This window comes from Brachybacterium saurashtrense, assembly GCF_003355475.1.
Classification (GTDB): domain Bacteria; phylum Actinomycetota; class Actinomycetes; order Actinomycetales; family Dermabacteraceae; genus Brachybacterium; species Brachybacterium saurashtrense.
Map to the genome: position 1 here is coordinate 1,808,880 of NZ_CP031356.1, position 222,905 is coordinate 2,031,784.

General features: G+C 72.8%; 202 protein-coding genes, 3 rRNA genes, 2 pseudogenes and 1 riboswitch (2 of these 208 cut by a window edge). Of the genes and pseudogenes, 83 read left to right on the forward strand and 124 right to left on the reverse strand.

Features of this window, described 5'->3' with window-relative positions; all coding sequences use genetic code 11:
- From DWV08_RS08215 to DWV08_RS08315, 21 genes are all read right to left on the reverse strand, one after another.
- Nucleotides 1-729: the 5' portion of a PP2C family protein-serine/threonine phosphatase gene (locus DWV08_RS08215; protein ID WP_115413347.1), read on the reverse strand. The gene continues 150 nt to the left of window position 1, outside the view; only the first 729 of its 879 coding nucleotides appear in the window; its start codon is at nt 727-729; the stop codon falls past the left edge of the window.
- Complete coding sequence (locus DWV08_RS08220; RefSeq protein ID WP_115413348.1) at nt 726-2,750, reverse strand: RDD family protein; 2,025 nt, start codon at nt 2,748-2,750, stop codon at nt 726-728. Before DWV08_RS08220 ends, DWV08_RS08215 begins: the two co-directional genes overlap by 4 nt.
- A complete protein-coding gene (locus DWV08_RS08225; RefSeq protein WP_115413349.1) occupies nt 2,747-5,260 on the reverse strand; it encodes a transglutaminase-like domain-containing protein in 2,514 nt (837 codons plus the stop codon). The genes DWV08_RS08220 and DWV08_RS08225 overlap by 4 nt, the downstream gene beginning before the upstream one ends.
- Nucleotides 5,257-6,438, reverse strand: a complete 1,182-nt coding sequence (locus tag DWV08_RS08230) for a DUF58 domain-containing protein (RefSeq protein WP_241237423.1) — start codon at nt 6,436-6,438, stop codon at nt 5,257-5,259. The genes DWV08_RS08225 and DWV08_RS08230 overlap by 4 nt, the downstream gene beginning before the upstream one ends.
- Before the next feature lie 221 nt (nt 6,439-6,659).
- Entirely contained in the window at nt 6,660-7,634 is a 975-nt protein-coding gene (locus tag DWV08_RS08235; protein ID WP_162801531.1) for an AAA family ATPase, read from the reverse strand.
- 438 nt (nt 7,635-8,072) lie between these two features.
- Nucleotides 8,073-9,080 carry a polyprenyl synthetase family protein gene (locus tag DWV08_RS08240; protein WP_115413350.1) on the reverse strand — a complete coding sequence of 336 codons (1,008 nt, stop codon included), beginning with the start codon at nt 9,078-9,080 and terminating at the stop codon, nt 8,073-8,075.
- A gap of 425 nt (nt 9,081-9,505) precedes the next feature.
- Nucleotides 9,506-9,622: ribosomal RNA gene (rrf, locus tag DWV08_RS08245) — 5S ribosomal RNA — on the reverse strand.
- Between the two features lie 123 nt (nt 9,623-9,745).
- A 23S ribosomal RNA gene (locus tag DWV08_RS08250) occupies nt 9,746-12,816 on the reverse strand.
- A 372-nt stretch (nt 12,817-13,188) separates the two neighbouring features.
- Nucleotides 13,189-14,708: ribosomal RNA gene (locus tag DWV08_RS08255) — 16S ribosomal RNA — on the reverse strand.
- The 16S, 23S and 5S rRNA genes sit together here, the layout of an rRNA operon.
- A 743-nt stretch (nt 14,709-15,451) precedes the next feature.
- On the reverse strand, nt 15,452-16,720 hold the full coding sequence (gene tyrS / locus DWV08_RS08260) for a tyrosine--tRNA ligase (protein ID WP_115413351.1): 1,269 nt from the start codon (nt 16,718-16,720) through the stop codon (nt 15,452-15,454).
- Nucleotides 16,721-16,915: 195 nt separating this feature from the next.
- On the reverse strand, nt 16,916-18,403 hold the full coding sequence (gene argH / locus DWV08_RS08265) for an argininosuccinate lyase (RefSeq protein ID WP_115413352.1): 1,488 nt from the start codon (nt 18,401-18,403) through the stop codon (nt 16,916-16,918).
- On the reverse strand, nt 18,400-19,638 hold the full coding sequence (locus DWV08_RS08270) for an argininosuccinate synthase (RefSeq protein ID WP_115413353.1): 1,239 nt from the start codon (nt 19,636-19,638) through the stop codon (nt 18,400-18,402). Before DWV08_RS08270 ends, argH begins: the two co-directional genes overlap by 4 nt.
- 76 nt (nt 19,639-19,714) lie before the next feature.
- Nucleotides 19,715-20,269 carry an arginine repressor gene (locus DWV08_RS08275; protein ID WP_115413354.1) on the reverse strand — a complete coding sequence of 185 codons (555 nt, stop codon included), beginning with the start codon at nt 20,267-20,269 and terminating at the stop codon, nt 19,715-19,717.
- The gene (gene argF, locus DWV08_RS08280) at nt 20,266-21,249 is read right to left on the reverse strand and encodes an ornithine carbamoyltransferase (RefSeq protein ID WP_115413355.1); all 984 of its coding nucleotides are present in this window, start codon (nt 21,247-21,249) and stop codon (nt 20,266-20,268) included. The genes DWV08_RS08275 and argF overlap by 4 nt, the downstream gene beginning before the upstream one ends.
- Before the next feature lies 1 nt (nt 21,250).
- On the reverse strand, nt 21,251-22,555 hold the full coding sequence (locus tag DWV08_RS08285) for an acetylornithine transaminase (RefSeq protein WP_115413356.1): 1,305 nt from the start codon (nt 22,553-22,555) through the stop codon (nt 21,251-21,253).
- The gene (argB, locus tag DWV08_RS08290) at nt 22,548-23,540 is read right to left on the reverse strand and encodes an acetylglutamate kinase (protein ID WP_241237188.1); all 993 of its coding nucleotides are present in this window, start codon (nt 23,538-23,540) and stop codon (nt 22,548-22,550) included. The genes DWV08_RS08285 and argB overlap by 8 nt, the downstream gene beginning before the upstream one ends.
- Nucleotides 23,537-24,706, reverse strand: coding sequence for a bifunctional glutamate N-acetyltransferase/amino-acid acetyltransferase ArgJ (gene argJ / locus DWV08_RS08295; RefSeq protein ID WP_115413357.1), 1,170 nt, complete (start codon nt 24,704-24,706; stop codon nt 23,537-23,539). The genes argB and argJ overlap by 4 nt, the downstream gene beginning before the upstream one ends.
- 106 nt (nt 24,707-24,812) lie before the next feature.
- Nucleotides 24,813-25,925 carry an N-acetyl-gamma-glutamyl-phosphate reductase gene (gene argC, locus DWV08_RS08300; protein ID WP_164740359.1) on the reverse strand — a complete coding sequence of 371 codons (1,113 nt, stop codon included), beginning with the start codon at nt 25,923-25,925 and terminating at the stop codon, nt 24,813-24,815.
- Nucleotides 25,926-26,090: 165 nt separating this feature from the next.
- Nucleotides 26,091-26,999, reverse strand: a complete 909-nt coding sequence (locus DWV08_RS08305; protein ID WP_115413359.1) for an endo-beta-N-acetylglucosaminidase H — start codon at nt 26,997-26,999, stop codon at nt 26,091-26,093.
- 247 nt (nt 27,000-27,246) lie between these two features.
- On the reverse strand, nt 27,247-29,826 hold the full coding sequence (pheT, locus tag DWV08_RS08310; protein WP_115413360.1) for a phenylalanine--tRNA ligase subunit beta: 2,580 nt from the start codon (nt 29,824-29,826) through the stop codon (nt 27,247-27,249).
- A 1-nt stretch (nt 29,827) separates the two neighbouring features.
- Nucleotides 29,828-30,934, reverse strand: coding sequence for a phenylalanine--tRNA ligase subunit alpha (locus DWV08_RS08315; RefSeq protein WP_115413361.1), 1,107 nt, complete (start codon nt 30,932-30,934; stop codon nt 29,828-29,830).
- 143 nt (nt 30,935-31,077) lie between these two features.
- Here DWV08_RS08315 and DWV08_RS08320 point away from each other — a divergent pair, with 143 nt between their 5' ends.
- On the forward strand, nt 31,078-32,178 hold the full coding sequence (locus DWV08_RS08320; protein ID WP_115413362.1) for an S-(hydroxymethyl)mycothiol dehydrogenase: 1,101 nt from the start codon (nt 31,078-31,080) through the stop codon (nt 32,176-32,178).
- Nucleotides 32,175-32,795, forward strand: coding sequence for an MBL fold metallo-hydrolase (locus tag DWV08_RS08325; protein WP_115413363.1), 621 nt, complete (start codon nt 32,175-32,177; stop codon nt 32,793-32,795). Before DWV08_RS08320 ends, DWV08_RS08325 begins: the two co-directional genes overlap by 4 nt.
- Before the next feature lie 62 nt (nt 32,796-32,857).
- Here the strand turns inward: DWV08_RS08325 and DWV08_RS08330 are convergent, their stop codons facing one another.
- Genes DWV08_RS08330 through infC form a run of 5 tightly spaced genes read right to left on the reverse strand, consistent with a single transcriptional unit; the run spans nt 32,858 to nt 37,116 of the window.
- Nucleotides 32,858-34,897 carry a bifunctional copper resistance protein CopD/cytochrome c oxidase assembly protein gene (locus DWV08_RS08330; RefSeq protein WP_115413364.1) on the reverse strand — a complete coding sequence of 680 codons (2,040 nt, stop codon included), beginning with the start codon at nt 34,895-34,897 and terminating at the stop codon, nt 32,858-32,860.
- Nucleotides 34,894-35,814, reverse strand: coding sequence for a TrmH family RNA methyltransferase (locus DWV08_RS08335; RefSeq protein ID WP_115413365.1), 921 nt, complete (start codon nt 35,812-35,814; stop codon nt 34,894-34,896). The genes DWV08_RS08330 and DWV08_RS08335 overlap by 4 nt, the downstream gene beginning before the upstream one ends.
- 19 nt (nt 35,815-35,833) lie before the next feature.
- Nucleotides 35,834-36,214 (reverse strand): 50S ribosomal protein L20, encoded by a 381-nt coding sequence (rplT, locus tag DWV08_RS08340; protein WP_115413366.1) that lies wholly within the window; start codon nt 36,212-36,214, stop codon nt 35,834-35,836.
- A 58-nt stretch (nt 36,215-36,272) separates the two neighbouring features.
- Complete coding sequence (rpmI, locus tag DWV08_RS08345) at nt 36,273-36,467, reverse strand: 50S ribosomal protein L35 (RefSeq protein WP_010550143.1); 195 nt, start codon at nt 36,465-36,467, stop codon at nt 36,273-36,275.
- A 25-nt stretch (nt 36,468-36,492) separates the two neighbouring features.
- Nucleotides 36,493-37,116 carry a translation initiation factor IF-3 gene (gene infC, locus DWV08_RS08350; protein ID WP_115413367.1) on the reverse strand — a complete coding sequence of 208 codons (624 nt, stop codon included), beginning with the start codon at nt 37,114-37,116 and terminating at the stop codon, nt 36,493-36,495.
- A 294-nt stretch (nt 37,117-37,410) separates the two neighbouring features.
- Between infC and DWV08_RS08355 the strand changes: the two genes are divergently transcribed.
- Together DWV08_RS08355 and DWV08_RS08360 are read left to right on the forward strand one after the other, a co-directional pair.
- Nucleotides 37,411-38,307, forward strand: a complete 897-nt coding sequence (locus DWV08_RS08355) for a DUF4352 domain-containing protein (RefSeq protein WP_115413368.1) — start codon at nt 37,411-37,413, stop codon at nt 38,305-38,307.
- 74 nt (nt 38,308-38,381) lie between these two features.
- Complete coding sequence (locus tag DWV08_RS08360) at nt 38,382-38,771, forward strand: DUF1844 domain-containing protein (RefSeq protein ID WP_115413369.1); 390 nt, start codon at nt 38,382-38,384, stop codon at nt 38,769-38,771.
- Nucleotides 38,772-38,801: 30 nt separating this feature from the next.
- Here DWV08_RS08360 and DWV08_RS08365 read toward each other — a convergent pair whose 3' ends face one another.
- The 7 genes from DWV08_RS08365 to DWV08_RS08395 form a co-directional block, all read right to left on the reverse strand.
- Complete coding sequence (locus DWV08_RS08365; RefSeq protein WP_115413370.1) at nt 38,802-39,620, reverse strand: SseB family protein; 819 nt, start codon at nt 39,618-39,620, stop codon at nt 38,802-38,804.
- Nucleotides 39,617-40,351: a bifunctional 1-(5-phosphoribosyl)-5-((5-phosphoribosylamino)methylideneamino)imidazole-4-carboxamide isomerase/phosphoribosylanthranilate isomerase PriA gene (gene priA, locus DWV08_RS08370; protein WP_115413371.1), complete on the reverse strand. Its 735-nt coding sequence runs from the start codon at nt 40,349-40,351 to the stop codon at nt 39,617-39,619. Before priA ends, DWV08_RS08365 begins: the two co-directional genes overlap by 4 nt.
- Nucleotides 40,352-40,444: 93 nt before the next feature.
- The gene (locus tag DWV08_RS16890) at nt 40,445-40,603 is read right to left on the reverse strand and encodes a hypothetical protein (protein ID WP_115413372.1); all 159 of its coding nucleotides are present in this window, start codon (nt 40,601-40,603) and stop codon (nt 40,445-40,447) included.
- Complete coding sequence (gene hisH / locus DWV08_RS08380; RefSeq protein WP_162801532.1) at nt 40,600-41,298, reverse strand: imidazole glycerol phosphate synthase subunit HisH; 699 nt, start codon at nt 41,296-41,298, stop codon at nt 40,600-40,602. The genes DWV08_RS16890 and hisH overlap by 4 nt, the downstream gene beginning before the upstream one ends.
- Nucleotides 41,295-41,921: a hypothetical protein gene (locus DWV08_RS08385; protein WP_115413374.1), complete on the reverse strand. Its 627-nt coding sequence runs from the start codon at nt 41,919-41,921 to the stop codon at nt 41,295-41,297. The genes hisH and DWV08_RS08385 overlap by 4 nt, the downstream gene beginning before the upstream one ends.
- Nucleotides 41,918-42,538, reverse strand: coding sequence for an imidazoleglycerol-phosphate dehydratase HisB (hisB, locus tag DWV08_RS08390; protein ID WP_115413375.1), 621 nt, complete (start codon nt 42,536-42,538; stop codon nt 41,918-41,920). Before hisB ends, DWV08_RS08385 begins: the two co-directional genes overlap by 4 nt.
- Complete coding sequence (locus DWV08_RS08395) at nt 42,535-43,677, reverse strand: histidinol-phosphate transaminase (protein ID WP_115413376.1); 1,143 nt, start codon at nt 43,675-43,677, stop codon at nt 42,535-42,537. Before DWV08_RS08395 ends, hisB begins: the two co-directional genes overlap by 4 nt.
- 120 nt (nt 43,678-43,797) lie before the next feature.
- Between DWV08_RS08395 and DWV08_RS08400 the strand changes: the two genes are divergently transcribed.
- Nucleotides 43,798-44,214 carry a DUF3054 domain-containing protein gene (locus DWV08_RS08400; RefSeq protein WP_115413377.1) on the forward strand — a complete coding sequence of 139 codons (417 nt, stop codon included), beginning with the start codon at nt 43,798-43,800 and terminating at the stop codon, nt 44,212-44,214.
- 215 nt (nt 44,215-44,429) lie between these two features.
- Nucleotides 44,430-44,855 (forward strand): hypothetical protein, encoded by a 426-nt coding sequence (locus DWV08_RS16730; RefSeq protein ID WP_127097449.1) that lies wholly within the window; start codon nt 44,430-44,432, stop codon nt 44,853-44,855.
- Between the two features lie 21 nt (nt 44,856-44,876).
- Here the strand turns inward: DWV08_RS16730 and DWV08_RS08405 are convergent, their stop codons facing one another.
- The 7 genes from DWV08_RS08405 to hisD form a co-directional block, all read right to left on the reverse strand.
- Entirely contained in the window at nt 44,877-46,754 is a 1,878-nt protein-coding gene (locus DWV08_RS08405; RefSeq protein ID WP_241237189.1) for a glycoside hydrolase family 3 protein, read from the reverse strand.
- Entirely contained in the window at nt 46,741-48,279 is a 1,539-nt protein-coding gene (locus DWV08_RS08410; RefSeq protein ID WP_115413378.1) for a glucoamylase family protein, read from the reverse strand. Before DWV08_RS08410 ends, DWV08_RS08405 begins: the two co-directional genes overlap by 14 nt.
- Nucleotides 48,280-48,334: 55 nt before the next feature.
- Nucleotides 48,335-49,153, reverse strand: a complete 819-nt coding sequence (locus tag DWV08_RS08415; RefSeq protein ID WP_115413379.1) for a carbohydrate ABC transporter permease — start codon at nt 49,151-49,153, stop codon at nt 48,335-48,337.
- Nucleotides 49,153-50,088, reverse strand: a complete 936-nt coding sequence (locus DWV08_RS08420) for a carbohydrate ABC transporter permease (protein ID WP_115413380.1) — start codon at nt 50,086-50,088, stop codon at nt 49,153-49,155. The genes DWV08_RS08415 and DWV08_RS08420 overlap by 1 nt, the downstream gene beginning before the upstream one ends.
- Nucleotide 50,089: 1 nt before the next feature.
- Nucleotides 50,090-51,382 carry a sugar ABC transporter substrate-binding protein gene (locus tag DWV08_RS08425; protein ID WP_115413381.1) on the reverse strand — a complete coding sequence of 431 codons (1,293 nt, stop codon included), beginning with the start codon at nt 51,380-51,382 and terminating at the stop codon, nt 50,090-50,092.
- A complete protein-coding gene (locus DWV08_RS08430) occupies nt 51,379-52,461 on the reverse strand; it encodes a LacI family DNA-binding transcriptional regulator (protein WP_115413382.1) in 1,083 nt (360 codons plus the stop codon). The genes DWV08_RS08425 and DWV08_RS08430 overlap by 4 nt, the downstream gene beginning before the upstream one ends.
- Before the next feature lie 328 nt (nt 52,462-52,789).
- Nucleotides 52,790-54,127, reverse strand: a complete 1,338-nt coding sequence (gene hisD, locus DWV08_RS08435) for a histidinol dehydrogenase (protein WP_115413383.1) — start codon at nt 54,125-54,127, stop codon at nt 52,790-52,792.
- A gap of 209 nt (nt 54,128-54,336) precedes the next feature.
- Between hisD and zupT the strand changes: the two genes are divergently transcribed.
- The 4 genes from zupT to DWV08_RS08455 all read left to right on the forward strand — a co-directional run bounded on the left by zupT (nt 54,337) and on the right by DWV08_RS08455 (nt 59,605).
- On the forward strand, nt 54,337-55,164 hold the full coding sequence (gene zupT / locus DWV08_RS08440) for a zinc transporter ZupT (RefSeq protein WP_115413384.1): 828 nt from the start codon (nt 54,337-54,339) through the stop codon (nt 55,162-55,164).
- A 10-nt stretch (nt 55,165-55,174) separates the two neighbouring features.
- A complete protein-coding gene (locus DWV08_RS16735) occupies nt 55,175-56,338 on the forward strand; it encodes a hypothetical protein (protein ID WP_162801533.1) in 1,164 nt (387 codons plus the stop codon).
- A gap of 130 nt (nt 56,339-56,468) precedes the next feature.
- Nucleotides 56,469-58,709 carry an NADP-dependent isocitrate dehydrogenase gene (locus tag DWV08_RS08450; protein ID WP_115413385.1) on the forward strand — a complete coding sequence of 747 codons (2,241 nt, stop codon included), beginning with the start codon at nt 56,469-56,471 and terminating at the stop codon, nt 58,707-58,709.
- A gap of 107 nt (nt 58,710-58,816) precedes the next feature.
- Nucleotides 58,817-59,605, forward strand: a complete 789-nt coding sequence (locus tag DWV08_RS08455; protein WP_115413386.1) for an alpha/beta fold hydrolase — start codon at nt 58,817-58,819, stop codon at nt 59,603-59,605.
- Between the two features lie 82 nt (nt 59,606-59,687).
- On the opposite strand, the gene DWV08_RS08460 is transcribed toward DWV08_RS08455, so the two are convergent.
- From DWV08_RS08460 to DWV08_RS08475, 4 genes are all read right to left on the reverse strand, one after another.
- On the reverse strand, nt 59,688-60,497 hold the full coding sequence (locus tag DWV08_RS08460; protein ID WP_115413387.1) for a sulfite exporter TauE/SafE family protein: 810 nt from the start codon (nt 60,495-60,497) through the stop codon (nt 59,688-59,690).
- A gap of 65 nt (nt 60,498-60,562) precedes the next feature.
- Nucleotides 60,563-60,949: a DUF488 domain-containing protein gene (locus tag DWV08_RS08465; RefSeq protein WP_115413388.1), complete on the reverse strand. Its 387-nt coding sequence runs from the start codon at nt 60,947-60,949 to the stop codon at nt 60,563-60,565.
- Between the two features lie 98 nt (nt 60,950-61,047).
- Complete coding sequence (tpx, locus tag DWV08_RS08470; RefSeq protein ID WP_115413389.1) at nt 61,048-61,545, reverse strand: thiol peroxidase; 498 nt, start codon at nt 61,543-61,545, stop codon at nt 61,048-61,050.
- A gap of 54 nt (nt 61,546-61,599) precedes the next feature.
- Complete coding sequence (locus DWV08_RS08475; protein ID WP_115413390.1) at nt 61,600-62,496, reverse strand: PPK2 family polyphosphate kinase; 897 nt, start codon at nt 62,494-62,496, stop codon at nt 61,600-61,602.
- A 122-nt stretch (nt 62,497-62,618) separates the two neighbouring features.
- Here DWV08_RS08475 and DWV08_RS08480 point away from each other — a divergent pair, with 122 nt between their 5' ends.
- From DWV08_RS08480 to DWV08_RS08490, 3 genes are all read left to right on the forward strand, one after another.
- Entirely contained in the window at nt 62,619-63,863 is a 1,245-nt protein-coding gene (locus DWV08_RS08480; RefSeq protein WP_115413391.1) for an amidohydrolase, read from the forward strand.
- A gap of 162 nt (nt 63,864-64,025) precedes the next feature.
- A complete protein-coding gene (locus DWV08_RS08485; protein WP_115413392.1) occupies nt 64,026-66,497 on the forward strand; it encodes a phosphoketolase family protein in 2,472 nt (823 codons plus the stop codon).
- A gap of 43 nt (nt 66,498-66,540) precedes the next feature.
- Nucleotides 66,541-66,837: an acylphosphatase gene (locus DWV08_RS08490; RefSeq protein WP_241237190.1), complete on the forward strand. Its 297-nt coding sequence runs from the start codon at nt 66,541-66,543 to the stop codon at nt 66,835-66,837.
- 88 nt (nt 66,838-66,925) lie between these two features.
- Here the strand turns inward: DWV08_RS08490 and DWV08_RS08495 are convergent, their stop codons facing one another.
- Nucleotides 66,926-67,573: an SDR family oxidoreductase gene (locus tag DWV08_RS08495; RefSeq protein ID WP_115413394.1), complete on the reverse strand. Its 648-nt coding sequence runs from the start codon at nt 67,571-67,573 to the stop codon at nt 66,926-66,928.
- Between the two features lie 155 nt (nt 67,574-67,728).
- Here DWV08_RS08495 and DWV08_RS08500 point away from each other — a divergent pair, with 155 nt between their 5' ends.
- Complete coding sequence (locus tag DWV08_RS08500; RefSeq protein WP_115413395.1) at nt 67,729-68,766, forward strand: DUF808 domain-containing protein; 1,038 nt, start codon at nt 67,729-67,731, stop codon at nt 68,764-68,766.
- Here the strand turns inward: DWV08_RS08500 and DWV08_RS08505 are convergent.
- Complete coding sequence (locus tag DWV08_RS08505; protein ID WP_115413396.1) at nt 68,747-69,259, reverse strand: phosphoribosyltransferase; 513 nt, start codon at nt 69,257-69,259, stop codon at nt 68,747-68,749. The two genes, DWV08_RS08500 and DWV08_RS08505, sit on opposite strands and share 20 nt — an antisense overlap.
- A gap of 153 nt (nt 69,260-69,412) precedes the next feature.
- Nucleotides 69,413-71,620 (reverse strand): annotated as a pseudogene (locus tag DWV08_RS08510) (BCCT family transporter).
- 108 nt (nt 71,621-71,728) lie between these two features.
- Between DWV08_RS08510 and DWV08_RS08515 the strand changes: the two are divergent.
- The 4 genes from DWV08_RS08515 to DWV08_RS08530 all read left to right on the forward strand — a co-directional run bounded on the left by DWV08_RS08515 (nt 71,729) and on the right by DWV08_RS08530 (nt 76,511).
- Nucleotides 71,729-72,484 carry a DeoR/GlpR family DNA-binding transcription regulator gene (locus DWV08_RS08515; protein WP_115413397.1) on the forward strand — a complete coding sequence of 252 codons (756 nt, stop codon included), beginning with the start codon at nt 71,729-71,731 and terminating at the stop codon, nt 72,482-72,484.
- Nucleotides 72,481-73,437, forward strand: coding sequence for a 1-phosphofructokinase family hexose kinase (locus DWV08_RS08520; RefSeq protein WP_115413398.1), 957 nt, complete (start codon nt 72,481-72,483; stop codon nt 73,435-73,437). Before DWV08_RS08515 ends, DWV08_RS08520 begins: the two co-directional genes overlap by 4 nt.
- Nucleotides 73,438-73,501: 64 nt before the next feature.
- Nucleotides 73,502-75,604, forward strand: a complete 2,103-nt coding sequence (locus DWV08_RS08525; RefSeq protein ID WP_115413399.1) for a PTS fructose transporter subunit IIABC — start codon at nt 73,502-73,504, stop codon at nt 75,602-75,604.
- Between the two features lie 67 nt (nt 75,605-75,671).
- Complete coding sequence (locus tag DWV08_RS08530; protein ID WP_241237191.1) at nt 75,672-76,511, forward strand: YwaF family protein; 840 nt, start codon at nt 75,672-75,674, stop codon at nt 76,509-76,511.
- On the opposite strand, the gene DWV08_RS08535 is transcribed toward DWV08_RS08530, so the two are convergent.
- On the reverse strand, nt 76,445-79,678 hold the full coding sequence (locus DWV08_RS08535; RefSeq protein ID WP_115414964.1) for a GH92 family glycosyl hydrolase: 3,234 nt from the start codon (nt 79,676-79,678) through the stop codon (nt 76,445-76,447). The genes DWV08_RS08530 and DWV08_RS08535 overlap by 67 nt on opposite strands.
- A 196-nt stretch (nt 79,679-79,874) precedes the next feature.
- Between DWV08_RS08535 and DWV08_RS08540 the strand changes: the two genes are divergently transcribed.
- A complete protein-coding gene (locus DWV08_RS08540; protein ID WP_115413401.1) occupies nt 79,875-80,372 on the forward strand; it encodes a hypothetical protein in 498 nt (165 codons plus the stop codon).
- Between the two features lie 57 nt (nt 80,373-80,429).
- Here DWV08_RS08540 and DWV08_RS08545 read toward each other — a convergent pair whose 3' ends face one another.
- On the reverse strand, nt 80,430-81,005 hold the full coding sequence (locus DWV08_RS08545; RefSeq protein ID WP_115413402.1) for a thymidine kinase: 576 nt from the start codon (nt 81,003-81,005) through the stop codon (nt 80,430-80,432).
- A 54-nt stretch (nt 81,006-81,059) separates the two neighbouring features.
- On the opposite strand from DWV08_RS08545, the gene DWV08_RS08550 reads away from it, so the two are divergent.
- The 11 genes from DWV08_RS08550 to DWV08_RS08595 all read left to right on the forward strand — a co-directional run bounded on the left by DWV08_RS08550 (nt 81,060) and on the right by DWV08_RS08595 (nt 93,738).
- Nucleotides 81,060-81,710, forward strand: coding sequence for a mismatch-specific DNA-glycosylase (locus DWV08_RS08550; protein WP_115413403.1), 651 nt, complete (start codon nt 81,060-81,062; stop codon nt 81,708-81,710).
- 129 nt (nt 81,711-81,839) lie between these two features.
- On the forward strand, nt 81,840-81,980 hold the full coding sequence (locus tag DWV08_RS16895) for a hypothetical protein (protein ID WP_164740360.1): 141 nt from the start codon (nt 81,840-81,842) through the stop codon (nt 81,978-81,980).
- Nucleotides 81,977-83,194 carry a YeiH family protein gene (locus tag DWV08_RS08555; protein ID WP_115413404.1) on the forward strand — a complete coding sequence of 406 codons (1,218 nt, stop codon included), beginning with the start codon at nt 81,977-81,979 and terminating at the stop codon, nt 83,192-83,194. The genes DWV08_RS16895 and DWV08_RS08555 overlap by 4 nt, the downstream gene beginning before the upstream one ends.
- A 203-nt stretch (nt 83,195-83,397) precedes the next feature.
- A complete protein-coding gene (locus DWV08_RS08560; protein ID WP_115413405.1) occupies nt 83,398-84,504 on the forward strand; it encodes a baeRF2 domain-containing protein in 1,107 nt (368 codons plus the stop codon).
- Nucleotides 84,505-84,781: 277 nt separating this feature from the next.
- Nucleotides 84,782-86,167: a TerC/Alx family metal homeostasis membrane protein gene (locus tag DWV08_RS08565; RefSeq protein WP_115413406.1), complete on the forward strand. Its 1,386-nt coding sequence runs from the start codon at nt 84,782-84,784 to the stop codon at nt 86,165-86,167.
- Nucleotides 86,168-86,232: 65 nt separating this feature from the next.
- On the forward strand, nt 86,233-87,144 hold the full coding sequence (locus DWV08_RS08570; protein ID WP_241237192.1) for a macrolide 2'-phosphotransferase: 912 nt from the start codon (nt 86,233-86,235) through the stop codon (nt 87,142-87,144).
- A gap of 262 nt (nt 87,145-87,406) precedes the next feature.
- The gene (locus DWV08_RS17275; RefSeq protein ID WP_115413407.1) at nt 87,407-88,372 is read left to right on the forward strand and encodes a transglycosylase family protein; all 966 of its coding nucleotides are present in this window, start codon (nt 87,407-87,409) and stop codon (nt 88,370-88,372) included.
- Between the two features lie 478 nt (nt 88,373-88,850).
- A complete protein-coding gene (locus DWV08_RS08580; protein WP_115413408.1) occupies nt 88,851-90,317 on the forward strand; it encodes an MFS transporter in 1,467 nt (488 codons plus the stop codon).
- Between the two features lie 241 nt (nt 90,318-90,558).
- Nucleotides 90,559-91,731 carry a Gfo/Idh/MocA family protein gene (locus DWV08_RS08585; protein WP_115413409.1) on the forward strand — a complete coding sequence of 391 codons (1,173 nt, stop codon included), beginning with the start codon at nt 90,559-90,561 and terminating at the stop codon, nt 91,729-91,731.
- Nucleotides 91,732-91,838: 107 nt separating this feature from the next.
- A complete protein-coding gene (locus DWV08_RS08590; RefSeq protein WP_115413410.1) occupies nt 91,839-92,687 on the forward strand; it encodes a sugar phosphate isomerase/epimerase family protein in 849 nt (282 codons plus the stop codon).
- A 253-nt stretch (nt 92,688-92,940) separates the two neighbouring features.
- Nucleotides 92,941-93,738: a SurA N-terminal domain-containing protein gene (locus DWV08_RS08595; protein ID WP_115413411.1), complete on the forward strand. Its 798-nt coding sequence runs from the start codon at nt 92,941-92,943 to the stop codon at nt 93,736-93,738.
- A gap of 82 nt (nt 93,739-93,820) precedes the next feature.
- On the opposite strand, the gene DWV08_RS08600 is transcribed toward DWV08_RS08595, so the two are convergent.
- Genes DWV08_RS08600 through DWV08_RS08610 form a run of 3 tightly spaced genes read right to left on the reverse strand, consistent with a single transcriptional unit; the run spans nt 93,821 to nt 96,977 of the window.
- Nucleotides 93,821-95,329, reverse strand: coding sequence for a tripartite tricarboxylate transporter permease (locus tag DWV08_RS08600; RefSeq protein ID WP_115413412.1), 1,509 nt, complete (start codon nt 95,327-95,329; stop codon nt 93,821-93,823).
- Nucleotides 95,329-95,958 (reverse strand): tripartite tricarboxylate transporter TctB family protein, encoded by a 630-nt coding sequence (locus DWV08_RS08605; RefSeq protein ID WP_206516698.1) that lies wholly within the window; start codon nt 95,956-95,958, stop codon nt 95,329-95,331. The genes DWV08_RS08600 and DWV08_RS08605 overlap by 1 nt, the downstream gene beginning before the upstream one ends.
- Entirely contained in the window at nt 95,955-96,977 is a 1,023-nt protein-coding gene (locus DWV08_RS08610; protein WP_115414967.1) for a tripartite tricarboxylate transporter substrate binding protein, read from the reverse strand. Before DWV08_RS08610 ends, DWV08_RS08605 begins: the two co-directional genes overlap by 4 nt.
- Nucleotides 96,978-97,126: 149 nt before the next feature.
- On the opposite strand from DWV08_RS08610, the gene DWV08_RS08615 reads away from it, so the two are divergent.
- The gene (locus DWV08_RS08615; protein ID WP_115413413.1) at nt 97,127-97,471 is read left to right on the forward strand and encodes a universal stress protein; all 345 of its coding nucleotides are present in this window, start codon (nt 97,127-97,129) and stop codon (nt 97,469-97,471) included.
- A gap of 55 nt (nt 97,472-97,526) precedes the next feature.
- Here the strand turns inward: DWV08_RS08615 and DWV08_RS08620 are convergent, their stop codons facing one another.
- The 3 genes from DWV08_RS08620 to DWV08_RS08630 all read right to left on the reverse strand — a co-directional run bounded on the left by DWV08_RS08620 (nt 97,527) and on the right by DWV08_RS08630 (nt 100,633).
- Nucleotides 97,527-99,092, reverse strand: a complete 1,566-nt coding sequence (locus tag DWV08_RS08620; RefSeq protein WP_115413414.1) for a GMC family oxidoreductase — start codon at nt 99,090-99,092, stop codon at nt 97,527-97,529.
- Nucleotides 99,089-99,679 (reverse strand): hypothetical protein, encoded by a 591-nt coding sequence (locus DWV08_RS08625; RefSeq protein ID WP_115413415.1) that lies wholly within the window; start codon nt 99,677-99,679, stop codon nt 99,089-99,091. The genes DWV08_RS08620 and DWV08_RS08625 overlap by 4 nt, the downstream gene beginning before the upstream one ends.
- A gap of 105 nt (nt 99,680-99,784) precedes the next feature.
- Complete coding sequence (locus tag DWV08_RS08630; protein WP_241237193.1) at nt 99,785-100,633, reverse strand: IclR family transcriptional regulator; 849 nt, start codon at nt 100,631-100,633, stop codon at nt 99,785-99,787.
- Nucleotides 100,634-100,771: 138 nt separating this feature from the next.
- Between DWV08_RS08630 and DWV08_RS08635 the strand changes: the two genes are divergently transcribed.
- Both DWV08_RS08635 and DWV08_RS08640 read left to right on the forward strand, forming a co-directional pair.
- Entirely contained in the window at nt 100,772-101,092 is a 321-nt protein-coding gene (locus tag DWV08_RS08635) for a putative quinol monooxygenase (RefSeq protein ID WP_115413416.1), read from the forward strand.
- 203 nt (nt 101,093-101,295) lie between these two features.
- Complete coding sequence (locus DWV08_RS08640; protein WP_115413417.1) at nt 101,296-102,132, forward strand: SDR family NAD(P)-dependent oxidoreductase; 837 nt, start codon at nt 101,296-101,298, stop codon at nt 102,130-102,132.
- Here the strand turns inward: DWV08_RS08640 and DWV08_RS08645 are convergent.
- Together DWV08_RS08645 and DWV08_RS08650 are read right to left on the reverse strand one after the other, a co-directional pair.
- Complete coding sequence (locus tag DWV08_RS08645) at nt 102,125-103,297, reverse strand: hypothetical protein (protein ID WP_206516699.1); 1,173 nt, start codon at nt 103,295-103,297, stop codon at nt 102,125-102,127. The two genes, DWV08_RS08640 and DWV08_RS08645, sit on opposite strands and share 8 nt — an antisense overlap.
- Nucleotides 103,294-104,130: a helix-turn-helix transcriptional regulator gene (locus DWV08_RS08650; RefSeq protein ID WP_162801534.1), complete on the reverse strand. Its 837-nt coding sequence runs from the start codon at nt 104,128-104,130 to the stop codon at nt 103,294-103,296. Before DWV08_RS08650 ends, DWV08_RS08645 begins: the two co-directional genes overlap by 4 nt.
- A 68-nt stretch (nt 104,131-104,198) precedes the next feature.
- Here DWV08_RS08650 and DWV08_RS08655 point away from each other — a divergent pair, with 68 nt between their 5' ends.
- Nucleotides 104,199-104,516, forward strand: coding sequence for a DUF2249 domain-containing protein (locus DWV08_RS08655; protein WP_115413418.1), 318 nt, complete (start codon nt 104,199-104,201; stop codon nt 104,514-104,516).
- A gap of 24 nt (nt 104,517-104,540) precedes the next feature.
- On the opposite strand, the gene DWV08_RS08660 is transcribed toward DWV08_RS08655, so the two are convergent.
- Nucleotides 104,541-105,311 (reverse strand): DUF899 family protein, encoded by a 771-nt coding sequence (locus tag DWV08_RS08660; RefSeq protein WP_115413419.1) that lies wholly within the window; start codon nt 105,309-105,311, stop codon nt 104,541-104,543.
- A complete protein-coding gene (locus tag DWV08_RS08665; RefSeq protein ID WP_115413420.1) occupies nt 105,308-106,024 on the reverse strand; it encodes a dihydrofolate reductase family protein in 717 nt (238 codons plus the stop codon). The genes DWV08_RS08660 and DWV08_RS08665 overlap by 4 nt, the downstream gene beginning before the upstream one ends.
- Nucleotides 106,025-106,251: 227 nt before the next feature.
- On the opposite strand from DWV08_RS08665, the gene DWV08_RS08670 reads away from it, so the two are divergent.
- Nucleotides 106,252-107,718 carry an MDR family MFS transporter gene (locus DWV08_RS08670; RefSeq protein ID WP_115413421.1) on the forward strand — a complete coding sequence of 489 codons (1,467 nt, stop codon included), beginning with the start codon at nt 106,252-106,254 and terminating at the stop codon, nt 107,716-107,718.
- Nucleotides 107,719-107,782: 64 nt separating this feature from the next.
- On the opposite strand, the gene DWV08_RS08675 is transcribed toward DWV08_RS08670, so the two are convergent.
- Nucleotides 107,783-108,700, reverse strand: a complete 918-nt coding sequence (locus DWV08_RS08675; RefSeq protein WP_338142891.1) for an NADP-dependent oxidoreductase — start codon at nt 108,698-108,700, stop codon at nt 107,783-107,785.
- A gap of 165 nt (nt 108,701-108,865) precedes the next feature.
- Here DWV08_RS08675 and DWV08_RS08680 point away from each other — a divergent pair, with 165 nt between their 5' ends.
- From DWV08_RS08680 to DWV08_RS08690, 3 genes are all read left to right on the forward strand, one after another.
- Nucleotides 108,866-109,108: a PspC domain-containing protein gene (locus DWV08_RS08680; RefSeq protein WP_115413423.1), complete on the forward strand. Its 243-nt coding sequence runs from the start codon at nt 108,866-108,868 to the stop codon at nt 109,106-109,108.
- 158 nt (nt 109,109-109,266) lie between these two features.
- Nucleotides 109,267-109,761: a flavin reductase family protein gene (locus DWV08_RS08685; RefSeq protein WP_115413424.1), complete on the forward strand. Its 495-nt coding sequence runs from the start codon at nt 109,267-109,269 to the stop codon at nt 109,759-109,761.
- Between the two features lie 142 nt (nt 109,762-109,903).
- Nucleotides 109,904-111,163, forward strand: coding sequence for an acyl-CoA dehydrogenase family protein (locus DWV08_RS08690; RefSeq protein ID WP_115413425.1), 1,260 nt, complete (start codon nt 109,904-109,906; stop codon nt 111,161-111,163).
- Here the strand turns inward: DWV08_RS08690 and DWV08_RS08695 are convergent.
- Complete coding sequence (locus tag DWV08_RS08695) at nt 111,141-112,028, reverse strand: alpha/beta fold hydrolase (RefSeq protein WP_115413426.1); 888 nt, start codon at nt 112,026-112,028, stop codon at nt 111,141-111,143. The two genes, DWV08_RS08690 and DWV08_RS08695, sit on opposite strands and share 23 nt — an antisense overlap.
- Entirely contained in the window at nt 112,006-114,435 is a 2,430-nt protein-coding gene (locus DWV08_RS08700) for a sodium-translocating pyrophosphatase (RefSeq protein ID WP_241237194.1), read from the reverse strand. The genes DWV08_RS08695 and DWV08_RS08700 overlap by 23 nt, the downstream gene beginning before the upstream one ends.
- Before the next feature lie 293 nt (nt 114,436-114,728).
- Here DWV08_RS08700 and DWV08_RS08705 point away from each other — a divergent pair, with 293 nt between their 5' ends.
- Entirely contained in the window at nt 114,729-114,938 is a 210-nt protein-coding gene (locus tag DWV08_RS08705) for a dodecin (RefSeq protein ID WP_115413427.1), read from the forward strand.
- Between the two features lie 111 nt (nt 114,939-115,049).
- Here the strand turns inward: DWV08_RS08705 and DWV08_RS08710 are convergent, their stop codons facing one another.
- The 3 genes from DWV08_RS08710 to DWV08_RS08720 all read right to left on the reverse strand — a co-directional run bounded on the left by DWV08_RS08710 (nt 115,050) and on the right by DWV08_RS08720 (nt 118,673).
- Nucleotides 115,050-117,059, reverse strand: coding sequence for a TRAP transporter permease (locus DWV08_RS08710; RefSeq protein ID WP_115413428.1), 2,010 nt, complete (start codon nt 117,057-117,059; stop codon nt 115,050-115,052).
- Nucleotide 117,060: 1 nt separating this feature from the next.
- Nucleotides 117,061-118,053: a TAXI family TRAP transporter solute-binding subunit gene (locus DWV08_RS08715; protein ID WP_115413429.1), complete on the reverse strand. Its 993-nt coding sequence runs from the start codon at nt 118,051-118,053 to the stop codon at nt 117,061-117,063.
- Between the two features lie 305 nt (nt 118,054-118,358).
- Nucleotides 118,359-118,673 (reverse strand): 4a-hydroxytetrahydrobiopterin dehydratase, encoded by a 315-nt coding sequence (locus tag DWV08_RS08720; RefSeq protein ID WP_115413430.1) that lies wholly within the window; start codon nt 118,671-118,673, stop codon nt 118,359-118,361.
- 133 nt (nt 118,674-118,806) lie between these two features.
- On the opposite strand from DWV08_RS08720, the gene arfB reads away from it, so the two are divergent.
- Genes arfB through DWV08_RS08735 form a run of 3 tightly spaced genes read left to right on the forward strand, consistent with a single transcriptional unit; the run spans nt 118,807 to nt 120,821 of the window.
- Nucleotides 118,807-119,247, forward strand: coding sequence for an alternative ribosome rescue aminoacyl-tRNA hydrolase ArfB (gene arfB, locus DWV08_RS08725; RefSeq protein WP_115413431.1), 441 nt, complete (start codon nt 118,807-118,809; stop codon nt 119,245-119,247).
- 60 nt (nt 119,248-119,307) lie between these two features.
- Entirely contained in the window at nt 119,308-119,898 is a 591-nt protein-coding gene (locus DWV08_RS08730) for a 1-acyl-sn-glycerol-3-phosphate acyltransferase (RefSeq protein WP_115413432.1), read from the forward strand.
- A complete protein-coding gene (locus DWV08_RS08735) occupies nt 119,889-120,821 on the forward strand; it encodes a DUF3152 domain-containing protein (protein WP_115413433.1) in 933 nt (310 codons plus the stop codon). The genes DWV08_RS08730 and DWV08_RS08735 overlap by 10 nt, the downstream gene beginning before the upstream one ends.
- 24 nt (nt 120,822-120,845) lie before the next feature.
- On the opposite strand, the gene DWV08_RS08740 is transcribed toward DWV08_RS08735, so the two are convergent.
- Both DWV08_RS08740 and DWV08_RS08745 read right to left on the reverse strand, forming a co-directional pair.
- Nucleotides 120,846-121,652 (reverse strand): ABC transporter permease, encoded by an 807-nt coding sequence (locus DWV08_RS08740; RefSeq protein WP_115413434.1) that lies wholly within the window; start codon nt 121,650-121,652, stop codon nt 120,846-120,848.
- Complete coding sequence (locus tag DWV08_RS08745; RefSeq protein ID WP_115413435.1) at nt 121,645-122,646, reverse strand: ABC transporter ATP-binding protein; 1,002 nt, start codon at nt 122,644-122,646, stop codon at nt 121,645-121,647. Before DWV08_RS08745 ends, DWV08_RS08740 begins: the two co-directional genes overlap by 8 nt.
- A gap of 123 nt (nt 122,647-122,769) precedes the next feature.
- Between DWV08_RS08745 and DWV08_RS17280 the strand changes: the two genes are divergently transcribed.
- Nucleotides 122,770-123,417 carry a TetR/AcrR family transcriptional regulator gene (locus DWV08_RS17280; protein WP_115413436.1) on the forward strand — a complete coding sequence of 216 codons (648 nt, stop codon included), beginning with the start codon at nt 122,770-122,772 and terminating at the stop codon, nt 123,415-123,417.
- Nucleotides 123,418-123,537: 120 nt separating this feature from the next.
- Here DWV08_RS17280 and DWV08_RS08755 read toward each other — a convergent pair whose 3' ends face one another.
- The 4 genes from DWV08_RS08755 to DWV08_RS08770 form a co-directional block, all read right to left on the reverse strand.
- Entirely contained in the window at nt 123,538-123,987 is a 450-nt protein-coding gene (locus DWV08_RS08755; RefSeq protein WP_115414970.1) for a VOC family protein, read from the reverse strand.
- 83 nt (nt 123,988-124,070) lie between these two features.
- The gene (locus DWV08_RS08760; RefSeq protein ID WP_115413437.1) at nt 124,071-125,744 is read right to left on the reverse strand and encodes an ABC transporter permease; all 1,674 of its coding nucleotides are present in this window, start codon (nt 125,742-125,744) and stop codon (nt 124,071-124,073) included.
- Nucleotides 125,741-126,670 carry an ABC transporter ATP-binding protein gene (locus DWV08_RS08765; protein WP_115413438.1) on the reverse strand — a complete coding sequence of 310 codons (930 nt, stop codon included), beginning with the start codon at nt 126,668-126,670 and terminating at the stop codon, nt 125,741-125,743. Before DWV08_RS08765 ends, DWV08_RS08760 begins: the two co-directional genes overlap by 4 nt.
- Nucleotides 126,667-127,437: a TetR/AcrR family transcriptional regulator gene (locus tag DWV08_RS08770; RefSeq protein WP_206516700.1), complete on the reverse strand. Its 771-nt coding sequence runs from the start codon at nt 127,435-127,437 to the stop codon at nt 126,667-126,669. Before DWV08_RS08770 ends, DWV08_RS08765 begins: the two co-directional genes overlap by 4 nt.
- Before the next feature lie 77 nt (nt 127,438-127,514).
- Between DWV08_RS08770 and DWV08_RS08775 the strand changes: the two genes are divergently transcribed.
- The gene (locus DWV08_RS08775) at nt 127,515-128,399 is read left to right on the forward strand and encodes a helix-turn-helix transcriptional regulator (protein ID WP_164740361.1); all 885 of its coding nucleotides are present in this window, start codon (nt 127,515-127,517) and stop codon (nt 128,397-128,399) included.
- 18 nt (nt 128,400-128,417) lie between these two features.
- Here the strand turns inward: DWV08_RS08775 and DWV08_RS08780 are convergent, their stop codons facing one another.
- From DWV08_RS08780 to DWV08_RS08795, 4 genes are all read right to left on the reverse strand, one after another.
- On the reverse strand, nt 128,418-128,789 hold the full coding sequence (locus DWV08_RS08780; protein ID WP_115413439.1) for a DUF2255 family protein: 372 nt from the start codon (nt 128,787-128,789) through the stop codon (nt 128,418-128,420).
- An 86-nt stretch (nt 128,790-128,875) separates the two neighbouring features.
- Nucleotides 128,876-129,733 carry an aldo/keto reductase gene (locus DWV08_RS08785; RefSeq protein WP_115413440.1) on the reverse strand — a complete coding sequence of 286 codons (858 nt, stop codon included), beginning with the start codon at nt 129,731-129,733 and terminating at the stop codon, nt 128,876-128,878.
- Nucleotides 129,730-130,164: a cupin domain-containing protein gene (locus DWV08_RS08790; protein ID WP_115413441.1), complete on the reverse strand. Its 435-nt coding sequence runs from the start codon at nt 130,162-130,164 to the stop codon at nt 129,730-129,732. The genes DWV08_RS08785 and DWV08_RS08790 overlap by 4 nt, the downstream gene beginning before the upstream one ends.
- Nucleotides 130,165-130,378: 214 nt before the next feature.
- Nucleotides 130,379-130,963: an MmyB family transcriptional regulator gene (locus tag DWV08_RS08795; protein WP_115413442.1), complete on the reverse strand. Its 585-nt coding sequence runs from the start codon at nt 130,961-130,963 to the stop codon at nt 130,379-130,381.
- Between the two features lie 139 nt (nt 130,964-131,102).
- Here DWV08_RS08795 and DWV08_RS08800 point away from each other — a divergent pair, with 139 nt between their 5' ends.
- Together DWV08_RS08800 and DWV08_RS08805 are read left to right on the forward strand one after the other, a co-directional pair.
- Nucleotides 131,103-131,441: a carboxymuconolactone decarboxylase family protein gene (locus DWV08_RS08800; protein ID WP_115413443.1), complete on the forward strand. Its 339-nt coding sequence runs from the start codon at nt 131,103-131,105 to the stop codon at nt 131,439-131,441.
- A gap of 76 nt (nt 131,442-131,517) precedes the next feature.
- Nucleotides 131,518-132,036, forward strand: a complete 519-nt coding sequence (locus DWV08_RS08805; RefSeq protein WP_115413444.1) for an SRPBCC family protein — start codon at nt 131,518-131,520, stop codon at nt 132,034-132,036.
- A 7-nt stretch (nt 132,037-132,043) separates the two neighbouring features.
- On the opposite strand, the gene DWV08_RS08810 is transcribed toward DWV08_RS08805, so the two are convergent.
- The 4 genes from DWV08_RS08810 to DWV08_RS08825 form a co-directional block, all read right to left on the reverse strand.
- On the reverse strand, nt 132,044-132,478 hold the full coding sequence (locus DWV08_RS08810; RefSeq protein WP_115413445.1) for a nuclear transport factor 2 family protein: 435 nt from the start codon (nt 132,476-132,478) through the stop codon (nt 132,044-132,046).
- A gap of 61 nt (nt 132,479-132,539) precedes the next feature.
- Nucleotides 132,540-133,280 (reverse strand): SDR family NAD(P)-dependent oxidoreductase, encoded by a 741-nt coding sequence (locus tag DWV08_RS08815; protein WP_115413446.1) that lies wholly within the window; start codon nt 133,278-133,280, stop codon nt 132,540-132,542.
- 26 nt (nt 133,281-133,306) lie between these two features.
- The gene (locus tag DWV08_RS08820) at nt 133,307-134,425 is read right to left on the reverse strand and encodes a PQQ-dependent sugar dehydrogenase (protein WP_420897505.1); all 1,119 of its coding nucleotides are present in this window, start codon (nt 134,423-134,425) and stop codon (nt 133,307-133,309) included.
- Nucleotides 134,425-135,084, reverse strand: a complete 660-nt coding sequence (locus tag DWV08_RS08825) for an SDR family NAD(P)-dependent oxidoreductase (RefSeq protein ID WP_115413447.1) — start codon at nt 135,082-135,084, stop codon at nt 134,425-134,427. The genes DWV08_RS08820 and DWV08_RS08825 overlap by 1 nt, the downstream gene beginning before the upstream one ends.
- Nucleotides 135,085-135,418: 334 nt before the next feature.
- Here DWV08_RS08825 and DWV08_RS08830 point away from each other — a divergent pair, with 334 nt between their 5' ends.
- Together DWV08_RS08830 and DWV08_RS08835 are read left to right on the forward strand one after the other, a co-directional pair.
- Nucleotides 135,419-136,660: an MFS transporter gene (locus tag DWV08_RS08830; protein ID WP_115413448.1), complete on the forward strand. Its 1,242-nt coding sequence runs from the start codon at nt 135,419-135,421 to the stop codon at nt 136,658-136,660.
- Between the two features lie 21 nt (nt 136,661-136,681).
- Nucleotides 136,682-137,041 (forward strand): cyclophilin-like fold protein, encoded by a 360-nt coding sequence (locus tag DWV08_RS08835; protein WP_115413449.1) that lies wholly within the window; start codon nt 136,682-136,684, stop codon nt 137,039-137,041.
- 9 nt (nt 137,042-137,050) lie between these two features.
- Here DWV08_RS08835 and DWV08_RS08840 read toward each other — a convergent pair whose 3' ends face one another.
- Nucleotides 137,051-137,575: a DUF1697 domain-containing protein gene (locus tag DWV08_RS08840; protein ID WP_115413450.1), complete on the reverse strand. Its 525-nt coding sequence runs from the start codon at nt 137,573-137,575 to the stop codon at nt 137,051-137,053.
- On the reverse strand, nt 137,572-138,885 hold the full coding sequence (locus DWV08_RS08845) for a condensation domain-containing protein (RefSeq protein ID WP_115413451.1): 1,314 nt from the start codon (nt 138,883-138,885) through the stop codon (nt 137,572-137,574). Before DWV08_RS08845 ends, DWV08_RS08840 begins: the two co-directional genes overlap by 4 nt.
- A 47-nt stretch (nt 138,886-138,932) precedes the next feature.
- Here DWV08_RS08845 and DWV08_RS08850 point away from each other — a divergent pair, with 47 nt between their 5' ends.
- The 7 genes from DWV08_RS08850 (at nt 138,933) to DWV08_RS08880 (ending at nt 144,181) form a co-directional block, all read left to right on the forward strand.
- Nucleotides 138,933-139,730 carry an alpha/beta fold hydrolase gene (locus tag DWV08_RS08850; protein WP_115413452.1) on the forward strand — a complete coding sequence of 266 codons (798 nt, stop codon included), beginning with the start codon at nt 138,933-138,935 and terminating at the stop codon, nt 139,728-139,730.
- Nucleotides 139,731-139,775: 45 nt separating this feature from the next.
- Nucleotides 139,776-140,480 (forward strand): histidine phosphatase family protein, encoded by a 705-nt coding sequence (locus tag DWV08_RS08855; RefSeq protein WP_206516701.1) that lies wholly within the window; start codon nt 139,776-139,778, stop codon nt 140,478-140,480.
- Nucleotides 140,481-140,489: 9 nt separating this feature from the next.
- Nucleotides 140,490-141,038: a DUF3090 domain-containing protein gene (locus tag DWV08_RS08860; RefSeq protein WP_115413454.1), complete on the forward strand. Its 549-nt coding sequence runs from the start codon at nt 140,490-140,492 to the stop codon at nt 141,036-141,038.
- A complete protein-coding gene (locus DWV08_RS08865; protein WP_115413455.1) occupies nt 141,038-141,805 on the forward strand; it encodes an SCO1664 family protein in 768 nt (255 codons plus the stop codon). The genes DWV08_RS08860 and DWV08_RS08865 overlap by 1 nt, the downstream gene beginning before the upstream one ends.
- 62 nt (nt 141,806-141,867) lie before the next feature.
- Nucleotides 141,868-142,209 (forward strand): YciI family protein, encoded by a 342-nt coding sequence (locus tag DWV08_RS08870; RefSeq protein ID WP_115413456.1) that lies wholly within the window; start codon nt 141,868-141,870, stop codon nt 142,207-142,209.
- Between the two features lie 207 nt (nt 142,210-142,416).
- Entirely contained in the window at nt 142,417-143,169 is a 753-nt protein-coding gene (locus DWV08_RS08875; RefSeq protein ID WP_115413457.1) for an SDR family NAD(P)-dependent oxidoreductase, read from the forward strand.
- 58 nt (nt 143,170-143,227) lie between these two features.
- Nucleotides 143,228-144,181, forward strand: coding sequence for a GlxA family transcriptional regulator (locus tag DWV08_RS08880; protein WP_241237256.1), 954 nt, complete (start codon nt 143,228-143,230; stop codon nt 144,179-144,181).
- An 83-nt stretch (nt 144,182-144,264) separates the two neighbouring features.
- On the opposite strand, the gene DWV08_RS08885 is transcribed toward DWV08_RS08880, so the two are convergent.
- Both DWV08_RS08885 and DWV08_RS08890 read right to left on the reverse strand, forming a co-directional pair.
- On the reverse strand, nt 144,265-145,035 hold the full coding sequence (locus tag DWV08_RS08885) for an MBL fold metallo-hydrolase (RefSeq protein WP_115413459.1): 771 nt from the start codon (nt 145,033-145,035) through the stop codon (nt 144,265-144,267).
- Nucleotides 145,036-145,069: 34 nt separating this feature from the next.
- A complete protein-coding gene (locus DWV08_RS08890; protein ID WP_115413460.1) occupies nt 145,070-145,705 on the reverse strand; it encodes an isochorismatase family protein in 636 nt (211 codons plus the stop codon).
- 277 nt (nt 145,706-145,982) lie between these two features.
- On the opposite strand from DWV08_RS08890, the gene DWV08_RS08895 reads away from it, so the two are divergent.
- A complete protein-coding gene (locus tag DWV08_RS08895; protein ID WP_241237197.1) occupies nt 145,983-147,413 on the forward strand; it encodes an MFS transporter in 1,431 nt (476 codons plus the stop codon).
- A 208-nt stretch (nt 147,414-147,621) separates the two neighbouring features.
- Here the strand turns inward: DWV08_RS08895 and DWV08_RS08900 are convergent, their stop codons facing one another.
- The 7 genes from DWV08_RS08900 to DWV08_RS08930 all read right to left on the reverse strand — a co-directional run bounded on the left by DWV08_RS08900 (nt 147,622) and on the right by DWV08_RS08930 (nt 153,243).
- The gene (locus tag DWV08_RS08900) at nt 147,622-147,879 is read right to left on the reverse strand and encodes a type II toxin-antitoxin system RelE family toxin (protein ID WP_115413461.1); all 258 of its coding nucleotides are present in this window, start codon (nt 147,877-147,879) and stop codon (nt 147,622-147,624) included.
- A complete protein-coding gene (locus DWV08_RS08905; protein ID WP_115413462.1) occupies nt 147,876-148,118 on the reverse strand; it encodes a type II toxin-antitoxin system Phd/YefM family antitoxin in 243 nt (80 codons plus the stop codon). The genes DWV08_RS08900 and DWV08_RS08905 overlap by 4 nt, the downstream gene beginning before the upstream one ends.
- A 593-nt stretch (nt 148,119-148,711) precedes the next feature.
- Nucleotides 148,712-149,137, reverse strand: coding sequence for a hypothetical protein (locus DWV08_RS08910; RefSeq protein ID WP_115413463.1), 426 nt, complete (start codon nt 149,135-149,137; stop codon nt 148,712-148,714).
- 412 nt (nt 149,138-149,549) lie between these two features.
- Nucleotides 149,550-149,903 (reverse strand): DUF1801 domain-containing protein, encoded by a 354-nt coding sequence (locus DWV08_RS08915; protein ID WP_115413464.1) that lies wholly within the window; start codon nt 149,901-149,903, stop codon nt 149,550-149,552.
- A gap of 235 nt (nt 149,904-150,138) precedes the next feature.
- Complete coding sequence (gene ychF / locus DWV08_RS08920; RefSeq protein ID WP_115413465.1) at nt 150,139-151,224, reverse strand: redox-regulated ATPase YchF; 1,086 nt, start codon at nt 151,222-151,224, stop codon at nt 150,139-150,141.
- A 70-nt stretch (nt 151,225-151,294) separates the two neighbouring features.
- Nucleotides 151,295-152,119 carry a hypothetical protein gene (locus tag DWV08_RS08925; RefSeq protein ID WP_115413466.1) on the reverse strand — a complete coding sequence of 275 codons (825 nt, stop codon included), beginning with the start codon at nt 152,117-152,119 and terminating at the stop codon, nt 151,295-151,297.
- A 53-nt stretch (nt 152,120-152,172) separates the two neighbouring features.
- Nucleotides 152,173-153,243, reverse strand: a complete 1,071-nt coding sequence (locus DWV08_RS08930) for a hypothetical protein (RefSeq protein ID WP_127097452.1) — start codon at nt 153,241-153,243, stop codon at nt 152,173-152,175.
- Nucleotides 153,244-153,389: 146 nt separating this feature from the next.
- On the opposite strand from DWV08_RS08930, the gene DWV08_RS08935 reads away from it, so the two are divergent.
- On the forward strand, nt 153,390-153,797 hold the full coding sequence (locus DWV08_RS08935; RefSeq protein WP_127097453.1) for a hypothetical protein: 408 nt from the start codon (nt 153,390-153,392) through the stop codon (nt 153,795-153,797).
- Nucleotides 153,798-153,992: 195 nt separating this feature from the next.
- On the opposite strand, the gene DWV08_RS08940 is transcribed toward DWV08_RS08935, so the two are convergent.
- On the reverse strand, nt 153,993-154,649 hold the full coding sequence (locus tag DWV08_RS08940) for an NAD(P)-dependent oxidoreductase (RefSeq protein WP_115413469.1): 657 nt from the start codon (nt 154,647-154,649) through the stop codon (nt 153,993-153,995).
- Between the two features lie 301 nt (nt 154,650-154,950).
- On the opposite strand from DWV08_RS08940, the gene DWV08_RS08945 reads away from it, so the two are divergent.
- The 3 genes from DWV08_RS08945 (at nt 154,951) to DWV08_RS08955 (ending at nt 157,227) form a co-directional block, all read left to right on the forward strand.
- Nucleotides 154,951-155,316 (forward strand): winged helix-turn-helix transcriptional regulator, encoded by a 366-nt coding sequence (locus DWV08_RS08945; protein ID WP_115413470.1) that lies wholly within the window; start codon nt 154,951-154,953, stop codon nt 155,314-155,316.
- A 71-nt stretch (nt 155,317-155,387) separates the two neighbouring features.
- The gene (locus tag DWV08_RS08950) at nt 155,388-155,909 is read left to right on the forward strand and encodes an Rv0361 family membrane protein (RefSeq protein WP_115413471.1); all 522 of its coding nucleotides are present in this window, start codon (nt 155,388-155,390) and stop codon (nt 155,907-155,909) included.
- Nucleotides 155,910-155,991: 82 nt separating this feature from the next.
- Nucleotides 155,992-157,227: a DNA recombination protein RmuC gene (locus tag DWV08_RS08955; RefSeq protein ID WP_241237198.1), complete on the forward strand. Its 1,236-nt coding sequence runs from the start codon at nt 155,992-155,994 to the stop codon at nt 157,225-157,227.
- A gap of 35 nt (nt 157,228-157,262) precedes the next feature.
- Here DWV08_RS08955 and DWV08_RS08960 read toward each other — a convergent pair whose 3' ends face one another.
- Nucleotides 157,263-158,276, reverse strand: a complete 1,014-nt coding sequence (locus DWV08_RS08960) for a 4-hydroxy-3-methylbut-2-enyl diphosphate reductase (RefSeq protein WP_115413472.1) — start codon at nt 158,274-158,276, stop codon at nt 157,263-157,265.
- 191 nt (nt 158,277-158,467) lie between these two features.
- Between DWV08_RS08960 and xseA the strand changes: the two genes are divergently transcribed.
- Nucleotides 158,468-159,862 carry an exodeoxyribonuclease VII large subunit gene (xseA, locus tag DWV08_RS08965; protein WP_241237199.1) on the forward strand — a complete coding sequence of 465 codons (1,395 nt, stop codon included), beginning with the start codon at nt 158,468-158,470 and terminating at the stop codon, nt 159,860-159,862.
- On the forward strand, nt 159,859-160,215 hold the full coding sequence (locus DWV08_RS17365) for an exodeoxyribonuclease VII small subunit (RefSeq protein WP_115413473.1): 357 nt from the start codon (nt 159,859-159,861) through the stop codon (nt 160,213-160,215). Before xseA ends, DWV08_RS17365 begins: the two co-directional genes overlap by 4 nt.
- 145 nt (nt 160,216-160,360) lie before the next feature.
- On the opposite strand, the gene DWV08_RS08975 is transcribed toward DWV08_RS17365, so the two are convergent.
- The gene (locus tag DWV08_RS08975; protein ID WP_115413474.1) at nt 160,361-161,071 is read right to left on the reverse strand and encodes a DUF4245 family protein; all 711 of its coding nucleotides are present in this window, start codon (nt 161,069-161,071) and stop codon (nt 160,361-160,363) included.
- 120 nt (nt 161,072-161,191) lie between these two features.
- On the opposite strand from DWV08_RS08975, the gene DWV08_RS08980 reads away from it, so the two are divergent.
- Nucleotides 161,192-162,103 (forward strand): carbohydrate kinase family protein, encoded by a 912-nt coding sequence (locus tag DWV08_RS08980; protein WP_115413475.1) that lies wholly within the window; start codon nt 161,192-161,194, stop codon nt 162,101-162,103.
- Between the two features lie 186 nt (nt 162,104-162,289).
- Nucleotides 162,290-163,702: a class II fumarate hydratase gene (locus DWV08_RS08985; protein WP_115413476.1), complete on the forward strand. Its 1,413-nt coding sequence runs from the start codon at nt 162,290-162,292 to the stop codon at nt 163,700-163,702.
- A gap of 253 nt (nt 163,703-163,955) precedes the next feature.
- Here the strand turns inward: DWV08_RS08985 and DWV08_RS16740 are convergent, their stop codons facing one another.
- The 3 genes from DWV08_RS16740 to uppS all read right to left on the reverse strand — a co-directional run bounded on the left by DWV08_RS16740 (nt 163,956) and on the right by uppS (nt 167,968).
- The gene (locus DWV08_RS16740) at nt 163,956-164,228 is read right to left on the reverse strand and encodes a DUF559 domain-containing protein (protein WP_127097454.1); all 273 of its coding nucleotides are present in this window, start codon (nt 164,226-164,228) and stop codon (nt 163,956-163,958) included.
- 1,220 nt (nt 164,229-165,448) lie between these two features.
- A complete protein-coding gene (gene phoH2, locus DWV08_RS09000) occupies nt 165,449-166,759 on the reverse strand; it encodes an RNA 5'-3' helicase PhoH2 (RefSeq protein WP_115414973.1) in 1,311 nt (436 codons plus the stop codon).
- Between the two features lie 450 nt (nt 166,760-167,209).
- The gene (gene uppS, locus DWV08_RS09005; RefSeq protein WP_115413478.1) at nt 167,210-167,968 is read right to left on the reverse strand and encodes a polyprenyl diphosphate synthase; all 759 of its coding nucleotides are present in this window, start codon (nt 167,966-167,968) and stop codon (nt 167,210-167,212) included.
- 249 nt (nt 167,969-168,217) lie between these two features.
- Here uppS and trhA point away from each other — a divergent pair, with 249 nt between their 5' ends.
- Nucleotides 168,218-169,090 carry a PAQR family membrane homeostasis protein TrhA gene (trhA, locus tag DWV08_RS09010; protein ID WP_241237200.1) on the forward strand — a complete coding sequence of 291 codons (873 nt, stop codon included), beginning with the start codon at nt 168,218-168,220 and terminating at the stop codon, nt 169,088-169,090.
- Nucleotides 169,091-169,133: 43 nt separating this feature from the next.
- Here trhA and DWV08_RS09015 read toward each other — a convergent pair whose 3' ends face one another.
- Nucleotides 169,134-169,481 carry a hypothetical protein gene (locus tag DWV08_RS09015; RefSeq protein ID WP_162801536.1) on the reverse strand — a complete coding sequence of 116 codons (348 nt, stop codon included), beginning with the start codon at nt 169,479-169,481 and terminating at the stop codon, nt 169,134-169,136.
- Complete coding sequence (mca, locus tag DWV08_RS09020) at nt 169,478-170,389, reverse strand: mycothiol conjugate amidase Mca (protein WP_115413479.1); 912 nt, start codon at nt 170,387-170,389, stop codon at nt 169,478-169,480. Before mca ends, DWV08_RS09015 begins: the two co-directional genes overlap by 4 nt.
- A gap of 320 nt (nt 170,390-170,709) precedes the next feature.
- Here mca and DWV08_RS09025 point away from each other — a divergent pair, with 320 nt between their 5' ends.
- Nucleotides 170,710-171,102, forward strand: coding sequence for a DUF4307 domain-containing protein (locus DWV08_RS09025; protein ID WP_115413480.1), 393 nt, complete (start codon nt 170,710-170,712; stop codon nt 171,100-171,102).
- A 197-nt stretch (nt 171,103-171,299) separates the two neighbouring features.
- Nucleotides 171,300-171,791: a transcription elongation factor GreA gene (greA, locus tag DWV08_RS09030; RefSeq protein ID WP_115413481.1), complete on the forward strand. Its 492-nt coding sequence runs from the start codon at nt 171,300-171,302 to the stop codon at nt 171,789-171,791.
- A 145-nt stretch (nt 171,792-171,936) separates the two neighbouring features.
- On the opposite strand, the gene DWV08_RS09035 is transcribed toward greA, so the two are convergent.
- Nucleotides 171,937-173,382 carry an AI-2E family transporter gene (locus DWV08_RS09035; RefSeq protein ID WP_115413482.1) on the reverse strand — a complete coding sequence of 482 codons (1,446 nt, stop codon included), beginning with the start codon at nt 173,380-173,382 and terminating at the stop codon, nt 171,937-171,939.
- A 141-nt stretch (nt 173,383-173,523) separates the two neighbouring features.
- On the opposite strand from DWV08_RS09035, the gene DWV08_RS09040 reads away from it, so the two are divergent.
- Both DWV08_RS09040 and DWV08_RS09045 read left to right on the forward strand, forming a co-directional pair.
- On the forward strand, nt 173,524-174,420 hold the full coding sequence (locus DWV08_RS09040; RefSeq protein WP_115413483.1) for an ABC transporter ATP-binding protein: 897 nt from the start codon (nt 173,524-173,526) through the stop codon (nt 174,418-174,420).
- The gene (locus tag DWV08_RS09045) at nt 174,405-176,117 is read left to right on the forward strand and encodes a hypothetical protein (protein ID WP_115413484.1); all 1,713 of its coding nucleotides are present in this window, start codon (nt 174,405-174,407) and stop codon (nt 176,115-176,117) included. The genes DWV08_RS09040 and DWV08_RS09045 overlap by 16 nt, the downstream gene beginning before the upstream one ends.
- A 68-nt stretch (nt 176,118-176,185) precedes the next feature.
- Here the strand turns inward: DWV08_RS09045 and DWV08_RS09050 are convergent, their stop codons facing one another.
- Nucleotides 176,186-177,298: a LacI family DNA-binding transcriptional regulator gene (locus DWV08_RS09050; protein WP_115413485.1), complete on the reverse strand. Its 1,113-nt coding sequence runs from the start codon at nt 177,296-177,298 to the stop codon at nt 176,186-176,188.
- A 250-nt stretch (nt 177,299-177,548) separates the two neighbouring features.
- Between DWV08_RS09050 and DWV08_RS09055 the strand changes: the two genes are divergently transcribed.
- Together DWV08_RS09055 and DWV08_RS09060 are read left to right on the forward strand one after the other, a co-directional pair.
- Entirely contained in the window at nt 177,549-178,808 is a 1,260-nt protein-coding gene (locus DWV08_RS09055; protein ID WP_115413486.1) for a Gfo/Idh/MocA family protein, read from the forward strand.
- Nucleotides 178,805-179,593 (forward strand): VOC family protein, encoded by a 789-nt coding sequence (locus tag DWV08_RS09060; protein ID WP_115413487.1) that lies wholly within the window; start codon nt 178,805-178,807, stop codon nt 179,591-179,593. Before DWV08_RS09055 ends, DWV08_RS09060 begins: the two co-directional genes overlap by 4 nt.
- Here DWV08_RS09060 and DWV08_RS09065 read toward each other — a convergent pair.
- Genes DWV08_RS09065 through glmS form a run of 7 tightly spaced genes read right to left on the reverse strand, consistent with a single transcriptional unit; the run spans nt 179,578 to nt 186,647 of the window.
- Nucleotides 179,578-180,168, reverse strand: a complete 591-nt coding sequence (locus tag DWV08_RS09065; protein ID WP_115413488.1) for a GNAT family N-acetyltransferase — start codon at nt 180,166-180,168, stop codon at nt 179,578-179,580. The genes DWV08_RS09060 and DWV08_RS09065 overlap by 16 nt on opposite strands.
- 1 nt (nt 180,169) lies before the next feature.
- Nucleotides 180,170-180,880, reverse strand: coding sequence for a tRNA (adenosine(37)-N6)-threonylcarbamoyltransferase complex dimerization subunit type 1 TsaB (gene tsaB / locus DWV08_RS09070; protein ID WP_115413489.1), 711 nt, complete (start codon nt 180,878-180,880; stop codon nt 180,170-180,172).
- Complete coding sequence (gene tsaE, locus DWV08_RS09075) at nt 180,880-181,416, reverse strand: tRNA (adenosine(37)-N6)-threonylcarbamoyltransferase complex ATPase subunit type 1 TsaE (RefSeq protein WP_115413490.1); 537 nt, start codon at nt 181,414-181,416, stop codon at nt 180,880-180,882. The genes tsaB and tsaE overlap by 1 nt, the downstream gene beginning before the upstream one ends.
- Nucleotides 181,413-182,585 carry an alanine racemase gene (alr, locus tag DWV08_RS09080; protein WP_115413491.1) on the reverse strand — a complete coding sequence of 391 codons (1,173 nt, stop codon included), beginning with the start codon at nt 182,583-182,585 and terminating at the stop codon, nt 181,413-181,415. Before alr ends, tsaE begins: the two co-directional genes overlap by 4 nt.
- Nucleotides 182,586-182,598: 13 nt before the next feature.
- Nucleotides 182,599-184,173, reverse strand: coding sequence for an NAD(P)H-hydrate dehydratase (locus DWV08_RS09085; protein ID WP_115413492.1), 1,575 nt, complete (start codon nt 184,171-184,173; stop codon nt 182,599-182,601).
- A complete protein-coding gene (locus DWV08_RS09090) occupies nt 184,170-184,733 on the reverse strand; it encodes a holo-ACP synthase (protein WP_115413493.1) in 564 nt (187 codons plus the stop codon). Before DWV08_RS09090 ends, DWV08_RS09085 begins: the two co-directional genes overlap by 4 nt.
- A gap of 45 nt (nt 184,734-184,778) precedes the next feature.
- Nucleotides 184,779-186,647 carry a glutamine--fructose-6-phosphate transaminase (isomerizing) gene (gene glmS / locus DWV08_RS09095; RefSeq protein WP_115413494.1) on the reverse strand — a complete coding sequence of 623 codons (1,869 nt, stop codon included), beginning with the start codon at nt 186,645-186,647 and terminating at the stop codon, nt 184,779-184,781.
- Between the two features lie 260 nt (nt 186,648-186,907).
- On the opposite strand from glmS, the gene coaA reads away from it, so the two are divergent.
- Nucleotides 186,908-187,864: a type I pantothenate kinase gene (gene coaA, locus DWV08_RS09100; RefSeq protein WP_115413495.1), complete on the forward strand. Its 957-nt coding sequence runs from the start codon at nt 186,908-186,910 to the stop codon at nt 187,862-187,864.
- Nucleotides 187,865-187,918: 54 nt separating this feature from the next.
- On the opposite strand, the gene glmM is transcribed toward coaA, so the two are convergent.
- The gene (gene glmM / locus DWV08_RS09105) at nt 187,919-189,265 is read right to left on the reverse strand and encodes a phosphoglucosamine mutase (protein WP_115413496.1); all 1,347 of its coding nucleotides are present in this window, start codon (nt 189,263-189,265) and stop codon (nt 187,919-187,921) included.
- Nucleotides 189,266-189,413: 148 nt separating this feature from the next.
- On the opposite strand from glmM, the gene DWV08_RS09110 reads away from it, so the two are divergent.
- Nucleotides 189,414-192,749, forward strand: a complete 3,336-nt coding sequence (locus DWV08_RS09110; protein ID WP_115413497.1) for a DEAD/DEAH box helicase — start codon at nt 189,414-189,416, stop codon at nt 192,747-192,749.
- 129 nt (nt 192,750-192,878) lie between these two features.
- Here the strand turns inward: DWV08_RS09110 and DWV08_RS09115 are convergent, their stop codons facing one another.
- From DWV08_RS09115 to truA, 4 genes are all read right to left on the reverse strand, one after another.
- Complete coding sequence (locus tag DWV08_RS09115; RefSeq protein WP_115413498.1) at nt 192,879-194,216, reverse strand: CoA transferase; 1,338 nt, start codon at nt 194,214-194,216, stop codon at nt 192,879-192,881.
- Nucleotides 194,217-194,352: 136 nt separating this feature from the next.
- A complete protein-coding gene (gene rpsI, locus DWV08_RS09120) occupies nt 194,353-194,853 on the reverse strand; it encodes a 30S ribosomal protein S9 (protein ID WP_115413499.1) in 501 nt (166 codons plus the stop codon).
- Between the two features lie 51 nt (nt 194,854-194,904).
- Nucleotides 194,905-195,348, reverse strand: coding sequence for a 50S ribosomal protein L13 (gene rplM / locus DWV08_RS09125; protein ID WP_115413500.1), 444 nt, complete (start codon nt 195,346-195,348; stop codon nt 194,905-194,907).
- Nucleotides 195,349-195,741: 393 nt separating this feature from the next.
- A complete protein-coding gene (gene truA, locus DWV08_RS09130) occupies nt 195,742-196,641 on the reverse strand; it encodes a tRNA pseudouridine(38-40) synthase TruA (protein WP_115413501.1) in 900 nt (299 codons plus the stop codon).
- A 214-nt stretch (nt 196,642-196,855) separates the two neighbouring features.
- Between truA and purD the strand changes: the two genes are divergently transcribed.
- The gene (purD, locus tag DWV08_RS09135) at nt 196,856-198,160 is read left to right on the forward strand and encodes a phosphoribosylamine--glycine ligase (protein WP_115413502.1); all 1,305 of its coding nucleotides are present in this window, start codon (nt 196,856-196,858) and stop codon (nt 198,158-198,160) included.
- Nucleotides 198,157-199,071: a phosphoribosylaminoimidazolesuccinocarboxamide synthase gene (locus DWV08_RS09140; protein WP_115413503.1), complete on the forward strand. Its 915-nt coding sequence runs from the start codon at nt 198,157-198,159 to the stop codon at nt 199,069-199,071. The genes purD and DWV08_RS09140 overlap by 4 nt, the downstream gene beginning before the upstream one ends.
- 104 nt (nt 199,072-199,175) lie before the next feature.
- Here DWV08_RS09140 and DWV08_RS09145 read toward each other — a convergent pair whose 3' ends face one another.
- The 4 genes from DWV08_RS09145 to DWV08_RS09160 form a co-directional block, all read right to left on the reverse strand.
- Nucleotides 199,176-201,572: an ATP-binding cassette domain-containing protein gene (locus tag DWV08_RS09145; RefSeq protein WP_241237201.1), complete on the reverse strand. Its 2,397-nt coding sequence runs from the start codon at nt 201,570-201,572 to the stop codon at nt 199,176-199,178.
- Nucleotides 201,573-201,696: 124 nt separating this feature from the next.
- Nucleotides 201,697-202,434: an ECF transporter S component gene (locus DWV08_RS09150; RefSeq protein WP_241237202.1), complete on the reverse strand. Its 738-nt coding sequence runs from the start codon at nt 202,432-202,434 to the stop codon at nt 201,697-201,699.
- Entirely contained in the window at nt 202,431-203,135 is a 705-nt protein-coding gene (locus DWV08_RS17285; protein ID WP_115413504.1) for a YkoF family thiamine/hydroxymethylpyrimidine-binding protein, read from the reverse strand. The genes DWV08_RS09150 and DWV08_RS17285 overlap by 4 nt, the downstream gene beginning before the upstream one ends.
- 31 nt (nt 203,136-203,166) lie before the next feature.
- Nucleotides 203,167-203,275, reverse strand: a riboswitch (TPP riboswitch).
- Nucleotides 203,275-204,009, reverse strand: coding sequence for an MBL fold metallo-hydrolase (locus tag DWV08_RS09160; RefSeq protein ID WP_115413505.1), 735 nt, complete (start codon nt 204,007-204,009; stop codon nt 203,275-203,277). Its footprint overlaps the riboswitch before it by 1 nt.
- A gap of 176 nt (nt 204,010-204,185) precedes the next feature.
- On the opposite strand from DWV08_RS09160, the gene purS reads away from it, so the two are divergent.
- Entirely contained in the window at nt 204,186-204,458 is a 273-nt protein-coding gene (gene purS / locus DWV08_RS09165; RefSeq protein WP_115413506.1) for a phosphoribosylformylglycinamidine synthase subunit PurS, read from the forward strand.
- A complete protein-coding gene (purQ, locus tag DWV08_RS09170) occupies nt 204,458-205,183 on the forward strand; it encodes a phosphoribosylformylglycinamidine synthase subunit PurQ (RefSeq protein WP_115413507.1) in 726 nt (241 codons plus the stop codon). Before purS ends, purQ begins: the two co-directional genes overlap by 1 nt.
- Before the next feature lie 185 nt (nt 205,184-205,368).
- Here purQ and DWV08_RS09175 read toward each other — a convergent pair whose 3' ends face one another.
- Both DWV08_RS09175 and DWV08_RS09180 read right to left on the reverse strand, forming a co-directional pair.
- Nucleotides 205,369-206,541 carry a class I SAM-dependent methyltransferase gene (locus DWV08_RS09175; RefSeq protein WP_115413508.1) on the reverse strand — a complete coding sequence of 391 codons (1,173 nt, stop codon included), beginning with the start codon at nt 206,539-206,541 and terminating at the stop codon, nt 205,369-205,371.
- Nucleotides 206,542-206,664: 123 nt separating this feature from the next.
- Nucleotides 206,665-207,708: a pirin family protein gene (locus DWV08_RS09180; protein WP_115413509.1), complete on the reverse strand. Its 1,044-nt coding sequence runs from the start codon at nt 207,706-207,708 to the stop codon at nt 206,665-206,667.
- A gap of 60 nt (nt 207,709-207,768) precedes the next feature.
- On the opposite strand from DWV08_RS09180, the gene DWV08_RS09185 reads away from it, so the two are divergent.
- Nucleotides 207,769-208,890, forward strand: coding sequence for a serine hydrolase domain-containing protein (locus DWV08_RS09185; RefSeq protein ID WP_115413510.1), 1,122 nt, complete (start codon nt 207,769-207,771; stop codon nt 208,888-208,890).
- 83 nt (nt 208,891-208,973) lie between these two features.
- On the opposite strand, the gene DWV08_RS09190 is transcribed toward DWV08_RS09185, so the two are convergent.
- On the reverse strand, nt 208,974-209,372 hold the full coding sequence (locus DWV08_RS09190; RefSeq protein WP_115413511.1) for an MmcQ/YjbR family DNA-binding protein: 399 nt from the start codon (nt 209,370-209,372) through the stop codon (nt 208,974-208,976).
- 65 nt (nt 209,373-209,437) lie between these two features.
- On the opposite strand from DWV08_RS09190, the gene DWV08_RS09195 reads away from it, so the two are divergent.
- A complete protein-coding gene (locus tag DWV08_RS09195) occupies nt 209,438-209,638 on the forward strand; it encodes a hypothetical protein (protein WP_115413512.1) in 201 nt (66 codons plus the stop codon).
- Between the two features lie 131 nt (nt 209,639-209,769).
- Here the strand turns inward: DWV08_RS09195 and DWV08_RS09200 are convergent, their stop codons facing one another.
- Nucleotides 209,770-210,591, reverse strand: a complete 822-nt coding sequence (locus tag DWV08_RS09200) for a MerR family transcriptional regulator (RefSeq protein WP_241237203.1) — start codon at nt 210,589-210,591, stop codon at nt 209,770-209,772.
- A 217-nt stretch (nt 210,592-210,808) separates the two neighbouring features.
- Here DWV08_RS09200 and DWV08_RS09205 point away from each other — a divergent pair, with 217 nt between their 5' ends.
- Nucleotides 210,809-211,768: a nucleoside hydrolase gene (locus DWV08_RS09205; protein ID WP_115413514.1), complete on the forward strand. Its 960-nt coding sequence runs from the start codon at nt 210,809-210,811 to the stop codon at nt 211,766-211,768.
- Nucleotides 211,769-212,347: 579 nt separating this feature from the next.
- Here DWV08_RS09205 and DWV08_RS17425 read toward each other — a convergent pair.
- The 4 genes and pseudogenes from DWV08_RS17425 to DWV08_RS09225 all read right to left on the reverse strand — a co-directional run.
- Nucleotides 212,348-213,178, reverse strand: a pseudogene (locus tag DWV08_RS17425) (DUF222 domain-containing protein); the annotation flags it as partial.
- A gap of 1,063 nt (nt 213,179-214,241) precedes the next feature.
- Nucleotides 214,242-215,336, reverse strand: a complete 1,095-nt coding sequence (locus tag DWV08_RS09215) for a MaoC/PaaZ C-terminal domain-containing protein (protein WP_115413515.1) — start codon at nt 215,334-215,336, stop codon at nt 214,242-214,244.
- Between the two features lie 5 nt (nt 215,337-215,341).
- Complete coding sequence (locus DWV08_RS09220) at nt 215,342-216,682, reverse strand: 3-oxoacyl-ACP reductase (RefSeq protein WP_115413516.1); 1,341 nt, start codon at nt 216,680-216,682, stop codon at nt 215,342-215,344.
- Between the two features lie 106 nt (nt 216,683-216,788).
- Nucleotides 216,789-218,108: an acetyl-CoA C-acetyltransferase gene (locus tag DWV08_RS09225; RefSeq protein WP_115413517.1), complete on the reverse strand. Its 1,320-nt coding sequence runs from the start codon at nt 218,106-218,108 to the stop codon at nt 216,789-216,791.
- Nucleotides 218,109-218,241: 133 nt separating this feature from the next.
- Between DWV08_RS09225 and DWV08_RS09230 the strand changes: the two genes are divergently transcribed.
- From DWV08_RS09230 to purL, 3 genes are all read left to right on the forward strand, one after another.
- Nucleotides 218,242-218,994 carry a TetR/AcrR family transcriptional regulator gene (locus DWV08_RS09230; protein WP_115413518.1) on the forward strand — a complete coding sequence of 251 codons (753 nt, stop codon included), beginning with the start codon at nt 218,242-218,244 and terminating at the stop codon, nt 218,992-218,994.
- Complete coding sequence (locus DWV08_RS09235) at nt 218,991-221,144, forward strand: acyl-CoA dehydrogenase family protein (RefSeq protein WP_115413519.1); 2,154 nt, start codon at nt 218,991-218,993, stop codon at nt 221,142-221,144. The genes DWV08_RS09230 and DWV08_RS09235 overlap by 4 nt, the downstream gene beginning before the upstream one ends.
- Before the next feature lie 176 nt (nt 221,145-221,320).
- On the forward strand, nt 221,321-222,905 hold the 5' portion of the coding sequence (purL, locus tag DWV08_RS09240; RefSeq protein ID WP_115413520.1) for a phosphoribosylformylglycinamidine synthase subunit PurL. It continues 743 nt past the right edge of the window; the window shows 1,585 of its 2,328 coding nt (coding positions 1-1,585); it begins with the start codon at nt 221,321-221,323; the stop codon falls past the right edge of the window.

The window sequence follows — 222,905 nt, forward strand, 5'->3', positions numbered from 1 at the left end:
GCTGATGTTGTCGTGGCCGCCCCCGTCCAGTGCGCGCCCCACCAGGTCGCGGCACACGGTGCGGACGTCCACCGGGCTGCGGAGCAGGCGCTCGATGGAGGCGTCGTCCACCTCGCCGGTGAGCCCGTCCGAGCAGATCAGCATCCGATCCCCGGTCTCCGCGGGGATCAGCCAGTAGTCCGGATCCGAGTCGGGGCCGGCCCCGAGCGCCCGGGTGACCATGTGACGGTACGGGTGGGTCCTGGCCTGCTCGACGGTGAGGTCGCCGCGGTCCATGAGCTCCTGGACCACCGAGTGGTCCACGCTGACCTGCTCGAAGATCTCGCCCGAGAGCCGGTACACGCGGGAGTCGCCGAGGTTGAGCACCACCCAGTAGCCCACGCCGTCGAGCACCATAGTCGCGACCACCGCGACGGTGGTGCCCGCGCCGCGGGTGGACTCGCCGCCCAGCTCGCCGATCCGCACCCCGGCCGCACGGAGCGCGTCGCCCAGCTGCTCGACGCTCACGTTCTCCTGGATGGTGAGCTTCTCGAACTCCTCCACCGTGATGGCGCTGGCGACCTCTCCGGCGTTGTGCCCGCCCATGCCGTCGGCGACCAGGAAGATCGGGGGCACGTCGAGAATGCTGTCCTCATTGGTGGCACGCACGTGGCCCACGTGCGTCATCGAGGCGGAGACGACCCGGACGGTGCCGTGGAGGTCCGGATCGGACAGGGAGCGGTCGGTCACTGCACCCTCTCCACGGAGAGGGTGCGGTCGCCCACCGAGAGCCGAGCACCCTCGGGCAGCACGGTCGGGGTGTCGGGCACGAGGCTCTCGCGGGTGCCGTCCTCGCGCTGGATCGCGGAGCCGTTGGTGGAGCCCAGGTCCGTCACGGTGATGTCGTCCCCTGTGCCGTCCACGCGCAGGTGCGTCTTGGAGACTGAACGGGTCTCGTCACGCATCACGAACAGCACCTCGCCCTCGCCGGCGCTGGGGTTGCGGCCCACCACCACCGCGCCCTCGACGATGCGCTCGGCGCCGTCGTCGGTGACCAGTCGGAGCTTCGGGGCCTCGGGCGGGCGCACGGCGGAGATGCGGGTCTGCTCGAGGTCGCCCAGGGGGTCGTCCGGGGCGGTGAGCCGGGTCTGCTCGTCGACGGCGTCGTCCTGCCCTGCCCAGGCGTCACCGGTGATGTCGCTCGGAGGGGCGGCGGACGGCGACGGGGCGGGCTGCGCGCCCGCGTCGTGATGCGCACCGTCCGCCGGAGCGGACGGGGGCACCGGTGCCGCTGCCTCCTGGTGCGGGACGGCCGGAGGCGGCCCCCAGCTCTGCACGGGCTCCTGCGGAGGGGCGGCGGACGGCGACGAGGCGGGGTCCTGGCTCGGAGGCGGAGGCTGCGGCTCCCACGAGGGCTGCGGCTCAGCGCTCGGCGGGCCCCAGGTCCCCTGCGGCTCAGCGCTCGGCGGACCCCACGTCCCCTGCGGCTCAGCGCTCGGCGGACCCCACGTCCCCTGCGGCTCCGCGCTGGGCCGGCCCCAGGACGTCGGGGAATCCGAGCGCGGCCGGTCCCGGGGATCCTGTGCCGGCATCGGCTCGATGGGCGGCGGGGCCCACCCCGAGTCCGTGCTCTGCACGAGAGCGGCATCCTGCGCGGGAGCCTGCCCCCACCCGGTGCCGGCGGCAGGTGCCTCCGGCTCCGGCGCCCTGGAGACGGGCGGCGCGTACGGGCTGGGGGCCGACGGCGGCGCCTGCCCCCAGCCCTCGCCGCCGGTCTGCGCCGAGTGCTGCTCCGCCGAGGGGTCGCGCCACGCCGCGCCGGGCTCGGCCATGAGGTTCTCGTGGGTGGTCACCGCCACCGACGGCGAGCCGAGGTAGTGCTCAGAGCTCGCGCGCTCGAAGTTGTCCGGGCGCGGGGCCAGCGGGTTCCTCCCGGCCTTGACGTCCACGACGACCGAGTCCACGGCGCGGTCGTGCAGACCGCGCAGCTGCCTGCGGGGATCGATGAAGATCGACAGCGCCATGATCAGCGGCACCAGGCCGTAGAGGAACCATCGGCCCAGGGCCCGCAGGAATCCGAGCGCGCCGGGCGCGCTCCCCCGGGTGACGCGCAGTCCCAGGATCAGCTTCCCGAGCGTGAATCCCTTCGCCCCGGACAACCAGATGATCAGCACCGTGTAGGCGACGGGCAGGGCCACGCCCACGCCGATCAGGATGAACGGCAGCAGTGCGCCCGGCTCCGAGTCGAGCGCGATGAGCAGCGTTCCCACGATCAGCGGCACCATCACGAGCGTCGCCAGGATCCCGTCGATCACCGCGGCGATCAGGCGCTTGGCCGGCGGGGCCGGAACGCACCCGTCCAGCGGGGCCGCGAACGGGGAGAGCGACGGCATCGCGTCGGCCGCCGGCGCGGGCGAACCGCCGCCGCTCGGGGCGCCCGGTACGGCACCGGGGGCGTTCTGGGACATCGGTGGCTGGGTGACCATCATCCGATCGTACTGTTCCCCGGGCCGCAGCGCGGTGGCGCCCGGCGCCTTCGGCTCCAGGGACTCCCGCGTGATCAGCTCGATCCCCTCGTCGGCCTCCTCCTCGCCCGGCACGGCGCCGAGGTCGCGGGAGCGCGGGACGGGTGGGGCCGACCAGGCACCGGGAGCATCCGTGGCACGGCGCTGGTAGGGAGAGGCCTGGTAGCGCGCACCGCACTCCCCGCAGATCACCGCCCCGGCGCTCAGGAGCGTTCCGCAGGTGCTGCAGTATCGCGTCTCGTTCATCGGGAGCGTCCCTTCCTCGATGGCGTCGATGTCGTCGCCGCGGGGCGCGGCGCCGCGCGGCGTCGCATCGCCGCGGCACGTCGTGCGGCCTTCACCCGTGACCGGGTGCGTGCACGCTCCCGCTTCCGCTCCGCGCGCCGGTCCGTGGAGAGACGCCGGAACGAGCGCAGCGAGAGCGCCGCGCGGACCCGACGATGCCACGGCACCGCCGCGGCCATCCGGCGACGGGCCGCCATGACCTGCGTCCAGTACTCCTCGGAGGCCTCCGGCGGCAGATCGTCCGGCCCGAACACGGCTCTGTCGGCCCTCGAGGCGAGCAGTGCCGCGCCCACCGAGGGGCTCTCCGCCTCCAGCATCGCCGCGGTCTCGGACCGGGTGCGCAGGGGATCAGGTGCCCGGCCCATGTCCGCCATCAGGTCGAGGATCTCCTGCCATCCGCCGTCGATCCGCTCCGCGAGCAGGTCACGGCCGCGGCGTCGGCGCCGACGCATCACCTTCGCGCCCACGATCCCGGCGGCGGCCAGCAGCGCGAGCAGCACCGGGAGCGCGGCGAACCCCAGGTAGACCACCCACGAGGTGGTCTCCGGCGGGTCCTCGCCCTCCTCCCCGGAGTCCTCGCTCATCGCTCCGGGCGGCGGGTTCGGCGGCTCGGCCGGCGGGGGCGGCGGCTGCGCGACCTGCGGCAGCGGCTTGTCCACCTGCTGCGGTTCGATCTCGGTGGGGTCCTCGTCCTCGTCGGGTGCGGGCTCGAAGCGCACCCAGCCGAGGTCGTCGAACTTCACCTCCACCCAGGCGGTGACGTCCTGGCCGGTGATCGTGACGGTGCCCTCCTGCCCCTCGGGCACCTCGAAGCCCATCACCACCCGTGCGGGCATCCCGATCGAACGCGCCAGCACCGCGGTGAGCGCCGCGTACTGCTCCTCGTCGCCGATGCGCCCCAGCGGCTGCGCGTCCGGGGAGTCCTCGTCGAAGCCCACTTCCTCGAGCATCGCGAGCAGCCGCCCGGCACCGTGCCCGGAGAGGGAGGCGGTGTCGTCCTCGAGACCGTGCGAATAGAACGCGTCCGTCTTGACCTGGCGAGACAGGGACTGGAAGCGTTCGACGTCCGAGTCGGAGTCCCCGGCCCACTCGTCCGCGACCTGGGCGAACTGATCCACCGTCGAGTTCTCCGGCAGGTCGATGTCCGCGAAGGTCGCCGTCTTCAGCTGCTCGGCCCCGGGCTCGGTGTACGGCTCGTAGGCGAGCTGATAGGTGTCGCCCTGCTGCACGCCGAGGGCGTTGACGGCCGTCTGGGACTGCTGGTTCAGGTACAGGTTCTCGGTGATCGCGCTGGTGCGCTCGGGCTCGATCTCCTCGACGTCGAGGCGGTTCAGCCGTGTGCCCAGCGTGGGCAGCCACACCCCGCGATAGCCGCCGATCGTCACCGTCGAGGTGGCCTCCTGCGTGCTCCCCTCGCGCAGGTCGACCCCGGGAGCAGTGCGCAGGAACGCCCCGGACGCGCTGTCCTTCGACTGGCTGCTGGCCACGTTGTACACCTGGAGGTCCCACTGGTCCATGCCCGCCAGGCGGATCTTCTCCCCGCTGCTCACCCCGGTGATGGTGAACAGCTCCTCCTCCCGCTGGTTCTTGAGGTAGCCGCGGAACTCGGAGAGCGGGGAGACGTAGTCGTGGGGATCGAAGGGCGGGGCGATGTGGTCGCGGGCCGCGTACCGGATGGTGCCCGAGGGCGGGTCCAGCAGCGAGTGCGCGGCCACCGCACCGCCCCCGGCCAGCGCCATGATCAGCGCTCCCCCGATCACGCGCCGGCGCAGCACCGGGTTCTGCCAGGAGCCCGGCCGCACGCTGTCGGAGATGATCGTGGACTGGGCGCTGGAGAGCCGATCGCCCTCGAAGCGCCAGGTCAGCCAGGCCACCGAGAGGATCGCGAAGACGACTCCGCGCACCACCGGCTGGACCGCGCGATCGGTGCCGAAGACGATCGTGACCGCCATCAGCACCAGCGGGAACAGCCAGGCGAGCACGTAGAGACGGCTGCGCAGCACCGTGCTCGTGCCCAGCAGCACGAGCAGCAGGGTGCTCAGCCACACCACGGCCAGCACGCCCTGCGCCGCACCGACCGGCGGGGCCACCGTGAGCACCGACTTCCAAGCGGTGACGGGCGCGCGCAGCAGCTCCCACAGCGATCCCGGCGTGGGCAGGATCCCGAACAGCGCGCGGGTGGGCGCGGCGACCATCGGTCCGATCAGGAAGTGCACCAGCAGCACCAGCGGCGCGATGCGCAGCGGCCCCCAGCGCCAGCGCGCCCCGATCAGCGCGATCAGCGTGCCGAGCACGAGGGCCATCACGCCGGTGAGCAGGTACTGCAGCCCTCCGTAGACGTGGTGGAAGCCCAGCACGGCGAGGAGGAACAGCGCGCTGAGCGCGCTGACGTCGAGGATCCGCCGGCGCAGGGGGACGGTCTCGAAGTAGCTCGCCGGGCGTGGGCGCGCGGAGCGTGCGGCGGCGCTCATCGGCCCACCGCCCGCAGGGCCCTCGCCAGGGTGTCCAGCGACCCGAGAGTGACCACGTCGAGGCCGCCGATCGCGGAGCGGGTCACCTCGGCGCCGTCCACGCAGCGGATCGCCACGGCGGTGACGCCCACCGGCAGCTGCGTGGCGGCGGCGTTGAGCTCACGGGCGGTGGTGTGGGACCCCACCACGATCATCACGGAGGAGGCGTTCGGCGCGAGATCGGCGGCCCGCTGTCCGATGGTGTGGAAGGGGGGCCGTTCCCTGGTCCGCTCGACCACGGTGTAGTCGTCCATCAGCTGCCGCATCGTGGTGGTCCGCTGGGTCTCCTCGACGGTGAAGGCGGTCAGCTCCTTCTCCTCCCGGTAGGTCTGGCCGGCGATCGACGCCGCGGCGGAGACGGCGAGCTCGAACTCGTCATCGCTCTCGTAGTGGTCGGCCCGGGTGTCCAGCGCGACCACCACGTGCGAGCGCCTGGTCTCCTCGAACTGACGCACCATGAGCTTCCCGGTGCGGGCCGTGGTGCGCCAGTGCACGTGGCGGCGGTCGTCCCCGGGGACGTAGTCGCGCAGCGCGTGGAAGGCGATGTCGGAGCTAGAGAGATGGGAGGAGGGCGTGCCCTCGAGATCGCGGAGGAAGCCGGTGGCCGCCTCGTCGAGGCGCACCGTGCGCGGGTGCACGTACAGCTCCTGGGCCTGCGCCCAGGTGACCTGGCGGCGCATCAGGGAGAGCGGGTCGTCGCGCACGGAGCGCACCGGCCCCACCACCAGCACCGCGCGCCGCTTGGTGGGCACGGCGAAGAGCTCCTCGTGCTCGTCCTCGGGACCGAGCCGCGGGACCAGGAACTGGGCGGTGGCCGCACCGACGGCCAGCTCGATCCGCGAGGGCAGGATCGGGCGCTGGGTGGGGTTGGCGACCTCGACCCGGCCCACGGCCCGGGTGCCCACCACGACGCGGTGGGTCTGCAGGTCCAGGGTGACCCGGTAGGAGGCGCGTCCCAGCACGAACAGCGCGGCGATCACGAGCGGCACGCTCAGCACGAACGCGATCACGTTCAGCTCCGTGACGTGCAGGGCGAGACCGATCGTCCAGCAGACGACGGTGGCGCCGAGCACGGCCCAGCCGATCGGCGAGACCACGTCCAGGACCGGGTGGAGGCGGTCCCGCCACAGGGCGGCCACGCGCGCCCGCACGCCGCGGAGCCCGCCCCGGGAGTGGCCGACGGCCTGGGGCGCAGCGCCCGGCGCGCCGGCGGCGTCCGAGGAACTCGCTGCCTGCGTCGCGCCGGTGGCGTCGGCGGGCGAGGGCGCCGGTACGCCCTCGGCGGCGCGTCGTCGACCCCTGCGCCCTCGCACCTCGCGGCGACGGGACGGCGGGGGCTGTGTGCGCGGTCCGGACCCGCTCATGCCGACTGCTGCCGCGCCTGGGGCGGCGCCACCTCGCTGAGGATCTTCGACATCACGCTCTGGGCGGTGGTGCCGGCGAACTCCGCTTCCGGGTCGAGAACGAAGCGGTGCAGCCACACCGGCTCGACGAGATGCTTGACGTCGTCGGGGATTACATAGTGACGGCCGTTGACCGCCGCCCACACCTTGACCGTGCGCATGAGCGCCAGGGCGCCACGGATGGAGACGCCCACCCGCACCTCCGGGGCGAGACGCGTCTCCTCCATGAGACGGGAGACGTACTCCAGCACGGCCGGATCCACGTGCACGGTGGAGGCCAGCTGGGTCATGTCGTTGACGGCCTGGAGCGAGATTCGCGGCGTGAGCTGGGAGCTGCGGTCACGCAGTGCGGAGCCCTGGAGGATCTGGACGCTCGAGGCGTGATCCGGATAGCCGATCGAGGTCTTCATGAGGAACCGGTCCAGCTGCGCCTCCGGCAGGCGATAGGTGCCCGCCTGCTCGATCGGGTTCTGCGTGGCGATGACCATGAACGGGCTGCTCACCTCGTGGGTGACACCGTCCACCGTCACGCGGCCCTCCTCCATCACCTCGAGCATCGCCGACTGCGTCTTCGGCGAAGCACGGTTGATCTCGTCGGCCAGCACGACGTTCGCGAACACCGGTCCCTTGTGGAACTCGAAGGACTTGGTGTTCTGGTCGTAGATGGTCACGCCCGTGACGTCGGAGGGAAGGAGGTCGGGGGTGAACTGGATGCGGGCGCTGCTGCCCTGGACGGTAGCGGCGATCGCGCGGGCCAGCGAGGTCTTGCCCGTGCCCGGGGCGTCCTCGAGGAGCACGTGTCCCGGCGCCATCATCGCGGTGAGGACCAGACGCACCACCTCGTTCTTCCCCAGGAGTGCCTGACCGACGCTCTGCACCAGCTTGTCGAAGGTTTCGGCGAACCAGTGCGCCTGTTCGGGAGTCATCGTCATCGGGAGGCTCAGCTTTCGTGGGTGTGGAGGACGTGCAGGGAGCAGGAGGGCACGGCGCGGGGGCCCGCGCCGCCTCGCGGCCGACAGCGACCGGCCGCCGACGCCGTGGGAGCCGGAATCGTGGGAGGAGTCGCCGAGACGTCCCCGATGCGCGCACGATGCGGCGGTGCGGCGTTCATCCCTCTCCCCCGTTCCTCACCCCGGGACGCGGCACGTGCGAGCGCGCTCCCCCTGATTGCGACTGTGGTCGTGCACCGCCGACCATGGCGGCGCCCGGCGACCGACGCGCGGCCGCACCGCGGCCCCCTGCTCGCGCGCACGACGAAGTACAGGGTACGCAATGGTGCCCGCTGATACCACGAGCACTCCGACGGGATCACATCGGGCCACCTCCGCCTTTCGAGCGGGGTGCCGCCGAGGACCGCCGGGCGAGCGGCTTCACCGGCTGCGCTGCACCAGGGTGGTGGTGAACGCGATCAGGGCTTCGCGGACCGGTCCCTCGGGAAGCTCGGAGAGGATCTCGACGGCCTCGTCCGAGGTGCGCAGAGCGAGCTCGCGCGTCTCCTCGAGGGCGGGATCGGCGCGCAGCAGCGCGACCAGCTCCGCGAGAGACGCATCCTCGCCGAGGTCACCGTCCAGCCGGCGCACGATCTCCAGGCTCCGCGCGTCCTGCTGCTCCTGCGCGCGCCGACGCACCAGGAGCGTGGGCATCGTGGGAACGCCCTCGCGGAGATCGATGCCCGGGGTCTTCCCGCTGGTGTGCGCATCGCTCTCGAGGTCGAGGACGTCGTCGGCGAGCTGGAAGGCCACGCCGATCTTCTCGCCGTAGCGGCGCATCACCGAGGCCGTGCCCTCCGGGGCGCCGGAGAGGGAGGCGCCGAGATCGCCGGCGAGGGCGAGCAGGGAGGCGGTCTTGTCCGACAGCACGGAGATGTAGTGCTCGAACGGATCGTCCTCCACGGTGGGACCGACGGTCTCGTGAAGCTGTCCCAGGCACAGCCGCTCGAACGTCTCGGAGTGCTGACGCACCGCATCGACGCCGATCCGTGCGCTGAGCGCGCTCGCTCGCGCGAAGAGGAAGTCCCCGGTGAGGATGGCGACGTTGTTGCCCCAGAGCGCGTGCGCACTGTCCGTGCCGCGACGAGTGGGGGCCGAGTCCATGACGTCGTCGTGATAGAGGCTCGCCAGGTGCGTGAGCTCCACGAGCACCGCCGCCTCGACCACACCGTCCGCCTCGACGTCACCGAGCGAGGCGGCGAGGAGGACCAGCATGGGGCGCACACGCTTGCCACCGGCGTCCATGAGATGGCGGCCGGTCCACCGGACCATGTCGTCGGAGGTGGCCACGGAGTCCCGGAGTCGGCTCTCGATCTCCGCCAGTCGCTCGACGATGCTCGTCGCAAGGCTCTCGTCGATGTCGGGAACACCCGGCAGCGTGGACGGCATGACTCTCCTGGAACTAGCGGGACGCGGGCGGAGCGGCGCCGCGGTACGGACTGCGTGCGCGGAGAGGTCGTGGACTCTCCGGGATCGTCGCTGCCGCACGGCGGCGGAGGATCGATCCGACTGCTGAGTCTACCGGGGGCGGGGGCCGGGGGCCGCTGACGAGTGTCCCGCAGTGAGCGGGCAGACGTTCCTCGGGCACGGTCCTGCCGACGAGAGGGCCTGCACGCGCCCGAGCAACTTCGGACGGCAGGCGGCACCGTCCCGCCCGAGCACCGTCGGAGCCCTGCGCCGAGTCGTCGACCGCGCACACTGCGCCGCACGCGGGATCGGGGCCAGCAGCGTCCGGGCATGAAAGAAGGGAGTGGAGGAGGCGAACACCCGACACATATCGGGGTTCAGCAACTCCTCCACTCCCAGTGAAAGATGTCCGGCGGCGACCTACTCTCCCACACCCTCCCGAGTGCAGTACCATCGGCGCTATCGAGCTTAGCTTCCGGGTTCGGAATGGAACCGGGCGTTTCCTCGACGCTATGACCGCCGTGACACGACGAGACTCAACCAGCCCCCACACACCAGCACACGCCAGTACGCAGCGGGGTTGCTCCTCGAGAACCGCACAGTGGACGCGAACACACACAGCAAACAATCAACACAAAACACCATGTTGTTGTAAGTCATCAGCCATTAGTACCAGTCAGCTCCACACATTACTGTGCTTCCACATCTGGCCTATCAACCCAGTCATCTACTGGGGGCCTCACACACCTCAAGGGTGCAAGGATATCTCATCTCGAAGCAGGCTTCCCGCTTAGATGCTTTCAGCGGTTATCCCTTCCCGACGTAGCCAACCAGCCATGCCCTTGGCAGAACAACTGGCACACCAGAGGTCAGTCCATCCCGGTCCTCTCGTACTAGGGACAGGACTTCTCAAATATCCAACGCGCGCAGCGGATAGGGACCGAACTGTCTCACGACGTTCTAAACCCAGCTCGCGTACCGCTTTAATAGGCGAACAGCCTAACCCTTGGGACCAACTCCAGCCCCAGGATGCGACGAGCCGACATCGAGGTGCCAAACCATGCCGTCGATATGAGCTCTTGGGCAAGATCAGCCTGTTATCCCCGGGGTACCTTTTATCCGTTGAGCGACACCCATTCCACAATGAGGTGCCGGATCACTAGTTCCTGCTTTCGCACCTGCCCGACATGTCTGTCTCGCAGTCAAGCTCCCTTGTGCACTTACACTCAACACCTGATTGCCAACCAGGCTGAGGGAACCTTTGAGCGCCTCCGTTACTCTTTAGGAGGCAACCGCCCCAGTTAAACTACCCATCAGACACTGTCCCTGATCCGGATCACGGACCGAGGTTAGGAATCCAGAACGACCAGAGTGGTATTTCAACAATGACTCCACACTCACTGGCGTGAATGCTTCCCAGTCTCCCACCTATCCTACACAAGCCGTCCCGAACACCAATATCAAACTATAGTAAAGGTCCCGGGGTCTTTCCGTCCTGCTGCGCGTAACGAGCATCTTTACTCGTAATGCAATTTCGCCGAGTTCGCGGTTGAGACAGTGGAGAAGTCGTTACGCCATTCGTGCAGGTCGGAACTTACCCGACAAGGAATTTCGCTACCTTAGGATGGTTATAGTTACCACCGCCGTTTACTGGGGCTTAAATTCTCAGCGTCGACACCCGAAAGCGTCTAACCGGTCCTCTTAACCTTCCAGCACCGGGCAGGCGTCAGTCCGTATACAGCGTCTTACGACTTCGCACGGACCTGTGTTTTTAGTAAACAGTCGCTTCTCCCTGGTCTCTGCGGCCCTCCCCGCTCTCACGGATCGGGCCCCCCTTCTCCCGAAGTTACGGGGGCATTTTGCCGAGTTCCTTAACCACGATTCTCTCGAACGCCTCGGTATTCTCTACCTGATCACCTGAGTCGGTTTAGGGTACGGGCGACCGTATTCGTCACGCCGGGACTTTTCTAGGCAGTACAGGATCACTCTCCTTGTTCCCCGAAGGGTCCTCCCCATCACGTCTCACCCACACGACCCCAGCATTACCCGGGATCGGGCTGCACGCTTGGACGGAGTATTCCATTAACTCCGCGGAAGCTGCCTCACTGCGTCATCCCACACGCTGACCTACTACAACCTTGGTTCCCAGCCTCACCATCACCCCTGCCCCGAAGGGCAGGGAGACAGCTCGGGTGGTTAGCATCGACTGCCTCGGTATGGGTCCTCCTACGATCGGTACGGGAATATCAACCCGTTGTCCATCGACTACGCCTGTCGGCCTCGCCTTAGGTCCCGACTAACCCAGGGCGGATTAACCTGGCCCTGGAACCCTTGATCAATCGGCGGACGGGTTTCTCACCCGTCTTTCGCTACTCATGCCTGCATTCTCACTCGTGCAGCCTCCACCACTGGGTTCCCCCGCGGCTTCGCCGGCTGCACGACGCTCCCCTACCCACCCAGCCCCAAGGACTGAGTGACACAGCTTCGGCGGTGTGCTTGAGCCCCGCTAAATTGTCGGCGCAGAATCACTTGACCAGTGAGCTATTACGCACTCTTTCAAGGGTGGCTGCTTCTAAGCCAACCTCCTGGTTGTCTCAGCAACTCCACATCCTTTTCCACTTAGCACACGCTTAGGGGCCTTAGCTGATGTTCTGGGCTGTTTCCCTCTCGACCATGAAGCTTATCCCCCACAGTCTCACTGCTGCGCTCTCACGTACCGGCATTCGGAGTTTGGCTAAGGTCAGTAACCCGGTGGGGCCCATCGCCTATCCAGTGCTCTACCTCCGGCACGAAACACGCAACGCTGCACCTAAATGCATTTCGGGGAGAACCAGCTATCACGAAGTTTGATTGGCCTTTCACCCCTATCCACAGGTCATCCCCTCCATTTTCAACTGAAGTGGGTTCGCGCCTCCACGCGGTCTTACCCGCGCTTCACACTGCCCATGGATAGATCACTTCGCTTCGGGTCTAGAGCCGGCGACTGAACGCCCCGTTCAGACTCGCTTTCGCTACGGCTACCCCACACGGGTTAACCTCGCCACCGACCACTAACTCGCAGGCTCATTCTTCAAAAGGCACGCCGTCACCCCTCAAGGCTCCGACGGATTGTAAGCGCACGGTTTCAGGTACTATTTCACTCCCCTCCCGGGGTGCTTTTCACCTTTCCCTCACGGTACTTGTCCGCTATCGGTCACAAGGTAGTATTCAGGCTTACCAGGTGGTCCTGGCAGATTCACACCGGATTTCACGGGCCCGGTGCTACTCGGGAACAGCGTCACGCCATGCAGCAGTTTCGTCTACGGGGGTCACACCCTCTACGCCGTCGCACTCACCACGACTTCGACTACCACTACACGTACACGCTGATGAGCCGGCAGACCCATCCAACACGTCCCACAACCCCTGACCTGCAACCCCTGCCGGGTATCACACAGACCAGGTTTAGCCTCCTCCGCTTTCGCTCGCCACTACTCACGGAATCACTATTGTTTTCTCTTCCTGCGGGTACTGAGATGTTTCACTTCCCCGCGTTCCCTCCACACCGCCTATACATTCAGCGGCAGGTACCACGACATGACTCGTGGTGGGTTTCCCCATTCGGACATCCTCGGATCACAGCTCTGTTGTCAACTCCCCGAGGCTTAACGCAGACTCACACGTCCTTCGTCGGCTCCTTGTGCCAAGGCATCCACCGTGCGCCCTTTAAAACTTACGGCAACACAAAGACACTTTGCGCTATAAAAATTGCTTACAAGATGCTCGCGTCCACTATACAGTTCTCAAAAAACAACCCCACACCCACCACACACACCCACACAGGCGCCCATGACAGGGGAGACCAGCCACACACCCCCACCCGTTCCCGAAGAAACCAGAAAAGGGGCCGCGTGCAGCCTCACAACCCAATAGCGTGCCTCCACCTCGAACCCACACCACCACAGGTCCGTTCCCCACCCCCACAAGAGGAGCCGTACTAGAACCCGGCAGTGCCGGCGAAGTGCCCATCCATCGATGTTCCACCCTTGAGCAACCGCCCCCACCACACTCGGGCAGGCAGACGGCCACCAATATTGGTGATGCTCCTTAGAAAGGAGGTGATCCAGCCGCACCTTCCGGTACGGCTACCTTGTTACGACTTAGTCCCAATCACCGATCCCACCTTCGACAGCTCCCTCACGAGGATGGGCCACTGGCTTCGGGTGTTACCGACTTTCGTGACTTGACGGGCGGTGTGTACAAGGCCCGGGAACGTATTCACCGCAGCGTTGCTGATCTGCGATTACTAGCGACTCCGACTTCATGGGGTCGAGTTGCAGACCCCAATCCGAACTGAGGCCGGCTTTTTGGGATTCGCTCCACCTCACAGTTTCGCAACCCATTGTACCGACCATTGTAGCATGCTTGAAGCCCAAGACATAAGGGGCATGATGATTTGACGTCGTCCCCACCTTCCTCCGAGTTGACCCCGGCAGTCTCCTATGAGTCCCCACCATCACGTGCTGGCAACATAGAACAAGGGTTGCGCTCGTTGCGGGACTTAACCCAACATCTCACGACACGAGCTGACGACAACCATGCACCACCTGTGCACCAGTCCGAAGAAAGCCACATCTCTGCAGCCGTCCAGTGCATGTCAAGCCTTGGTAAGGTTCTTCGCGTTGCATCGAATTAATCAGCATGCTCCGCCGCTTGTGCGGGCCCCCGTCAATTCCTTTGAGTTTTAGCCTTGCGGCCGTACTCCCCAGGCGGGGCACTTAATGCGTTAGCTACGGCGCGGAAAACGTGGAATGTCCCCCACACCTAGTGCCCAACGTTTACGGCATGGACTACCAGGGTATCTAATCCTGTTCGCTACCCATGCTTTCGCTTCTCAGTGTCAGTAATGGCCCAGAGACCTGCCTTCGCCATCGGTGTTCTTCCTGATATCTGCGCATTTCACCGCTACACCAGGAGTTCCAGTCTCCCCTACCACACTCTAGCCTGCCCGTACCCACCGCACGCCCGAGGTTGAGCCTCGGGTTTTCACGGCAGACGCGACAAGCCACCTACAAGCTCTTTACGCCCAATAATTCCGGACAACGCTTGCGCCCTACGTATTACCGCGGCTGCTGGCACGTAGTTAGCCGGCGCTTCTTCTGCAGGTACCGTCACTCTCGCTTCTTCCCTACTGAAAGAGGTTTACAACCCGAAGGCCGTCATCCCTCACGCGGCGTCGCTGCATCAGGCTTTCGCCCATTGTGCAATATTCCCCACTGCTGCCTCCCGTAGGAGTCTGGGCCGTGTCTCAGTCCCAGTGTGGCCGGTCGCCCTCTCAGGCCGGCTACCCGTCATCGCCTTGGTGAGCCATTACCTCACCAACAAACTGATAGGCCGCGAGTCCATCCCCCACCGATAAATCTTTCCAACACCCACCATGCGATGAGTGTTCGTATCCGGTATTAGCCACGATTTCCCGAGGTTATCCCGAAGTGAGGGGCAGGTTACTCACGTGTTACTCACCCGTTCGCCACTAATCAGGCGGTGCAAGCACCACCGTCATCGTTCGACTTGCATGTGTTAAGCACGCCGCCAGCGTTCGTCCTGAGCCAGGATCAAACTCTCCATGAAAAAACATGAAAAACAGTATCCTGACAACAGAAACAAACAACCAGCATTTCTGCTGTATCATCCGTTTCAAAATTGCCATTCAAAATAATGGCATCGATAAACAGACACGCTATTGAGATATCAAGCAACACGCGCACATCGTCATCTCCCCGCGCCAGCGGGTCGAGTCAGAGGCTCGGAGTGCCGGGGGATCTCTCCGCCGACGAGTTGTGCTTCGTCGTCCCGGCGCGAGTCACTACTCTAGCAGTTCCTCGCGGCTCAGTCCAACTCCGCGGCGTGTGTTCCGGGTCTCGGTCCGATCACGAGGTGATCGAGCCGGTGACCTGGTCACCCGCGCCGGCCCGGTTTTCCGGTCCGACATCTTCAGCTGCCCCGCACCCGGTGGTCCGCCCGTCTCCCTGAGGAGCTGTCCGGCCCGCCGTGTCTGCGTTCTCGCTGCTGACAAGAAAGAACACTACGGCCCCGCCGGGGCGCCGTCAAACCCGCGAGTTCAGCCGTCGTTCACCCGCCAGATCGCATGTCTTTCCAGGTCAGAGGTGCTTTAGGGGTGCCGGGAAAGCGCTCGTTCACGGGGATGTGACCCACGTCTGAGAGGGGGGTCACCGGGTCTTCTCGTCGGCTTGACACTTATCCGCCGCGGCAGGTATTCGCGCCCCGCTGCACCGCCGTGCGAACGCGACGGAGCCCCGGGCCGTCCGTGCGGACGGATCCCGGGGCTCCGCGGTGAGGAGATGCGGTGGCGGTCAGTCGGCGATGAAGACCATCGCGGCGTTCTTCCGCCCGCGGCGCAGCAGGAGATGTCGACCGGGGAGGGTCGAGAACGACCCGATCTCCCGCTCCAGATCCTCGGCGTCGATCTTCTCGCCGTTGAGCGAGAGTCCACCGCCGGCCGCATCGCGGCGCGCGGCACCCTTCGACCCCGAGATCCCGACCTCCACGAAGGCCTCGACCAGCGGAGTCGTCCCGCCCACTCCCGCATGAGGGAGCTCCTGAGCGAGCGCCCGCACGGTGCCCTCGTCCAGGTCGCGCACGTCCCCCTTCCCGAAGAGCACGCCGGCCGCGGCCTTGGCCTGGGCGGTGGCCTGCTCGCCGTGCACCATGGTGGTGAGGTCGTCGGCGAGGGCCTTCTGCGCCGCGCGCTGGTGGGAGGCCGTCTCGGTCGCGCTCTCGAGCTCGGCGATCTCCTCCTGGCCGCGGAAGGTGAAGTACCGCAGGTAGTTGACCACGTCCGCATCGGCCGCATTCAGCCAGAACTGGTGGAAGGCGTACGGGCTGGTGAGCTCCGCGTCCAGCCACACGGCCCCACCCTCGCTCTTGCCGAACTTCGTGCCGTCTGCCTTGGTGACCAGCGGCGTGGTGAGGGCGTGGACGTCCTGCCCCTCGACCTTGTGGATCAGATCCACACCGGACAGCAGGTTCCCCCACTGATCATTGCCGCCGTACTGGAGGGTGACGCCGTGCCGCCGGTACAGCTCCAGGTAGTCGATCCCCTGGAGCAGCTGGTAGCTGAACTCGGTGTAGCTGATGCCCTCATCGCTCTGCAGGCGTCGCGCCACCGTGTCCTTCGCGAGCATCGTGCCGAGGCGGAAGTGCTTGCCCATGTCGCGCAGGAACTCCAGGGCGCTCATCCGCCCGATCCAGTCGAGGTTGTTCACCATGGTCACGCCGAACTCGCCCTCGAGGTCGAGGAAGCGGGAGATCTGGCCGCGCAGGCTCTCCACCCACGTGCCCACGAGGTCCGCATCGTTCAGCACCCGCTCGCCGGACATCCGCGGATCGCCGATCAGACCCGTCGCGCCGCCCACCAGGGCGTACGGGTGATGCCCGGCCAGCTGCAGTCGACGCATGGTGAGCACCTGCGTCAGGTGGCCCACGTGGAGCGACGCCGCCGTGGGGTCGAAGCCGCAATACAGGCTGATCGGTCCGTCCGCCAGAGCGCTGCCGAGCGCCTCGCGCCCGGTGGTCTGCACGACGAGTCCTCGCCAGGCGAGTTCGTCCAGGACGGAATGCATCAATCGGTTCCTCTCGAAAGGTCGTACGGCTCCCGGTCGGGGCCGCGGTCATTCTCCCCTACGCAGGGGACCCGGTGCCACGCGATTTCGCTCGCGGGGCGGTGACGGCCGACGGGTCCCAGGCCGACGGGTCCCAGCCCGACCGCCGGACCGACCGGCCGGCTCCCTCCCTGCCGTGGAGCCGGCCGACCGGCCTCAGGAGTCGGCGCGGTCGCGCGTGAAGCCGCGCAGCGCCGTGAGGGTCGCGGCGGCGGCGTCGGTCTGCTCCGCCACGCGGACCGGCGCGGTCCCGCCCTTCGCATCGCGGGAGGCGATGGAGCCCTCCACGGAGAGCACCTCCCGCACCGAGGCATCGAGGTGCTCGGAGATGCCCTCCAGCTCCGCGTCGGTGAGGTCCCACAGCTCCTTGTCCTGGCTCTCCGCGAGCTTCACGCAGGCGCCGGAGATCTCGTGCGCGCTGCGGAAGGGGACACCGCGGCGCACCAGGTGATCGGCGATGTCGGTGGCGAGCGAGAAGCCCTGGGGGGCGAGCTCGGCCATGCGGTCGGTGTGGAAGACGAGCGTGGCCATCATGCCGGTGAACGCCGGCAGCACCAGCTCCAGCGAGTCCACCTGGTCGAACACCGGCTCCTTGTCCTCCTGGAGGTCCCGGTTGTACGCCAGCGGCAGCGCCTTGAGCGTGGTGAGCAGGCCCACCAGGTCCCCCACCACGCGGCCTGCCTTGCCGCGGGCCAGCTCGGCGATGTCCGGGTTCTTCTTCTGCGGCATGATCGAGGAGCCGGTGGAGAAGGAGTCGTCCAGGGTGATGAACGAGAACTCCTTGGTGTTCCACAGGATGACCTCCTCGGCGAGCCGGGAGAGGTCGATGCCGATCATCGCGAGCACGAAGGAGAACTCGGCGGTGAGGTCCCGCGAGGCGGTGCCGTCGATCGAGTTCCACACCGACTCGGTGAAGCCGAGCTCGTGCGCGACCGCCTCCGGGTCCAGTCCCAGGCTGGAGCCGGCCAGCGCCCCGGAGCCGTAGGGCGAGACGTCCGCCCGGGCGTCCAGGTCCCGCAGCCGCTCCACGTCCCGCAGCAGCGGCCAGGCGTGGGCCAGCAGGTGGTGGCTGAGCAGCAGCGGCTGCGCGTGCTGGAGATGGGTGCGGCCCGGCATCGGGGCGCCGTGCACCTCGCGCGCCCGGGCGATGAGCACGTCCACGAGGTCCAGCACCTGGTCGCCGAGCACCCGCGCCTGGTCCCGCAGGAACAGCCGGATCAGGGTGGCGATCTGGTCGTTGCGGGAGCGGCCGGCGCGCAGCTTGCCGCCCAGCTCGGGGCCGGCCCGTTCGATGAGGCCGCGTTCGAGGGCGGTGTGCACGTCCTCGTCGTCGGGCGCGGCGACGAAGGCGCCGGAGGCGACGTCGGCCGCGAGACGGTCCAGGGCGTCCTGCATCCCGGCGAGCTCGTCGTCGGTGAGCAGGTCGGCGGCGTGCAGCACGTTCGCGTGGGCCGCGGAGCCGCGCAGGTCGTACTGCGCGAGTCGCCAGTCGAAGTGCGTGGACACCGACAGCGCCGCGAGGGCCGCGGCGGGGCCGGAGCCGAAGCGCCCGCCCCACAGGGAGGCCTTCTCCTGCGCGGCCGACGGGTCCGCGGCGGCCGACGGATCCGCGGCCGCGTCGGGCGTCGAGGGATCGGTGCTCATGCCCGGTCCTCGGAAGCGGCGTCGAAGTCCTCGCCGTTGCCGAAGGCGACGTCGCGGGCGGCGGCCTGCTTCGCGGCCAGGCCGTAGATGTCGATGAAGCCGCGGGCGCTGCCCTGGTCGAAGGTGTCGCCCTCGTCGTAGGTGGCGAGGTGGAAGTCGTACAGGCCGGTCTCGGTGCGGCGACCGGTCACGGTGGCGCGGCCGCCGTGGAGGGTCATGCGGATGTCGCCGGAGACGTAGCGCTGGGTGTCGGCGATGAACGCGTCCAGGGAGCGCTTGAGCGGGGAGAACCACTGGCCGTCGTAGACCAGGTCGGTCCAGCGGTCGCTCACGGTGCGCTTGAAGCGGGCCTGCTCGCGCTCGAGGGTGACCCGCTCGAGCTCCTGGTGCGCGGTGATCAGCGTCATCGCGCCCGGCGCCTCGTACACCTCGCGGGACTTGATGCCCACCAGGCGGTCCTCGACGATGTCGATCCGGCCGATGCCCTGGGCGCCGGCGCGGCGGTTCAGCTCCTGGATGGCCTGCAGCGGGGTGACCGGGCGGCCGTCGATCGCGACCGGGACGCCCTGCTCGAACGAGATCACCACCTCGTCCGCGACCGGCGGGAAGGCCGGATCGTCGGTGTAGCTGAAGACGTCCTTGGTGGGCTCGTTCCAGATGTCCTCGAGGAAGCCGGTCTCGATCGCGCGGCCCCACACGTTCTGGTCGATGGAGAAGGGGTTGTGCTTGGTGGTCTCGATCGGCAGGCCCTTGCGCTCGGCGTACTGGATCGCCTTGTCGCGGGTGAGGGCGAGGTCGCGCACCGGGGCGATGCACTTGAGCTCGGGCGCCAGCGAGGTGATGGAGACCTCGAAGCGCACCTGGTCGTTGCCCTTGCCGGTGCAGCCGTGGGCGACGGTGGTGGCTCCGAACTTCTTGGCGGCCTTGACCAGGTGCTTGGTGATCACCGGGCGGGAGATCGCCGAGACGTTCGGGTAGGCGTCCATGTACAGCGCGTTGGCCTGCAGGGCGGGCATGCAGTACTCGTTCGCGAACTCGTCGCGGGCATCGGCGACGTACGCCTCGACGGCGCCGCAGTCCAGGGCGCGCTGGCGGATCACCTCGAGGTCCTCGCCGCCCTGGCCCACGTCCACCGCGCAGGCGATGACGTCGGCGCCGGTGGCGTCGTGGATCCAGCCGATGGCGACGGAGGTGTCGAGGCCGCCGGAGTAGGCGAGGACGATCTTTTCGGTCACGGGAGTTGCTCCTTGAGGGGGTTCGTGGTCGGGAATCGGGCGGCGGTGGGCCCGACGGGTCGTGGGGCCGGCCCGGTCAGGGGGCCGGCGGGGAGGCCTCGGGGCCGTCGGTGTCCCGACGTCCCTCGGCGAGGTCGAGCAGGCGCTCGGCGAGGCGGTCGCCGCCGGCGGGGTCCCGGGAGACCAGCAGCACCGTGTCGTCACCGGCGATCGTACCGAGCACGTCCGGCATGACGGAGCGGTCCAGGGCGGAGGCGAGATACTGCGCACCCCCGGGCGGGGTGCGCACCACCACCAGGTTGCCGCTGGCCTCCGCGGAGACCAGCAGACCCTCGGCCAGGCGCGGCAGGCGCGCCTCCAGCAGCTCGCCCTCGGTGGTGACGGCGGGACGCGTGGTCCCGCCCTCGGGCGGCAGGCGGTAGACGAGGCTCCCGGCGGAGCCGCGCACCTTCTCCGCCTGCAGCTCCACCAGGTCCCGGGAGAGGGTGGCCTGGGTGACCTCGATGCCCTCGGCGGTGAGCAGCTGCGCGAGCTGCGACTGGGACGACACCTCCTGGTGGGTGAGCAGCTGGACGATGCGCTGCTGGCGGGAGGTCTTGGTCTGGGCGAGCGCCCGACGGGGATCGCTCATCGTCGCTCCCCCGCCGGCCGGGCGTGGGCGGCGGTGTGCTCGTCGGGGTGCTCCAGCAGCCAGGTGAGCAGCGCCTTCTGGGCGTGCAGGCGATTCTCCGCCTCGTCCCACACCACGGAGTCGGGGCCGTCGATGACAGCGCCGGTGACCTCCTTGCCGCGGTAGGCGGGCAGGCAGTGCAGGAACACTCCCCCGGACAGCGCCATCAGCTCCTCGGTGACCTGGTACGGGGCGAAGGTCGCCTCGCCGCGGCCCTGCTCGCCCTCCTGCCCCATCGACACCCAGGTGTCGGTGATGACGGCGCTCGCGCCGGCCGCCGCGGCACGGGGATCCTCGGTGAGGGTGACGGCGCCGCCGGTGCGCGCGGCGATCTCCTCGGCGCGGGCGAGCACCGCCGGATCGGGGCGGTGCGAGGCGGGGGCCGCGATCCGCACGTCCATGCCGGCGGTCACGCCGCCCAGCAGGTAGGAGTGGGCCATGTTGTTCGCGCCGTCGCCGAGATAGGCGAGGGACCGTCCCGCCAGGGCCGCCTCGCCGGCGGCCAGTCCCCCGGTGTGCTGGGCGATGGTCTGCAGGTCGGCGAGGATCTGGCAGGGGTGGAACTCGTCGGTGAGGGCGTTGACCACGGGCACCGTGGCGTGCGCGGCCATCTCCTCGATCCGCTCCTGCCCGAAGGTGCGCCACACGATCGCCGAGACCATGCGGGTGAGCACCTCGGTGGTGTCCGCGATGGACTCGCCGCGGCCCAGCTGGCTGGAGCCCGCCTCCATCACCAGCGGGCTGCCGCCCAGCTCGGCGATGCCGGTGGCGAAGGAGATGCGGGTGCGGGTGGAGGACTTGTCGAACAGCACCGCGACGGTGCGGGGGCCCTCCAGGGGTCGCTTCGCGAAGCGGTCGTCGGCGAGCTCGAGGGCGAGGGCCAGCACCTCCTTCTGCTCGGCGGGGCTCAGGTCGTCGTCGCGCAGGAAGTGACGGGGCATCTCAGTGCTCTCCTTCGAGGGCGGGGTCGGCGTCGGCCGCGGCGCGGGCGGAGACCGCCTCCAGCAGGCCGGGCAGGGCGGCGGTGAAGGTCGCCAGCTCCGCCTCGGTGATGATCAGGGGCGGGGCGAGGCGCAGGGTCGAGGGGTCGGGGGCGTTGACGATGAACCCGGCCGCGAGCGCCTCGGCCGCGACCTCCTTCGCCAGCGGGGCGCGCAGGGCGACGCCGAGCAGCAGGCCGGCCCCGCGCACCCCCTCGACGAGCGGGTGGTCCAGGGCGAGCACGTCCCGGGTGAAGCCCGCTCCCACCCTGCGCACATGGGCGAGGAGGTCGTCCTCCGCGAGGGTGCCGAGCACGGCCAGGCCCGCGGCGGCGGCCAGCGGGTTGCCGCCGAAGGTGGTGCCGTGCTGGCCGGGCTGCAGCAGGTCGTGCACGGCCGGTCCCATGCTGATCACGGCACCGATCGGGAAGCCGCCGCCGAGGCCCTTGGCGAGGGTCATGACGTCCGGCTGCACCCCCTCGACCGCCTGGTGCGCGAACCAGTGCCCGGTGCGGCCGATCCCGGTCTGGACCTCGTCGAGGATCAGCAGGGTGCCGTGCTCCCGGGTGAGGCGGCGCAGCGCGCGGAGGTACTCGGGAGCCAGCGGGCGCACCCCGGCCTCGCCCTGGATGGGCTCGGCGAACACGGCGGCGACGTCCCCGGGCGCGAGGGCGTCGGCGAGCGCCTGCTCGTCCCCCGCCTCGAGGAACTCGACCCCGCCGGGCAACGGCTCGAAAGGAGCGCGGTAGGCCTCCTTCGAGGTGAGGGCGAGGGCGCCCATGGTGCGGCCGTGGAAGGAGTTCGCCAGGGCGAGGATCCGGGGCCGGCCCGTGCGACGGGCGATCTTGAACGCGGCCTCGTTGGCCTCGGTGCCGGAGTTCGCGAAGAACACGCCGGAGCCGGCCGGGGCGCCGGAGAGCTCCAGGAGCTTCTCGGCCAGCTCGATCTGCGGGGCGGAGGCGAAGAAGTTCGAGACGTGCCCGAGGGTCTCGGCCTGCTTGCTCAGCGCGGCCAGCAGCGCCGGGTGGGCGTGCCCGAGGGTGTTGACCGCGATCCCGGCGAGCAGGTCGAGGTACTGGGTCCCCTCGGTGTCCCACACGTGCACGCCCTCGCCGCGGGCGAGCACCTTCTGCGGGGCGCCGAACACGGGCAGGAGCGCCTCGCCGTAGCGGGCGGCGTAGTCGTCGGCCCCGTCGGCCGCGTGCGCCGCACCGGTCGCGGGCGTCGTGGCGTTGTGCTCAGACGCAGTGGCGTTCCGCTCAGACATAGTCGTCCCTCCTCACCATCGTGCCCACACCCTTGGTGGTGAACACCTCCAGCAGCACGGCGTGCTCGATGCGTCCGTCGATCATCGCGGCGGTGCGCACCCCGGCGTCCACCGCGCCCAGCAGCGCCTCGGCCTTGGGGATCATCCCGGAGGTGAGGCTCGGGAGCATGGCGCGCAGCTCGCTCGCGGAGATCTCGGGGATCAGCGAGGCGCGATCCGGCCAGTCGCGGTACAGGCCCTCCACGTCGGTGAGCATCACCAGCTTCTCCGCGTCCAGGCCCTCGGCGAGGGCGGCGGCGGCGAGATCCGCGTTGATGTTCAGCACGTCCCCGGTGGGGGTGCCGGCGGCGTCCACCTCGGGGGCGATCGAGGAGATCACCGGGATCCGCCCTCCCTCGAGCAGGTCGCTGATCGACTCGATGTTCACCGAGGAGACCGCGCCCACGTGCCCGAGGTCCACGTCCTCGCCGTCCACCACGGTGCCGCGGCGGGTGGCGGTGAACAGGCGCGCGTCCTCCCCGGACATCCCGATGGCGAAGGGCCCGTGCTGGTTGATCAGCCCCACCAGCTCGCGACCCACCTGGCCCACCAGGACCATGCGGGCGATGTCCATCGTCTCGGCGTCGGTGACGCGCAGCCCGCCGCGGAAGGTGGACTCCTTGCCCACCCGCTCGAGCATCGCGTTGATCTGCGGCCCGCCGCCGTGCACCACGACCACATGGATGCCGGCCAGGCGCATGAACACGATGTCGGCCGCGAAGCCGCGGCGCAGCTCGTCGTCGACCATCGCGTTGCCGCCGTACTTCACCACCACGATCCTGCCGCGGAAGCGCTGCATCCACGGCATCGCCTCGATGAGCACACCGGACTTCTCGCGCGCCTCGGTGCGGGCCGCGTCGAGCTGCGCGAGCGGGTTCTTGCCCACGCGCGGGGTCTCGGCCGGCGGGGCGCCCTCGGGGGTCGGGGCGGTCTGGTCAGGGCTCATGAGGAGTAGGCGCTGTTCTCTTCGACGTAGTCGTGGGTGAGGTCGTTGGTCCAGATGTCCCCGGTGGCGGTGCCGGCGCCGAGGTCCACCTCGATGAGGGTCTCGCGCGGGGTCATGTCCACCTCGGAGCGGTCGCGGTGGGCACCGCCGCCGCGGCACACCTCCACGCCGTTGACGTGCACGGAGAGTTCAGCGACGTCGAACGGGGCGATCGCCTCGGGCACGCAGCCGGCGGCCGCGACGATCCGGCCCCAGTTGGGGTCGTTGCCGAACACGGCGGCCTTGACCAGGTTGGAGCGGGCGATCTCCCGGGCCACGGCGAGCGCGGCCTGCTCCGTGCTCGCGGCGCGGACCACCACGTGCACGTCGTGGCTGGCGCCCTCGGCGTCGGCGACGAGCTGGCGGGCGAGGTCCGCGCTGACGACGCGCACCGCCTCGGTGAGCTCCTCGAGCGAGGGCGCGATCCCGGAGGCGCCGGAGGCGAGCAGCAGCACCGTGTCGTTGGTGGACATGCAGGCGTCGGAGTCCACCCGGTCGAAGGTGGTGGCGGTCGCGGCGCGCAGCGCGGCCTCCGCCGTGGCGGCGTCGACGTCGGCATCGGTGGTGAGCACCACCAGCATGGTCGCGAGCTGCGGGGCGAGCATCCCGGCGCCCTTGGCGATCCCGCCCACCACCACGCCGGAGGCGGTGGTGGCCTCGGCGGTCTTGGGCACCGTGTCGGTGGTCATGATCGCGCGGGCGGCGGACTCGTCGGCCTGCGTTCCGGCGTCGAGCCCGGCGACGGCGGCGGTGGCGCCGGCCAGCAGCGGCTCCATCGGCAGCCGCTCCCCGATCAGTCCGGTGGAGCACACCAGCACGTCCTGGGCGTCCACGGCGAGCTCCGCGGCGAGGTGCTCGGCCGTGCGGTGGGTGTCGGCGAAGCCCTCGGGGCCGGTGCAGGCGTTGGCGCCGCCGGAGTTGAGGATCACGGCGCGGGCGCGGCCGTCGGCCACGGCCTGGCGCGACCAGAGCACGGGGGCGGCCTGGACGCGGTTGGCGGTGAACACGGCGGCGGCGGTGTCGCGGGGGCCGTCGTTGAGGACGACGGCGAGGTCCGGGGCGCCGCTGGCCTTGAGACCGGCGGCGAGGCCGACGGCGCGGAAGCCACGGGGGCGGGTGATCGACACGGGGGCTCCTGAGAGTGAGAGCGGGTGGGAGGTGCGGCGCCGACGGGGGCGTCGACGGGGCGGGGGCGCGGTCGGCGCCGTGCGGGCGGCCGGGCCGACGGGACCGTCAGGGGGCGAGCGCGGTGCGGGTGAGCCCGGTGGTCTCCGGCAGACCCAGCGCCAGGTTCAGCGACTGCAGCGCCGCCCCGGCGGTGCCCTTGACGAGGTTGTCGAGAGCGGAGATCACGGTGGCCTGGCCGCTGCGTCGATCCACGGCGGCACCGATGCGCAGCGTGTTCGCCCCGGTCACCTCGCCGGTGGTGGGGAACGCTCCCTCGGGCAGGACGGTGACGAAGTGCTCCTCGGCGTAGTCGCGCTGCAGGGCGTCGAGCAGGTCGCCGGTGGTGGTGCCCTCCGCCACGCGGGCGGTGCACACGGCGAGGATGCCGCGGCTCATCGGCACCAACACCGGGGTGAAGGTGAGGCGCTGGCCGTCCGTGCCGGTGGCGCGGCGGAGGTTCTGGAGCACCTCGGGCACGTGGCGGTGGGTGCCGCCCACGGCGTACGGGGACGCGCTGCCGGCGGCCTCGCTGAACAGCAGATGCTGCTTGGCGGCGCGCCCCGCGCCGGAGTAGCCGACGGGGAGCACGGCGTTCAGCGCGGCCGGGTCCACCAAGCCGGCGCGCACCACCGGCGCGAGGGCCAGGGAGACGGCGGTGGCGTTGCAGCCGGGCACGGCGATCTCGTGGGCGTCGCGCAGGAGGTCCCGCTGCCGGGTGCCGTCGGCGAGCGGCAGCTCGGGCATGCCGTAGGTCCAGGTGCCGGAGTGCTCGCTGCGGTAGTAGTCCTCCCAGTCCTGCGCGGACTCGAGCCGATGATCGGCGCCGAGGTCGAGCACGAGCACGCTCGGATCCTCGGCGCGCAGGGCGGCGGCGATCGCGCCGGACTGGCCGTGGGGCAGCGCGAGCACCACCACGTCGTGCCCGCGGAGGGTCTCGACGCTCGTCTCCTGCAGCACGGGGTCGTGGCCGAGGTCGATGTGCGGGGCGACCTCGCTGAGAGGCCTGCCGGCGCTGGAGTGCGCGGTGACGGTCGCGACCTCCACCCCGGGATGCCCGGCGAGCAGGCGGAGCGTCTCGCCGCCGGCGTAGCCGGAGGCGCCGACCACCGCGACGCGGGGGCGGCGCGACGCAGGATCAGACATGGTGCGGGCCGGGGATGCAGTGCTCGCGGACGTCATGCCGGAAGTATATACAGTGCGATGCATGAACAGCCAGCCGCAGGGGGAAACCGTCCATCCCGCGGACACGAGCCCGTCGCATCGTGGTGATGACCGGCTCCCGACCGGCCGCGACGCCGGTCCGGCGCCGACGAGCGCCCCTCGACCCGCGCGGCGCCGGCGCTCTCAGCGCCGCTGCGCGGCGCTGCCGTAGAGCGGCTCGGTGAAGGCGGAGACCAGCTCGGTCTGGTCACCGTCCTGGAGCTGGTACGTCACATAGGCGCCGCACCCCTCCTCCACGGTGCGCTCGGCCAGGGAGCGCACGATCTCCGGCGTGGCCCAGGCGGCGCTGAGATCGACGGCCGCCGCCCCGTACCGCTCGCGCGGCAGGCCGGGCACGTCGTAGTAGCGGAAGCTGCCGTAGTAGGGGTTCCACGCGTAGTCGAGCAGATCGCCCGCGCGCACTCCGTCGAGCTCGAGGTGCTCGGCCGAGGGGCCGATCACGTAGAAAGTGAGCAGCCGGTTGGGCAGGCGCTTGCGCAGGGACTGCAGGAGGTGCACGAAGGAGTGCTCGTTGGGCTGCGCCGTGCCGTTCTCGCCGTACTTCGCCCATTCGTCGTCGAGGTCCACACCGTCCAGGCCGTAGCGGCGCACGAGGGTGGAGACCTCGAGGGCGAAGGCGTCCGCCGCGGCGGCGTCGGGGAAGTTCGCGAACCCGGCGCCCTGGTGGTTGCCGAGCACGGAGAGGAGCACCTTGATGCCCTTCTCCTGCAGCGGGCGAACGTAGGTGTCCACGTTGTCGAGCACGTGCTGCACGTTCTCGTTGCAGTGCAGGTAGGCCCGCTCGCCGTCGTAGTTGATGTTCGCGGCGAAGATGATCGCGATGTCGTAGGCCGCGGAGCCGTCCTCGAGGAGGTAGTCCCCGACATTGAGGATCGAGGTGTCGTTGACCTCGATGTAGGCGATCGAGGCGATGCGGTCGCCGCGTCGCGCGGGTTCGGCGGCGGCGGGGCCGGCGACCGCGCTCGCGGCGACGCCACCGGCGGCGATGCCGCCGAGGCCGGCGATAAGGGTCCTGCGGGAGACGGTGGTCATGTCATGTCCTCCTGGAGCCTGGCACCCGGTGCGTCGGGCGACCGGCGCCACGATGCGCCGGCGCGACGACACTAGACACTTAAGCGCATTAGTGCAAGGCATCACGACACGACGGGGCGGGAACGATGAGGCCGGCCCCGCGGGCGACGGGCTCCTCCTGCGAGAGGCCCGCCGGCCCGGGACTCCGCGCTCCGCCGACCGGGACTCCGCGCGCCGCCCTGTCCGGAGCGGAGCGCGGAGCCGGTGCTCAGGCCCGCAGCACGCCGCCCACGGCGGACTCCACCGCGGCGATGATGCCCGTGCGGGTCGCACCGATCTGCTCGGCGGTGAGGGTGGCCTCGGGCGAGCGGAGCTTCACGGCGTAGGCCAGGGACTTCTTCCCCTCGCCGATCTGCTCGCCGGTGAACACGTCGAAGAGGTGGACGCTCTCCGCGAGATCGCCGGCGCCCACGAGGATCGCGGCCTCGACCGCGCTCGCGGGCACGGAGTCCTCGACCACGAAGGCGAAGTCCTCCTTCGCCGGCGGATAGGTCGGCACCGGCTCGGCGCGGACCACGGCCGGGGCCGCGGCGATCACGGCCTCGAGGTCGAGCTCGAACGCGGCGGTGCGCGCCGGGAGCGAGAACTCCTTGAGCACGGAGGGGTGCAGCTCGCCGGCCGCACCCACCACGATGCTCTCGCCGTCGGCCGCGAGGACGCGCAGCTCCCCGGCGCGGCCGGGGTGGAAGGGCGCCCGCTCGATCTGGCGCACCTCCAGCGCGGCGCCGACGGCCGCGGCCGCACGGCGTGCCATCTCGAAGGCATCGGCCCAGCCCCACGGGCCGGGATCACCCTGCCACGAGTCGGGGCCGGAGGCGCCGCCGAGCACGGCGGCGAGCGCGGTGGTCTGCGCGGGCAGCGCGGCCTCGATCTCCGCGAGCTCCGCCTCGGAGGGGCGCTCGGCCGGGGCGGGCACGGGCGCCGCCATCGCTGCCTCGGAGGCCAGGAACACGGAGCCGCGCTGGAAGATCGCCACGGACTCCTCGCCGCGGCCCAGGTTCCGCTTCGCGACGGGCAGGAGGCTCTGCAGCAGCGCGGTGCGCAGCAGCGGCTCGTCCTCGGCGAGCGGGTTCAGCACGCGCACGGCATCGCGGCGCGCGTCGCCGGTCTCGTAGCGCAGCGCGTCATGGATCGACGGGGCGACGAACGGGGCGGAGTTCACCTCGGTGAGCCCGGCCTCGGCCAGCGCCCGTCGGGCCGCGCGGCGGGCGCGCTGGGCGACGGTGAGCCCGCGCCCGCCGGGCGCCGTCGGCAGCTCGGAGGGGATCTCCGCGTAGCCGACCAGGCGCGCGATCTCCTCGACGAGGTCCTCGCGGATCGTCAGGTCGGGGCGCCAGGACGGCGGGGTGACGCGCAGAGCGTCCTCGCCCTCGCGCTCGACGGTGCAGCCGATCGCCTCGAGGGAGTCGATGACCTGCGCGTCGGTGTACGCGATGCCGACGACCCGCTCCGCATCACGCAGCCCGATCACGACCGGCGCGGGTGCGGTGACCGAGCCCTCGTCGGTGACGTGGGCGGAGACCTGGCCGCCGCCGTGCTCGACGATCAGCTGGGCGGCGCGGTGCGCGGCGATCAGCGGGAGCTGCGGGTCCACGCCGCGCTCGAAGCGCTTGGACGCCTCGGAGGGCAGGCGGTGACGGCGCGCCGTGCGGGCCACGGTGACGGGGTCGAAGGTCGCGGCCTCGAGCACGATGTCGGTCGTGGTCCCGGAGACCTCCGTGTCCTCGCCGCCCATGACGCCGGCGAGGCCGAGCACGCGATCGCCCGCGCCGCCGGCGTCGGTGATGAGCAGATCCGCGGGATCGAGCGTCCGGGTGACGTCGTCGAGGGTGGTGAGCGTCTCGCCCGTGCGGGCGCGGCGCACGGTGATGGGGCCTTCGAGCTTCGCGGCGTCGTAGGCGTGCAGCGGCTGGCCGAGGTCGAGCATCACGTAGTTGGTGACGTCGACGATCAGCGAGATCGGGCGCATCCCGGCGAGCGTGAGGCGGCGCGCCATCCAGCGCGGGGTCTGCGCGGCGGGGTCCACACCGGTGACGCCGAGGGCGACGAAGCGGCGGCAGCCGGCCTCGTCCTCGAGGCGCACCCCGACCTCGCCACCGGCCTGCGCCGTGGTCTCGACGGTGGCGGCCGGATCGGTGTAGGCGGCGCCGGTCGCGTGGGAGTACTCGCGTGCCACGCCCCGCATGGAGAAGCAGTAGCCGCGGTCCGGGGTCACGTTGATCTCGACGACCTCGTCCGCCAGGCCCAGCAGCGCGATCGCGTCATCGCCGGGCTCGGCGGCCAGGCCCGTCGCGTGGCCGCGGCCCAGCACGATGATGCCGTCCTCGCCCTCGGGGTCCGGGCCCAGGCCCAGCTCCTCGCCGGAGCAGATCATGCCGTCGGAGGTGTGGCCGTAGGTCTTCCGCGCGGCGATCGCGAAGTCGCCGGGCAGCACGGTGCCGGGCAGGGAGACGACCACGAGGTCCCCCTCGACGAAGTTGTGCGCGCCGCAGATGATGCCGCGGCTGGGGCGCTCCTCGCCGGGCTGCGGATCCTTCGGGTCGTCGGCATCCTCGTTGTGCTCGGGGCCGACGTCCACGCGCACCCAGTTGATGGTCTTGCCGTTCTTCTGCGGCTCCTTCACGAGCTCGAGCACGCGGCCGACGACCAGCGGGCCGGTCACCTGCGCGCCGAAGATCGCCTCCTCCTCGAGCCCGAGGCGGGAGAGATCGGTGGCAACCTCGAGCGCGCTCGCGGTCGAGGGCAGCTCGACGTGCTCGCCGAGCCAGGTCAGGGGAATGCGCGGCATCTCAGATCTCCGTCCCGTAGTGCTGGGAGAAGCGGACGTCGCCCTCCACCATGTCCCGCATGTCCGCCACGCCGTTGCGCAGCATGAGGATGCGCTCGATCCCGAGGCCGAAGGCGAAGCCCTGGTACTCCTCGGGGTCCACCCCGGCGGCGCGCAGCACGTTCGGATGGACCATGCCGCAGCCGCCCATCTCGATCCAGCCGGTGCCGCCGCAGACGCGGCACTCCAGGTCCGCGTCGTGCTCCAGGCCCAGGCGGGCGTCGCAAGCGAAGCAGCGGAAGTCCATCTCGGCGCTCGGCTCGGTGAAGGGGAAGTGGTTGGGGCGCAGGCGGGTGATCGGCGCGCCGCCGAAGAGGTGCGCGGCGAGCGCGTCGAGAGTCCCCACGAGGTTCGCCATCGTGAGGCCCTTGTCGATCGCGAGGCCCTCGACCTGGTTGAACATCGGCGAGTGGGTCGCGTCCATCTCATCGGCCCGGTAGACGGTGCCGGGGCAGGCGACGTACAGGGGCGCGCCGCGCTCGAGCATCGCGCGGATCTGCACCGGGGAGGTCTGGGTGCGCAGCAGCATCCCGGAGTCCTCGGGCGCGAGGTAGAGGGTGTCCTGCAGGGAACGGGAGGGGTGGTCCTCGTCCGCGTTCAGCGCATCGAAGTTCAGCCAGGCGGACTCGGCCTCGGGGCCCTCGGCGATCTCCCAGCCGATCCCGACGAAGAAGTCCTCGATCCGCTCGGTGAGGGTCCACAGCGGGTGCGCGGCGCCGCGCGGCCGACGGTCCGCGGGGAGGGTGACGTCCACGGTCTCGGCGGCCAGCGCCGCCTCCTCCTCGGCGGCGGCGAGCTCGGCCTGGCGGGCGGCGAGCTCCTTCTGCACCCGGCCCTTGCCCTGGCCGACGAGCTTGCCGGCGGCGGCCTTCTGCTCCTTGGGCAGGTCCTTGATGGCACGGTTGGCGCCGGTGAGCACGCTCGCATCGCCGACGTGGGCGATGCGCACCTGCTTGAGCTCGTCGGTGGAGGCGGCCGCGGCGATCGCGGCGAGGGCGGCGTCGACGGCGGCGGTGATCGCCTGCTCGTCGATCGCGGACGCGCCGGGCGCGGGTGATGTCTCGGACACGGGGTTCGCTTTCGTCCGTCGGGTGGGGAGGGGCCCGGTCTCGAGCCCGGGCACCGCGGACCATTGTAGGAGGAGCATGGCCGCGAGCCGCCGATGGAGTCGATAGGCTGGTCACGTCCCACACACCGTTGAAGGAGCACTTCATGCCCACCACCGTGAAGGGCGTCGTCGCCCTCGCCGAGAAGCAGCCCGCCGAGCTGGTCGACATCGTGATCCCCGATCCGGGGCCGCACGACGTCGTCGTCGACATCGAGGCGACCGGTGTGTGCCACACCGACCTCGCCTACCGCGACGGCGGCATCAACGACGAGTTCCCGTTCCTGCTGGGCCACGAATCCGCCGGCCGCGTCTCCGTGATCGGCGAGTCCGTCACCCACGTGCAGGTGGGCGACTACGTGGTGCTGAACTGGCGCGCCGTGTGCGGCGAGTGCCGCGCCTGCAAGAAGGGTGTGCAGCAGTACTGCTTCGACACCCACAACGCCTCGCAGCCCATGACCCTCACCGACGGCACCGCGCTCACCGCCGCCCTCGGCATCGGCTCCTTCGCGGAGAAGACCCTGGTCCACGAGGGCCAGTGCACGAAGGTCTCCGAGGACGCCCCGGCCGAGGTCGCGGGCCTGCTGGGCTGCGGCGTGATGGCCGGCATCGGCGCCTCGCTCAACACCGGCCAGGTGCAGCGCGGCGAGTCCCTCGCCGTGATCGGCCTGGGCGGTGTGGGCTGCGCCGCGATCGCGGGCGCGACGCTCGCCGGTGCCACCACCATCATCGGCCTGGACGTGGACGAGAAGAAGCTCGCCGCCGCGAAGGACCTCGGCGCCACCCACACGGTGCACACCGCGGGGATGTCCCCGCAGGAGGTGGCGGAAAAGGTGCAGGAGCTCACCGGCGGGTTCGGCGCGGACGTGGTCGTGGACGCCGTGGGCATTCCGCAGACCTACGAGACCGCGTTCTACGCCCGCGACCTCGCCGGGCGCGTGGTGCTGGTGGGCGTGCCGCGCCCGGGCGTGGAGCTCACGCTGCCGCTGCTGGACGTGTTCGGCCGCGGCGGGGCGCTGAAGTCCTCCTGGTACGGCGATTGCCTGCCCGAGCGGGACTTCCCCTACCTGATCGACCTGTTCCTGCAGGGCCGCCTGCCGCTGGACCGCTTCGTCACCGGCCGCACCGATCTCGCCGGCACCGACGCGGCGCTGTCCTCGCTGCACGAGGGCGACATCCTGCGCACCGTGGTGGAGGTGGCCAAGTGACCGCGCGACTGGACCATGCCGTGACCTCCGGCACCTTCTCGCTGGACGGCGAGACCCACGAGGTGGAGAACAACGTGTGGGTGCTGGGCGACGACGAGCAGTGCGTCGTTTTCGACGCCCCGCACGACGTCGAGAAGGTCGAGGAGCTCGTGGGCGACCGCGAGTGCGTGGGCATCCTGCTCACCCACGCGCACGACGACCACGTGCGCTTCGCGCCGGAACTCTCCGAGGCGCTCGAGGCGCCGATCCTGCTCAACCCCGCCGACCGCGAGGTCTGGCAGCTCACCCACGGGGATCTTCCCTGGGACGACGACGTGGCCGACGGGGACATGTTCACGATCGCCGGCGTGGACCTCGAGGCGCTGCACACCCCGGGCCACTCCCCCGGCTCCACCTGCTACTACTCCGAGGAGCTGGGGGCCGTGTTCACCGGCGACACCCTGTTCCAGGGCGGGCCCGGGGCGACTGGACGCTCCTTCTCCTCGCGGGAGAGCATCGAGGAGTCCGTGCGGGAGCGGCTGTTCGCGCTGCCGGAGGACACGGTGGTGCACACCGGCCACGGCCCGGACACCACCATCGGCACCGAGAAGCGGGCGGCGCAGGGCGACTGGCTCTGAGCCCTCGCACCCCCGCGATCCCCGCCGCACCCGGTCCCGGGCTGCGGCGGGGATCGTCGCGTTCAGGGCCCGCTGCGCGGCGTGTCGTTCGCGGAGCCCTCGGGATCGCTCGACGTCGCTGCGGCCTCCTCGGCGTCGTTCCCGCCCCCGCCCCGCAGGCTCGCCAGATACGCGTTGTACGCGGCGAGCTCGGCGCCGCCGTCCCGCTCCGCCTTGCGGTCGAACTGGCGGGCGCGACGGTCCTCGGACTTCATCCACAGCACGGCCACGATGATCGCGTAGCCCACGGTGGGCACCTCGGAGATCGCCCACATGATGGTGCCGCCGCGCTGCTGGATCAGCTCCAGGCGGTCCAGCGAGTACATGCCCAGCTCCAGGTACCAGTCCTGCGCCACGATCCAGGTCGCGGAGACCATCGCCACCCCGAAGAAGGCGTGGAACGCGAGAGTGACCAGCAGCGTGATCAGCTTCAGCACGGGGTTGATCGGTCGGGGCGCGGGGTCGATCCCGATCAGCACCCAGGCGAACAGGTAGCCGGAGGCCAGGAAGTGCACGGCCATCAGCACGTGCCCGAGGTGGTGGTACATCGCCATCTCGAACAGCGGCGAGAAGTAGAACAGGATCAGCGAGCCCACGAAGATCAGCCCTGCCACGGGCGGGCTGGAGATCACCCGCGAGTACCCCGAGTGCAGCGCCGCCAGCACCCATTCCCGGATCCCGCGGGAGCCGTCGGTGCGGGGAGCGACCGCGCGGGACAGCAGCGTGACCGGTGCGCCCAGCACCCACAGCGGCGGCACGATCATCATCATCGCCATGTGCTGGATCATGTGGGCGTCGAAGCGGAACTTGCCCCAGGCGGCGGCGGTCCCGTTCATCACCCACACGAACGCGGCCACGCCGGCGAGGAAGCAGGCGGTGCGCAGCCACGGCCAGGCGTCGCCGCGGCGGGTCAGGCGCACCACGCCGGCGGTGTAGGCGCCCGCCATCACCGCGGCCAGGGCGAGGGAGACCCAGTCCGGCTGGAACTCGGTGAACAGCGTGCTCGGGGAGAACGGCCGCTCCGGCGGGGCGAAGCCCACCAGGGACAGGGTCCGCAGCTCGCCCACGGCGGGGACGTCCTGCGGGACCGGCGGGGCGGTGCGGCCCAGCGCCACCGACGTGCCGATCACCAGCGCCATCACCAGTCCCTCGGTGGCCGCGAGGTGGCGGAACCGCACCCTGTCCCCCAGCCGCCGCCGCTGCAGCGCGCCGAGCATCGCGAGCGTCACCAGCCCGAGGGCCTTGACCAGCACCAGGCGTCCGTATCCGGTGGTGACCAGCTCGCCCCAGGAGTCCATCCGCATCAGCGCACTGAGCACACCGCTCAGCGCGAGGGCCGCCACGGCGGCGAGGGCCCAGGGCGAGAAGCGTCGGATCGCGGTCGCCGCCTGCTCCTGGGTCATCCAGGGGCCGAGCAGGAACAGCACCAGCAGCCCGCCCGCCCACACGGAGACCGCCACCAGGTGCACCGCCATCGCGTTGACGGCGTTGATGTGGTCCAGGCTCGCGCCGGCGTGCCCGGCCAGGCCCAGCGAGGCCGCGCCGATCCCGGCCAGGGCCAGCCCCCAGCAGGCGAGCACGGTGGAGCGGGCGAGCCCGTAGCAGGCGGCGGCGAGGCCGGCGAGCACGGCGATGCTGAGCTGGATCCGGCCCAGTTCGCCGGCCAGCGCCACCTGCCACACGTTCTGCGCGGTGCCGGCGCCGGTCGCCTCGAGGCCGCCCAGCGGGATCAGCGCGAGGGAGGCGAGCGCCCACAGCAGCGCGCCCGCGGCGGCCAGCCTCGCCGTGCGCCGGCGCAGCGGGTCCAGGGTGGTCACTTCGCGGCGTCCCGGCCCCGGCAGCAGCAGCGCCACGGTGCCGCCGGCCCCGATCGCGAGCAGCAGGCCCAGGTGGTGGAGGCTGCGCACCACGGGCAGGCCCCAGGTGACCAGCGGTGAGGCGGGGACCAGCTCGGACCGGGCGAGGGCGCCGGTGGCCGCGAGCCCTGTGAGGGCGGCGACCACGGTGAGCAGCAGGAGCAGCGGGACGGCGAGCGCGCTGGTGCGCCGGGCGAGATCGGTCATGCCTCGAGCCGTCGGCGGCGCAGGGTCTCGTACAGGCACACCGTCGCGGCGGTGTGGACGTTGAGGGATTCGGCGTGCCCGGCCAGCGGGATCCGCACGGCCAGCGGTGCGGCGGCGAGGGTGGCGTCGTCGAGCCCGTGGGCCTCGTTGCCGAGGATCCAGGCGAGGCGCGCGGGCAGCTCCGCGGTGAACAGCTCCGCCTCGGCGTAGCCGCTGGTCGCGGCGGCGGTGAGGGCGGCGTCGTGCAGGGCGGGCAGCACCTCCTCGATCGCGGCGCCGGTGAGCACCGGGAGGTGGAACAGGCTGCCGGCGGAGGCGCGCACGGCCTTCGGCGAGTAGGGGTCGGCACTGGTGCGGGTCAGCAGCACGAGATCGGCGCCGGCGGCGTCCGCGGTGCGCACCAGGGTGCCCACGTTGCCCGGGTCCCGCACCTCGTGCAGCACCACCACGGTGACCGGCCCGTCGGCGGGGAGGGCGCGCAGCGCAGTCGGCACCTGTGCGGGCTCCTCCGCGGGCAGGCGGCCGACGGCGACGGCGCCCTGCGGGGTGACCGGCGCGCCGCCGGCCGGCGGGGCGGTGCCGGCGTCGGCGTCCGCGCTCCGCGGTGCGGCGGGCCCGCTCTCCCGGACCAGGGCGCGCAAGATCTTCTCGTCGACCTCGCGCACCGGGAGGCGGTGCCGGGCGGCCAGTGAGGCCAGCTCCGGATGGGCCTCGCGGGCGCGTTCGGTGAGGAAGAGCTCGAGCGCCAGGTCGGGACGGTGCGTGAGCAGGGAACGCACCGCCTGCGGGCCCTCGATGCGGAACCGCCCCTGCTTGCGACGCGCGGAGCGCCCGGTCAGCGCCGCCACCTTCCGCACCCGCTCGGAGCGGGGGGAGGTGAGCGGGGACTGATCCGGGCGCTCGGACGCGTCTGTCATCGCTGCGATGTCAGCGATGTCAGGCCGCGGGGGCGTTGACGTCCTTGGGGAGGGCGTTCTTGGCGACCTCGACCAGGGCGGCGAATGCCGGCGCGTCGTTGACGGCGAGCTCGGCGAGCATGCGACGGTCCACCTCGACACCCGCCAGGCCCAGGCCCTGGATGAAGCGGTTGTAGGTCAGGCCGTTGGCGCGGGACGCAGCGTTGATGCGCTGGATCCAGAGCTGGCGGAAGTCGCCCTTGCGCTTCTTCCGGTCGCGGAAGTTGTAGGTCTGCGAGTGCAGCACCTGCTCCTTCGCCTTGCGGTACAGGCGGGAGCGCTGGCCGCGGTAGCCGCTGGCCTGCTCGAGGATTTCCCGACGCTTCTTCTGGGCGTTGACCGCCCGCTTCACGCGTGCCACGTGATTCTCCTTCGATCGTGAGTTCAGGGGCGCGGGAGCTGGGCTCCCGCGTGGGCGATCAGCGGCCCAGCAGCTTCTTCATGCGCTTGGCATCGGCCTTCGACACGTCGGTGTCGGAGCCCAGACGGCGCTTGCGGGTGGAGGACTTGTGCTCCAGCAGGTGGCGGGCGTTCGCCTTCTCGCGCATGAGCTTGCCCGAGCCGGTGACGCGGACGCGCTTCTTGGTACCCGAGTGGGTCTTGTTCTTCGGCATCTGCCTGTTCTCCTTCTGACGTTTCTCAGGACTCGGCGCCGGTCTCGGCCTCGCCGCCGGCGGACTGCTCGTCCTTGCCCCGGGCCGCAGCCTTCTCAGCATCGGTCTTGCGCTTGCGGGCCTCGGCCATGGCCTGGGCCTTCTTCTTGTGAGGCCCGAAGACCATCACCATGTTGCGGCCGTCCTGCCGCGGGTGGGACTCGACGAAGCCATAGTCCGCGACATCCTCGGCCATCCGCTGCAGCAGCTTGACACCGCGCTCCGGGCGGGACTGCTCACGCCCGCGGAAGCGGATGATGACCTTGACCTTGTCGCCGCCGTCGAGGAACTTCTCGACGTTGCGACGCTTGGTCTCGTAGTCGTGGGTGTCGATCTTCAGGCCCATCCGGATTTCCTTCTGGACCGTGTTCGCCTGGTTCTTGCGCGACTCACGGGCCTTCAGGTTGGCTTCGTACTTGTACTTGCCGTAGTCCATGAGACGAGCGACCGGCGGGTTCGCACCGGGGGCGACCTCGACCAGGTCGAGATCTGCTTCCTGGGCGAGACGCAGGGCGTCCTCGACCCGGACCTCGCCGACCTGCTCGCCGGCGGGCCCGACCAGGAGGACCTTCGGGACCCTGATCTGACCGTTGATGCGCTGTTCGCTGATGTTGGCTCCTCACCTTGGTTCGAGTCGGAAGACGACGAAGGCCCCCGCATGTCATGCGGAGGCCCCAAGGTGCATGCGCCGAAGCACCGAGCGGGCACGGCGGCCCGCTCGCCGTGCTCGCGCACGGCTGCGATACTGACCCGGCGGCCGGGGGCCGCAAGGTGGGAAGGGACTCCACTTGAGGAACGGATGACGAGGGTTCGACCTGTTCCAGTCGTCTATCCTAGCACCGGAGCGCCCGCCGTCCAGGTGATGTGCGTCGCGCTCGAGAGCGAGCAGCAGCGAGGAGTTCGGGTGGCAGGCGACCGTCACACGCCCGCGGGGGACGGCCCCGACGGGACGCGCGCAGCGGGCGACCCCGCACCACCGACCCCGGCCCCCGACATCACCGGCGCGGCCCACGCCTACGCCTACGGCACCCCCGACGGCGAGACCGATCGCGCCGCCTCGACCCCGGCCCCGTCGTCCGGCCCCTCCCCGGCGGAGACCGTGCCGGACGCTGCGGACGCGGCCGACGCGCCGCAGCCGTCGTCGGGCCTCACCGCGCCGCGGGCGATGCTGCGCCCGGTCCCCGAGGGGTTCCCCACGCCTCCGCCCCGGCCGGCCCGCCCGAACCGTCGGCCGGCACCTCCCGCCGCGGAGCCCCCCGCGCGGCGCCGCGGCCCGCTCGTCGTCGCGCTCACCGCGGCGGGGGCGCTGGCGCTGGCCGCGGTGATCGGCGGCGGGGTCCTCACCCTCCGCGCCCTCGACGACGCGGCGGAGCCCGCCGCGCCCGTCGCCACCGGCTCCCAGGACGGCACGGCCACGGGCCCCGGCGCCGTGGAGATCGGCGAGGTGACGGTCACCGAGGTGAGCACCGTGGTGGGGGTGCGCTCCGTGGGCAGCGGCGGCCTCGCCCTCGAGCCGGAGGGCGAGTTCGTGATCGTCGCCTTCACGGTGGAGAACCGCAGCGCGGACACCCTCCAGATCCCCCAGGGCATGGCCCTGGTGACCGCCGACGGCACCCACGGGGCGGACAGCGCCGCCACCAACGCCTACAGCGCCCAGAGCGTCCCGCGGGATCTGCTGGCCTCGGGCGAGTCCGGCAGCTTCCACGCCGTCTTCGACGTGCCCCTCGGCGCCGAGGTGACCGGGCTCGAGATCGATCTGGAGTCCCTCGGCGAGAGCGGCACCCTGCCCCTGGCGCCCTGACCGGCCCTCGCTCCGCCCGCGGAGCACACAGTCCCCGCGCACCGGCCCCGGCGCGCGCCCCTCGAAGGAGAACCATGACCGATCACCAGCACGATCCGCACCACGCCCACGACGCGCAGACGGCCGAGGAGGCCGCCGCCCAGCAGCTGCGGGACATCGCCGAGGTCTCCTCGGTGGAGATCATCACCTCCGCCTGCGTGCACCTGATGAGCGCGGCGGCGGTGAAGGTGGGGCTCGCGGAGGACGAGGAGACCGGGCAGTACCAGGACCTCGCCGAGGCGCGGAAGCTGATCACCGCGCTGGCGGGGCTGGTCACCGCCGCCGCGCCGGAGATCGGGAACGAGCACGCGCGGTCGCTGCGCGACGGCCTGCGCTCGCTGCAGCTGGCGTTCGCCGAGGCGCTGCCGTTCCCGGACGCCCCGGGCGAGGCCCCGGGCGAGAAGTACACCGGCCGCGTCTCCTGAGCGACGGCTCCTGCGCCGCCGCGGAGCGGCTCAGGAGCCGAGCACGAGCTTCAGCGAGCTGATCCGCTCGGCCACGAGCTGCTCGGCGCCGAGCCGGGTGGAGACCTCCTCCACCAGCGCCCGCACCTGGGGCGCGGTGAGGCCGGGGCGCAGCCGCAGGTGGAGGTCCACCTCGGCCCGCTCCCCCGCGCGGGCTTCGAGCGCGAGCACCTCGCCGGGGGCCTGCGCCGCCACCCTGTCCAGGGTCGCGGCCACCTCCGGGTCCTCGTGCGGCGGGATCCATTCACGGCCCTGGGCGAGCGCCCACAGCACCGAGCGGGGCAGCAGCACCGGCCCGCCCTCCTCCGCCGGGGCGGCGGGGTCGAGCAGCAGCGCGGTGCAGCCCTCCTGCACGGCGGCCTGCGCCGCCTGCGGGGCGATCACCGGCACCGGGCGCGCCGTCTGCTGCCAGGCGCTGAGCGCCGCGACGGAGGTGAACAGCGGCAGCACCGAGGTGCCGTCCGGGGCGGTGATCGACACCATCGCCATGTCCGCGCCGTTGTCGCCGGTGAGCCCGTGCGCGGTGGTGCCCGTCTCCGTGGCCACGGCCATGATCGGCACCAGTACCCGCGCGGTGGTCAGCGCCGCGACCAGTCGGCGCCGGTGGGGGTCCTCCCCCGCGTGGTGCGCCGCCAGGGCGGCGGCGACCTCGGCCGGGGCGGTGCCGTCGTCCCCCGGGAAGGGGCTCACGGTGTAGTCGCGCCCCTCCCAGGTCACGCCGGCGGTGTCGGTGAGCGGGGACTTCTCGCGGAAGTGGGCGGGCAGGGCCCGGTGGGCCCCGCTCGCCGGATCGTCCTGCGGGGAGGTCATGGACGTCCCGCGACGTCGAGCGCCTCGCCCATCGTGAAGGCGCGGGCGTACAGGGCCTTGCCCACGATCGCGCCCTCGACGCCGACGGGCACCAGCTCGCGCAGGGCGCGCAGGTCCTCGAGCGAGGAGATGCCGCCGGAGGCGACCACCTTCGCGTCGGTGCGGGAGCACACCTCGCGCAGCAGCTCCAGGTTGGGGCCGCGCAGGGTGCCGTCCTTGGTGACGTCGGTGACCACGTAGCGCTGGCAGCCGGCGTCGTCCAGCCGCTCGAGGGTCTCCCACAGGTCGCCGCCCTCACGGGTCCAGCCGCGGGCGGCGAGGGTGGTGCCGCGCACGTCCAGGCCCACGGCGATGCGGTCGCCGTGCTCGGCGAGCACCTCGGCGGTCCACTCCGGGTTCTCCAGCGCCGCGGTGCCCAGGTTCACGCGCCGGCAGCCGGTGGCGAGCGCCGAGGCGAGCGAGACGTCGTCGCGGATACCGCCGGAGAGCTCCACGTTCATGTCCACGGCGGCGACCACCTCGGACAGCAGCGAGGAGTTGGAGCCGCGGCCGAAGGCGGCATCGAGATCCACCAGGTGCAGCCAGCTCGCGCCGCCCTCCTGGAAGGTGAGCGCGGCCTCGAGCGGCGCGCCGTAGGCGGTCTCGGAGCCGGCCTCGCCCTGGACGAGGCGGACGGCCTGGCCGCCCTGCACGTCGACGGCGGGCAGCAGCTCGAGCACGGGTGCGGTCATTCGGGGTGCCTCCTGGAAGCGGTGGTGCGGGCGGGTGCCCGACGGGGGTGACTTGGGGTGCCGCGCCCTGCGGGGCGGGCGGCGGGTGGGCGCTCAGCCCGTCTGCAGGCGCCAGATCGAGATGCCGAAGCAGGCCAGGCCCAGCAGCAGCAGGCCCAGGGAGGACCACCACGGCTTCCTGGCGCGGAAGAACGACCACGAGCCGCCGATCAGCATCCCGCCCACGAACAGCATCAGCCAGGCCACGATCACGGGGCGTCCTCCTGGGCGTACCGCGGCAGGGTGCGCAGCCAGTTGGTCAGCAGCGCCGCACCGGCCGCGCCGGACTTCTCGGGGTGGAACTGGGTGGCGCACAGGGCGCCGTTCTCGACCGCGGCGATGAACCGGTCGCCGCCGTGCTCGGCCCAGGTCACCAGCGGCGGCGTCATCGGGCCGATGGCCTCCATCTCCCAGCGCCGCGCGGCGTAGGAGTGGACGAAGTAGAACCGCTCGGCGTCGACGCCGTCGAAGAGGGCCGAGCCCTCCGGGACCTCGACGGTGTTCCATCCCATGTGGGGGACGATCTCCGCCTGCAGGCGGGTCACGGCGCCCGGCCACTGGGCGAGACCGTCGGTCCGCTCGCCGTGCTCGTCGCCGGTGTCGAACATGACCTGCAGGCCCACGCAGATCCCCAGCACCGGGCGGCCGCCGGCGAGGCGGCGCTCCACCAGCCGGTCCCCGCCCACGGCGCGGATCTGGGCGGCGGTGGCGGCGAAGGCGCCCACCCCCGGGACCACCAGGCCGTCGGCGGCCAGGGCCTTCTCGCGGTCCGCGGTCAGCTCCACCTCGGCGCCGGCGGCCTCGAGGGCGCGCACCACCGAGCGCACGTTGCCGGAGCCGTGGTCGAGGACCACCACGCGCGGCGCGCGCTGCGCGGCGTCCGCCCCCGGGGCCGATCCCGCCGTCACTTCCGCTTCTTCCCGGAGGCGATCCACTCCAGCGCCTCCGCCCGGGTGAGCGCGGAGGGGTCCAGGCCCTCACCCAGCTCGGCGAGATCGGTGGCGCCCAGCAGCAGCTCCTCGACGACGTCGTCCACCGCGCCCAGGACGATCGCGGGCGAGATGTCCTCGCCGCGCTCGCCGTTCTTGTAGCGGGTGGCGGTCATGCGGTCGCCGCGGCGCCAGAACAGCACGATGCCGTTGCGCTGCAGGGCCGCGGAGGTGATCGCCGCGAGGTCATGTGCGGCCGTCTCGGCGTGCGGGCCCACGGCGATCGCGCCGGTGCCGGTGTCGAGGGTGCGGGTGCCGGTGGGGATGTCGATGCCGTCGGTGCGGGCCTCGCGCCCCAGGCGGATCACGCCGGCGAGCGCCTTCGCGGTCACCACGGAGGTGGCGACCACGGCGACGGCCGGCTCCTGCTCCTCGCCGGCGTCCTCGGTGAGCACGTCCTCCACGGTGAGCGGGGCGTCGTCGAGGGTGAGCCCCTCGGTGAGGCGCGCGAACTCCGCGTCGATGTCATCGGCGGGACGGCCGGTGCCGTCAGGGTCTCCGGGCCCGTCCTGGCGGGGCTCCTCGGGGTCGACGGTGCTCACAGTGCTCCCTTGGTCGAGGGGACGTCGAGGACGCGGTCATCGTAGGCGCAGGCGGCGCGGAGCGCACGGGCGAGCGCCTTGAACTGCGCTTCGACCACGTGGTGCGGGTCGCGGCCCGCGAGCAGGCGGATGTGGAGGCAGATCGCGGCGTGGTGGGCGATCGACTCGAACACGTGCCGGGTGAGCGAGCCGGTGAAGTGCCCGCCGATCAGGTGCAGCGCCTGCGCCTCGCTCTCCCCGGTGTGGACGCAGTAGGGCCGGCCGGAGAGGTCCACGACGGCCTGGGCGAGGGACTCGTCCAGCGGGACCATCGCGTCGCCGAAGCGGGCGATGCCCTTCTTGTCCCCGAGCGCCTGGCGCAGGGCCTGACCCAGCACGATGGCGGTGTCCTCGACGGTGTGGTGGGCGTCGATGTCGATGTCCCCCGTCGCCTTCACGGTGAGGTCGAAGCGGGCGTGGGTGCCGAGGGCCGTGAGCATGTGGTCGAAGAACGGCACGGTGGTGGAGATGTCCACCTGGCCGGTGCCGTCCACGTCGAGCGTGACCTCGACGGAGGACTCCCGGGTGGTGCGGGAGAGGGTGGCGGTGCGCGGCGGACGCGCGGGAGCGGTGGTCATCGGGGGTCTGCCTCCTCGAGGGCGGTGCGGAATGCGGCGTTGTCCTCCGGGGTGCCGACGCTGACGCGCAGCCAGCCGGCGGGCCCCACGGCGCGGATCAGCACCCCGCGCTCCAGGAGGGCCTGGAACACGTCGTCGCGATCGGCGAAGGCACGGAAGAGGACGAAGTTGGCGTCGGACGGCGCGACCTCGTGGCCGCGCCCGGCGAGATGGGCGGCGAGCGCGTCGCGCTCGGAGCGCAGCAGCGCCACGCGCCCCAGCAGCTCCTCGCGGTGGGCGAGGGCGGTGCGGGCCACGGCCTGCGTGACGGCGGAGAGGTGATAGGGCAGGCGCACCACGCGCACGGCGTCGACGATCGCGGGGTCCGCGACGAGATAGCCGAGCCGCGCGCCGGCGAGCGCGAAGGCCTTGGACATGGTGCGGGTGACGACGAGGTTCGGGTGCACGTCCAGCAGGCTGAGCGCGCTGGGCACCCCGTCGCGGCGGAACTCGCCGTAGGCCTCGTCGACCACCAGCATCCCGCGCGTCGGGGCGAGGGCGCGCGCGGCCGCCTCGACCACGTCGAGCCCCAGCGCGGTGCCGGTGGGGTTGTTCGGCGAGGTGAGCACCACGATCGCCGGGGTGTGCTCGGCGATCGCGGCGGTGACCATCTCGGCGGTGAGCGCGAAGTCGGGGCCGGGGCCGCGCTCGGCGGTGACCCAGGCGGTGTAGGTGTCGCGTGCGTACTCGGGGTACATGGAGTAGTGCGGGGTGAAGCCGAGCGCGGTGCGGCCGGGCCCGCCGTAGGCGAGCAGCAGCTGGTGCATGATCTCGTTCGAGCCGTTCGCCGCCCACACGGCCTCCGCCGCCGGGGCGGGCACGGAGGACTCCTCGGCGAGGAACTGGCCGAGCTCGCGGCGCAGGTCCAGCGCCTCGCGGTCCGGGTAACGGTGCAGCCCGGTCGCGGCCTCGGAGGCCGCACTCCCGATCGCGGCGGCGAGCTCCGGCGAGGGGCCGAAGGGGTTCTCGTTCACGTTCAGCGCATGCGCGACCTCGAGCTGGGGGGCGCCGTAGGGGGCCTCCCCCACGATGCCGTCCCGGGGGACGGGCAGCGCGGAGGGCTCGGGGGCCGAGGGGGTGTTCGCGGGCATGGCCTCCATGCTAGTTCGCCTGGCCGGGCCGCGATCGCGCCGTCCACCCCGCGGGGCACATGTCACCGGGTCGTGCGGATCACCCCGGGCCTCGACGGGACGTCCAGGGGCGCCGTCTACTGTGGAGGGATGTTCCGCTCCCTCGGTGCCCTGGTGGGCGATCTGCTGGTCGTGCTGCTCTTCGTCGCGATCGGCTTCCTCCAGCACGGCACGCCGCTGACCTCGATGAACCTGTTCCTGGTGGGGTGGCCGTTCGCCGTCGGCACCCTGCTGGGCCATCTCGCGATCCGCGCCTGGCGCGCCCCGTTCCGGCTCTGGCCGCACGGGGTGTTCGTGTGGGCGATCACGCTGGCGACCGGGATGGCGGTGCGCACCCTGTTCGGGGCGGGGACCGAGGTCTCCTTCGTGATCGTCACCGCGATCGTGACCGCCGTGGGCATGCTCGGCTGGCGGGCCGTGGCGCTGTTCTTCACCCGCGGCGAGCGCACGACGGCACGGATCGAGGTCGCCACCGAGCCCCCACGAGGAGACGACACTGCCCGCTGACCCTGCTCGGACAGCACCCCTCCGCGATTCGCGCGCCCTATGAGGTGATAGTGATGACCGGCTCAGGAAACATCAGGACGGCGACCATCCGGTGAGGGGAGTCTGAAGTGTGCACGCGCTGCGCAGCCGTCCACGGGGAGTACCTCGTCGACACGGGCGACCCGATAGTCAACGCGACGATGCCTCAAGAGCAGGTCGACGTCGAAGGATCAGGAATGATCCACTTCAGGGTCAAGGCCCCTGGACCCGATCCTTCCACCACCCTCGTCACCTCCCTGGGCACCGCACTATGGTGGATCGAGCCGGAGATCGACACCGATCACCGTCTCGTGTTGCTCACCCTGCTCAGCCCCTCGTGGTACCTGGGCCGAGGTCATGTGCGGACCCGCTTGGAACGCCTCGATGCCTCCGGACCGGACGCCGCCCACGGCCCAGGCGAACGGTGGAGGGTGCACATCGACCCCTCATCCGTCGAAGGTCCCCCGGCGCGTCCCAAGGTCGGGGTGGATGACCTCCCTCCACGCAGAGGCAGATCCCGAAACGGTGAGGTCGAGGTCGACCTCGAGTACGGCGACGATGGCCGAGCACTCGGGTTCGATCTGAAGATCGCACCTCCCTCCGGCCATCACACCCACCTGTGATCGCGCCGCCCAGATCCCCGCTCAGTCACAAGGCCGCGCCTCGAGTTCGAGCCCGTGCCCGTAGGGGTAGAGCGGATCCTCGGTCCCGCCGGGCACGTCCTCGGGGGCGCTGCGCACCGCCGCCATCGAGCGCGGCAGGTCCAGCGGGAGCCGGCCCTGGGCGGGGATCCGCCCGGTGAGCGCATCGGTCCAGGCCGTGCCGGAGACCCCGAAGGTGCCGGTGAGGGCGTCGACGACAGGCGCGATGTCGGTGAGCACCGCGGCGCGGTCCAGATCCACGTCCAGCACCAGCGGGCACGCCGCCCGGATCCGCGCGAGCCGGTGCGCGAGCCCGGGCGGGTAGGCGAGATCGCCCTGGCGGAACCAGGCCTCGAGGAAGAGGTCGTCGCGCGGCTGGAAGGGGGCGCCGATCCGCACCAGCGCGAGGTCCGCGTCCTCGGGACGCGCCACTTGCTCGCCGAGCGCGGCGACGACCTCCTCGGACAGCCCCTCGGCGTAGATCCGCCGGGGACGGCCCTCGCCCGTCGGCCGCAGCGGGATCAGGCCGCCGTCGTCGTGGAGCACCACGACGCTGCGGGCCTGCGCCTCGTGGCCGCGCCGGCGGTCCTCGTCCGTGCCGACGCTCGCGGCGGCCGCGGACTCGTCCACGTAGGGGTCGTCGAACAGTCCCAGCCGGAACTTCACCTGCAGCAGGCGCCGCGCGGAGTCGGTGATCCGCTCCTCGCTCACCACGCCCTCGCGCACGAGGTCCAGGAGCAGGTCCGTGCATTCCTCGCCGCCGAACTGGTCCGCGCCGGCCTCGAGGATCCGCGCCATCCGCTGGGAGGGGGTGAGCTCCTCGACGCCCCAGGCCCGGGCGGGCAGCACCTGCTCGCCCACGTGGTTGTCGTTGACCAGCTCCCAGTCGCTGAGGATCACGCCGTCGTAGCCGAGCTCGCCGCGCAGCAGCCCGGTGAGCATCTGGCGGTTGAAGCCGAAGCCCACCGCCTCGATCTCCTCGCCGTCGCGCTCGAGGCCGACGGGCCTGCCGTAGTACGGCATGATCGCGTCGGTCCCCGCCTCGATCGCGGCGCGGAAGGGCAGCAGGTGCTCCTCGAAGCGACCGCCGGGGTAGACCTGGTCGCGCCCGTAGGGGAAGTGCGCGTCCTCCCCGTCCTTCTGCGGCCCCGCGCCGGGGAAGTGCTTGACGGTGGACTGCACCGACGGCTCGCCCTCCCCTCCGGCGAGACCGTCGAGCGCGGCGACGACGAGCCGCGCCGTGAGCTCCGGATCCTGGGAGAAGCACTCGCGCTGACGGGCCCAGCGCGGCTCGGTGGCGAGATCCGCGACGGGGTGGAGCCCGGCCCGGATCCCGACGGCCGTGTACTCGCGGCGCACCGTGTCCGCCCAGTCGCGCACGAGCTCCGGATCGCGCAGGGCGCCGAGGCCGAGCGGCTCGGGCCACAGGGAGAAGAACGAGGTGGCCCAGGCGGTGCCGGCGTTCTGCGCGCCGCCGTGCCGGGGATCGGTGGAGACCGTCACCGGGATGCCGTGCGGGGTGGTCTCGGCGAGCTCCTGGAGGCGGTTGTGCCAGCGGGCGGCGGCCTCGGCGCTCTCGAGGCCGTGCACATTGAAGTGCGTCATCAGCTTCTCGGCGACCACCGTGGTGGTCGGGGACTTCGAGATCGCGCCGGGGGTCTCCAGCAGCGCGCCGTCCTCCCCGGTCTCGATGACCGTGTGGAAGAGCAGCCCCGCCTTCTCCGCGAGGGAGAGCCGCGAAAGGAGGTCCTCGGTCCGCTCCGCGGGGGACAGACGCGGATCCTCGTAGGGGTCCATCACGCCGTTGCCGTTGAGGTCCCGGTAGCGGGTGCCGTCCTCGGCGAGGTCGAGCCGGGGCAGGGAGCGATCAGCCGTGGGCACCGAACACCTCCTGCGCGATGACGGGACGCAGCGCGGCGGCGACCTCGTCGGTGGCGAACCAGTCGTGCATCCGGCCCTCCAGCAGCACGTTCCCGAGCGCCCCCATGATCATCGACTGATCCAGGGAGAGGTGGCGCTCGGCCCGCACGCCGGTGCCGACGGCGACCGCGTCGTGGAAGCCGCCGGGCCCGTAGGCGCCGAGCTCCGTCTCGATGCGGCGCAGGTTCTCGGTGGCCTCCGCGGGCTCGTACTGCAGCGCGAGGGCGGCGGCGTGCGGGGTGACCACCCCGTCCAGGCCCTGCGGGTAGGGCTCCCCGGGCACCCAGTCGGTGCCGGCCGCGTCGGAGAAGTAGCCGACGGGGTTCAGCCCCAGGGCGTCCACCCCGTACTCGCGGTAGCCGGCGTGCGGGTCCGAGCTCGGGGAGAAGCCCCAGTAGCCGTACCCGGCCTCGTCCAGCCCGTGCTCCCGCTGGGCGCGCACGTGCAGCGGATGGTTCACACCCCAGCTGCGCGGGCCCCACTCCGCCTCGGGCACGAACAGGTCCGGCATCAGCTCCTCGAACATGGAGCCGCCCCAGCCGGGGACGATCTGCATGCCGCGGTAGGTGTGGGCGCCCTCGAACACGCGCACGCCCTCGTACTCGGCCCACTCCCCCACCGGCGGCATCTCCGGCCAGGTCCACTCCGGCGGGAAGGTGCGGAAGGTGGTGAAGTACGCACCGGCCGGGATCTGCCCCGTCATGATGCCCAGGTAGGTGACCATCCGAGCCTCGGAGACGGCGGTGTCGTAGTGGTGGCCCGAGTGGTACCAGACCTGCGCGCCGGGGATGTCGTGGTAGAGGTCGCGCAGCTCGGCGTCCTCTCGGCTCGGGTCCTCGACCCAGAACCCGCCGACGGTCTGCCCGGGCTGGGCGTCCACGTCCACGTCGAAGAACACGTCCCAGCGCATCGCGTCGAACAGCTGGCGGGCACGGCGCCGGTTCGAGGGATCGGCCTGGGCGACCAGATGCAGGGCCGCGCCCAGCCAGCCCATGTCCACGCTGGAGACGAAGGGGACCACGGGCGCGCCGGTGCCGGGCCAGGCGCGCACCACGGAGCCGTCGGTCTCGTCGTACCAGTTGTAGAACATTCCCGAGGGCTCGTGGTGCTCGAGGGTCTCGAGCGTCTCGAGCGTGCGGGCGATCCGCCGACGGGCATGCCCGGGGGTGAGCAGGCCCAGCTCGCGCGCGATCAGCGCGGACCACAGCGAGCCGCCGATGTTGGTGGGCGAGGTGTGGTGGGAGTACCCGGAGAGATCCGCCGGGATGTTGTCCGCGATCAGCCCGGTGCCGGGCACGGTCATCGCGTCCAGGCTGCGCCAGGTGTCGGCGGCCCAGCGGCGCAGCAGGGCCTCGTCGCCGCCCGAGGGGACCGGGGCGGCGGGCCCTCCCCCGCCCGGGGCCGCGGCGGCGGAGCCCGCGCCGGCCAGGGCGCCGGCGCCCAGCAGAGGGACGGTGAACAGGGTGCGTCGGGGAACGGTGTGCATGATGCCTCCTCGAGGCGTGGGTGGGGTGCGCCCACGGGGTGTGGGCGCCGGGCGATCACTTGATGCCGGTGGCGGAGATGCCCTGGATGAAGTACCGCTGGAAGAACAGGAAGACCACCAGGATCGGGAGCACGATCACGGTCGCGCCCGCGAGCAGCAGCCCGTAATCGGTCTGGTTCTGGCCGGTGGAGATGAGGGCCAGCGCGACCGGCAGGGTGTACGTCGACTCGCTCGAGGAGACCACCAGTGGCCACAGGAAGTTGTTCCAGGAGCCGAGGAAGGTGAGGATCCCGAGGGTCGCGAAGGCGGGGCCCGCCAGCGGCAGGTAGATGCGGAAGAAGATCGCGATCTCGCCCACGCCGTCGATCCGCCCGGCCTCCAGCAGCTCCCGCGGCAGGCCCAGGAAGAACTGGCGCATGAGGAACACGCTGAAGGGCTGGACCAGGAACGGCAGGATCAGCGCTGGCAGGGTGTCGGCCAGGCCCAGGTTCACGATCAGCACGTACTGCGGGATGAACGTGACCAGGCCCGGGATCATCAGGCATCCCAGCACCAGCACGAACAGCAGCTTCTTGAAGGGGAAGCGCAGGTGCGCCAGTGCGTAGCCGAACATCGAGCTGAACAGCAGGTTCCCGGCGGTGACGGCCACGGCCACCAGCGCCGAGTTGCCGAAGAAGCGGGCGAAGGGCCGCTCGAACAGGCGGCGGAAGTTGTCCCAGGTGGGCTCCTCGGGCAGCCACGTGGGCGGCACCCGCAGCAGCTCGCCCTGGGTCTTCAGGCTCCCCAGCAGCATCCACGCGAAGGGCGTGATCACCAGCAGCAGGAACACGGTGAGGACGATGTAGGTGAGGACGGGGCGGCGCTGTTCGATCATCACTTCTCCCTCATCAGGCGGAACTGCACGAGGGTGACGATGCCGATCACCACGAAGGTCAGGTACGCCATCGCCCCGGCCACGCCGTAGTTGCCGAAGCCGAACTGGTTGTAGGTGTACATGGAGGCGGAGATGGTGGCGTTCAGCGGCCCGCCGCCGGTCATCACGAAGGGCTCCTCGAAGAACTGCAGGTAGCCGATCGACGTGGTGACCAGAACGAACAGCATCGTCGGCCGGATGGAGGGCAGGGTGATGCTCACGAACCGGCGCCAGCGGCCGGCGCCGTCGAGCGCCGCGGCCTCGTGCAGCCCCGGGTCCACGGCCTGGAGCCCGGCCAGGAAGATCACCATCGAGGTGCCGAAGTTGCGCCACACGGCCATGATCACCAGGGACAGCAGAGCGGTGCGCTCGTCCCCGAGCCAGTGCGGACCGTCCACGCCCACCCAGGAGAGCACGGTGTTGACCAGGCCGTTCTCCGGCTGGAGCAGGAAGCGCCACACCACCGCGACCGCGACGATCGAGGTGATCACCGGGGTGTAGAAGCCCACCCGGAACACGGCCCGCAGCCGGCCCACCCCGCGGTTCAGCGCCACCGCCGCGGCGAGGCCGGCGGTGATCGTCAGCGGCACGCCCAGCAGCACGAACATGCCGGTGTTCAGCGCGGCGCGGCGGAACACGGGATCGGCGAAGGCCGTGCGGTAGTTCTCCAGGCCCACAAAGTCCACGGCGAACGGCGTGCGGATGTCGGTGATGCGCATGTCCGTGAACGACATGATCATCGACTGCAGCACCGGCCAGGCGGTGAACACCAGGAACAGGACCACGAAGGGCAGCGCGAGCAGGAGGCCCGCCCGGGCCTCCGCGGCGCCGCGGCGGGAGCGGCGGGGGCGTGCGGTCCCCGCGCTCCGGCCGGCGTCGGTGGTGAGCGTGCTCATCTCAGGCCCCGGTGCCGATGCCCTGGGCCTCGGACTGGATGGTCGCGAGGGCGTCCGCCGGGGCGAGGTCGTTCTTGCAGACCTCCTCGATCTGGGCGTCGAACTTCGCGGCGACCTGCTCCCAGGTGGCGACCGTGGGCGGGGCCTGCGCGGTGTCGAGCTGGGTGCGGAACACCTCGAACTTCTCGTTCGCGGAGACGGTCTCGTCCTCCCAGCTGCTCTGGAGGGCGGGCAGGTCGGTGGAGATCCCGAACCACTCCACCTGCACCTCGGGGGTGGAGAGGTGCTGCACGAGCTTCCAGGCCGCGTCCCGGTTCTCGCTGCCCTGGAACACGCCGAGGTTGGCGCCGCCCAGGAAGCTGGAGCTGGTCTCCTTCTGGGGCATCACGAACACCCCGTACTTGTCGGCGAAGTCCTCGCCGCCCACGGACTCGACGGCGCTCATCATCCACGGTCCGGAGATGAACATCGGCACCCGGCCGGAGACGAAGTCCTGCTCGGTGGTGCCGTCGGCCGGCGCCGGGTCCGAGACGCCGTCGGTGAAGTACGACTGGTAGTAGGCCAGCGCCTCCTCGTTCTGCGAGGACTCGAAGGTGAACTCGGCACCGGAGTCGTCGACGACCCCGCCGCCGTTGGACCAGATCAGCGGCATCACGGTCTGCCAGGAGCCGGTGCCGCCGGGCTGCAGGGAGAGCCCCCAGTCGGCGTCGGCCTGCTCCTGGTAGGCCCGGGCCAGGGCCAGCAGACCCTCCCAGTCGCTGGGCGGCTCGGTGATGCCGGCCTGCTCGGCGAGGTCGGTGCGGTAGAAGACCACGCGGGTCTCCACGTACCACGGCACGCCGTAGACGGTGCCGTCCACCGTGACGGAGTCGAGGGCGCCGGCGAAGTAGTCGTCGGTGGCGATCTCCTCGGGGGTGGGCTCGAGCGCTCCCAGCCCCACGAACTCGGCCATCCAGGTGGAGCCCACCTGGGCGACGTCCGGCGCGGTGCCGGCAGCGATCGCGGAGGTGAACTTGTCGTGCGCGCTGTCCCAGGGCACGGGGGTGACCTCGACGGAGACGTCCGGGTTCGCCTCCTCGAAGCCCTTGATCAGCTCGGGCAGCTTCTCGCCCTCGGCGCCCATCGCCCAGACGGTGAGGGAGCCGGTGGCCTCCCCCTCGGCAATCGGGGCGGCGGGCTCGGCGGCGCCGCTGCCGCCCTCCTCGGAGCGGCCGCAGGCGGCGAGCAGGCCGAGGGCGGCGGCGGCGCCGAGGCCGGTGACGGTACGGCGGGTGGGTCGCGGGGTGGTGCTCATGAGATCTCCTCTGTGGTGGTGACGGTGCCGGCGGGGAGCACGGCGGGCGGTCGGGGGGTGGGGGCCGGGCAGCCGCAGGAGCTGCGCAGCACGAGGGACGAGTCGACGACGACGGGTTCCTGCACGGGGGCGCCGTCGATGCGGGCGGCGAGCCGACGGGCGGCCAGGCCGCCCAGGGCGGCCACGTCGTGACGCACGGTGGTAAGGCTCGGGGTGAGGTAGCGGGCGGTGAGGGTGTCGTCCCAGCCGGTGACGGCGAGGTCCTCCCCCACGCGCACGCCGGCGGCGCTCAGGCGAGCGACGAGCGGGATCGCGAGCTCGTCATTGCCGCAGACGAGGGCGTCGAGCCCGGCGAGCCCGCGACCGGCCAGCAGCCTGTCGGCCACGGCGTGACCGGCCTCCTCGACGGGCTCGGCCTCGAGGTGGGCCGCCGGGGCGAGGCCCGCCTCCTGCAGCGCCTCGAGATGACCGCGGTGGCGCAGGCCCAGATCGGCGTCGTCCTCCGCGATGCCCACGAAGCCGATGCGCCGGCGGCCGTGGGCGATCAGGTGCGCGGTGAGCTCGCGGGCGGTGCGCAGGTTCTGCGCGAAGAACGCATCGGCGCCTGCCAGACGGCGGCGGGCGACGGTGACGGTGGGGCGCACGGCGGCGACCCGGGCCACGGCCGCGTCGTCCACGCCGCTGCGCGCCATGAAGGCGACGCCGTCCACGCGCCCCAGGAGGTCGCGCACGGACTCGGCGCGGGTGTCGGCGGGCGAGACGAGGTGGAGCACCACAGACAGGCCCAGCCGGGAGGCGGCGAGTTCGAAGCCCACCAGCAGCTGGGCGTAGTACGGGCCGTCGATGTGCGGCAGCACCACGCCGAGGGCCCGGCTGCGCCGCACGGCGAGGGCGCGGGCGGCGGCGGCCGGGACGTAGCGCAGCTCCTGGGCGGCGGCCAGCACGGCCTCGCGGGTGCGGGGGGCCACGCTGCCGCTGCCGGCGAAGGTGCGGCTCACGGTGGCGATGGAGACGCCGGCGCGCTCGGCCACCTGGTAGATCGTGGCGCCGGAGGGCGCGGCGGGTTGCGGGGGTGCCACGGTCGGTCCTCCTCGTCCTCGAGCAGCGGTGGGGGTCCGGTCCCGGGCGGCATCGTCCGGGTGGGACCAGCGCCAGATGGAAGCGCTTACAGTTCGTGCGTCACACTGTAAGCGCTTCCAGTCCGGGATGGCAAGCCCTCCCCCCGAGGTCGGCTCGCTCGGGACGGCGGAGGGGGTGGTCGGCCGGCGCGCCGACCTGCTCAGAGGGTCTGACGCGCAGACGTGCTCAGAGGGTCGGACGCGCCGGCGTGCTCAGCACGTCGGACGCCCCCGGGCGTTCAGCAGGCTGGACACCCCTGGGGTTCAGCGCGTCGGAGGCACGGGACGCTCAGCGGCGGAAGCGCACGTCGATCGCGTCCCCGTGGGAGGGCAGGCCCTCGGCATGGGCGAGCGCGGTGGCCGCGTCGCGCGCACCGGCGAGGGCGTCGCGGTCGTACTGCACCACGTGGATGCCGCGCAGGAAGGTCTGCACGCCCAGCCCGCCGGTGAAGCGCGAGGTGCCCCCGGTGGGCAGCACGTGGTTCGAGCCCGCGGCGTAGTCGCCGAGGCTCACCGGGCTGTGCGGGCCCACGAACACCGCCCCCGCATTGGTGACCCGGGCCGCGACCTCGGCGGCGTGCTCGGTGTGGATCTCCAGGTGCTCCGCGCCGTAGGCGTCCACCACCGCGAGGCCCTGCGCGAGGTCCGCCACCAGCACGGCGCCGCTCTGCTCCCCGCGCAGCGAGGTCGCGATGCGCTCGTGGTGCGCGGCCGCGGGCACCTGGGCGGCCAGCTCCGCCTCGACGGCCTCGACGAGGGCGGGCGAGTCGGTGACCAGCACGCTCGCCGCCAGCGGATCGTGCTCGGCCTGGGAGATGAGGTCTGCGGCGACGAAGGCGGGATCCGCCGTGTGATCGGCGAGGATCGCGATCTCGGTGGGGCCCGCCTCGGCATCGATGCCCACCCGCCCGCGCACCAGGCGCTTGGCGGCGGCGACGTACACGTTGCCGGGCCCGGTGACCAGGTCCACGCCGGCCAGGGCCGTCCCGTCCCCGAGATCCTCGGCGCCGTGGGCGAGCAGGGCGATCGCCTGGGCACCGCCGGCGGCGAGCACCTCGGTGACCCCCAGCAGCGCGCAGGCGGCGAGGATCGTGGGGTGCGGCAGGCCGCCGAACTCCTTCTGGGGCGGGGAGGCCAGCACGATCTGCTCCACCCCGGCGGTCTGGGCGGGCACCACGTTCATCACCACGGAGCTGGGCAGCACGGCCCGCCCTCCGGGCACGTACAGGCCCACCCGTCGCACGGGCACCCAGCGCTGGGTCACGGTGCCCCCGGGCACCACCTGCACCGTCTCGTCGCGCCGCACCTGGGCGGCGTCGACCCTCCGCACCCGCGCGATCGACTCCTCGAGCGCGGCGCGGATCGCCGGATCGAGCTCGGCGAGCGCCCGGTCGAGCGCCTCCTGCGGCACGCGCAGATGCTCGGGCCGGATGCCGTCGAAGCGCTCGGAGGCCTCGAGCACGGCCTCGGCGCCGCGGGCGGCGACGGCCTCCACCACGGGCCGGACGGCGTCGGCGGCGGCGTCCACGTCCAGCGCGGCGCGCGGCAGCGCCGCCGTGAGCTCGGCGACGGTGAGGGTGCGGGCGCGCAGGTCGGTCGTGGCCAGGAACGGGGCAGGGGCGGACATGCCCCCAGTCTAGGAGCGCCGCGGGTCCCGGGCACTCCGCGACCGACGGGCGGGAGCGGCGCGGGCGGGAGGCGCGGGCGTCGGTCCGAGGCGCAGGCGTCGGCGGCAGGCGCGGCACAGGATCGCGGGGCCGGACCGGACGGCGAGGCGGGCACGCCGCGCCCTCTCGGTCTGCGTCGTGGCGCGCACGGCGGGCTAGGGTCGTCCCCGTGCTTCTCGCCTTCCTTCTCACGCTCGTCGCCGGCGGCGCCACCAGCATCGGCGCCGCGCTCGGCGTGCTCGGCCGCGGCACCAGCCCGAAGGCGCTGGCGGGCGGGCTGGGGCTCTCCGCCGGTGTGATGCTGTACGTCTCCTTCGTGGAGCTGCTGCCCGAAGGGGTGCGGGTGCTCTCCGGCGGCACCGCCGATGCCCGAGGGACCGCCCTGGGGGTGCTCGCGTTCTTCGTGGGCATCGCGGTGATCGCCGTCATCGATCGGCTGGTGCCCGAAGCGGTGAGCCCGCACGAGTTGGCCGGCCGCATGGAGGGCAGCCACGGCCATGCCGAGCTGCGCGATCCCGAGGAGCAGGCGGCCGACAGGATGCTGCGCGCCCGCCTGCTGCGCACCGGCGCGGTCACCGCGATCGCGCTCGCCGTGCACAACGTCCCCGAGGGCTTCGCGACCTTCGTCGCCGCCCTGCAGGCCCCCGAGGTGGCGCTGCCCGTGGTCGCGGCGATCGCGCTGCACAACATCCCGGAGGGCCTCGCCGTGGCGGTGCCGGTGCGGCGCGCCACCGGCTCGCGCGCGAAGGCGTTCTGGCTCGCCACCATGACGGGACTGGCCGAACCGGTGGGCGCCGTGATCGGATTCCTGCTCCTGGCCCCCCTGCTCAGCGGGGACGCGATGGGGGCGATCCTCGCCGGCGTCGCCGGGGTGATGGTGTTCGTCTCCCTCGACGAGCTGCTGCCCGCGGCGGAGGAGACCGGCGAGCACCACACCGTGATCTACTCCCTGATCGCCGGGATGGCCGTCATGGCCGCCACCCTGCTGGTGCTGTGAGGCCGGCGCCGTGAGACACGCCCCGCTCCGCCGCGCGACGGCCACGGCCGCCGCGGCGCTGCTCGCCCTCACGCTCGGCGCCTGCGACGCCCTCGCACCGGGCGCCGAGGACGGCACCGCCGCCCCCACCCCTGCCGCCCCCATGGATCCCGGCGCCGTCGCCGGGGCCCGGACCGAGACGGTGGATCCCACCTGGCTGTGCCGTCCCGGGCAGGAGGACCCGCCCGCGCACACCACCGACGGCGGGACCCTCACGCCGCAGGAGGTGAGCGCCTCCGGCACGGATCTCTCCGTCTCCGGGCCGTTCCGCCTCGCGCCCGGCCACCGCTACCGCGGCTTCGCGCCCCAGGGGATCCTGCTGCCGGCCGACCCCTCCCACCGCGGCGCGCCCGCACCGGGCTTCGACGGCGAGATGGGGGTGGACGGCGCGCCGGTGCCGCCGATGGTGGTGCGCGAACGGGTGGAGGTGGCCGGGGACGGCGCCGCGCCCTCCGCCGCGACCGCACACCTGGCGGTGGGCACCTGCGATGACGCCCCGCTGCCCGAGGGCCAGTACCTGCTGCGCCTCGGCGGGGGCCGGCTCGACGGTCCCGGCGGGGAGCAGTCCGGATGGGGCGCGAGCGAGGACGTGCTGGTGGACGTGGTGGACGGCACGCTGCGCGCCGTGCCCGGCGTGGTCAGCGCCCCGTCGGGCGAGGTGCCCGCCGACCTCTCGGCCCTCGCCTGCGGCGCCGTCCCCGCTCCCCGGGGCGACGGGGACGGCCTCGAGGTGGCCGTCTCCGCCGCCGAGCACCGCGTCCCCTCCCGCGCCGGGGAGGACGGGGTGGGTGCGGGGGTCACCGCCGAGGTGAGCGTCACCGGCGGGGAGCGCGGCACCCGCGCCCTGCTCACCGGCGTGGTGGTGGTGCTGCCGGAGTCCGGCGCGGTCATGGCCGGGGCGCGCAACGCCGCCGGGATCCCGCTGCAGTGGCTGGGCGAGGACGGCGCCCGGATCCCGGACCGCGCCTGGACCACGCAGGGCGCCTGCGGCGGCGGGGGCCTCGACCCGGGCATGTATCAGGCGCTCGGCGTCGCGGTGACGCTCGACGCCGCGGGCGAGACCCACCTGCTGCTCACCGACCCGTGGGACGTCGAGGTCGTGGAGGGCGAGGCCGCCGCGGAGCAGGGCGGCTGAGCAGGACGCGGGAGGCGCTTCTCACGTACCGTGGGGACGTCCGGATCGATGGAGCGGGCGTGGCGCCCGCCGTCGATTAGTCTTGACGTCAAGACACTTGCCGCACCGACCCGAGGGAGCCCCGCGACACATGGCGCGCATCATCTACACCCACACCGACGAGGCACCGATGCTGGCGACCGCCTCGTTCCTGCCGATCCTCGACGCCTTCTCCGACACCGCCGGGATCGAGGTCACCACCCGGGACATCTCGCTGGCGGGCCGCATCGTCGCGGCCTTCTCCGATCTCCTCCCCGAGGAGCAGCGCGAGGCGGACGCCCTCGCCGAGCTGGGCGAGCTGGCGAAGACCCCCGAGGCCAACATCATCAAGCTCCCCAACATCTCCGCCTCGGTGCCGCAGCTGAAGGCCGCCATCGCCGAGCTGCAGAGCCAGGGCATCGCCCTGCCGGACTACCCCGAATCCCCGGAGACCGACCAGGAGAAGGACGTCCGGGCCCGCTACGACTCCGTCAAGGGCTCGGCCGTGAACCCGGTGCTGCGTGAGGGCAACTCCGACCGCCGCGCCCCCGCCGCCGTGAAGAACTTCGCCAAGAAGCACCCGCACCGCATGGGCGAGTGGAGCGCGGACTCGAAGACCTCCGTGGCCACCATGGGCGCGGACGACTTCCGCTCCAACGAGCAGTCCGTGGTGATGGACGCCGAGGGCACCCTCTCGATCGTGCACGTCGCCGCCGACGGCGCCGAGACCGTGCTGAAGCCCTCGATCCCGGTGCTCGCCGGCGAGGTCGTCGACTCCACCGTGATGCGGGCGGCGGCGCTGGAGAGCTTCCTGCGCGACCAGATCGCGGCGGCGAAGGAGCAGGGCGTGCTGTTCTCCCTGCACCTGAAGGCCACGATGATGAAGGTCTCGGACCCGATCCTCTTCGGCCACGCGGTGCGCGCCTTCTTCCCCACCCTGTTCACCCAGTACGGGGACGTGCTCGCCGAGGCGGGGCTCTCCCCCAACAACGGCCTGGGCGGCATCCTCGCCGGGATCGACGCGCTGGACGAGACGGTGCGCGAGGGCGTGCGCGCCGCGATCGAGCAGGATCTCGCCGACGGCCCCGACCTCGCGATGGTGAACTCCCACAAGGGCATTACGAACCTCCACGTCCCCTCCGACGTGATCATCGACGCCTCCATGCCGGCGATGATCCGCACCGCCGGGCACATGTGGAACAAGGACGACGCCGAGCAGGACACCCTCGCGGTGATCCCGGACTCCTCCTACGCCGGCGTCTACGCCGCGACCATCGAGGACTGCCAGACCCACGGCGCCTTCGACCCCACCACCATGGGCACGGTCCCGAACGTGGGCCTGATGGCGCAGAAGGCCGAGGAGTACGGCTCGCACGACAAGACCTTCGAGATCGCGGCCGACGGCCGGGTCGAGGTGCGCGACGCCTTCGGCGCCGTGCTGATGAGCCACGAGGTGGCCGCCGGGGACGTGTTCCGCGCCTGCCAGGCCAAGGACGCCCCGATCCGTGACTGGGTGCAGCTGGCCGTGCGCCGCTCGCGCGAATCCGGGATGCCGGCGGTGTTCTGGCTGGACGAGTCCCGCGCCCACGACCGCAACCTCATCGCGAAGGTCGAGCAGTACCTGGCGGACCCGATCGATGGGAAGAGCACGGAGGACCTCGACATCCGGATCCTCTCCCCGATCGAGGCGACGAAGCACACCCTCGCCCGCGTGCGCGCCGGCGAGGACACCATCTCCGTCACCGGCAACGTGCTGCGCGACTACCTCACCGACCTGTTCCCGATCATGGAGCTGGGCACCAGCGCCAAGATGCTCTCGGTGGTGCCGCTGATGAACGGCGGCGGCCTGTTCGAGACGGGCGCGGGCGGCTCCGCCCCGAAGCACGTCCAGCAGCTCATCGAGGAGGACTACCTGCGCTGGGACTCCCTCGGCGAGTTCCTGGCGCTGGCCGAGTCGCTGCGCCACCTGGCGCGCACCGCGGACAACGCCCGCGCCGCCGTGCTCGCCGACGCGCTGGACCGCGCCACCGAGACCCTGCTCAACGAGGGGAAGTCCCCGCAGCGCAAGCTGGGCTCGATCGACAACCGCGGCAGCCACTTCTACCTCGCGATGTACTGGGCGCAGGAGCTCGCCGCGCAGAGCGAGGACGCGGAGCTGGCCACCGCCTTCGGCCCCATCGCGAAGGAGCTCACGGACGGCGAGCAGACCATCGCCGAGGAGCTGCTCGCCGTACAGGGCAAGCCGGCCGACATCGGCGGCTACTACCGCCCCGATACGGCCAAGGCCGCCGCGGTGATGCGCCCCTCGGCGACCTTCAACCGCATCCTCGAGGAGATCTCCGCGGCGCTGTGACCCGCTGAGCTCTGCTCGACGCCGGCCCGATCGCTCCTGCGCGGTCGGGCCGGCGTCCCGCGTCCGCCACCGCCTCGCCGCCCCGCCCCTCGACCCGGAGGTCTCCCGTGCCCGTCATCCCCTCCCCCGTCGACGGCGTCGACCTGCGCTACGACGTCTCCGGGGACGGCCCGCCGCTGGTGCTGCTGCACGGCTCCGTGCTCTCCCGCGCGATCTGGCGCGGGCTCGGATACCTCGCCCCGCTCGCCGCCGAGCAGACCGTGCTGCGCCTGGACCTGCGCGGGCACGGCCTCTCGGGCACGCCCCACGACCCCGCCGCGTACACGCAGGAGGTGTTCGTCGAGGACCTGCTCGCGGTCCTCGACGCCGAGGGGATCGGGCGGGCCGCGCTGCTGGGCTACTCCCTCGGGGCACGGATCGCGCTGAGCACCGCGCTGGCCCACCCCGACCGCGTGTCCCGCCTGGTGAGCCTGGGCGGCTCCGCCTCCGCCCAGCGGGGCGCGGTGGACGCGGTGTTCTTCCCCGGCGTGATCGAGGCCGTGCGGGACGGGGGCATGGAGGCGTTCTGCGCCGGGCAGGGGCTCAGCCCCGGGGTCGACGGCCGTCGAGCGCGCGCCACCCGCACCGCCTTCCTCGCCGCGGACCCCCTCGCGATCGCGGCGCTGCTGGCCGCGACCGACGCCACCGACGCCGTGCCGGATCACGCGCTCGCCGACTGCTCCGTGCCCGCGCTGTGGATGGCCGGGAGCGAGGACCATCCCCGCCACGAGGAGTCCCGCCGCGCCGCCGCACTCATGCCGGACGCGGAGTTCGTCTCGCTGCCCGGCCGGGACCACGGCGGCACCCTTGCCACGGCCGACGAGGTGCTCGCGCACGTGCTCCCGTTCCTGCGCTGAGACCTCGCTCCCCGCGCTCCGTCCCGGCGGGCCGTCGCCCGTCCGCTCCCCTCGGGCCGTGCCGCCCGCCCCTCCGGTGAGCTCAGAGCACCTGGCGCACCAGGGCGATCAGCGCGACCGCCACGATGATCCCACGCAGCAGCCACTCCGGCATCCGCTTGGCCAGGTGCGCCCCGAAGTAGCCGCCCAGCAGCGCGCCCACCGCGATCGCGGCGGTGGCGAGCCACACCACCTCCACCCCCAGCACCAGGTGCGCGACGAGGTAGACGAGGGCGGCGGCGAGGTTCACCACCAGGCTCAGCAGGTTCTTGATGCTGTTGACCGATCCCATCGCGCGGCCGGTGAAGGTGCCCAGCACGCCCAGGTACAGCACTCCCTGGGCAGCGGTGAAGTACCCGCCGTACACGGAGGCCCCGCCCATCGCGGCCACGAGCGCCGGTGAGCGGTACGGGCTGCGCTCCGGTGCGGAGGCACCGCTGCCCCGCCGGCGGGCAGCACGCCGCTCGCTGCGGGCGCGCAGCGCCGCCGTGAGCCGCTTCTGGAACAGCACCATCGCCAGCGCCACCACGATGAGGATCGGCACCACCACGTCGAGCGCCGCGACCGGGGAGGCCAACAGCAGCAGCGCGCCGGCCGTGGCGCACACCGCGGTGACCAGCACCAGCGGTCCCAGGTTCCCGCGCTCCCGGGCGATCTCGCGGCGGTACCCGTAGGTGGAGCCGAGGGTGGAGAACAGGATCCCGATCGTGTTGGTGCGCACCGCGGTGCCGGGCGGGATGCCCAGGGCGAGCAGCACCGGCAGGGTGAGCAGGGACCCGGAGCCCACCGCGGCGTTGATGGCGCCGGCCAGGGTGCCCAGGGCGAGCAGGACGAGCAGCGAGAGGGGTTCCACGACCGTCGACCCTATCGGCGATCCGCGCCGGCTCGGGGCGCGGGTCGCGGTGCGGTCGGCTCAGCTCAGCGCCCGTGCTCCTCCAGCACGTCGCGCAGCACCTGGGCGTGGTTGTGCGCGGTGTCCTTCGCGGCGTAGAGGAGCACGAGGGTGCTCGCGCCCGCCTGCCGCGTGCGCTCCAGCAGCTCGCCGGCGGCATCGCCGGTCTCGAGCTCCTGCCGGTAGCGCGCGGCGAACTCCTCGAAGTCCAGCTCGCCGTGGTGGAAGGCGGTGCGCAGCGCCGTGCTGGGGGTGACGTCCTTGTCCCACTCGTCGTGGGCGAGGCGCTCCTTCTTCACCCCGCGCGGCCACAGCCTGTCCACCAGCACCCGGCGCTCCCCCGGGGCGGGGCCGTGCTCGTCCAGCACATCGTGCACGCGCTCGAGGCGGATCGTGAGGGGGGGGGCGGTCATCGTGGTCCTTCCGTGGCGGGGTGCTCCCGGGGCCGGGAGCAACAGGGCCCGGCGCCCGCCGTGAGGCGTGCACCGGGCCCTGGGGAGGCAGGAGCGGCTCAGGCGAGGACGGCCCGGGCGGCCTCGTAGTCGGGCTCCTCGGAGACCTCGGCGACCTGCTCGGTGTACACCACGGAGCCGTCGGCGTCGGTGATCACCACGGCGCGGGAGAGCAGACCGGCCAGCGGGCCGTCCGCCATGGTCACGCCGAAGTCCTCGCCGAAGGAGGAGCGGAAGGCGGAGCCGGTGACGACGTTCTCGATGCCCTCGGCGCCGCAAAAGCGGGCCTGCGCGAAGGGCAGGTCCTTCGAGACGCAGACGACGACGGTGTTCTCGAGGCCGGCGGCGAGCTCGTTGAACTTCCGCACGCTCATCGCGCAGGTGCCGGTGTCCAGCGAGGGGAAGATGTTCAGCACCACGCGCTTGCCGGCGAGGTCCGCGCTGGTGACGGCGCCGAGGTCCTGGCCGACGAGCTCGAAGGCCGGGAGGGCGGTGCCGGTCGCGGGCAGCTCGCCGACGGTGGTGACGGGGGCGTTCTTGAAGGTGATGGAAGCCATGCCCCCATCATCGACGCGGGATCGCGCTGACACAAGCCACGCTCGCCGAGGCGCTCACTCCATCGTCGCGCGCAGTCGCCCGACCTGCTCGTCGATGTCGAAGTCCGCCGCAGGCCACTGCGGGTCGATCTCTCGCAGCGCGTCGATCAGCAGCTGCTGCACGGCGATCCGCGCGTACCACTTGCGGTCGGCGGGAACCACGTGCCACGGCGCTCCGACGGTGGAGGTGGCGCGCAGCGCGCGGGTGTAGGCGTCCATGTAGTCGTCCCAGTGCTCACGCTCGTCGACGTCGCCCGGGTTGTACTTCCAGTGCTTGTCGGGGCGTTCGAGCCGCTCCATGAGCCGCTCGCCCTGCTCCTCGTGGGAGACGTGGAGCATGACCTTCACGACCGTCGTCCCCGCGGCGGCGAGCTCCCGCTCGAAGGCGTTGATCGCCGTGTACCGGGCGCGGATCTCCTTCGCGTCGGCCCAGCCGTGGACGCGGTGGATCAGCACGTCCTCGTACTGGGAGCGGTCGAACACGCCGATCGTCCCCGGGGCGGGGGCGTGCGGGCGGATCCGCCACAGGAAGTCGTGCTCCTTCTCCTCCGCGGTGGGCGCCTTGAACGCGGTGATCTCCACCCCCTGCGGATCCACGCTGCCCACCACGTGGCGCATGATCCCGCCCTTGCCGGAGGTGTCCATGCCCTGCACGATCAGCAGCACGGAGCGGCCGTCCGCCGCGCCGTGGTGGGCGGCGTAGAGCCGCTCCTGGAGTTCGTCGAGTTCCGCATCCCGAGCGAGCAGGAACTCCCGTCCCTCCGCCTTCTTCCCGGAGAAGCCGGGAGTGGCGCGCGGGTCGAAGTCCCGCACGTCACCCTTCCAGTCGTTCGCGAGGGGGAAGCCGCGAGGCGCCGGCGCCTCGGGACTCGTGGTGGACGCATTCTTGGAGGACTTCTTCGACTTCGCCATGTGCAGGAGCGTAGCGGGCGCAGCGCGCAGCGGGGGTGACGACGGGCGCAGCCCGCCGGAGGGGCCCGCGGGAGGACGGGGCGCGCTTGACCGCGAGGGGTCGGGGGCGGAAGTGTCGGGGGATGACCCCTGAGCCCGTGCACCGTCCCCTCGCCGCCGACGCCCCCGCCGCCTCTCCTCGCACCACGGATGCCGGCACGACCTTCGCGATCACCGGCGCCCATGTGGTGCCGATCGAGGGCGAGCCCTTCGACGGCACGGTCCTGGTGCGCGAGGGGCGCCTCTGCGCGCTCGGCCCGGAGCTCGCCGTCCCGGCAGGGGTCGAGGTCCTCGAGGCCGACGGCGCCTGGCTGCTGCCCGGCTTCGTCGATGCGCACGTGCACCTGGGCGTGGACGAGGAGGGCGAGGGCTGGGCCGGCGACGACACCAACGAGATGACCGACCCGGTGATGGCCGCGGCCCGCGCGATCGACGCCGTCAATCCCCTCGACATCGGCTTCGACGACGCGATCATCGGCGGCGTCACCGCGGTGAACGTGAACCCCGGCTCCGGCAACCCGATCGGCGGGCTCGCCGTCGCGCTGCGCACCCACGGCCGGGTCGTGGACGAGATGGTGCTGCGCAGCCCCTCCGGGCTGAAGGCCGCGCTCGGCGAGAACCCCAAGCGCGTCTACGGGGAGAGGAAGCAGACCCCCTCGACGCGGCTCGGGGTCGCGCTCACGATCCGGAAGGCCTTCGCCGCCGCGCGGGCCTGGTCCGCGAAGCCCGCCGAGGAGCGGGACGCGGATCTGGTCTCCGAGGCGCTGACGGCGGTGCTCGAGCGGGAGATCCCCTGGCGTCAGCACGCCCATCGCGCCGACGACATCGCGACCGCGCTGCGGCTGGCCGAGGAGTTCGGCTATCGGCTGGTCCTCGACCACGGCACCGAGTCCCACCTGATCGCGGACCGCGTGGCCGAGGCCGGTGTGCCGGTGCTCTACGGGCCGCTGATCGTCTCCCGCTCCAAGGTCGAGGTGCGCCACCGCACCCCGGCCGCCCCGGGGCTGCTCGCCGCCGCCGGGGTCGAGGTCTCGATCATCACGGACCATCCGGTGGTGCCGATCGAGTTCCTCGTCCATCAGGCGGCGCTCGCGGTCAAGCACGGGATGGATCCCGCGGACGCGCTGCGCGCCCTCACCCTCCACCCGGCGCGGGTGCTCGGCCTCGAGGACCGCCTCGGCGCGCTCGCCCCCGGCAAGGACGCGGATCTGGTGCTGTGGGAGGGCGATCCGCTCGACGTGCGGAACCGCAGCCTGCGCGTGTGGCAGGGCGGGCGCGAGGTGATGCACCGCGGGGCCGACGGCGAGGCCGTGATCGCCCCGCGCTGATCCGCGCGCGGGGCGTCGGGCGGGCCGGCCGCACCGCGCATGGCAGGCGCGGGACCTTTCGTCCCTTCCCCGGGGCGGCCCGTGCCCCTACGGTGGCGGTGTCGGCGCCGAGCCGGTCCGCGGCGCGGCACCCAGGCCCACAGGTCCGCTCAGGAAGGCATCATGTCCCCCACTCCCGCATGGCCCGATGCACCCGCCTCCGCCCCCTCCGACACCGACCTGACGCGACTCGACGCCTGGTGGCGCGCCGCGAACTACCTCTCGGTCGGTCAGATCTACCTCAAGGACAATCCGCTGCTGCGCAAGCCGCTGCAGCGCGAGCACGTCAAGCCGCGACTGCTGGGCCACTGGGGCACCACCCCCGGCCTCACCTTCCTCTACGCGCACGCGAACCGCGCCGTCGTCCAGCGCGGGCTGCACGCCATGTACATCACCGGCCCCGGGCACGGCGGTCCGGGCCTGGTGGCGTCCACCTACCTCGAGGGCACCTACTCCGAGGTGTACCCCGCGGTGAGCGAGGACGAGGAGGGGATGAGGCGCCTGTTCACCCAGTTCTCGTTCCCCGGCGGGATCCCCTCCCACGTCGCCCCGGAGACGCCAGGCTCGATCCACGAGGGCGGGGAGCTGGGCTACGCCCTCTCCCACGCCTACGGGGCGATGTTCGACAGCCCCGACCAGATCGCGTTCACCGTGGTGGGCGACGGCGAGGCGGAGACCGGACCGCTGGCCACCTCCTGGCACTCCAACAAGTTCGTCAACCCGCAGCAGGACGGCGTGGTGCTGCCGATCCTGCACCTGAACGGGTACAAGATCGCCAACCCCACCGTGCTCGCGCGCATCGGCGACGAGGAGCTCGAGGCGCTGATGCGCGGGTACGGGCACGAGCCGCTGTTCTTCGAGGGCGGGTTCGACGACGAGGACCCGCTGGAGATCCACCGACGCTTCGCGGAGGTGCTCGACACGGCTCTGGACCGCATCGCGGAGATCAAGGCGCAGGCCGCCGAGGACGCCGCGGCCGGCCGGGAGACCGACCGGCCGGCCTGGCCGATGATCGTGCTGCGCACCCCGAAGGGATGGACCGGCCCGAAGGAGATCGACGGTCAGCGCACCGAAGGGTCCTGGCGCTCGCACCAGGTGCCGCTCACGAGCGCCCGCGACACCGACGAGCACCTCGCCGACCTCGATGCGTGGCTGCGCTCCTACCGTCCCGAGGAGCTCTTCGACGAGGAGGGGAAGCTCGCCGAGGAGATCGCCGCCGCCGCGCCGACGGGCTCGCTGCGGATGTCCGCGAACCCCTCGACCAACGGCGGCGCCGTGCTCACGCCGCTGCGCCTGCCGGACTTCCGGGAGCACGCCGTCGACGTGCCCGTCCCGGGCGGCTCGGTCTCCGAGGCGACGAAGGTGCTGGGCACCTGGCTGCGGGAGGTGGTGCGCGAGAACCCCGAGACCTTCCGGATCTTCGGCCCCGACGAGACGGCCTCGAACCGGCTCCAGGCGGTCTACGAGGTCACCGACAAGCAGTGGAACGCGGAGCTCGAGGAGCACGACCGCGCCGAGCACCTCGCCCGGGCGGGCCGCGTCATGGAGGTGCTCTCCGAGCACCAGTGCCAGGGCTGGCTGGAGGGCTACCTCCTCACCGGCCGGCACGGGATGTTCTCCTCCTACGAGGCGTTCATCCACATCGTCGACTCGATGGTCAACCAGCACGCGAAGTGGCTGAAGGTCACCAACGAGATCGAGTGGCGCCGTCCCCTGGCCTCGCTGAACTACCTGCTGAGCTCGCACGTGTGGCGCCAGGACCACAACGGCTTCTCCCATCAGGACCCGGGCTTCATCGACCACATGGTCAACAAGAAGGCCGAGATCGTGCGGGTCTACCTGCCGCCGGACGCGAACACGCTGCTGTCCGTCTACGACCACTGCCTGCGCTCGAGGCAGTACGTGAACGTCGTCGTCGCCGGCAAGCAGCCCAACCCGAACTGGCTGAGCATGGACGAGGCGATCCTCCACTGCACCCGGGGCCTGGGCATCTGGGAGTGGGCCGGGACCGAGCGGTCCGGCGAGGAGCCGGAGGTGGTCCTCGCCGCCGCCGGCGACATCCCCACCATCGAGGTCCTCGCCGCGGCGAAGATCCTCCGCGAGGAGATCCCGGATCTGCGGGTGCGGGTGGTGAACGTGGTGGACCTGATGCGCCTGCAGGACGACACCGAGCACCCGCACGGTCTCTCGCAGCGCGCCTTCGAGGGGTACTTCGGCACGGAGGCGCCCGTGGTCTTCGCCTACCACGGCTACCCGTGGCTGATCCATCGCCTGGCGTACCGCCACGACCGGCTCGGTCGCCTGCACGTGCGCGGCTACAAGGAGGAGGGGACCACCACGACCCCCTTCGACATGCTCATGCTCAACGACACCGATCGCTACCACCTGGTGATGGACGTGATCGACCGGGTCGACGGGCTGGGCACCCGCTACGCGGGGCTGCGTCAGCGGATGGTGGACACCCGCCTGCGCTGCCGGGCCCATGCCTACGAGCACGGGGAGGACGCCCCGGAGATCACCCAGTGGCGGTGGAGCGACGAGGTGGACGCGGACCTCGGCGCGGCGGCGGCCGACACCGGCGGCGACAACGGATGAGCTGCGCGTGGCTCGGGCACGTCGCGCGGTACAGGAGGGACACGTGGAGAGCACCCCGGAGGGCAGCGCGCCCGTGCGACGGATCGTCCGTGTGCACGGCCGGGTGCAGGGCGTCGGCTACCGGATGGACGCCGCCGCGGCGGCCTCGCGCTGCGGCGTGGCCGGGACCGTGAGGAACCTGCTCGACGGCTCGGTGGAGGCCGATGTGGAAGGGCCTCCGGAGGCCGTCGAGGCGATGATCGCGCACCTGCGCCGCGGGCCGAGCACCGCCCGGGTGGACGGCGTGGACGTGCGCCGAGACGCGCCCCGCGGCGCCACCGGGTTCCGCATCGCCGGCTGAGCCGTCCGCGCGCGCGCACGACCCCGGCAGCGAGGAGCTGCCGGGGTCGTGGGGTCGTGCCGCACGGCGCGGCGGGCCGGGCCGTGCGTCAGGAGGCGGCGTCGAGGGCGGCGCCGATCTCCTGCTCGCCGTCGTTGTAAGGGAGGAATCGGCCGACGGTCGCGGGCCGCTCGAGGGCCGCGACGATCGTGCGCGCCACGTTGCCCCGGGAGACGCTCCCGCCCTCCGCGGCGGCGGTGTCGATCCGACCGGACGGCTCCTCGAGGGTGAGCCGGGAGGGTGCGAGGATGGTCCAGCGGAGGTCGGTGCCCCGCAGGTGCTCGTCGGCGCGGGCCTTCGACTCGGCGTAGGCGAAGAAGGGGTTGTCCTCGCTCACGCCGTGCTCCAGCGAGGCCCCGAAGTAGCTCACCATCACGTAGCGCTCGGCGCCCACCCGCTGGGCGGCGTCCATCGACGCGATCGCCGCGTCCCGGTCCACGGCCACCGTGCGCTCCGGGTTCCCGCCGCCGGCCCCCGCAGACCACACCACGGCGTCCCTCCCGCGCAGCAGCTCGTCCCAGCCCCCGGCGTCCAGGCTCTCGATGTCGCTGAGCACCGCCTGGGCGCCGGTCGCCTCGACCTCCGCGGCGTGCTCCGGGTTGCGGATCACGGAGTGCACCGTGTGTCCCGCCTCCACGAGCAGCGGCGCCGCGAGCAGTGCGACCTTGCCATGTCCTCCGATGAGTGCGATATCCATGGCCCCACCCTGTCACCGTGCGCGCCCCAGGTCGAGGGCCGGCCGGCGATGTTCGCGCTCGGTGGAGCCGGGGCCCGCTCGGCCGTTCCCCGGAGCCCCGCTATCCTGGGCGCGGCCGCCGCCCCAGCGGCTCACGCCGCACGAAGGGACCCAGCATGGCCGGTGGACTCGCCGCACTCCTCGATGACGTCGCCGCGATCGCGCGCCTGGCCGCCGCCAGCGCGGACGACGTGGCCGCCGCCTCCGCCAAGGCCGGCTCGAAGGCCGTGGGCGTGGTGATCGACGACGCCGCGGTGACGCCGCAGTACATCCAGGGCATCAAGCCTCAGCGGGAGCTGCCGATCATCTGGCGGATCACCAAGGGTTCGCTGCGCAACAAGTTCGTGATCATCCTGCCCGCGCTGCTGCTGCTGAGCGTGGTCGCACCCTGGCTGCTCACCCCGATCCTCATGCTCGGCGGCCTCTATCTCAGCTTCGAAGGCGCGGAGAAGATCATCGAGCTCGTGCGGGGGAAGCCCAAGAAGGCTCCCGCGAGCGCGCAGGGCGCCGCCGCGGAGGACAAGGTGGTCTCCGGCGCGGTGCGCACCGACCTCATCCTCTCCGCCGAGATCATGGTGATCTCGATGAACTCGGTGGACACCGACAGCCTGTGGATGCGCGCCGCCGTGCTCGCGGTGATCGCCCTCGGCATCACCGCCCTGGTGTACGGCGCGGTGGGCCTGCTGGTGAAGATGGACGACATCGGTCTGGCCATGGCGCAGGACGAGGACGCCCCCGAGGCCCGGCGCCGCTTCGGCGACGGCCTGGTGCGGGCGATGCCGCGCGTGATGGACGTGATCAGCTACGTGGGCATGATCGCGATGCTCTGGGTGGGCGGCCACATCCTGCTGGTGGGCACACACGAGCTGGGCCTGGCCCAGCCGTACGGGTTCGTGCACCACCTCGAGGAGATCGTGGCGGGCGCGGCCGGGGTGGGCGGGGTGCTCGCCTGGCTGGTGAACACCTTCTTCTCGTTCCTGCTGGGCCTGCTCGTGGGCTCGGTGGCGGCGGCGATCGTGCACGTGCTGCCGATCGGCCACCACGGCGAGGAGGGTTCCCCCGCCGAGGCCGCGGCCGGCGAGGCCGCCGAGGATCAGACCGACGACGGCTCCGCCGCCGGCGAGACCGGGGCGGTCACTCCTCCGTCGCGGTGACCGGCGGCTCGGCCGACCACGGGAAGACGATCCACTCGTCCGTGCGGCGCCACACGAAGTCCGGGTCCACCACCGAGGCGGACTTCGCGTAGAGCACCGCGCTGCGGGCGTCGGCGCCCATCTCGCGCAGCAGGTCGAGCACGAGCGCGAGGGTGCGGCCCGAATCGGCCACGTCGTCGACCACCAGCAGGCGCTTGCCCCGGATCGACTCGGTGTCGAGCATCGGCGCGAGCAGCACCGGGTCCGGGAGCGTCTCGTGCACGTCGGTGTAGAACTCGACGTTGATGGCATCGGAGAGCTTCACCCCGAGCGCGTAGGAGAGCGAGCCGGCCGGCAGCAGACCGCCGCGGGCCACGGCGATGATGATCTCCGGCGTGAAGTCGGAGTCGGCGATCGTCTGCGCCAGCTGCCGGGAGGCGGTCCCGAACAGCTCCCACGTGAGCACCTCCTTCTCGACGAGGTCGGAGGAATCGGCGTGGTAGGCCTGCGTCATCGGGTCACTGCTCCTGGGGATCGTGGGCGCGGAGGGCTCCGATGGTAGCGCCGGGGAGCGCTCCGCGCCGCGCTGCGCCGGGGGCGCATGGCCGATCCCTCAGCCGCGCCCCGGGGCGGGGCGCACCGGCCCGCCCGGCCCCGGGGTCCCGTGCTACCGCCCGTCCGACGGGGCGTCCGTCGGGCCGGCCTCGCCGTCGTCCTCCTCCAGGGGCTCGCCGTCGAGGCCGAGGTAGACCCCGCGCTCGTAGTCGTACGCGACGGGGTTGCCCCCCTCGTCGGTGCGCGCGTACCACTCGGTGACCTCCATGGCGGTGGAGTCGAACTCCGCGCCGGTGGCGAGGTCGCTGTCGGTGGCGGTGGGCTCCACGGCGAGCGCGAAGTGGTCCCCGTACTCGGCCACGCCCTGCTTGACCGCGTTCTCGATCGCCACCTCCTGGTACTGGTCCCGGATCATCATCGGGTCGTTGCGCAGCTCCCTGATCAGCGCCACCACCATCAGGATGAGGATGACGGCGAAGGGCAGCGCCGTCACCACGATGAGGTTCTGCAGGCCGGCGAGCGCGTTCTGCCCTCCGAAGAACAGGATCACCATGGCGATCCCGGCCATGCACAGCGCCCAGAACACGGTGACCAGGCGATTCGGGGAGGGGTTGCCCTTCTGCGAGAGCTGCGAGTTCACCAGCGAGGCGGAATCGGCCGAGGTGATGAAGAAGATCGCGAGCATCACGATGACGATCGCGGAGATCACCGTCCCGCCGGGCAGCTGATCCACCACGGCGAAGAAGATCTCCGCCGGCGCCGGCAGCGAGTCGACGGTGCCGTCGGTCGCGATCGCCCCGGAGGGATCTGAGATCCCCACGGTGTTCCCGGCGGCGTCCAGCTCGCTGGCCCGGCGCTGCAGTCAGACCGAGGTGCCGCCCAGCACGGCGAAGGCGAGGATGATGATGCTGGAGGGGATCAGCAGCACGCCGAGCACGAACTGGCGGATGGTGCGGCCGCGGGAGATCTTCGCGGTGAACACGCCCACGAAGGGCGCCCAGCTCACCCACCAGGCCCAGTAGAAGGTGGTCCACGAGGAGAGGAAGCCCTGCATGTCCTCGCCCTCGGCCATGTTCGCGCCGAGCATCGCGGCCAGGGAGCCCAGGTACTCGGCGATCGCGCCGGGGATGATGTTCACCAGGAACACGGTGGGGCCGACGACGAAGATGAACACCGCCAGCAGCAGCGCGAGCATCATGTTGATGTTCGACAGCCAGCGGATGCCGCGGTTCACGCCGGAGACTGCGGAGGCAATGGTGCCGGCGGTGAGCACCATGATCATGAGCATCGCCGCCGCGTTCCCGGCGGTGCCCAGGCCCGTGACGATCTGCACCCCGCCCGCGATCTGCATGGCGCCGATGCCCAGGGACGCGGCGGTGCCGAAGAGTGTCGCGATGATCGCGAGCCCGTCGATGATCCGGCTGGGCAGGGAGGAGGTGCTGCCGCCCCACAGCCCGGCCACGATCGCGCTCATCAGCGGCACCCTGCCGCGGCGGAAGGACACGTACGCCACGGCCAGGCCCACCACGGCGTAGATCGCCCAGGCGTTGATCCCCCAGTGGAGGGCAGACTGCGCGATCGCGCCCTTCATCGCGGCGATCGACCCGGCGTCGTACTCGGCCCCCGGTCGCGGGGAGAGGGAGAAGGTGAGCGGCTCGTAGGGGCCGAAGAAGATGATGCCGATGCCGAAGCCGGCGCCGAACAGCATCGCCTCCCAGGAGCCGGTGCCGAACTCGGGCTTCTCCCCGTCCAGCCCCAGCGGGATCTTCCCGTACCGGGACAGGGCGATCACCAGCAGCACGATCACCATGCCGATCGCGATGACGTTGAAGACCCAGCCGAAGTTCTCCATCACCCAGGCGAGCGCCGCGCTGGAGACGTCGAAGACCTGCTGCGGGGCCAGCACGCCCCAGGCCACGAAGCCCACGATCAGCGCGCCCACGGCCACCAGGACGCCGCGGTCAATGCCGTAGCGCACCTTCTGGTCCTCCACCGAGACGCCGGGCACCAGCGCGGGGTGGATGCTGTGCGGGTAGCTCACCTCGTCGAGGAATCGGCGCGCCTGGCGCCGTGCGGCATAGACGCGGCGATGCTGCTGGGCGGCGTACTCGTCGGCGGCGGCGGCCACGTTCTCGGGCGAGCCGCCGCCCGCGGCGGGCGTGCGCCGCCCCGCCTTCTTCTGGGCGGGGACGTTCATGGTTCCTCCAGGGTAGGGACGCGGCCACTGCAGTGGCGGGCCCCACACATCCCGGCGCCGCACGGGAGAACCGGCGCGCAGTCGTGGCCTCCTCCCCCGGGCGACCGCGACAATGCCCCACATTTGCCACGCATTCCCACTGTTGCTTTGTGTGGTTTTCGGGCGTAGAGTTACGGCACCGAGGCCGCCGCACGCGGCCTGCCACTGGTCGACGAAGCAGGTGAGCAGCCGATGTATGCCGCAGAGAGACGCCGTCTGATCCTCGAGGAGCTCACGAGCACGGGCCGGATCACCGTCGCGGACCTGTCCGCCCGGCACGAGGTCGCCACCGAGACCATCCGGCGGGACCTCGACGAGCTCGCCGAACGCGGCCTGCTCGAGCGCGTGCACGGCGGGGCGATCCCCCGCCGCGAGGCTGAGCCGGATCTCGAGGCCCGCCGCGTCACCCACATCGACGCCAAGCGCCGCATCGCCCTCGCCGCCGCCGCCCTGCTGCCCCGCGACGAGCAGGCCGCGGTGCTGCTGGACGCCGGCACCAGCACCGCCGAGCTCCTCCCCCATCTCGCCGGACGGCGCGGCCCCGTGATCACCAACGCCCCCGCCATCGCGCAGGGCGCCCTGGTCCACACCGATCTCGCGGTGCACGTGCTGCCTGGCCGGGTGCGCCCCACCACGCAGGCCGCCGTGGGGGCCGCCACCGTGGACGCCCTGCGGGCGCTGCATCCCCGGGTCGTGTTCCTGGGCTGCAACGGTCTGGACGCCGAGGGGGCCACCACCCCGGATCCGGACGAGGCCGCGGTGAAGACGGCGATGGTCCGCTCCGCCGCGCAGCGGGTGGTGCTGGCCGACTCCTCCAAGCTCGGCGCCCGCCACCTGGTGCGCTTCGCCGCGCTCGAGGACGTCGACGCGCTGGTCACCGACGCCGCGCCGCCGGAGCCGCTGCGCCGCGCGCTCGCCGAGGCCGGGGTGGAGGTGCACCTGGCATGATCCTCACGCTCACCGCCAACCCCTCCCTCGACCGCACGGTCGACCTGGGCGGGCCGCTCACCCCGGGCGGCGTGCACCGCATCGCCGAGGAGTCCACCCAGCCGGGAGGCAAGGGCATCAACGTCGCCCTGGGCGTGCACCGCGCCGGCCTGCCTGTGATCGCCGTGCTGCCCGCCCCCGCGGACGACCCTCTGCTGGCCCTGCTGGAGGCGGAGGGGCTCCCCCACCGCGCCTCCCGGAGCACGGGCCGGGTGCGCACCAACCTCACCGTGCTCTCCACCCCGCAGCTGACCACCAAGATCAACGAGCCGGGCGCACGGCTGGACGCCGCGGAGGCGGCCGCGCTCGAGGAGCTGCTGCTGGAGGCGGCCTCCCCAGGGGACCGCGTGATGCTCTCCGGCTCGCTGGCCCCCGGACTGCCGGCGGAGACGTACGTGCACCTGGTCGACCGCCTGCACGCTCGCGGCGCGCGGGTGGGGGTGGACACCTCCGACGCGCCCCTGGCGGCTCTCGCCGCGGCGCTGCCGGGCATCGCGCCGGACGTCCTCAAGCCCAATGCGGAGGAGCTCGGCCAGATCCTCGGCACCGACGGCGTGGCCCTCGAACAGGACGCCGCCGACGGCCGCCTCGAGGGCATCCGCGACGCCGCGCTGGATCTCCACCACCGCGGCGTGGGTGCCGTGCTGGTCACCCTGGGCGGCGCCGGCGGGCTGCTCGCCACGGAGGGGCGCGCGTGGTACAGCCCGTCCCCGCCCGGCCCTGTCCTCTCCACCGTCGGCGCCGGGGACTCGGCGACCGCCGGCTACCTCATCGCCCAGGAGCGGGGCGCCGACCCCGGCGCCCGCCTCGCCCTCGCGCTCGCCTACGGGACGGCCGCCGTGGGCCTGCCCGGCACCACCATCCCCCGCCCGGAGCAGGTCCGCGTGGACGCGGCCCGCGTGCGCGCCCTCTGATCCCGCCGACACCCCGGCCCCTCCTCATCCCGCCCCGCGGATGAGCCCGTTCGAAGGAGAACCGATGTCCGCTCCCCTGATGACCCCCGACCTGGTGCGCCTGGAGGTCGATCCTCCCGGCGACAAGCACGCCGTGATCGGCCTGATGGCCGATCTCATCGCCGCCACCGGCCGCGCCGAGCGCGACGGGCTGGAGGCCGGGCTGCTCGCCCGCGAGGAGTCCTTCGCCACCGGGATGCCCGGCGGGTTCGCGATCCCGCACTGCCGCACCGAGGCGGTGCACGAGGCGGCGCTCGCGCTGGTGCGCCTCCGCGAGCCGGTGGACTTCGGCGCCGCCGACGGCCCGGCCGATCTCGTCCTCGCGATCTCCGCCCCCGCGGGCACCGACGACCAGCACCTGCAGCTGCTCGCGCAGCTCTCGCGCGCGCTGATCCGCCCCGAGTTCCTCGCCGCGCTGCGCGGCGCCGGCACGCCCGCGGAGGCCTCCGCGCTCGTGATGGGCGTGCTCGAGCCCGCCCCCGAGACACCGGAGCAGGACGCCCGGCCGTCCGACGAGGGCCCCGGCCCGCAGCGGGCGACCGCGGGAGCCGCCGCAGAGGCCGCTCCTGCGAACGCCGCGGTCACTGCCGCCGCCCCCGGCGAGTCGGCTGTGGACGGCGCCCCGGTGCTGCTCGCGATCACCTCCTGCCCCACCGGCATCGCCCACACCTACATGGCCGCCGAGTCCCTCGAGAACGCCGCGAAGGAGAAGGGCGTCGAGCTACACGTGGAGACGCAGGGCTCCGGCGGCATCACCCCGTTCACCCCTGAGCAGATCGCGGCGGCGAGCGCGCTGATCGTCGCGGCGGACGTCAACATCTCCGGGAGGGAGCGCTTCGCGGGGCTCCCTCTCGTGGAGCATCCGGTGAAGAGGGCCATCTCCCACGGCCCGGCGATGATCGACGAGGCCGTCGCCGCCGCCGCGGATCCGTCGTCCCGCCGTGTCCCCGCCGGCGGCGGCGAGGCGCCCGCGGAGGGCTCCGGCGGCGAGTCCTCCCAGTCCTGGCCGCGCCGGATCCAGGGCGCGGTGATGACCGGCGTGTCCTACATGATCCCGTTCGTCGCCGCGGGCGGTCTGCTGATGGCGCTCGGCTTCCTGATCGGCGGCTTCGACGTCGCCTTCGTCGCCCAGGACGTGGCCACCGGCTCCTCGCTGTCCTCCCTCCCCGACGCCCAGCAGTACGAGGGCACCGCCGGGACCATGCTCACCGAGCGCTCCGGGCTCGCGCTCTACCTGGGCGCCGTGCTGTTCACGCTGGGCAGCCTGGGCATGAGCTTCCTGGTCGCCGCGCTCTCTGGCTACATCGCCTTCGGGCTCGCCGGCCGCCCCGGCATCGCCCCCGGCTTCATCGGCGGTGCGGTCTCCGTGGCCGTGGGCGCCGGGTTCCTGGGCGGGCTGATCACCGGCCTGCTCGCCGGGCTGATCGCCCTGTGGTTCACCACTCTCGCCCCGCCGCGCTGGCTCGCCGGGCTGATGCCGGTGGTGATCATCCCGCTGCTCACCACCCTGCTCGTGGGCGGCCTGATGCTGCTGTTCCTGGGCCGCCCGCTGGCGGCGCTGATGACCGCGCTGCAGGACGGGCTCACGGGGATGTCCGGCTCCTCCGCGATCCTGCTGGGCGTGATCATCGGGCTGATGATGTGCTTCGACCTCGGCGGGCCGGTGAACAAGGCCGCGTACCTGTTCGCCACCGCCGGGCTCTCCCAGGGCACCGAGGCCTCCTTCCAGATCATGGCCGCCGTGATGGCCGCCGGCATGGTGCCGCCGCTGGCGATGGCGCTGTCCACCGTGGTGCGGCGCCGGCTCTACTCCCCGGTGGAGCGGGAGAACGGGACCACCGCCTGGCTGCTCGGCGCGGCGTTCATCTCCGAGGGGGCGATCCCCTTCGCCGCCGCGGACCCGCTGCGCGTGATCCCCTCCTCGATGGCGGGCGGCGCGGTAACCGGCGCACTGGTGATGGCGCTCGGCGTGGGGTCCCAGGCCCCGCACGGCGGCATCTTCGTGGCCTTCGCGATCTCCCCCGTGTGGGGCTTCGTGCTCGCGATCCTCGCCGGGACGCTGGTCTCCGCCCTGCTGGTGACCGTGCTCAAGGAGCTCGGCGCCCGTCGGGCCGGCGCCGCCGCCTGACCGGCTCCGCGCACCGGTCGCCGGGAGCGCCCCACCGCGGTGGGGCGCTCCTCGTATGCTCGGCTCCGTGAGGCTCCACGACCCGCTGCTGCGCGCCGACGGCCCGCTGGGCCAGATGCCCGCCTACGGCGGGGCGCACCTGACGATGCTGGCGCTGCTCGTCCTCGCCGCGCTGGGCCTGGTGCTCTGGGCGCGCCGCACCCCGGCCGCACGGGTGGAGCGGGTGCTGCGCGGAGCGGGCTGGGTGCTGCTGGCCAACGCGGTGTTCTGGACGGCCTGGGGGGTCATGCCCTGGGCCTGGAACATCGACGAGTCGCTGCCGCTGCACTACTCGGACGCGCTGCGCTTCCTGGTGCCGCTGGCGCTGATCACCCGGGCCCCGTGGGCGGTGGTGGTGAGCTGGTACTGGGGGCTGACGCTGAACATGCAGTCCGTGCTCACCCCGGACGTGAACTACTTCGTGTGGGTGCCGCTGGAGTTCCTGGAGTACTGGCTGGCGCACGGCGCGGGCGTGCTCGCCCCGACGGTGCTGGTGTGGGGGCTGGGGATCCGCCCCACCTGGCGGGGGTACGTCGCGGCCTACGCCGTGACCGTGGGCTGGGCCGCGCTCGCGATGACCGGCAATGCGCTCACCGGTGCCAACTACGGCTACCTCAACCGTGCTCCCAGCGGGCCGTCGCTGCTGGACGTGCTGGGGCCCTGGCCGTGGTACCTGCTGGTCGAGGCGGTGCTGATCGCGGCGGTGTGGGCGCTGATGACGCTGCCGTGGACCCTGCGGGATCGGCGTGCAGGCACGCCCCTGCTGGGGCGCGCCGGGCTGGCACGCCGGGCGGTGCCCGCTCAGGCCAGCAGCTCCACCTCCGACAGCCGCAGCGGGCCCTGGGAGGCGGAGACCACCAGACGGTGATGTAGGCAGGGGCGCGGTGCACGGATCTCGAAGGGGCGGGTCTGGCGGCGCCACCGGAAGCGCTCCTCGGTGCGCTCGTCGAGCAGCTCCCAGCTCTCGCCGTCATCGGAGCCCTCCAGGCGCCATGCGATCGGGTCACCGCCCTCGGAGGCGGAGGAGGTGAGGGTGAGGAACTGCGCCTGCTGCGGCTCGCCCAGCTCCGGGAGGTCGATCACGGCCCGCGCGGCCGGGAAGCTGCGCTCGGTGCGGGCGTCGTCGTCGCGCAGCGGATCCGACTGGTCGGAGGCGAACAGGTCCCGCAGCGGCTGCGGGCGCTCACCGGGCGCGGTGGGCGAGGGCGGCACCTCGCCCCAGCCGCCCGGCTCGGCCCCGAGCTGCAGGTGCAGGGTGCCGCGCAGGGCGGCATGGTCGATCCATGCCTGCGGGTGGTCCTCGCCGTCCACGGTCATCGCGGTGATGCAGGTGTCCTCCGGCCGCTGGGCCTCGGCCACCACGGTGAAGGGCTCGCCGCCCAGGGGGCGCACCTGCGCGCGGGGGAACAGCGGTGCCACGAGGTGGTAGCGCCCGGTGCCCAGCTGCAGCGGGTATAGGCCCAGCGCGGTGAGCAGCCACCAGGCGCTCATCTCGCCGTTGTCCTCGTCCCCCGGATAGCCCTGCCCGATCTCCTCGCCCACGAACAGCCGCCGCTGCACCTCGCGCACGATCCGGGAGGCCTCCTCGGGCGCGCCCACGTGGTGGAAGAGGAAGGGGATGTGGTGGGAGGGCTGGTTGGACATGCCGAACTGGCCCATCCGCACCGCGCGCGCCTCCACCATCTCGTGGATCACGTCGCCGTAGCTGCCGGGCCGATCGGCCCGCTCCGGCGTCGCGAAGAACTCCTCCAGCCGGCCGCGCAGCATCTCGCGGCCGCCGTAGAGCGCGGCGAGGCCCTCGCCGTCGTGCGGGACGTGGAAGGCGAAGTTCCAGCCGTCGGTCTCGGTGTAGTCCCCGCCCCACCGGCGCGGGTCGTACTCCTCGGGGCGCTGCGCGAAGGCGCCGTCCGCGCGCCTGCCCTGGAAGAACTCGATCGCCGGGTCGAACAGCAGCGGATAGTTCCGGCTGCGGGCCTCGAGGTAGTGCGACTCCTCCCGCAGCCGGGCGGCCTCGCGCTCCTCTCCGTCGCGCTCCGCGCGCTCGGCGAGCAGCGCCGCCTGGGCGGCGAGTCCGGCGTCGTTGATGTGCGCCTCGAGCGTCCAGGAGACCGATTCGGGGGTGGAGGAGTCGACGAAGCCGGTGAACACGGCGCGCTCGTTGCCCTTCCGCCCCACCTCGGCGAAGGCGGGGGCGACGGTGGCGTTGCGCAGCCCGGACTCGTAGGCCGCGACCGGGTCCGGCAGCGGCACGCCCTTGACCTGCAGATCGGCGAAGGAGATGTCGCTGCTGGTGCCGGTCATGCAATCGGCGTAGCCCGGGGAGGACCAACGCGCGATCCACCCGCCCTCGCGATGCTGCTGCACGAAGCCGTCGGCCAGCTCGGCGGCGCGCTGCGGATACAGCAGGGCGTAGGCCGGCCAGGCGGTGCGGTAGGTGTCCCAGAAGCCGTGGTTGACGTACAGGGGGCCGGGCACGACCTGCGCGTTGCTGCGCTGATCGGTGGCCTCGCCCTTCGTGGGCAGCACGGGGCTGGCGTGCACCGGCTCGGGCCGCTGTGCCGTGCCCGCGTTCTCCCAGTGCGAGTTCGGGTACAGGTTCAGGCGGTAGAGGTTGCCGTACAGGGTGCGGCGCTGGGGGCCGGTGGCCTCCGGCACCTCGATCACCCCCAGACGCTCGGTCCAGGCGGCGTGCGCCGCGCGGCGCACGTCCTCGAAGGTGCGGCCCTCGAGCTCCTGGGCGAGGGTGCGCCGGTTCTGGGCCTGGCCGAGGTAGCTGGTGGACAGCCGCAGCGTGACGCGCTCCGTGCCGGGGGCGAAGCTGAGCACGCTCCCGCCGCTGTCCCCGCGGGCCTGCGCCACCGAGACCGGGGCGGGCTCCACCTGGGCCTGCACGTACATGCGGGTCGCGCCGTCGGCGCGGTGATCGCCGGTGACGTCCACCCAGGTCTGCACCCGGCCGTCGAACACGGCGCCGGAGGCGTCGAGGCGGGCACGCTCGTCCACGCCCTCGAGCAGCAGGTGGCCCTGCTCCTGCCCCGGGGGCAGGTCGATCTCGCACAGCGCGCCGTGGTCGGTGGGGGCCAGGCGCAGGGCGATCCCGCCGTCGAGCGCGACCTCGTAGAGGTCCGGTCTCGCCGTCTCGCGGCCGTGGTCGAAGCCGCGGGCCCGGGCCGCGGGCGTGGCGTCCGGCTCCGCGCCCAGCAGCGGCATGAGCAGGAACTGGAGACGGTCGCCCATCCAGGGGCTGGGCTGATGGGACACGGCCATCCCCTGCAGCCGCGGCCGGTTGTCGGGCCCGTTGGCCCGGTGGTACTCGTACAGCCAGCGCCGGGTGCGCGCATCGGTGACCGGGGTGAACATCGCGAAGCCGTTGGGCAGGGCCGCCAGCGGCAGGGTGTTCCCGCGGGAGAAGGCGCCGGAGGCATGGCTGCCGCGGCGGGTGTCCACCCAGGCCACCGGGTCCTCGAGCGGCGGGTCCTGCGGCCGCGGGCCCAGGTAGGGGCCGTCGATCCAGGCCGTGAGCACCTGGTCCGCCTCCTCCGTCCTCAGCGCGCCGCTCGGGGCGGCACCGTCCTCGAGGTCGGCCTCGGGGTCGTGCGGGGCCTCGAGCACCACTCGCACCTCGGTGATGCGCCGGCCGACGAGCCCCTCGAGCGGCACCTGCACGTCGTTCCACTGGTCCGGGAAGAGGATCCGGCCCTCGCCGAGACCGTCTGCGGTGGCGAGGGTGCCGTACTGGTCGCGCGGGGCGTGCTCGGAGAGGCGGCTGCCGTCGTCGAGCACGAGGTCGAGCGCGAGATGGGTGGCGCCCCAGGTCTGTGCGGCGTCCAGCACCGGATGCACGAACCAGCGCAGCACGTCGCCGGCGGCGATCGTGCGGCCGGCCACCCCGGCGAGCCCCGGGATCGCCGGCAGGGCGGCGTCGCCGTGCTCCCCCGCGACGCCGTGGCAGAGCACGGCCGCGGGCGCGAGGAATCCGGCTCCGTCCTTGCTGGTGGGTGCTCCGACGGGTCCGCTGTCTGCGACGACGATCATGCCCACCAGGCTATCGACTGCCGCGGCCGCCGCGGGCGCGGCGTCCCTGTCGCGGACGGCCGGGACCGCGCCGCGCGTTCGCCGTCGCCGTCGCGGGCGGGGCGGCCGGTCCGGGGCGGGGGGAGCTCCCCCTCGCGCCGCGCGCCCCGAGCGTCGATACTGGCGGGGAACTCCTTCCCCGGTCCCGGAGAACGCCATGACCACCGCACCGCCGTCCGGCCCCTCCGCCCCGTCCCCGGCCTCCCGTCCCCGCCGCCCGCTCTGGCATTGGCTGCTGCTGGCCGGTGTGGGTGCCGTGGGCCTGCTGGTGGTGGCCGTGCTCGGGGTGATCATCGCGATCCAGCTGCTCACGCGCGGCAATCCGCAGGCCACCCTCGAGGACTACTACTCCTCCCTGGAGACCCAGGACTGCGAGCTGTTCATGGACTCGACCACCGCGGCCTTCCGCGAGGCGGCGGGGGTGACCGGCTGCGACGCCTTCGAGCAGGCCGTCGGCTCGGCCACCAGCATCGACTTCGAGGTCGACGACAGGACCAACCGCCGGGGATACGCCATCTTCACGGTGACCGAGAGGCATCAGGTGGAGGGCCAGGAGCTCGAGGCCACCCTGAGCTACTACGTGCGGCGGATCGACGGCCAGTGGGATCTCGACGGCATCGTGCTGGACGAGATCGACGGCGAGCCCGTGCTCTGAGTCCCACCGCGTCCGGCCGGCCCCCGTCGTCCGACGGGTCCCAGCGGTCGGCCGGTCTCAGCGGTCGGCGACGCGGTGACCGCGGCAGCGGGCCTGGTACGACTCCGCCCCGCCCACCTGCTCCGCCGTGGCGCGCAGCGCCTCCGCACCGTCCTGGACCAGCCGCACGTGGAAGGCCGCGTCGGCCCCGCACACCGTGCACACGGCGGTCAGCTTCACCACCTCCTCCGCGCTCGCCATCAGCGCGGGCAGCGGCGCGAAGGGCTCGCCCTCGTAGGTGACGCACAGGCCGGCCACCACCACGTCGATCCCGCGCTCCAGCAGCTCCTCGAGCACGGGCACGAGGGCCGGGCCGAAGAACTGCGCCTCGTCCAGCGCGAGCAGGTCGGGGCGCGCCCCGGCCATCGTCTCGCGCAGCTGCGCGGCATCGGCCAGCATCCGCGCCGGGGAGCTGCGACCGGCATGCGTGGACAGGCGCCCGGCGCCGCCGCGGTCGTCGAGCCGGTGGCCCACCACCTCGACGTGCAGGCCCGCCAGCTGCGCCCGGTGCACCCGGCGCAGCAGCTCCTCGGTCTTCCCGGCGAACATGGGCCCCGCGATCACGTGCAGGCAGCCGGCGTCGGCGCAGCGCATGCGGCCAGCGTACGACCCCGCGGCCGCCCCCGCGGTGCGCGGTACGGTGAGGCGATGAACGCCCGCCGCCCCTCCCCGCTGGCCGGCCGCCGGCCCACCCGGCAGGAGCTGGCCGCCTTCGCCACCGAGGATCCGGACGCGATCGACGACGTCCTCCCGGACCCGGAGCACGGCGAGACCCTGCGCCTGCTGATCGTGGGGATCAACCCCGGCCTCTGGACCGCCGCGGTCAACGCCCCCTTCGCCCGGCCCGGCAACCGCTTCTGGCCCTCGCTGCACCGGGCCGGGCTCACCGCCCGCGCGGTGGACGCCTCCTACGGCCTCGACCCCGCCGACGAGCGGGACCTGCGCGAACGCGGCATCGGGATCACGAACCTCCTGGGCCGGGCCACGGCGCGCGCGGACGAGCTCGGCCGGGAGGAGCTGCGCGAGGCCGGCCGCCGACTCGTGGCACGGATGGACACCCTGCGCCCCCGCACCGTCGCGATCGCCGGCATCACCGCCTTCCGCCTGGCCTACGACCTCCCCCGCGCCCGGCTGGGCCGGCAGGATCCGGCGCTGGTTCCGGGCTGGCCGGCGGAGGTCGCACTGCACGTGGTCCCCCAGCCCAGCGGTCTGAACGCGCACGCCACGGTCGACTCCCTCGCCGAGGACTGGCGGGCGGTGGCCGACAGCGCGGGTGTCCGGCGCGCGAACGGGGCCTGACCGCGCGGAGACGAGCCGGGGAAGGCCTGGAGGCACCTGCGGTCATCACGGGGGCTTTGGGCGGGCCATGGCTTAGAGTGCCGGGAAGGTCCCGCCCGGCGGGACGCCCCGAGCCCCGAGGAGACCACGGTGAGCTGCACCGAGCGCCCCGACATCCCCGACGACCACAAGCGGTTCTCCCTCGGCGAGGACTGGATCGCGACCCTGGTGGGGCTCGTGCTGTTCGGCGCGTGCATGGCCGGCCTGATCGCCCCGGAGCTGATCCCGTGAGCGCCGCGGAGCGCACCGGCGCCGCCGCGAGCGCCGCCGCCGGACACGGCACCGCCGCAGTGACCGGCACCGCAGAGGGGACCGGCACCGGCGACGGGACGGGCGGTGCCCCGTCCCCGCGGGCGGGGCTCGGGTGGACGGCGGCGGGCCTGGTGATCGTGGTGGGCCTCGCCGGGCTCGTCTCGGTGCTCACCGACCAGGTGCCGGCGCTCACCGAGGGCACCGGCTTCGGCAGGATCGCGAGGTCCATCGAGTACCCCGTGTACGCGATCGCCCTCGGCTTCGCCGCCAACGCCGTGCTCTCGGTGACCGGGGTGCGCCGGCGCATGGCCGCCGCGTTCCGCACCGAGCTGTTCATCAAGGTGGGCCTGGTGCTGCTGGGGGCGAGCGTGAACTTCGCCGTGGTGGTGCGGGCCGCCGGGCCCGCCGTGCTGCAGGCGGTGCTGCTGATCACCGTGGTGTTCGCGTTCACCTGGTGGTTCGCGGGCCTGCTCGGCGTGGACGACAGGCTCCGGGCGCTGCTCGCCTCGGCGCTGTCCATCTGCGGCGTCTCCGCCGCCGTGGCCGCGGCGGGCGCGGTCGAGGCGAAGAAGGAGCAGCTGGCGTACACCGCCACCCTGGTGATCGTCTTCGCGGTGCCGGCGATCTTCCTGCTGCCGTGGCTGGCCGGCCTGATGGGCCTCTCCCCCGCCGTGACCGGAGCCTGGATCGGCGGCAACATCGACACCACCGCCGCGGTCACCGCGGCCGGCGCGGTCGCCGGCGAGCAGCCGCTGCAGATCGCCTCGATCGTGAAGGTCACCCAGAACGCCCTGCTGGGCGTGGTCGCCGTGCTGCTCACCCTCTACTTCTCCGTCAAGGTCGCGGGCGATGCCGCCGGGGGCGCGCGCCGGTTCGGCGACCGACGCTCGCTGGCGATGCTCTGGCAGCGCTTCCCGAAGTTCGTGCTCGGCTTCCTGCTCGCCTCGGTCGTGGCCACCGTGCTGGCGGAGTCGATGCCCGCCGCGCTGCTCGAGCCGCGCCAGGACGCGGCCAAGGAGCTGCAGGTCTGGGCGCTCACCCTCGCCTTCGTCTCGATCGGCCTGGAGTTCGACGCGGGCAGCATCAAGGAGGCGGGCTGGAAGCCGATCGCGGTGTTCGCCGCCGCCACCCTCGTGAACCTGGTGGTGGGCCTGGGACTCGCCGTGCTCCTCTTCCGCGGATTCACCTTCTGAGCCCGCCCGTCGGCTCACCGGCCCCTCCCGCGCCGGGAACCGCCTCGCGGCGGGGTCGCCGCCCGGTCGGCGCCGTGGCCGGGAGGCCGCGGAATCGCTTGCGGCGCCCTGCCCCGCGTGGAATGGTTGAGCGGACCCAGGTGGGGCGCTGATGCCGAACCGGTCGTGAGGTGCCCCGCACGTCGAGCATGCTGGAGGTCCCTGTGAAACTGCCCTGGCTCACGCCCGTCCTCGACCGCCACGGTCCCCTCGTCTCGGTGCATCTCGACACCACGCGCACCGATCCCTCGGCGGCCTCCGAGCTCGAGGCACGGTGGGCGCAGATGCGCTCCCGGCTCGCGGCCGACGGCACTCCGTCGGCCCTGCTCGCCGAGATCGAGGAGTCCGTGCTGACCCCCTCGCCTCTCGGAGGCCGCCACGGGCGCTCGGTGTTCGCCTCCGACGACGGGATCCTCGTGGACCGGGTGCTGCCGGCGCCGCCGCTGCACGAATCCGCCCACCGCGGCGAGTTCCCGCAGCTGCTGCCGCTGCTGCAGCTGATCCCGTTCGCCGTGAGCCAGCTGCTGGTGGTGGTGGACCGCGCGGGAGCGGACCTGCACCTGAGGGCGCCGGAGAACCCCTCGATCGCGCACGGACCGAACGGGCTCGGCGAGGACGCGACGGTGGAGGGCGGCCACGACGTCCTGCACAAGGCGAGCGTGGGCGGAGGGCCGCAGCACGGCTGGCGGGCCGACAACTTCGAGGCCCGGGTGGAGGACTCCTGGGAGCGCAACGCCGACGCCGTGGCCGAGGCGGTCGAGCGGGTCCTGCGCACGCGGAACGTCGACATGGTGATGGTCAGCGGGGACGTGCGGGCGCTGGGACTGCTCCGCGACGCCCTGGGGCGGGAGACCCGTGAGCGGCTGATCGAGGTCTCCGGCGGCTCCCGCGGCGCCCCGCTGGACCGGGGCCCGTTCCGCGAGGAGATCGGCCGCGCCACCGAGGAGTTCATCGCGGGGCGGCAGCGCGACCTCGCCGAGCGGTTCCACGAGAGCCAGGCCCGCGACGGCGCCTCCGTCGGCGGCGCGGCAGAGGTCTCCCAGGCCCTCGCCCGCGGCCAGGTCGAGGAGCTGGTGTTCGTCAGCGGGCACGAGCCAGCCGGCATCGAGGAGCTGCTGCGCGCCGCACTCGCCACCGACGCCGCCGTGTCCGCACTGCGCGAGGAGACCGCGAGGATCCCCGAGGGCGTGGGGGCGCTGCTGCGCTGGCGCGACGGGACCACGCCGTCCAACAGCATCGGGTCGATGTCCGGCGACTCCCGGCGGGAGTGACCCGGCCGCGGCCCGAGGCCGGGGCCCTCCGGCCGGCGGTCCCAGGCGCCTCGGCCCCCACCCCGTGCGGCGCGCGCCGCACGGGGTGATCCTCCACGCTCGGCGGCCGGGCGCGCGGGCGCGCCGTGTAGACTGGCCCGCGGCAACGGGGGAGTATCCGTCGCGCTGCGCCCGTCATCACGGGGACTGACGACGGTCCTCCGGGCGCAGCGGCCCGTCCGGGAGACCGGCGGGCGGAGAGACCCGGGTCCATCACGCGACCCTGGAGAACCCCCTCATGACCGTCTCCCCCACGATCTGGATCCTCACGATCGTCCTGATCGTCGGCCTGCTGGCCTTCGACTACATCTTCCACGTGCGCAAGGCGCACATCCCCACGATCCGCGAGGCGGCGATCTGGTCCGCCATCTACGTGGGCGTCGCCCTGCTGTTCGGCGTGGGCGTGTTCGTCCTCGGCGACAGCACCATGGGCACCGAGTACTTCGCCGGGTACGTCACCGAGAAGGCCCTCTCGGTGGACAACCTCTTCGTGTTCCTCGTGATCATGAGCGCGTTCTCCGTGCCTCGCGAGGACCAGCAGAAGGTGCTGCTGTTCGGCATCACCTTCGCGATCATCGCCCGCACCGGCATGATCCTGGCGGGCGCCGCCGCGATCGAGGCCTTCGCCTGGGCGTTCTACATCTTCGGCGCGATCCTGCTGTACACCGCCGCGAAGATGCTGCTGGAGGAGTTCAAGGACGAGGAGAAGGAGCAGGGGGATGCGCTCTTCGTCCGCCTGGTGAAGAAGGTCCTCCCCGCCACCGACGAGTTCGACGGCGACCGCCTGTTCACGATCGAGAACGGCAAGCGCGTGCTCACCCCGATGCTGCTGGTGATGATCGCCATCGGCGGCACCGACCTGCTGTTCGCCCTCGACTCCGTCCCGGCGATCTTCGGCCTCACCCAGAACACCTACATCGTGTTCACGGCCACCGTCTTCTCGCTGCTGGGGCTGCGGCAGCTGTACTTCCTCATCGACGGGCTGCTCGACCGCCTGGTGTACCTCTCCTACGGCCTGTCCCTCATCCTCGCGTTCATCGGTGTGAAGCTCGTGATCCACGCCCTGCACGAGAACGATCTGGGCTTCATCAACGGCGGCGAGCCGGTGCACGCGATCCCCGAGATCACCACGTCCCTGTCCCTCACCGTGATCATCGGCGTCCTCACCATCACGGTGCTCGCCTCCCTGATGTCCCCCAAGGGTCGCGCGCAGGCGGCCGTCAACGATGCGCACCGCGAGGCGCAGGCCTACCTCGAGATGACCTACGCGGAGTTCGAGCGGAAGCGCGACGCGATGTACGACCGCATGATCGCGCACGAGAAGATCATCGACGGCCTGCCGGAGAGGTTCCAGGGCATGGTCGTGGCGGAGAAGAACGTGCGCGAGCTGCTGGCGGACGCCCACCTTGTCCACGACCGTCGCACCGAGTTCAACGAGCGCGGCGAGCGCTCGGACGAGCAACCCGACGGCCTCGTGGTCACCCGGCCCGACGGCACGGTCGCGACCGACCCCAGCGGCACCGTGATCACGGTGGCCCGGGAGAAGGAGCTGCGGGAGGCGAAGGAGGCCAAGCGGCGCGAGCGCGAGCAGGCCCGCGCCGAGCACGCCGCCGCGCGCGACTGACCGGCTCCGCACGGGGGCGCGACGCCGGCCTCGCCGGCGGCGCGCCCCCGTGCCAGACTGGACGGGTGCCCGAGGACCTCTCCCCCGCCGATCGCGAGGCTCTGCTGCGCCTCGCCGCCGCCCACCAGCTGGACCTCGATCCCGCGAGCCTCCGCACCGAGGAGATGGGGCTCGACTTCCGCGTGGCCTTCGGCCGCACGGTCGACGGCGAGGACTGGGTGCTGCGGATTCCCCGCCGCCCGGATGTGCTGGCGCGCGCCGAGGTGGAGGGACGGCTGCTGGACCTGGTCCGCCCTCGCCTCGACGTCGCCGTCCCCGACTGGCAGGTCCGCTCCGAGGAGCTGATCGCCTACCCCCTCCTGCCCGGCGAACCCGGGCTGTCCCTCACTGCCGAGGGCGGCGTGACCTGGACCGTCCCGCAGGATTCGCGGGTGTACGCCGCCGCCCTGGGAGACCTGCTGGCGCAGCTGCACGCCGTCGACGCGGACGCCGCCGCCCGCACCGGGGTCGAGGTGCTCGAGCCCCATGCCCTGCGCCCGCGCCGGCACGCGGACCTGGAGCGGGTCGCCGCCCACTTCTCGATCGCCCCGGCGCTGCGGGAGCGCTGGGAGCAGTGGCTGGCGGACGACGCGCTGTGGCCCGATCACACCGTCCTCACCCACGGCGAGATCTACCCGGCCCACACCCTGGTGCGCGACGAACGCATCACGGCGGTGCTCGACTGGACCACGGCCGCGGTCACCGATCCGGCGACGGATCTGATGTTCCTGGCGTCGAGCGCTCCGCAGGAGGTGTTCGAGGTGGCGCTGGAGCACTACACGGCCGGTGGCGGCCGGCCCTGGCCCCGGATCGCCGAGCACTGCGCGGCGATGCTCTCCGCCTCCCCGCTCGCCTACGGCCTCTACGCGCTGGAGACCGGCGAGGAGGAGCATCGGGCGGCCGCCGCGGCGGCGCTCGACCCGCCGACGGAGAGCTGACCCCCAGCGACCGTTCAGGGACGTGACCTGGCGGACACCGCGAGGTCAATGATCACAAAACCATCACGACCCTGCACAGGTTGCGCATCACCGCAGGTCGCAGCGGCCCCATGGGCCGACGCCGGTGCCATGAACACTGACAATCCGGGTCAAGACTGCGCCAGGTGCCCCCGCGCCCCCTTGTCCGCCCCGGGGCCCCATCCCCTAGGTTGGCCGCCGTTCGTCACCGCGAGATACGCGAGAGATGCGAAAGGACGTGGTCATGCCCACGCACAGCACGCACGCCACCCGGACCTCCAAGGCCGCGCTCATGCGCCGAGGCCTCACCCGCTCCGCCGTCGCCCTGGCCGGCGGCGCCGTGGTCGCCTCCGGGATGCTGGTGGCCACCTCCACCTCTGCCAGCGCCGCCACTGGCTGGGACGAGGTCGCCGCCTGCGAGTCGGGCGGGGACTGGTCGATCAACACCGGCAACGGCTACTACGGCGGACTGCAGTTCTCGCAGTCCTCCTGGGAGGCCGCCGGTGGCCTGCAGTACGCCGAGCGCGCCGATCTCGCCTCCAAGAGCGAGCAGATCGCGGCGGCGGAGACCCTGCTGAGCATGCAGGGTGCGGGCGCCTGGCCGAACTGCGGCGTGGCCCTCAGCGGCGGCGCCGACACCTCCGGCGCCCCCAGCGCCGAGCAGGAGGAGCAGCAGGCCTCCGAGCAGGAGTCCACCTCACAGGAGTCCACCGAGAGCCGCGAGCAGGAGCAGCAGTCCACCCGCTCCACCGAGCGCGAGAGCTCCGCGCCGCAGGGCGACTGGAGCTGCGACGGCGACGGCATCGCCGACAACTGCGACGAGAACGGCTTCACCAAGGAGACCGCGCCTGCCGAGGAGCCGGCTCAGGAGCCGGCCGAGCAGGCCGCCCCGCAGGCCTCCGAGCAGGGCGCTCCGGGCTCGAAGGCCACGCCGGACCTGTCGGTGGCCGGCACGCTCGAGGTCGACGGGACGATGGGCCCGAAGACCATCACCGCCCTCCAGGACTGGCTGGGCGTTGAGCAGACCGGCGAGATGGATGAGGAGACCACCCTCGCGCTCCAGGCCTGGGCGAAGACCTCCCAGGACGGCGTGATCGGCGAGAACACCGTCGCCGGCCTCCAGCACGAGATCGGCGCCACCCAGAACGGCTCCGACGAGATCGACGAGGGCACCGTGGAGGTCCTGCAGACCTTCCTCAACCTCTACTGAGGATCGCCCCTCCACCCGAGGTTCTCCGCCTCGCGCCTCGTCCCTCCGGGAGCGACGCGCGCGGCACGACCTCGCCGCACGGCCGGGCCACCCCCACGGGTGGCCCGGCCGCTGCACGTGGCGGCACGGCCGCTGCGTGTGGCCGCCGGCCCCGGCTCGCCCCAGCTCGCGCTACGACGCGCGATGGCAACAGGCGGCATTCTGCACCCCTTCGCCACCGCTGCGCCTCGCAGGCACCCCACCCTCTCCCCGCGCGTCGATCCGAGAATCGGCCCGCCACCTGCTGAGAACCTCGGGAAAGCTTTTTCCTGCTAAGGTGGCGCCGGATGCAACGACTGGCAACTCGCCCCTCCGCTCATGGCAACTGGCCAGACTTCGAGCATTCGTCCAGCCCCTCAGCTGGACCCCGCGGACCCGCGCCGCCCCGCCTCCCGGCGACGGCCGCCCGCGCATCTCGAGGACGAGTCGGAGGAGCACGATGACGAGCACCCACACCCCCCATCCCGCGACGGAGCCGCCGTCGCCGCAGACCCCGGTCCAGGTCGCCACGCGACCGTTCGGCTGGCGGGACAAGATCGGCTACATGTTCGGCGACTGGGGGAACGACTTCACGTTCCTCCTCCAGTCCACCTTCTTCCTGATCTTCTACACCAACGTGATGGGCATCAACGCCGCACACGTGGGCACACTGCTCTTCGCCGCGCGCCTGCTGGACGCCTTCACCGACGTGGGTGCGGGCCGCCTCATCGACACCCTGCGCCCCGGCCGCTCCGGTCGCTTCAAGCCCTGGCTGCTGCGGATCATGATCCCGGTGACCGGCGCCGCCTTCCTCATGTTCTCCCCCTTCGTGGCCGACGGCGCCTACGGCACCCGCCTGGCATGGATGATCGTCACCTACCTTCTGTGGGGCTCGGTCTTCTACACCCTGATCAACATCCCCTACGGCTCGATGGCCTCGGTGATCTCCAACGATCCCGGGCACCGCGCCTCGCTGTCCGTGTTCCGCTCCCTGGGGGCGACCCTCGCCAACATCGCCATCTCGGTGATCCTGCCGCTGATCGTGTTCGTGCAGGTCTCGGGCCAGTCGACGATGGACGGCACCCGCATGATGTGGGCGGCGCTCGGCTGCGCGGTGCTGGGCGTGCTCTGCTACCTGCTGTGCTTCGTGAACGTCGAGGAGCGCATCACCACGCCGCCGAAGGAGCGCGCGGATCGCCAGAGCCTGTGGGCGGCGCTCGGCACGATGCTCACCAACCGCGGCCTCACCGGGCTGATCGTCACCGCACTGTTCATGCTCGTCGCCTTCATGATGTTGGGCGGCATGATGCCGTACATGCTCAACGAGTACTTCAACGACGGCCAGCTGCTGAGCATCGTGAACTTCGTGGGCCTGGCCCCCACCCTTCTGCTGGTCCCCGTCGCCGCGAAGCTCGCGAAGACCTTCGGCAAGCGCGAGGTGGGCATCGTGGGACTCGTCCTCGCCGTGGCCTCCGGCGTGGTGCTGTTCGTGCTCCGCACCGACAGTCCGTACGTGTTCATGGTGGGTTACGCGCTGCTGATGCTCGGCGTCTCCGCGCTGAACATCCTCATCTGGGCCTTCATCACGGACGTCATCGATCTGCAGGAGATCCGCACCGGGGAGCGCAACGACGCGACCGTGTACGGCATGTACTCCTGGTCCCGCAAGCTCGGCCAGGCCATCGCGGGCGGCCTCACCGGCTGGGCGCTGGGCTGGATCGGCTACGAATCCGGCGGCGTGGTCCAGACCCAGTCCGTGCTCGACGGCATCTACACCCTCGGCACCCTGGTCCCGGCGCTGCTCCTGGCGGCCTCGCTGCTGGCGCTGCTGTTCTGGTACCCGCTGTCCAAGAAGCGGGTGGACGAGAACGTCGCGGTCCTCGCCGAGCGCCACGCCTCCGCAGCCTCCACCACCGAGCAGTCCTGAGCCTCGCGGCTCGACGGCCCTGCACGGGGCCGTCGAGCCGTATAGGCTCGTCGACGGCGGCAACCGCATTCCCGTCGGGCTCGCCGTGTCCCGCTTCGCGCGGGACGGGCCGCAGGCCTCGACGCCGTCGCGCGCCGCCCGTCCCACCACGCCGCCGTCGCATCACCTGCCGCGCCCCTCGGGCGCGGCTCCCGCATCCACCGCACCACCCACCACCCACCACCACAGGAACGGAGACACCATGTCGGAGAAGACCGTCCGCCTCGGCATCATCGGATACGGCGCCCAGGGCGGCATGTACGCCGGCGTCATCAGCGACGGGAAGGTCGAGGGGATGAGCCTCGGCGCGATCGCGGACACCGACCCCGCCAAGAAGGAGCTCGCCGCCGAGAAGCACCCGGACGTGCCCTTCTACGACGACTACCTCGCCATGCTCGACTCCGGCGACGTCGACGCCGTGGTCACCACGGTGCCGCACTACCTGCACCCGGAGATGACCATCACCGCGCTCGGCAAGGGGATCCACACCCTCACCGAGAAGCCCGCCGGCGTGTACACGAAGCAGGTCGAGGAGATGAACGCCTTCGCGGCGGCCCATCCAGAGACCACCTTCGCGATCATGTTCAACCAGCGCACCAACCCCGTCTACACCGACCTCAAGGCGCTGATCGACTCCGGCGAGCTCGGGGCGCTGCGCCACACCTCCTGGATCATCACTTCCTGGTGGCGCCCGCAGGGCTACTACGACCAGTCCGCCTGGCGCGCCACCTGGGGCGGCGAGGGCGGCGGCGTGCTGGTGAACCAGGCACCCCACCAGCTGGACCTGTGGCAGTGGCTGGCCGGCGCGCCGAAGAAGGTGTTCGCGAAGCTCGCCTTCGGCTTCCGGCGCGACATCGCCACCGAGGACGAGGTCAATGCCCTGGTCGACTTCGGCGACGGGGTCACCGGCCACTTCATGACCTCCACCAACGACGTGATCGGCACCGACCGCCTCGAGCTGCTGTTCGACAAGGGCAAGGTGGTGGTCGACAAGTCCACCAAGGTCACCGTGTACCGCCTCTCCGAGGACGAGCGGGTCCTCTCCGAGAAGATGACCATGCAGGAGGTGTCCCAGCTGTTCCGCGGCGAGCTGGATCCCTCCACGCTCTACACGGTGGAGGAGAAGGAGTACGAGTCCGCCTGGGGCGTCCAGCACATCGAGGTGCTCACCAACTTCGCCGCCCACGTCAACCACGGCACGCCGCTGATCGCCGACGGCGCGGAGGGCCTGAACGGCGTGCGCCTCGCCTCCGGCATGCAGCTCTCGGCCTGGACCGGCCGCGAGATCGACCTGGTCGACTACCCCGCCGAGGAGTACCTCGCCGAGCTGAACGCCCGCATCGAGGAGGAGGGGACGTTCCCCACCCGCTCCTGAGAGTCCTCTGCCCCGGGCCGGCCCGTCGTCAGCACGCCGCCGGCCCGCGGCGCCCCTCTCCGCACGTCGCCCACCCCGCACCACCGCCACCCACGAAGGAGTACCCCATGCCCGTCCTCGGACTCCAGCTCATGATGCTCAAGGACCAGATCAACGAGACAGGGATGTACGAGGTGCTGCGCCAGGTGCGCGAGCTCGACATCGACGCCGTCGAGGTCTCCCAGGTGGAGATGACCGACCAGCTCATCGACGACCTCGTGCGGGGTCGGGAGGAGCTCGGCGTGGAGACCGCGGCGATGAGCGCCTCGATCGCGCCCGGCGGCAACGGCTTCGCGCTCGAGACCGAGTTCGACCGCGCCGTGGACGCCTGCCGCCGCACCGGTGCCCGCTTCCTGCGCATCGGCATGATGCCGTTCAGCGCGATGACGTCTAAGGAGGCCTGCGAGGAGTGGGCCGCCTCGGTGGAGCCGTACGCGGCCCGACTGGCGGAGCAGGGAGTGACGCTCTGCTACCACAACCACCACGTGGACCTCATCCAGTTCGACGGCGAGCGCATCTTCGACATCGTGCGCCGGGTGGCCCCGTCGCTGCTGTTCGAGGTGGACCTGCACTGGGTGCAGCGCGGCGGGATGGCCCCGCTGGACATGCTCGAGGCGTACACGGGCGCCTGCAAGCTCATCCACGTCAAGGACTTCCGCATCGCTCCCCTTCCCGCCGACGCGGTGGAGAAGATGGAGGCCGGGGAGATGGACAGGAAGGCGTTCTACGACGTGTTCCTCTCCCTGTCCCAGTTCGCGGAGGTGGGCCAGGGCAACATGAACTGGCCCGCGCTGCTGCCGGCGGCGGAGAAGGCCGGCGCCGAGTACTTCCTCATCGAGCAGGACGACACCTACGGCCGCGACCCGCTGGACTGCATCCGCGAGTCCCGCGAGTACCTGCGCTCGATCGGGTACTGACCCGCCCCCGCGCTCCGCTCCGGCGCCCGGCCCCGTGCACGCACGGGACCGGGCGCCGTGCTGTGTGCCGAGGGGGCGCAGCCCGTCGGCACGCCGCATTCCGGCGGCACCGGGCCCGGGGCGGCGCGGTGGGGGCAGGGGCGAGACACATCGCACGGAATGCCGTTTCCTGACCGGGTTCTGGGTGCTCCCGGAACGCGCCTCCAGGGTTCGGGGCGTAGCGTCGCCCGCGCCCACGACCACAGGAGGCACAGTGAAGGTTCCCAGCTCCCGAGCCCTTCGGCGCACCCTCGCGGCGCTCACGCTCACCACGGCCCTCGCCGTCACCGGATGCAGCGGCGATCAGGCCGCGACGTCGGGTGCGAGCGATGGCGGCGGCCAGGCGCCGGCGGCCAGCGACGGCGGCGGTCAGCCCGCCGCCGGCGAGCAGGCGGCGCCCGAGGCCGATCTCTCGGACGTCCCGGACGTCGTCGCGACCGTGAACGACGAGGAGATCACCAAGGACGAGTTCACCGCGGCCTACGAGGGCCAGCTCCAGCAGGCCGCGGCCCAGCAGCAGACCACCGGCGAGGAGGTGGACCAGGCCGCGCTCAAGGAGCAGGTGGCGAATCAGCTGGTGGACAACCGGCTGCTCCAGCAGGGCGCGGAGGACGCCGGCGTCGAGGCGTCCGACGAGGACATCGACGCCATGCTCGAGCAGATCGCCCAGCAGAACGGCCTGGGCTCTGCCGACGAGGTGGTCTCCGCCCTCGAGCAGCAGGGCATGAGCGAGGAGCAGGTGCGCGAGGACGCCGCCACCCAGGTGGAGCTCACCACCTTCATCGAGCAGGAGGCGGACGTCCAGGAGCCCTCGGACGAGGAGCTGAAGGAGCAGTACGACGCGATGCTCGAGCAGCAGGAGGAGGCCGGCGGGGACACCTCCCAGGTGCCCCCGTTCGAGGAGGTGCGGGACCAGCTCGCCCAGCAGGCGGTCTCCCAGCAGCAGAACGAGGCCGCGGCCTCGCTCGCGCAGGAGCTGCGGGAGAGCGGGGACGTGACGATCCACCTGTGAGCCGCGCTCCCGCACCGTGATCGACGACGAGTCCCCTCCGCCAGGCGGCGGAGGGGACCCGTCGGCGTCCGGCGAGGGCGGCTCACACGTCGCGTCGGGTCCGGGAGCGTACGGCCGTGCGCACGGAGAGCGCGATCACGGCGGCGAGCAGGGTGTAGATCACGATCGCGATGGGGCTGGAGACCAGCACCCGCGGATCGCCCACGGAGGAGAGCAGCGCATCGCGCAGCGAGGTCTCCGCCAGCGGACCCAGCACCATCCCGATCATCAGCGGCGCCACCGGGTAGTCGTACCGGCGCATCAGGAAGCCGACCACGCCGATCGCCAGCAGCAGCACCAGGTCGAAGACGGCGCCGGAGGTGGCCCAGATCCCCAGCCCGCAGAACAGCGCGATCCCGCCGTACAGGTGGGGCTTGGGGATCAGCAGCAGCTTCGCCCACAGCCGGGCGAAGGGCATGTTGATGACCAGCAGCACCACCATCGCCAGGAAGAAGCTGGCCAGCAGCGCCCACACCAGGTCGGCGCTGTTCTCGAACAGCAGCGGCCCGGGCTGGAGCCCGTACTGCCGGAAGGCGGCCAGCATGATCGCGGCGGTCGCGGAGACGGGCAGGCCGAGCGCCAGCAGGGCACCCATCGCCATGCCCGTGGTGGCGTTGCCGGCCGCCTCCGGCGCGGCCAGGCCGCGGATCGCTCCCTTGCCGAACATCGGGTTCCTGCGGCGGCGGTCGATGCGCCGCTCCGCCTCGTAGGCGAGGAAGGTGGGCACCTCGGCGCCGCCGGCCGGGATCACGCCGAAGGGCAGCCCGATCGCGGTGCCGCGGGCCCAGGCCGGGGCGGCGTCGACGAACTCCGCGCGGCTGAGGAACGGGCGCCCCTTCGCCCCGCGGATCTCGAGGTCCTCCGTGTCGCGGCGCACACGGGAGGCGATGAACAGCACCTCGCCCAGGGCCAGGATCGCCACCGTCACCGTCACCAGGGAGACGCCGTCGAACACCTGGGGCAGCCCCATCGTGTACCGCGGCAGGCCGGAGACGCCGTCCACGCCGATCACCGTGATGCCGATGCCCACGATCAGCGCCGCCAGGCCCTTGAGGACGTTGTCCGAGACCACCGAGGAGGTGGCGACGAAGGCGAACAGCGCCAGGGCGAAGAACTCCGGCGGTCCGAAGGCGGAGGAGAGCGCCACCAGCGTGGGTGCCAGGAACACCACCAGCGCGGAGGCGACCATGCCGCCCACGAAGGCCCCGATCGCGGCCGTGGCCAGCGCCTGCGGCGCCCGGCCGTCGTTCGCCATCCGGTGGCCCTCGAAGGTGGAGGCGATCGCGGAGGCCTGCCCGGGGGTGTTCAGCAGGATCGCCATCGTGGAGTCGCCGAAGAGGCCGCCGAAGTACACGCCGGCGAAGAGGATGAAGGCCGCGGTGGGGTCCAGGGCGAAGGTCATCGGCAGCAGCAGCGCCACCGCCATCGAGGACCCCAGCCCGGGCAGCACGCCCACGGCCGTGCCGAGCAGGCAGCCCACGAGCACCCACAGCAGGTTCATCGGGGTGAGGGCCCCGGCGAAGCCCTGCATCAGCAGATCGATCTGTTCCATCAGAAACCCCCTCCCAGGAGGCCGGAGGGCAGGTTCAGGCCCAGTCCGGTGCCGAAGACCAGGTAGATGAGCGAGCTGAGGAACAGCGCGATCAGGATGTCGAAGAGCGGTCGGCGGGAGCCGAACCCGTGCGCGGTGCACCAGAACACGAGCGCGCCGGCGAGGATCCACCCCAGCCACGGCAGCAGCACGGCGAAGGCGAGGAACCCGCCCACCACCCAGGCCAGCGAGACGAAGTCCGAGTGGGTGCGGTCGCGGCGCCCGGGGGTCTCGGGGACGGGCTCCGGGGTGCGCAGCACGCCCAGGGCGAGCAGGGCGGCGAGTACCAGACCCACCGTTCCGAGCAGCACGGGGAAGAACCGCGGGCCGGGGAAGTCGGTCTCGGCGGCGGGGATAAGGGCCGCGCCGACGAGCAGGAACACGCTGAAGGCGGCGAGCAGGCCGGGCATGAGCAGGCCCGAGCGCCCGTGCCAGAAGCCGTGCTCCGTCTCCTGCGGGGCCCCGTCGGCCGCGGCGGTGCCAGGGGCGGTGGCACCCGGTGCGGCGGCGTCGGTCTCCGCCGCATCGGGCGCGGCGGCGTCGGGCGCAGCGGCGTCCCGGGAGGCGCCGGCGGGGGTGTGGTCGGTCATCCGCGGATCTCCTCGAACAGTGCGGCGATGCGCTCGGTCTCGGACTCGATGTAGTCCACCAGCTCGTCGTGCCCCAGGGGCACCTCGCGCCAGGAGTAGCGCTGCACGGCGTCCTTCCACTCGGGGGTGGCCGTCGCCTCCTCCACCAGCGCCTCGAGCTCGGCGATCTCCTCGTCGGTGGTGATCGGTGGGGCGAACAGGGCGCGCCAGTTGGTGAGCGTCACGTCGTAGCCGAGCTCCGGCAGGGCGGGGAGGTCCACGCCCTCCAGGCGCTCGGGCGCGACGATGCCGAGGCCGCGCAGACGCCCCGCCTCCACCTGCGGCAGCATGTCCGCGAAGCCGCCGGCGGTGGCCTGCGCAGTGCCGTTGAGCAGCGCCTGGATGGCCTCGCCGCCGCCGTCGGAGGGGATGTAGGTGGTCTCGCCGGGATCCACCCCGGCGGCGAGCGCGAGGTCGGTCATCACCAGCTGGTCGAAGGAGCCGCCGCCGGTCCAGGCCAGGTGCGCGGGGTCCTCCTGCCAGGCCTCGACCAGCGAGTCGAGGTCCTGGTGCGGGGAGTCCGCCGGGACGGTGATCATCGCGAACTCCTCGACCACCCGTGCGATCGGGGTGACGTCCTCGATCTGCGACTCGGTGCCGAACTGGATCTGGGCGGCGATCTGGCCGGTGCCGCCCACCATCAGCATGTTGGGGCGGTTCTGCTGGGCGACGTTGCCGATCGCGATGGTGCCGCCCGCCCCGGGCACGTTGACCACCTGCACGTTGCCCACCAGGGAGTGGGCGCGCATCGCCTGCTGCAGCTCGCGCTGGAAGGCGTCCCAGCCGCCGCCCGCGGCCGCGGGGGCGACGAGGGTGAGGTTGGACCGGACGTCCGTGCCGCTGGAGCCGTCGCGGATCGACTGGTAGGCGGCCGCGCCGATCACGGGGACGGCGAGGACGCCGAAGCCGATGCTGAGGGCCCGGCGGCGGGTGGGTGTAGACGGGGACCGCGGAGGGTCCTCCTGCTCCGAGGGTGCGATGTCACGTCTCCTTCGTCCGGCGCGCTGCACGGCCTCGGCAGGCGCCACGGTGCGCTGGTCGGACAGTGTAAACACGATCGGCCGGACCGTCGGGCCGACGGTCCGCCGATCGGCTAGGGTGCCCGCACGGACAACCCGAAGGAGCTCCCATGTCAGTCCTCGTCGCCGGCACCGACACTCCCGCGGGCCGTGCCGCGTACCGCTTCGCGATCGAGGAGGCGCGCCGCCGCGGGGAGGATCTGATCGTCTTCGCGCTCGACGGCACCCACCTCCCCTCCGAAGAGCTCGGCGACGTCGCCGAGACCGTCGAGTTCCCGGACGAGCGCTCGCAGTCCCACACCGGGGACCTCATCGACCGCGCCGAGGGGGAGGACGTCTCCGTGCTGGTGATCGGGGTGCGGCACCGTTCGGCCGTCGCGAAGCTGTTCCTGGGCTCCTCCGCGCAGGAGATCATCCTCGAGGCGAACAAGCCGGTGCTCTGCGTCAAGGCATGACGGAGCGGCCGGTCCGGGCTCCGCGACGGAGCCGGGACCGGCCGCTCCCCCGCCGTCACACGGTGCCGGCGCGCAGCGACTCGGCGATGTGCTCGGCCTGACGGATCGCGAGCGCCACGATCGTCAGCGTCGGGTTCGCCGCCGCCCCGGTGGTGAACTGCGACCCGTCGGAGACGAACAGGTTGGGCACGTCGTGCGCCCGCCCGAAGCGATCCACCACGCCGTCCTCCGGCCGCTCGCTCATCCGGCAGGTGCCGAGGTTGTGCGTGGAGGGGTACGGGGTGGTGCGGTGCGTGCCCACCGCCCCCACGGCCTCGTACAGCGCCTCGCCGCGGGAGTAGGCGTGCTCGCGCATCGCGAGGTCGTTGGGGTGGTCGTCGAAGTGGACGTGCGCGACCGGCAGGCCGTGCTGGTCCATGACGGTGGAGTCGAGGGTGACCGCATTGGACTCCTGAGGCATGTCCTCCCCCACCAGCCAGCATCCGGCGGTGTTCTCATAGGCGTCCAGCAGCCGGGTGAAGCTCGGCCCCCAGGCGCCGGGCTCCACGAAGCTCGCCATGAAGGCGGGCCCCAGCGAGATGGTCTGGATGTAGTAGCCGCCGGCGAAGCCGCGGGAAGGGTCGTGCACGGATTCGTCGCTGATGCACCCGGCCATCGTCTCGCCGCGGTACATGTGCACCGGCTTGTCGAACTGCGCGTACACGCTGCCGGTCATGTGACGCATGTAGTTACGGCCCACCATCCCGGAGGAGTTCGCCAGCCCGTCGGGGAACATCGCCGAGGAGCTCAGGTGCAGCAGGCGCGGCGTCTCGATCGCATTGCCCGCCACGCACACCAGCCTCGCGGCCTGACGGTGCAGGTTCCCCTCGGAGTCGAGGTACAGCACGGCATCGGCCCGGCCGGTGCGGTCGTGGAGGATCTGCGCGACGTGGGAGTCCGGGCGCAGATCCAGCTTCCCGGTGGCCAGCGCCCGCGGGATCTCCCGCACCATGGTGGACCACTTCGAGCCGTTCTTGTCGCCCTGGAAGTTGAAGCCGTCCTGGACGGAGGCGGGGCGGCCGTCGTAGGGCTCGGCGTTGGTGCCGTACGGGCCGGTGGCGTAGTACCGGTACCCGAGCTTCTCCGCACCGGCGGCGAGCACCTTGTAGTTGTTGTTCGCCGGCAGCGGCGGCCGGCCGCCGCGGTGGGTGGAGCCGATCGCGTCCTCCGCGCGGGTGTAGTACGGCGCGAGCTCCTCGTAGGTGAGCGGCCAGTCCATGAGGCTGGCGCCGTCGATGCGGCCGTACACGCTGCGGGTGCGGAACTCGTGGGGCTTGAAGCGCGGGGTCGCCCCGGACCAGTGGGTGGTGGTGCCGCCGACGGCCTTGACGATCCAGGCGGGGAGGTTCGGGAAGTCCTTCGCCACCCGCCAGCTGCCGGAGGTGGTGCGGGCATCCGACCAGGCCATCTGGTCGAAGGCGGCCCATTCGAGGTTCATGTAGTCCTCGCCGCGCAGGTACGGGCCGGCCTCGAGCAGGACGCACTCGATGCCCTGCTTGGTGAGCTCGTGGGCGAGGGTGCCGCCCCCGGCGCCCGAGCCGATGATGACGACGGCCTCGGTGGAGTGATCGATCGTGGTCATGCCTGCCCCTTCGTCCCGCGGCCGGTGCGACCGGCGCGCGCCCTGCTCTGTCCGGCCGGGACGGCGGCGCCCCGGACGCTCCTGGTGGTCGCCCCGCGCGGGAGGTCGGAGACGACCTCCTGCAGCGGCTCGCCGTCGTACTCCTCGATCCGCGGCTCGGGCAGCCAGTCGAGGTCGTCGAAGCCCCGGTGGAGGTAGCCGCCCTTGTCGAAGGAGGGGCCCTCGTAGCCGAGCACCTCCCACACCTCCTCGTCCTCGTAGAGGCTCACCACGACCGTCTGCCGCACGAAGCCGAAGAACGTGGTGTGCTGGATGCGCAGCAGCAGCGGCAGCGCCTCCTCGGCGCTCAGCGCGGCGAAGCGCCCCTGAGCGAGGGCCTGCAGGGAGTCGAGCCCGTGGCTGAGCTTCACCCGCATCCACGCGCTCTCCTCCGCGGCGCAGCGGACGGTCTCCGCGGCGCGACGGTAGGCGGACTCCGGCACCTGTTCGTGCGGGAACGCGGCCCTGATCATCGCGACCAGGGTCTCCTGCGCCTCGTCGGTGCCCTCGATCTCGTTCACGGCGTCCTCGCCGCACGGTGCACTCATGGCAACCCCTTCCCACTGCATCGTCGTCAGTGATCCGGAGCACACGCTAGGCAGGGGCCCCGAGCCGGGCCAAGCGCGGTTATCGCGAGGCGAGAACGAGGGCGGTCAGTGCGCCTGCGCGCCCCAGCGGTAGGCGCGGCCGGCGCGGGAGGCGCAGGCGCGCACCCGGTCCTCGACGTGCCGCATCCGGCCCTCGTAGGCGGCCACCGGCGCGGAGACCGCCACCGTGCCCACCAGCATGCCGTCGTCGGCCTTGATGGTCGCGGCGAGGCAGCTGGTGCCGGGCACGAACTCCTGGTGCTCCCAGGCGATGCCGCGCTCGGCGATGTCCTCGAGCTGGGCGCGCAGCAGCTGCGGGTCCACCACGGTGCGGTCGGTGTGGGCGCGCAGCGGCCCGTCGGCGAGGTAGGCCTCCCGCTCCTCGGGGGCGAGGGAGGCCAGGCCCGCCTTCCCGAAGGCGGTCGCATGGGGGCTCTCGTGGAAGCCGAAGCCGAGCGGGGACAGCCTCGGTGCCTGCGGGGAGTCGGAGACGTGCACCACCACGAAGTCGGTGCCGCGGTGGATCGCCAGATACGCGGCCATGCCGAGGTCGCGGTGCATGGCGTGGACCTCCTCCCGCACGGTGCGGGGGATGCCGAGATCCTCGTGGAGGCCCACGGCGAGGCGGTGCAGCTGGTACCCGAGCGCGAAGCGCTTCTCGGACCGCAGGTGCACCAGGTACTCGCTGCGGATCAGCTCCTGCGCGATCCGGTACACCGTGGGCAGCGGGATCGAGGTGACCTCGGCGATGCCGCGCGCGGTGCTGCTGCCGTGGGCGGCCACCGCCTCCAGCACGGCCAGCGCCCGCGCGATCTGCCCGCCCTGTTCGGGGGCGTCCCGGTGCTCGTGGGGTGCGCGAGGCCCGTGAGGCTCCCCGGAGGCGCGGGGCGCCGGGGGCTCTTCCGTCGAGGTCATCATCGCCCTCCTTCCGGCGCCCATTCTGCCCGAGCCGTGCGAGGTCGAAGCATGATTCTTGCCCTGCGAGAATCATGGTTCCGTCCCTGCCGCGCGCACGGCAGGGTGATGGCGTCGCCACCGAGAAAGGACCCGACGATGATCCTCATCAACGTGAAGTTCCCTGTGAAGCCTGAGTTCGCCGACCGCTGGCCGGAGATCGCGAGCGAGTTCACCGAGACCACCCTCGCCGAGCCCGGGAACCTGTGGTTCGAGTGGTCCCGCAGCGTGAAGGACCCGAACACCTACGTGCTCATCGAGGCCTTCACCGACGAGGGCGCGGGCCCGCACGTGAACTCCCCCCACTTCCAGAAGATGCAGGAGGAGTTCCCGCAGTACCTCGCCGCGCAGCCGCAGATCATCTCCCACCAGATCGACAGCGACGGCTGGGGCCCGATGGGCGAGATCACGGTGGACTGAAAGCCGACGGCGACGGTGCCTCATCGCGCCCGCCGCCGAGCAGCAGGGGGACGGAGCACAACGCTCCGTCCCCCTTTCTCATGGGGCGAGAGAGCGCTTCTCGCTCGGTGAGAGGCCTCGTTGCCGCGCGCGTGGGGCGTTGGTGGGGTGGTCGCGGCGGCCCGATGAGCGTGCCGCCCGGTCCACTCGAGGAGGAGTTCACCATGACCACCACCCCCACCGACGCATCCACCGTCGAGACCGCCCGCTCCCGCGCCCCGGAGGGGCCGCGGGTCGCGGCCGTCACCGGCGCCGCGCGCGGCATCGGCGCGGCGATCGCCCGGCGGCTCGGGGCCGACGGCCTCCACGTGATCGTCGCGGATCTGCCGTCGATGCAGGAGGGCGTCGCCGGCACCGTCGAGGCGATCACGGCCGCGGGCGGCACCGCGACCGGGGCCGAGACCGACGTGACCGACGAGGCCTCGGTCGAGCAGCTCGTGGCCACCGCGGTGGAGGCGGGCGGGCACCTGGACGTGTTCGTCGCCAACGCCGGCATCGCCCAGGTCCAGGAGCTGCTGGACTACGACCCGGAGGACTTCCGGAAGATCCTGGACGTGAACGTCTCCGGGGTGTTCCACTCCTACCGGCAGGCCGCCCGGCAGATGATCGCCCAGGGGCACGGCGGGAAGATCATCGGCGCCGCCTCGATCGTCGCCTTCCGGCCCTTCGCCCTGCTGGGCCCCTACTCGGCCACGAAGTGGGCGGTGCGCGGCCTCACCCAGGCCGCGGCGATGGAGTGGGCGGAGCACGGCATCACCGTGAACGCCTACGGACCCGGCATCGTGGGCACCGCGATGTGGGACCTCATCGACGAGAAGCTCGCCGCCAAGAACGGCCAGCAGCGCGGCGAGGCGCTGGCGGAGAACGCGCGCTCGATCCACCTGGGTCGGGTCTCGGTCCCGGAGGACGTCGCCGCGATGGTCTCCTATCTCGCGGGCGCGGACTCCGACTACGTCACGGGCCAGACGATGCTGGTGGACGGCGGGATCCAGTTCAGCTGACGGCCCCGTTCAGGGCGCCCGCACCGCGGCGGTCCCGGCGCGAGCCGGGGCCGCCGCGCGGCAGGGAGGCCGGGGCGGGCGTGCGCGGCGGGCCGAGGAGCGCGCTGGTCACGGCGGTGACCACGAAGAGGAGCAGCGCGAGCACGCCGAGCACACCGCCGAGCTGCCAGGCGGGCCGCCACTGCAGGGCGTCGCCGAGTCCCAGCCGCACCACGAGACTGAGCTGCAGCAGGACGAGCGGCAGCCACAGCGCGGGCCGGTACGGCAGCGGGATCCGCAGCACGGCGGGCAGGATCGTGGTGGAGTGCGCCATGATCATCGAGAGCGTGTAGCCGAGCAGGATCGCGTGCGCGACGGCGTCGTAGGCGCCGCCCACGGGCCGCCCGCCGAGCATGAGCACGCCGGCGGCGACGGCCAGCCACACGTAGCCGGCCAGGACCGCGGCGGCCATGAAGCGGGGCCCGCCCGGCATGCGCACCGTGCGCCGGGCGACGTCGTGCTGGACGAGCCAGATCGCGAGGGCGGCGAGCGCGACGCCGAGCAGCACCGCCCCGGCCTCGGCGTGCCACAGCCCGATCAGGAGCGCGGCGACGATGCTCGCGGCGTGCGCGAGGAGGCGCGGCCCGGCGGAGGGGCCGAGCGTGATGCGGGCGAGCTCGACCCGTTCGGCCGCGATGGTGAGGACCACGAAACCGATCAGCCAGGGCAGCACGTCGTCGAACAGCGCCCCTCCGGCCCAGCGGAGCGCGCCGCCGCAGGCGAGGCCCGCGGCGAGCAGCTGGACGAGCACGGCGTCGTCGTGCTGGCGCCGCCACAGCGGGATGTACACCAGGGTGAACGCGGCGGTCCCGACGACCAGCAGGACCTGCCCGACCGCGAGCGGCAGCGGGTCCGCGAGAAGGCTGATCCCCGCCAGGCCCAGCAGGCCCGGGGCGAGGAACCCGTACCAGCGGTCCAGGGCGGTGGCGCGCTCGAGGGCGATGAGCGTGCCCACGAACCCGAGCACGAGCAGCATCCCGTGCACGAGGGGCAGGCGGTCGGTGGTGACGGGGGCGGGCAGGCCCAACAGGAGCAGCGCCGCGTCGAGTCCGGCGAGCAGGGCGAGGCCGGCCGGGAGCATCCAGCCGAGTCGCCAGGAGGGGCGCCGACGGGGCGGCGCGCTCACCCCGCCTCCCGGAGGCGGAGCCTGCACACCCCGGGGGCGGCGAAGGGCACCAGCTCCGACCAGGCCGCCGGTCGCACTGCCCCATCGGGTGCCGCCCGGTCGGGGGCCGGCACCTCGGGCACGGCGCTCTCCCCCGTGAGGAGGGCATCGACGAGTCCGCGGTGCACGGCGCAGACCACCTCGGGGTGCTGATCGGCGGCCTCCAGCAGCGGGCAGCGGTGCAGGGAGATGTCCTCCCCGTCATCGGCCGGGGCGAAGCCCTGGGCCGCCATCACGTGCAGCACGCGCTCGCGGGGCGTCGGCACGGTCGAGCCGGTGGGCAGATCGTCGAGGACCTGGCGGCCCCAGGACAGCCCGGCCTCGTGCGCGGTCGCGGCCGGGTCGGGGCTGGTGCGCGCGATCGTCTCGGCGAGCACTCCGGCGAGCGCGGCGTAGGGCGACGCGGCGCCGTGGAGGGTGGGGCGCCACAGCCAGGCGGGGCGGCCGCGGCCCTCGGCCGGGGCGAGCGCGCGGGTGGCATGCCCGTCGGCGAGGAGCTGGTCGAGGTGGCCGCGCACGGTGTTCTCGTGCAGGCCGGTCGCGCGGCTGAGCGCGCCCACGGAGACGGGCGCGGCCTGCGCTTCGAGGGTGCGCAGCACCTGCTCCCTGGCGGCGGTGTGACGGCGCCCCTCGGCGCTGCGCCGAGGGATGGGCGGCGAGGTCGCCGCCGCGGGCGCGGAGGCGTGGCGGCGCGCAGGCGCGTCGGCGGCCATCGCGTCGGCAGGAGCCGGGCCGGCGGCCGACGGATCCTCGGGCACGATCGCGGGACCTCTCTCCTGATTTTCCACGGACATGACCGTAATATATCCGTGAGACCTGCGCAGGACCGGATGTCCTGCCCACCCCGAGGACAGGAGCCGACATGGCCGACATCACCATCCAGCGCTCGCGCGAGGAGGCGGTGGACCAGAAGCCGAACCAGCCGGGCTGCGCCTGCGGCGAGCACGACGAGGGCCTGCCCGAGCTGGACGTGCAGACGATCCCGCACGCGATCCGCCACGCCTCGATCTTCGGTGCGATCGAGTCGCTGGTGCCCGGCGGCGGGCTGATCCTCTCCGCGACCCACAACCCGGTCCCGCTGCTCCTGCAGCTCCAGGCCAAGCACGGCGAGCTCTACGCCGCCGAGTACCTCGACCAGGGCCCCGAGCGCTGGCGGATCGAGATCCGCCGCACCGCCTGAGGCGACGCGCCGCCGCGGCGGGCCTCAATGCCCTCCGCGGCGCCCCAGCGTGGTCACCGGGGCGGCGCCGGGGCGCGCCCACTGCGGCAGCGGGCGACTGGTCTCGCCCCAGGTGGGGGTGCCCTGGGCGTCGGTGCGCCAGGTCCAGCAGGCGTGGCGCCCGGCGGGCCACCCGTCGGGCACGTCCTCCCACTCCTCGCCGCGACCGTACGGGGTCATGTCCAGCAGGCCCATCGAGAAGTTCACCCGTTCGTTGCCGCGGCCGGTGGTGCGGTAGGTGAGGAACACCCGCTCCCCGTCGCGCAGGAAGCTCGCCAGGTGCCCCATGTCGCCGCCGATCGGCGGCGGGGCGTCGCGCACCGAGTACCAGGGCACCCGCTTGTAGCCCATGAAGGCGGTGAAGGGGTGCACCTCCTCCCAGCGCCCGGTGGTGAGGATCGCGAGGGAGACGCCGTGGGCGTGGAGATAGGTGGCGTCGTGCAGGTGCCAGGCGGTGGTGGTGCGGCCCTCGCACTGGCCCTGGTGCGGTGCACCGTCGTGCCACATGTGCTGGTAGACCACGAGCCGGTCCCGGCCCTCGAAGAGGCCGCGGAACGGCACGGGCCCCACGGGACCCACCACGGCGGCATCGCCGTCGACCTCGACCATGGGCAGGCGGCGCCGGGCGGCGGCGATCGCATCGCCCTCCCGGGTGTGCGCCTTCTCGCGCGCCAGCAGCTCCTCGCGGGCGCGCTGCCAGGCGTCCATGTCGACCACGGGCGGGCGGCCGGGGCGGTCCGGTGCGGCGGAGCTCATCGCGTCTCCTCTCCGTCGTGCGCGTCGCCCTCGTCGGGTGGGGCGCCCTCGTCGTGCGCGGCTCCGCCGTCGCGCCGCCATTCAGTACCCGGCGGCTGCTCGAGGTGGGTGGGGGCGTACTCGAGCAGCTGGAGCCCGCCGTCGAAGGTGCGCGATTCCACCAGCTCCAGCGCGAAGTCCTCGAACTGCTCCCAGATCCGCTCCAGGCCGGTGCGGCCGGTGATCACGGGGAACAGCACCACGCGGAAACGGTCCACCAGCCCGGCGCGCATCAGGGAGTGACTGAGCCGGATGCTGCCGGTGGTGGTCAACGGCGCGGTCGCGGTGCGCTTCAGCTCTCGCACGGCCTCGATCGCATCGGTCGCCACGAGGGTGGTGTTGGCCCAGGCCAGCGGCTGGGTGAGGGTGGAGGAGAAGACGATCTTGGGGAGCTGCGCCATATGGGCGAAGCTCTCCTTCTCCTCCGTAGAGATGTCGATCCGCTCGGTCTGCAGGGCCATCTCGGACATCAGCCGGTAGGTGGTCGCACCCATCAGGGTCACGCCCTCGGGCTGCGCGCCGAGCCAGGCCAGGTAGTCGGTGCTCTGGAGTCCCCACCAGCCGGGCCAGCCGTCCCCGGCGGCGCATCCGTCCAGGGACAGGATGAAGTCCACCACCAGCTCCCCGGCCGCGGGGCGTCGGCTGAGGGGTCCCGGTGCGTGCGTGTCGCTCATGGCGATCGCTCCTCGGAGACGGCCCCGCCGCGGTGCGGGGCGAGTGCTCCCAGCCAAGCACTCTGCGCCGGCGGCGTCCAGGGGCGGGCCGCGCGAGTGACGACTCGGGGCGCTGAGGCATTCCTCCCACCGAGGAGACCTTGCACTTACTGCAACTTTCCGCCTACTGTCGATGCGGGCGATGATGCCGAGAACGCGGCGGGACGACGAGGAGGAGCAGGAGCCAGGTGGCGATCGAGACGGGTGAGATGCCGGCAGTGGGACGCAGCGACGATGCAGGACCGAGCGGGCAGGCGTCGCCCCCGCCGGCGGTGAACCCGAACCTCGTGATGGCGGTGCTGCTCGCCGGCGCGTTCGTGATCATCCTCAACCAGACCCTGCTGAACACGGCGCTGCCCGCCTTCATGGCGGACTTCGGCATCACCGCGAACTCCGCACAGTGGGTCACCACGCTGTTCATGCTGGTCAACGGGATCATGATCCCGGCCACCGCGTTCCTCATCCAGAAGTTCTCCACCCGCACGATGTTCTTCGCGGCGATGGGCATCTTCGCGCTGGGCACCGTGATCTGCGCGGTGGCGCCGGTGTACCCGGTGCTGCTGCTGGGCCGCGTGGTGCAGGCCGCCAGCGGCGGCATGATCATGCCGCTGATGCAGACGATCCTGTTCGCGATCTTCCCGATCGACCGTCGTGGCACCGCGATGGGCACCTTCGGCCTGGTGATCTCCTTCGCCCCGGCGATCGGCCCCACGCTCTCGGGGTTCATCGTGGACCACTGGTCCTGGCGGGTGCTGTTCGTGATGATGCTGCCGATCGCCCTGGGCGCGCTGGTGTTCGCGCACTTCACGCTGAAGAACGTCACCGAACGCACGGATCCGCGGCTGGACGTGCTCTCGCTGATCCTGTCCACCCTCGCCTTCGGCGGGCTGCTGTTCGGCTTCAGCAACGCGGGCAACGTGGGCTGGGCGGATCCGCAGGTGTACGTGCCCCTGGTCGTGGGCGTGCTGGCGCTGGTCTGGTTCGTGCGCCGACAGCTGCGACTGGAGGAGCCGCTGCTGGAGCTGCGCGTGCTCACCAACCCCATGTTCACGCTGGGCACGGTGCTGGGCATGCTGGTGTTCATGGCGATGATCGGCGGGATGCTGATGATCCCGCTGTACATGCAGAACATGAGCGACTTCACCGCGATGGAGTCCGGCCTGGTGCTGCTGCCCGGCGCGGTGATCATGGGCGTGATGTCCCCGGTGACCGGGCGGATCTTCGACCGCTTCGGCGCCTCGGCGCTGGCGATCATCGGCTTCACGCTGCTGACGGTGACCAGCGTGCTGCTGGGCCTGCTCACCCCGGAGACGTCCTTCGCCTACATCGCAATCGTCAACGCGGTGCGGATGCTGGGAACGGCGATGGTGATCATGCCGGTCACCACGGCGGCGCTGAACCAGCTCTCGCCGCGGATGGTGCCCCACGGCGCCGCGGTGAACAACACCATGCGGCAGGTGGCGGCGTCGCTCGGCACCGGGGTGCTGGTGACGGTGATGACCGCGGCCGCCCGGGATCCGGAGGTGTACGGCATGGCCGGGCCGATCCACGGCGTGAACGTGGCGTTCTGGGTGGCCGGCGGCATCGCGGCGCTGGGCCTGATCGGCGCCTGCTTCCTGCGCGGCTCCCGGCCGCGGGCGGTGGCCGCGGACTGACGCCCGCACAGACCGACGGCCCTGCACCGTGCGGTGCAGGGCCGTCCTCGTCGTCGCAGCGCCCTCAGCGGGTGGTGTCCACGAGGATCTTCCCGGAGACCGTCCCGTCGCGGTTCGCCTCGAAGGCGGAGGCCGCCTCGGCCAGCGGCACCGTGCGGGCGATCTCGACCTGCAGGGCCCCGGCCGCGACCTGCTCGAGCAGGCTCCGCAGTCGGGCGCCGTCGGGCCGCACCCAGACCCAGCGGCCCCCGGCCTCCTCCACGGAGGGGTCGGCGATGGAGACGTGCCGGCCGTCGTCGGCGAGGACGGCGAGGGTCTGCTCGCGCACGCCGCCCACGAAGTCCGCGACGGCGTCGACCCCGTCGGGCGCGAGCTCGCGCACCTGCTCCACCAGCCCATCCCCGTAGGTGAGGGGCTCGACGCCGAGCGAGCGCAGCCTCTCGTGGTTCCGGGGCGAGGCGGTGCCGAGCACGCGGGCGCCCCGGGCCCGGGCCAGCTGCGCGGCGAGGTGGCCCACTCCCCCGGAGGCGGCGTGGAGCAGCAGGGTGTCCCCCTCCGCGACCTGCAGTGTCTCGAGGCTGCGCAGGGCGGTGAGACCGGCCAGGGGCAGGCCGGCGGCGACCTCGCTGCGCACGCCGTCCGGGATCGCGGCGACCGAGGTGGCCGGCAGCGCCACGTACTCGGCGAAGGTGCCGCCGTGGATGACGTCCTTGCGGCCGTAGGAGGCGACGCGATCGCCCGGGGAGAACTCGGGGGTGTCGGGGCCGACGGCCTCCACCACGCCGGCCACGTCCCAGCCGGGGATGACGGGGAAGACGGCGTCGATCAGGGAGTCCAGGCCGCCGGCCATCACCTTCCAGTCCACGGGGTTCACGGCGGCGCGCTCCACCCGGATCAGCACCGAGCCGGGGCTGAGGGTGGGCATCGGGGCGTCGTCGGTGAGCTGGAGGGTGGAGGGGTCGCCGTACTGGGAGTAGGTCATTGCACGCATGTGGGGGCAACGCGCAGCGGCCGGATGGCATTCCTGCGGGCGGGCGGACGGCGCGGCGGGCACCACCGGGCGGGTCCTCGCGGCGCGGCGCACCCCCGGCACGTCCGGGGGACAGCACCAGTGCCCGCGCGGCGTCCTGCGTCTACGGTCGGTGCCATGAACACCTTCTTCGCCACCCTGCGCGGATTCCGCTTCCGTCGCGGACCCCGACGACTCGCCGGGGGCATCGCCGGCGGCCTCGCCGATCTCACGGGGCTCGACGTCTGGCTGATGCGCGTGCTCGTCCTCGCCTCGTTCCTGCTGCCGGTCCTCGGCGTCGGCGCCTATCTCGTGGTGTGGTTGCTCACGCCCTGGCAGGACGGCACCATCCCGCTCGAGAGGGTGCTGGACCGGCGCTGACGGCGGTCGCGCACTGCGCGCCGACGTGGCGTGCACCTCATCCGACCGAGTCCCTCCATGAACGCCCTCACCTGCACGGATGACGGTGCATGACGGGAGGGTCCCATATCCGGGAGCGCCGGAGCATGCTGGCCGGCATGAGTCCTACAGTCGAGGCCATGCTCACCGATACCGCGCTGCGCGAGGCGTACTCCCACTTCCCCCAGGGCGTGGTCCTGGTCGCAGCCGAGGTGGACGGCGTGCGCCACGGCATGGTCGCCTCGACCTTCACCGTGGGCGTGTCCCTCGAGCCGCCGCTGGTCTCCCTCGCGGTGCAGCACAGCTCGAAGACCTGGCCGATCCTCCAGCAGCACGGTCACCTCGGCGTGACGGTTCTGGGGAGGTCCCACTCCGCGGTGACCCGTCAGCTCGCCTCCTCCGATCGTGAACGACGCTTCGAGGGCGTGGACCTGCGGGTGGACCCCCTCGGCGCCCTCGTCCTCGAGGACGCCCCGGCCTGGATGACCACACGGGTGTACGACTCGATGCGCGCCGGGGACCACGACGTGGTGCTGCTGGAGGTGCTGGCGATCGACAGCGCCCCGGAGGCGGAGGCGATGGTGTTCCACCGCAGCCGCTTCAAGGAGCTGGTGCGGGAGCATCTGCCCGCCTGAGCGCATCCTGCCGCGCCCTGGATGACGGCAGGTCACGGCGCGCGACCTCGGATGACGGCGTGCGACGGGCTCCCTGGCCACCGCCCTCATGCGGCCCTACTGTCGGGCATCACCACTCGTGATGACCGACGAAAGGCACGACATGACCACGCTCCGCGAGCTCCGTGACCGCTTCTCCCCCGTGTTCGAGACCATCGCCGCCGGCGCGCTGGAGCGGGAGCGCACCCGCGCCCTGCCCCGCGCCGAGGTGCGCGCCCTGGCGGAGGCCGGCTTCGGTCGCCTGCGCCTGCCGGTGCGGGCCGGCGGCCTGGGCGCCACGATCCCGCAGCTCAGCGCGCTGCTGGTGGACCTGGCCGCCGCCGATTCGAACCTCCCGCAGATCTGGCGCGGACACATCGCCTTCGTGGAGGACCTCCTGGTCACCCCGCACGCCGCCTTCCGGGACCGCTGGCTGGACCGGATCGCGGGCGGCGCCGTGCTCGGCAACGCCTGGTCGGAGATCGGCACGGTGGAGCGCGGCACCCAGGGCACCCGCCTCACGGTCGACGGCGAGCGCGCCGAGGTGACGGGCCGGAAGTTCTACACCACCGGTTCGCTCTACGCCGACCACTCCGACACCCTGGTGCAGGCGGCCGACGGCACCCAGCACATCGCCGTGGTGCCGCTGGACCAGCCGGGGGTGGAGATCAGCGACGACTGGGACGGCTTCGGCCAGAGGCTCACCGGCACCGGCACGATCGTGTACCGCCGCGCCGCGCTGGATGCCCGTGACGTGATCCCCTTCGAGGACCGCTTCGGGTACCAGACGGCCGTGTACCAGCTGGTGCTGCTCGCCGTGCACGCGGGCATCGCCGCGGCCGTCGAGGCGGACGCGGTGGAGGCGGTCGCCGCCCGCACCCGCACCTACAGCCACGGCAACGCCGACAGGGTGCGGGAGGACCCGCAGATCCTCCAGGTGGTGGGCGAGATCTCCGCGGTCTCCCACACCGCGGCGGCCCTCGTCCAGCAGGTGGCGGAGGCGGTCCAGGCCGCGCACGAGGCGGCCACGATCGGCGGCGAGCAGGCCCGCGCCGCGGAGGTGACCGCGGAGCTCGCCTCGGCGCGGGCGCAGGTGGTCGTCTCGCGCCTGGTGCCCGAGGCGGCCACCCGGCTGTTCGACGCGCTCGGCGCCTCGGCCGTGCGGGAGTCCGCCGCCCGGGACCGCCACTGGCGCAACGCCCGCACGGTCGCCTCCCACAACCCGTGGGTGTACAAGGCGCGAGAGATCGGCGCCCACGCGGTCAACGGCACCGCGCCGGGATTCCAGTGGGCGATCGGGACCGTCCCGGCCCCGGCGCCGACGGCGGCGGACGCGCCGACGGGCGAGGACGCAGCGGTGCTCAGCGCGGCGCAGCCTGCGTGAGGAACCCGGCGATCTCGGCGGCGACCTGCGCGGGGTGGGTGAACGCCACGTCATGGCCGGCGCCGGGGATCACCGCGGTGCGCGTCTGCGGCAGCAGGCCCCGCAGCCAGTCGCCGACCGTCGCGAACAGCGGCCCGTGCGCCTCGCCCTCGATGTGCAGCACCGGACAGGACAGGGCGGCCGCACGCTCCGCGGGCAGCGTCCACGCCAGCAACGCCGGGATGTCCACGGCGAAGACGGTGGGCGCGTCGAGCAGGATCCGCTCGCTCATACCGGGGACCACGGCGTCGAGGTCCTCCCGCCAGTGAGGGCCGGCCACCTTGTCCTGGAGCGCCTCGAGCGCGGCCACGGGGCCGAGCGACTCGTGGAGGTCCAGCAGCTCCCGGTTCGCCGCCAGGAAATGCTCGGCGCCCGGCGCGAGCAGCGGCGGCGGCTCGACGAGCACCAGGCCCCGCACCCGGCCGGGATGGGCGAGCGCCAGCTCCAGGGCGATGGCGACGGAGAAGCTGTCGCCGAGCACATGGGCGCTTCCGGTGCCGCAGGCGTCGAGCACGGCGAGGGCGTCGGCCGCCTCGCGCACCAGGGAGCCGGGCCGCGGCGCCGGTGGGCTCGCGCCGTAGCCGCGCCGCCGGTAGCGGAGGATCCGTGCCGTCCCGGCCAGGCGCGGCTGCCGGGCCAGCGGGTCCAGGTGCTCGGCGGCCGCCGTGGTGGGGACCAGCAGCAGCGGGATGCCCTCGCCGCGCGCCCGCGCGCCCAGCGCGGCCCCGTCCGCCCGCACGCCCGACGGGACCGCGTCGGCCCCCGTGCCGTCGCCGCCGGGTGGGGTGGCACTCCCCTCGCCGTCAGGCGCCGTCGCTGCTGCCATCGCCCGGTCGCCGCCCCTCGTGCCCCGCGTGCTCCGTGGTGCCCGCGACGGCCGGGCGCCCGTCGGCCGCCCCTGCCGAGTGCCCGTCGGCAGCACCGGCCGGGTGCCTGTCGGCAGCACCGGCCGGCTGCCCGTCGGCCGGGTCCCCGTCGGTCTCCAGCACCACGCCGCGCCGGATCGAGATCGTCACCGCCACGGCGATCACGGCGACCGCGGCCCCCGCGATGAGGTAGCGCACCGGGTTCGCCTCGCCGCTGAGCGCGCTCATCCCCACCACGGCGGGCGCGATCAGCACGGCCACCAGGTTCATCACCTTGATCAGCGGGTTGATGGAGGGGCCGGCCGTGTCCTTGAACGGATCGCCCACGGTGTCGCCGATCACGGTCGCCTCGTGGGCGTCGGAGCCCTTCCCGCCGTGGTGGCCGTCCTCCACCAGCTTCTTCGCGTTGTCCCAGGCGCCGCCCGCGTTGGCGAGCAGGATCGCCATCAGCACCCCGGCCGCGATGGCGCCGGCCAGGTAGCCCGCCAGCGCCGAGGCGCCCAGGCCGAAGCCCACCGCGATCGGGGCGGCGACGGCGAGCAGCCCGGGGGTGGCGAGCTCGCGCAGGGAGTCGCGGGTGACGATGTCCACCACCCGCCCGTACTCGGGCTTCGCGGTGCCCTCCATGATCCCGGCGATCTCCCGGAACTGCCGCCGCACCTCGAACACCACCGCGCCGGCGGCGCGACCCACCGCGCTCACGGCGAGCCCGGAGAAGAGGAACACCACCGCGGCGCCGATGATCACGCCCACCAGGGTCTGCGGGGCGAACACCACGGACTGCGCGAGGAAGTCCTGGTAGCGGTCCCCGAGCACGCCGCGGATCGCATCGGTGTAGGAGCCGAACAGCGCGGTGGCGGCCAGCACCGCGGTCGCGATCGCGATGCCCTTGGTGATGGCCTTGGTGGTGTTGCCCACGGCGTCGAGCTCGGTGAGCACCTGGGCGCCCTCGTCGTCCACGTCCCCGGACATCTCGGCGATGCCCTGGGCGTTGTCGGTGACCGGGCCGAAGGTGTCCATCGCCACGATCACCCCCACCGTGGTGAGCAGCCCGCAGCCGGCCAGCGCGATCGCGAACAGGCCGGTGACCCCCGCGCCGCCCAGCAGGAACGCCCCGAACACGGCGCCGGCGATCACCAGCGCCGTGAACACGGCCGATTCCAGTCCCAGCGAGAAGCCGGAGAGGATCACGGTGGCCGCGCCGGTGCGCGAGGTGCCCGCGACCTGCCGCACCGGCCGGTCCTCGGTGCTGGTGTAGTAGCCGGTGAGGTAGAGGATCAGCACGCCCAGCGCGATGCCGATCACCACGGCCCCGGCCGCGACGATCCGCGGATCGTCCACCGCGGCGCCCGCGTCCTCGACGCCCAGGGCCGCGAAGCTGCGGGGCAGGTGCACGAAGGCGGCCACCGTGCACAGCACGGCGGAGACCAGCGCCGAGATCAGGAAGGAGCGGCGGATGGTGCGCAGCGCGCTCACCCCCTTCTGCGGGGTGGTGAGGTAGAGCCCGATGAGGGCGGTCACCACGCCGATCGCGGGGACGATCAGCGGGAACACCATCCCGGCCTCGCCGAAGGCGGCGCGGCCCAGGATCAGCGCGGCGACCAGCGTCACCGCGTAGGACTCGAACAGGTCCGCGGCCATGCCCGCGCAGTCGCCCACGTTGTCGCCCACGTTGTCCGCGATGGTGGCCGCGTTGCGGGGATCGTCCTCGGGGATGTTCTGCTCCACCTTGCCCACCAGGTCCGCGCCGACGTCCGCCGCCTTGGTGAAGATGCCGCCGCCCACGCGCATGAACATCGCCACCATCGCGGCGCCGAAGCCGAAGCCCTCCAGGACCAGCGGCGCATCGCCGCGGAAGAGCAGCACCACGGCGCCCGCGCCCAGCAGGCCGAAGCCGATCGTCGCCATGCCCACGCAGGCACCGGTGCGCACCGCGATCAGCATCGCCGGGTCGCGGCCCGTCTCCCGCGCCGCGGCCGCCACCCGCACGTTGGCCCGCACCGCGAGCCACATGCCCAGGTAGCCGATCAGGCCGGAGAACGCGGCGCCCACCAGGAACGCGACGGAGCGGGCGCCGCGCAGCAGCATCCCGTCGGCGCCGGTCTCCCCGTGGGCGGGGAGCAGTAGGAGCAGCACGAAGGCGATCGCGGCGAACAGCCCCAGGGTGCGCAGCTGCCGGCGCAGGTAGGCGGCGGCACCCTCCTGCACGGCGCCGGCCACGGCGTTCATGCTCGGGGTGCCGGCCTGGGCCCGCAGCACCTCGCTGCGGAACCGGAACGCCATCGCGATCGCGATCAGGGCGATCACCACGATGACGCCGAGGGTGCTCATGCTGGCCAGGGAGAGGGTGAGGGGATCCGGGGTCATGGGGGCCTCCGCACGTCGTCGTGGGTCTGGGGGCCATGCCGCGCTCCACGGTGAGCGGGCCTGCCCTGTGCGGGCACCCTAGTCCCGTTCCGTGCCCTGCGACAGGTGCTTCGCGCAGATGGGTGCCGTTCGTGCAGGTGAGCGGGCAGGACACGGGTCGCAGGGTGGGCTGAGGGGCGGGCTGCGGGACGGGCTGCGGGGTCCGTCCCCTGGTTCGCGCGCCCGGCGCGGCGTACCGTGTGCGCACCGATCCCGCGGGGTGCGGCCCCGCGGCCGTCCACCAGGAGGCCACCATGGCAGGGCACGTGTACAGCATCACCGAGATCGTCGGCACCTCGCCGGAGAGCACCGACGACGCGGTGAAGAACGCCATCGCAGAGGCGTCGAAGACCCTGCGCAACCTCGACTGGTTCGAGGTGCAGTCGATCCGCGGGCACCTCGAGGACGGCTACGTCGCCGACTGGCAGGTGACGCTGAAGATCGGCTTCCGCCACGAGAGCTGAACACACCGCGCACCGGCGCCGAGCACACTGCGCACGAGGGGCCGCGACCGTGGTGGTCGCGGCCCCTCGTGGAGCGGTGCACCCTGCGGGCGGCGGGCCCGTCGGCGCCGCTCAGGCGGTGACGGGCGCGGCGTCCTTCCCGCTGCCGTCGCGGTGCCGGCCGCGACGGATCAGCTGCACCACGATCACCGCGGCGGCCAGGACCATGCCCACGACGGAGACCACGATCGACGGGTACACCATCAGCACGCCCGCGATGACGAGGGCGGGGCGCTCGAACCGGGTGGTGTCCCCGAAGAGATACCCGGCCAGGCCGGCGGAGATCGCGATCATCCCCAGCACCACGGTGGTCAGCGCCGGGATGAGCTCCCCGATCGTGCCCTCGAACAGCAGCGAGGGCTCGAGCACGAACACGAAGGGGATGAGGAAGCCTGCGATCGCGAGCCGCAGCGCGGTCACACCCGTCTTCAGCGGGTTCGAGCCGGCGATGCCGGATCCCGCGTAGGCGGCCAGGCACACCGGTGGCGTGACGTCCGCCAGGATCCCGAAGAAGAACACGAACATGTGCGCCGCGATCATCGGCACGTCGAAGTTGTTCACCAGGATCGGTGCCGCCACGGTGGCGGTGACCACGTAGTTCGCCGTGGTGGGCAAGCCCATGCCCAGGATCAGGCACACGATCATCGTCATCAGCAGCACCAGCAGGAAGTTGCCCTGCGCGATGTCGATGATGGTGTTGCCCAGCCGGCTGCCCAGGCCGGTGCCGGTCACCGTGCCCGCCACGATGCCGGCCGTCGCGCAGGCCGCGATCACGGGCAGCGCGGTGCGGGCCCCGGCCTCGAGGGTCTTGACGATCCCGCTGAACGAGAGCCGGGTGGACTTCCGCAGGAAGCTCAGCGCGAACGCGACCGCCACGCCCCACAGCGCCGCCCGGGCCGGCGAGAAGCCGGAGAGCATCATGTAGACGATGATCACCAGCGGGGCCAGCAGATCGATGCGGGTGAGGATGCTCTTCCAGCTGGGCAGGTCCGCGCGGGGGATGCCCTTGATGCGGGTGCGCTTGGCCTCGAAGTGCACCGAGAGGAACGCCCCCATGAAGTACAGGGCCGCGGGGATCACCGCGATGAGGATGATCTCGCTGTAGGGCACCCCGGTGTACTCGGCCATGATGAACGCCGCAGCGCCCATGATGGGCGGCATCAGCTGACCGCCCGTGGAGGCGGTCGCCTCGGTGGCACCGGCGAAGTGGGAGCGGAACCCGGCCCGCTTCATCAGCGGGATCGTGAACGAGCCGGAGGCGACCGTGTTCGCCACCGAGGAGCCGGAGATCATCCCCTGCAGGCCCGAGGCCGCGACCGCCGCCTTCGCGGGCCCGCCCGTGAACCGGCCGGTGAGCCGGAAGGCGAGGTCGTTGAACAGCGCACCGATGTTGGTGCGGATCAGCACCACGGCGAACAGCAGGAACAGGAAGATGAAGGTGGAGGAGACCTGGATCGGCGTGCCGAAGATGCCGGCGCGCGAGGTGAAGAAGGTGCCCACCGCGTAGTTCTGCCAGGACTGGCCCACGATCAGCGTCGCGTACCCGATCGCCGCCACCGCGATCAGCACGATCGGCAGGCCCACGCAGCGGCGCGTCGCCTCCAGGGTGAGCACGATGCCCAGCGTCGCGACCACGTAGTCGATGGTCTCGAACCCCATGATCTGCACCAGGTTGCTGGTCAGATGGGAGTAGCGCACCACGATGTAGAAGTTCGCGAACAGGGCCAGCAGCGACAGCGCCACGTCCCAGATCGGGATCCCGCCGCGGCCTCCCCGGCGCTCCACCCGCTTCCCCGCGGGGTAGAGCAGGAAGATCACCGAGGAGGCGGCGCCCAGGTGGATCGCTCCCTGGATCAGGGAGGGGCGGGACCCGAAGATCCCGGTGTAGAGGTGGAACAGGGTGAGGGCGACCGACAGGCCGCCCACCACCCATGCCCACAGCCCCAGATCGGTGCGGTACCGACTGGCGGTGTCGTGCTCCCGCAGCAGCTCCTCGGCGTGCGCCTCGGCCTCCTGCTGCGTCTTCTTGTCGACCTCGAGCGATGAGGCGTGCGGAGCGTCCTCGCGGTCCCCGGCGCTCATCTCAGAGAAGCCCCTCTTCCTCGTAGTACTGCTGCGCGCCCGGGTGCAGCGGCACCTCGCCCTGCCCGGTGAGCGCGAAGTCGTGGCTGATCAGCCCGCCCTGCGGCAGGGTGATGTCCCCGGAGTGCTCGAAGGTGGCCTTGGTGATCTCGTAGCCGAGCTCGGGGCTCACCTGGGTGGTGGAGGCGATCAGCGCCGCCGCGACGGACAGCGTGATGACGTCCTCCTCGAGGAAGTCGTACGCGTCGGGCGTGATCGTGTACACCTCGAAGAGGCTCTCGGAGGCGACCTGCTCGGCCTTGTCCTGGTCGAGCGAGACCAGGGCGACCTCGTTGGTCGCGGCGAGGTCGCCGAGGGAGCCGGTGGGGGTGCCGACCACGAACACCGAGGCGTCGATGTTGTTGTCGCGCAGCAGGTCCAGCGAGCTGGAGAAGTCCTGCTCGAAGGCCTCGTAGTCGCCCTCGCCGATGTCGTACGCGGCGAGGATCGCGTCCGAGACCGCACGGGTGCCGGAGCCCACGTCGCCCACGGCGATCCGCTTGCCCTTGAGGTCCGCGGCGGACTCGATGCCGCTGCCCGCGAGGGTGACGATGTGGGCGGCCTCCGGGTACAGACCCGCGATCCAGCCGATGTTGTCCACCTGGGCGCCCTCGAACTCGCCGTCGCCGGTCACGGCGGAGTTGGCGGTGTCCGACTGCGAGATGCCCAGCTGCCACTCGCCCTGGAAGATCTTGCCGATGTTCTCCACCGAGGCACCGGAGTCGGTGTAGTTGACGGTGACGCCGTCGATGTTGTCCTCGTAGATGGCCGCGTACTCGCCGCCGAGCGGGTAGTAGACACCGCCGGTGCCGCCGGTGCCGAAGGTCAGGTCGGTGACGAAGTCGCCCTCGCCGCCCTCCCCGCCGCCGCCGCTGCCGCCGTCGCTGCAGGCGGCGAGCAGCCCGAGGGCCGCCACGGGGCCCAGGGTCGCGAATGTGCGTCGTCCGATTCTCATCTCGTGCTCTCCTCAGTGTGGTGGTCCTGCGGACCGCGAGTGGTCAGGGCGCGCCCCGCTGCTCTGCGGGAACGACCGGTCCATGGGTGGTGCCCATCTCACCACATGGACGGCCCCACGCCGACATCTCTCCGGTCAAGAGACGCAACGGTGACATAACGGTCCGCATCGCGCCAACTTCCCGCCTGCGCTGGTGGCGCGTGCTCTCGCACGCCGAGGCCGAGGTCGGCTCCGCGCGGGGCGCCGTCGGGCAGACCGTGCGGCGGGGCGCGAGCTCTCCTCGGCCGCGCCCCGGGCGGGGCCGGTCAGTCCGCGGCGACGTCCACGCCGAGGGCGGCGGCGTGCTCGCTCGCCTGCTGCGCGAGAGCGATGTCCCGCCCGGTCACCCCGCCGACGTCGTGGCTGGTGAGGGTCACGGTGACCGTGGGATAGGTGAGGGTGACGTCCGGGTGGTGGTTCGCCGACTCCGCAGAGGCGCCGAGGCGCGCCACCAGCTCCAGCCCGGTGGCGAAGTCCCCGGTGGCGAAGCGGGCGGTGAGCAGGCCGTCCTCCATCCGCCACCCGGCGGGAGCGGCCTGGGTGATCTCGTCGGGGCTGAGGATCTTCGTCGATGCGGCCATGTCCCCATCGTGCCCGCTGCGCGCCGGCCCGTCCACCGGTCGCAGGCCCCTGCGCCCTCGGCACGGACGGTCCACCGCGCGGCACACGAGCGGGCGGCCGCGCCCGTCGCGGCCCGTCGGCCACACTGGAGGGATGGATGACCTGCACGTACCTCCGGGACCCGGCGCACCCCGCGGCCTGCGGATCCCCGCCGGCGAGCTCGCCGAGCAGTTCTCCCACGCCTCCGGCCCCGGCGGCCAGGGGGTCAACACGGCGGACTCGCGGGTGCAGCTGAGCCTGGACCTCGCCACCACCACCGCGCTCGACCCCCGACAGCGCGCGCGGGTCCTCGCCGCCCTCGCGCCCCGCCTCGCCGGCACCGTCCTCACCGTCGCCGCGGCGCAGCACCGCGCCCAGCGCCGCAACCGGCGCGAGGCCCGGGAGCGCCTCGCCGCGCTGCTGCGCGAGGCCGTCGCCCCGGAGCCCGTGCGTCGCACCACGCGGCCCACCGCGGGCTCGCGGCGTCGGCGGCTGGAGGCCAAGCGGCAGCGCGCGGACCTCAAGCGCACGCGACGGCGCCCCGGCACGGAGTGACGGCGGCGCGGATCCGGCGATTCGTGCCCTGCGCAGGGGCGGAGCGCATAGGTTGACCTCATGATCCGCCAGCTCCTCGCCCGCCTGTTCTGGGCCCTCGGCCCCTGGCGCCTCGTCGCGCCGCGGGCGGTGCAGACCCCCACCGTGATCATCGGCGCCCCGCACACCTCGAACTGGGACTTCGTGCTGATGCTCGCGATCGCCTGGCGGCTGCGGATCCGGCTGCGCTGGCTGGGCAAGCACACCCTGTTCACCTCGTGGAAGGGACCGCTCATGCGGGCCCTGGGCGGGATTCCCGTGGATCGCTCCTCCCCCGGCACGGTGGTGGCGGAGGTGGTGGCGAGGGTGCGCGCCGAGGAGGCGTTCGCCCTCGTGATCACCCCCGACGGCACCCGCAGCAACCGCGGTCACTGGAAGTCTGGCTTCCACCGCATCGCCCGCGAGACCGGCCTGCCGGTGACCCTCGGCTTCGTGGACCGCACCACCATGACCACCGGGCTGGGCCCGAGCCTGGAGATGACCGGCGACGTCCGCGCCGACATGGACCGCATCCGCGCCTTCTATGCGGACAAGGCGGGCTACTGCCCCGCACGGCGCAGCGAACCGCGGCTGCGGGAGGAGGGCGAGGGCACCCCGGAGGCGTGTCCCTGACCGGTCGCGCCCGCACCGTCCTCTACGGTGACGATGTGCCGCACCCCACACCGTCCCGACCTGCGCTCCGGCTCACCCGACGGGGGCGGCTGGTGCGCTCCGTGCTGGTGCTGGTGCTCGCGGTGCTGCTGCTCCTCGCGATGGTCGCACTCGTGCGCGCGGTGCGCGGAGGGCCCGACGCCGCCGCGGCTCCCGCTGATGCGACCGCCGCCGGCCCCGAGGGGGACGACGGGAGCGCGGGCGACGCACCGGACGCCGACGAGGCCGCGAGCCCCTCCCCCACCCCGGAGACCGAGGGCGAGGTGGACGGCGCCGCGGCCGACGGGGAGATCGAGCGCTCCGGCACCGTGGGCGAGGGCACCTGGACCGTGGCCGCCCCCGTCGACGCCCCCACCGGCGAGGCCGGCGCGGACGCGGACGGCGAGGACGGATCCGACGGCCAGGAGGAGCGGCCCTCCGCGCGCACCTATGCCGTGCGCGTCGAGGACGGGATCGGGATCGACGCCGACGAGGCCGCGACCGAGATCGCCGCGGTGCTCGCCGACGAGCGCGGCTGGCAGGACCGCGAGGACGTCGTGTTCCAGCAGGTCGCGAGCCCGGAGGAGGCGGAGTTCACGATCTCGCTGGCCTCCCCGCCCACGGTGGACGAGATGTGCCTGCCGGCACGCACCGGCGGACTGTGGAGCTGCCGCATCGGCCCGGACGTGGCACTGAACTCGGACCGCTGGCTGCTGGCCACCCCCACCTACGAGGACCTCGCCGAGTACCGGGCGTACATGGTCAACCACGAGGTGGGGCACTTCCTCGGGTTCGGCCACGCCGACTGCGGCGGCGAGGGCCGGCGCGCCCCGGTGATGCTGCAGCAGTCGATCGACCTGCAGGGCTGCGTGCCGAACGCCTGGCCCGCCACCGAGGAGGCGTGAGCCGCTCGGCGGCGGCGCCCCTGCTCACCTCCGGCGCACCAGGGCGCGCAGCGTCACCGCCAGCCCGAGCGCCGTCCACAGCGTGAGGACGAGGAGGTCACGACCGTCCGCCGCGAAGACCTCGGAGGCCACCCCGGCACGGAGGAGGTCCGCGGCGGACTGCACAGGCAGCACGGAGTGCAGGCCGCGGAACCATCCGGGCAGCTGCTCCACCGGGAACGTGATCGGCGAGAACAGCAGGACGAAGAAGACCAGCACCTGCGAGACGAGCTGCGCCATCATCGCCGGGAGGCTCACCGCGATCGCATAGCCGACCGCCGTGGCCATCGTGGCCGTCAGCAGCGAGGCCAGGATCAGCACCGGCCAGTCGAAGGAGAAGCTCAGGTCGTACCGCAGCCAGGCGACCAGAAGCCCGATCGCGACCCCGGGCAGCGCGACCAGCGACCACACCACCAGGTCGACCAGCAGGAAGAGAGGGCGCGCCACCGGCAGCGCGCGCTGGTAGTCCAGCGCGCCCGAGGCCCGTGCGCGGGACACGCCCTGGGGAACGATGACCAGGCCGATGGTCAGCAGCAGGATCGTCGGTGCGCCGGTGGCGAGGAAGAGGGCGGTATCCGGCCCGATGTCGGGGATGAGGAAGCCGAATCCGATCACGATCCCGGCGGCGAGCATCGCCTGGATGACGACGATGAGCGGCAGCATCGCGCCGATCGAGGCGAGCGACCACCGCATCATGGCGCGGAAGCTGCTCCACGGAGTGACCCGGATGGGGGCGATGGCGGCCGTCGTCGACTCGGCGGCGCGTGCGCGCGGGGAGGTGGTCTCAGTCATCGTCGGCCTCCTGGCGGGTCGGGCTGGGGGTGGGCTCCGCGTCCGTTCCGGACGCGGAGCGTGCGGTGAGGGCGAGATAGGCGTCCTCGAGGGTCACCGGCGCGAGGGAGTAGCTCTCCACCCTGCCCTCGGCGCGGCGCGCGGCGGCCCAGGCCACGGCCTCCGCCGCGTCGTGCGCCGCGACGGTGAGCAGCGTGCGCCGGCCGGCGCGCACCCGGCGCCGGGCCGGCAGATGCGGATCCGCCGCGGACGGGTCCTCCGCGTCCGAGGACAGCCGCAGCTCCAGACGCAGATCCGTGTCCTGGGTCCCGCGCAGGCTCGCGGGCGACCCCTCGGCGACCAGGCAGCCCCGGTCGAGCACGACCAGTTCGTCGACGACCCGTTCGGCCTCGGCGACGTTGTGGGTCACCAGCAGGACGCCGCTGCCACGATCGCCGCGACGGCGCACGGCGTCCCAGAGCAGGCGGCGCCGCGAGGCGTCGATGTCGTTGGTGGGCTCGTCGAGGATCAGCAGGGCGGTGGGCGCCGCCACGGCCATGGCGAAGGCCGTCAGGCGACGGATCCCTCCGGAGAGTCCGCCGCCCTCCGGCAGGGCACGCCGGTCCAGCCATGGCCCGATGTCCAGCTCCTCGGCCAGGTCGATCGCCGCTCGTCGGGCATCCCGCACCGTCATCCCGCGCAGGCGGCCGGCGATCTCGATGGCCGCGCGGGGGGTGAGTCCGTCGATCGGCGCCTGCGCCTGGGGCTGGAGGGCGACGTGCCGCCGCGCTGCCGCCGGGTCCCGCACGGCGTCCGCACCGCCCACCCGGATCCGGCCTCCCCCGGGGCGGAGCAGCCCCACGACCTGGGAGACCAGCGTGGTCTTGCCGGCGCCGTTGTGGCCCAGCAGGCCCACCACCTCTCCTGCGCGGACGCGCAGCGAGATGTCGTCATTGGCGATGACCCGACCGTAGCGGCGGGTGAGCCCGGTGATCTGCAGGACGTCCGCGTCCATGTCCGCTCCTCGCTTTCCCGGCACCCCGGGAGACCCATAGAATTGGGATTCCGTCAGTATCTCAATACCCACGGTATGTGGATACCATGGGTACGTCAAGGGTCGCGGCTCTACCCTGGGAGCATGACGGAGCTCCCCGACCCCCTCTCGCGTCGAGACAGCCAACGGCGCACGCGCACCGCACTCGTGGCCGCAGCCCGTCAGGTGTTCTCCGAGGACGGCTACCACGCGGCGGGCCTGGCACGGATCGCCCGGGTGGCCGGCTACTCGAAGGGCGCCGTCTACTCGAACTTCGACGGCAAGTCCGCCCTGTTCCTGGCGGTCTTGGACGAGAACCTGGAGCTCGCGGACGCGGACCCCCACCACGATCCCTTCGACCGGGTCGCGGAGCCGGACTCCACCGGCCGGAGCATCGCCGAGGGCGAGGGCTACCCGCAGCACGCGACGCAGGGCTTCGCCCTGGCGACGCTGGAGTTCATCGCGAGCGCCGCCCGGGACGAGACGCTCGCCCCCCAGCTGCACAAGCGCATGCGCCGGCTGCTGGATCGCTACGAGACGGTCGCCCGCGACTCCCGCGCCGACCACGAGACCCTCACCACCGCCCAGGTGGGCTCGCTCCTGGCGGCGCTGGATCAGGGCACCGGTCTGCTCCTGCTCGCCGGGGACGTGCTCCCGGACCGTGCCATCTTCACCGCCGGGGTGCGCCGGCTCCTCGATCCGGCACGCGCCGCGGACGAGGACGGGCGGGCCGAGGACCACCGCGCTCGATGAGGGCCCGCGGCGAGCCGGCACCGCGCCGTGCCGCAGCGAGGGCCCGGCCCCGTGGGACCGTCCTCAGGATGTGGGCGCCGCCCGTCCCCTCCTCCCGGCTCTCCGCGACACCCCGACGGTTCACCCTGCGCCGCCGCCTGCCTGCGTGGCCTGGGCGAGCATCACCAGGATGCCGCTGGGGCCGCGCAGGTAGGTGAGCCGGTACACGCCCTGGTAGTCGGCCACGCCGCGCAGCGGATGGCAGCCGTGACGGGCGGCGATCTCGAGCGCCGCGTCGAGGTCGTCGACGGAGAGGGCGATGCGGTGCATGCCGATCTCGTGCGGCTGGGTCGGGGCGGTCTCGAGCGCTGTCGGGTGGAGGTACTCGAACAGCTCGATCCGGCCGTGGCCGTCGGCCGTCTGCAGGAGGGCGATGCGGGCGTGGTTGCCGTCCAGGCCCACGGCCGTCTCCGCCCACGGCCCGCTCACCTCGTCCCGGCCCAGCACGGTGAGGCCCAGATCCGTGAAGAAGGCGATCGCCTCCTCGAGGTCCCTCACGGCGATGCCCACGTTCTCCAGTCGGGTGCTCATGGTCGCCACCGTAGTCCTCCTCGCCGTGCGCGGCACGGGCCGCGCACGGCGAGGAGGGGCGGGAAGGGGCGAGCAGGGCGGGCTCAGGCGGTGATGAGGTCGCGGCGCCGGAATCCCGCCGCGCCGAGCAGCGCCAGCACCGCCCCGCTCCCGGCGAGCACGGCGACCGCCGCCCAGGAGATGTCCTCGGCGGGGTGCTGGCCCACGTGCCGGAACACAGAGGTGGCGAGCACGGCGTCGTCGAGCTGCAGCATGTCGCCCACCAGCGCGAGCACGGCCCCGTACACGAACACCACCCAGGTCAGGCCCACCAGTCGCGGCACGATCCCGTAGAGCGCGACGGCGAACCCCAACAGCGCCCAGACGGCGGCGGTGTGCACCACCTGGCCCAGCAGCACCGGGCCCAGCAGGCTCCAGTCCCCGGTGGCCAGTGCGGCGCCCACCCCGTTGCCGAGCCCCGCCAGCACGAACAGCCACAGCGCGCCGAGGCCGGTCACGGCGACCCAGGCGAGCACCCAGCTGCTGCGGGAGACGGCCGTGGCGAGCACCGGCTCGGTGCGCACGCCCTGCTCCTCGGAGCGGAGGCTCTGCACGGAGACGATCGCGAAGACCGCGATCATCAGCGCGTAGTAGATGCCCATGAAGCCCAGGTAGCCGTCCACCATGCCCTCGGCGCCGCCGAACACGGCGAGGATCTCCTCGGGCATGCCGGCGGCGTTCTCCGCCATCGGCTGCACGAAGGCGCCGAAGGTGACACCGGCGAGCGCCAGCGCGAAGGACCACCACAGCAGGGTGGCGCGCTGGAGACGGAAGGCGAGGGTGAACGGTCCGTGCAGCCAGCCGGGGGCCGCGGCGTCGCCCAGCCGGTCCGGCAGGATGCCCGCGGCGAGGTCGCGCCGGGTCTGGAGCGCGAATCCCGCCGCGACCAGCAGTGCCGTGGCCGCGAGCGAGAGCGCCAGCGGCCACCAGCGGTCCAGGGTGAGCGGCGCGGTCTGCTGCGCCCAGCCGAACGGGGAGAGCCAGGAGAGCCAGCCCAGGTCCCCGCCCTGCAGGGAGGACATGTCCCCCAGCCCGCGCAGCACGAACGCGGCGGCGAGGACCGCCCCGGCCAGGCCGGAGGCGGCGCGGGAGAAGGGGGACAGCTGCACGGTCACCGCGGTCACCCCGGCGAACACGAGGCCCACGGCGCCGATGCTCGCGGCGAACAGCAGCGAGGAGGCGAAGGAGCCGGGGTCGCTGGGCGAGACGAAGAACATCCCCGCCATCAGCACGGCCATCAGCACGTTCATCGCCGCGACCAGGAGCAGCGCGGCGGCGAGCGGGGCATGGCGGCCCACCACGGAGGCGCGCACCAGCTCGGCCCGGCCCGTCTGCTCCTCGACGCGCGTGTGACGGGTGACGGTCATGATGCTCATGAGCGCCGCGCCGATCATGAGGTACCCGCCGTACAGGCCCACCAGGAAGCGGGCGGTGGTGATCTCGTCGAACCCGTACCCGGGCCCGCCGATCAGGGCGACGACGGGATTGGAGGCGAGCACGGCGAAGGAGGCCAGCGCCTCCTCGTCGAGCACCACGCCGAGCGCGGTGGTGAAGTAGCCGAGCATGAGGGTCAGGCCCAGCACCCAGGCGGGGAACCGGATCCGGTCGCGGCGCAGCATGAAGCGCAGCATCGACCAGGTGCCGGCGAGCGCGCCGCCGTGCTCGGCGGCGACGGGGGCGACGGTGGCGGCCCGGTGGGCGGCGGTGGTGGTGGTCATGACGCGCTCCTGTGCAGCTCGTCGCCGTAGTGGCGCAGCAGCAGCTGCTCGAGGGTGGGCGGGGTGGCGGTGAGGGCCTCGACGCCGTGGGCGGAGAGGTCCCGCATGAGGGCGGGCAGGTGGGCGGCGTCCACGTCGAAGCGGAGGTGGTCGCCGTCCTGGTGGACGGCATGGACGCCCTCCCGGTCGGCGAGGCCGTCGACGGGCCGGGAGGTGCGGACGGTGACCGCGGTGCGGGAGAGGTGCCGCAGGTCCTCGAGGGTGCCGGATTCCACGATCCGCCCGTGGCGGACGATGGAGATGCGATCGGCGAGCACTTCGACCTGGGCGAGGATGTGGCTGGAGAGCAGCACGGTGCGCCCGGCGTCCTTGACCTCGCGGATGCACTCCTGGAACACGGCCTCCATCAGCGGGTCCAGGCCCGCGGTGGGTTCGTCCAGCAGCAGCAGGTCCACGTCCGAGGCGAGGGCGGAGATCAGCGCGACCTTCTGCCGGTTGCCCTTGGAGTAGGTGCGGCCCTTCTTGCGTGGATCGAGGTCGAAGCGCTCGATGAGCTCGTCGCGCTTGCGCCGGTTCACCCCGCCGCGCAGGCGGGCGAAGAGGTCGATCGCCTCCCCGCCGGTCATGCCGGGCCACAGCTCCACGTCCCCGGGCACGTAGGCGAGGTGGCGGTGCAGCTGCACCGCGTCGGTCCAGGGGTCGCCGCCGAGCAGGCGCACGGTGCCGGCGTCGTGGCGCAGGATGCCCAGCAGGATGCGGATGGTGGTGGACTTGCCGGCGCCGTTGGGGCCCAGCAGGCCGTGGACCTCGCCGGGGGCCACCTCGAGGTCGAGGCCGTCCAGCGCTCGGACGGCGCCGAAGCTCTTGGTGAGGCCTGAGAGGGAGATCGCGGGGGCGGTGCCGTCCGCGTGGGTGTGAGAGGTCATGAGGGGGTCTTCCCTTCGTGTGGCGCGGGAGGGGGCGGGGCGTCCTCGCCCGGCGGATCGTGGGGGCTGCCCGGTGTGGCACGCGGCCCGGGGCCGGCGGCAGGGTCGGTGCGCGCCTCGCCAGCGGGGCCGGCGGCGGGGCCGCCGGCGGTGTCGTGGCCGGGGTGCCCCTCCGGCAGGGAGTCGAGCAGGCCGTCGCGGTACAGGTCGAAGAGCACCGGCACCAGGCGGGCCATCGAGCCCTGGAGGTCCTCGGTGCCCAGGGCATGACGGATCCGCGGCTCGAGCAGCACCGGCGCCAGGGCGAGCATCGCGATCATCGTGGACTGGGCGCGGCGGTCCGGCATCGGGCGGAAGGTGTAGCCGGCGAAGCCCTGCTCCACCATCTCCTCCACCACCTGGACGTAGTGGTCGAAGAAACGCTGCCCCTGCGCGGAGGGGTCGAGCAGCGAGGCGAGCAGGTACTCCACGTAGCTGCGCATCGGCCCGGCGGTGAGCAGCTCGCCCACCAGCATCGGGGAGGCGGTGGCGTGCTCGCGCTTGATGTCGGTGAGGGCCTCGAACACGTGGTCGTCGCAGGCCTCGCGCAGCTGCGCCTTGGAGCCGAAGTGATGGATCACCAGCCCGGGCGAGACCTCCGCCGCGGCGGCGATCTGCCGCACCGTGGTGCGGGTGAAGCCGTGCGCGGCGAACAGGGAGATCGCCGCGTCCCGGATCCGCTCGGCGGTGCCCGGCGCGGTGTGCGGCGCCCGCTTGGTTGAACTCATGTTTAATATTGAACGCCTGTTTGGCGCAGGCTGTCAATCCCACGACCGAGGTCACCGTTCCCGCGTACCCTCACACCATGGACAATCGCACGGAGACCCGGGACTTCCTCATGACGCGCCGGGCGAGGCTGCGCCCGGAGGACACCGGGCTGCCGGACTTCGGCGGCATCCGCCGTGTGCCCGGGCTGCGCCGCGAGGAGGTGGCGCTGCTGGCGGGGATGAGCGTCGAGTACTACACGCGCCTGGAGCGCGGGGGTCTGGCCGGGGTGTCCCAGAGCATCCTCGACGCCCTGGTGCGCGCCCTGCAGCTCGACGACGCGGAGCGGGAGCACCTGCTGGACCTGGCCCGCTCGGCCGGGCCGGCCCCGAGCCCGGCGCGACGCCGACGCGGGCAGGTCTCCCACAGCCTCCAGCGCCTGCTGGACGGCATGACCGGGGTGCCGGCGTTCATCCGCAACGGCCGGCTCGACGTGCTCGCGATCAACGCGCTGGGACAGATGCTGTACTCGGAGGCGTTCGTGCACTCCGCGCGGCCGGTGAACCTGGCCCGGTTCTGCTTCCTGGACGAGGGCGCGCAGCGGCTGTACCCGGACTGGCAGAAGGCCGCGGAGACCTCCGTGGCGCTGCTGCGCACGGAAGCGGGCCGGGACCCGTCGGACGAGGGGCTGACGGAGCTCGTGGGCGAGCTGTCCACGCGCTCCGAGGAGTTCCGGCGGCTGTGGGCGAAGCACGAGGTGCGGCTGCACCGCAGCGGGACCAAGACCTTCCGCCATCCGCTGGTCGGGGAGCTCGTGCTGGCGATGGACGCGCTGGAGATGCCCGCCCAGCAGGGCCTGACCCTCACCGCGTACAGCGCCGAGCCGGGCACCCCCTCCGAGGAGAGGATGCACCGGCTCGCAGCGCAGGTGGGCGGCGCCGACGTCGCGGTGCGGACCGCGCAGGAGTCCGTCATCGCGCGGTGACGGGCGCCGCGGCAGCGGTCAGCGCGGGTCCACGCGCACGGTCGCCGCGCGGGTGCGCTCGGCGATCATCGGCGGCAGGTACGGGCTGCCGGCGTACTTCTGCGAGTAGGCGGCGTCGATCGCGTCGTCGAGCTGCCCGGCGACCGGGGTGAAGGCCACCTCGGTGTCGAGGCCGCCGGCGGTGATCCGTCCCGCCTTCTGGGCAAGTGCGGACCGGTACCAGCGGGAGGCGGTGCCGTTGTAGGCCCGCACGTAGACGGCGCCGTCGACCACCACCGACCAGATCCAGGTCAGGGTGCCCGGGGTGTGGCCGTCGGCGCGGTAGGGGGCGATGTGGAAGTCGTCGCTGCCGGCGATCGCCTGCAGCTGCTCGGTGGTCCAGGTGCTCATGGTGTCGGTGAGGTCCTCTCGTGAGAGGTGCGCCGCCGGGCCTCCCGGCCCGGCGGCGCACCTCGGGGTCGTGTCCTGCGTGCGGCTTACTTGCCGCTGTAGACGGGGAAGGCGCTGGCCTCGCCGTAGTCCTGGTCGTGCAGATCCTTCAGCACGGCCATGTCCTCGTCGGAGATGACGAAGTCGACCTGCGCGTTGGAGCGCATGTGGTCCGGGTTCGCAGTCTTGGGCAGCGAGACGGTGCCCAGCTGGATCGTGTAGCGGATGCACAGCTGCGGCACGGTGACGCCGTACCGCTCGGCCATGGCCACCACGTCCGCGTTGTCGAGGATCTGCCCGTGGGCGATCGGCGAGTACGCCTCGACGACGATGCCCTTCGAGTCGCAGTACTCCAGCAGCGCGGAGGGCGTGTTGCCGGCGTGGACGAGCAGCTGGTTCGCGTGCGGGACGACGGTGCTGCCCGCGAGGAGGTTCTCGAGGTCCTCCTGCAGGAAGTTCGAGACCCCGATGGCGCGGAGCTTGCCCGCCCGGTGCGCCTCCTCCAGCGCCCGCCAGGCCTGACGGTTGCCGTCGGCGTAGTCGCCGCCGCGGAAGTCCTGCCAGGGCTGCGGGGCGTGGATGAGCATCAGGTCGATGTAGTCCAGGCCCATGGTGCGCAGCGACTCGTCGATGGCGGCGACCGCCTGGTCGTAGTCCTTGATCTCCGCGGCGAGCTTCGTCGAGACGAACAGCTCCTCGCGGGGCACGCTCGCAGTGCGGACCCCTTCGCCGACGCCGCGCTCGTTGCCGTAGGCCTGGGCGGTGTCGATGTTGCGGTAGCCGATCTCGACCGCAGCGCGCACCGCGTCGGCGACCTTGTCGTCGTCGATGAACCAGGTGCCGAGGCCCAGGGTGGGGATCTCGACGCCGCCCGCCAGGGTGCGGGTCTCGTTCAGGATGGTCATGCGTTCTCTCCGTTCTCGTGCAGAGCGCGGTACACCTCGTCGGTGACCGGCTCGAGCCATTCGTTGCTGACGCCCTCGCCGGGCGTGATGAAGGCCAGGTGCGAGAACCAGCTGTCGGCCTTCGCCCCGTGCCAGTGCTTGGTCCCGGCCGGGATCCGGACCACGGAGCCGGGGACAAGGCTGAGGGGCTCCTCGCCGTCCGCCTGGTACCAGCCGGAGCCGGCGGTGCACAGCAGGATCTGGTCCCCGCCGCCGTCGCTGCCGTGGTGGATGTGCCAGTTGTTGCGGCAGCCCGGCTCGAAGGTCACGTTGCTCACCGGGACGCTGCCGCCGGCCAGCGGGGCCAGGTAGCTCTGTCCGATGAAGTACTGCGCGAAGGCCTCGTTGGCCTCTCCGGTCGGGAAGATCTGTTCGAACTCTCCGTCGCTCATGTCTGCCTCCTCAGGTGGTGGTGCGGGCCGTCGGCCGCCCGGTGGCGGCGCGGGCCGGGCCCGAGCTCCGAGCGCCCTCTCGGCGCGCTCCCGGCTCGTCGCCGACCCTCGGCTCCCGCCGTGATGCCTTCACGCTAGGACCGTGCCGCGGCAGGTGGCAGTCCCTGCGAGTACCACCCCTGCTCCGGGCACCCCTGCGATGCCGGCGCGGGCATCAGCACGACGCCGATGGCGCCGCCGCCCAGCTGGCCAGGAACCGCAGCCGCTCCTCGGAGGGGGTCCCCGGCTCCACGGTGCCCAGGCGAAGAGTCAGCGTGCTGTCCGCCGCCGGCACCACGTCCTCGCGGTGGAGCACGATCTCGCCCACCACGGGATGGAGGATCCTCACCCGCGGCGGTCTGCACGCGCAGGGTCGGGACGAGGACCAGAGCTCACGGAAGCGGGCGCTGCCGGTGGAGAGCTCTCCGATCAGTCGATGCAGGGCGCGGTGGTGCGGGGTGCGCAGCGCTTCGGCGCGCAGGCGGCTCACCTGCTCGTCGGCCACCGCGTCCCACTCCGGGTAGAACTCCGTGGAACGGGCCGGCTCGAGGAACAGGAACCGCGCCAGGTTGGGCCCGGGGGCCTCGAGGACGGGGGTGATCAGCGCCCGGCCCAGCGGGTTGACCGCGAGCACGTCGAGCCGGCCGGTCAGGACCAGCGCCGGCGCCTCCGAGATCGCGCCCAGGGCCTGCCGCAGGCCGGGGCGCAGCCGGTCGGGCCCGGCCGTCGCGCCGTGCCGAGAAGGGCCCCGTGTGGTCATCGGGCGAGGTCACCACGAAGGCGGGGCGGTGAGCCAGTCCCTGTCGGTACCCCCTCACGAGGGGGCCTGGCATGCACGCTCCGCGCCCGCTGGAATGGATGGTGTGCGGGAGCGACCCGCGGTGACGAGAGGAGAGACCATGAGCGAGCAGGAGCAGAGCACGGGCTGGACCGGCGGGAAGAACGCCTTCGGGGACTTCGCCCCCGGCATGGTGCACTACACCGACAAGGTCCTCTTCGACGAGGTCTGGGAGCGCGAGGGGCTCTCGAAGCGGGACCGCAGCCTGGTCACGGTGGCCGCTCTCACCGCCCTCGGCAAGACGGACCAGCTGCAGTTCCACCTCGCCTACGCCCGCCGCAACGGCGTCACCGACCAGGAGCTCGAGGAGGCCCTGCTGCAGCTCGCGTTCTACGCGGGCTGGCCCCACGGCATGGGCGCGACGACGGTGCTGAAGCAGATCGTCGAGAACGACTCTTGACGTCCGTTCGCGCACGCCCTGCGATCTCCCGGGGTGCAGGGCGTGCGTCGCAGGCGGGGGACGGCATACTCCCGCCATGGAGTTCACCGTCTCGCTCCCGATCCCCCGTCCCCGTCGCCAGGTGCTGGAGCTGCTCTCGAACCCTGCGCACCACGCCGCCTGGGTGCGGGACCTGCTCGCCCACGAGCTCGTCAGCGGGACGGAGGGGCAGGTCGGCGCCGTCTCCCGCGTCGAGATGCGGTCCGGGAAGGGCACGATGGAGGCGCGCGAGACGATCACCCGCCGGGATCCGGAGCGGCTCGAGGGGATTGCCGAGGACGTCGTGGTCCACTACGAGAGGGAGCTCGTCGCCCCCGGGATGTGGAGCGCGGCGCGCGAGCACCTGCACGATCTGGGGGACGGGACCACGCTGTGGGAGAGCGAGAACGAGTACCGCTTCGACGCACGGGCGATGCGCCTGCTGGCACCGCTGATGCGCCGCGCCTTCCGCACCCAGACCCTGCGCCACATGGAGGATTTCCGCGCCTTCGCCGTGCACGGCACCGACGTGCGGGGGGCCGACGCGCGGGGGGCCGACGGCGCGGAATCCGGCTGATCCGGACTCACGGAGCGGGCGGGGCCTCCCGCCCGGGCGCCCTGCCGCCCTCGTGGACGGCCGGCATGTCCTGGCTGTCCGCGGCCGGCGTGTCCTGGCTGAAGGTGTTCCACCAGCGCCCCTCGCGCCGCTGCCACAGCGAGGAGATGTAGTACCGCTGCGCGGTCTGCGCGCCGGGGGCGCGGGCGTCCGCCCGGTAGCTCAGCAGCACGGCATCCTCGCCGAGGCGCCGCAGTCGCGCCTCGCTCAGCGCGTACTGCGCCGTGAGCGGGCCGTCGGCGAGCTGCGCGAGATGCTGGTCGAGATCGGCGAAGCCGTCGGTGTCCACGCCGAGGAAGTCGCCGGGCAGCACCTCCCGCTCCGCCCCGGGATCCCCCGTGACCTGGGCCTGCCAGACCTTCTCTTCGAGGGCGAGGAAGTACTCCGTCTCGTGCGCGTCCATGCGCTCATCGTGCCATCGCCGCCGTCCTCCCCTCCCCGAGGTGGTGTGCGGTGCGAACGGCTCAGGTACTCGCGCCCGCCGCGGGCAGGTCGAGGCCGGTGCGTGCGGCGAGGGCGCGCAGCAGCCGCTCCTGGAATCCCGGGTCTTCGGAGAGCGGGTGCGGCCGGTGGATCTCGCGGTGGTGCCAGTACCCGCCCGTGCGCGGGCTGATCTCGCGGGCCGGGGCGGCGGCGAGCCATGCCTGCGTGCGATGCCCCTCGGCGAGGTCGTCGGTCGCGGACGGCCCGCCCATCCGGGTGGGGACCCATCCGGGGTCCACCGCGTGGGCGAGCACGTCCGGCAGGCGCGACGCGAGGCCCAGCGCGAAGGCGGTGGCCAGCAGCTTGCTGTCCGAGTAGGTGCCGCCGCTGCCGGCCTCCACGGGCGCGAGATCGTCTCGTCCGGAGCGGTGCATGGAGCTGGAGAGCACCACCACGCGTCCCGGGGGCGCCATCGCGGCCGTCAGGACGTACGGTGCGAGGACGTTGACGGCGAGCACGTCGGCCCCGTCCATGGTCCCGGCATTGTGGATCACCGCGTCGAAGCGGCCGACAGCGTTCGCCTGCTCGGCGACGCGGCGCGTCTGCTCGGGGTCTGCGAGATCGCCGTGGAGGCGTCCTCGGGCCCGCGCGGCGAGCTCCAGGCCGTCGAGCCGGGAGGGGTGCCGGGCGTGCACGACCACGTCGTGGCCCTGGGAGATCAGCTCCTGCGCGGTGGCCGCGCCCAGGCCCGTCGAGGCTCCTGTGACCAGGATCAGTGCCATCTGCTCATCCTTCCTCGTGCTGCTGGTCAGCTCCGGTCCAGCCGGAGGATGCGGTCGCCGTCCGGGTGCGGGTCGCCGCGCCCGTCGGTGGTGTTGGTCAGCACCCACAGCGCCCCGTCGGGGGCGACGACCACGTCGCGCAGACGTCCGTGCGTTCCCACCAGGTGCTCGCGGGAGGTGGAGAGGTCCGACAGCGGCACCTCGCGCAGGCGCCGGCCGCGCAGGTTCGCGATCCAGAGGGAGCCGTGGGCGAGGGCGATGCCGCTGGGGCTGGCCTCCTCGGGGGTCCACTGCTGGACGGGGTCGACGAAGCGGGGATCCTCGGCGCGTCCCTCGACCTCCGGCCAGCCGTGGTTCGCGCCGGGCTCGATGACGTTGAGCTCGTCCCAGGTGTCCTGGCCGAACTCGGAGGCGTACAGGGTGCCGTCCTCGTCCCAGGCGAGTCCCTGGGGGTTGCGGTGCCCGTAGCTGTGCACCGGCGAGCCCGGGAACGGGGTGTCCTGGGGGATCCCGCCGTCGGGGGTCAGGCGCAGGATCGTGCCGAGCAGCGTGTCGGGGTCCTGCGCCTGCGCAGCGTCGCCGGCGTCGCCCACGGTCACGTACAGCATCTCGTCGGGGCCGATCGCGAGGCGCCCGCCGTGGTGGACGCGTGCCGCGGGGATCCCGTCCAGCAGCGTCTCCGCCGGCCCCAGTGCCAGTGCTCCGGGCTCTCCGGTGAGCGGGAACCGCGCCAGGCGGTTCTCGTCTCCGGCCGTGAAGTACGCGAACAGGTGGGCGTCGTGGACCGCGAGGCCCATCAGCCCGCCCTCGCCTCGCGGGGTCACGCCGTCGACGATGCCGACCTCGCGCAGCTCGCCGCCCTCGGTGACCTCGAGGATCCGGGCCGAGTCCCGTTCGCTGACCAGCGCGGAGCCGGCGTGGAACGCGATGGACCACGGCGCCTGGAGGCCGGAGACGATCGTGGTGGCCTCCTCCCCGCTCGTCCCCGCGCCGCTCGTCCCCGTGCCGTCCGGCGAGGTCGGGCCGGAGTCCCCTGCCTCGGTCGCCGGCTCGGAGCCGGGGGCGCACCCGGCGATCGCCGCGCCCGGCAGCAGCGCCACCAGGGAGAGCGCGCGGCGTCGCGACGGCGGGAGGGGACTCACGATCAGTCCTGGCCGATCACGGTGCGGTAGCCGCCGCGGTCGCGGTGGAGGCCGAGGATCCGCTCGGCCAGCGCTTCCGGCTCGTGGTCCGGGTCGCCGCCGCCGATGCCGAGCGGGATGATCAGCTGGGCGACGTGGATGCCCTCCTCGGCGAGCGCGTCGTGGAGCATCTGCCCGTAGGCGCTCTCCCCCGCGAAGGCGACCGAGGTGCCGGCGACGCCGCCGTTCGGCGTCATGGCGCTGCCGCCGTTGATGAACAGGATCGTGCCGCGGCCGCGCTCGCGCATCCCGGGCAGGACGTGCCGCACCGCGGCGACGGGACCGTACACCGACTGCTCGACGGGGCCGACGAGGTCCTCGGCGTCCGTCTCGAGCACGGTCTTCATGAAGTCCTTCGCCGGGACCGGGCTGTACTGCAGCACGTCGATCGGGCCGAGGTCCGCGGCGGCCGCGTCCAGGGCGGCGCGCAGCGAGTCGGGGTCGCGGGCGTCGGCGACGTAGCCGCGCGCGGTGATCCCGTCGGCCGCGAGCTGCGCGGCAAGCTGCTCGACGTGCTCCCGGGTGCGGGAGAGGAGGGCGGCGGCGTGGCCGTCCCGGCCGAAGCGGCGGGCGGTGGCCAGGCCCAGGCCGGGGCCGGCGCCGATGATCGCGAGGGTGCTCATGGGTGGTCCTTCCGTGGTGGTCGCGGGGACGGCGGGGGCGGTTCTCGCCCGACCGCTGCTCCCGACGCTACGGAGCCGGGGCGCAGCGCGGGAGTCCCTGTCAGTACGCCCCTCGCGGGGCCCGGTGCCGTGACCGCAGGGCGCCGTCGCGGAGCGGGGCGCGAGGGTGTGCCGTCCCGCCGGTCGACATGCATCGCCTCAGGGGTGCCCTGACAGGGCCTCCCGCCCGCTCCCCTGCCGTGGCTACGCTCCCCGTCGCACCGCCTCGCCGCGCCCCACAGCGCCCGCGGGGACCGACAGCGCCTGAGGCGCGACGACCGAGCCGAGGGATCCCGTGACCTCCGAACCGAGCACCCTGCCCCGCCTCGTCGAGGAACGGCCGCTCCCGCGTCGGGGGCTGGGATTCGTCGCGGTGGTGGCGTCGCTGGTGATGGTCTTCGCCGCCTCCGGGGCCCCGATCCCGCTGTATGAGCGCTACCGCGCCGCCGAGGGGCTGACCACCGGGGATCTCTCGCTCGCCGCCGTGGCGTACTTCGTGGCGGTGATGGTCGCGCTGGTGGTGCTCGGGCGGCTGTCCGATCACGTGGGGCGGCGGGCCGTCGCGCTGGCGGCGGTGGTCCTCGCGGCCGCGGGCTCGCTCTCGTTGCTCGACGTCACCGGTCTGGGCGTTCTCGTGACCGGTCGGGTCCTGCAGGGGGTGGCCTGCGGTCTGGGCTCCTCGGCGATCGCCGCCGCGATCGTGGACCTCGCCCCGGCGCGGTCCCGCTGGATCGCGGCGACAGCAGTGGCAGGCTCCCCGCTGATCGGACTGACCCTCGGCGCGCTGGGCAGCGGCGCCCTCGCGGAGCACGGGCCGGCGCCCCTGCAGAGCCCCTCCCTGATCGTGTCCGCGCTGCTGGCCGTGTGCGGCGTGCTCCTGGTCCTCTCGCCCGAGCCGGTCGCGCGCCGCAGCGGTGCCCTGCGCTCCCTGCGCCCGCAGGTGCACCTGCCCCAAGCGATCCGTCCGCTGCTCCCCGCCGCCGTGGCCGTCTTCTGCGGCACCTGGGCGCTCGGCGGGTTCTACCAGGCCTTCAGCCCCACCATCTCCGCGCAGCAGCTCGGCACCGACAGCACGCTCGTCGCCGCCGTCGTCTTCGCCTCGTTCATGGCGCCGTACGCCCTCGGCGGGCCCCTCACCGGGCGGCTGAGCCCGTTCGCCGCGCAGCGCCTCGGGATCGTGGTCTTCGCCCTCGCCGTGCTGGGGGTGGTGGCCGGCCTGCGCTCCGGCACGATCCTCGCCGTCGTCCTGTGCGGGATGGTCGCCGGCGCCGCGCAGGGCGCAGCGTTCACCGGTTCCCTGCGCGGACTGCTGGGGCGCATCGGTCCCGGCGAGCGCGCCGGTCTGATGGCCACCGTCTACCTCTTCTCCTACGGCGGGGCCGCTGTGCCCAGCCTGCTCTCCGGCCGGCTCACCGCCGCCGGGGTCTCCCTGCAGACCCTCTCCCTCGGATACGCCGTCCTGGCCGGGCTCGCCGCCGCCGTGGTCCTGCTCACCGCGGGCACGGGGCGCGGGCCCGACACCGGCGCGATGCGCTGAGACCACGAAAGGACCCCACCCATGGACATCCGACTCACCTCCGAGGTCGCGACGTTGCACGGCACGCTCGGGGACGGTGCGGCCGCCCGTGATCTCGCGGCGATGCTCCCGCTGACCCTCACCCTCGCGGACTTCCACGCGACAGAGATGATCGCCGATCTTCCCGGGCGCCTGCGGACCGACGACTCCCCCGCCGCAGCGGCGGCCCGCGCCGGGGACATCGCCTACTACGCGCCGTGGGGCAATCTGGCGCTGTTCCTCCGGGACTTCCCGCGTTCCTCGGGTCTGGTGATCCTGGGCCGCTTCGACGGCCCTGCCGATGCCCTCACCGGGCTGGACGGCCGCACGGTCACACTCGCCGCCGTCGAGCAGGGCGGCTGAACCGACGGGTCAGGCCGCGGCGATGCGCCGCACGGTGCGGAGGCTCCGGTTCGTGGTGGTGGAGCGGTAGCGCGCCCTGGCCACCAGCTTCGCGACCGGTGAGTTCGTGCTGCGCCCCGTGGGCAGACTCCAGTAGAGCAGGCCCGGGCCGCGCGCGATCCGCTCCACCGCGGACTCCAGCGCGCGGGCCGCGGCGAACAGCTCGTCGAGCACCGCCTCGTCGGAGCCGAACAGCAGGTAGGGCTGGGTGGCCTCGTCCTCGGCGAAGGGGAACTCCTCCGCGCGGCGCGCGATCTCCGCCTGGGTGACCAGCACGATCCAAGCCTCGTAGCCGAAGCGCTCGGTCAGCGCGCTCTCGATGAGCGGCTTCATCGTCGCCGCGTCCTCCGCGGCGTCGAACACCACGTTCCCGGTGGCGAGCACCGTCACCACCTGTGTGAATCCCAGCTCGCGGAACAGCTCCGCGAGCGGCGCGCTGCGCACGGTGATGCCGCCGACGTTCACTCCGCGCAGCAGCGCCACCCACCGTGTCATCGCTCTGCTCCCGTCCTATCGTCGGCCGTCCCCGCGCGGCGCACGCGGGCCACCAGGTCATCCAGCCAGGCGCCCACGTTCACGCGGGCCTCCGGCGTGTCCGGGAAGCGGCAGCGCAGGTGGATGCCGTCGCTGTCGGTGCTGAACCACAGCATCACGCCGTCGGTGCGGATGCCGGCGCTGATGTACTGGGCGTCCAGGCGCTGGGTGTCGATCGTGACGGGGAGCCGGCGCATGTCCAGCCAGGAGATCGCCAGCATCCCGGGCTCCTCGGGCATGCCGCCCCACGGCGCCAGCACCTCGGCGAGCGGATGGGAGCCCAGGCGGAGGGACTCCTTGAGCGCGGCGGCGCAGGCCGACGGGTCCGGATCGGCGGAGTCGAGCACAGAGTTGGTGATGAACCAGCCCACGGAGTCGTGCCAGCGCTCCTCGTAGCGGCTGTGCACCGGGAACACGGCCCGTAGCGCCGTGCCCGCCAGCGCCCGGGTGGTGCTGGTCATCGCGGAGATGGTGAGGGCCAGGGTGGAGACGCCCTCCTGCCGGGCCCGGGCGGAGAAGGCCTCCAGCGCGTCGGCGTCGAGCACGTCGCGCACCACCACCCGTTCGGGATGGTCGCCCGGGGCGCCCAGGGACAGCGGGAAGCGCGGCATCGCGCCGTCGCCGGCCTCGATGAGCTCCCGCCAGCGGCGATGGATCTCCGGCGGTGCCGCGGGCCGGTCCCTCAGCGCCCGCGTGTGCTCCACGAAGGCGGGTGCCGGCGGCGAGGTGGGGTGCTCTCCCTGCTGCACCGCCGCGAGGGCGGCCAGGAGGTCCCGGACGATCACCAGCATCGACCACATGTCCACGTGGGAGTGATCGGCGGCGACCACGAGGGTGGGGCCGTCGGCCGTCTCGATGAGGCACAGCCGGTGGGAGGGGCGGGACAGCGGACGGCAGTGCGCGTCCAGGACGCCCTGCAGCGCCGCGCCCATCGGCTGGCCGGGGGCGATCTCGTGCTGGATCCACTCCCCCGGCCCGCAGGTGATCTCGTGCAGCGTCGCCGGCCCGTCGGCCTGTGCCACGAAGGCGGTGTTGAGCGTGCCGTGGGAGCGGACCACGGCCGTCCAGGCGGCGGCGAGGTGGTCGCGCTCGACGGGGGCGTCCAGGTGGAGGGCGAGCGCCATCCAGGAGCCCGCCCGGTCGCCGAGGCCCACATGGCGCGACTGGTCGAAGGAGGGCGGGAGCTGCTCCCCCGGCGCGCTCACCGCCAGCTCGTAGCTGAGCAGCGGGCCGAACGGCAGGCTCAGGGAGGCGACGTGCGTGAGACGCATGGCGATACTCTAGGCGCACACACGGCACGGGCAGGGACGGCGACCACATGCACAGACTCGAGGTACCGGGGGCGAGGATCGCCTGGGCCTTCAGCGACGAGTCCGGTTATCCCGTGGTGCAGCTCCACGGCCTCACCTCCAGTCGCTCCCGCGACCGCGTGCTCGACCTCGACCTGGGCCGGGGACTGACCGGCACCCGCCTGCTGCGCTACGACGCGCGCGGCCACGGCCACTCCACCGGCCGCCCCGTCCCCGAGGACTACCTGTGGTCCACGCTCGCCGAGGACCTGCTGCACCTGCTCGAGGTGTGGTTCCCCGGGGAGCAGGTGCACGGTGTGGGCCCCTCGATGGGGGCGGGCACGCTGCTGCACGCGGCGGTGCGGGAGCCGGAGCGGTTCAGCGGATTCACGCTGCTGCTGCCGCCGACGGCCTGGGAGACCCGCGCGGCCCGGGCCGAGGAGTACCGGCGGGCGGCGACGTTCATCGAACGGCACGGCCTGGACCGCCTGATCGCCGCCGACGCCTCGGCGCCGCAGCCGCCCGCGTCCGTGGGCCACCCCGACAGCGTGCCGCACGTGAGCGCGGAGCTGCTGCCGTCGGTGTATCGCGGGGCGGCGCTCAGCGACCTCCCCGACCCGGCGCTGATCGCCCGCCTCACCCAGCCCACCACGGTGCTCGCCTGGACGGACGACCCGGGCCACCCGGTCTCCACCGCCGAGACGCTGGTCTCGCTGATGCCGCATGCCGCCCTGCAGATCGCCTCCACGCCGGAGGAGGTGCGGCGGTGGCCGGCGGTGCTGGCCGCGGACGTGGGCCGCAACGCCGCGGCATCCGGCGCCCGGTGACGACTCCGCCGGCACCGGGCGCGACCGCATCGCTAGGCTGGCGGGATGGCGACAGTTCTGCTCGTGCGGCACGGCCGCACCACGGCCAACGCGACGGGCCTGCTGGCGGGCCGAACCCCCGGCGTCGCACTGGACGATCTGGGACGGGACCAGGCGGCGCGGACCGCGGAGAGGATCGCGGCGGTGCCCGTGGCCGAGGTGGTCTCCAGCCCGCTCGAACGCTGCACGGAGACCGCCCGCGCGATCGTGGCGCGGCAGGGTGCCGCACCGCCCTCGTCGGTGGACGACGCGCTCACGGAGTGCAACTACGGCCTGTGGCAGAACCGCCGGCTCAGCGACCTCGCCACGGAGGAGCTGTGGCCGCGCGTGCAGTCGCAGCCGTCCGCGGTGGTCTTCCCCGGCGGTGAGTCCATGGCGGGGATGCAGGCGCGGGCGGTGGCGGCGATCCGGCGCCACGACGCCGCCGTCGAGGCCATGCACGGGCCGGGGGCGGTGTGGGTGGCAGTGAGCCACGGCGACATCATCAAGTCGATCCTGGCCGACGCGCTCGGCATGCACCTGGACCTGTTTCAGCGGCTCGAGGTGGGGCCCGCCTCGGTGTCGATCGTGAGCTACGGCGCGAGCCGGCCGAGGGTCGCTGCCACGAACTCCGACGGCGGCGATCTGTCCTGGCTCGCGAAGGGCGTCCCTTCCGGGGATGCGCCGGTGGGCGGCGGCGCAGGCGTTCCCGCCCCTGACGGCCGGGCATAGGATCGTTCCATGACCGACGTGCCTGCCCATGTTCATGAGTTCGACTGGCCGGACCGGGTCGTGATCGGGACGATCGGGCGTCCCGGCGCCCGGACGTTCTACCTGCAGGCGCGCACCGGGGCGGAGATCGTGAGCGTGGCGCTGGAGAAGGAGCAGTCGGCGCTGCTCGCGCAGAAGGTCGACGAGATGCTCGACCAGCTCCGCGCCGTCGAGGGCAATCGCTACAGCGTTCCCGACGGCACTCCCGACGAGCTCGTCGACGACGACCCGCTCGATCCCGTCCAGGAGCAGTTCCGCGCCGGCACCCTCGGCATCGGGTGGGACCCCACCACGGCCCAGGTGATCCTCGAAGCGCAGCCGCTCCCCGCCGACGACGACGTGACCGAGGCGGACGCGCCGGCGCTCTCCGAGATGCTGCGGGTGCGGATGCCCGTCGGCACCGCGCGGGCGTTCACCCGGCGCACCCGCGAGATCGTGGACGCCGGGCGTCCCCTGTGCTCGCTCTGCGGCCATCCCATCGACCCCGACGGCCACACCTGCATCCTCCCCGAGCTCTGATGACCGCGACGGATCTGGTGACCGCCGAGCTGACGCTCATCGGTCGCCTCACCACGGCGTCCAACGCGACGTTCCTGGGCAGGATCGGGGAGGCGGAGGTGGTCTACAAACCGGTGGCCGGCGAGGCCCCGCTCCGGGACTTCCCCGGCGGCACCCTGGCCCGCCGGGAGATCGCCGCCCATCTGGTCTCCCAGGCCCTCGGCTGGGACATCGTGCCGCGCACCTGGTGGCGCGACGGCCCGCTCGGCGAGGGGATGGTGCAGCTCTGGCAGGAGCAGGATCCCGACCAGCGCGCCGTGGACCTGGTCGCCTCGGACCGCGTGCCCACCACGGGCTGGCGCAGCGTGCTCGAGGGCCTCGATCAGGACGGGCAGAGGATCACCCTCGTCCACGAGGACTCCCCCGCCCTGCGGCGCATGGCCGTGTTCGACCTGATCGTCAACAACGCCGACCGCAAGGGCGGCCACGTCCTCACCATGGCCGGCGGGCATCGCCACGGCGTCGACCACGGACTCACCTTCCATCGCGACCACAAGCTGCGCACCGTCCTGTGGGGATGGGTGGGGGACGCCCTGACCGCCGAGGAGCTCGACGGCGTGGGCCGTGTAGCCGGCGAGGTGGAGGGCGAGCTGGGAGGCCGCCTCGCGGAGCTGCTCAGCGGCGACGAGGTCGCCTCGCTCGCCGCGCGGTGCGAGCAGCTGCAGCAGGAGGGCTGCTTCCCGGCCCCGCGCGGCGAGATGCCGGCGGTGCCGTGGCCGCTGTTCTGAGGGCCCGCGCCGAGTGATGATGGGCGCCTGATGCTCAGCCGTCGACCACGAGAGGACCGACCATGGCGCAGTACATCATCTACTTCAACCAGCAGTGGGTGGGTGAGCACACCCCGGAGTGGTTCGCGGAGCGCGGCCCGCTCGCCGAAGCCGTCGTGAAGGACATGCAGGACGCCGGAGTGCTGGTGTTCGCCGCGGGCGTCGACGAGGACGTCGACGCGGCGCTCACCGCCGACGACACCGGAGGCGCGCTGGAGTTCAGCACTGGCCTGTACGCGCCGGACGAGCAGTACATCGGCGGGCTCACCATCGTGGAGGTCGCCGATGACGAGGACGCGCGGAGGTGGGGCGGTCGGATCGCCGAGGCCTGTGGGTGGCCGCAGCAGATCCGACGGGTCTACTGATCCTCGACGCACCGCTCTGAGCCCTGCGAAGGCAGCGCACCCTGCACGCCCGCACCCGCGCGCGACAGAGATGCCCGAGAGAGTGACCAGAACCCGACCTGACGTCGACGTGGAACCCCACAACGCCGCCACGAGCGGAACCACCACCGCTCCGGATCGCACGATGCTGAGTCGGAGCCATCGACCGACCCGCTTAGGCTGGGCACCATGGATCTGAGCGACAAGGTAGCCATCATCACGGGCGGAGGGCGCGGCATCGGACGAGGAATCGTCGACGCGTTCCTCGAGCAGGGCGCGCAGGTCGTCGTCGCGCAGCGCTCGTCCCTCGACGCAGTGCTCGCCGAGGACTCGCGCGTGGCCTACGTCGGCGCGGACTTCTCGCACGAGACGGATTTCACGGCGGTCATCGACAGCGCGATCGCGGCCTTCGGACGGCTCGACGTCGTGGTGAACTGCGCCGGCGTCATGGTCGAGCGCGACCCTGCCGAGGTGTCTCCCACAGAGTGGGAGGCGACGATGTCGGTCAATCTCCGCACTCCGCTGCTCCTTGTGCAGGCGGCGCTCCCCCACCTCGCCGACGGCGGCAGCATCATCAACATCGGGTCGGTCGAAGGACTGAGCGCGAACCCCGGGCATGCCGCGTACGCGGCATCCAAAGGCGGCGTGCACGCGATGACCCGCGCTCTCGCCGTCGACCTCGGCGCACGCGGGATCCGCTGCAACGCCATCGCTCCGGGATGGATCGAATCGAACCTCAGCGAGAAGTACATCGCGTCGATGGAGGATCCCGCGGCGGCGCGAGCGGAGCTGCGCCGACTGCACCCTGTCGGCAGGCTCGGCACACCTCGCGACATCGGGCAGGCAGCCGCATTCCTGGCCAGCGATCGAGCGGCGTTCATCACGGGCGAGGTCCTGGTCGTCGACGGCGGTCGCACCGCGAAGCTGCCCTCGCCGGCCTGACGGACACTGAGCCCGATGGCACGATGAGCGATACTCGATGAGTTCAGGACCGGTGGAGATGGATCCGGTGCGGATTGCGATCTACGTCTTCGATGGCATCTCGACGTTCCACCTCGCAATTCCGCAGATGGTGTTCGGCGAGGTCGCGCGTCAGCAGTTGGCCGACTGGTCCACCGTGCTGTTCACCGACCACGCGGGATCAGTGACGACTGCGGAGGGCCAGGAGATCTCCCCGATCACCGGACCTGGCTCCGCGCTCACGGCGGACATCGTCGTGGTGCCGTCCTGGTTCGACGACGGGCGAGTGCCAGCGCGTCGACTGCAGGAGCTCCTGCTCGATGCTCATCGGCGCGGAGCAGTCGTAGCAGGCCTCTGCTTGGGCGCGTTCCCCGTCGCCGACACCGGCCTTCTCGACGGCCGCAGCGCGGTCACACACTGGTATGCGGCCGACCTTCTCGCCGCACGCAGAAAGAACGTCGAGATCGATGCATCCGTGCTGTACATCGATCACGGAGACGTGATCACGTCGGCCGGCACGGCATCGGGTATCGACGCGTGCCTGCATCTGGTGCGCACGCGCCTGGGAACCGCTGCGGCCAACAGTGTCGCCCGGTCCCTCGTCATCGCTCCTCATCGAGAAGGCGGACAGGCACAGTACGTCGAGCGTCCGCTCCCGGCGCGCAGCAGCGACGATCCGATGTCCCAGGTCCTCGACTGGGCGATCGAGCACCTGGACGAGCCGTTGACCGTCGACGACCTGGCCCGACGAGCGCGCATGAGCAGACGCACTTTCGTGCGAGCGTTCCGGGTCAGCACCGGAACCACACCCGCGTCCTGGGTCACGTCCAAACGTCTCGACGAGGCGCGCCGCCTGCTCGAGCAGACGGATCTGCCGATCGAACGCGTGGCCAGGCTCGTCGGCTACTCCAGCGCGATCACATTCCGGCAGAACTTCTCGAGGGCCTTCGCCACGACGCCGACGTCGTATCGCCGTCGCTTCGGCACCGCCTGACGCTGGAGGTGAGCGGCCTCAGGCAGCCGTCCTCCAGCGTCGGGAACGGATCTCCTGCGACGACGCGGCGAGACCGCTGCGGTTCAGAACACGAGGGTTTCGCCGTCCACCGGCGTGAAGACACAGTCGGCGAAGCCTCCCGCCTCCGCGACACGCCGCACGTCTTCGCGGGTGACGACACAGTGATTCAGCGCCTCCATGTGCACGGCGACGATCTGCGTGCCCGGGGCCGCATTGTGCACCTCGGCGACGTCGACCGCCCCCATGATGATCTTGCTGCCGTCCGCCCAGCGAGCTTCACCCGTATTCAACACCGTGACGTCCGGACGATGCGTGTGCAGCTCGTCGGCGATGTCGGCCGTCCAGACGGCGTCGCCGGCGATGTAGACGGTCGGCTCGCCGTCGGTCGCCAGGACGTAGCCGCTGACCTGCCCCATCATCTCGCCCCATCGAGCAAGGACCTCGTCGGAGCCATGTTGGGCGCGTGTCCGGGTGATCGTCACGTCACCGAAGGGGAGCGAGCCATCCACGATGCGGACGTCGGTGAAACCCACCTGGGCGAAGGCGTCGGCGTCGCCGCCGTTCTGCGCGAAGATCGGCAGTTCACGGTCCAGCAGTGCGGCCGCGGCCCCGTCCCAGTGGTCGGGGTGCGTGTGGGTCACGAGAACGGCATCCACGTCGAGCAGGTCTCCCAACGGCGTGACGAGGTCCACGAGGGGGTTGCGGGAGTGGTTGTCGACGGTCGTCGGTGCAGAGACCGATGAGCCCTTGGCACCCAGCATGGGATCGACGAGGATCCGCGTGCCGCCGATGGTGAGCAAGGCAGTGGCGTTTCGGACATGGGTGTACTTCACGGGACCTCCTTGGAGTGGTGGCCGGGCGAGAGACTCAGGCGACGGCTCGCTGGGCACCTCGAACTGCCGAGGTGCCGAGATCACTGCCCGCAAGCGTCGCTCCGGAGTCGACTGCTCCGACCCAGTCGGAGGTGGTGGCGACCGCGGCCCAGTTGGAGTTCAGCAGGGTCATCAGCGTGGTGTGCACGGTCTCGGCATCGGCGGAGCCGGCCTCGTTCGCGAGGTGGATCGCACCAGTGGCATCGGCGAGCACCTCGGTCCGGAACCCGAGCCCCTCGCCCTCGACAGCGGAGGCGAGGACACAGTTGTTGGTCATGTAGCCGACCAGGGTGACGGTGTCCACATCCAGCTCACGCAGATGCGCGGCCAGGTCCGTGCCGGCGTAGATCGACCCGTACTGCTTCACGACCGACTTCCACGCGTCGATCCGGCGGTTCTCGATCTCCGGGTGCAGCTGGAAGCCCGGCAGCTCCGGGTCGAAGACCGGAGCGCCGACACCCATCGTGTGCTGCACGGCCACGACCGGGAGCCCTGCCTGATGGGCGGCGTCGATCGCCGCCGTGATCTTCGGCAGCGAGTCGGCGTGCGGCGGGTACTGGATCTCCAGCGGGCCACCGAAGTACTCCTGCTGGACGTCGATGATGACAAGGGCGCGACGGGGCGTGGTCATGGGGTTCTCCTCTGCTGATGGGGCGCGGTCACCGACTGCCGATGACTGTCCCTCGATCGTCGCGTGAGAGTGCCCATCACACGAGTGGCACAGATGCGGAGTTTCGATGGATTCAGGCCAATCTTCCGAACGAGGAACGTCACACCGGCTTCGCGGGAATACCCCCTGGGGGTATATAGTTCTGTTCCGTGACATCGCGAGAGCCGCGAACAGTGCGACCCCGCCCGTCCGCGCTCCACGCACACGTGCATCCCGTCGAAGCAAGGAGAACCCACAGGTGACGACCTCAACGGAAAAGCCGACCAGCAGGGCCATCGTCGCGCTCGTGGTCATCGCGACGGCACAACTGATGCTGGTGCTCGACGATTCGATCGTGAACATCGCCCTGCCGTCGATCCAGACGGAGCTGGCGGTCAGCCCGACTCATCTGCCATGGGTGGTCAACGCGTACATCCTCGCGTTCGGGGCGCTCCTGTTGCTCGGCGGCCGCATCGGTGACTTGTGGGGGCGCAAGCGCACGCTCCAACTCGGGCTGGCAATCTTCGTTCTCGCCTCGCTGGCCGGCGGGTTCGGCCAGAGCACCGAGATGCTCATCATCGCGCGCGCCGTCCAAGGCCTCGGTGCGGCACTGGCCTCGCCCAACGCGCTGGCGCTCATCACCACGACGTTCGCGGATCGGACGATGCGCGACACGGCTCTGTCCCTCTACGGGGCGATGACCGGGTTCGGCATCATCCTCGGCCTCCTACTCGGCGGTGTGCTCACCGGCACCCTGGGATGGAGATGGGTGTTCTTCATCAACGTGCCCATCGGCATCCTCGCGCTCGTCGGCACGCGCACGCTGGTCGGCGCGGACCGGCACCCGGGGCGTCTGGGAACGATCGACGCGATCCTCGGCACCGGAGGCATGGTCGCGCTCGTCTACGCCATCACCCGCTTCGGCGAGTCCGGACTCGCCGACCCACTCGCGATCGTCCTCATCGCGACCGCAGCGGTGATGCTCACGATCTTCATCGCCGTCCAGTCGCGCAGTCGCAACCCCCTGGTGCCCTTGAGCCTCTTCAGGGACCGCAACCGGACGGGGGCGTATCTGACGATGCTGCTCATGGCGATCGGCCCGATGGGCACCTTCTACATCCTCACGCTCCACCTGCAGCAGGTCGAGCAGTACACCCCGCTGATGACGGGCATCGCGTGGTTGCCGTTCGCCGCCGGGATCTTCGTCGGCGCAGGCACTACACCGAAACTGCTCCTGCGCATCGCCCCTCGGTACGTCGTCACGGGAGCAGCGCTCCTGGGGGCCGGAGCCACGTTCTGGTTCTCCCGCATCACCACCGAAACCGACTACTGGCTCCACCTCGCCCCGGCCATGTTCCTGCTCGCCATCGGGTTCGGCGGCGGCGCGATCGCCCTCACACAGGCCGCGATCTACCGTGTCGACTCCGACAAAGCCGGCATCGCCTCCGCCCTGCTCAACTCCGCACAGCAGATCGGCGTCGCTCTCGGACTGGCCTTGCTCGCCGGTGTCGCCGCCACCGTCACCGCCGAGACAGGAGGCACGACACCACAGACGCTTGTTGACGGATACACCACAGCACTCGTCGTCGCCACCGGTGTCCTCATCGCGGCAGCGATCATCGCATTCGTCATGCTCAGCACGCGATCGAACACCGAGGACCGCGCGGACGTGCCGTCTCCGGCAGCGTGAGAACGTCGCCAAGCGGGCGGCCCCTGCCCCGAACGAGTGCCAGACACGCCCTCACATCCGCACCCGGCCCCGGCCCATGCACCACGGCTTCCTGAAATCGTTCAGCCGTGCAACGTCAGCTCACCATCCTGATCAGGACACCGCGCCGCCGCACACCTACAGATTGAATCTCCACTCCACCGAGTTCCGGCACGGAGTCGCATCTGCGTCAGCGCCGGTAGACGTCACGCCTGTTCCCCGCCGCGACTACCATGACGAGGAGTTCGTCATCGTGGATTTCGTAGATGACTCGCCAGTTCCCCGTGCGAACACGCCAGGCGTCACGGCCGGTGAGCTTCTTCGATGCTGGCGGCCGAGGCTCGTCAGCCAGCAGGACGAGCACGGCGGCGACTCGCTCCTGGGCGTCACGCGGGAGTTTGCGGATCTGACGACGCGCGGCGGACGCGATGCGAACCGCGTAGGTCACAGGCCGAGCTCGCGACGGAGCTCATCGAGCGTGACACCCTCTCCACCCTCGGCCTTCGCCGCGTCATAGGCCGCGATGTCCTCGAGCTCCTCGGCCGCTTCCATCAGCCGATCGAGGGTGTCGGCATCCACGATCGCGCCCACCCGCCGATCATGGCGAGTGAGGTACACGGGCTCGCTGTGCGCCCGGTCGATGAGCCGCCCGAGCTGGTCGCGTGCCTTGGTTGCGGCGATCTCCATGACTCAAGAGTACCCCAAAATGTACATTCTTGGGGAAACCAAGACGTCGCGGCCGACACTGCCCGAGTCTCCGTATGCGACCTCTCGCCATCGCGACGTGATGCTCTGCCATCTGCACGACGGCGAGCGCATGCTCGAGGTTCGGCTCGATGCGTTCAGGGCGATGGATCGTCCGTCTCCCACTCGTCGCTCCTGAGCCAAGTCACCCACACAGGAAGGTCGAGTCGCGCGCCCACTGCGGTCGCGATCGCCGACAAAGCGCGGCGCGGATGCGATGACGAGCAGATCGATATCGTTCGAACACGGCCCGCTCTCCCCGTACGGCGCGCAGCCCACGCCCATAGATCCACGCCTTGTCCACGCCGTCGACGTCGCCGAACGGTTCGCGCAGGACCAGGACAGGGCCGTACGTGGCCGCGATGAGATCACGCATAGGGGAGAAGAGCTGATGCTCCCTATTCGCCCGCACGAGTCGGTTGCGCCCCTCCTCCGGCACGTACGAGCATCTGCCTCGCGACTACCAAGCCCGTCTGCGCAGTTTGATCGGAGCACACCGCACCGAAAGAGCCAGAGGCCCGGTCCGGCGATACGACTCAGTAGTCGTCGGGCCACTCCAGCGTGTCTGCATCAACCCACGAAGCTGACGGTCGTCGTCTTGGTGCACGAAGAAACTGCTCAACGATGGCCCAGGCGGTACCGAGCGCGAACCCGCTGCCCGCGGGCACCGTCGCGCCGTTCCCGGAAACAACGAATTCCGAAGCCAATCCGCCGCTCGGCGCAGCGACCCAATACCTCTCCGCGTCGTCATATGCGATCGACACCAAGCCGTCTACGAACTCCAAGATCAGGACCCGCCGCTCCCCGCCTTCGTCAGCGTGACTGATGGAGCCGCCGCCATCGTTTTCCCACAACGAGCTCGCCGTCGGACGAAACGACTGCTCCCACGCGGCGGGAGAGAAGTCACCACGGTCGCCAACACCCCTGAAGGTCGAATGAAACCCGGGCCTGCGGTCAACCACGCCAATCCTCCACATATCCGTCGTGACTACTTGGCCCACACTACCCAGACGCGTCGAACGAGTACGCCGCTGTGCACAGGTCCGTCAACTTGCCGGGCCAGACCGAGCGGCAGCGGAATCTGCGCTAGCTGCGCACCATGTGCGCGACAGGGGTTCGACGATGTACTCCTCCGACCGCCGTTGCACACGGGTTGAAGGCCTCTCCTCACACGTCACGAGCGCTGGCGAGGGCGACGTTTGACACCCTTTGCCCCGGATCGATGCCGCTCACACGTTGAACCGGAACTCCACCACGTTCGGGCGCGGACCAACCTCTGATGTTGCGATCCACCGATCGACTCGGGTCGCCACGGGCGCTGACTGTGCCCGGCTCACGTTCAGAACCGGGCACAGTCGCACCAGTTCGCCACGCTCAGGAAACCGCGGAGCGGACGATCTCGGCGATGCGCTTCTCCGTGGGTTCGTCGATGGTCTCGAAATACCAGGCGGCGGGCATCAGCATTCCGTCAGCCCCGCCTGCCGGAAGGAGTTTGACCTTCTCGGTGAGCGCGAGGTTGACCCGCTCGTCATTCCGCAACGTCACCAGGGCAGGCGTGCTCGCCGACAGCGCATAGGCGGGCATGCCATACCAGATCCGCGGCTTCAGCGTGGGTGCGGCCGCAACGATGACCTCATGCACTCGCTGCATGAGCGACCGCTCCGGTTCGTCCATCTTCGCGATCTTGTCGATCACCTGGGCGAAGTTCTTCTCGTCCTTCGATGCCATGTCATGTCCTCTCGTCAGCCAATGCCCATGCATCAGCGGTTGAAGTCGGCGCACAATTGCGCCACACCCCATCCGGACATGTCCCGAGTGAGTCGGGCCTCTCCGCAATGATTCAGGCGGTCTGTACCTGGAAGTGCAGTCGGCAGCATCGGCTGCTGATGGTCAGCATAGCCCACCGCTCGTGCGATGGGTCGCGGCCACAGCAGAGCAGCAACCGCCGGTCCCAACATATCCGTCACACGTTAAACCGGAACTCCACTACGTCCCCATCCCGCATCACGTACTCCTTGCCCTCCATGCGCACCCAGCCCTTGGCCTTCGCCTCGGCCATGGAGCCGGCTTCCATGAGCTGGTCGAAGGAGACGATCTCCGCCTTGATGAAGCCGCGCTCGAAGTCGGTGTGGATCACGCCGGCGGCCTGCGGGGCGGTCGCGCCCTTGGGGATGGTCCAGGCGCGGGACTCCTTGGGGCCTGCGGTGAGGTACGTCTGCAGGCCCAGGGTGTCGAAGCCGACGCGGGCCAGCTGATCCAGCCCGGACTCCTCCTGGCCGGTGCTCTCGAGCATCTCGGCGGCCTCCTCCGCGTCGAGCTCGATGAGCTCGGACTCGAACTTGGCATCGAGGAAGATCGCCTCGGCGGGGGCCACCAGCGCGCGCATGCGCTCCTGCATGGCGGTGTCCGCCAGGCCCTCCTCGTCGGTGTTGAACACGTAGATGAAGGGCTTGGCGGTCATGAGCTGCAGCTCGCGCAGCTGGGCGACGTCGATGCCGGCGTCCTTCGCGCCCTGGTAGAGAGTCCTGCCCGTCTCCAGCAGCGCCTTCGCCTTGGTGACGTTCTCCAGCACGGCGGCGTCGATGAGCCCACGCTTGGTGTCCTTCTCCAGGCGCTGCATCGCGTTCTCGATGGTCTGGAGGTCGGCGAGGATGAGCTCGGTGGTGATGGTCTCCATGTCCCCGGCGGCGTCCACGGAGCCGTCCACGCGGGTCACGTCGGGGTCGGCGAATGCCCGGGTGACCTGGCAGATCGCCTCGGCCTCGCGGATGTTGGCGAGGAACTTGTTGCCCAATCCCTCACCCTCGCTGGCGCCCTTGACGATCCCGGCGATGTCCACGAAGGAGACGGTGGCCGGCAGCAGCTTCTGGCTGCCGAAGATCGTCGCGAGATCGGCGAGCCGCGGATCCGGCAGCGGCACCACGCCCACGTTGGGGTCGATGGTGGCGAACGGGTAGTTCGCGGCGAGCACCTCCGCGCGGGTGAGGGCGTTGAACAGGGTGGACTTGCCGACGTTGGGCAGCCCGACGATTCCGATAGTAAGAGCCACGGGAGGTGATTCTACGGGTCCGTGCCGCGCACTTCACGGCCCGCGGCGTGAGATCCCGAACCCGCCCGGGTCAGCGCGCGTCCACCCCGGGGATCGCGGTGTCGAGCAGCGTGATCAGCCCGTCGGCGCTGACCTCTCGCACCACGGTCCGCTCGGAGGTCTCCTGCGGGGTGTCCATGGTGAGCACGCCGTCGGAGGTGGCCATGAGGCTCAGCTGCACCCCGGCGCCGCCGGCGCCCGCGGCGCTGAGCACGGTGAGGGCGCGGGTGTCGGCCAGGCGCCGCGCGGTGGCGTCCTCGAGGTCCTCGAGGTCGGAGGCGCGGCCCTCGTGCAGCACGCCGTCCTCGGCGCCGGCCACCTGGGCCTGGTCCACGTAGCGGGCCAGGCGCGCCGGCAGCGCGGCACGGGTGGGGACGCTGAAGTGGTGGTAGCCGTCGGCCGTGACCAGCTCCTCGAGCACCCCGCCCTCGGGGAAGAGGTACACCGTGATCGCGGTGGTCTGCTCCTCCACGCGCCGGGTGAGGTTCATCAGCGCCAGCGGCGCCCCGCGCAGCGTGAGCAGCCCGGCGAGGGTGCGGTCGAGCTGGGCCACGCGCTCGGCGGCCGGAGCACCGGTGGCGAGCTGCTCGCCCTCGGACTCGGCGTGCTCGACGGCGAGGGTGACCAGTCCGCGGGCGATCAGCGAGCGCAGGGCCAGCGAGGCGGCGACGTCGTCATCGAGGTCGAGCTGCTCGGCGAACGGCGCGCCGGAGAGCTCCACCGCGTCGCGGCCGCCCAGGGCCAGAAGCTCCTCGTCGGTGAGCACGGCCAGGACGGCCGGCTCGGCCTCCGCGGCGGCCAGGATCTCGTAGGCGCCGGCGGCGTCGCGTTCGGTGAACTGTGCGGGGTCGCTCATGTCGTCATCCTAGGTGGCAGGGGCGGGCAGGCTCGGGGCGGTGGGGGGGGCGGTCAGAAGCCGAGGGCGTCGCCCACGCCGGAGGCGAGGCCGCTCAACCCGTCGCTCACGGTCTCGGCGGCGTTGCCCACGGCGTCGCTGACGGCACCGGCGGTGTCGCTCGCCACATCGGCGACAGTGGAGACGGCGGAGCTCGCCGCGTCGGTCACCGCGGAGGCCGCGGAGCTCACGGTCGAGGTGATCCCGTCCCAGTTCTCGTAGACCAGCTTGCCGATGTCCATCCCGGCCGAGACCACGCCGAGGCCGGCACCGATCGCGCCGACGATGGGTGCGGCGGGGCCGGTGAACGGTGCGGCGATCAGCAGCGCGCCGCCGGCCGTGGAGAGGATGCCGCTGGTGCGGTCGTACCAGTTGTCGGCCGTCGCCACCTGGTGGACGCCCAGGCCCACGTCGACGAAGGGCAGCGCCTTCCCGATGCCGCGGCCGGCGGTCTGGAGCCACGGCGCCACGTCGTCGAGCCTGTTGAGGACCTTCAGCGGCTCGAACTCCCCCAGCGAGGAGGGGATGCCGAGCTTGCCCAGGAGCTTCTCGGCGCCCTTCTGCCAGCCCTGACCGGTGGAGAAGAGCTCGTCGAGGTAGGACTGCTTCCACAGGCCGTTCAGGCCGCGACCGGCGAGCTCGGCGAACTCGTCCCCGGCGCTGGGGATCCGGCCGAGGAAGTCGGAGAGCTTCTTGACGCCCTTGTAGAGGCCCTGCCCCTCCATGACGAGGTCGCGCAGGCCGCCCAGCAGGCCCAGCGGCCCACCCTCGCCGCCGAGCGCCTTCCCGAGGCCGTCGCCGCCGCCGGCATCGGACGGCGAGGAGGCGGTGTCCTGCTCCTCGGCATGGCTCTCGAGATCCGCGCCGCTGCGGCTCAGCTCCTCGGCACGCAGCCGGAACAGGGAGGAGGCGCCGCTGGACCAGCTGCGGCGGAAGTCGTCGGCGTCGGCCCCCTGCCAGATCGCCTCGTCCATCACCAGGGGCTCCAGGGAGTCCCTGATCTCGAGCAGTGCCTGCGCCTGCTGCGCCACCCGTCGGGAGTGCGCGCGCAGCGCCTCGGTGTCAGCGCCCAGGAAGCCGTTCATGTCCACCCTCGAAGGTCTCGTGGTCTCGAGCGGGCCGGGACGTCCCGACCTCCGCGCCCACCGTAGACTCACGCCCTCCCGAGGGCGATGGGGAGAACTGCCCATGCCGCCCCCGCGGGCCCGGCCGGGCTCCCTACACTCGCACCATGAGCACCAGCCGCGCCGCCATGACCTACGCGACCGCCCTGAACCGCAACGAGCTGTTCGAGAGCCCCGGCCTGCGCCGCGACATCCCCGCCCTGCTGGACGAGCACGAAGAGGTGCTGCTGGTGCTCCCGGGCGTGGCCGGCACCTTCCCGGACGTCATGATCGCCACCGCGCACCGCTTCCTGCTCGCCTCCGTGGCCGGACCGATGAAGAAGGCGAAGGTCAAGAAGGAGGTCCCGGCGGCGGAGGTCTCCGGCGTCGAGTACCGCCCTGGCCTGCTGTCGCGGGCGAAGGTGCGCACCGGCTCCCAGGGCACGATCGCGATGGTCCCGCACCGGAAGGCCGATGCCGAGCGCTTCGCCCGGGAGTTCACCCACCTGATCCACACCGGCACGCTGCCTGCCTGAGGGGCCGCGGCGGCGGCACGTCGGCCCCGGCCCCACCGCTCCGGGCGAGCACCGGGGCCGACGGCACCACCCGGCGGCGGGAGACCCCCCGGGGAAGCCGACGGCACCACCCGGCGGCGGGAGAACTCGGGAGGCCGACGGCACCGCCGGGCTCGTCCGCACCGCCTGCGCCGACGCCGTCTCCCCGGTCGCGGCTCAGTAGGCGACGGTGAAGCGGGTACGGCGGTGCGCGGGCCGCTCGATCTCGTCGAGGAGCGCGATCGCGAGATCCGCGCCTGAGAGGTGCGACTCCCCGTTCTCGTCGGTGAGCAGCACGTCCCCGCCCAGGCGATACGTGCCGGTGCGCTCCCCCGGGGCGAACCCGCCGAAGCCGGCGGCGGGGCTGACGAAGAACCAGTCCGGGGAGTCCTGCGCCTCGAGCGCACGCAGGTCTTCCAGCACGGCGTCCAGCACCCTCGGCTCCTCGGCGAACTCCGCCGGGAACTCCGGGGTGTCCACGAACTTCGGGCCGCCTTCGGCGACCAGCAGGGAGCCCGCCCCGCCGATCACGCCCAGGCGCACGCCCTTCTCCTGCGCCTGGCGGCCCAGGGTCGCCATCAGGGCGCGGAAGGCCGCGAGATCGGCCATGTCGCCGCGCGGCGAGAGGGCCGAGACGACCACGTCGGCCCCGTCGAGCACCTCGGCGAGGAACGCCTCCTCGCGCACGTCTCCGGCGCGGTGCGCGGTGCCGGCAGGGACCTGCGCGGGGGCGGTGCGGCTCACGCCGAGCACGTCGTGGCCGCGCGCGGCGGCCTCCTGCACCAGGTGCGCTCCGGCGTAGCCGGTGCCGCCGAGGATCACGATGCGAGCCATGGGGACTCCTTCCGCGCCCGAAGGGGCGCCGCGGTGAGAGGGTGGACGAGGTCCGTACGAACATCTCGTGGACCTCGATGCTCACCCTAGGTAACCTTGTCTCTACCGGGAAGTACGCACTTCGAGGTAACCACCCGGGGGTGGCCGTGGCCGCCCCTCCTCGCCCGTTCCGGCCCCGTCCAGCCCGTCGGCCCCCACCCAGCCCGCTGGCCCGTTCCGTCTCGTCGGCCCGTTCCGTCGCGTCGGACCCGTCTACCCCGTCGGCCATTCCAGCCCCTGCCCGCCGTGAGGAGCGCCCGCCATGCCCCTTCCCCCGCCCTACGACCCGTACGTGCGCGACTGCCCGTCGCGCCGCCTGCTGGACCGCATCGGCGATCGCTGGACCGTGCTGCTGATCGCCGCGCTCGAGGGCGGCCCGCAGCGCTTCTCCCAGCTGCTGCGCACGGTGGAGGGCATCTCCCAGAAGATGCTCACCCAGACCCTGCGCTCGCTCGAGGCCGACGGGCTGGTGCACCGCACGGTCCACCCCGAGATCCCGCCGAGGGTCGAGTACGAGCTCACCGCACTGGGCCGCTCCCTGCTGGCCCCGCTGGGCGCCCTCATCGACTGGGCCACCGAGCACATGGGCGAGGTGCAGAGCTCGCGGGACGCCGTCGACGCCCGCTGAGCGCCGGGGCCGCGCCGCCCCGCGCCCCGCACTCCCCGCCGCACTCCCGTACATCTGTCTACCCTGGAGGCATGAGCACCCCGCCGCCTCCCGGCCCGTCCCAGCCCACGCCGTCCGCCGTCCCGCCCGCCGCCTCCGGCACACGGGGCGGGCGCTCACGAGGCCCGCTGCCCTGGATCCTCGGCGGGGTGTGCGCGCTGCTGATGCTGCTGCTCGCCGGCGCAGTCGCGCTCGGCGCTCTGTGGTTCTTCGTGCTGCGCCCCAGCCCGCAGGACGCCGTCGAGCAGTACCTCGAGGCCTGGCTCAGCCACGACTGCGCGAGCTTCCAGGAGGTCTCCACGGAGGAGTTCCGCGGCGAGGACTTCTCCTGCGAGGCGTGGGAGCAGAACATCCTCGAGCAGTCGGACTACTCCTTCGAGCACGAGATCGGCGAGACCCGCATCGACGGGGACACCGCGTCCGTGGACGTCACAGAGACCATCACGCTCGACGGCGAGACCGATCAGGTCGAGTTCACCGTCGACCTGATCCGGCAGGACGGCCGCTGGCTGGTGGACAGCGGGACGGTGACCGAGGCGCCCGACGACCTCTGACCGGCCACGACGCCGCGCTTGCACCACCGGCTCCGGGGCGTGGCACCGCTCGCGTGTCGCACCCCCGTGATGTGCTGGGGACATGAGCGGAACCTGGATGCTCCTGCTGGGGCTGGTCCTCGGCGCGCTGCTGGGCGCGGCGGCGACCCTCCTCCTCCTGCGCGAGCGCACGCGTGCCGTGCTCGCGCACCGGCGCGACGGCGAGGACTCCGCCGACCGCCTGCTGCGCCTGGCCGACGAGCGCCACGAACGGGACGTGGCCCGGCGCGACGCGGCCGAGGAGGAGCGGGAGGCGGAGCTGCAGCGCACCCTCGCACCGCTCACCGCCACCCTCGCCCAGCTCGAGCGGAACCTGGCCCGCTCCGAGGCCGCCCGCGCCGAGGCCGAGGGCGCGCTGCGCACCCACCTCGGGGAGCTGGGCCGGCGCGCGCAGTCCCTGGAGCAGGGCACCAGCGCGCTCACCGCCGCGCTGCGCGCCCCCACCGCACGGGGCCGCTGGGGCGAGGTGCAGCTGCGCCGCATCGTGGAGGCCGCCGGGATGCTCGAGCACGTGGACTTCACCGAGCAGCTGGGAGGCACCCGGGCCGACGGGGAGAAGGGGCAGCGCCCGGACCTCGTGGTGCACCTCGCCGGCGAGCGCTCCCTGGTGGTGGACGCCAAGGCGCCGATGGACGCCTACCTCGACGCGGTCGAGGAGACCGATCCGCAGCGGGCCCGCACCCGCCGCACCGCGCACGCCCGCGCCCTGCGCCACCACGTGGACCAGATCGCGGGCAAGGCCTACTGGAAGGCGCTCGGGGACACCCCGGAGTTCACGGTGCTGTTCGTGCCCAGCGACGGCGTGCTCGCCGCAGCGCTGGAATCCGATCCCGGGCTGCTCGAGCACGGCTTCGCGAAGGACGTGGTGATCTCCTCCCCCGCCACGCTCGTCGCGCTGCTGCGCACGGTGGCGCACACCTGGCGCACCGAGTCGCTGAACCGCGACGCCCGCGAGGTGCTGGAGGCGGGGCGCGAGCTGCACCACCGCCTGGGCACGTTCACCGCCCACCTGGGGAAGGTGGGCCGCTCGCTGGACTCCTCCGTGGCCGCATTCAACGAGGCGGTGGGCTCTCTGCAGTCGCGGGTGATGGTCACGGCCCGGCGCTTCGAGGACCTGGGCCTCACCGGGACGGCGCTGGACGAGGTCGAGCAGCTCACCCGTCGCGCCCGCACGCTGGAGGAGGCGGAGATCGCCGATCTGGCCTCGCCGCGCCCCGGCGCCGGCGGGCGGTCGCGGGAGGAGCGGTCGCGGGAGGAGCGGGACCGCTCGGCGGGCTGAGCGCGCCGCCGCAGGCGATCGACGGGATCCTCGGATCAGGACTCCGCGGTGGCGGCGTCCCCCGTCGGCTTCCGGCGGGTGTCCACGGTGCCGCGGGACTTCATCTCCTGGCGCAGCTCGCGCGGGAGGGAGAACATGAGGTCCTCGGTGGCGGTGCGCACGGGCTTCACGTCGCCGTAGCCGCGCTCGGCGAGCACGTTCAGCAGCTGCTGGACCAGCACGTCCGGCACCGAGGCGCCGGAGGTGACGCCCACGGTCTCCACAGCCTCGAACCACTCCTCGCGCAGCTCGTGGACGGAGTCGATGCGATGGGACGCCTTGGCACCGGCCTCCTTCGCGACCTCCATCAGGCGCACCGAGTTCGAGGAGTTCGGGGAGCCCACCACCAGCACCAGATCCGCATCCGGGGCGATCTTCTTGATCGCGACCTGGCGGTTCTGGGTGGCGTAGCAGATGTCGTCGCTGGGCGGGGACTGCAGGGTGGGGAAGCGCTCGCGCAGCTTGTCGACGGTCTCCATGGTCTCGTCGACGCTGAGGGTGGTCTGCGACAGCCACACCACCCGCTCGGGATCGCGCACCGTGACCTTGTCGACGTCCTCGGGGCCGTTGACGATCTGCACGTGCTCGGGCGCCTCGCCGGCGGTGCCCTCGACCTCCTCGTGGCCCACGTGGCCCACCAGCAGGATGTCGTAGTCCTGGCGGGCGAAGCGCACCGCCTCCTTGTGCACCTTGGTGACCAGCGGGCAGGTCGCGTCGATGGTGCGCAGATTGCGCTGCTCGGCCATCTCCCGCACCTTCGGGGAGATGCCGTGTGCGGAGAAGATCACCAGCGCGCCCTCGGGCACCTCGTCGACCTCCTCGACGAACACGGCGCCCTTCTCCTTCAGCCGGTCCACCACGAACTTGTTGTGCACGATCTCGTGGCGCACATAGACGGTCTCGTCGTAGTGATCCAGGGCGCGCTCCACGGCGACGACGGCGCGATCGACGCCAGCGCAGTAGCCGCGCGGCTCGGCAAGAAGGACGGTTCCGGTGCTCACGCCTCCCATCGTAGGAGCGGGAGCCTGCCGGGGGCGACCGGTGGGGCGAGTGTCACCATCCCTCCACACCCTCCCCTCGACGACTCCTGCTCCTCAGCCTGCGCAGCCTCCCCGGGGCCAGCTCCCCTCCACAGCCGCGGCTCCTCCACACCGCCGCTGTCCTGCCACGGCCTGTCGGCCGCGCGTGCCAGAGTGGACCCATGACGCATCCCTCTTCCGCTCCGGGCGCGGGCGGCGAGGCCGCCCCGCGGCCGGCGCCGGCCCCGACCGCCGCGCAGACCACCGCGGAGAACCCGTGGCCGCTGCGCCAGCTGTCGGTGAAGGTCGGCGAGTACGTCGCGAAGATGTCCCCGCTGTGGGTGGAGGGCGAGATCGTCCAGCTCAACCGCCGCCCCGGCGCGGGGCTGAGCTTCATGACGCTGCGGGACGTGGACGTGGACATGTCCTTCTCGGTCCCGGTGCGGGAGCACGTGCTGCGCGCCCTGCCCGTGGAGCCGGTCGCGGGCGCCCGCGTGGTGGTGCACGCCAAGCCCACCTTCTGGACCAAACGCGGCAGCCTCCAGCTCGAGGCGGACGACATCCGCCCGGTGGGTCTGGGCGAGCTGCTGGCCCGCCTCGAGCAGCTCAAGCGGGTGCTCGCCGCGGAGGGTCTGTTCGAGGCCTCCCGCAAGCAGCCCCTGCCGTTCCTGCCGCGCACGGTCGGGCTGATCTGCGGCCGGGAGTCCGCCGCGGAGCGGGACGTGGTGGTCAACGCCCGGAGGCGCTGGCCGGCGGTGCAGTTCGAGATCCGCGAGGTCGCGGTGCAGGGCACGAAGGCGGTGCGGGAGGTCTCCGCGGCGCTGCGCGAACTGGACGGGCTCGAGCACGTGGACGTCATCATCGTCTCCCGCGGCGGCGGCTCCCTCGAGGACCTGCTCCCGTTCTCGGACGAGCAGCTCACGCGCCTGGTCGCCGGCGCCCGCACCCCGATCGTCTCCGCGATCGGCCACGAGGTGGACACCCCGCTGATCGACCTCGCGGCGGACGTGCGCGCCTCCACCCCCACCGACGCCGCCAAGCGCGTGGTGCCGGACATCGTCGCCGAGGTCGAGCAGCTGGAGCTGGGCCGCACCCGGCTGCGCGCCGCGATCCGCGCACGGATCGAGCGCGAGCAGTCCGGGCTGGACGCGATGCGCTCACGGCCGGTGCTGGAGAACCCCTCCACTATCCTCGCCGGGCGCGCCGACGAGATCCGCTCCCGGATCGCCCTGGCCCGCACCCTCATCGGGTCCCGCCTGGACCGGGCGGCCGACGAGATCGACCACCTGGGCCGGCAGGTGCGCTCCCTCAGCCCGCTGGCCACGCTCGAGCGCGGCTATGCGGTGGTGCAGGACGCCGACGGCACCATCGTGCGCGCGCCCGCGCAGACGTCGATCGGCGAGGCGCTCTCGGTGCGCGTCGCGGGCGGCCGGTTCGGCGTGGAGCGCACCGAGGCCGACCCGTACACCCCGCCGCCCGCCCCGGACTCACGCGACGCCACCGGCGCGGCCGATGCCACCAGCCCTGACGCCCCCGACAGTCCCGACGCCCCCACCGCCCCCGAGGAGTCCCGATGACGCCCAGCACCCGCCCCGACGACGATCCCACCGCACCGGCCCCTGCCGAGGGCACCGGCACGGACGGCGCAGGGACCGGCGCCGCCACGGCCCCCGTCACCCCTGCCGAGGATCCCCAGCCGCTCCCCGAGGACATCGCCGCCCTCTCCTACGAGGCCGCACGCGACCAGCTCGTCGAGGTGGTGCGTCGCCTCGAGTCCGGACAGGGCGGTCTCGAGGACTCGATCGGACTGTGGGAGCGCGGGGAGATGCTGGCCCGCCGCTGCCAGCAGTGGCTGGACGGGGCGCGCGACCGACTGGACGATGCGGTCGCCGCCCGCCGCGCCGAGGGGCACACCACGCCGCAGGAGTGAGCCGGCGCGCCCGGTGCGGCGCGGGGTCACCCCGCGCCGGGCGGCGGGCGCACCCGGCTGGCGTCGGCCGCTCCGGACCGGGCATCGGCCGGTAGCCGTCCGGGCACCCCGCTCCGGACCGGTCCCGGGGCACGGCCAGCGCGGCTCAGGCGATGTCGTCGATCGCGGCGCGCGCGACGTCCTCGAGCTCCGCCCGCTCCGTCGCGCCGTGCACCAGCAGGCCCCAGTCCTCCCCGTCGCAGGCGATGCCCAGGTGCTCGGCGCCGTCCTCGCCCCCGCGCAGCAGCGTGCACTCGGCGCCCTCGAGGGTGAACTCCTCGACGACAGTGCTGCCGGGCAGCGCGGTCGAGAGCATCGATGCGCTCACCTCGGACTCCTCGACCAGGGTCACCAGCTGCCCCTCCGGGGAGGTGTACTGCAGCAGCCAGCGAGGGTTCGCCCCGTCGGTGAACCGGGCGGTGCGCTCGGACCAGCCCTCGCCCAGCTGGGGAAGGGCCACGGGGAACGGCGCCACCTCGTCCGCACGCTCGGCGCTCGCGGTGGCATCCAACTCCGAGTTCTCCAGCGGCGTCCGCTCCAGATCGCTGCCCACCCCGAAGAACGCGATCGCGACCACCACCACCACTGCCATGGTGAGCAGCAGCGCCCACACCATGTTGCGCAGCACCGTGTTCTTCCGCGACGGAAGCTCGTAGGCGGACTTCGGCTGCGGGCGCGGCGCGGCATCCGGCCCGGGTCCGGACCCGGACCCGGACCCGGGCTCGGCCGCCAGCGACGGGTCGGCCGCGGGAGTCTGGTCGGCCGCGGGCGTGGAGTCGGGCTCGGGCGCAGACTCGGGGCGATCGGGATCGTGCATGCCTCCATTGTCCCTGCCCGCTCCCCCGCGCGCCGCGCGTCCCCGCCTCTGGCGGAGGGACCTGCATCACTCCCCCGCCGTCCGTTCGCCCCCTCGCGCGAAACCTGCGATGATCGAGCCGTGACCGCGAGATTCCTCATCGCCGGAGAAGCACTCACCGACATCGTCGTCGACGCCGACGGTGCACGTCGTGAGCATCCCGGCGGATCCCCGATGAACGTGGCCGTGGCGCTGGGCCGCCTCGGCCACGTCACCCACCTGCTCACGCGCATCGGCGACGACGCCCGAGGCGACGCCCTCCGCGCGCACCTGGTTGACTCCGGCGTGCAGCTCACGCCAGGCAGCTCCGTGGCCGCCCCCACCTCCACCGCCCTGGCACGGCTGGACGCGCACGGCGCGGCGACCTACGAGTTCGACCTGGTGTGGGACCCGCACACCGACGGCCTGCCTGCGGACGTCGACGCCGTGCACACGTCGTCCATCGCCGCCGTGCTCGCCCCGGGCGCCGACACCGTGAGGCACGTGCTGCGTGCACGGCGCGCACGCTCCACGATCAGCTACGACCCCAACGCACGGCCCACCCTGATGGGCGCGCCGGAGGCGGTGCGCGAGCGGATCGAGTCCACGATCGCGCTCAGCGACGTGGTCAAGGCCTCCGACGAGGACGTGGCCTGGCTGTACGGCACCGACGACGTCGAGGACGTGGTCGCCTCCTGGCTCGAGCACGGTCCCGCCCTGACGGTCCTGACCCGTGGCGGCGAGGGCGCCGTCGGCTTCTCCGCCTCCGGGCGCGTGCAGGTCTCGCCGGTCGCCGTGGACGCGGTGGACACCGTCGGCGCCGGAGACACCTTCTCCGCCGGCATCCTCGACGCCCTCGCGGCGAAGGGCGTGCTGGGCGCCGCGCAGCGCCCCGCCCTCGCGGACCTCCCCAACGACGACGTCGCCGCCGTGCTGAAGCACGCCGCCGCCCTCGCCGCCATCACCGTCTCGCGCGCGGGCGCGAACCCGCCCTGGAGCCACGAGCTCACCTGAACGCCGCGGTCGGCGCGCACGCAGGGTGCGCCGTCGGCCGCCCACCGGCGCGGGGCCGGTCGGCTCCCGCCAGACCCCGACGCCCCGGCGCACGCCGCACCCCGTCCCGGGCCTCACCGCCCCTCGTTCTCCCCGACCACGACCACGACCCGATCCCCACCTGACCCCGCTCTGAGGAGGCACCCCATGACCCAGTCCACGCCCGCCGCGCAGGACGGCTACCGCATCGAGCACGACACGATGGGCGAGGTGCGCGTGCCCGCCTCCGCCCTCTACCGCGCCCAGACCCAGCGCGCCGTGGAGAACTTCCCCATCTCCGGCCAGGGCCTGGAGCCCGCACACGTCCACGCCCTCGCCCAGGTGAAGAAGGCCGCCGCCCGCGCCAACAAGGAGCTCGGCGTGCTGGACGGCGCCATCGCTGACGCGATCGTCGCCGCCGCCGACGAGGTGATCGCCGGCGACCACGACGACCAGTTCCCGGTGGACACCTATCAGACCGGCTCCGGCACCAGCTCGAACATGAACATGAACGAGGTGCTGGCCACCCTCGCCACGAACGCCGGCACGGACACGCACCCCAACGACCACGTGAACTGCTCGCAGTCCAGCAACGACGTGTTCCCCACCTCCGTGCACGTGGCCGTGACCCAGGGCGTGGTGGAGCAGCTGCTGCCGGCGCTGGCCCACCTCGCCGGGTCGCTCGAGGCCAAGGCCGAGGCGTGGAAGGACGTGGTGAAGTCCGGCCGCACCCACCTCATGGACGCCACTCCCGTGACCCTCGGCCAGGAGTTCGGCGGCTACGCGGCCTCGCTCCGCTACGGCATCGAGCGCGTCGAGGCGGCCCTGCCCCGCACCGCCGAGGTCCCCCAGGGCGGCACCGCCGTGGGCACCGGCATCAACACCCCGATCGGGTTCCCGCAGAAGGTGATCGCGAACCTCGTCGAGCAGACCTCGCTGCCGCTCACCGAGGCCCGCAACCACTTCGAGGCGCAGTCGAACCGCGACGGCCTGGTGGAGATGTCCGGGGCGCTGCGCACCATCGCCGTGTCGCTCACCAAGATCTGCAACGACCTGCGCTGGATGGGCTCCGGCCCGAACACCGGCCTGGGCGAGATCGCGATCCCGGACCTGCAGCCGGGCTCCTCGATCATGCCCGGCAAGGTCAACCCGGTCATCCCCGAGGCCGTGCTGATGGTGTGCGCGAAGATCGTCGGCAACGACGCGGCGATCGCGTGGGGCGGCGCGCAGGGCGCCTTCGAGCTCAACGTGCAGATCCCGCTGATGGGCACCAGCCTGCTGGAGTCGATCCGCCTGCTCGCGAACGCCTCCACCGTGCTGGCCGACAAGACGGTGGACGGCCTCACCGCGAACGAGGAGAAGGCCCGCTTCTACGCCGAGGCCTCCCCCTCGATCGTCACCCCGCTGAACAAGCTCATCGGCTACGAGTCCGCGGCGAAGATCGCCAAGCACGCCGTCGCCGAGCGCATCTCCGTGCGCGAGGCCGTGATCGCGCTGGGCTTCGTGGAGCGCGGTGAGCTCACCGAGGAGCAGCTGGACAGCGCCCTGGACGTGCTGTCGATGACCGCGCCGAAGGCCTGAGCCGGACGTCGTCCTTCCGAAGCGAGCGCCCCTCCCGACGATCGGGTGAGGCGCTCGCCGTCTCGCCCGGCCCCGCCCCGGGCTCCGGGCAAGCCCACTCCGGGCTCCGGACATGCCCATCTCGGGCTCCGGGCGGGCCGATGGTGATGCGAGGTGCACATATACGCACCTCGCATCACCATCGGTCCCTCCACGACTCCGGTCATCGTCCGATCCCCCGCTGCAGACTCATCCTCGCGCCCGAAGGGCCCGGTCACGCGGGCAGAGCCCGGACATGCTCCCGGCGACGGAGCATCGTCTGCAGCATCCGTGCCGTACGCCCCCAATGCAGGAACACCTGTTCCCAGGTCAGGCGCGTCACCCGGTAGCCACGGGCCGAGAGCACGAGGTCCCTCTGTCGGTCTTTCTGGTACTGGCGCGGGTCGTCATGGAACGTCCTGCTGTCACACTCGATCACCCAGTTGGAGCCGAGCAGCAGATCGACACGAATGCCGGGAAGCAGCTGCACCTGGCTGCGCACCTTCACGCAGCGCTCCTCCAACCACCAGCGCACGGCGGTCTCCGTCCCGGACTGCGCGTCACATCGAACTCTCATGAGGGGGCGCCGGTAGCGCTGTGGGAGCCCGGCGAGAAAGGTCCCCAGGTCGCCGTCGCTGAGCCGCCCGCTCTCCAGTGCCGACTCGATCAGGATCGCCGCCTTGACCGTCGGCAGACAGCGTGCCGCGTGGTGGAGAGTCTGAAGGAGGTCAGGAACGGGATCCGTACTGCCCCAGGACCGAAGCCGCGGAGCGTGCAGGACGAGTGGCTCCGGCGAGGAGCCCCCGCGGCGTGCACCAGCGTCAAAGAGCGGAATCAGCTCGTCCGTTCCCGGGACCCGCCTCCGTCGGATCGGGCGTAGGTGCGGCACCGGTGATGGGGCGTCGATGACGCGCGGCCGAAACGCATGGACGCCGTCCCCGGGCGGAACCCACAGCCCGTGCAGGGACGCAGAGTCCAGACAGGTGGGACGAACGCCCAGCGCGAGCAGGTCGACGAGGTCCTGGGGAGCATCGTCGGTCACATACCACTGCCCCACCGGCCGGATGCGTCCGGTGCGCAGAAGTGCACGCCGTTCTCGCGCATCGGGGACAGCGCGTGGAAGGTGCGTCTTGAGGACCACTCCCTTGACTCGCATCTCCCGAGCTCACCAGATCACCCGCGCACGGTCGTGGCACAGGTCGCGGGCTGTGGACGACGGGCGAGTGGGGAGGGGACGAGAGACTTTCCCAGACCCGCCGCACGCTGGTCCCGGCCGGGATTCGGCCACCGCAGGCGCTGCCTGCCGAAGCCGCGCGGCACTCGGACCGGCTGCGCCTCGTCCCTCGCGGACGATCGGCGGCTCGCCGCACCTCGCGCACCGGCGGGCCGCGCCCACCTCACCGCCGGCCGGCTCGCCCTGCGCAAGCAACCGACGCCTCGCCCCACGTCACGGACGGACTACCCCACCATCACGCATGCACGGGCCGATGGTGACCCGAGATGCGTATATGTGCAGCTCGCATCACCATCAGCCAGTCCATGACATCCCCGGCCGGGAACGCCCCCTGGATTCGCAGCCCGGAGCATCCCACCGCCTCGCAGCCGTCGGCGCTCGCCGTCGCGCCTGGCCCCGGCGCCGGCCCTGAGCCCCGCCCCGTCGCCGGCCCTGGGCCCCGCCCCGGCGCCGGCCCCGCCGGCAGTGCAGCAGATCGGGGTCCCGCTCACCCCTCAGGGAATGGGCTCGTCCAGCACGTGGGTGACGAGCTCTGCGACCTTGGAGCGCTCGGAGCGCTGCAGGGTGATGTGGGCGAACAGCTCCTTCTCCTTGAGCGCCTCGACCACGGAGGCGATCCCGTCGTAGCGGCCGATGCGCAGGTTGTCCCGCTGGGCGACGTCGTGGGTGAGCACCACGCGGGAGTTCTGGCCGATGCGGGAGAGCATGGTCAGCAGCACGTTCCGCTCGAGGGACTGGGCCTCGTCGACGATCACGAAGGCGTCGTGGAGGGAGCGGCCGCGGATGTGCGTCAGCGGCAGCACCTCGAGCATGCCGCGGGAGAGCACCTCGTCGATCACGTTCTGGGAGACCATCGAGCCGAGGGTGTCGAACACGGCCTGCCCCCACGGCCCCATCTTCTCGCTCTGATCGCCGGGGAGGTAGCCGAGCTCTTGCCCGCCCACGGCGAACAGGGGCCGGAACACCATGATCTTGCGCTGGGTGCGGCGCTCCAGCACCGCCTCGAGGCCGGCGCACAGGGCGAGGGCGCTCTTGCCGGTGCCGGCGCGACCGCCCAGGGAGACGATGCCCACGGATTCGTCCTGCAGCAGGTCGATCGCGACCCGCTGCTCGGCGGAGCGGCCGGAGACCCCGAACACGGTCTGGTCGCCGTGGACCAGTCGTGCCTGCTTGTCCCGGGTGACCCGGCCCAGCGCGGAGCCGCGCGGGCTGGTGAGGGTCAGGCCCGTGTGCACGGGCAGGTGGGCGATGTCGGGGACGTCCACGCTGCGGCCGTCGTAGAGGTCTGTCATGGTCTGCTCGTCCACCGCGGCGGTGACCATGCCGGTGTAGCCGCGGTCGCGGGCCAGCTCGGCGCGGTACTCCTCGGCGTGGATGCCGGAGGCGCTGGCCTTGATCCGCATCGGCAGGTCCTTGGAGACCAGCACCACGTTCTTGCCCTCGAGCTGGAGGTTCTTGGCGACGGCGAGGATGCGGGTGTCGTTGTCGCCGAGCCGGAAGCCGTCCGGCAGGGAGGCGGTGCTCATGTGGTTCAGCTCCACGTGCACGTGCCCTCCCTCCTTGCCGATCGGCAGCGGCACGGAGAGGTTGCCGTGCAGCTCCCGCAGGTCGTCGAGGATCCGCAGGGCCTGGCGGGCGAAGTAGCCGAGGTCGGGGTGGTGGCGCTTGGCCTCGAGCTCGGTGACCACCACGATCGGCAGCACGATGTCGTGCTCGGCGAAGCGGTGCAGGGACAGCGGGTCGGAGAGGAGCACGGAGGTGTCCAGCACGTAGGTGATCACGCCGGTCTCCACCTCGGCGAGCATCTGCTGCGCGACGCCGGGACGCAGGGAGGGCACCACGGGGGCGCCGTCCGGGTTCGCCGCCCCGAGGGATTCCGCCCGGCCCACCGACCGCAGGGCCGTGACGCCGCCCTCGGCAGGGAGAGTCTCGCGGGCAGTGGTGGTGTCGTCCATGGTGGCCTCCCGGATTGGTGCGGTTGCCTGGACCTTAGCCCCGTCGGCATCCGCGTTCGGGCGAGTCCCGCGGAATGCGGGGCCGACGTTCACCCGATGGTCATCGGGAGTTCTGCACACCTCCCGATGCGGCCAGTGTGCCACCGGTCACGTGCTCCGGCGGGGAGGCGATCGTCGTGTCAGCCCGGCGACGGCCCCCGTCCGCCCGCCGGCCTCCGCGCACCGTCCGCCCCGGCGGCCACCGCGCACGGTCCGCCCGGCGACCGCCGCGCCGCACCCGCTCCGCCCGCCCGGTGCTCCTCAGGCCCCGTAGCGCCGCTCGCGTCGGCAGAAGTCGCGCAGGGCGCGCAGCAGGTCCACCCGCCGGAAGCCGGGCCAGTAGGTCTCGCAGAACCAGTACTCCGAGTGCACGGACTGCCACAGCAGGAAGCCGGAGAGGCGCTGCTCGCCGGAGGTGCGGATGATGAGGTCCGGGTCGGGCTGGCCGCGGGTGTAGAGGTGCTCGGTGATGGACTCGATGCTGATCCGCTCGGCGATGCCGTCCCCGTCCAGCCCCTGGCCGGCGAGGTCGCGCACGAGCTCCTGCACGGCGTCGACGATCTCCTCCCGCCCGCCGTACCCGATGGCGACGTTGACGGTGAGCCGGGCGTCGCGGGGGGCGGCCTCCTGCTCGCGCATGATCTCCGCCCGCATCGAGGCGGGCAGGGCGCCGGCGTTGCCGGTGAGGCGCACGCAGTGGCCGGCCCGGATGATCGCCGCGATGGTGTCGCCGATGATGCCGTAGAGCGCGGTGAGCTCCTCGGGCGGGCGGCGCAGGTTGTCGGTGGAGAGCATCCACACGGTGACCAGCGGGATGCCCAGGTCCTCGCACCAGGAGAGGAACTCCAGGATCTTCGCGGCGCCGGCGCGGTGGCCGTGCTCGGTGCTCTCCCCGGCCTCCTTCGCCCAGCGGCGGTTGCCGTCGACGATCACCCCGAGGTGCTGGGGCAGGTCGAAGGCCTCGAGCTCCCGCGTGAGGCGCCGCTCGTAGACCCGGTAGAGGAGTCCGTCATCGTCCATCGCGGTGCTCCTCCCCTCGTCCGTACCGCGCGCCCGCGGCCCTGGTCCCGTGCCCGCGGGGTCCCCGTCGGGCCGTCGTGCGGGGCCGTGGCCCGCGCGCCGTCCATCGTGCCGTGCGCCCTGCCTCTGCGGGCGCACGCCCCATTATCGACGACGATCCCGGTGCTCCGGACTCCCCGCACGGATCGACACCGGATCGGCACAGGCCCCGCACCTCGAACTTACGGTCGCGTAGGTTACGGTGTCCCCATGAGCAACGGACAGCGCCGCGACAGCGGCACCCCCGGGCAGGGCGAGCCCCACGCGCTCCTCGAGCGCGAGGCCCCCCAGCACGCCCGCACTCCCCAGGAGCAGGAGGCGGCTCGCGCAGTCGCCGAGAGCGGCGGCACCCGGCTCCCGGCCGACGAGGAGCTGCCCACCGCCGAGAACTTCCCCTTCGCCCCGCGCACCCTCACCCGGGCGATGGCGCGCCGTGCCACGCAGCTGGGCCTGCAGCTGCCCAAGCCCCGCCTGCGCGGGATGCTGCACCTGATCGCCTTCCCCACCAGCCTCGTGATCGGGCTGCTGCTGGTCGCGGTCGGGGAGAGCTTCGCGACGCGCCTGGCCTGCGCGGTGTTCGTGCTCACGGCGGGGATGCTGTTCGGCATCAGCGCCGTGTACCACCGCGGCACCTGGTCGCCGCAGCGGGCGATCATGCTGCGCCGCTTCGACCACGCCAACATCTTCCTGATCATCGCCGGCACCTACACCCCGATCGCGGTGACGCTGCTGGCGCCGCGCCAGGCGCTGACGCTGCTGGTGATCGCCTGGGGTGGCGCCGCCGTGGGCGTGTGCTTCCGCCTGTTCTGGACGGGCGCGCCGCGCTGGATCTACGTGCCCGCGTACGTGGCGCTGGGCTGGGTGGCGGTGTTCTACATGCCCGCCCTGCACGCCGGCGGGGGCTGGGCGGTGGTGTGGCTGCTGGTGATCGGCGGCCTCGCCTACACGGCCGGCGCCGTGATGTACGCGCTCAAGCGCCCCAATCCGTCCCCGGCGTGGTTCGGGTTCCACGAGATCTTCCATGCGGGAACCCTGGTGGGGTTCGGCTGCCACTTCGCCGCGGTGGCCGTCGCGGTGCTGTGAGGCGCCGACGGGGACGCGGCCGTCCCGGACTGCTCCGGAGAGGTCAGTCCCGGCCCTCCTGCGGCGGGGCATCGCCCTCCCCGGGGCCGTGATCCGCCTCCGGGCGCTCCTCGGGCTCGTCCCCGGGTGCGTCCTCCTCCGCATGCTCGCGCTCCTGCGCGGCGTCCCGCTCGGCGTCCTTGCGCTCCTCCACCCGGGCCCGTGCCTGGACGCGCCGGGTGCGGCGGGTCATGTCGACCGCGAGCAGCACCACCAGCACGGCGAGCACGAACATCGCGAAGAAGCCCGGCAGGCCCGGGGAGACGGTGACGGAGTTGAACTCCGAGCCGTCCGAGGGGCTGGGGGCCGTGACCAGGGCGCCCAGGGCCCGCACCGCACCCGCGCCGGTCATGCCCGGGCCCCGAGGTGCTCGTGGCGCAGGCCGGCGAAGAGGTCGTTCTCGGGGAGCTTCACCGGGATGCGGGAGATGTGCAGCTCGTAGTCCTCGGTGCCCCAGGCCGCGGTCTCCACGGCGTGCGGGATGCGGAAGAACGGCCCCTCGGGGTCCACCTGCGTGGCGTGGGCGCGCAGGGCGTCGTCGCGGATCGCGAGGTAGTCGCGCACGTCGATCCGGGTGGTGAGCAGGCGGTCGTTGCTCTCGTCGTAGCGCTGCAGCATCTGGTCGAGCATCTCGTTGGGGGTGCCCTCGGCGTGCAGGTGGCGGCTCACGGCGGCGAAGCGCTGGCGGTGGAAGCCGTTGATGTAGTACAGCTTCGCCACCTCCCACGGCGCGCCGAGCTCGGGCGCGAACTGCGGATCCGCCGCGAGATCGAAGGCCGCCAGGCTGATGCGGTTGGTCTGGATGTGATCGGGGTGCGGGTAGCCGCCGTTCTCGTCGTACGTGGTCATCACGTGCGGTCGCAGGCGACGCACCGCTTCGACCAGCGGGCGCGCCGCCTCCTCGACGGGCATCGTCGCGAAGCTGTCCTCCGGCAGCGGCGGCAGCGGGTCGCCCTCGGGCAGGCCGGAGTCGACGAAGCCGAGCCACTCGTGCCCCACGCCGAGGATCTCCTGGGCCCGGGCCATCTCCTGCCGGCGGATCCCGGGCAGCGTCTCACGGGTCACCGAGGGGTCGTCGCGCAGGCGGGGATTCAGCACGTCGCCGCGCTCGCCGCCGGTGCAGGTGATGACGGTGACCTCGACGCCCTCGCGCGCGTAGCGCGCGGTGGACCCTGCCCCCTTGGACGACTCGTCGTCCGGGTGCGCGTGGACGGCCACCATGCGCAGGGGCTCTTCGGGAGTGGGCTGCTGGACGGTCACGGGGCTCCTCCGAGGCGGCGGGTGGGACGGGAACGGGTCCACGGGGACGGTGCGCGTCGCCGCCCTGTGTCCGGGCGGGGCGCGGCGCCCCGGCGCGGTCGGGTGCGGCACGGGGCGGACGCGACGCGAACGGTCACGTCGCACCGGCGTCCGATCCTACGCCACCTCGGCGCTCCCGCCCCTGGGAGGAGGGCGGCAGGTGCACGGCGGCCTCCGCGCCCGACGGCGCTCCCCCGCCCGATGGGATCCCCGGCACCTGTCGGGCTCCTCCGAGGCGCGGTCTGGAACACTGGGGCCATGACTCATGCGGGATCGTGCACATGACCGCCCCGGACCGGCGCCACGAGCAGCGCTACGGCGGGCCGCTCGTGGGCCGTCGCACGTCCCGCGTCCTGATCGCCCTCGCCGCGGCGGTGTTCCTGGGGATCGTGGGCTACGTGGGCGTGCAGGCCGCGAGCACGCCGGTGCGCCACGAAGTGCTCGCCTACCAGCACCTCGCCGACGACGTCATCGCGGTCGACTTCCAGGTCACGATGGATCCCGGCACCGAGGCCGTCTGCCGGGTGCAGGCCCTGAACAAGGGGCGGGCCCAGGTGGGCTTCCTCGAGACCACGATCCCGGCCCAGGAGTCGCGCCGCAGCACCCATCACGTGGAGATCTCCACCCAGGGCGAGGCGGTCTCGGCGGAGATCATCGACTGCTCGCCGCGCTGACGCCCTGCCTCCGCCGCGGCGACATCGGGGGACGATCCGCGGATCCGTCAGCACGAACGTGTACAGTGCTCCGGAACCGGCACAACGCCGATTCATCATCACCCGCACACGGGGCGCATGAGACATGTGCCCCGTGATTCGCGTATTGGGGGCCCTTCGCTCCCGTGCGCCTCATCAAGGACGACAGGAGTGAACCCATGAGCAGCCAGCCGAATGGCGCCTGGCTCACCCAGGACGCGTACGACCGCCTGGTCAAGGAGCTCGAGGAGCTCGAGGGCCCGGGACGCACCGAGATCGCCGAACGCATCGCCGCGGCGCGCGACGAGGGCGACCTCAAGGAGAACGGCGGGTACCACGCCGCCCGCGAGGAGCAGGGCAAGATGGAGGCGCGGATCGCGGACCTCCAGCGGCTGCTGAAGAACGCCGTGGTGGGCGAGTCCCCCAAGGACGACGGCGTGGTCGAGCCGGGCATGGTCGTGGAGATCTCCATGGCCGGCAAGACGCGCACCTTCCTGCTGGGCAATCGCGAGATCGCCGACGGCGACGACACTCTCGAGGTGTACTCCTCCGAGTCCCCGCTGGGCAGCGCGATCCACGGCTCGACGGTGGGCGACACCGTCGACTACACCGCCCCGAACGGGAAGTCCTTCCCGATCGAGATCCTCAAGGCCACGCCCTACACGGCCTGAGCCTCACCCGAGCCCACCGGGGGTGACCCAGCGTCCACCCCGGTCCGCTCGCCGACAGGAGGGCCCGTCCGGCAGCTACCGGACGGGCCCTCCTCTCGTGCGGCGCGGCGTCCGGCCGCGCGGGACCGGTCCCCGCGCGGGGCGCTCAGGCCCCGCCCTCGCGCGGCGGGGTCGCCGGGGGCTCCTGCTCGTGGGCGGCGCTGTCCGGCCGGTCCTCGGAGGTGGGCGCGGCATCCGCGGGCGATGCGCCGGTCGAGGGGTCGACGGGGGCGGCCGACGGGGAGTCATCCGGCGAGGGGGCGGCTCCGCCGGGCGTCGCGGCGACCGGCGCGGCGGTCCCCGACGCGGCGGCGCCTGCCGTCGCAGGAACGGGTCGCGGCGCGCTCGGGACGGCCGTCGCGGCGGCCGCCGCCTCGGCACGGCCCTGCGCCGCCGCCGCGCCCTTCCGGCCCAGCGAGGCGAAGTGCTGCGCACTGGCCTGGTCCTGGCCCAGCTCGGGGCTGGGATCCCGGCCCACCACGTACAGCAGCGTCGCGTTGAGGAAGGCGATCAGCGGGATCGCGAAGAGCGCCCCGGCGATCCCGGCCACCATGGCGCCTGCCGCGACGCCCAGGAACACCGCCAGGGGGTGCAGCTCCACGGCCTTGCCCATCAGGAAGGGCTGCAGCACGTTGCCCTCGAGCTGCTGCACCGCCAGCACGATCGCCAGCATGATCAGCGCGCCGATCCATCCGTTCAGCACCAGCACCAGCAGCACGGCGACGGCGCCGGAGGCGATCGCACCCACCAGCGGGATGAAGGAGAACAGGAACACCAGCAGCCAGATCGGCACCGCGTACGAGCCCAGGCCCAGCGCGATCATGCCGATCGCGATGCCGGTGGCGTCCACACCCGCGACCAGGATCTGCGTGCGGATGTATGCCGAGAGCGCCTTCCATCCGCGACGGAACGCCTCATGGGTGGGCACCCGGGCGGCCGGCGGCAGCAGGCCCACCGTCCAGCGCCAGATCCCGGAGCCGCCGGCGAGGAAGAAGAACAGCGCGAACAGGCAGATGACGATGCCGGTGGCGACGTTGCCGAGCACCGCCGCCGTGCCGAGGGCGCCGGAGACCAGCTGATCGGCGTTCTGCTGCAGCTGAGCCAGCCCCTCCTCGATCGCCGAGTTGATCATCGTGTCGTCGATCTGGAAGGTGGCGGTGGCCCAGTCGGTCAGGGCCTGGAAGCCGGCGATGGCCTTGTTCTGGATGTCCGCGTACTGCGCGAAGAGCTGGCGCCCGGCGAGGGTGAACATCCCCGAGATCACCAGCAGCAGCCCCAGCAGGGCGATGCCGCTGGCCGCGCCGCGCCCCAGGAAGGTGTAGCGGGTGAGCACCTTGACCACCGGGGTGAGCAGCGCCGCGAGCAGCACGGCGATGAGCACCGGGATGACCAGGACGGCGACCTTCAGCAGCCCCCAGATGAGGAGCGCGGAGGCCGCGACCACGACGATCATCCGCCAGGACCAGGCGGCGGCGCGGCGGATCCCCATCGGGATCTCCTCGACCTCGGGCGCGAGACCGGGAGGTCGCGGGGCGGGGCGCAGCTTCGGCATGGGACTCCTTCCGTCCTGACCATGGCGGTCACGTGCATCCTAGCCACGCCCGTCGACCTCGAGCCGCCCCCGACGAAGGTCGGACCCGTGCTGTCCGTCCGGTGGGCACGGCCGAGCGCCGGGGCGCACTAGCGTGATCGCATGCACAGCGACCCCCTGTCCTCCTCCTCCGCATCCCCGGCCGCGGGGTCGGCAGCACCGGCGGCGCCCGGGGCGGCCGGTCCCTCCGCGCACCACGTCGCGCCGGACGCCGCCCCGGTCACGGCCGACGCCGCGGTGCCGGCGCGCACCGCCCTGTCGATCCGGGGGCTGAGGAAGTCCTTCGGCGGCACCGAGGTGGTGCACGGGCTCTCCCTGGACGTGCCGCAGGGATCCTTCTACGGGATCGTGGGCCCCAACGGCGCCGGCAAGACCACCACGCTGTCCATGGCGACCGGCCTGCTGCGCCCCGACGCCGGCACCGCCCACGTGCTCGAGCACGACATGTGGCAGCAGCCCCAGCAGGCCAAGGCCCGCCTCGGCGTGCTCGCCGACGGACTGCGCACCTTCGACCGCCTCACCGGGCAGGAGCTGCTCACCTACGTGGGGCTGGTGCGCGGCATGGAGCCGGATGTCGTCGAGGAGCGCAGCGCCTCGCTGCTGGCGGCGCTGGACCTCGCGGACGAGGACGGCAAGCTGGTGGTGGACTACTCCGCCGGGATGACCAAGAAGATCCTGCTCGCCTGCGCGCTGCTGCACGGGCCGCGCCTGCTGGTGCTGGACGAGCCGCTCGAGGCGGTCGATCCCGTCTCCGCGCAGGTGATCCGCACGATCCTCACCACCTACGTGCAGGGCGGCGGCACGGTGGTGCTCTCGAGCCACGTGATGGAGCTGGTCGAGGGGCTGTGCAGCCACGTCGCGATCATCGCCCACGGCGAGCTGCTCGCCGACGGCACGCTCGAGCAGGTGCGCCAGGGCGGGTCCCTGGTGCAGACCTTCATCGACCTCGTGGGCGGCGGGAACGTCGCGGAGGGGAGCCTGTCGTGGCTGGAGTCCTGAGCAGCGCCCACGCCGAGGTCGCCTCCGCGCAGGGCGTCCACCACGGGGAGATCTCGCCGCGTGCCCTGATCCGCCTGCAGCTGGGGCTGAAGTGGACGCTGTGGAAGCGCTCCTACCGCAAGAACGTCGGCAAGCTGATCGGCACCCTCATCGGCGTGCTGTACGCGCTGGGCGGCCTGGCGTCGCTGGTGCTCCTGTTCCTGGGCGCGACCCTGTGGGCGGGAGAGGGTGCGACCTTCCCGCTGCTGATCCGCGGCCTGGGCGCGGTGACGGTGCTGGCGTGGTTCCTGATCCCGGTGTTCGCGTTCGGTCTGGACGACACCCTCGATCCGCGGGCCTTCGCCCTCTATCCGCGCAGCGCGAAGGAGCTGCAGCCGGGGCTGTTCGCCGCCGCGGCGCTGAGCCTGCCCAGCGTGCTGACGCTGCTCGCCGTGGGCATCGCCACCGCCTTCGAGCTGCTGTGGCTGGTGCTGTTCGGGCCCGGGACGGCATGGGTGGTGCTCGGCGCGCTGGTGCTGATCCCCGCGAACCTCGCCGCCTACGCGCTGTGCCTGCTGCTGCCGCGCGCCTGGTTCGCGCACTCGGCGAGCCGCACCTCCTCGCGCAGCGGGCGGGAGCTGGGCGGGATCGCCGGCTTCGTGGTGATGCTCGCGGCGATCTACGCGTTCTCCCTCGGGGCGCAGCGCCTCGGCGACATCGACGCCGCGCTGGTGCGCGAGTGGGCGCCGCGGGTCGTGGAGTTCCTCGCGTGGACGCCGGTGGGAGCGCTGTTCTCCGTGCCGATGGACGTCGCCGAGGGTCACGTGCTCACCGCCGCGCTGCGGGCGGTGATCGGCGCGGCGACGATCGTGCTGGTGTGGCGGTGGTGGCGCCGTTCGCTCGACGCCGCGCTTACCTCGGCGCTCAGCGGGGACGCCTCCTCCGGGGATGCGAAGGTCTCGCCGCTGGTGCCGCGCTTCGTGCGGTCCGGCCCGTTCGGGGCGGTGATGGGCCGTTCGCTGCGGTACTGGCGGCGCGACACCCGCTACCTGGCGGCGCTGGGGGTCTACCCGCTGGTCGTGGTGTTCTTCGCGGCGATGGGCCTGGTGCTGCCGGAGTCCCGCCCGATGATGCTGGGCACGGCGGTGTTCATGTGCGGCATGAGCGGGATCAGCCTCGCCAACGAGTTCGGCTTCGACGGCCCCTCGGGCTGGGTCAACCTGGCGACCGGCCTGCCGTCACGGGCGAATCTGCTGGGCCGCATCGCCGCCCAGGCGGTGCTGATGGTGCCGGGCGTGGTGCTGGTCACCGCGGTGATCCCGGTGCTGTTCGGGATGGCGGAGCTGGCCCCGATGATCGTGATGATCGCGCTGGGCACGCTGATCGGCGGCTGGGGCACCTCGATGCTGCTCAGCGTGCTGCTGCCGTACCCGAGCTCGCCCCCGGGCACCAATCCGATGAAGGACAAGTCCGCCTCCAGCTCCAACGCCATGATCGCCATGGCGGTGGCGATGGTCGCGGTGCTGGTGCCGATGCTCCCTGCCGTCGGCGTGGGGATCTGGGGAGCGGTGGTGGGCTCTCTCGCGCTGACCCTGCTGGCCGGGGTGCTGGCGCTGGTCGCGGGGGCCGTGGTGTTCCTGATCGGGCTCCGCCTCGCGGCGGTGCGGCTGGACGCCCGGTACCCCGAGGTGTTCCAGAAGGTCCGCGCGCACCTCTGAGCACGGCCGAGAGCCCGGGGCGGGTGCTGCTCGGGCGGCGCCCCGGCGCCGCCCCGGCGGCGCCCCGCTCAGCGGGCTCCTGCCGCGCCGCGCCGCGGCGCCGCGGTCGACTCCCGCACCACCAGGGCCACGGGGAGCACGATCTCCGGGCGGGGCGCGGAGCGCGGCGCGATCCGGTCCAGCAGCAGCGTCACGGCCGTGCGCCCGATCGCCAGGTGCGGCGTCCTCACGGTCGTCAGCTGCGGGTGCGAGACGGTGGCGAGGATCGAGTCGTCGACGCCCACCACGCTGAGGTGCTCCGGCACCTCGAGGCCGCGCTCCCGCACGCGGGAGAGGATCTGCACGGCGACCATGTCGTTGTAGGCGAGCACGGCCGTGGCGTCGGAGGCGATCAGCAGATCGGCGGCGGAGCGCCCCTCGCCGTGCCCGGGCTCGAAGTGCCCCAGGTCCCTCATCTCCAGCCCCGACAGGCCGGGGGCCACCCGGGCGATCCCGTCGCGGCGCGAGCGGTCGGCGAGGCTGTGCTCCGGCCCTCCCGCGTAGGCGATGCGTCGATGGCCCAGGGCGTGCAGATGCTCGAGGGCGCGACGCATGGGCGCTGCCCCGTCGTACCGCACGGAGTCGACCCCCTCGACCGTCCGATTCGTGAGCACGACGGGGACGCGCTCCGCGAGCTGCCGGATCTCGTCGTCGCGCAGCCGGGTGGAGGCGAGGAACAGCCCGGCCACGTGATCGCAGAGCGCGTGCGCGGTGCGGGCCTCGAGCGCGTGGTCGCCGTCGGAGTCCGCCACCGCCAGGGTGAACCCCTCGCGCATCGCCTCACGGCTCGCCCCCTTGAGCAGGCCGGCGTAGGAGGGATGCTCGAGGTCCGGGGCCAGGAGCGCCAGCGCACGGCCCGCCGCGGCACGGCCCGACACGGCGCTGCCCGCCGCGGCACGGCCCGACACGGAGCTGCCCGGCGCACCGCTGCCCGGAATGACCCCGCCCGCCGCGGCGCGCCCCCGGGGGCCGGGCCCGGGCTGCGCGTCGTCGTCGAGGTGGCCCAGACGCCGGGCCGCCTCCTCGATCCGTCGCCGAGTGGGCTCGGCGACCTTCGCCCTGCCGCTGAGCGCGCGGGAGACCGTCGCGGCCGACACCCCGGCGGCCGCGGCGATCTGCCGCACCGTGACCCTGGAACCCATCGCACCTCCTTGCTTCGGCAGTGCCCGGCGCGACGAACCCGACGCCCGCACCACCACCCGCTCACGAAACAGATGCAACACTACGACGGAGTTCGCCGCACAGCAACTCGAGGCAACCGCTGGTGGCGGCGATGCCAGCCCCGCACAGTGGAACACGTTGCACACAACGTTTCATCACCGGCAGGCTCCCCGGCCCGCTCGTCCACCGCGCGACGGGCGCGGAGGGCCGCCGCCTCGAGGAGGAGGGTCCATGGAGATGGTCAGGATCGGCATCGTCGGCGCGGGCTTCGCCGCGCAGTTCCACCTCCGCGCGCTGCGGCGTCTGGCACGCTCCGGCGCGGAGGTCGTGGGCGTCGCCGCGAGCTCCCCGCAGAGCGCCCGCGCGTTCGCCGCCCGTCACCACGTTCCGCAGGCACATCCCGACGTGGCCTCGCTGCTCGCCTCGGACGTGGACCTGGTGGTGGTGGCCGTGCCCACCGCGCTCCACGAGGAGGTCACCGTCGCGGCGGCCGCGGCCGGGAAGCACGTGCTGGTGGAGAAGCCGCTCACCGGGGCGTTCGGGAGCGGCGCGGCCTCCGCCGAGATCGCGCCCACGGAGCGCGCCGAGCGCGAGCTCGCCGCCGCCCGCGCCGCCATGGAGCGCATCACCGGGGCCGTGGAGCGGGCCGGCGTGCAGCTGTTCTACGCCGAGAACTGGGTGCACGCCCCGGCGGTGGCCCGGGTGCGCTCCCTGCTGAGCACCTCCGGAGCCCCGCTGCTGGACCTGCGGGCGGAGCAGAGCCACAGCGGTTCGCACGCCAGTGCCGCGCGGCGCCGTGCGAGCGCCGGCGGCGGTGCGCTGCTCACGCTGGGCGCGCACCCGTTGGCCACGGTGCTGCACCTGAAGGCCGTCGAGTCCGGCCTTTCCGGGAGGGGACCGATCCGGCCCGTCAGCGTCACCGCAGAGACCGCGTCCCTCCATCAGCTGGTCGCCTCCCACGGCGGGGACACCGCCCTGGTGCGCGACTGGGAGGACGTGGAGACCTGGGCGAACCTCGTGCTCGCCTTCGACGACGGCTCGCGCGCCACCGTCACCGCCTCCTTCCAGATGCTCGGCGGCGTGCGGGACCAGCTCGAGGTGTACACGGCCGACGCCGCCTATCGCACGAAGATGACCCAGCACGACGAGCTGAGCGTGTTCACCCCGGACCCGGCGGCGTTCGCGGACCAGGTGCTGCAGGAGAAGGTCGAGTCCGCCACCGGCTGGCAGGCCGTCCCCTCCGACGCCGGCTGGTCGCACGGCCACCTCCAGCAGTTCGAGGACGTGCTCGGTGCGCTGCGGGAGGGGCGGGAGCCGCTGTCCGGCCTACCCCTCGCCCGCGACACCGTCGAGATCGTCTACTCCGCCTATCTCAGCGCCGCCCGCGGCGAGCGCGTCGCGGTGGGCGGCGCGCTGCCCGGCGCCGCCGTCGACGCACCCCACCGCACCTCCCCCGCCCTCGCCCACTCCCAGGAAGCAGGCCCCCGATGATCTACGAGCTCAACCACGTCGGCATCCTCACCGACGACCTCGAGGCGACGCTGCGCTTCTACCGCGCCTGCGGTGCGCAGGTGGTCTTCGACAGGATGATCCGGGACTCCCCGGTGCGGATCGTCTACGTGCAGCTCGGCGGCGGTCTGCTCGAGTTCATCGGGGTGCCGCCCGGGCAGGCGGCCCCCGGGATCGATCACCTCGCCGTCCTCACCGACAGCCTCGAGGCGGATCACACCCGACTGCTCGGCGCCGGGGCGGTCGAGGCGGTGGCCCCGAAGCCGGCGGGCACCGGCGAGGGCCGGCAGTCGTTCGTGCTCTGGGGCGACGCCCGCCTCGAGCTGATCCAGCGCGACGTGGAGATGCGGGTCCCGCATCCCGAGGACTCGCTGGTGGTGGAGCTCGACCACTTCGCGCTCACCGTGCCGGATCTGCCGGGCGCCGCCGCGTTCTTCACCGAGGCGGTGGGCCTGGCCCCCCTCACCGGCATCGACCTGGACGGCAGGCCGGTGCGCCGCTTCCTGCACCTGGGCGAGGACGCCCTCGGGCTGGGCGCGGAGGGCACGGCCCGCGCCCCCGGCGTGTTCCCCTACGTCTCGCTGCGGGTGGAGGACGTCGACGCGGTCCTCGCAGAGCTCGCCCGGCGCGGGTTCGACGGGCTCGGCACGGCCGAGGACTCCTTCACCGGGGACAGCCGCTGCGCGGTGATCACTGCTCCGGACGGGGTGCGCCTGGAGCTGCTGGACCGCCCGGCGCTCTCCGCCGCGAGCTACCGCACCGACTGAGGGCGTGCGCCCTCGGGGCCGCCGCTCCCCGTGAGGCGGCGCTCCATCACGAGGGCGTCCAGGAGCCGGCCGCGGATCCGGTAGTAGCCGCGCCGGCGGCCGATCTCGCGATAGCCCGCGGCGGCGTAGACGGCACGCGCGCGGGCGTTGTCCTCGCGCACCTCGAGCAGCATACGCTCGGCGCCGCCCGCACGGGCCTGCTGCTCGCACCAGGCCAGCAGCGCCCGACCGATGCCGATCCCCTCGCGGCGCGTGCCGATCGTGTGCAGGTCCGCGACGTCACCGGCGAGCATGATCCCGGCGTAGCCCAGCAGCGCGGCGTCCCGGCGCGGGGCGGCGAGGGTGCGGCCGTCGGCGCTGCGGGACGGTGCGCCGCCGCCCTCGACGGCGACCACGTAGCGGCGGGAGGGATGGCCGATCTCCTCGGCGAGCTGGGCGAGGGTCCAGGCCTCGTCGGGGAACAGCGCGCGCTCCGCGACCGCGATCTCCTCGACGTCCGCGAGCGTCGCCGGGCGCAGGGACCAGTCCCGTGAGGCGGCATCCGGGAGCGGCGCCGCCCCGTCGGCCCCGCTCATCTCAGCGGCCCAGGGCGCTCTTGCGCGCCGTGGGCTTCGCCGCGTCGGGCTCGCGCAGGTACATCGGCTCGGTGCTGGTGAGGTCCTCGCCGCGGGCGGAGAGCGCCGCGGCGGCGAGGAGCAGGTGCCCGGCGTCGACGTGCACCAGCTCGTCGGTGGCGGGCAGCAGCTCGGGGTAGAGCGCGGTGCCGGAGCCGACCAGCAGATCGCAGGCGGTGAGCAGGTCCGCGACGTCCGCGGGCGCGGCGACGGCGGGCTCGGCGGTCCGGGTGATCGCGCCGGCGGGATCCCGGCGGTAGCGGGCGTGGTAGACCTCGCGGCGCCGTGCATCCAGGGCCACGCCGACGGAGTCGGGGCCCTCGCCCCCGTCCGGGTGCGCGGCCAGCGCCTGGTGCGCGAGGGCGTCCAGGGAGCTCAGCCCGTGCAGCGACACGCCGAGGACGGCCGCCATCGAGCGGGCGGAGACCAGCCCCACCCGCAGGCCGGTGAAGGGTCCCGGGCCGCGGCCGACGACGACGCCGGTGAGCTCGGCGCGGCTCGTGCCCGCCTCCTCGAGGGTCTGCTCGATCAGCGGCAGGAGCACCTCGTCGTGGTGGCGGGAGCGGGTGTCGGAGCGCACCGCGAGGACCTCCGGCGGCGCGCCGTCCCCGGTCAGGGCGCCGCGGGCGACGGCGACGCTCACGGCCCCGGAGGTGTCGATCCCCAGCAGCATCAGTTCTCCTCCTGGTCGAGGGCGGCGGTGGCAGCGTCGAGGGCCTCGCGCAGCCGGGCGGCGGCCGTCTCGTCCCAGCGCGGGCCGTGGCCGGTCAGCCGCAGGGTGCGCGGTTCGTCGGGGTCGTGCAGGTCCTCGACCTGATCGGGGCGTTCGAGCTCGACGAGCAGGTGGGAGTCCACGAGGCGCTCCACCCGGTCGCGGCCCCACTCCACCACGGTGACGGCGCGGTCGAGGTCCGCCTCGAGGTCGAGGTCGTCGATCTCGCCCCCGCCGCCCAGGCGATAGGCGTCCACGTGCACCAGGTCCGGGCCGCCGGAGAGGCTGGGGTGGACCCGCTCGATGACGAAGGTCGGGGAGGCGACGGGACCGCGCACCCCCAGCCCCTCGCCGAGACCCTGGGTGAAGGTGGTCTTGCCGGCGCCCAGCGGTCCGTCCAGGACCAGCAGGTCCCCGGCGCGCAGCACCGCGGCCAGGGCACGGGCAAGGGCGCGGGTGCCCGCGGCGTCACGGGTGTGCAGGGCGAGGCCGGTCATGACAGCACCTTCCGGCTCACGCGCCCGGAGACGGAGGTGAGCACCTCGTACGGGATGGTCCCGGCGGCGCGGGCCCAGTCCTCGGCGGTGGGGGCGGAGGGTCCGTTCGGGTCCCCGCCCGCGTCCCCGAACAGGAACACCTCGTCCCCGGCACGGGCCTCGGAGTCCGGGCCCAGGTCGATGACGATCTGGTCCATGCTGATCCGTCCCACCTGCGGGGCGCGACGGTCGCCGTGCTCGGTGCGCACCAGCACGTCGCAGCGGTCGCTGGCGGCGCGGTGCAGCCCGTCGGCGTAGCCGATCGGGACCAGGCCGAGCCGGGTGGCGCGGGAGGTGGTGCGCATCCGGCCGTAGCCGATGCTGTGCCCCTCGGGGACGTCCTTGACCATGGCGAGGCGGCTGGTGAGGGTGAGCGCGGGCCGCAGCGGCACGTCCGTGGGGACCGGCGGGCAGCCGTACAGCGCGATGCCGGGCCGCACCAGGTCGCGGTGGAGGTCCGGGCGTGTGAGGGTCGCCGCGGAGTTCGCCAGGTGCTGCAGCGGGATCGGCCCTGCCTCCTCGGCGAGCGCCTCGCAGGCGGAGTCGAACAGCTCCACCTGCTGGTCGGTGGCCGGGTCCTCCGGGTCGTCGGCGGAGGTGAGGTGGGTCCAGGCGCCGGCGAGGCGGAGGAAGTCGTCCTCGCCCATCGTGGCGCCCATCTCGCGCACCTGCCAGGGCAGGACGCCGCCGCGGCCCATCCCGGTGTCGATCTTGAGGTGCACGCGGGCGCGGCGGTCGGCCTCGCGGGCGGCCTCGGCGACCAGGGCGAGCATCTGCGGGGACCCCACGGAGACCTCCACCCCGTGGCCGATCACCTCGGGCAGCACGATCCGGGCGGTGTGGGGCTCGAACAGCCAGGTGAGGATCTGGGCGTCGAGTCCGGCGCGGGCGAGCGCGAGGGCGCTCGCGGGATGGGCGACGCCCAGCCAGGTCGCGCCGCCCTCCACGGCGGCCCGGGCGGCGGTGAGCATGCCGTGGCCGTAGCCGTCGGCCTTCACCACCGCCATCAGGGCGGTCTGCTCCTCGAGCAGGGTGCCCATCGCGCGGGTGTTCTCCGTGATCGCGGAGGGGTCGATCAGCGCCCGGTTGGGCACGTGCCGGGGGTCCTCGGCGGGGATCGGGATGGTCATCGGGCTCCTCGGTTCACGTCTGGCCACCCGCCAGGATAGTCCCGATCGTCGTCGGCAGCGCCGTGGCGACGTCGAGGGCGAGCAGCGGCTGGACTCCCCCGGCGGAGGCCGCGCGCCCGGCCCGGCCGTGGAGCAGGGCCGCGACGGCGGCGGCGTCGGGCCCGGGGAGGCCCGCCGCGAGCAGGGTGCCGAGCACGCCGGCGAGCACGTCCCCGGTGCCGGCGCTCGCGAGCTGTGCGGTGGCGTCGTCCTGGCTGCGCAGCGGCCCGCCGTCCCCGGGGGCGATCACGGTGAGGGCGCCCTTGAGCAGCACGGTGGCGCCGGTGGCGGCGGCGAGCGCCGTGGCGAGCGCGGGGCCGGGCAGGGCGGGGTCGATCTCGAGACGCTGCGCGAGCCGCTCCGCCTCCCCGCGGTGCGGGGTGAGGACCACGTCCGGACCGAAGCGCTGCGCGGGGGTGAGCAGCGAGAGCGCGCCCGCGTCGAGCACCCCGCGCGCGAGGTGCCCGCGCGGCCCGTCGGCCGGCCCGGGGTCGCGGCGCAGGCAGTCCACCCCGGCGCCGGCGCGCGGGTCCTCGGGCGGGAGGCCCGGGCCCACCACCAGCGCGTCGGTGCGGCCGACGGCGGCGAGGTCCACGGCGTCCGGGCCGCCGAGCGCCCGCTCCACCCGGTGGCCCACCACCTCGGGCCGCGCGTGCAGCACCAGGTCCAGCACGGCCTGCGGGGCCAGGCAGCGCACCATCCCGGCCCCGGCCCGGGCCGCGCCCGAGGCGGCGAGCACCGCGGCGCCCGGGAAGCGGTCGCTGCCGGCGGCGAGCGCCACCACGCCGCGCGTGTACTTGCTGGCGTCGCGGCCGGGGCGCGGCAGCAGGGCGCGCACGTCGGCGTCCTCGCAGCGCAGCACCGCGGGGGTGGCGGGCAGGTGCGGGGCGAGACCGAGGTCCACGAGGTGGAGCGCGCCGGCGAGCTCGGCGCCGTCGCCCAGCAGCAGCCCGGCCTTCACCGCGCCGAAGGTGACGGTCTCGCGCGCGGGGAGCGCCTGGGGCGCGGCCTGCCCGGTGGTGGCGTCCACGAAGCTGGGCAGGTCCACGGCGAGCACCGGCACGGTCGCCTCCCGCACCGCGGTGAGCAGCGGGATCAGCGGGCCGGGCACCGAGGGCCGCCCGCCGAGGCCCAGGATCGCGTCGAGCACGAGGTCGGTGCGCGCCAGCAGCGCCGCGAGCGCGTCGGGGTCGAGGTCCGTGTGCGCGCGGAGGGTGCCGCCGGCCGTGCGCAGGGCGGCCGCGCCCTCCTCGTGGCAGTGCGCGGCGGTGGTGAGGGCGTCCGCCGCGACGCCCTCGGCACGCAGCATCGCCGCGGCGTGGAGTCCGTCGCCGCCGTTGGCCCCGGCGCCGGCGAGCACCAGCACCCGGGGCTCCGCCGCTGTGCCCTGCGTCGCCGCCATGCCCTCCGGCGCGGGCCCGGCCTGCTCGAGCACGGCGTGGACCCGGTCGGCCAGGGCGCGCGCGGCGCGCAGCATGAGCGTCTGGCCGGCCGCGAGCAGCGGTGCCTCCGCCTCGCGCACCGCCCGGGCGGTGTGACCGCGGATCACCGGGCCCTCCCCGGCTCCTGCGCGCCCGGCTCCTGCACGCCGGAGTCCTGCGCGGCCGAGTCCTGCACTGCCGTCTCCTGTGCAGCGGAGTCCCACCACGGCTCCGCCGTCGCGGCGGGTGCCGGGCCGCGCTCGGCGATCACGATCGCGGTGGCGACGTCGCCGTCATGGGAGAGGGAGAGGTGCAGGTGGGCGACGCCCAGCGCCTCCGCGGCCCGCAGCGTCGCCCCGCGCAGCCGCAGGTAGGGCCGGCTCACCGCGGTGCGCTCCACCGTGACGTCCTGCCAGGAGAAGTCACCGGGGGCGCCGAGCGCCTTGCCCACCGCCTCCTTCGCGGCCACGCGGGCGGCGCGGGAGGCGGCGGAGAGCCGACGCTCCTCCGGGGTGAGCAGGCGGTCCAGCAGGGCGGGGGTGCGTGCGAGCATCGCCGCGAGCCGGGCGATGCCCACCACGTCGATGCCCACCCCCACCACGGTGCCGTCGTCGCGGGGCGCGAACGCCCGGCCCCCGAACTGCTCGTCGGGGCCGGGCGTCGGCGTCGCGGTGGGGAAGCTGCTCACCCGGGCAGTATCACACTCCCCGCTGGGCGCCGGCCTCCCGGCAGGTCACTCCACGGTGACGGACTTGGCGAGATTGCGCGGCTGGTCCACGTCCAGCCCCTTCGCGGTGGCCAGCTCGCAGGAGAATATCTGCAGCGGGATCACGGTGAGCAGGGCGGCGAACAGGGTGCGGGTGGCGGGCACGCGGATCACCTCGTCGGCGTAGGGCAGCACCGCGTCGTCCCCCTCCTCGGCGATCACCAGGGTGCGGGCGCCGCGGGCGCGCACCTCCTGGATGTTCGAGACCACCTTGGAGTGCAGGGAGTGGCGCCCGTTCGGGGAGGGCACGATGACGAACACCGGCTGCCCCTCCTCCACCAGCGCGATCGGGCCGTGCTTGAGCTCGCCGGCGGCGAAGCCCTCGGCGTGGATGTAGGCGATCTCCTTGAGCTTCAGCGCCCCCTCCATCGCGGTGGGGTAGCCCACGTGACGGCCCAGGAAGAGCACGCTGGTGACGTCCTTCATGTCCTGGGCGAGGCGGGTGACCTGCTCGGAGCTGTCGAGGACCTGCTGGATGTGCTCCGGGATCCGCTCGAGGTCCGCCATCAGCGCGGCGATCTCGTCCGGGTAGAGGTTGCCGCGCACCTGGGCGAGGAACAGCCCCAGCAGGTAGCAGGCGGTGATCTGGCCCAGGTACGCCTTGGTGGAGGCGACCGCGATCTCGGGGCCCACGTGCAGGTACAGCGCCGCATCGGATTCGCGCGGGATAGTGGAGCCGCGGGTGTTGCACAGCGCGATCACCTTCGCGCCCTGCTCGCGGGCATGGCGCACCGCCATCAGCGTGTCCATCGTCTCGCCGGACTGCGAGATCGCGACCACGAGGGTCTTCTCGGTGACCACGGGGTCGCGGTAGCGGAACTCGTGGGCGAGCTCCACCTCGGTGGGGATGCGGCACCAGTGCTCGATCGCGTACTTCGCCACCGCCCCGGCGTTCGCGGCGGTGCCGCAGGCGACCACCACGATCTTGTCGATGCTGCGCAGCACCGAGGGGTCGATGTCCATCTCGTCGAGCTGCAGGGCGCCGTTCTCCAGGCGGCCGCGGAGGGTGTCGGCGACGGCGTCGGCCTGCTCCTGGATCTCCTTGGCCATGAAGGAGTCGTATCCGCCCTTCTGCGCGGCCGCGGCGTCCCACTCGATGGTGTAGCGCGTCGCGTCGGTGACCTCGTGGCCGTCGAAGTCGACGATCGAGACGTCATCGGCGGTGACGGTGACGACCTGGTCCTGGCCGATCTCGAGCGCCTCCTTGGTGGAGTCGACGAAGGCGGCCACGTCGGAGCCGAGGAAGTTCTCGCCCTCGCCGAGGCCCACGACCAGCGGGGAGTTGCGGCGGGCGGCGACGACGGTGTCCGGGGCGTCGCGGTGCACGGCCAGGAGCGTGAAGGCGCCCTCGAGGGACGCGGCGGTGCGGCGCATCGCCTCGGTGAGGTCGCCGGCGCGCTCCATCTCGCGGGCCACCAGATGGGCGGCGGCCTCGGAGTCGGTCTCGGAGGCGAAGGAGTAGCCGTCGGCCTCGAGCTCGGCGCGCAGCGCGGCGAAGTTCTCGATGATGCCGTTGTGGACCAGTGCGAGCTCGCCGTCGCGGCCGCCGAGGTGGGGGTGGGCGTTGCCGTCCGTGGGGCCGCCGTGGGTGGCCCAGCGGGTGTGCGCGATCGCGACGCGCCCGCCGGAATCGGAGACGCCCTCGAGCGCCTCGCGGAGGTTGGCGAGCTTGCCGGCGCGCTTGGTGACGCGCACGGCGTCGTCGTCGAGCACGGCGATGCCCGCGGAGTCGTAGCCGCGGTACTCGAGGCGGGCGAGGCCCTGGAGGGCCACGTCCACGGGACGGGAGGAGGGGGCTGCGGCGCGAGGGCCTGCGTATCCGACGATTCCACACATGCCCCTCACGCTAGCCATCCGCGGCCCGCGCGCCAGCCGCGGCGCCCGTCGGCGGCGAGTCCTTCCTCACGATGGGCCCCGACCGCGCACGGCCCTGGCCGCGCACGCCCACGATCGCGCAGAAACGCGCACGAGTCTCTGCGCGAGCCTGACCGCTTCGCGCGGCCGCGGCGACGCGCGACGGCTCCTCCGGGGGGCCGCCGCACCTCTCGCCGCCGGGCTGCATCGCACGGGGCGGAACTGCTGGAAGAATCGGCGCCATGAAGTCCGCGTCGACGTCGAGCACCGTCACCCCCTTCGAGGAGATCTCGCGGGAGGACTGGGCGCGGCTGTCGCAGCAGACCCCGCTGCCGCTGTCCGAGGAGGACGTCTCGCGGCTGCGCGGGCTCGGTGACCTGGTGGACCTCACCGAGGTGGACGCCGTGTACCGGCCCATCTCCCGGCTGCTGAACATCCAGGTCGCGGCCGCGCAGTCGCTGCGCCGCGCGCGCGAGCAGTTCCTGGACCAGCACCAGCACCGCACCCCGTACATCATCGGCGTGGCCGGCTCGGTGGCGGTGGGCAAGTCCACCACCGCCCGGCTGCTGCGCGAGCTGATGGCGCGCTGGCCCGAGACCCCGCGGGTGCAGCTGGTGACCACCGACGGCTTCCTCCACCCCAACCGGGTGCTCGAGGCGCGCGGCCTCCTGCAGCGCAAGGGCTTCCCGGAGAGCTACGACCGGCGCCGCCTGCTGCGCTTCGTCGCGGACGTCAAGGCCGGGCACGAGCACGTCGAGGCGCCCGTCTACTCCCACCTGACCTACGACATCCTCGAGGACGAGCGCGTGGTGGTGGAGCAGCCGGACGTGCTGATCGTCGAGGGCCTGAACGTGCTCCAGCCGGCCCGCCCCCGTCGCGACGGCCGGCTCGGGATGGCCGTCTCGGACTTCTTCGACTTCTCCGTCTACGTGGACGCGCGGGTCGAGGACGTCCAGCGCTGGTACGTGGACCGCTTCCTGCAGCTGCGCCGCACCGCGTTCTCGGACCCGCGCTCCTACTTCCGCCGCTACGCGGAGCTCACCGACGAGCAGGCGGTGCAGACGGCGAAGGACATCTGGCGACGCATCAACGGCCCGAACCTCACCGAGAACGTGGTCCCCACCCGCGGCCGTGCCGACCTCGTCCTGCGCAAGGACGGCCAGCACCGCGTCCACTCCGTGCTGCTGCGCAAGGTCTGAGACCTCGCCACACGGCGCGAGCGGCGGTGTCCGGGCCGCCTCCGCGGCGGCGGCTCAGAGGCCGACGCGCTCTCGCACGATGACGGCGAGGCGCTCGGCCATCTCTCGGGCCTGCTCGTCGGTGGGAGCCTCGACCATCACGCGCACCACAGGCTCGGTGCCGGAGGGGCGCAGCAGCACGCGGCCCCTCTCCCCCAGCTCCTTCTCCGCCGCCTCGATCGCGTCGGCGACGCCGCGGTCGATGGTGGCCTTGGCCTTGTCGACGTCCTTGACGTTGAGCAGCGCCTGCGGCAGGCGGGTCATGACCTGCTTCAGCTCGCGGGCCGTGCGCCCGGTGCGCACCATGCGCTGCAGCAGCTGCAGGGCGGTGAGCTCGCCGTCGCCGGTGGTGGCGTGCTCGGCGATGATCACGTGGCCGGACTGCTCGCCGCCGATCGAGAAGCCGCCGAGGATCATCTCCTCGAGCACGTAGCGGTCGCCCACGGCGGTCTGGCCCAGCAGGATGCCGTGCTCCTTCATCGCGAGCTTGAGGCCGAGGTTGCTCATCACGGTCACCACCAGGGTGTCCTCGTGGAGCCTGCCGCGCTCCTTGAGGTCCAGGGCGAGGATCGCCATGATCTGGTCGCCGTCGACGATCTCGCCGTCGGCGTCCACCGCGAGGCAGCGGTCCGCGTCGCCGTCGAAGGCCACGCCCAGGTCCGCCCCGTGCTCGCGCACCGCGGCCTGCAGCGGCGCGAGGTGGGTGGAGCCCACGCCGTCGTTGATGAGGCCGCCGTCGGCGCCGTCCCCGATCACGTGCACGGTGGCGCCGGCACGGCGCAGCGCCGCGGGCCCGGTGAGGGAGGCGGCGCCGTTGGCGCAGTCGGCCACCACGGTGAGGCCCTCGAGAGAGGTGTCCAGGGTGCCCACGAGATGCTCGACGTAGGCGTCGGTCGCTCCCTCGTAGCGGGTGATGGTGCCCACCTCGGTGCCCTGCGGGCGGTCCCACTCCTCGCCCAGGCGGGCCTCGATCGCGTCCTCCACCTCGTCGGGCAGCTTGGTGCCGCCGCGGGCGAAGAACTTGATCCCGTTGTCCGGGGCGGGGTTGTGGGAGGCGGAGATCATCACGCCCAGATCCGCGCCGGTGGACTGCACCAGGTGGGCGAGGCCCGGGGTGGGCAGCACCTCGGCGTCCAGCACGTCCACCCCGGCGGAGGCGAGGCCCGCGCAGACCGCGGCGGAGAGGAAGTGGCCCGAGGGGCGGGTGTCGCGGGCCACGATCGCGCGGGGGCGGGTGCCGCCGAAGGCGCCCAGGGTGCCCAGCACGTGGGCGGCGCCCACCGACAGCTCGACCGCGAGCTCCGCGGTGATGTCGCCGTTCGCGCGTCCGCGCACTCCGTCGGTGCCGAAGAGTCGTGCCACAGGGTTTCTCCTCACGAAATGGGGGCCGGCGCGCCGTGCGCTGCGCGCGGGCGGGCCGGGGCGGTGCCGCAGTGAGACTACCCGTTCGGTGCCGCACACCTCGTCATCGTCCTCGTCACGGGTGGCCCCCGCCGGTTACTTTGGAGGGATGCCCGATCCCGAGCTGCTCCCCCGCCTGCTGCCCTCCGCGATCAGCCACCACGTGGGCGACCGCTCCGCCGGCCGGGGCCTCGCCGCCGCGCGCGCCGGCCGCGTCAGCGATCTCACCTGGGACGCCGCGGCCGAGGTGGTCTCCGCCCGGGTCGCGGACGAGACCGGCGTGGACGCCGTCCCGCACCGCACCGAGGTGGAGCTGGTGGAGTACGCGCCCGATGCCGTCTCCCTGCGCTTCCAGGCGCCGGGCCCCGGCGGGCTGTGGCGGCCCCGCCGCTCCGGCTGCGACTGCAGTGCGGGCGAGTCCTGCCTGCACGTGGCGGCGACCCTGTACCGCCTCAACGAGCTCAGCACCCGCGCGGTCGAGGAGGCCCCGCCCTCGGAGTGGCGCAGCGTGCTGCGGCCGCTGCTCGGCGCGACGCCGACGCGCGGAGGCACCGCCGGCGGCTCCACCACCGCGCCGAAGCCGCTGGCGCTGCGCTTCGATCTCGAGGCCGGCACCTCGGGCAGCGGCGCCTCCCGTCACCACCGCGAGACCGCGACCCCCGCGCACGTGGCGGCGGGCGCCGAGCTCTGGCTGGGGATGCGACCGCTCACCCGGGGGCGCAAGGGCACCTGGGTCAAGGGCGACCTCTCCTGGCGCACCTTCGAGTACCGCCAGGCGGGACGCGAGTACGACGCCGCGCACGGCGAGGCGCTCACCCGGCTGTTCGCGGCCGCCTCCGTGGAGCGCTCCTACTCCAGCGGCGCGATCGAGCACCTGTGGCTGAACGCGATCACCTCCCCGCTGCTGTGGCAGTCCCTCGAGCATGCGCGCTCCGCCGGGGTGGAGCTGCTGCCCGGCGCCGGGCTCGCCGCGATCGACCTGGCCGCGGAGGGCGAGGTGGGTCTCGACCTGCGGGCCGACCCCGCCACGCAGGACCTCGCGGTGCGGCCCCGGGTGAGGATCGGCGGCCAGGAGGCGGCGCGGGGCCGCGTGCTGGGCGCAGCCGGGGTGCTGGACGTGCAGGAGGCCGAGGACGACGCCCTGCTCACCGCCCGGGTCGCCCCGCTGAACGTCTCGGTGCCGCGGGCGCTGCGCGGCCTGCTGCATCGTCGCGAGCCGCTGGTGGTGCCCTCCGCGGAGCGCTCCGCCTTCCTCGAGGTGGCCTATCCGCAGCTGCGCGGCCTCACCGCGATCACCAGCGAGGACGACAGCATCGAGCTGCCCGCGGCGCGGCGGCCCACCCTCCACCTCGAGGCGGCCTACGCCTCCGGGGACCGGCTGGCGCTGCGCTGGTCCTGGCACTACCACGACCCCGACCGGCGCCTGCCGATGGACCAGCGCCACGGCGCGCACCGCGACCGCGCGCACGAGGATGCGGTGATCGCCGAGGCGATGTCCCTGTGGCCGATGGATCCCACCGATGCCCCGGAGCTGCTCAGCGGCACCGACACCGCGCACTTCACCGAGCACGTGCTGGACGACCTCGCCGCGCTGGACCATGTGGAGGTGGAGATCACCGGGACGCGGCACGCCTACCGGGAGCTCGACGGCGCCCCGCAGGTGCGGGTCACCCAGCAGGCCGCGCCGGGCAAGAACGACTGGTTCGACCTCGGCTTCGAGATCACCATCGAGGGGCGGCAGATCCCGTTTCCGAGCCTCTTCGTGGCCCTCGCCCAGGGCAGCTCGCGGCTGCTGATGCCCGATCGCACCTACTTCTCGCTGGACCATCCCGCCTTCGACGCGCTGCGGGAGCTGATCCGCGAGGGCGAGGCGCTGGCGGAGTGGGAGCCGGAACGGCAGCGGATCTCCCGCTTCCAGCTGGACCTGTGGGACGACCTGGCGGAGATCGCCGAGGAGACGGTGGCCGCCGAGCAGTGGCATCGCACCGCCGCGTCCCTGCGCACTCTCGAGGACGCCCCGGCCCCCTCGCTGCCTCGCGGGCTGGACGCCGCGCTGCGCCCCTATCAGCAGGAGGGCTTCGCGTGGCTCGCCACCCTGTTCGCCCACTCCCTCGGCGGGATCCTCGCCGACGACATGGGCCTGGGCAAGACGGTGCAGACCCTCGCCCTGATCGCCCGTGCACGGGAGCAGGAGCCGCAGGCGCCGCCGTTCCTGGTGGTGGCGCCCGCCTCGGTGGTGCCGGTGTGGCGCCGGGAGGCGGAGCGGTTCACGCCCGGCCTGGACGTGCGGGTGCTGGAGGGCACCGCCGCCTCTCGCGGGCAGGACCTCGCCTCCGCGATGCTCGGGGCGGACATCGTGGTGACCAGCTATGCGGTGCTGCGCCTGGACGAGGAGCAGTTCGCGGGCCGGGCCGTGCAGGGGCTGGTGCTCGACGAGGCGCAGTTCGTGAAGAACCGCCGCTCCCGCACGCACCGGGCGGCGAAGGGGGTGCTCGCGCCGTTCCGCCTGGCGATCACCGGCACCCCGATGGAGAACTCGCTGGACGATCTGTGGGCGCTGATGGATCTGGTCTCCCCGGGCCTGCTGGGCACGGCGATCGGCTTCCGCAAGCGGTACACGCTGCCGGTCGAGTCCGGGGAGCATCCGGAGCGGATGGCGCTGCTGCGGCGCCGGGTGCGCCCGTTCCTGCTGCGCCGCACCAAGGAGCTGGTGGCGCGGGAGCTGCCCGAGAAGCAGGAGGAGGTGCTCACGGTGACGCTCTCGCCGGAGCACCGGGCCGTGTACGACTCGGTGCTGCAGCGGGAGCGGAAGAAGGTGCTGGGCCTGATCGAGACCGATCTGGACCGCAGCCGCTTCATCGTGTTCCGCTCGCTCACGCTGCTGCGGATGATGGCGCTGGATCCGGCGCTGGTGGACGCCGAGGAGTACGCGGACGTGCCCAGCTCGAAGCTCGCCGCGCTGTTCGACCGGCTCGAGGAGGTGATCGGGGACGGCCATCGGGTGCTGCTGTTCAGCCAGTTCACCTCCTACCTGGACCGGGTCGCGGCGGAGCTGGACCGGCGCGAGGTGCGCTACGCCCACCTGGACGGCGCCACCCGGGACCGCGACGCGGCGGTGACCGGCTTCCGGGAGGGCGGAGCCCCGGTGTTCCTCATCTCGCTGAAGGCGGGCGGCTTCGGCCTCACGCTCACCGAGGCGGACTACGTGTTCCTGCTGGATCCGTGGTGGAACCCGGCCGCGGAGAACCAGGCGGTGGATCGTGCGCACCGCATCGGGCAGGAGCGCCAGGTGATGGTGTACCGCATGATCGCGGAGGACACCATCGAGGAGAAGGTGCTGGCGCTGCAGCGCCGCAAGGCGGAGCTGTTCGACGCCCTCACCGACGGCGGGGAGGCGTTCCGCGCCGCGGTGACGGCTGAGGACCTGCGCGAGCTGCTCAGCTGAGGGTGCGGCCCGGGCGCGCAGGCGCTCCGGCGGCCTGACGCCCGGGCGCCCCAGCGGCCCGACGCTCAGCCGCCCCGACGCCCAGACGCCCAGACGCCCAGACGCCCAGACGCCCAGACGCCCAGATTTTCAGCCATGCCACCGCGCGCGCTCGGCGCCGTCGGCGCCCACGTCCCGCTCCAGGGTGCGCCCGCCGACGGTGAGCGGCGGCGGGACCACCTCGAGAGTCCCGGCCCCGGAGGCCACCTGCCGGAGCGGCACCGGGAGCGCGGCGACCTCGCCCGACGGGGCGGGCAGGGCCAACAGCGTCCGCGCCGCGCCCAGCAGGCTCGCCCGCACGGTGACCGCACGACCGCGGGCCAGCGCGTCGAGCACGTGCGCGGCCAGGAGGTGCCCGGTGGCGTGGTCGAGGGCCTGCACCGGCAGCGCCCCCGGGCGCTCCTCGCTCCCGCAGCGCACCGCGATGCCGGTGGCGGCCTGCACGATCGAGTCGAAGCCCGCGCGCCCGCCCCAGGGGCCGTGCGTGCCCCAGGCGGAGAGCACGCCGAGCACGGAGTGCGGGGCGAGCTCCTCGAGGTCCGCGGGGCCGAGCCCGTGCCGGTCCAGGGCGCCGGGCCGGTAGCCGGTGAGGATCACGTCCGCCTCGGCGGCGAGGCGGCGCAGCCGCGCCCGCGCCTCCTCGCGGCGAAGGTCGAGCAGCGCCGACCGCACCCCCATCCCGGTGGAGAGGTGCTGATCGAGCAGCTCGGGCCGGTGCGGCGGGCCGAGGCGCAGCACCTCGGCGCCCAGGCAGGCGAGCAGCTGCGTGCAGGTGGGGCCCGCGATCACCCGGGTGAGGTCCAGCACCCGCACCCCCGCCAGCAGCTCTGCGTCCCCGCCGGCCGAGGGGTCCCCGGCCGAGGAGTCCCCGGCCGACGACTCGCCCGGCACGGTCCGTCGCCCCGCGGCCCCGGGGACCGCCGGCGGCAGCATGCCGCGCTCCCCTCGGTCCACGAGCCCCGCCCAGGGCTCCTGCGCCGTGGCGCGGGCGTGGGGGTGTGCGCGCCACTGCGCCTCGTCGCGCACGGCCGCGGCGATCCCGCCGGCGGCGACCACCCGCTCCTCGACGTCGGCGGCGTCCCACCGGGCGATCGCCCGTTCCAGACCGGCCCGGTCCTCGACGTCCAGCACCGCGCGGAGCACCGCGGCGTGGTGGGGGTAGTTGCCGTGCAGGCGCACCCAGCCGTCGCGGGCGGCGACGAATCCCGAGAGCCCGCCCCAGGGCTGTGCGGGCCTGCCGTCGATCCGCAGGTGGTCGATCGCGGCGAAGGAGGCGGCGATCAGCGCGGGAGAGGTCTCGATCTCGACCTCGAGGTCGCGCGCGGCGGCCACGGCGCGGGCGGCGTCGCGCACCCGCTGCACGGCGTCCCGGGCGAGCGCCTCGGCGTCGAGCGCACCGCCCCACCAGCGCTGCTGCGGTGCGGGCATGGGCTCCTCCTGGGGGCGGGGACGTGCTCGAGCCTAGCGCCCGGCCCGCTCGCCCCCGGATGCACGCACGGCCCCCGACCAGAGCGGTCGGGGGCCGTGCGGGCACGTGATCCGCGGAGCGATGCTCCGCGCCGGATCAGCGCTTGGAGTACTGCGGCGCCTTGCGGGCCTTCTTGAGGCCTGCCTTCTTGCGCTCGATGATGCGGTCGTCACGACGCAGGAAGCCGGCCTTCTTCAGGGTCGGACGGTTGTTCTCCTCGTCGATCTGGTTCAGCGCACGCGACACGCCGAGGCGCACCGCACCGGCCTGGCCGGACGGGCCGCCGCCGGTGAGGCGCACGATCACGTCGAAGCGGCCCTGGAGGTCGAGGACCGTGAACGGGTCGTTGATCTCCTGCTGGTGCAGCTTGTTCGGGAAGTAGTCCTCGATGGTGCGGCCGTTGATGGTCCACTGGCCGGAGCCGGGGATCAGGCGCACGCGGGCGATGGCGCGCTTGCGGCGGCCGGTGCCGTAGCCGGGCGCGGTCGCGGACTGACCGGCGCCCACGGCGGCCTCGCCGGTGGACTCGGTGGTGTAGCTCTCCGGGGCGGACTCGTCGGTCACGGCCTCGAGGGTCTCGGGGGTGGTCTCAGTCACGGTTCTCCTTGATTGTTCCGTGCGGCAGGGCGGAGTGGCGGGAGCCCCCGCTTACTGCGCCACCTGATCGATGGTGAAGGGGACAGGCTGCTGAGCGGCGTGGGGGTGCTCGGCACCCGAGTACACCTTGAGCTTCTTCAGCTGCTGATCAGCCAGCTTGTTCTTAGGGAGCATGCCGCGGATGGCCTTCTCCACCGCACGCTCCGGGTTCTTCTCGAGCAGCTCGGAGTAGGGGATGCCGCGGAGACCGCCGGGGTAGCCGGAATGGCGGTAGGCGAGCTTCGCCTCCCGCTTGTTGCCGGTCAGGGCGACCTTGTCAGCGTTGATGATGATCACGAAGTCGCCTGCATCCACGTGGGGTGCGAAGACCGGCTTGTGCTTTCCCCGCAGCAGCTGGGCAGCCTGGGAAGCGAGCCGGCCGAGGACGACATCCGTTGCGTCGATGACGTACCAGGAACGCTCGACATCGCCGGGCTTCGGGGTGAACGTACGCACTCGTGCCTTCTTCTCTCGTCGGAGTGCCCGTCGAGCGGTCTGCTCGCGGGCACAGTTCGATGGACCGTGGACACGCTTCCTCGGAAAAAGCATGACCTGATTCGTCGAGCCCGTCCCGTTCCGCCTACGACGCGGCGACGGTCCTGGGTGCGGGTGAGACCCCTCCTCGCGCCAGAGGTTGCTCAGGCAGCGGAGTCGGGCACGCACCGAGGCACGACGACGGCTCAGGCTATCCGCTCGCACTGGCCAGGGTCAACGCGGCGGCGGGCTCCGCCGACGTGGCCTCGCCCACGTCGGCGCCGGCGCGAGCGCGGGGGCACCGACGCACGCGGCGTCCTGGACTCCCGGCGGGTCGGGAGCGGCGCAGGGCCCGGACGCCGGGAGGGGACGGGGTCAGGGCCCCTCGGCCGGCAGCGGACTGCGCAGGGTGCGGGTGCGGGCGGCCCAGGCGGCGAGCTCCTCGTCCGGAGGATAGGCGACGTGGTCGAGGGTGAGCCCCTGCGGCGGGCACAGCGGCGCGGCGCCGGCGCCGTCGCGGGTGGAGGCCTCCCGGGTGCGGGCGGCGAGCACCTCGGCGGGCCAGCTCTCCGGGCGGCGCCCCTCCCCCACACCCAGCAGGGCGCCCACCAGGGAGCGCACCATGTGGTGGCAGAAGGCGTCGGCGACGACGGTCGCGACGATCAGGCCCTCGTCGGCCCGCCCCTCCCCGGGCCGCTCCCACCGCAGCTCGCGCAGCTCGCGCACCGTGGTCGCACCCTCGCGCGGGCGGCAGAAGGAGAGGAAGTCGTGCTCGCCGAGCAGGGGCGCGCTGGCGCGCGCCATCGCCTCGACGTCCAGCGGCCGACGGTGCCGCAGCACGTCCCGCCGCAGCGGGTCGTGGGCGGCGGGGCCGTCCGAGATGCGGTAGCGGTAGCGGCGCCACTGCGCGCCGAAGCGGGCGTCGAAGTCCGCGGGCACCTCCCGGGCCACGTGGACCACCACGTCCTCCGGCAGCACGCCGGCCAGACGGCTGACCAGCGCCTCGACGGGAGCGCGGTCCGAGCGGCCGGGGAGGGTGGCGAGCACGCTGCGCGGCAGATCGAGGTGGCACACCTGGCCCCGCGCGTGCACGCCCGCGTCGGTGCGCCCGGCGACGGTGACCCGGGAGGGGACGCGGGCGATGCGCCCCAGCGCCTTCTCCAGCTCGCCCTGGACGGTGCGCTGGCCGGGCTGGGCGGCCCAGCCGTGGAAGTCGGTGCCGTCGTAGGAGAGGTCCAGGCGCAGCCGGGCGGTGTCGGGGTGATGCTCGGACATGCGCTCGATCGTAACGGCAGGCCGCTCCTCGCCGGATCCCGCCGGCGGACCCCGCAAAGGGATCCCCGGGGGCCTCGGAGAGACCTCGGAGAGACCTCGCCGGCGGACCCTGCTGCCGGATCCCCCGCGCGGGTGCCACGCGGGGTCTCCCGGGCCGGTGGCCGCACTGCGGTCAGCTCGGCGGCGCCGCGGCGCGCTCTGTACGCTGGCCCGCGTGAAGATCCTCGTCCTCGGCTCCGGAGGCCGCGAGCACGCGATCACCCGTCGCCTCGCCGCCGACCGCCCCGCCCCCGAGCTGCACGTCGCCCCCGGCAACCCCGGGATCGCGCAGCTCGCCACCTGCCACGACGTCTCCGTCGCGGACCTCGACGGCCAGGTGCGCCTGGCCGAGGAGCTGCGCCCGGACCTGGTGGTGATCGGTCCCGAGGCGCCCCTGGTCGCGGGCGCCGCGGATCGCCTGCGCGCGGCGGGGTTCGACGTGTTCGGACCGTCGGCGGAGGCGGCGCGCCTGGAGGGCTCGAAGTCCTGGGCCAAGGAGATCATGGCCGCGGCCGGGGTGCCCACCGCCGCCTCGGTCACGGTGACGGACCCGGCCGAGCTCGCCGCCGGCCTGGACCGGGTGAACCCGCTGGGCGACGTGCCCTTCGTGGTGAAGGCCGACGGCCTCGCGGCCGGCAAGGGCGTGGTGGTCACCGAGGACCGCGCCGCCGCGGTCGCGCACGCCGAGTCGGTGCTGGAGGCGGGCGGCCAGGTGGTGCTCGAGGAGTACCTCGACGGCCCCGAGGTGTCGCTGTTCTGCGTGAGCGACGGCACCCGCGTGGTGCCGCTCGCCCCCGCCCAGGACTTCAAGCGCGCGCTGGACGACGACCAGGGCCCGAACACGGGCGGCATGGGCGCCTACTCCCCCCTCCCCTGGGCCCCCGAGGGCCTCGTCGAGGACGTGGTGGAGACGGTGGCACGGCCCACGATCGCCGAGCTCGCCGACCGTGGCATCCCCTTCGTGGGCATCCTCTACTGCGGCCTCGCCCTCACCTCCCGCGGGCTGCGGGTGGTGGAGTTCAATGCCCGCTTCGGCGATCCCGAGACCCAGGTGGTGCTCGAGCGCCTCGACACCCCGTTCGCGCCGCTGCTGCGGGCCGCGGCCCGCGGAGAGCTGGCCGAGAAGTCCGACGGCTCTGCGCTGCGCTGGAGCGAGGACGCCGTGGTCACCGTGGTGGTGGCGTCCGCCGGCTATCCGGCCTCCGCCCGCACCGGCGATCCGCTCACCGGGATCGAGGCGTGCGAGGAGCGCGGCGCCCACGTGATCCACGCCGGCACCGCCGAGGTGGACGGGGCGCTGGTGAGCGCCGGCGGCCGGGTCCTGTCCGTGGTGGCCCGCGGCACGGACCTCGAGCAGGCCCGCACCCGAGCGCTCGAGGCCGCCGAGCAGATCGTGCTCGAGGGCAGCCAGCATCGCACCGACATCGCCCGCCGCGCCGCCGCGGACGCCCGGGCCGCCGCCGAGGAGGCGCACCAGTGACCACCGCCACCGCACCGCTGATCGAGGCCCCGCAGCTGCCGGGCTGGGACCACGTGGTCTCCGGCAAGGTCCGGGAGCTGTACGTCCCGGCGGGCGTGGAGCCCTCGTCGGCCGAGGAGGTGCTGGTGGTCGCGACCGACCGCATCAGCGCCTACGACCACTCCCTGCAGCCCGGCATCCCGGACAAGGGCCGCCTGCTCACGGGCATCAGCCTGTTCTGGTTCGACCAGCTGGCGGACATCGTCCCCCACCACGTGCTCTCCGGTGACGACGTGCCCGAGGCCGTGGCAGGGCGCGCCCTGCGCTGCCGCGGCCTGGACATGGTGGCGCTGGAGTGCATCGCCCGCGGGCACCTCACCGGCTCGGGCCTGGCCGACTACCGCGCCGGCGGGTCCGTGGGCGGGCACGTGCTGCCGGCGGGTCTCGTGGAGGCCTCCCGCCTGGAGCCGGCGATCTTCACCCCGTCCACGAAGGCGGGACCCGGCGAGCACGACGAGAACATCACCGTGGCCCAGGCCCGGGAGCTGCTGGGCGAGGAGCTCACCGCGCAGCTCGAATCCCTCACCCTGGCGGTGTTCGAGCGGGCGCGGCGGATCGCGGCCGAGCGCGGCATCATCCTCGCGGACACCAAGCTCGAGTTCGGCCGCTCCCGCGTGGACGGGACGCTGATGCTCGGCGACGAGGTGCTCACCCCCGATTCCAGCCGGTTCTGGTCCGCGGACGAGCACGTGCCCGGCCGCACCCCGCCCAGCCTGGACAAGCAGTTCGTGCGGGACTGGCTCACCTCCGCCGCCTCCGGCTGGTCGAAGGGCTCCGCCCTGCCGCCGCCGGTGCTGCCGGACGAGGTCGTCGCCCAGACCCGCGCCCGCTACGTGGAGGCCTACGAGCGCCTCACCGGCGAGAGCTTCTGACTCGGCCGGCTGGGTCCCGGCCAGGCCGAGCCCGGGCCGACGGGGCCCGAGCCGGCTGAGGCCGGGCCGACCGCGCCCGGGCCTGCGGCGCCCGGACCGACGGTTCAAGACAGAAGCAGCACCAGCACCACCGTGGCCACGACTCCGGCGGCGAGCACGGCGTCCCCCGCACCCAGCGGCACCGGTCGCCACACCGTCCGCGGCCCCTCGCCGAGCCCGCGGGACTCCAGCGCGAAGGCGATCCGCTCCGCGCTGCGCACCGCGTCCACCAGCAGCGCGAAGGCACAGCGCAGCAGGTGGCGGGGCCGCAGGGCGGCCACGTCCCCCTGCGCGGTGAGCGGCAGACGCACTCGGTGGGCGCGTGTGATCGTGCGCCACCGCCGCGGCAGGTCGTCCAGCAGCCGGCGCCCGGCGAGCAGGGCATAGGCGTACCGGGCGGGCAGGTGCGCGTGCTGCTGCAGGGAGATCATCGTGCGGCGCGGGTCGGAGGCACGCAGCACGATCACCGCACCGAGGCCGATCACCAGCACCCGCAGCGCGAGCGCCGTGCCCAGCACGATGCCCTCCTCGGTGACTCGCACCGGCAGCTCCGGCCAGGGCTCGTGCCCGGGCCGGCTGAGCACGTTGACCGCGAACACCCCGCCGGCGAAGACCACGAAGGGCAGCTGGGCACGCGCCAGGGCGAGCGGGCCCAGGCGACAGCCGAGCATCGCGCCCGCGCCCAGCAGCAGGTACAGGATCAGCAGCGGCACCGGATCGGTGAGCGCGATGCCCACCACGCTGAGGCCCGTGAGCAGCCCCAGCAGCACGGCGGGGCTGCGCCGAGCGAGCCAGGGATGCGCCGTCGACGCCGGCGCGGCGCCGCGGGCCGACGAGGTCGCCGGCGTGACGCCGCGGGCCGACGGGGTCGTCGGCGCGGTGGCGGCGGCTCTCCCCCCGTCGTCCGCCCCGCCCTGGTCCGGCCCTTCGGGACCCGCCGTTCCCCGTCCCGGGCCGGGGAGCAGTCCGGCGCGCTGCATGAGCACCCGGTCCTGCTGCAGGTCGGCGGGCGGCATCGGACCGTGCAGGTGCCCGTCGGCGATCACCACCACCGCATCGGCGACAGCCACCGAGTGCAGATCGTGCGTGGTCATGACCACGCCGCGTCCGGCATCGGCCGCCTCGCGCAGCAGGGCGAGGACAGCGGCCTGCCCGGCCCGGTCCAGGCCGTAGCCGGGCTCGTCGGCCAGCAGCACCGGTCGCCGGCCCAGCAGCACCGCCGCGAGCGAGAGGCGGCGCTGCTGGCCGCCGGAGAGCGCGAAGGGGCTCTGCGGCGCCTGATCCAGGAGGTCCAGTCGCTCCAGCATCGCCGTCGCCTGTGTGCTCGTGGCGCCGGAGGCCTCGAGCTCCCCCTGCACGGTGTCGGCGATGAACTGCGCCTCCGGCCGCTGGAAGACCAGTGCGGCGGCGGCCCCCTCGACGGTGCCCCGCTGCGGGGCGTCGAGACGGGACATCGCCCCGAGCAGCGTGGACTTCCCGGCGCCGTTGCGGCCGACCACGGCCAGCAGCCGGCCCGCGCGCACCTCGAGGTCCACGCCGGCCAGCACCGTGCGGCCCTCATGACCGAGATCCGCCCCGGCCACGGCGAGAAGGCTCGTCCCGTCGCCCGGCGGTGCGGTCACGGGCACCGCTGATCCCGGCGGTGCGGCGCGGGGAGCAGGGACCCGCGCGGCGGGCGGCGTCGGACCCGGCTCGGCGGAGGCGGCGTCCTGGTCGAGCCGCTCCTCGATCTCGCGGGGCAGCCAGCACCCGGCCTCCCGCAGCGCGGCGCCGTGACGCGCGAGCACCTGGGCCGTCGGCCCGTCGGCGAGCACGCGCCCGGAGCCGTCGAGCGCCAGGGTGCGGGACGGCAGTGCAGCGATCCCCCGCTCCCCGGCCCAGTCGTCCAGCCGGTGCTCGACCAGCATCACCGCCACGTCGCCGTCGGCCACGGCGGCGGCGACCGCGTCCCGCACGGCGCGCACGCCGTCGGCGTCCAGCATGGCGGTGGGCTCGTCGAGCAGCAGCAGCCGGGGGCGCGCCACCGCCGCTGCGGCGAGACCGGCCCGCTGCAGCTGGCCGCCGGAGAGCGTCGCGGCGCTGCGCTCGGCGAGCGCGGCCACCCCGGCGCGGTCGAGGGCCGCGCGCACCCGCGCGCCGATCTCCCCGGGCGGCACGCAGCGGCTCTCGAGCGGCAGCGCGACGTCGTCCGCGACCTGCGGGAGGCAGACCCCGTCGGCCGGGTCCTGGCCCAGCATGCCCACCACCTCGGCGGTGGCACGCACCCCCTCGGCGACCGGGTCGATCCCGCCCACCCGCAGCGAGCCGGTGACCCGGCCGCGGCGGTGCGAGGGGACGGCCCCGGCGAGGGTGCGCAGCAGGGTGGACTTGCCGCTGCCGCTGGGGCCGAGCACCAGCACCTGCTCCCCGGGCGCGACGGTGCCCGTCCACGGCCCCACGCCGTCCCCCGAGGGCAGCACCACCTCGAGGTCCCTCGCCTCGACGAGGGGCGGAGGGACGGGCCCGGTGGACGGGGCGGCCGCTCGTCCGGCTACCGCTCGTCCGGCGGCCGCACGTCCGGTGGCCGCCGCGGGCAGGGCGCGGGCCTCAGCGGACACGGCGCTGCGGAATCCCGTCGTCCCCGTGCCCCGTGCCGTCACCGGCGCCCGGCCCCGCGGCCTCCTGCGCCGCAGCGGCACCGATGGCGAAGTTCGCGAGCACGCCGGTGCGCTCCAGCGCCCGCACGATCACCTTCGCGAGCAGTCCGCCCAGCACGATCCCGGAGACCACCTGCATCCCCAGTCGCAGGGTGAGCAGATCCTGCCCGTACCAGCCCATCCGGTACGCGGTCCAGAAGAACACCAGGCCCGCGCCGAGCGCGCCGGAGGCGGCGAACACGCCCCAGCCGAAGCGGCGGTAGCGGGTGAGCGCGAAGGGGATCTCGCTGCCCAGGCCCTGCAGCGCCGCCGAGAGCACCAGGAGCGGCCCCACGGGACTGCCGAGGAACACCACCTCGATCACCGCGGCGAGCAGCTCGGCGAGGATCCCCACGCCGGGGCGGCGCAGGATCGCCAGCGCGATGGGGGCCACCAGCAGCCAGGAGCCGAACAGGACGTGCTGAGCGAGGTCCCCGGCGGGGCCCATCGCGATCGCGAGGCCGTTCCAGGCCTGCACGAACACCCAGTACAGGAAGCCGAACACCACACCCAGCACCACCACCAGCACGATCTCGCGCAGGCTCAGTCGGGGGCGGCGCGTCGTGGGCGAGGCCGTGTGCGGTGCGGGGGCCGGGGCGGGGGCGCCGCCGGCGGGGCCTCGGTCGGGGGCGGGTCGGAGGTCGCTCATCGGGTGCCCTCCTCGATCTCGCGCACCTCGTGGGAGGGGCTGTTCAGGGAGAGCGTGAGGTGGCTGGTGACGTGCTGGACGCTGCGCCCCACCAGCAGCCATCCCGCCACGGCGGTGGCGATCACCTCGCCGACGTCCCCCTCGAGGCGGGTCGCGAAGTGCTCGGAGCCGCGGAAGGTGCCGAGCTCCCGGGCGTGGTCGATGGCGGCGTGGATGTCGCGCATGTGGTCGGGGGCGGTGCCGTCGGCGGCGACCTGATCGGCGAGCGGGTACAGCGACCACTCCGCGGAGGCGAAGCGGCCGGTGCGGCGCGGGGCGGGCACCTCGGTGGCGCGCGGCCCGGCGCCTGCGGGCAGCGCGCACGCCACCTCGCCGGGGCAGCCGCGGGACAGGGTCACGGTGAGGGCGGCGTGGTGCTCGGTGCGGGCGAGGTCCTCGGCGAGGTCGATGAGGACGCGCTGCAGGTGCACCTCGTGGCCGCCGAAGTAGGTGGAGACGTCACCGGTCTCGCGCACCAGGCCGGTGGTGTCGAGGCGGGAGAGGATGTCCACCAGCACTCGGGCGTAGTCCTCGGACATCACGGCGGCGGTGACGCGCGCACCCACCCCGAAGCCGAGTGGCGTGGCGGTGGGGTCCGCGGGCGCGGTGGGGTGGAGCGGGGGTGCAGGGGTGCCGGCAGGGGTGGGTGTCACGGGGTCCATGCCTTCCTCAGCGGGCACGGACGCGAGACGACGGTCGCCTGGCGGAGCTTCCTGCGCCGGCATGATCCGGGTCAGGTTCTACGGTCGGAGTTGGAGAACTCCCTCTCAGCCCGGCTCACCGGACTCCCGTGCACGCCGCTCAGCCTAGTCCGTCGGCGGGGATCTCGACGACGCCGCCCTCGGGCCAGTCCCGCACCTCGGTGCCCTCGGGGGCGAGGTTCGTCGACTGCCGCAGGTAGATCGGGCGGCCGGCGTCGCTGACGATCGCGTCGTGCACCGGCAGTGCGAGGCGCGGGCCGACGGCGCGGAGGAAGTCGATGGTCTCGGCCATCTTCGACCAGGGGGCGGTGACCGCGACCGCGAGCGCGTCGATGCCGTGGAAGGCGGGGACCGGTTCGAGGGAGTCCCCGGTGATGCCCAGTCGGGGCCCGTCGCCGGCGGCGAGCACCAGGCCGCAGTTGCCCACGCGGGGGATGTCCGGGTGGATGATCGCGTGCCGGCCGCCGACCGCCTCGATCCGCACCGGCGGTGCGTCCGCGGCGGCGGGCAGCTCGTGCACGTCCCCGGCGGCGAGCGGCATCAGGTGCGCGGAGGGGATCGCGGCGGCGCCGTCGGCGGCCTCGGCCAGCAGCGCGGCGGTCTCCGGCTCGGCGATCACCGCGGCCTCCGGGGCGTGTGCGCGCACCTCGTCGAGCAGGCCGCGGTCGAGGTGATCGGGGTGCTGGTGGGTGACCAGCACGGCGTCGATCCCGGCGAGCACGTCCCCGCCGAGGGCGCGCACGGCCTCGCCGCTGAAGCTTCCCGGGTCGATGAGCAGGCGCCTGCCGGCGGTCTCCACCAGCAGGCAGGAGTGGACGAGGTGGCGGATCTTCATCGGGACCTCCCGGGAGTGCGCGACGGTGTCCCTCCGAACCTATCGCCGTGGGCGGCCCGGTGCCCAGGCCCGCGGTGGGCGCGGCCGCGCCGCACGGCCGCGGCTCGGTAGCATGGGGGCGTCGTCCTCACCCGTCAGGACCGCATCCCGCGTCCCCCGTCCCCAGGAGAGCCCCCATGCCACGAGTCGTGGTCCACGTCATGCCCAAGCCGGAGATCCTCGACCCGCAGGGCAAGGCCGTCGCCGCCGCGCTCCCCCGCCTCGGCTTCGAGGGCATCGCCTCGGTGCGCCAGGGCAAGCGGTTCGAGCTCGAGGTCGAGGGCGAGGTCACCGAGACGGTGCTCGCCTCCCTCCGCGAGGCGGCGGAGACCCTGCTGTCCAACCCGGTGATCGAGGACGTCGTCGCGATCGACGTCGAGGACGCGGCCGAGGGGAAGGCGCAGGCCTGATGCGGATCGGTGTGGTGACCTTCCCGGGCACGCTCGACGACCGGGACGCGCTGCGCGCGGTGCGGCTCGGCGGCGCCGAGCCGGTGGCGCTGTGGCACGGCGACGACGATCTGCACGGCGTCGACGCGGTGGTGCTGCCCGGCGGCTTCTCCTACGGCGACTACCTGCGGGCCGGGGCGATCAGCCGCTTCGCGCCGGTCATGGAGAAGGTGGTCGACGCCGCGCAGGGCGGCATGCCGGTGCTGGGCATCTGCAACGGCTTCCAGGTGCTGTGCGAGACGCACCTGCTGCCCGGCGCGATGATCAAGAACGCGCACCGCGCGTTCATCTGCCGCGACCAGCCGCTGCGGGTGGAGAACGTGCGCACCGCCTGGACCGCCGACTACCAGGCCGACCAGGTGATCCGGATCCCGCTGAAGAACCAGGACGGCCAGTACGTGGCCGACGAGCGCACCCTCGCCCAGCTCGAGGAGGAGGGCCGCGTGGTGTTCCGCTACGCCGCCGGGGCCACGCACGGCCCGGCCGGCTTCGAGCAGAACCCCAACGGCTCCCGCCACGACATCGCCGGCATCACCAACGCCGCCGGGAACGTGGTGGGCCTGATGCCGCACCCGGAGCACGCGGTCGAGGCCGGCTTCGGCCCGGACGAGCCGGGCGCGGGCACCCGCACCGGCACCGACGGCCTGGGCATGTTCACCTCGGTGCTGCGCAGCCTGGTGGCCTGAGCGGCCGGGCGCCGGGCGCTGCCCCTCGCGCACGCGTGCCGCGCACGGCCTACCGCGCACTGAACAGCCCGCTCACGAACCACCTCCGACGAGGACCTGGTTCGTGAGCGGGCTGTTGCGTCGCAGGCAGCCGTGCGGGCGGCGGTGGCAGCGTCGTACGGCGCTGCGCCGTGGGCGGGCGGGGGTCAGCGGGTGGCGCTGAGCACCGTGAAGCGGCGGTCGCGGGCGCGCTGGCGCACTGCGCCGACGCGGGACTCCAGCTCGGGCCGGTAGCGCAGGTGGGAGTTGTGCACGAACCACAGCTGTCCTCCGGGGCGCAGCACCCGGGCGGCGGCGTCGAGCAGGCCCTGCACGAGCGTCGCGTCCACGGCGGTGCCGTCGTGGAAGGGCGGGTTCAGCAGCACCAGGTCGGCGCTGCCGTCGGCGTGCTGTGCGAGCGACTCCTCCCAGCTCACCTCCACCCCGTCGCGGTCCAGCCCGGAAGCGGCGAGGGTCGCACGGGTCGAGACGACCGCCTCGGCGTCGTCGTCGCTGCCCCTCACATGGGCCTCCGGGAACGCGGCGGCGAGGTACGCGGTGAGCAGCCCGTTGCCGCAGCCGAGGTCCACGGCCCGCTCCGCGGGGATCTCCCCGGCCACCAGCGCCTCGTCGAGTGCGCCGAGCAGCAGGAGCGAGCCGGCGTCGGCCCGGGCCCCGCCGAACACACCGCCGACCCCGCGCAGCGCGAGGGAGCGCTCCTCGCCGTGCACGGCGACGTGCACCTCGTCCGCGGCCGGCGCGGCGGGTTCGACGTCCGGCCGCGGCTCCGAGGCGAGCAGTGCGCGGGACTTGCCGAGCCCGCGCGATCCGTGCACCTCGGCGAAGGCGGTGGCGAGGACGTCGTTCTGCGAGCGGGTCATGTGCTTCACCCGGCCGCCGGCGATGAGCGTGAGATCCGACCGCCCGCTGCGCGCGGCGAGAGCGGCGAGGCGCCGGGCGAGGTCCTCGAGCGCGGCGAGGGACTTCGGCAGTCGGGCGAGGACCAGGTGCGCCTCGGCCCCTGCGGCGAACTCCTCGAGCGGGGCGGGCTCGGTGCCCGTGGGGAGCACGAGTCGCCCGTCGGCGAGCGCCTCGGGCAGCTGCGCGGCGAGCGCAGCCGTCTCCGCGCGCGAGGTGCTCCAGGAGAGCACCCGCGCCTCGGGATGCTCGGCGACGAGCTCAAGCGCGGCGGCGGTGAGCGCGCCGGTGGTGTCGCCGACGACGAGCAGGTCGCAGGGGCAGCCGGTCCCGCCCTCCTCCTCGGCGGCGCGCAGGATCACCCGCTCGGTCTGGTCGAGGGCGGGAATGCCGGGGACGGGCGAGGGATCGGCGATGCTCACAGGAACCTTCTGTCGGGGTCGGGACGGGTCGGGACGGGTCGGGACGGGTGGGGTGCGGAGGGACAGGAGAGACGGCGGGCGGAGCAGGCGTGGGCCGCCGCCGGTGGGCCTCGGGGCGTCCGCTCAGGCGGGCAGTCCGCGCCGGCCGCGGGGGCGCAGGCGTCCGTGCGGCAAGGCCGGGGCCGGCAACGCCGCGGGGGTGTGCGGGGCGAAGGGGCCGAACTGCTCGGCGTCCTCCGCCAGTCCCCCGCGCTCCCGGACGACCTCCGCGATCGGGGCCTGCGCCAGAGCCGGCTCGGCGCCGATCTCGGCCTGGTAGCGGGCGCGGAAGGCGGCGATCTCCTCGTGGGTGCGGCCCACGAAGTTCCACCACATCACGATGTCCTCGCCCAGGGGCTCCCCGCCGAGCAGCACGGCCCGCAGGTCCTCCTCGTCGGTCACCGTGATCTCGAGGTGGTCCGCCCCGTCGGGCAGCACCACCAGCTCGCGCGGAGAAACCTCGCACGCCCGCTCCCCCGCCCGGAGCCCGGCCGTTCCGCGGTCCACGAGCAGGCCGTGCTCGTGCCCGGGATCCAGGTGGAGCCGCAGCGTGCTCCCGGCGCGCACCTCGAGCTGGGCCATGCCGAGCGCGGTATCGGTGACCACGGGGCTGTGGTCCTCGAGCAGATCACCCTCCCCGTCCACGGCGTGCAGCGTGCCCAGGCCCACGCGGGCACGGGCGGTGCCGGTGGCGACCTCGGCCGGGGTGTGGACGCTGAACTCCCGGTCGCGGAACCGGGCACGGTCCGGGAGGGCGTACCAGAGCTGGACGCCGTGGAGCACCGTGGTGTCGAGCGTGGAGAACTCGGAGTGGGTGATGCCGGCGCCGGCGACCATGAGGTCCACGTCGCCGGGCCGCACCAGGGCGTGGCTGCCCAGCGAGTCGCGATGCGTGATCGCGCCCTCGAACAGCCACGACACGGTCGCGAGGCCGGTGTGGGGGTGGCGGGCCACGCGCATCCCGTCGGTCGCGGAGACGTCGTCGGGACCGAAGTGGTCCACGAAGCACCAGGCGCCGATCAGGGAGGTGCGCCGGGCGGGCAGCGTGCGGTGCACGGTCATGCCGCGCGGACCGCCCAGGGGGACCTCGCGCGGCGCCAGCGGCACGAAGTCCTCGAAGGTGGTCATGGTCCGAGTCTAGGCTCGGCCCTGCGCCGTGCACAGACGCGGTGCACATACTCTGGGCACATGCCGAGGCCCGCTCCGCCCGCCGTCCGCCTGCTCGACTCCGCGATCGTCGCCGGGACAGTGCCCGGCGGGATCGTCGCGCACGGGCGGGATCCCGAGCCCGTGGCCCGCGGTGCCGCCGCTCCGGGCGGGGCGCCGTTCCCGGTCGACGCGATCGTGCGCATCCAGTCGATGACCAAGGTGCTCACGGCGGTGGCGGCGCTGCGCCTGGTGGAGCGGGGCGCGCTCGCGCTGGACGCCCCCGTCGGGCGCTGGCTGCCCGAGCTCGCCGCACCGTACGCGCTCCCCCGTCCCGACGCCCCGCTCGAGGCCGCCGTCCCGTGCCGCACCCCGATCACACTGCGCCACCTGCTGACCTGCACCTCCGGGCTGGGGATCGCGACCGCCGACGGGCCGCTGCGCGAGGCGATGGCGGCGGCCGGGCTCGAGGGCGGCCCGGCGCCGTGGAGCCTCGGGGCCGACGAGTGGCTCGCCGCTCTCGGTGCGCTGCCGCTGGCGGGCGAGCCCGGGACGGTGTGGCGGTATCACCACTCCTTCGGCGTGCTGGGGATCCTGCTCTCCCGCGTGACCGGCGGGCCGCTCGATGCGCACCTGCGCGCCGATCTCCTGGACCCCCTGGGGATGGTGGACACCGGGACATTCGTGCCCGCAGGGCAGCGGCACCGACTGCCGCCCGCGTTCTCGGTGGAGGACGGCGAGCTCGTGGAGGCCGAGCCCGCGGCGGGCGGTCCGCACGTGGGCGAGCCCGCTCAGGACGTCTCCCACGGCGAGCTGGTCTCCACCGCCGCGGACTACCTGCGCTTCCTGCGCGCGCTGCGGGACGGGGAGCTGCTCGAGGCCGCGCACCTCGCGCTGCTCACCGCCGATCAGGTGCCCGCCGAGGTCAAGCGGCCGGATTCCTTCTACCCCGGGTTCTGGGACGGCACGGGCTGGGGGTTCGGCACCAGCGTGGTGACCGGGGGTGCGCATCGCGGCCGCTGGGGCTGGTCGGGAGGATTCGGCACGGATTTCTTCGTGGACGGTGACGGGACGATCGGGCTGCTGCTCACGCAGGTGGAGATCGGTGAGCACCTGATGCCGCTGCTCGAGGCGTTCCAGGACCTGCCGGCGCCGACGCGCTGAGAGCAGACGCCAGGCGGAGAGCGGACGGCGGGCTGAGAGCGCACGGCGGGGTGGCTCGCTCCGCGGCGGGCCCACCGCCGCTCTCAGTCCCCGCGCGCCTCGAGCTCGGCGATCAGACGCGCCGGCGCGACGGTGCGGTACGACTCCTCGACCAGCTCCGCGAGCTCGGCGTCGTCGGTGCGGTCGTCGAGGTCGATCCCCAGCCACCCCGACGGACCGAGATACGCGGGCACGAAGCTGCGCGCGTCCTCGGCGAGCGCGGCCCGCTCCGCAGCGGGCAGGTGCACCAGCACCGACCGCGGATGCTGCTCCCAGGCGCCGTCGACCTTGCGCGCTCCGCCGTAGTAGCAGGGCACCTTCACGGTGTGGAAGGCGGGCCGGCCATGACTGACCTTCTCCTCCGCCCCCGGCAGTGCGAGCGCGATCGTGCGGACCCGCTCGAGCACCGGATCGTCGTCGTCGAACATCTGCGGATGCGGCATGGGGCGATCCTCCCCCGATTCCTGCGCGAGGACCACGCCCCGCCGCGACATGATGCGATGGAGGGATGGATTCTCTGCCCTTCGTGCTCCTGCTCCTCGTGGCCCTGGTCGACGCCGGCATCGGGCTCTGGTTCCTCCGCCAGGGCCTCGCGGCGGGTGCGAGGTCCGCTCAGGGCCGCCCCCGGGTGATGCTCGCCGGGTCGATGATGCTCGGCGCGGTCCTCATCGCCGCCCTCGCCTTCTTCCTCTTCCCGCCGTTCGGCTGACGGCCGCGGCAGCGCTCCGTCGCTGCCGGGCCGTCACTGCCCTGCCGACACTGACGCGCCGCCACCGCCGAGCCGTCACTGCCGCGCAATCGCCGCCGGGCCGGCTCGGCGGGTTCGGCACGGCGGGATCGTCACTGCCAGGTCGCGGTGTCCGGGTCCACACCGTGGGTACGGGCGTTCTCCTCGATGACGGTGCGCAGCCAGGCTCCGAGACCCTCGGCCCGCTGGTCGTAGTGGGCGGCGAAGCGCGGATCCTCGGTGTACATCCGTGCGAGGACCACCTGCATCGCGTGCGTGCAGTCGTAGTGCCTCGCGATCGTGGCGCGATGGCGCTCCGCCAGCACGTTCGCCTCCTCGCTGCCGGGGACGACGCCGCCGGCCAGCGCCGCGGCGAGCGCGGTCTCGACGTCGTCGACCTCGTCCTTCAGGGCCTGCCACCCGGCGGCGTCCCGGCCTCGCGCCCGGGCGGCGGACTGCGCCCAGACCTCGCTGTCGCCCCAGCGCTCGCGGGCCTCGTCCTGCCAGGCGGGGTCCCAGTCGGTGCCGAAGATGCGAGCCTGCTCCTCCACGCTGATCCCGATGCCCGGGGTGTCGGTGCTGTCCGTGGGGCCCTGGGTGGTGGGTGGTGTCGTGTCCATGGTGGTCCTCTCGATCATCTCGTCGACGGCGCGTGCCGTCCTCTCCAGTCGGCGGATCCTCTCGGTGAGGAGGGTCCGCTGGCGGCGCAGGTGCTCGCGGGGGTCGACCGAGGGATCGTCGAGGATCCGCCCGATCTCCGCGAGCGCCAGACCGAGCTCTCGATAGACCAGGACCCGGTGGATCCGGGCCACGTCCTGCGCGTCGTACAGCCGGTAGCCGGACCAGGTGCGGCCGCCGGGGCGCACCAGGCCGATCGCGTCCCAGTGGTGCAGGGTGCGCACGCTGACGCCGACCAGTTCGGCGACGCGCCCCACGGTGAGCTCCTCAGGTGCTGTCGGGGGCGCTGTCCCCGGTGCTGTCCGGGGTGCTGTGTCTGGTGCTGTCTCGGTCATGTGGACCACCTTCCGGCCTCACGTCGCGTGAGGGTCAAGCCCATCCTCCGCCCTCCCCGGACCGCCCGCACCCGGACGACGCGCACCCGGACTGCGCGCACCTGGACCGCGCGCATCCGGACGTCCGTAGGCTGAGCCCATGGCATTCCCTCTCCTGGTCGACTGCGACACCGGCATCGACGACGCTCTCGCCCTCGCCTATCTCGCCTGTCGCCAGGACGTGGACGTGGTGGGCCTCGTCTCCAGCGGCGGGAACGTCCCCGCCGCGACCGTGCACCGAAATAACCTCGCGCTCACGGGCATGCTCGGCCTGGACGCGCCGGTGGCGCTGGGGGCGGATCGCCCGCTGGTGGAGCCGCCGATATTCGCCGACGACACCCACGGCCCTCACGGTCTGGGCCATGCGCAGGTGCCGGCGCCCGCTCGCGACGAGGATCCGCGCTCGGGGGCGCAGCTGTGGGTGGACCTGGCGCGGGAGCGGCCCGGCGAGCTGGTGGGCCTGGTGCTGGGCCCGCACACGAATCTCGCGCTGGCGCTGGAGATCGAGCCGGAGCTGCCGCGGCTGCTGCGCCGCCTGCACGTGATGGGCGGGGCGATCCACCACCGCGGCAACACGGGGCCGACGAGCGAGTGGAACATCGCGGTGGATCCCGAGGCGGCGCAGCAGGTGCTGGCCTCGTTCTCGGCGGCGCCGCGACGTCCGGTGCTGGGCGCGCTGCAGGCCACGGAGGCGATCGTGTTCCGGGCCCCGGAGCTGGACCGGCTCGAACACCTGGCCAGGCGGTCCGTGCACCCGGTCGCGCGGATCCTCGCGGACGCGGTGCGCTTCTACTTCGAGTTCCATGAGGCCGACGGTTTCGGCTGGACGGCGCACGTGCACGACCCGCTGGTCACCGCGCACGCGGTCACCGGGGACTTCGCCGGCACCCGCCCGTTGGCCGTGGACGTCGAGCTGGCGGGCACCCTCACCCGGGGGCAGACCGTGGGCGACGAGCTGGGTCGCTGGGGCCGGGAGCCGAACGTCGATCTGCTCACCGAGGTGGCGGCCGAGGAGTTCGTCGAGCATCTGCTGGCGACCTTCGAGGCCGGCCTGGACTGACTCGGCGCCGCCGGCGGCACGTCTCGCCGTCGCCTCAGCCCCGTGCGCTGCGCGGCGGCCGCCGTCGGGGTGCGGGAAGGACGCACCGCGCGACGACGTCGGCCCTCCACGTCGGGCCGCGGCCGTGCTGTCGCCCGGCGCGGCGGGGCCGACATCCGATGCGGCGGGGCTGACATGCGGTGCGGCGGGGCGGTCGTCGGGGAGGTCCTGCGCGGCCGAATCGACCTGCGCGAGGGCATGCCGGAGAGCGTCGACGAGGGTGTGGCCGGGCGGGGGTTCGGGAGTGGGCACCAGTTCTGGTGCGGGGGCAGGTGTCGGATCCGCTGCCGGCCCCTCGTCCCGTGCGGCCACTGCCGGTTCGGGCTCCTGCGCCGCCCGGCGTGCGGCGCGGCGTGCGGCGCGGCGGGCCGCCGTGCCGAGCGGATCGAAGTTCACGCCGCCGCGCCGTCGAACCTGTCCGTAGCGGGAGCGCCATTCCACGGTGCGTCGCACGCCGTCCTCGTCGGTGAGCACGCGTGCGCTCTCGCCGGCGAGCTCCTTCTGGTTGTCGGCGGCGCACAGCCCGTTGCCGTTCTCGAGCGTTGTCCTCCCGCCCTCGGACCAGGGCACGATGTGGTCGATCTGTCTGATGCTCGCCTCGCAGTGCGGGGCCCGGCAGGTCTGGTGGGCGAGGCGGAGCTGGCGTGCCATCCCTGCCGGGAACTCCCGGGCACGGGACTCCACGGCGGTGAGCTGGCCGTCCTCCATGTCCACGTAGAGCCGCCTCAGGGTGAGGGCGAGCTCGTCGTCGCCCGCGCCGTCGAGTGCGCGCAGCATCTCCTCGCGCACGTGGTCGTAGGGCACGCCGCCGAATCCCTCGACGGTGGCGGAGTCCGCGTGGCGTGGTGCCAGCAGCGACCGGTCGGTGATGAGCACGCCGATGTCGAGGGTGGACGGGTCCACGCCGTTCCCGCGCCCGATCAGGGCGTCGGCGAACAGGTCCGCCATGATCTGCTGATGACCGCGCCGGTCCCCGCCCGCTCGCGCCTTCTCCGCGGCGACCGAGAGGCCCTTGCGGATCCGTGCGCCGTCGATCCCGCTCACATGGGCGGTGAGCGTGGCCATGCCGTACCGGCCCCGGCGCACCGTCACCGAGCGCTCGCGGCGGGCCTTCTGATGGCGTGCGGCGGCGCCCTCGGGATCCAGCGCGTGCAGCACCCGCTCGGCTTCGTCGCCCCACTGCTGGGGCCCGCAGGCCTCGAGATGGGCGAGGTGGGCGGTGAGCACGGCGTCCACCTGGCGGCGCTGCTCCGGCGTGGCGGGCGCCATCACCCGCCCCACGGTGTGGCTCGAGGCCGGGACCATCCTCCCCTGCGCGAGGGCCGTGAGCATCCCGGGCATCGAGGCGACCAGGCGGCGGCTGGAGGACATCGTCTGCCCGGCGGCGGAGGTGGAGCGCCTCAGCACCGCGGAGGCCTCGGCCCGCGCCACCGCCCGGGCCTGCCGACGCGTCTCGCCCCGGGCGAGGCTGTCCGCCTGCACCGCGGCCTCGAGATGCACGAGTGCACGGGGGCCTGCACCGCCGCCACGGCGCCGGTCACCTTCTCCAGCTCGTCCAGCAGTGCGATCGCCTGCTGCGGGGAGAGCTCCTCCAGGGACGACGACGCCCCGTGGGCGCCCAGCTGTGCGAGAGCGGCGCGCGTCGGCGCGATGTCCACGCCGCCCACGGAGACGCCCTCCGGGCCGACGACCAGAGCGCCCGCCGCAGGCTCCCCGCCAGCGGCCCCGGCGTTCGTGCGCGCGGTGCCGGGCGCCCGACGCCCGTCACCGGCCTCCGGGCGCTCGGGGCGCTCCTCGCACGACTCGAAATTCATATCTCGATCTTCTCATGCCGCACCGATAAAGGGAAGGCAAAACACAGAACTACTCCCCAGTAATTCACGATTGTAAAAACCGGGACAGTGGGGAGAACCAGTCATTGTGGATAACAGCGCATCGGGGAGGGTCGATCATTGTGGATAACGGTGCATTGGGGAGGATCAGCCATTGTGGATGACCATTCAATGGGGAGCGCCGGGCGCTGCGGATGGCCACTCTCAGGAGGGTGGGTCCGCCGCGCATGACCATCCCCGGACGACCAGTCCGCCGCGCACGGCCAGCATCCGGGAGGCCACTCCCCCGCATGCGCCAGGACTCCATATGGCCGCGCCGGCGCGGCCGACCAGGATTCGGGAGGGCACACAGATGCCGGAGGATCTCGCTTCGGAGAGGGTTCAGAAATGTGGATGACTATCATCGGGGGAGGGATACTCCCGCCGCGCGCACATCGTGCCGAATACGCCGAGATCGGTGGTCGACCCACTCCCACAGGGTCACGATGGATTATTCGTCGCTCTCCCTCTCGACAGACGATCACCCGGACGACGAACCGGCGGCACCCCTCCCCTCCGGGAGGCGTGCCGCCGGTCGCGAGGTGCGGAGCCCGCGGTGACTCTCAGCCGTCGAGCATCGTCACCTGCACCTCGAAGCAGCGCCGCGCGGGCTTCTCGCCGCGGGCGGCACGCCACCCCACGCAGTGCACGGCGCTCCGGCCACGCTCTGCGCCGCGACCGCGCTCTGCGCCCGACGAGCTCCGCACACCGGGCTCGTCCGCATAGGCGACGAGGACGCTGCCGGGCAGAGTCACCGGGGCGTCGAAGGTGACGTCCCAGCGCAGCGGGCGCGAGAGGTCCACGCGCGACTCGGTGAAGGCGCGCGAGGCGGTGTACATCCCGTGCGCGATGGCTCGCGGGAAGCCGAACGCCTTCGCGGAGACGGCGGAGAGGTGGATCGGGTTGACGTCCCCGGAGACCGCCGCGTACCGGCGGCCGGTGTCCGCCCCGAGGTGCCACCGCCCCGTCGGCCGCGGGGGCACGAAGTCCGCGCGGGCGCGGGAGCCGCCGGACGCCGTCGGCGCCGTTCCCGAGGCCTCGCCGGCGGAGGGCTCCGCCCCGCCGCGCACCAGGTAGGTGGAGACGTCGGTGGCGATGATCTCGCCGTCCTCGCCGAGGATGGTGGAGACCGCCTCGAAGGTGCGCCCCTTGCGATGCGGTCGCAGGTCCCGCACCCGGCACTCGACGTCCACCAGCTCGCCCACCCGCACCGGCCGGTGCTGCAGCACCTGGTTGCGCAGGTGCACCAGGCCCAGCAGCGGGAAGGGAAAGTCGCGCCGGGCCATCAGCGCGAGCGAGACCGGGAAAGCGAGCACGTGGAGCACCCCCGGGTGCACCAGATCGGTGGCGGGCCCGCCCATCAGGTGGTCGAAGTCGCGGGCGCGCTCGGCGTCGATCCGCACGCCGCGCACCCGGTAGGCGATCCGGGGCAGCACCGGGCCGCGCCGGTCCGTGCGCGAGGTCCCACGGGCAGTGCCGCGGGCAGCACCGCCGGTGCCTCCCGTCGCGCCGCCGCGGGAGCCGCGCCGGCCGCCGAGCGCCGAGCGGGGGTCGAGCGCGGCGGCGTAGATCGCGGGGAAGGAGGGGACGTCAGAGAGGTCCTTGACCGTCTCCTCCGCCCCGTCGCCCTGCGGGTCCCGTGTGGTGTGCGTGGTCATGGCGCTCACCGACCCACCAGGTTCTGGCCGCACACCCGCAGCGTCTCGCCGCGGATGCCGCCGGCCTCGGCGGAGCACAGGAAGGCGATCGCTTCGGCGACGTCCACCGGCAGGCCGCCCTGCTGCAGGGAGTTCATGCGCCGGGCGATCTCGCGGGTCACGGCGGGGATCTTCGCGGTCATCTCGGTCTCGATGAATCCCGGGGCGACGGCGTTGGCGGTGCCGCCGACGGCCTCGAGGCGCGCGGCCAGCGCGTCCACGAATGCCATCACCCCGGCCTTGGACGCGGCGTAGTTGGTCTGGCCGCGGTTGCCGGCGATGCCGCTGGTGGAGGCCAGGGAGACCACGCGCGGCGCCTCGCCCAGCACGTCCCCGGCCTCGAGGAGCGCCTCGGTGAGCGCGATCTGGCTGGAGATGTTCACCGCGAGCACGGGGTCCCAGCGCTCGGGGGTCATGTTGGCCAGCAGCTTGTCGCGGGTGATCCCCGCGTTCAGCACCACCGCGTCGAGGGTGAGGCCCCGTTCGCGCAGGAAGGCCACCAGCCGCTCCCCGGCCCCGTCGGAGATGACGTCGAGCTGGATCGGCACCGCGCGCAGCTCGTTCGCGAGGCGCGACAGCTCCGTGCCGGCGCCCGGCACGTCGAGCACCACCACCCGCGCCCCGTCGGCCGCGAGGGTGCGGGCGATCGCCGCGCCGATACCGCGCGCCGCCCCGGTCACCAGCGCGGTGCGCCCGGCCAGCGGCAGGGAGCGATTCTCGGTCTCGCCGCCGGCGGCGGAGGAGACGGTGAGGAACTGGCCGGTGACGAAGGCGCTGCGGGCGGAGAGGAAGAACCGCAGGGCCCCCAGCACGCCGGGGGCGTCGAGCGCCACGCCGTCCTCGACGAGCACGCCGTTGGCGGTCGCGCCGCCGCGCATCTCGTGGGCGAGGGAGCGCAGGAAGCCCTCCACGCCGCCGCGGGCCGCGTCCCGGGCGGGCTCCTCCGCCCCGGCCGGGCGGGAGATCGTCACCACGCGCGCCCCGGGGGCGAGGCTGCGCATCGCGCCGGCCAGGGGCAGCACCAGCGGGCCGAGCTCCGACGGGGCGGCGAGCTCGTCCATCACCAGGATCACCGAGCCCACGCTGCGCAGCTCCTCGAAGCGGCGGCGCACGTCCGTCCCCTCCTCGAGGAGCAGGTGCGCGATCGCGTCGGCGCCGGCGGAGTCGCCGAGCACCACGACGGGGCCGAGCACCGGCTCGGGGCGGCCCTCCCGGCGGCGCAGGCGGGCGGGACGGGGCAGCCCCAGCTGCCTGGCGAGGGCGCCGCCGGGGGCGGAGCGGACGAAGCGGGTGTAGGCATCGGTCATCGGGACCTCCAGGGTCGATGCGGCCGCGGGGCGACCGGACGGGGTGCGCGGGCGGGGCGGGCGGGAACTGCGCCGCCGGGGCGGGCGGGAACTGCGCCGACGGCGCTCACGCCACGGACTCGAGCAGCATCACGGTGCCCTGCCCGGCGGCGGCGCACACCGAGATCAGGCCGCGCTGCACCTGGCCCGTCTCCTGCGCCCGCTGGTGCAGGAGCTTGGCAAGGGTGGCGACGATCCGCCCGCCGGTCGCGGCGAAGGGGTGGCCGGCGGCGAGCGAGGAGCCGGTGACGTTGAGCTTCTCGCGGTCGATGGCGCCCAGGGCGCCGTCGCGACCCAGCCGGGTGCGGCAGAACTCCTCGTCCTCCCAGGCCTTCAGCGTGGTGAGCACGGTGGAGGCGAAGGCCTCGTGGATCTCGTAGAGATCGAGGTCCTGCAGGGTGAGGCCGTTGGCGTCCAGCAGCTCGGGGACCGCGTAGGCCGGGGCCATCAGCAGGCCCTCGTCCCCGTGCGCGAAGTCGACGGCGGCGCTGCGGGCGTCGACCACGCGGGCCAGCGGGGTGAGCCCGTGCTCCGCGGCCCAGTCCGCGCTGCCCATCAGCACCGAGGAGGCGCCGTCGGAGAGCGGGGTGGAGTTGCCGGCGGTCATGGACGGCTCGGCGACCTCCGGGGACTTCACGCCGAACACGGGCTTGAGCGACGCGAGCTTCTCGAGGGTGGAGTCGGGGCGCAGGTTCTGGTCGCGGGCCAGGCCGCGGTATCCGGTGACGAGGTCGTCGAGGAATCCGGCGTCGTACGCGGCGCCGAGCTTCTGGTGGGAGGCGAGTGCGAGCTCGTCCTGGGCCTGGCGGGAGATGCCCCACTGGGCGGTGGTCAGCGCCTGGTGCTCGCCCATGGACAGGCCCGTGCGGGGCTCGCCGTTGCGGGGCGGGACCGGGGCGAGGTCCGCCGGACGCAGCGCGGAGAGGGCCTTGACGCGCTGCATCGGGGTCTTCGCGGCGAAGGCGCGGTGCAGGATGCGGCGCAGCCGCGGGGTGACCTCGATCGGGGAGTCGGAGGCGGAGTCCACGCCGCAGGCGATGCCGGAGTCGATCTGTCCCAGGCGGATCCGGTTGGAGACGTGCAGGACGGTCTCGAGGCTGGTGGCGCAGGCCTTGGACATGTCCACCGCGGGAGTGCGGGGATCCAGCGGGGTGCCCAGCGCGCTCTCGCGAGTGAGGTTGAGGTCCCCGGCGAGCTTCAGCACGGCGCCGCCGGCGACCTCGCCCAGCTTCTCGCCCTGCAGGCCGTACCGGGCCACCAGGCCCTCGAGCGCCGCGGTGAGGAGGTCCTGGTTGGAGATGCCCGCGTAGGGGCCGCCCGAGCGGGCGAAGGGGAGGCGGTTGCCGCCCAGGATCAGGGCGTCGCGCGGGGCGTCGGGGTGGGTCACGTCGGGCACCTCTTCGTGGTCGATGCGTGCAGTCGCGGTGGGGCGGTTCGGCGGCGCCGCCGGGAGGATCTCGCCGGATCCGGCGCCAGGAGCACTTTACATAGAACCGCGGGTACTTGATACCCTAGGTTCTGTGAACGCGACGACGCAAGCCCCCGTGGACGGCCGCTCGGCCCGCTGGGCCCGCCACCGGGCCGAGAGACGCGCCGAGCTGCTGGACGTGGCCCGGCACCTCATCCATGAGCAGGGGCCGGACGTGACGATGGAGGACATCGCCGCCGCCTCCGGCACCTCGAAGTCCATCGTCTACCGCTACTTCGAGGACAAGGCGCACCTCCAGCGCGCGCTGGGCCGCAGCATCCTTTCCACGATGCACGGCAAGCTGCTGGAGGAGATGTGTACCCTCGAGGCCCGCCTGGGCCGCGAGGCGGGCGCCGACGAGCGCATCCACGCGATGATCCGCGCCTACGTGGAGACCGCGCAGCGCTCCCCCGGCGTGTACCGCTTCGTGACCCGGCCCAGCGACGGGCTGAACCACTTCCTCGCCGCGGTGTCGCGACTGGTCGCGACGTTCCTGCCCGAGGAGGTCCCCGCGCCGCAGGTGTGGGCGCACGGCGCCGTCGGCTTCGTGGAGCGGGCGGTGGACACCTGGATGACCGCGCAGGACGCCGCCGCGCGCGCGGCGGCCGACGGGTCCGGCCCCGCAGCTCCCTCGCCCGACCTGTCCGCGCCCGACGCGACCGCGCCCGACGCGACCACGCCCGACCCGACCGATTCCGACGTTCCCCTCCCCGGGACCGGCACCGAGGCCGCTCCCGCACCGCTCACCGCCGATCAGCTGGTCACCCATCTGGTCACCTGGCTCATGAAGGGACTGCACGCATGACCACCGATTCCCGCACCCACACCCCCACCGCCCCGCGCTCCGCCGCGAGCGCCGACGAGGCCGCCTCCCCCACCCCGACCGGGCCGATCCCGGTCCCGCCCGGCGGTGCGCCCCGCCTCGACGTCGAGCTCGTCTCCGAGGCGCTGCTGGGCCGCTGGGCCGAGACCCGCCGCGACGCCCGTGAACGCGCCGCACGGCCGGAGATGCACCGCCCGCTCGACGCCAGCGTCGCCGAGCACCGCGAGCGGGTCTTCGGCCAGCTGCAGACCCTCGCCGAGGAGCAGGTCTCCCTGCCGATGCTGCCCGAGCACCTCGGGGGCCCCAATGACAACGGCGCGAACGTCGCGGGCTTCGAGGAGCTCGTAGTCGCCGATCCGTCCCTGCAGATCAAGGCCGGCGTGCAGTGGGGACTGTTCACCTCCGCGATCGTGCAGCTGGGCGACGAGGAGCAGCAGAAGGCCTGGGTGCCGAGCGCCATGAGCCTCGAGACCCCCGGCGCCTTCGCGATGACCGAGATCGGCCACGGCTCCGACGTGCAGTCCCTCGCCACCACCGCCACCTTCGATCCCGAGGGCGGGAAGGACGGCGAGTGGGTGATCCACACCCCGTTCCGCGCCGCCTGGAAGGACTACCTGGGCAACGCCGCGATCCACGCCCGTGCCGCGACCGTGTTCGCGCGCCTGATCACGAACGGCGTGGACCACGGCGTGCACTGCTTCTACGTGCCCGTGCGCGATGCGGAGGGGAATCTGCTGCCGGGCGTGGCGAGCGAGGACGACGGCGAGAAGGGCGGCCTGAACGGCATCGACAACGGCCGCCTCGCCTTCGACCACGTGCGCGTGCCGCGCCGGAATCTGCTGAACCGCTACGGGGACGTGGCGCCGGACGGCACCTACTCCTCCCCCATCGAGTCCCCCGGGCGTCGCTTCTTCACCATGATCGGCACCCTGGTGCAGGGGCGGGTCTCCCTGGACGGCTCCGCGATCCGCGCCAGCCAGCTCGCGTTGCACATCGCGATCACCTACGCCACCCAGCGCCGCCAGTTCACCGCCGCCGATCCCACCCGGGAGACGGTGCTGATGGACTACCAGGCGCACCTGCACCGCCTGCTGCCCAAGCTCGCCGCCACCTATGCCGGGGCCTTCGCCCACGAGCAGCTGCTGCAGGCGTTCGACGACGTGTTCTCCGGCCGGGAGGACACCCCGGAGGCGCGCGAGGACCTCGAGACCCTCGCCGCCACCCTCAAGCCCACCTCCACCCGGCTCGCCCTGGACACCATCCAGGAGTGCCGCGAGGCGTGCGGCGGCTCCGGCTTCATGGCCGAGAACCAGCTGGTGGGCCTGCACCAGGACCTCGACGTGTACGCCACCTTCGAGGGCGACAACACGATCCTGCTGCAGCTGGTGGCCAAGCGCCTGCTCTCCGACTACACCTCCGAGCTGAAGAACGTGGACCGCGCCGGGATCGGCCGCTTCATCGCCCAGCGCGCCGAGGTGCTCGCCAAGCGCCACACCCCGTGGGCGCGGCTGGGCCAGAGCGTCGCCGACCGCGGCAACGCCCGGCGCGCCTTCGACTCGATGCGCCAGGCCGAGTTCCAGGAGGAGATGCTCGCCGACCGCGCGCGCATCAAGGTGGAGGAGGTGGCGCTCGCGCTGCGCGGCGCGGCCCGCATGAGCCCGGCCGACGCCGCCGCCGAGGTCAACAAGCACCAGGTGGAGATGCTCGACGCGGCCCGCGCGCACGCCGACCTGGTGCGCTGGCGGGCCTTCACCGCCGGGATCGAGACGCTCGAGGAGGAGGGTTCGAAGGCGGTGCTCACCGACGTGCGGGACCTGTTCGGGCTCACCGCGATCAACGACGACCTCGCCTGGTTCCTGCTCAGCGGGATGATCTCCACCCAGCGCGGCCGCCAGATCGAGGGCGACCTGCGCCGTCTGCTGTGGCGCCTGCGGCCGCACGTGCTGGACCTGGTCGCGGCCTTCGACATCCGGCCCGGCCACGTGCGCGCCCCGATCGCGCTGGGCGGCGAGCAGCAGCGGCAGGACGAGGCCGCCGCGTACTTCCGCGCCCAGCGGGCCCGCAATGACGCGCCGGTGAGCGAGAAGGCGCTGCGGGACCGCGCGAAGAAGGCGGCCCGCGCGCGTCGCTGACCCGGCGGTGCGCGGCCGGCGCGCGGCCGATGCGCACGGCCGACGGGTGCGGTCCGGGTCTCGCCACGGGGCTCGGACTGCACCCGTCGGCCGTGCCCTCGTAGACTGTGGGGGCCGCCCGACGTCCCGTCGCCGGCGGATGCCCAGCCCTCGTGATGAACGGACCCCACCGAGCGATGACCGCTGAGAACGTCTCCTCCTCCCCCCGCGGCCGGTCGGCGGACGTCGACACCGTCGAGCACGCCGCCGCCACCCCCGAGCAGGCCCAGCCCTTCGCGGAGCTCGGGCTCAAGGAGGACGAGTACGCCTCCATCCGCGAGCTGCTGGGCCGCCGGCCCACCAACGCGGAGCTCGCCATGTACTCGGTGATGTGGTCCGAGCACTGCTCGTACAAGTCCTCCAAGAAGCACCTGCGCACCTTCGGGAAGCACACCACCGACGCGATGCGCGAGAAGCTCCTGGTCGGGATGGGCGAGAACGCGGGCGTGGTGGACATCGGCGACGGCTGGGCGGTGACCTTCAAGGTCGAGTCCCACAACCACCCCTCCTACGTCGAGCCCTACCAGGGAGCGGCCACGGGGGTGGGCGGCATCGTGCGCGACATCATCTCGATGGGCGCCCGTCCTGTCGCGGTGATGGACCAGCTGCGCTTCGGCGCGATCGACCACCCCGACACCGCCCGCGTGGTGCACGGCGTGGTCTCCGGCGTGGGCGGCTACGGCAACTCCCTGGGCCTGCCGAACCTGGGCGGCGAGACGGTGTTCGACGCCGCCTACCAGTCCAATCCGCTGGTGAACGCCCTGGCGCTGGGCGTGATGCGGCACGAGGACATCCACCTCGCCTCCGCCACCGGCGCCGGCAACAAGGTGGTGCTGTTCGGCGCCCGCACCGGCGGGGACGGCATCGGCGGCGCCTCGATCCTCGCCTCGGAGACCTTCGAGGAGGACGGCCCCGTCAAGCGGCCCAGCGTGCAGGTGGGCGACCCCTTCATGGAGAAGGTGCTCATCGAGTGCTGCCTCGAGCTGTTCGCGGCGGGCACCGTCGAGGGCATCCAGGATCTCGGTGCCGCGGGGATCTCCTGCGCCACCAGCGAGCTGGCCGCCAACGGCGGCTCCGGCATGCACATCCACCTCGAGGAGGTGCTGCTGCGGGACCCCAGCCTCAACGCCGGCGAGATCCTCATGAGCGAGTCGCAGGAGCGCATGATGGCGGTGGTGAGCCCGGAGAAGCTCGCCGAGTTCCAGGCCATCGCCGCCAAGTGGGACGTCGAGGCCGCGGTGATCGGCGAGGTGACCGGCGACGGCCGCCTCACCATCGATCACCACGGCGTGCGGATCGTGGACGTGGATCCCGCGACCGTGGCGGTGGACTCCCCCGTCTACGACCGCCCCTACGCGCGGCCGGACTGGCAGGACGCCCTCCAGGCCGACGCCGCCGAGGCGCTCCCCCGGCCCGCCGGCGCCGAGGAGATCGCCGCCCAGCTCCGCACCCTCATCGCCTCCCCCACCCTCGCCTCGAAGGGCTGGATCACCGACCAGTACGACCGCTACGTGGGCGGCAACACGGCGCTGGCGATGCCGGACGACGCCGGCGTGCTGCGCATCGACGAGGCCACCGGGCGCGGCATCGCCCTCGCCACCGACGCGAACGGCCTGTACACGAAGCTCGACCCCCGCACCGGCGCGCAGCTCGCGCTCGCGGAGGCGTATCGCAACGTCGCCACCGCCGGGGCCACGCCCCTGGCGATCACGGACTGCCTGA

What these genes read in the sequence shown, in the direction of transcription:
- DWV08_RS08745 (WP_115413435.1), bottom strand. Translation starts at nt 122,646, where the DNA reads ATGGACGCGGACGTCCTGCAGATCACCGGGCTCACCCGCCGCTACGGT.
- DWV08_RS08545 (WP_115413402.1), bottom strand. Translation starts at nt 81,005, where the DNA reads ATGCGCTGCGCCGACGCCGGCTGCCTGCACGTGATCGCGGGGCCCATG.
- DWV08_RS08520 (WP_115413398.1), top strand. Translation starts at nt 72,481, where the DNA reads ATGATCCTCACGCTCACCGCCAACCCCTCCCTCGACCGCACGGTCGAC.
- purS (WP_115413506.1), top strand. Translation starts at nt 204,186, where the DNA reads ATGCCACGAGTCGTGGTCCACGTCATGCCCAAGCCGGAGATCCTCGAC.
- tpx (WP_115413389.1), bottom strand. Translation starts at nt 61,545, where the DNA reads ATGGCTTCCATCACCTTCAAGAACGCCCCCGTCACCACCGTCGGCGAG.
- DWV08_RS08220 (WP_115413348.1), bottom strand. Translation starts at nt 2,750, where the DNA reads ATGAACGAGACGCGATACTGCAGCACCTGCGGAACGCTCCTGAGCGCC.
- DWV08_RS08915 (WP_115413464.1), bottom strand. Translation starts at nt 149,903, where the DNA reads ATGGCATCGAAGGACGAGAAGAACTTCGCCCAGGTGATCGACAAGATC.
- DWV08_RS08945 (WP_115413470.1), top strand. Translation starts at nt 154,951, where the DNA reads ATGCCCCTTCCCCCGCCCTACGACCCGTACGTGCGCGACTGCCCGTCG.
- DWV08_RS08485 (WP_115413392.1), top strand. Translation starts at nt 64,026, where the DNA reads ATGTCCCCCACTCCCGCATGGCCCGATGCACCCGCCTCCGCCCCCTCC.
- DWV08_RS09205 (WP_115413514.1), top strand. Translation starts at nt 210,809, where the DNA reads ATGGCATTCCCTCTCCTGGTCGACTGCGACACCGGCATCGACGACGCT.
- DWV08_RS08515 (WP_115413397.1), top strand. Translation starts at nt 71,729, where the DNA reads ATGTATGCCGCAGAGAGACGCCGTCTGATCCTCGAGGAGCTCACGAGC.
- DWV08_RS08495 (WP_115413394.1), bottom strand. Translation starts at nt 67,573, where the DNA reads ATGGATATCGCACTCATCGGAGGACATGGCAAGGTCGCACTGCTCGCG.
- DWV08_RS08955 (WP_241237198.1), top strand. Translation starts at nt 155,992, where the DNA reads ATGAGCGGAACCTGGATGCTCCTGCTGGGGCTGGTCCTCGGCGCGCTG.
- DWV08_RS08500 (WP_115413395.1), top strand. Translation starts at nt 67,729, where the DNA reads ATGGCCGGTGGACTCGCCGCACTCCTCGATGACGTCGCCGCGATCGCG.
- DWV08_RS08890 (WP_115413460.1), bottom strand. Translation starts at nt 145,705, where the DNA reads ATGACCACGCCCCGTCGCGCCCTTGTCATCATCGACGTCCAGCAGGAG.
- DWV08_RS09195 (WP_115413512.1), top strand. Translation starts at nt 209,438, where the DNA reads ATGGATTCTCTGCCCTTCGTGCTCCTGCTCCTCGTGGCCCTGGTCGAC.
- DWV08_RS08565 (WP_115413406.1), top strand. Translation starts at nt 84,782, where the DNA reads ATGACCGTCTCCCCCACGATCTGGATCCTCACGATCGTCCTGATCGTC.
- DWV08_RS08755 (WP_115414970.1), bottom strand. Translation starts at nt 123,987, where the DNA reads ATGAGCACCCGACTGGAGAACGTGGGCATCGCCGTGAGGGACCTCGAG.
- DWV08_RS08880 (WP_241237256.1), top strand. Translation starts at nt 143,228, where the DNA reads ATGGATCCGGTGCGGATTGCGATCTACGTCTTCGATGGCATCTCGACG.
- DWV08_RS08690 (WP_115413425.1), top strand. Translation starts at nt 109,904, where the DNA reads ATGACCACGCTCCGCGAGCTCCGTGACCGCTTCTCCCCCGTGTTCGAG.
- DWV08_RS09040 (WP_115413483.1), top strand. Translation starts at nt 173,524, where the DNA reads ATGCACAGCGACCCCCTGTCCTCCTCCTCCGCATCCCCGGCCGCGGGG.
- DWV08_RS08480 (WP_115413391.1), top strand. Translation starts at nt 62,619, where the DNA reads ATGACCCCTGAGCCCGTGCACCGTCCCCTCGCCGCCGACGCCCCCGCC.
- DWV08_RS17280 (WP_115413436.1), top strand. Translation starts at nt 122,770, where the DNA reads ATGACGGAGCTCCCCGACCCCCTCTCGCGTCGAGACAGCCAACGGCGC.
- coaA (WP_115413495.1), top strand. Translation starts at nt 186,908, where the DNA reads ATGAAGTCCGCGTCGACGTCGAGCACCGTCACCCCCTTCGAGGAGATC.
- DWV08_RS08590 (WP_115413410.1), top strand. Translation starts at nt 91,839, where the DNA reads ATGCCCGTCCTCGGACTCCAGCTCATGATGCTCAAGGACCAGATCAAC.
- DWV08_RS08685 (WP_115413424.1), top strand. Translation starts at nt 109,267, where the DNA reads ATGCTCACCGATACCGCGCTGCGCGAGGCGTACTCCCACTTCCCCCAG.
- argH (WP_115413352.1), bottom strand. Translation starts at nt 18,403, where the DNA reads ATGAGCACCGATCCCTCGACGCCCGACGCGGCCGCGGATCCGTCGGCC.
- DWV08_RS08635 (WP_115413416.1), top strand. Translation starts at nt 100,772, where the DNA reads ATGATCCTCATCAACGTGAAGTTCCCTGTGAAGCCTGAGTTCGCCGAC.
- DWV08_RS08825 (WP_115413447.1), bottom strand. Translation starts at nt 135,084, where the DNA reads ATGAGCACCCTCGCGATCATCGGCGCCGGCCCCGGCCTGGGCCTGGCC.
- DWV08_RS08800 (WP_115413443.1), top strand. Translation starts at nt 131,103, where the DNA reads ATGAGCGAGCAGGAGCAGAGCACGGGCTGGACCGGCGGGAAGAACGCC.
- tyrS (WP_115413351.1), bottom strand. Translation starts at nt 16,720, where the DNA reads ATGCATTCCGTCCTGGACGAACTCGCCTGGCGAGGACTCGTCGTGCAG.
- DWV08_RS08765 (WP_115413438.1), bottom strand. Translation starts at nt 126,670, where the DNA reads ATGACCTCTCACACCCACGCGGACGGCACCGCCCCCGCGATCTCCCTC.
- DWV08_RS08960 (WP_115413472.1), bottom strand. Translation starts at nt 158,276, where the DNA reads ATGGGAGGCGTGAGCACCGGAACCGTCCTTCTTGCCGAGCCGCGCGGC.
- DWV08_RS09035 (WP_115413482.1), bottom strand. Translation starts at nt 173,382, where the DNA reads ATGCCGAAGCTGCGCCCCGCCCCGCGACCTCCCGGTCTCGCGCCCGAG.
- DWV08_RS08650 (WP_162801534.1), bottom strand. Translation starts at nt 104,130, where the DNA reads ATGTCCGTGGAAAATCAGGAGAGAGGTCCCGCGATCGTGCCCGAGGAT.
- DWV08_RS09160 (WP_115413505.1), bottom strand. Translation starts at nt 204,009, where the DNA reads ATGAAGATCCGCCACCTCGTCCACTCCTGCCTGCTGGTGGAGACCGCC.
- DWV08_RS08275 (WP_115413354.1), bottom strand. Translation starts at nt 20,269, where the DNA reads ATGAGCGATCCCCGTCGGGCGCTCGCCCAGACCAAGACCTCCCGCCAG.
- DWV08_RS09150 (WP_241237202.1), bottom strand. Translation starts at nt 202,434, where the DNA reads ATGAGCGACCTCCGACCCGCCCCCGACCGAGGCCCCGCCGGCGGCGCC.
- DWV08_RS08845 (WP_115413451.1), bottom strand. Translation starts at nt 138,885, where the DNA reads ATGCGTCTCACGCACGTCGCCTCCCTGAGCCTGCCGTTCGGCCCGCTG.
- alr (WP_115413491.1), bottom strand. Translation starts at nt 182,585, where the DNA reads ATGACCATCCCGATCCCCGCCGAGGACCCCCGGCACGTGCCCAACCGG.
- greA (WP_115413481.1), top strand. Translation starts at nt 171,300, where the DNA reads ATGAGCAGCCAGCCGAATGGCGCCTGGCTCACCCAGGACGCGTACGAC.
- DWV08_RS08330 (WP_115413364.1), bottom strand. Translation starts at nt 34,897, where the DNA reads ATGACCGATCTCGCCCGGCGCACCAGCGCGCTCGCCGTCCCGCTGCTC.
- DWV08_RS08835 (WP_115413449.1), top strand. Translation starts at nt 136,682, where the DNA reads ATGGACATCCGACTCACCTCCGAGGTCGCGACGTTGCACGGCACGCTC.
- DWV08_RS08420 (WP_115413380.1), bottom strand. Translation starts at nt 50,088, where the DNA reads ATGAGCACGCTCACCACCGACGCCGGCCGGAGCGCGGGGACCGCACGC.
- DWV08_RS08770 (WP_206516700.1), bottom strand. Translation starts at nt 127,437, where the DNA reads ATGAGTTCAACCAAGCGGGCGCCGCACACCGCGCCGGGCACCGCCGAG.
- DWV08_RS08415 (WP_115413379.1), bottom strand. Translation starts at nt 49,153, where the DNA reads ATGATCGAACAGCGCCGCCCCGTCCTCACCTACATCGTCCTCACCGTG.
- priA (WP_115413371.1), bottom strand. Translation starts at nt 40,351, where the DNA reads ATGACCGCACCCGTGCTCGAGCTGCTGCCCGCCGTCGACGTGCAGGGC.
- DWV08_RS08715 (WP_115413429.1), bottom strand. Translation starts at nt 118,053, where the DNA reads ATGAGAATCGGACGACGCACATTCGCGACCCTGGGCCCCGTGGCGGCC.
- DWV08_RS08870 (WP_115413456.1), top strand. Translation starts at nt 141,868, where the DNA reads ATGGCGCAGTACATCATCTACTTCAACCAGCAGTGGGTGGGTGAGCAC.
- DWV08_RS08730 (WP_115413432.1), top strand. Translation starts at nt 119,308, where the DNA reads ATGATCCGCCAGCTCCTCGCCCGCCTGTTCTGGGCCCTCGGCCCCTGG.
- DWV08_RS08410 (WP_115413378.1), bottom strand. Translation starts at nt 48,279, where the DNA reads ATGCACACCGTTCCCCGACGCACCCTGTTCACCGTCCCTCTGCTGGGC.
- truA (WP_115413501.1), bottom strand. Translation starts at nt 196,641, where the DNA reads ATGTCCGAGCATCACCCCGACACCGCCCGGCTGCGCCTGGACCTCTCC.
- DWV08_RS08780 (WP_115413439.1), bottom strand. Translation starts at nt 128,789, where the DNA reads ATGAGCACCTGGACCACCGAGCAGCTGCAGGCGATCGCCGGCAGCGAC.
- DWV08_RS08360 (WP_115413369.1), top strand. Translation starts at nt 38,382, where the DNA reads ATGACCGATCACCAGCACGATCCGCACCACGCCCACGACGCGCAGACG.
- DWV08_RS08630 (WP_241237193.1), bottom strand. Translation starts at nt 100,633, where the DNA reads ATGACCTCGACGGAAGAGCCCCCGGCGCCCCGCGCCTCCGGGGAGCCT.
- DWV08_RS08935 (WP_127097453.1), top strand. Translation starts at nt 153,390, where the DNA reads ATGAGCACCAGCCGCGCCGCCATGACCTACGCGACCGCCCTGAACCGC.
- DWV08_RS08665 (WP_115413420.1), bottom strand. Translation starts at nt 106,024, where the DNA reads ATGAGCGACACGCACGCACCGGGACCCCTCAGCCGACGCCCCGCGGCC.
- DWV08_RS09215 (WP_115413515.1), bottom strand. Translation starts at nt 215,336, where the DNA reads ATGACCACGCACACCACACGGGACCCGCAGGGCGACGGGGCGGAGGAG.
- DWV08_RS08240 (WP_115413350.1), bottom strand. Translation starts at nt 9,080, where the DNA reads ATGCCGTCCACGCTGCCGGGTGTTCCCGACATCGACGAGAGCCTTGCG.
- DWV08_RS09065 (WP_115413488.1), bottom strand. Translation starts at nt 180,168, where the DNA reads ATGAGCGGGGCCGACGGGGCGGCGCCGCTCCCGGATGCCGCCTCACGG.
- DWV08_RS08695 (WP_115413426.1), bottom strand. Translation starts at nt 112,028, where the DNA reads ATGGCAGCAGCGACGGCGCCTGACGGCGAGGGGAGTGCCACCCCACCC.
- DWV08_RS08740 (WP_115413434.1), bottom strand. Translation starts at nt 121,652, where the DNA reads ATGACTGAGACCACCTCCCCGCGCGCACGCGCCGCCGAGTCGACGACG.
- xseA (WP_241237199.1), top strand. Translation starts at nt 158,468, where the DNA reads ATGACGCATCCCTCTTCCGCTCCGGGCGCGGGCGGCGAGGCCGCCCCG.
- DWV08_RS08775 (WP_164740361.1), top strand. Translation starts at nt 127,515, where the DNA reads ATGGACAATCGCACGGAGACCCGGGACTTCCTCATGACGCGCCGGGCG.
- DWV08_RS08950 (WP_115413471.1), top strand. Translation starts at nt 155,388, where the DNA reads ATGAGCACCCCGCCGCCTCCCGGCCCGTCCCAGCCCACGCCGTCCGCC.
- DWV08_RS08550 (WP_115413403.1), top strand. Translation starts at nt 81,060, where the DNA reads ATGAACGCCCGCCGCCCCTCCCCGCTGGCCGGCCGCCGGCCCACCCGG.
- DWV08_RS08475 (WP_115413390.1), bottom strand. Translation starts at nt 62,496, where the DNA reads ATGGCGAAGTCGAAGAAGTCCTCCAAGAATGCGTCCACCACGAGTCCC.
- DWV08_RS08760 (WP_115413437.1), bottom strand. Translation starts at nt 125,744, where the DNA reads ATGACCACCACCACCGCCGCCCACCGGGCCGCCACCGTCGCCCCCGTC.
- DWV08_RS08930 (WP_127097452.1), bottom strand. Translation starts at nt 153,243, where the DNA reads ATGAACGGCTTCCTGGGCGCTGACACCGAGGCGCTGCGCGCGCACTCC.
- argB (WP_241237188.1), bottom strand. Translation starts at nt 23,540, where the DNA reads ATGAGCCCTGACCAGACCGCCCCGACCCCCGAGGGCGCCCCGCCGGCC.
- DWV08_RS08285 (WP_115413356.1), bottom strand. Translation starts at nt 22,555, where the DNA reads ATGTCTGAGCGGAACGCCACTGCGTCTGAGCACAACGCCACGACGCCC.
- DWV08_RS17285 (WP_115413504.1), bottom strand. Translation starts at nt 203,135, where the DNA reads ATGGACCCCGTGACACCCACCCCTGCCGGCACCCCTGCACCCCCGCTC.
- DWV08_RS08365 (WP_115413370.1), bottom strand. Translation starts at nt 39,620, where the DNA reads ATGACCTCCCCGCAGGACGATCCGGCGAGCGGGGCCCACCGGGCCCTG.
- argF (WP_115413355.1), bottom strand. Translation starts at nt 21,249, where the DNA reads ATGCCCCGTCACTTCCTGCGCGACGACGACCTGAGCCCCGCCGAGCAG.
- DWV08_RS08450 (WP_115413385.1), top strand. Translation starts at nt 56,469, where the DNA reads ATGGCGCGCATCATCTACACCCACACCGACGAGGCACCGATGCTGGCG.
- DWV08_RS09180 (WP_115413509.1), bottom strand. Translation starts at nt 207,708, where the DNA reads ATGACCACCTTCGAGGACTTCGTGCCGCTGGCGCCGCGCGAGGTCCCC.
- argC (WP_164740359.1), bottom strand. Translation starts at nt 25,925, where the DNA reads ATGACGTCCGCGAGCACTGCATCCCCGGCCCGCACCATGTCTGATCCT.
- DWV08_RS16730 (WP_127097449.1), top strand. Translation starts at nt 44,430, where the DNA reads ATGATCCACTTCAGGGTCAAGGCCCCTGGACCCGATCCTTCCACCACC.
- DWV08_RS08860 (WP_115413454.1), top strand. Translation starts at nt 140,490, where the DNA reads ATGACCGACGTGCCTGCCCATGTTCATGAGTTCGACTGGCCGGACCGG.
- DWV08_RS09220 (WP_115413516.1), bottom strand. Translation starts at nt 216,682, where the DNA reads ATGACCGATGCCTACACCCGCTTCGTCCGCTCCGCCCCCGGCGGCGCC.
- DWV08_RS08840 (WP_115413450.1), bottom strand. Translation starts at nt 137,575, where the DNA reads ATGACACGGTGGGTGGCGCTGCTGCGCGGAGTGAACGTCGGCGGCATC.
- DWV08_RS08855 (WP_206516701.1), top strand. Translation starts at nt 139,776, where the DNA reads ATGGCGACAGTTCTGCTCGTGCGGCACGGCCGCACCACGGCCAACGCG.
- DWV08_RS08705 (WP_115413427.1), top strand. Translation starts at nt 114,729, where the DNA reads ATGGCAGGGCACGTGTACAGCATCACCGAGATCGTCGGCACCTCGCCG.
- trhA (WP_241237200.1), top strand. Translation starts at nt 168,218, where the DNA reads ATGAGCAACGGACAGCGCCGCGACAGCGGCACCCCCGGGCAGGGCGAG.
- DWV08_RS08795 (WP_115413442.1), bottom strand. Translation starts at nt 130,963, where the DNA reads ATGACCACACGGGGCCCTTCTCGGCACGGCGCGACGGCCGGGCCCGAC.
- DWV08_RS08790 (WP_115413441.1), bottom strand. Translation starts at nt 130,164, where the DNA reads ATGAGCGACGGAGAGTTCGAACAGATCTTCCCGACCGGAGAGGCCAAC.
- DWV08_RS08600 (WP_115413412.1), bottom strand. Translation starts at nt 95,329, where the DNA reads ATGGAACAGATCGATCTGCTGATGCAGGGCTTCGCCGGGGCCCTCACC.
- DWV08_RS08535 (WP_115414964.1), bottom strand. Translation starts at nt 79,678, where the DNA reads ATGATCGTCGTCGCAGACAGCGGACCCGTCGGAGCACCCACCAGCAAG.
- hisB (WP_115413375.1), bottom strand. Translation starts at nt 42,538, where the DNA reads ATGACCACCGCTCCCGCGCGTCCGCCGCGCACCGCCACCCTCTCCCGC.
- DWV08_RS08875 (WP_115413457.1), top strand. Translation starts at nt 142,417, where the DNA reads ATGGATCTGAGCGACAAGGTAGCCATCATCACGGGCGGAGGGCGCGGC.
- hisD (WP_115413383.1), bottom strand. Translation starts at nt 54,127, where the DNA reads ATGTCCGCCCCTGCCCCGTTCCTGGCCACGACCGACCTGCGCGCCCGC.
- DWV08_RS08925 (WP_115413466.1), bottom strand. Translation starts at nt 152,119, where the DNA reads ATGAGCGACCCCGCACAGTTCACCGAACGCGACGCCGCCGGCGCCTAC.
- DWV08_RS08305 (WP_115413359.1), bottom strand. Translation starts at nt 26,999, where the DNA reads ATGACCACCGTCTCCCGCAGGACCCTTATCGCCGGCCTCGGCGGCATC.
- tsaB (WP_115413489.1), bottom strand. Translation starts at nt 180,880, where the DNA reads ATGCTGCTGGGGATCGACACCTCCGGGGCCGTGAGCGTCGCCGTCGCC.
- arfB (WP_115413431.1), top strand. Translation starts at nt 118,807, where the DNA reads ATGGATGACCTGCACGTACCTCCGGGACCCGGCGCACCCCGCGGCCTG.
- DWV08_RS08905 (WP_115413462.1), bottom strand. Translation starts at nt 148,118, where the DNA reads ATGGAGATCGCCGCAACCAAGGCACGCGACCAGCTCGGGCGGCTCATC.
- DWV08_RS09185 (WP_115413510.1), top strand. Translation starts at nt 207,769, where the DNA reads ATGCCGAGGCCCGCTCCGCCCGCCGTCCGCCTGCTCGACTCCGCGATC.
- DWV08_RS08615 (WP_115413413.1), top strand. Translation starts at nt 97,127, where the DNA reads ATGTCAGTCCTCGTCGCCGGCACCGACACTCCCGCGGGCCGTGCCGCG.
- DWV08_RS08225 (WP_115413349.1), bottom strand. Translation starts at nt 5,260, where the DNA reads ATGAGCGCCGCCGCACGCTCCGCGCGCCCACGCCCGGCGAGCTACTTC.
- glmS (WP_115413494.1), bottom strand. Translation starts at nt 186,647, where the DNA reads ATGTGTGGAATCGTCGGATACGCAGGCCCTCGCGCCGCAGCCCCCTCC.
- DWV08_RS08805 (WP_115413444.1), top strand. Translation starts at nt 131,518, where the DNA reads ATGGAGTTCACCGTCTCGCTCCCGATCCCCCGTCCCCGTCGCCAGGTG.
- DWV08_RS08975 (WP_115413474.1), bottom strand. Translation starts at nt 161,071, where the DNA reads ATGCACGATCCCGATCGCCCCGAGTCTGCGCCCGAGCCCGACTCCACG.
- DWV08_RS08235 (WP_162801531.1), bottom strand. Translation starts at nt 7,634, where the DNA reads ATGACGATGACTCCCGAACAGGCGCACTGGTTCGCCGAAACCTTCGAC.
- DWV08_RS08850 (WP_115413452.1), top strand. Translation starts at nt 138,933, where the DNA reads ATGCACAGACTCGAGGTACCGGGGGCGAGGATCGCCTGGGCCTTCAGC.
- DWV08_RS08865 (WP_115413455.1), top strand. Translation starts at nt 141,038, where the DNA reads ATGACCGCGACGGATCTGGTGACCGCCGAGCTGACGCTCATCGGTCGC.
- DWV08_RS08525 (WP_115413399.1), top strand. Translation starts at nt 73,502, where the DNA reads ATGTCCGCTCCCCTGATGACCCCCGACCTGGTGCGCCTGGAGGTCGAT.
- purQ (WP_115413507.1), top strand. Translation starts at nt 204,458, where the DNA reads ATGCGGATCGGTGTGGTGACCTTCCCGGGCACGCTCGACGACCGGGAC.
- DWV08_RS08505 (WP_115413396.1), bottom strand. Translation starts at nt 69,259, where the DNA reads ATGACGCAGGCCTACCACGCCGATTCCTCCGACCTCGTCGAGAAGGAG.
- DWV08_RS08400 (WP_115413377.1), top strand. Translation starts at nt 43,798, where the DNA reads ATGTTCCGCTCCCTCGGTGCCCTGGTGGGCGATCTGCTGGTCGTGCTG.
- phoH2 (WP_115414973.1), bottom strand. Translation starts at nt 166,759, where the DNA reads ATGCTCGCCGAGGTGGAGACCGGCGTGATCACCTACGTGCTGGACACC.
- DWV08_RS08465 (WP_115413388.1), bottom strand. Translation starts at nt 60,949, where the DNA reads ATGACCGCCCCCCCCCTCACGATCCGCCTCGAGCGCGTGCACGATGTG.
- DWV08_RS08605 (WP_206516698.1), bottom strand. Translation starts at nt 95,958, where the DNA reads ATGACCGACCACACCCCCGCCGGCGCCTCCCGGGACGCCGCTGCGCCC.
- DWV08_RS08335 (WP_115413365.1), bottom strand. Translation starts at nt 35,814, where the DNA reads ATGACAGACGCGTCCGAGCGCCCGGATCAGTCCCCGCTCACCTCCCCC.
- DWV08_RS17275 (WP_115413407.1), top strand. Translation starts at nt 87,407, where the DNA reads ATGCCCACGCACAGCACGCACGCCACCCGGACCTCCAAGGCCGCGCTC.
- DWV08_RS08620 (WP_115413414.1), bottom strand. Translation starts at nt 99,092, where the DNA reads ATGACCACGATCGATCACTCCACCGAGGCCGTCGTCATCATCGGCTCG.
- DWV08_RS08985 (WP_115413476.1), top strand. Translation starts at nt 162,290, where the DNA reads ATGACCCAGTCCACGCCCGCCGCGCAGGACGGCTACCGCATCGAGCAC.
- DWV08_RS08540 (WP_115413401.1), top strand. Translation starts at nt 79,875, where the DNA reads ATGACCACCGCACCGCCGTCCGGCCCCTCCGCCCCGTCCCCGGCCTCC.
- DWV08_RS08395 (WP_115413376.1), bottom strand. Translation starts at nt 43,677, where the DNA reads ATGGAGGCCATGCCCGCGAACACCCCCTCGGCCCCCGAGCCCTCCGCG.
- DWV08_RS17365 (WP_115413473.1), top strand. Translation starts at nt 159,859, where the DNA reads ATGACGCCCAGCACCCGCCCCGACGACGATCCCACCGCACCGGCCCCT.
- DWV08_RS08785 (WP_115413440.1), bottom strand. Translation starts at nt 129,733, where the DNA reads ATGACCATCCTGAACGAGACCCGCACCCTGGCGGGCGGCGTCGAGATC.
- pheT (WP_115413360.1), bottom strand. Translation starts at nt 29,826, where the DNA reads ATGCCGCGCATTCCCCTGACCTGGCTCGGCGAGCACGTCGAGCTGCCC.
- DWV08_RS08810 (WP_115413445.1), bottom strand. Translation starts at nt 132,478, where the DNA reads ATGGACGCGCACGAGACGGAGTACTTCCTCGCCCTCGAAGAGAAGGTC.
- DWV08_RS08675 (WP_338142891.1), bottom strand. Translation starts at nt 108,700, where the DNA reads ATGACCTACTCCCAGTACGGCGACCCCTCCACCCTCCAGCTCACCGAC.
- DWV08_RS09050 (WP_115413485.1), bottom strand. Translation starts at nt 177,298, where the DNA reads ATGGGTTCCAGGGTCACGGTGCGGCAGATCGCCGCGGCCGCCGGGGTG.
- DWV08_RS09190 (WP_115413511.1), bottom strand. Translation starts at nt 209,372, where the DNA reads ATGCCGCATCCGCAGATGTTCGACGACGACGATCCGGTGCTCGAGCGG.
- DWV08_RS08710 (WP_115413428.1), bottom strand. Translation starts at nt 117,059, where the DNA reads ATGAGCGCCGGGGACCGCGAGGACGCTCCGCACGCCTCATCGCTCGAG.
- DWV08_RS08580 (WP_115413408.1), top strand. Translation starts at nt 88,851, where the DNA reads ATGACGAGCACCCACACCCCCCATCCCGCGACGGAGCCGCCGTCGCCG.
- DWV08_RS09060 (WP_115413487.1), top strand. Translation starts at nt 178,805, where the DNA reads ATGATCTACGAGCTCAACCACGTCGGCATCCTCACCGACGACCTCGAG.
- DWV08_RS09115 (WP_115413498.1), bottom strand. Translation starts at nt 194,216, where the DNA reads ATGCCCGCACCGCAGCAGCGCTGGTGGGGCGGTGCGCTCGACGCCGAG.
- DWV08_RS08720 (WP_115413430.1), bottom strand. Translation starts at nt 118,673, where the DNA reads ATGGCCGCATCGACGAAGATCCTCAGCCCCGACGAGATCACCCAGGCC.
- DWV08_RS08625 (WP_115413415.1), bottom strand. Translation starts at nt 99,679, where the DNA reads ATGAGTGCACCGTGCGGCGAGGACGCCGTGAACGAGATCGAGGGCACC.
- DWV08_RS08940 (WP_115413469.1), bottom strand. Translation starts at nt 154,649, where the DNA reads ATGGCTCGCATCGTGATCCTCGGCGGCACCGGCTACGCCGGAGCGCAC.
- DWV08_RS08815 (WP_115413446.1), bottom strand. Translation starts at nt 133,280, where the DNA reads ATGGCACTGATCCTGGTCACAGGAGCCTCGACGGGCCTGGGCGCGGCC.
- DWV08_RS09235 (WP_115413519.1), top strand. Translation starts at nt 218,991, where the DNA reads ATGACCACCGATTCCCGCACCCACACCCCCACCGCCCCGCGCTCCGCC.
- uppS (WP_115413478.1), bottom strand. Translation starts at nt 167,968, where the DNA reads ATGGACGATGACGGACTCCTCTACCGGGTCTACGAGCGGCGCCTCACG.
- DWV08_RS08655 (WP_115413418.1), top strand. Translation starts at nt 104,199, where the DNA reads ATGGCCGACATCACCATCCAGCGCTCGCGCGAGGAGGCGGTGGACCAG.
- DWV08_RS08425 (WP_115413381.1), bottom strand. Translation starts at nt 51,382, where the DNA reads ATGAGCACCACCCCGCGACCCACCCGCCGTACCGTCACCGGCCTCGGC.
- DWV08_RS09110 (WP_115413497.1), top strand. Translation starts at nt 189,414, where the DNA reads ATGCCCGATCCCGAGCTGCTCCCCCGCCTGCTGCCCTCCGCGATCAGC.
- DWV08_RS08640 (WP_115413417.1), top strand. Translation starts at nt 101,296, where the DNA reads ATGACCACCACCCCCACCGACGCATCCACCGTCGAGACCGCCCGCTCC.
- rpmI (WP_010550143.1), bottom strand. Translation starts at nt 36,467, where the DNA reads ATGCCGAAGAACAAGACCCACTCGGGTACCAAGAAGCGCGTCCGCGTC.
- tsaE (WP_115413490.1), bottom strand. Translation starts at nt 181,416, where the DNA reads ATGACCGGCCTCGCCCTGCACACCCGTGACGCCGCGGGCACCCGCGCC.
- DWV08_RS08680 (WP_115413423.1), top strand. Translation starts at nt 108,866, where the DNA reads ATGAACACCTTCTTCGCCACCCTGCGCGGATTCCGCTTCCGTCGCGGA.
- DWV08_RS09055 (WP_115413486.1), top strand. Translation starts at nt 177,549, where the DNA reads ATGGAGATGGTCAGGATCGGCATCGTCGGCGCGGGCTTCGCCGCGCAG.
- DWV08_RS08585 (WP_115413409.1), top strand. Translation starts at nt 90,559, where the DNA reads ATGTCGGAGAAGACCGTCCGCCTCGGCATCATCGGATACGGCGCCCAG.
- DWV08_RS08320 (WP_115413362.1), top strand. Translation starts at nt 31,078, where the DNA reads ATGCCCACCACCGTGAAGGGCGTCGTCGCCCTCGCCGAGAAGCAGCCC.
- DWV08_RS09015 (WP_162801536.1), bottom strand. Translation starts at nt 169,481, where the DNA reads ATGACCGGCGCGGGTGCGGTGCGGGCCCTGGGCGCCCTGGTCACGGCC.
- DWV08_RS08700 (WP_241237194.1), bottom strand. Translation starts at nt 114,435, where the DNA reads ATGACCCCGGATCCCCTCACCCTCTCCCTGGCCAGCATGAGCACCCTC.
- DWV08_RS08660 (WP_115413419.1), bottom strand. Translation starts at nt 105,311, where the DNA reads ATGAGCTCCGCCGCACCGGACCGCCCCGGCCGCCCGCCCGTGGTCGAC.
- DWV08_RS09025 (WP_115413480.1), top strand. Translation starts at nt 170,710, where the DNA reads ATGACCGCCCCGGACCGGCGCCACGAGCAGCGCTACGGCGGGCCGCTC.